Origin of the sequence: Vreelandella zhaodongensis (assembly GCF_013415115.1) — a bacterium.
GTDB classification, from domain to species: Bacteria; Pseudomonadota; Gammaproteobacteria; order Pseudomonadales; family Halomonadaceae; genus Vreelandella; species Vreelandella zhaodongensis.
The window spans coordinates 1-201150 of the sequence record NZ_JACCDD010000008.1 but is presented as its reverse complement, the minus strand read 5'-3'; the positions used below and the strand labels follow the sequence as shown (position 1 = coordinate 201150).

The window sequence follows — 201150 nt, the reverse complement described above, 5'->3', positions numbered from 1 at the left end:
AGAGCCAGAGCCAGAGCCAGAGCCAGAACCGGAGCCAGAGCCAGAGCCAGAACCGGAGCCAGAGCCAGAGCCAGAACCTGAACCCGAGCCAGAGCCAGAGCCAGAGCCAGAACCGGAGCCAGAGCCAGAGCCAGAGCCAGAGCCAGAGCCAGAGCCGGAGCCCGAACCGGAGCCAGAGCCTGAGCCCGAACCGGAACCGGAACCGGAACCGGAACCTGAGCCAGAGCCAGAGCCAGAGCCAGAACCGGAGCCAGAGCCAGAGCCTGAGCCCGAACCGGAACCGGAACCTGAGCCAGAGCCAGAGCCAGAGCCAGAGCCTGAACCTGAGCCAGAGCCTGAGCCAGAACCTGAGCCCGAACCGGAACCTGAGCCCGAACCGGAGCCGGAGCCAGAACCTGAGCCGGAACCTGAGCCCGAACCGGAACCGGAACCGGAACCTGAGCCTGAGCCTGAGCCTGAGCCTGAGCCAGAACCTGAGCCAGAACCTGAGCCAGAACCTGAGCCCGAACCGGAACCTGAGCCCGAACCAGAGCCCGAACCAGAGCCAGAACCTGAGCCCGAACCGGAACCTGAGCCCGAACCAGAGCCAGAACCTGAGCCCGAACCGGAGCCAGAACCTGAGCCAGAGCCAGAACCCGAGCCGGAGCCCGAGCCAGAACCTGAACCCGAGCCAGAGCCGGAACCTGAGCCGGAACCTGAGCCGGAACCTGAGCCGGAACCTGAGCCGGAACCTGAGCCGGAGCCAGAACCTGAGCCTGAGCCTGAGCCTGAGCCTGAGCCTGAGCCTGAGCCTGAGCCTGAGCCTGAGCCAGAACCGGAACCAGAGCCAGAACCTGAGCCCGAGCCAGAACCTGAGCCCGAACCGGAACCTGAGCCAGAGCCAGAGCCAGAGCCAGAGCCAGAGCCAGAGCCAGAGCCAGAGCCAGAGCCAGAACCTGAGCCCGAGCCAGAACCTGAGCCCGAACCGGAACCTGAGCCCGAACCGGAGCCAGAACCTGAGCCTGAGCCCGAGCCTGAGCCCGAGCCTGAGCCCGAGCCTGAGCCTGAGCCTGAGTCAGAGCCTGAGTCAGCCTCCAAGCTAGATGTCGGCTCAAAGATGAGTGCCGTCATCAACCAGACACTTCAGGATGTATCGACGAGCGAACAAGGGGAACGAATGGGCCAAGTCAACGAATTTACTGAAGAAGACACACTGCCGAGCGGCATCGAGATCATAGATCGCGGCATTAATACCGACCTAGATGACGATGAAGGAGATGACTAATGCGCTATGGCCCGCTCAGTCCACGTTCACTGGCAATGACCGCGATGTGTCTTATCATTACGTCGCCTTTAACCAGTTACGCACAAACCGCTCCAGATGCAGGGCGTATTTTGCGGGATACACTACCTGATGCTATTTATCAGCCTCGTGAGTCTTCGATAAATATCAATCTGCAAGGAACACCACTTACGGAAAGCGATGCTGAGAGTCGAGAGGTTCGCATTAACGATGTCTCGTTTAGCGGCAATACCGTCTATGACGATGCGACGCTGTTCGATCAAGTAAAACATCTTATGGAGAAAGACCATGACATGGCAGGCTTACAGGACATAAGCAATCGCATTAGTCTTTTTTATCGCGAAAGTGGTTACCCCTTTGCTCAAGCACTCCTGCCTAGACAGGATGTCAGCCAAGGCACACTGACTATTCAACTGATGGAGGGCAACTACGGCCAGGTGACCGTAACCGGCGATGACGCCTCGCTGGCAGACAGTGTGGCGCCCTATTTATCTCCTCTTCGCTCGGGGGATGTCATTCAAGGGGATCAGTTGGAACGCAGTGCGCTGCTGCTGGGCGATTTACCAGGGATTAGCATCACCCCAGTCATGCGCCCAGGCGAAGCATCCGGCACCGGTGATTTAGTAACGGAGGTTAACGCCACCCAACGCGTACAAGGCTACGTTGGCGTGGATAACCATGGTAGCCGCTCATCTGGCGAGGGGCGTGCCACCGTCGGTGCTCGGGCCAACCGAATTCTCAAAGTAGGAGATGAGCTCAGTATTACCGCGCTCTACTCGGAAGAGGATTTATGGCTAGGGCAAGTCGCCTACTCCCTGCCTATTGGCTATCAAGGCTGGCGTGCTGAGGTGGCCTATGCACGTACGGAGTATAATCTGCGCGCCCCATTTAGTGGCTTCACCGGCACAGCAGACACCAGCCATTTGCGATTGAGCTATCCATTAATACGTCAACAACGGACCAACTTGACTGCCTCTTTTGGTGGCGAATACACGGAGTTGAATGATCGCTTTGAAGGTGTGAGCTATCAAAAACGGTATGGGCATAGCTGGCCTTTAGCACTTCAGTTCGACCACAGAGATGCTTTCGGCAATGGGGGCGTGACGTTTGGGGAAGTGCGTTTTCAGAGCGGCCAGGTTAATAACCAAGCGAATGAACAGGTGGATGGTAGTTATAGCAAAGCCAATGCGCGCCTCTCCCGCGTACAAAACCTTGGTCACGGTTTCTCATTGTTGGCCAGCGGGGATATACAGTGGGCGGACTCACCGCTGGACTCTTCAGAAAGTATGAGCTTAGGGGGATCCCGTGGTGTTAGAGCTTATCCCCAGGGCGAAGTTAGTGGCAGCCGGATGTGGCTAACTCAGCTGGAAGTTCGCTATCAAGCAACACCTCAACTCGCGCCCTACATCTTCTATGACCACGGGGCACGCCAACAATTTGATGACGAATCCAGTGATACGCTGGCAGGTGGCGGCGTAGGTATACGCTACTCAAACGGCAACTGGACCGTTAATACAGCAGTAGCGACCCAAACGACGGGGGACGCCGCGTCACAAGATGAGCAGAAAGACCCTCGGTTTTGGTTTTCTACCCGCTACGCATTTTAACAACATGCTTTAAAACGCCTTCTCTAAAGCAAAGCGCGGCTGTGGTTGGCCGTCTTTGTTAACGCTTTCGGTGAACATTTCCAGCGGACGCACCCAAAGGCCGTAATCACCGTAAAGCGCACGATAAACCACCAGCGCCTCTTCGTTTTCACTGTGCTGAGCGGTGCCCAGTACTTCGTAAAGACTGCCTTTATAGTGGCGATAAATACCGGGAGCAGGCGTGATCATTCGCTTTCCTCTTGACGGGTTGTTGGTAGCGTGGGCTTAGCGGCTTGTTTAACCAGCCGCTCCAGAACTTTTGAGGCAGCCACAAAGCCAAACGTACCAGTGACAAAGGTAGCAGCGCCGAAGCCTGAGGCGCAGTCTAAACGGGTAGCGTCACCGTTGCCGGGCTTTTGCAGACACACTTCGCCGTCGGCACCAGGATACACCAGCTGCTCATCAGAATAGACGCACTCAACGGAGAATCGTCGCTTTGGATTACGCGAAAAACCGTAATCTCTGCGCAGCCGTGAACGCACCTTAGAAAGCAGAGGGTCGTGTTCAGTGCGCGTTAAATCCGCCACCTGAATGCGTGTGGGATCGGTTTGGCCACCCGCCGCTCCCGTCACAGTAATCGGTAGTTTACGTCGTTTGCACCAAGCGATTAGCGCCGCCTTAGCGATCACGCTGTCAATGGCGTCCACCACATGATCGGCATCATCAGGAATACGCTCGGAAAGGTTCGTCGGCGTGACAAATGCACTGTCGGCAACAACGTCTATCTCTGGGGCAATCAAACGGCAGCGCTCAGCCAACACCTCCACCTTGGGTTTGCCAATAGTGCCATCTAACGCGTGAAGCTGACGATTCACGTTGGACACGCACACATCATCCAGATCGATCAGCGTTAGTTTGCCAATGCCTGAACGCGCCAGCGCTTCTACCGTCCAGCTGCCCACACCACCCACACCCACTACTACAACATGGGCATGGCGAAACGCCGTAGCAGCGCGCTGGCCATACAGACGGCGAATGCCGCCAAAGCGAAAGTCATAATCCGAAGACATGGCAGGCTCTCTATTTTACAACATACTATTTGACAACATGGTTCGATTCGTACTGACTAGCGCTGAAGCACTGTAGGCATTGCAATTGGCGGGGTTCGAACACTGTCTAGCGGCAGATGTCCTACCCACCCAAGCTGTTCAAACAAGGCACTCATCGTATCGTCCAGAGCGCAGCTTAGCTGAATACGTTTGTCGATAACGGGATGGTCGAACGCCAAGTAAGTAGCAGCCAACAGCAAACGGGGCGAGTGTAACTGCTCGGCAAAGAAGCGGTTGTGTACACTTTTACCGTGTTTGGCATCACCAATGATTGGATAACCACGCTGAGAAAGATGTCGACGAATCTGATGCCGACGCCCGGTCAGTGGCCGCGCTTCCACCAGCGAATAACGCGCCACTGGGTAGCGGTCTACCTGTACAGGCAGCTCAACGCTATCCAGGCGGCGAATATCGGTCATCGCGGGCATAGCAGGCATCTCGGCTTTGGGGCGCGTACCATCTTCTTCCCTTAATGGGTAGTCCAGGCGCTCTTGCTCTGGCGCTTTTCCTCTGACTACCGCCAGATAGCGTTTTTCCACCTGCCGCTCGCTGAAGGCTTCACTTAACAAGGCTGCCGCCTCAGATGATAAGCCAAACACCATTACACCAGAGGTAGGTCTATCTAACCGATGCACTGGATACACCCGCTTGCCAATTTGGTCGCGCAGACGCTGAAGCAAAAATTCTTTTTCTCCACGTGCCAGCGCCGAGCGGTGCACTAGCAATCCCGACGGCTTATGCACCGCAACAAGGTTCTCATCCTGATAAAGGATGTTCAATGGCAACATGGCACTCCCCCATAGCGGCTATTGAGATAACAAATCGCGGTGATTTGAAGCAGCGCGCTATTGTCGCGGCTTAACGGACCAATGTCATCAGCTACTAGCAGTGCAAGGAAATATAGCAATGCTATAACGCAATCCATTGGCAGAGTTGCCTAGGGCAGCTACCATGAAATGGCAACTTATGCTACGAGCTTCCATGGATAAGGAAAGGAGAATGTACTATGCGTTACTCACTACCGCTAACAGGTATGGCAGCGAGTTTATTGCTGGTAACAACCGCTCAAGCGAATGAAACGCTCGACGTTGACATGTACAAGGTCAGCGCCGAAGGAATTGAAGAGTCGATTGGTACCATCTCCATTGAGCATACTGAACACGGTGTTTTGTTTACACCGTCGTTGACTGACTTGGAATCCGGCGTATACGGCTTTCACGTCCACGAAAACCCCAGCTGTGATCCTGCTGAAGATGATAGTGGTGAAATGACAGCAGCGCTGTCTGCAGGCGGTCACTACGACCCTGAAGAGACAGGCACCCACCAAGGCCCCTATGGTGATGGTCATCTGGGAGACCTACCGGTTCTCACGGTGAATGAAGATGGCGAGGCCAACCTGCCCGTGCTGGCACCACGCTTGAGCATGGAAGATATGCCAGGACGAAGCCTGATGATTCATGCTGGCGGCGATACTTATTCAGATGAACCCCACCTAGGCGGCGGCGGTGCGCGCATGGCCTGCGGCGTCGTTGAGTCTTAACGCGGCAGTGCTAAAAATCTGAATAAAAAACAACATCTTATTATGATTGGCGACAAAAAAACGGGCAGCCAAAAGGCTGCCCGTTTTGCTTTCATTAAATCAAGAGCTGTTACTCTTCGTCAGTCGCCAACTGCATATGTTTTTGCAGGTAGTTTTGGATACCCACTTTATCGATCAAACCAAGCTGCGTTTCGATATGGTCGATATGACTTTCTTCATCGGCAAGCAGGTCGCGCAGTAGATCACGAGTCACGTAATCTTTGACGCTTTCACAGTAGGTAATTGCTTCGATGTAGTCGTTGCGGCCGTCGTGCTCGATTTTTAGATCGCTTTCGAGCATTTCTTTAACGTTTTCACCAATATGTAGTTTGCCTAGATCCTGAAGGTTAGGAATGCCTTCAAGGAACAGGATGCGCTCGATAAGTTTATCGGCGTGCTGCATCTCTTCAATAGACTCATCATATTCCCACTTGGCAAGCTCTTTAAAGCCCCAGTCTTTGTACATTTTGGCATGCAAGAAATACTGGTTAATGGCTACCAGTTCGTTGCCGAGGGCGATATTGAGATGCTGAATGACCTTGGGATCACCTTTCATGACGTCACCTTTCCTAGTGTGCAATTACTACGCTGACTAGAGAGTATAGGCCATAAATAGGCTTACTCCCAACGATGCTGGGAGTATATAGGAAGTGACTAAAAGCTCAAAAAAATCATATATTTGCTAACGATAACCCTAACAATAGTGATTCGCGTCACACAGCGTAGGCAAGTCCCATATTCGCTTCACAGCGTGCGTCTTGAACCGCTTCACGGGTAAGTGATTTAGCAAAACAGGCGCATTTGCCGCACTGGGTGCCACAACCTGTGGCTTCGCGCACTTCGCGCCAGCTGCGCGCTCCATCGCTGACTTGCTGGCGAATCTGATGGTCGGTTACTCCCTTGCACACGCAAACGTACATGGCGACACCTCATAAAAGTCATGAGATGAATGTAAATGATTCGCATACATCTTTTCAAGTAGCAACCAATGCCTTTTAGCATTAATTATTCTTTACATGGGATATTTGTCAGCCTAGACAACTCTTTAGCTAATAATTAGAAAAACTGAAATTAACGCTATCGCTTAGGCAAAACCACTGTTCGCGTATTAGAGACAATATCCGGCCAGCTGCGGCGCTCACTATCAAACAGTACCCACCAATACCCTAGCCCGAATGCGGCAAGCGATACCCATGCGATTAAACAGCGCACCACGCTTTGCAGCGGCGTGATTGTGTATCCATCAACCGTCTGAACACGTAACCGCCACGTTTGCATGCCCAATGTCATACCACCGCGCGTCCATGAGAACGTAAAAAACACCATTGCCGAAATCACTAACAAAAGCCTTAAGCTCCAGACTTCTAAGCTTCCTACTCCAATTTCATCAGCAGGCTGTCCGACAACAAACCGAAAAAAAGCGACGTGAGCAATGGCTATACCAATCCAGATGGCAGCCACCAAAAAACCATCATAAATCATCGCGCCCAACCGCCGCGGTAATGCGGCGGGCCACGTGCTGTCCAGCTGGCTTAAACGTCGTTGAACCATATAACTCTCTTCATTGTTAAAGTTTTAGCCATTACGGCGCAGGAAGTAGATACCTACCGCCGCACAAGCAAGCGTTGGCACCAACACTGCCCAAACAGGCGAAAAGCCAAAGATTGTCGAGGCCGGTGCCAGCAAATCTTGAACATACTTAAAGACCAGCCCTGTTACTACGCCGTAAAACACCCGCGTGCCTGCTGCCACTGTGCGCAGCGGGCCAAACACAAAGGAGGCCGCAATTAATACTAGCGATCCCATCGTGAGCGGCATTAGCACCTTTTGCCAAAAGTAGAGTAGTGGCTGATCAGCATTGAGATTTTGGCTTTGCAAAAATTTGGCGTAAGCCCATAGCTCACTTGGTGCTTGGCTCTGTATATCCCGTAGTAGTCGATCAAGCTGAGTGGGCGTAAGCTCAGTCTCCCATCCAGTGTGTTCTTGATATTGCGACTCGGTGCGGTCATCAAAAATATGGGTAGTGGTGACGCCTTCCAGCTGCCACTCGCCCTCTTCCCAGTGAGCACGGTTGGCATGCATCGCTTCGATAAGACGCCGCTCATCGAAACGATAGCGGGTTAAATCAAGCACCACGTTATCGGCGCGTATTGCGCCAAAACGATACACACTATCCCCTTCGAACTGCCAACCACTGCGACTAGTGAGTAGCGCACCTTCGCCTTGTCGCTGCTCTAAACGCCAAGCCTCGGCAAATTGCTCAGTACGGGGTGTCAAAAACTCAGCAATGAGCAATATCACCACAACAACCAGCAGCACTGGCTTCATCACGCCCCACACAATCCGTGCAAGCGAACGGCCAGAAGCGCGCATTACGGTTAACTCGTTGCTAGAGGCCATGCTGCCCAAGCCAATCAACGCACCAATTAGTACCGCCACAGGCGCATACTGATAAAAGCGCCAGGGTAAGCGCATAGCCAAATAGAGCAGTACATCCAAGGCAGTATAATCGCCCTGGGTATCGCTTAAGTCACCGATATAAGCGATGGTGATATCCAGCCCCAGCAGTACGACTTGCACAACAATAATCGCCGCCAATACATTGCGGGCGATATAACGATCCAGGCGGTCAACTGTTAGCACATTCCACATCAGCGCATCCCCTTCCGTTGTGAACGCCAGAGCAGTAAGCCCCCTAAACCAAGAAACAGGATATGAACTGGCCAAACGCCGATAGCGACAGGCAGCGCCCCGCTACCTATCGCATCCACTGCCGCCAGCAGCAGGCTTAAGTAGGCAACGTAAAGAAATACCGCAGGTAGTAGCTTGGCAAAGCGCCCCTGGCGAGGGTTTACACGAGAGAGCGGCTGGGCCAACAGCGCCAGAATAAACACCATTAACGGCAGCCCCACCCGCCACTGAAACTGCGCTTTGGCGCGGGGGTCGGTGTCATTCCACAGCGCATTTGTCGAGGCATACTCCAGTGAATCCAGTTCCTGGCGGTTGCGGCTGAGGCCCAGACGCAGCGTATAGCGCTCAAACGTCAGCCGTTCGGCGGCCTGTTTGCCTGGGGTGATCCCATAACGCTCACCATCTTTCAGCACTAAGAAACGGCTACCGGTTTCCATGCTGGTTTCTTGGTACCCCGACCCCGCCCGAGTAACGTAGTCATGGGTGACATCCGCCCCCGATGCAGCCTGCTCATGAACCAACACTTCCTGCATTTCAGTGCCATCACTGCTGAAGCTGCTGATATACGCCGTGCGGCCGCCCCCAAAGTCTTGGAAACGACCTGGTGCCAGCACTGACACATCCAGTCGGCTGCGTTGTTCTTCGAGTACGGCTTCCGTCTGAAGCGCGCCCGCAGGCGTTAGCCATAGGCTGCAAAGCCCCACCAACACCGCCACCACCGACGCAGGCAACAGCGTCACTCGTAATAGCCGCGTAGGACTCATGCCGCAGGCCACCATGACAGTAATTTCGCTGTTCATATAAAGCTGGCCATAGGCCAACAAAATGCCCAGAAAAAACGATAGCGGAAGAATCAGCTCCATAAATCCAGGCAGGTGAAAGACCATGAGGCTGCCGAGTATAGTGACAGGAATGTCGCCCTCTGCCGCATCAGAGAAGTAGCGAATAAAACGGCTGCCCATAATGACCAGCAGCAAAATCCCAGCCACCGCTGACATCGTCAGTAACACTTCGCGAGTTAAGTACCGAAATAAAATCAACGCACTCTCCGGCTAGTAGCGCAGGTTGCAATGCAATGCGCCCATGGCTTGGGTACACTAATCAAACTGTTGTCAGAACCCAAGTAACTATCAAAACCTAAGCAACTATCAAAACCTAAGTAACGGGGCATTATCCCGAATCACTCGATGCTTGTCTTGTTGGAGACGTCATGGAATTTTCCGTTCAGACCGCGAACCCAGCCAAAGCCGAAACGGCTTGCCTCGTTCTGCCTGTCTTTAAAGGTAGCGACTTATTGCCCGCCGTCGCCAAATTAGATGACGCCAGCGAGCGGCTAATTGGCCAGTTGCTTGACCGTGGCGACTTTGATGCCACGCTGGGCAACGTTCAGCTCGTTCCCTTTGCGCCGGGCCTTGGCGCTGAGCGCCTGTTGCTCGTTGGCCTGGGCGAGCGCAACAAATGTCAGGAAGCGGCCTTTATTAAAGCGCTTGACGCCGCCATGGTCGCCTTAACCAAACTAACGGTCGACGAAGCCAGCGTTGCGTTTACCGATGTTCCCCTTGAAAATCGTGACACTGCCTGGAAAGCCCGTAAAACACTGGAGGCAGCAGAGCGCGCCATTTATCGCTTTGATCAGTTCAAATCATCGCCCGCAAAAGCCCCTAGTCTGACCAAACTGAACCTTATTGTCAGCGATGCAGACGAAGCCCCCATGGCTAAGCAAGGCGCAGCATTGGGCCTCGCCATTGGCCAGGGCATTAACCTTACCCGCACACTGGGCAACCTTCCCGGCAATGTTTGCACACCCCGCTACCTTGCTGAGCAGGCCGAGAAATTGGGCCGCGACTCCCAAGGCGCGCTTGAGGTTGATGTCTTAGATGAGGAAGCGCTGGAAACATTGGGCGCTGGCTCACTGCTTTCTGTTGGGCGCGGCAGCCAAGAACCGACACGACTCATTGTGATGAAATACCAGGGTGCGGAAAACCCAGAAGAAGCGCCCCATGTGTTAGTAGGCAAAGGCATCACCTTCGATACCGGCGGTATTTCGCTGAAGCCCGGCGAAGGCATGGATGAAATGAAGTTCGACATGGGCGGTGCGGCTAGCGTATTCGGCACCGTCAAAGCAGTGCTCGCCATTAAGCCCAAGCTAAACGTGGTGTTTATTGTTGCCGCCGCTGAAAACATGCCTGACGGTGCGGCCACTAAACCCGGCGATATTATCAAAACCTTGAAAGGCTTGACGGTTGAAGTGCTGAACACCGATGCCGAAGGCCGCTTGGTGCTGTGCGATGCGCTTACCTACGCCGAGCGCTTTACCCCGGCAAGCGTGGTTGATATTGCCACCCTGACCGGTGCTGTCATTATTGGCCTTGGCCACCACGCGACGGGCCTGCTTTCCAACGATGATGACCTGGCACTTGACCTGCTGGACGCTGGCGAAGCGGCCTGGGATCGCGCCTGGCATCTGCCGCTATGGGATGAATATCAGGAACAGCTGGATTCCAACTTCGCCGATTTGGCCAATATTGGTGGCAAACCAGCAGGTACCATTACGGCAGCATGTTTCCTGTCGCGCTTTGCCGACCACTTCCCCTGGGCGCATCTGGATATCGCGGGCACCGCCTGGCACTCCGGCAAACAAAAAGGCGCCACTGGCCGGCCGGTCGGACTGTTAACCCAGTACTTGCTTGACCGTGAGGCCGATGCTCAAGTAGAGAATAACGACGGCTAACATCACAATCAGACGATCAACGGTTGCCATTCGTTGACGTAAACGTTACATCTAAGGGCATTAGCGTGCGCGCTGTTTTCAGGGCGCATGCTACACCTAACAAACACTAACACTTGCCCTTCGGGGCCAGGCTATAGCGGAGAGAATACGCCGTGCCCACAGCTTCAGATACCCAGCTTGAATCACATTTTGAAATACTGCCATCCAATCAACCGATGGCCGATGAGATCCGTGACAACATTCTGCAAAACCCAGGTTTTGGCAAGCACTTCACTGACCACATGGCCCACGTCCGTTGGACAGTCGACGCCGACTGGCACGGCCATCAAGTGCGCCCCTATGGGCCACTAACCCTCGACCCAGCGGCCTCGGTGCTGCACTACGGTCAGGAAATTTTTGAAGGCATTAAAGCGTATCGCCATGCCGATGGCTCTATCTGGACGTTCCGCCCAGAGAAAAACGCCGAGCGTTTCCGCCGCAGCGCCCGCCGATTAGCGTTGCCGGAGCTTTCCGATGAAGATTTCATCGGTTCACTGAAAGCGCTGCTAGCCCAAGACAACACCTGGGTACCTACACCTTCCAGCGATGCCGACGAGTGCAGCCTCTATTTGCGCCCATTCATGATCGCTTCCGAAGCCTTCCTAGGCGTACGTCCGGCCCATGAAGTCGACTACTACGTGATCGCCTCACCGGCGGCGGCTTACTTCAAGGGCGGCATTGAGCCAGTGTCTATCTGGCTCTCTTCCCACTACAAGCGAGCAGCCCCTGGCGGCACCGGCTTTGCCAAGTGTGGCGGTAACTACGCGGCCTCCCTAGCAGCCCAGAAAGAAGCCGCCGCAAACGGCTGTAGCCAGGTAGCGTTCTTAGACGCCGCTGAAAACAAGTGGATTGAAGAGCTGGGCGGTATGAACCTGTTCTTCGTTTATAAAGATGGTCGCTTAGTGACGCCCCGCCTCACCGACACCATCCTTGAAGGCGTTACCCGCAACTCCGTGCTTACCCTGGCAAAAGATGCGGGCCTAACACCAGAAGAGCGCGCCATCAGCATCGACGAATGGCGCGAAGGCGCTGCGTCTGGCGAGATTACCGAAGTGTTCGCCTGCGGCACAGCAGCGGTCATTACCCCGGTCGGCGAACTGGTCACTGAAAACGAGCGTATTCGTTTACAAGGCGATGGCAACAACGAAATTGCCAAGCGCATCCGTAAAACGCTGCTCGACCTACAATATGGCCGCAGTGAAGATAAATACGGCTGGCTCACTCGGTTGGTATAGATCAGTTGGTATAAAGCAACTGGTATAACCTAGCTCCCTACCGCCGCTAGCCGCGGTGGTAGGGACGGGTTTTGAAAAAAGCGGGAACCGCTGGAGCCTTTGATGGCACGTATCGATTTTTATATTCTTCCTGACACCACCTTGGAAGCGCGTCTGCAGTTTGCTTGTAAACTTGCAGAAACCATCCACCGCAAGGGCTATCGGTTACACCTGCACTGCGAAGATAAAGCCCTGGCCGAACAGGCCGACGAGGCCCTTTGGCAGTTCCGTGAAGATGCCTACCTACCCCACGCATTGGAAGACAGCGACATGGCCGCCAGCGTGCCGATTACGCTTGGTTGGCAGCAACTCCCGGTGCCAACGCAAGAGACCGCACTACTGAACTTGCACCCTGACATTCCCGACGGCGTGGAACGCTACTCCCGCATTGCCGAAATTATCAACCAGCACCAACAAGTACTGGTCGCCAAACGCGCCTGCTGGCAGCGCTATAAAGAAATGGGTCATGAAGTGGTGCCACATAAGTTGGGTAATGGCTGAGATAGTTGGTAAAAAAGTACGATCAAAATCAAAATCAGGTTGAGCAAGTAACCCATATGGCCATCAAGAAATCCGAACTTTACTCCTCCCTCTGGGCCTCCTGCGATGAGCTGCGCGGGGGAATGGACGCGTCCCAGTACAAGGACTACGTCCTGTTTATGCTGTTTATCAAGTACATTTCGGATAAGTACGCCGATTCGGACGACTTTGCCCCGCCGGTAGTCATCCCCAAGGGCGCCAGCTTCAAGGATATGATTCAGCTCAAGGGCAAAAGCGACATTGGCGACAAGATCAACACCCAGATCATTCAGCCTTTGATCGATAACAACTCCCGGCTGGCGCGCAGCGACTTCCCGGATTTCAACGACCCCAACAAGCTGGGCGAAGGCCAGGCGATGATCGATCGCCTGACCAACCTGATTGGCATTTTCCAGAAGCCGGAGCTGGACTTTGCCAAGAATCGCGCCGAACACGACGATATTCTCGGCGATGCCTACGAATACCTGATGCGCCACTTTGCCAGTGAAAGCGGCAAGAGCAAGGGCCAGTTCTACACCCCATCGGAAGTGAGCCGGGTCATCTCCCAGGTCATTGGCATTTCCCCGAAGACCGCCGTGGCTGCCACCACCGCTTATGACCCAACATGCGGGTCGGGCTCGCTATTGCTCAAAGTCGCTGCTGAAGCGGGCAAATACATCACGTTGGAAGGCCAAGAAAAGGACGTGACCACTGCCGGTCTCGCCCGCATGAACATGATCCTGCATAATTTTCCCAGCGCCAACATTCTGCAGGGTGATACGTTAGCCAACCCGAAATTCAAGAGTGACACCGGACAAGACCTGCGCACCTACGATTATGTCGTGGCCAATCCGCCCTTTTCCGATAAGGCTTGGAGTACCGGCTTAACGCCGGAGGACGACGAGTTTCAGCGCTTCAACTGGGGCGTTCCGCCCGCCAAGCAGGGCGACTATGCTTACTTGCTGCACATCATTCGTTCCATGAAGAGCACCGGCAAGGGCGCGGTCATTTTGCCCCATGGTGTACTCTTCCGAGGCAACGCCGAAGCAGTTATCCGCAAGCAACTGGTGCGCTCCGGCATGCTCAAAGGCATCATCGGCTTGCCTGCCAACCTCTTCTATGGCACCGGCATTCCTGCTTGCATCCTGGTGCTGGATAAAGAGAACGCCCAGGCTCGCAAAGGCATCTTTATGATCGATGCCTCAAAAGGCTTTATCAAAGACGGCAATAAAAACCGCCTGCGTGAGCAGGACATCCACCGCATGGTGGACTCCTTCAAAAAGCAGGTGGATGTGCCGCGCTATGCTCGCATGGTGCCGTTTGATGAAATCGCCGACCAAAAGAACGATTTCAACCTCAATCTGCCCCGCTATATAGATACCAGCGAGCCAGAAGATCAGCATGACATTCACGCCCACCTAAACGGCGGCATTCCTTTACGGGATATCGACGGCGACCCGCACGCCATTCGACCGGTGCAAGGTTTGGCTGCCTACTGGCAGGTATTTCCGCAGTTGCGCCAAACCCTATTTCGGCCCAACCGCCGTCCAGGCTACGCCGACCCAGCAATAGATGCTACGGCCATCAAACCCGCCATTCTGGACCACCAAGAGTTCGCCGCCTTTCGCCAAGAGGTAATCGGCCTATTCAACGGCTGGCGTGAGCGTAATACGCCGCGCCTGAGAGCTTTCGGCGTAGACGGCCAACCCAAGGCGCTTATCACCGAAGTTGGCGAAGATCTGCTCGACAGTTTCCGCCACGCGCCGTTGTTGGATCCTTACGATATTTACCAGCATCTGATGGACTATTGGTACGAGACACTGCAAGACGATGCCTACGAAATCGCCGCCGACGGCTGGGTGGCCAAGACCCGCCGAATCAAGGAAGAGATCACCAGCGGCAAGAAAAAGGGCCAACTGAAAGATAAAGGCTGGACCTGCGATCTACTGCCCAAGCCCTACATAGTCGCCCACTACTTCGCCGAGCAACAGGCCGAGCTTGATGCCCTGCAAACCGAGCTGGACACCCTCGCCAGCCAGATCACCGAGCTGGAAGAAGAGCACGGCGGCGAAGACGGCGCCTTTGCCGAACTGGATAAAATTAATAAGGGCGAAGTCACCAAGCGCTTGAAAGAGATCAAGAAAGACCCCAACTACGCTGATGAGGCCAATGCCCTCAAGCAGTGGAGCGACTTGGAAAAGCGCCAAAGCGAACTAAAAAAGCAAATCAAGGAACAGGACGCAGAGCTCGACCAGCTTGCCCATGATAAATACCCAGAGCTCACCGAAGCCGAAATCAAAACCCTGGTGGTCGACCACAAATGGCTCATCGCCCTGGAAGCCGCCGTGCAGGGTGAACTGGAGCGTGTTTCCCAAACCCTGACCTCCCGAGTGCGCCAACTGACTGAGCGCTACGCCACTCCCCTGCCGCAACTCACCCAGCGGGTGGCGGAACTATCATCCAAAGTGGATGAGCATCTGAAAAAGATGGGGGTCGAGTGGGCATGAGCAGCGAAGCAACGGACGTTCAAGAAGCATCGCCGAAGTATGGCTTCACAGCGGCTAAGCCTGCAGTACCTGCCGGGTATAAGCAGACCGAGGTTGGGATGATTCCGGAGGATTGGGGTATTGCTCGTATTGACGAACATGCTTCAATCAAAACCGGCTCAAGGAATGCGCAAGACCGCTTGGAGGATGGAGCTTACCCGTTTTTTGTGAGATCTCAGAAAGTTGAACATATCAACAGCTATTCATATGACGGCGAAGCAGTACTTACTGCCGGCGATGGAGTTGGAACAGGTAAGATTTTTCACTATGTAAATGGAAAGTTTGACGTACATCAACGAGTTTACCGAATCAGTGGCTTCTCAACTCAACTTGATGGAAGATATTTTTTTTCTCAGTTCAGTACACGATTCTACGACCGCATAATGGCTATGACGGCAAAATCTTCTGTTGATTCGGTTCGCATGGAGATGATCGCCGGAATGCAGATCGCTCTGCCGCCGATCCAGGAACAACGCGCCATCGCCACCGCTCTAAGCGACGTAGACGCCCTGCAGGAAGAACTGGACAGGCTAATCGCCAAAAAACGCGATATCAAAAAAGCCACCATGCAGCAACTCCTCACCGGCCAAACCCGCATACCAGGGTTTGAGGGGGAGTGGGAAACCAAGCGTATTGGTGAGTTGCTAACAATTTGTCATGGAAGAAATCAGCACGAGGTCGAAGTGAATGACGGCCAATTTCCTATTCTGGCAACCAGTGGAATAATCGGCACCTCGAAGCACGCCTTGTATAACCGGCCATCAGTATTGATTGGGCGAAAGGGGACGATTAATAAACCGAGGTATATGGACACGCCTTTTTGGTCAGTTGATACTTTATTCTATTCTGTTATTGAGGAAGATAACGACGCGAAGTACCTCTACTACCAATTTTTGATGATTGACTGGCTTCAATACAACGAAGCATCCGGCGTTCCCAGCTTGAGTGCGCGGACAATTGAAAATATCGAAATTACCTGCCCTCAGCCTTTGGAACAGCGAGCTATTTCTTCAGTCCTATCCGACCTAGACGCTGAAATTAAGTCTATAGAACAACGCCGCGCCAAAACGGCCGCCATCAAACAAGCCATGATGCAAGAACTTCTGACCGGCCGGACTCGTTTGGTAAACTCCGGTGTCTAAAAGCGCTTTACCGGGTGTGGGGAAGCAATATGTGACTAAGCTGGAAGTAAAATAATGGATCAAACCGAACTGCTGAGCACTCTCTCCCGCGGCGAAGACAGCCGCCACCAGTTCAAACGCGATGCCACCAACGCGGATGGCCTTGCTGCTGAACTGGCTGCCTTTGCCAACAGTGGCGGTGGCTGGCTGTTTCTGGGCGTTAATGATGACGGCTCGATTGCGGGGCTGGATGACTCGGCGGTTCGGCGATTGAACCAGTTGCTGGGCAACGCCGCTTCCCAGCATGTGCGCCCACCCGTGCATCCACTTACCGAGAATGTGCAGACGGATCAGGGCATCGTGATAGCGATGGAGGTGCCTGATGGCTTAGCCAAACCGTATCTCGATAATCAAGGCCGCATCTGGGTGAAACAAGGCTCTGATAAGCGGCATGTGACCTCCCGAGAAGAGCTGCAACGCATGTTCCAGCGTTCCGGGCTGGTTTACGCTGATGTGGTGCCAGTGGCGGGCACTTCCACCGATGATATCGACGACAAAGCTTTTACCATCTACTTTAATCGTCGCTATGGCGAGAACAGCGAGTTTTCAGGCCTCACACGGGAGCAGTTGCTGCAGAACCTGGGGCTGGGCGATGGACAGGAGCTGAATCTGGCGGGGCTGATGCTGTTTGGTCGAAATCCGCAGCGTTGGCGTCCCGCCTTTGAGGTAAAGGCGGTGGCCTTCCCCAGCACCGCGCTTCACGATACCCGCTACCTGGATAGTGAAGATATCAAGGGCACCCTACTGGAGCAGTTCCGAGGTGCTTTCGCCTTTATCAAACGCAACCTGCACCATGTACAGCACGGACGGAGCTTCAACACCCTAGGCGAGCTGGAAATTCCCGAAACGGCTCTGGAAGAGCTGCTGGTCAATGCCTTGATCCACCGGGACTACTTCACCAGTGCCTCCGTCCGCTTGATGGTCTTTACCGACCGCGTGGAGATCGTCAGCCCTGGCCACCTACCGGACAGCCTGAGCCCCGACGACATTAGCCGGGGAAAGACCATCCGCCGCAACCCCACGCTCACTGAACATGCTTCTCACATCCTGCCTTATCGCGGCATGGGCAGCGGTATCCCTCGCGCGCTGGAAGCCTGGCCACAAATTGACCTAGTGGACGACCCAGCGGGAAATCAGTTCAGAACGGTGATCTGGCGGCCAGAAGCAGAGTGGTCCGGGAAGGTGACCGACCAAGTCACTCCACCAGTCACTCCACCAGTCACTCCACCAGTCACCCCACCAGTGAAGAAGCTGCTGGGGCTGCTGGCAGAAGAGGGTGAACTCTCGAATGCTAGCCTCAGGGAACACCTAAAACTCAAGGATCGTACTCATGTGCGCAAGCACTATATCGATCCGGCTCTGGAGCAGGGGTTAATTGAGTATACGATCCCAGACAAACCTAATAGCCGCCTACAAAAATACCGCCTAACGGCCGCTGGCCAAGCATGGCTTCAACAACAAAACAACAAGGGATAATTCATGGCTGTAAACCCTCGCCCAGAAAGTGAAACCCAGCACCGCGTAGTAACGCTGTTTACTCAGTCTGAGAAAGACGGTGGGCTAGGCTATCAATACCTGGGCGACTGGAACAAACGGGGGAATAACCGCGCTATAGAGCCCGCGCTGCTGCGCACCAGCCTGCAGGCGCGAGGTTACTCGGACGCGCATATCGCACAGGCGCTGCAAAAGTTGGAAGCCGCCACCGATGTTACTGGGGTGGGGCTCTACCAGGCCAATATGCGCACCTACAGCCTGCTGCGCTACCCGGTAAAAGTTCTACTTTCACCGGGTAAGCCCCATGAAGATGTGCACTTGATCGACTGGGAGCACCCCGAAAATAACGATTTCGCGTTGGCCGAGGAAGTCACCCTCAAGGGCGGGCATGAGCGGCGGCCGGATATTGTGCTTTACCTGAATGGCCTGGCGGTGGCAGTCATTGAACTCAAGCGCAGCTCGGTAGAGGCCGCTGACGGCGTTCGTCAGTTGATAACTAACCAAGAACCGCTGTTCAACGAGGCGTTTTTCAGCACCTCGCAGTTGCTGTTGGCGGGCAGCGATTCCCAGGGCCTGCGTTATGGCACTACCGGCACCCCGGAGCAGTTCTTTGTTCAATGGAAGGACGAGGAGCGCTCAGAGGAAATTAGCCCAGGTACACTGCTGGATCGGCCACTGGCGCAGCTCTGCTGCAAGGAGCGGTTGCTGGATGTAATGCGCAACTTCGTGATATTCGATGCCGGGCAGAAAAAGGTACCGCGCCCGCACCAGTACTTCGGGATCAAGGCAGCGCAGGCCCGGGTAGCCAAGCGCGAAGGCGGCGTGATCTGGCACACCCAGGGCAGCGGTAAGAGCATACTAATGGTGCTGCTGGCCAAATGGCTACTGGAGCATGATCCAGAGGGGCGCATTCTGGTGGTGACCGACCGGGACGAGTTGGATCAGCAGATTGTCGGCGTCATGCGCAACGCTGGCGTAGTGGGCGAAGACGCGCCCTCCCCACGCATTAACTCCCGCGCCCAATTTGTAGAGAAATTGAGCGCCAGCACGCCCCGCCTACTGTGCGCCCTGGTGCATAAGTTTGACCCATCTGACTTTAAAGGCGAGCCACCGCAGGTTCAGGGGCGCTTTTATGTATTCGTGGACGAGTGCCACCGCACCCAGGGTGGCCACCTGAACAAACAGATGAAGCGCTGGCTGGCGGATGCCATTTTTATCGGCTTTACCGGTACGCCTCTGCTGCGCAAAGATAAACAGACCACTCGCGAGGTCTTCGGTACCTACATTCACACCTACAAGTTTCCCGAGGCGGTAGCCGATAAAGTCGTTTTGGATTTGAAGTATGAAGCTCGGGATGTGCCCCAGCGACTAACTTCACAAGAAGCAGTGGATGCTTGGTTTGAGCACGCCACCAAGAACCTGAATAACTATCAAAAGGCGATCTTGCGCAACAAGTGGGCGACGTTGGAACACCTGATGAGTGCCAAGGAGCGTAAGGAACGCATCATTGCCAATATCATTGAGGATTTCAGCCGCAAGCCGCGCCTAAACAACCACCGAGGCACTGCCATGCTGGTGGCAGCCTCGATCTATGATGCCTGCCATTATTTTCGACTATTTCACAACACGTATTTTGGCAAATACTGCGGCATCATCACGTCCTTCGATCCCAACCACAACGCCATCTCTCGCGAATCGGAACACAGTGGCGAGCGCTATAAGTTTGATACCTACAAGCAGTATGTCTTGAAAGATGGCCAGTCCACCCAGCAATACGAAAATGAATTGAAACGCCGCTTCAAGGAAGAACCAGCAAATTGCAAACTGTTGATCGTGGTAAGCAAACTACTCACCGGCTTTGACGCACCCACCTGCACCTATATTTACCTGGATAACGAACTGCGCGATCACAACCTGTTCCAAGCTATCTGCCGCACGAACCGCCTGGATGGCGACGACAAGGACTATGGCCATATTGTCGATTTCAAGCAGCTGTTCGGTGATGTGCAGAACGCCATCGCGGTCTATAGCTCGGACGAGCTGGACCTTGATGACGGCGGTGCGGCTGAGAACAATATCGAACTGAAAGATTGGCTGAAAGAAGGCCGTGAGACACTGGACACTGCCCGCGAGGCACTCCACTACCTCTGCGACCCGGTACCGCCCCCCAAGGATATCGAACAGCATATCCACTATTTCTGTGGAGAGGCCTACAACCCCGAGGCGCTAGACAACACGGAGACGCTGCGGATTTCATTTTACAAGTCAGTCACCAGCTTTGTGCGCGCTTTTGCCAACATCAGCCAGCACATGAACGAAGCGGGCTATTCCGAGAGCGACATACAGCGGCTGAACGACGAAGTGGCGTTCTACAGCGAAGTGCGCGACGCCATTAAACGCCATTCCGGTGAAGAGCTGGATATCAAGCCCTTTGAAGCTGACATGCGCCATCTCATCAACACCTATATTCAGGCTGATCCTGCAAGCAATATGGGCGCGGTGGATTCCTACTCGCTGGTGGAGCTGATTGTAAACACTGGTATTCATGATGCGATTGCCCAGAAGCTCAATGCCAAAGGTAAGCTTTCGAACAATGCGGTGGCAGAAGGCATCATCAACAATGTGCGCAAAACCATTATCCGCGAACAGTTGACCGACCCACGCTTCTACGAAGAAATGTCGACGCTGCTCAATGACTTGATTGAGGAGTGGCGCTCTGAAACGGCCTCCTACAAGGAGTTTCTGACGCGGGCCGAAGAGTTGGCCAAGAAAATGAGTGCAGGTCAGGCGTCAAACGAGTTACCCAGCGTATTGAAAGACAAGCCTGAAGCAGTGGTACTGTTCAGAAACTTGCCCCATCTGGCACCTGAATCGGTCGATGATAAGGAACTGGCCGAAAAGCCACCGCAGTATATGGATCCTTGGGCGCAGCTGGCACTTCGGCTTGATGCCGCCATGCGTGAGCAAGTGCCCGCACACTGGAAGGGCGATGAGGTTAAGGAGCGACAAGTGCTCAACGTGCTCTATCCGCTCCTTAACCGCAACAGTGACGCCACCGAAGCGGTGTTTGACCTGATCAAAAATATGCACGGCTACGCATGACCGAAACGATCGAACTGGGCGACATCCATATCGCCGTTACCCGCAAAGCGGTGCGCAATGCTCATCTGTCCGTTCATCCTCCAGAAGGCCGGGTGACGCTGGTAGCCCCCACCAACACACGTCTTGAGGTGGCTCGCGCCTATGCAATTTCAAAACTAGGTTGGATTCGCAGTCAGCAGTCCAAGCTCCAGCAGCAGGATAGGGAAACGCCCCGAAAATTTATTAAGCGAGAGAGTCACTATCTCTGGGGCCGCCGTTATTTGTTGAACGTCGAAGAGAAAGAAGCCCGCCCCAACATCAAGCTCGACCACAAACGCATCACGCTAAGGGTTCGGCCCGATAGCAGCCCTGAAAAACGCGCTCAAGTCATGCATGAGTGGCACAAACGTCTGCTCCACGAGGCAGTACCGCCACTGATCCAGCGATGGGAATCGAAGTTGGGAGTCACCGTCAACCGCTACTATCTTCAGCGCATGAAAACCAAATGGGGTAGCTGTAACCACCGAGCGGGCAACATCCGACTGAATACCGAGCTGGTAAAAAAGCCCAGAGACCTACTGGAATACATCATCGTCCACGAAATGGTCCACCTGATTGAGCCGACTCACAATGAGCGCTTTATCTCTCTACTGGATCAACATTACCCCGTTTGGCGCGAGGCTCGAGATGAACTGAATGCCCTACCTTTGGCAGCAGAGGTCTGGTGAAATGCGCCACATGAAGTCAGTCACCGCATTGTTGCTAGCGATACTCGGCACCGCCGCCCTGCTGACATTGTTTACCCTGAATAAAGAAGATCCTCAGTGGGTTAACGGACTAAGCGAGCAGGATCAGTATGCGCTGGAAATCGGTCGTAAGGTCATCAGCATTCAAGCAGCACTGGAACAGCCGGAGCAGCCAGCCTCGGTCGCGGCAGTCAAAGCGCTGGCGCTGGATTCAAGACACTATGTCATGATTAGGGGCTGGCTTTTACAGGAGTTGCTGTCCGCTGAAAGTTGGAAAGACACCTCCACTTACCACACATCAGAAGACTACAAGAACAAGGTAGACAGCCGCATCCGCGCGCTACAAAAAATGGTGGCCGCCATTGATTTGGAATAATGGTACTCATCGAAAACCATGTGCCCCGCTCACTTTGATCAGCAACACTTTACCGCGCTACCCACCCCCATGGAGACGTGAACGTGCTTAGCCGTCACCCGCTCGCCACGATTGTCATTGCCCAGCTGTTTGGCACTTCACTGTGGTTCAGCGTTAACGGCGTTGGGCTTGCGCTTCAACAGGCCGTTGGTTTGAGTGAAAGTGACCTGGGGCTGCTCACCATTGCGGTGCAAGCAGGTTTTATTACCGGCACGCTGTTAATTGCCACCACCGGCCTTGCCGACCGCGTTCGTGCTTGTCACTTGTTCGCTATCTCTGCGGTAGCAGGCGCGCTGATTAACGCCGCGTTTATTGGCGTGGCCGACAGCGTCAGCTTAGCGGTAGCAGCACGCTTTTTGGTCGGGCTGTGTCTTGCCGGTATTTATCCGCTCGGCATGAAATTGGTGGTGAGCTGGACACCCAACAACGCAGGCGCGGCGCTGGGCTGGTTGGTCGGCATGCTGACGCTGGGCATTGCCTCGCCCCACTTACTGCGCGGGCTAACGCTGCACTTGCCATGGCAGTGGCCACTGTTGCTGTCCTCTGCGCTGGCACTGCTCGCCGCACTGATGATTTTTAAACTAGGCGTGGGGCCACACCTGCCTGCCACAGCCAGCGGCGGACGCCCCTGGGCTGGGCTGGCTGCCTTCAGGCAAAAGAACTTCCGCGCTGCGGCGCTGGGCTACTTTGGTCACTGTTGGGAGCTATACGCCCTGTGGGCGCTGGTGCCTTTTTTAGTTGCGAGAGAACTGGAACGCCTAAGCGCAGCGCCGGGCCTTCAGCCATGGCTAAGTTTTGCGGTGATTGCGTTGGGCTTACCTGGCTGCGTTTGGGCTGGCCGCTGGAGCCGCCGAGTGGGCAGTGCGCGAGTGGCCGTTGTGGCGCTAGCGACCTCCGGCACGCTTTGTTTGCTCTACCCACTACTAGGTGGCACTTCACCCTGGCTACTGCTAACCCTGTTAGGAATTTGGGGTATTAGCGTGATTGCCGACTCCGCGCAGTTTTCCGCGCTGGCGTCAGCCGCCGCCCCACCTGAGCGCCTCGGCGCGGCACTAGCCATGATGAATGCCATTGGCTTTGGCCTAACGATTCCGTCTATTGCCCTAGTCACTGCCCTTTGGGTAAGCCAAGGCCCCTGGGTGATATGGTGGCTACTGCCTGGCCCAGTGCTTGGATTAATCGCCATGCGTGGGCTCTCTTCAAGTAAATGATTAGCGCGTGTTCTTGGTAAGGTGGCCGCCTTGTTATCACCACCACAAAGGTTTTCCTATGGCCCACGCTGCCCACTGGGTGCCGCTTGACGTTAAGCGCCACGGCGGTTTGATGTGGCAACGTTTTACTGCCTACCATTTTGCTCAGCACATTACCCAAGCAAGCCTAGCAGAAGCCGAATTACGCCATGCGGCCGCTAGTTTTCCAATTGGGTTCACCCAAACAGCATCAGGCTGGCAGGCCGTCGCACTATTGGGGCTGCGCGATGAACAAAATCTCATCGTCGATAGCCAAGGGGGCTGGCGCGCGGCGTATGTGCCCGCCGCCCTGCGAAGCCACCCCTTCGGGCTGCATGCTGAATATCCTGAAAAGCTATGCATCGACCAACATTCATCTTTTGTGGTGGCGCGTCTGGATGCCGAGCCTTTCTTTAACCAACACGGCGAACTAGCCAGCTTCCCCCAACAAGTACTGGCTTTTCTCCAGCAGCGGGAAGCAGGTTGCCAGCGAGTTGCACAGCAGCTTGATGCATTGGCCAATGCCAAGCTACTCACGCCTTGGCAGCCAGAGGGCTATCGAGGCAGCACGCCGTTATATCAAATTGATGAGCCCGCTTGGAAGGCGCTATCCGCTGAACAAATGGGGCTTTTCTGGCAATTGGATGCCGTTCCTTTAGTGTACGCTCAGCTCATATCCCAACAGCAGCTTGGCGCTCTTCGCAGCCTCCTTCAGCGGCCGACAACATCGCCGCAAGAAGCAAACGCTTCCCGCCCCCTTTCCGAGTGGCAAGAAGCGTTCAGCAGCGAAGAGCGCTATCAATGGCCAGCCCCCTCTTAATTGGGTGCCAAGCACCGACGTTATTCAGGAACGTGAATGTCTTTTAATGTTGATACGCGGCCACGCAAACGGCTATTACTACGCAGTGTGGCCGCTGCATTTTTGCTGGCAAGCCCATTGCTGGCTGCCCAAACGGCGTTTGATGAACCGCTTCCCGAGGCTACGCCACTGCCCGCCTCATCGTTGCAAGGTCCCGCCTTTTCGCCGGAACTGACGCAACTGCTAACGCGCTTTCGCTGGCAAACAGGTCAGCCAATGGAAGCCCCCTCTGCGCTAGAGGCGCTGCGCCAAAAAATCCAACAGGCCCTAGAGCAACAGCCTCGCATTCTGGCCCAGCGCTCGCGTGAGCGTGAGTCGGTGCTGCAAATTGACGAAGTGCGCGCCGTGCGTCGCCCTCAGGTGAACGCTGGGCTTGAGTACCGTAACGACTTGCAGCGCACTGAATCACTACCCGACCGCGGCTCACGCGTCGACGCGGTCGTTACGCTCAGCCAGCTGTTGGTGGATTTTGGCGCCAGCGGTGAGCGCATACGCGCGGCCGATCTTAGCGCTGAAGCAGCTTATTGGCAGTCCCACGCCAGTGTCGAAGAAGAAGTCCTCTACGCCTTGAATGCCTACTTGGATGTTGCCCGTGTTACCGCTCAGCGCCAGCTAGCTGAGCACAATCTGCAGCAGCATCAGCGCATTTTTGAAGACGTTCAACTTCGCCGCGAGGCAGGCGCCGGTTCGCGAGCCGATGTACTGCGTGCCCAGAGCCGCTTAAGCGACGCCAACTCGCGGCTAATCTCCTTAGAAGGTGAGTTAGCCAGGGCGATTAACGTCTACCAAGAAGCGTTCTTTACCCAGCCCGACGAGCTGGCCTTGCCCCAAGGCGGGGCGCTACTAAGCGAGACCAGCGCCGACCAACTGCTGGAGAACGCCCTTGCCCGTAACGCCTCGCTGCGTAGCCAAACCCTGGCCAGCGAGGCCAGCGAAGCCGACGCTCAAGCTACCCGTAACGCCCGCTTGCCTAGCCTGAGCGTAGCCGTGGAAGGTCGTCAATTCGATGTGAATGAGTTCAACGAATCGGATAATGACGTGGCGCTGTTATTTAATCTTGATTACACGCCCTATAGCGGCGGCGCGACCTCATCGCGCATTGCCCAAGCGGTTGAACGTCAGCAGCAGAGCCAATTTGAACGCCAAGCCTTGCATCGCGAGCTGGAGCGGGAAGTGCGCTCTGCCTATACCGACACGCGCACCCGCCTAGCGGAGCTTGAAGCGCAAACTGCCACGCTTGCCGCTGAAGAAGAAGCGCTACTGGCCTACCGCGATCAGTTCGCCGTAGGAAGAAGCAGCATTAACGATTTGTTGGACGCCCAGCGGGATCTGTTCCAAACCGCGCTAGAGCTGATTAATCGCCGTGTGCGCTGGGAGCAAGCTAGCTTTCAACAGCTCGCGGTAACCGGGCAGCTACTCGATGTGATGGAGATTTACCTTGAACGCCGCTAATCCCCACACGGATGCCCTTGAGCAATGCCTGACCTTTGTGGCGGCTCGGCTTGAGCTGCCGGTCTCAGAAGCGGCTATACGCGCCCAACGGGTAGGCGCAAACACCCCGCTCACCCCCGACGGCTTTATTGATGCTGCTGAGCGTCACGGCATGGTCGCTGCGCTGGGTGAACATGCGCTGGCAACGTTGGGTAACTCGCTGCTGCCAGCGGTTGCGCTGCTAAAAAACGGGCGCGCCGTGGTCATCATTGAGCGCATTGATGATGAGCGTTTTGCGCTGTTTGATCCGGCATTAGGCAAACAGCCGGTCGACACCGCGTTAAGTGCCCTTCAAGCTGAGTACATCGGCCACCTGATTGCGGTGCGCGCCCGCTACCGGCCGGTAACACTGAATAGCGAGCCAGCCATACAAGGCGGCCACTGGTTTTGGAGCGCACTCTCGTCTAATCGTTGGGTGTACACCCAAGTGGTGATTGCCGCTGCGCTAACCAACTTCCTTGGGCTAGCCACCTCACTGTTTATTATGGTGGTTTACGACCGCGTATTGCCCAACGAGGCCATTGAATCGCTCGTCGCACTAACCGTGGGTGTGAGCATCGCATTGCTGTTTGATTTTGCGGTAAAAACGTTGCGCCAACTGTTTATTGAACGGGCGGGACAAGAAGCTGACCTGCGCATGGGCAGGCGCATTTTTGACCATGTGCTCAATCTACAAATGAGTGCCAAGCGGGGCTCTACCGGTGGGTTTGCCAATACCCTGCGGGAATTTGAGTCGCTGCGCGATTTCTTCGCCTCAGCATCGCTGGTAGCCCTCGTCGATTTGCCGTTTATTTTCCTGTTTATCGGCGTGATTTATCTGATTGGGGGCCCGCTCTTTATGGTGCCGCTGATTGCCGTGCCGTTGGTACTGCTGATTGGCCTGGCGGTGCAGCCCTTTCTTAAACGCCTTTCCGGCCAAGCCTTTGAAGAGAGTCGTTCCAAGCAGGGCGTGCTGATTGAAGCGGTAACAGGGTTGGAAACCATTAAAGCCAGTGGCGCTGCGCCAATGATTCGTCAGCGCTGGGAAGAGAGCGTTCAGCAGCAATCTAACGTGGGTCGTAAAGGCCGCGCAATTCAACAATTTGCCCTGAATGCCACCGCGTTCGCCCAGCAAGCCGCTCAGGTGAGTATTGTCGTGTATGGGGTGTTTTTAGTCGGCGACGGCGTCATTTCCATGGGCGCAATGATTGCCTGTGTGATTCTCACCGGACGGGCACTCGCGCCGCTGGCGCAGCTGGCTCAAACCATGACCCGCATTAACCAAGCCCGCACCTCTTACCGCGCGCTTGACCAGCTAATGAATATGCCTTCCGAGCGCCCCTTCGGCCGTCACTACTTAAGCCGCCCTTCTCTGGAAGGCAAAATCAGCCTGCAAGATGTGAGCTTCCGTTACCCAGAGCAAACCACTGCGGCACTGGCCAATATCAACCTGACAATCGAGCCTGGGGAGAAGGTTGCGCTACTGGGTCGCGTGGGCTCTGGTAAAAGTACCCTGGCGCGGCTACTGCTCGGTATTTACCCGCCCGAAAAAGGCGCGGTACTGGTAGACGATACCGATATTCGCCAAATCGACCCTGCGGATTTACGTCACAACATTGGTAGCGTGTTGCAGGAAGCGTGGCTGTTTTCTGGCACCGTTCGCCAGAATATTGCGATTGGTGCCCACCACCCTACCGATGAACAAATTCTCCAGGCCGCCAAACTGGCCGGTGCCCACGACTTTATCTCCCGCCACCCCCAGGGCTATGACATGCTCATTGGTGAGCGCGGCGAAGGGCTTTCCGGTGGCCAGCGGCAGCTCATCTGCCTTGCCCGCGCGCTGCTGGGAGACCCACCGATGTTGCTGATGGATGAGCCAACCAGCGCGATGGATATTCAAACCGAAAAAGAGGTGATCTCACGACTGAAAGCCGCTAGCCAATCGCAAACCCTGGTCGTCGTGACGCACCGTACCAGCCTGCTAGCGCTGGTTGATCGGGTGATTATTGTTGATCAAGGCCAGATTATTGCCGATGGCCCTAAGGCCCAGGTGATGCGCCCCGTTGAAGCAGCGCCCCACCGCACGCGTGAAGGAACAGCATTGTGAGCCGCCCGACGTCCCAGCTTGATTTTGAACACTTTGTACGCCATGGCCGCGCCAAACGCCCAATTGCCAGCAGCCTGCTGCTACTCACCATTATTGGCTTTTTACTGATTGGCTTCTTATGGGCTTATCTCACGGAAGTGGACGAAGTGACTCGAGGGCAAGGCAAAGTCGTGCCCTCGCGCAGCCTGCAAGTAGTAGAAAGCCTGGAAGGCGGCGTGGTGACCGAGATTAACGTACGCCGTGGGGATACGGTCGAACAAGGCGACACGCTGATGGTGCTTAGTGGCGGCACGCTGGAAGGTGACTACGAAGAGAGCTTACAGCGCCTACGTTCGCTGCAACTGCGCTTGCAACGCCTGGAAGCCGAAATCAACCAAACGCCGCTGGCACTCGATGATGCACTCAGCCAAGGCGCCCCCAGTGTGGCCGCGAGCGAAACCCGTCTGTTTCATGGGCGGCAGTTGGAGCTAAGCGCCGAGCTTCAAGTATTAGAACAGCAGGGCTATCAACGCCGTCAGGAAAAAGCTGAGCTCGAAGCCGCGTTAAGCACTGCCCGTTCCGGCGTGCAGCTGGCCGAACGAGAACTGGCCATCGTTCAGCCGCTGGCCCAGCGCGGCATTGAGCCTGAAACCTCGCTGCTGCGAGTGCGTCAATCACTCAACGAGCTGCGCGGCGAGGTAGCCCGCCAACAAAGTGCCGTTGCCCGGGCTGAATCTTCCATCGCTGAAATTGAAGACCGCAAAGCAGCCGCTCGCAATGCCTTTGAAGCCGATGCGCTCGCTCAACTGGCCGAAGCGACCTCACAGGTCGCAGAGCTACAAAAGACGCTTCCCGGCCGAGCAGACCAGGTGGCACGCACCACCATCCGCTCGCCAGTCGCAGGGGTTGTTAATCAAGTGCATATTAGCACCGTAGGTGGCGTAGCAGGCTCCGGTGAGCCGCTCGTAGAAGTCGTTCCTGCCGACGACGCCTTGGTCGTAGAAGCGCATATTCGCCCCTCGGATATCGCCTTCCTCTACCCCGGCCAGCCGGTGAAGGTAAAACTAACGGCCTACGACTTTGCCCGTTACGGCGGACTGGATGGTGAGCTGGTCACTATTGCCGCCGACGCTGTCCAAATGCCCGAAAGCGGTGAGCTGATGTACCCCGTTGAGGTGCGCACCGACGGCTATCTCTTCGACGCTGGCAATGAACCGCTGACCATAATTCCCGGTATGGTGGCGGAAATCGATATTCTCAGCGGTAAGCGCAGCGTATTGGACTACCTCATGGAGCCCGTGGTGAAAGTACGCGACCGCGCCCTACGCGATTAACCGCTGTGCGGTTTCATCAACGCCCCTGACGCCAGGGGGTCGTTCGCGGTATACTTGCCACCATTTTTTTGCAAGCCGTGAGCCGACTCCCCATGGAAAAGACCTACCAACCCGAACAGATCGAAACCCGCTGGTACGAACGCTGGGAAGCCGACAACCGCTTCGTCCCAACAGGCCGTGGTAAGCCGTTTTCAATCATGATTCCGCCGCCTAACGTGACCGGCAGCCTGCACATGGGCCACGCGTTCCAGGACACCATTATGGATACCCTGACGCGTTGGAAGCGGATGCAGGGCAACAACACCCTGTGGCAGGTAGGCACCGACCACGCTGGTATCGCCACGCAAATGCTGGTTGAGCGTAAAATTGCCGCGGAAGAAGGCAAAACCCGCCACGACCTGGGCCGCGATGCGTTTATCGACAAGGTGTGGGAGTGGAAAGAGGAGTCCGGCGGCCACATCACCCGCCAGTTGCGCCGCATGGGCGCCAGCGTTGATTGGTCCCGCGAGCGCTTCACCATGGATGACGGCTTCTATAAAGCCGTGCAAGAAGTGTTCGTGCGCTTGCACGAAGAAAAGTTGATCTACCGTGGCAAACGCCTGGTTAACTGGGACCCTACCCTGCACACCGCCATTTCCGACCTGGAAGTGGAAAACAAAGATCAGCAGGGCAGCTTCTGGCACTTCCGCTACCCACTAGCCGATGGCGTCAAAACCACCGATGGTAAAGATTATCTGGTCGTGGCTACCACTCGCCCCGAAACCTTACTAGGCGATACGGGTGTCGCGGTTAACCCAGACGATGCTCGCTATGCCTCGTTGGTCGGCAAATTTATCGAATTGCCGCTAGTCGGCCGCCGCATTCCTATCGTTGCCGATGAACACGCCGATATGGAAAAAGGCTCCGGCTGCGTGAAGATCACCCCGGCCCACGACTTCAATGACTACGAAGTCGGCAAGCGCCAGAACCACCTGCTGATCAATGTGTTCACCAAGGATGCCACCATCCTTGAGCGCGCTGAAATCTTTGACCTGAAAGGCACTCCCCATCCCGACGAAGACGCCAGCCTCCCCGCCAAGTACGCAGGGTTGGACCGTTTTGAAGCGCGTAAGCAGATTGTTGCCGATATGGACGCCCTGGGCCTTCTGGAACAGGTGGAAGCAGTCAACAACACCCTGCCCTATGGCGACCGTTCTGGCGATGTGATCGAGCCGTTGCTCACTGATCAATGGTTCGTTGCGGTAGAAACGCTAGCCAAACCCGCCATTGAAGCGGTGGAAAACGGCGATATCCAGTTCGTGCCGAAGAACTACGAAAACATGTACTTCGCCTGGATGCGCGACCTGCAAGACTGGTGTATTTCTCGCCAGCTGTGGTGGGGCCACCGCATTCCCGCTTGGTACGACGCCGAAGGCAATGTGTACGTTGCCCGCAGCGAAGAAGAAGCCCGCGAAAAGCACGGCCTTGCAGCAGACGTCACCCTGACCCAAGACGAAGACGTCCTCGACACCTGGTTCAGCTCGGGCCTGTGGACGTTTGGCACGCTAGGCTGGCCAGAAAAAGCCCCTGAACTGGAAACCTTCCACCCCTCCAGCGTGCTGGTGACCGGTTTTGACATTATCTTCTTCTGGGTTGCCCGGATGATCATGATGACCCTCAAGTTCACTGGCGAAGTCCCGTTCAAAACCGTTTATGTACACGGTTTGGTACGCGACGGTCAGGGTCAGAAAATGTCCAAATCCAAGGGCAATGTGCTGGACCCCATCGACCTGATTGATGGCATCAGCCTGGATGCGCTGCTGGAAAAGCGCACCGGTAATATGATGCAGCCGAAACAGGCCAAAGCCATTGCCAAAGCGACCAAGGACGAATTTAAAGACGGCATTGAAGCCCACGGCACCGATGCCCTGCGCTTTACGTTCCTTTCCCAGGCAACCACCGGGCGCGATATCAAGTTTGATATGAACCGCCTGGATGGCTACCGCAACTTCTGCAACAAGCTGTGGAACGCTTCACGCTACGTGCTAATGAATGCCGAAGGTGAAGACTGCGGAACAGAAGGCGGTGACGTTGAGCTTTCACTGGCCGACCGCTGGATTATTTCCCAGCTGCAGAAAACTGAGGCCCAGGTCACCAAAGCGATGGACGAATACCGCTTTGACCACGCTTCTCAAGCGCTGTATGAGTTTGTCTGGAACGAGTACTGCGACTGGTACTTGGAACTTTCCAAACCGGTCTTGTGGGACGAAAATGCCAGTGAGGAAGCCAAACGTGGTACCCGCCGTACGCTGGTCCGCGTGCTGGAAACCATTCTGCGCCTCGCTCACCCGATGATGCCTTACATCTCAGAAGAGATCTGGCAGCGCGTTGCGCCACTGGCAGGCACCTTCGTCGGTGATGGCGCGTCTATCATGCTCCAAGCCTGGCCGGAAGCCGACGAAAGCAAAATCGACGAGCAGGCCACGCGCGATATCGAATGGCTGAAAGGCGTGATTATCGCGGTGCGTAACATCCGCGCCGAGATGAATATTGCCCCCGGCAAACCGCTGGATGTACTGCTCACCAAAGGTAAACCGGAAGACGCCGAACGCCTGGAAAGCAACCGCCACTTCCTGGCCAAGCTGGCTAAGTTGGAAAGCGCCACCTGGCTATCCAACCCAGACGACGCACCGCTTTCAGCCACCCAGTTAGTGGGTGACATGGAAGTGCTGGTGCCCATGGCGGATCTGATCGACAAAGACGCCGAACTAAAACGCCTAGCTAAAGAAATTGAAAAGCAGGACAAGCTGATCGGCGGCATCGAGAAGAAGCTCGGCAACGAAGGCTTTATCGCCAAAGCCCCCGAAGCCGTGGTGGAAAAAGAGCGTGGCAAACTCGCCGAATTCCAAGCTGCCAAAAAGCTGCTGGAAGAGCAACAGGCGAAGATCGCGGCGCTATAGAGTGAACGATTAGCTAGACTAAAGACGGCACCCGAGGGTGCCGTCTGCATTTTGCGCACACTCACGCCCCCACTAACCCCGAGTCGATTCTATGGCGAGAATGATGGCGAAAACAGTGCTGTCTTTGGTGCTCATCTATGCCCTGCTGGTTGCACTGATGTGGGCCTTCCAGGAGCGCCTGCTGTACCTGCCTAATGCTGGCCGCGAGCATGTTGCCACCCCAGCCGACAGAGGTCTGGTGTGGGAGGCGGTGACCCTGACCACCGAGGACGATGTGGCTCTGGATGCTTGGTGGGTACCCGCCCCAGAGCCTCGCGCTAGCCTGCTGTTCTTTCACGGTAATGCTGGCAACATTTCCCACCGGCTTGAGAGCATCGCCCAGTTCCACCGCCTGGGGCTTTCGGTGTTGATCATCGATTACCGTGGCTATGGCCGCAGCGAGGGCCGGCCTTCCGAGTCAGGCACAGCGCTGGATGCTCGCGCCGCCTGGCACTGGTTGCGCAATGAGGCTGAAAGTGAGGCCGACGAGATCATCGTGTTTGGCCGCTCGTTGGGCGCAGCAGTAGCCGCTGAACTGGCCGCATACCTGGTGGAACAGCAGGCGGCTCCTGCAGCGGTGATCCTTGAGTCACCGTTTCGCTCGGTACCAGCACTCGCCCAGCAGCTCTACCCCTTCCTGCCCGCGCGTCGGCTGGCGCGTATTGACTACCCAGTGGAAACCTACGTAACGCGGATACAGGCGCCATTATTGGTCATTCACAGCCGCGATGACGAGATTATCCCCTTCAGCCATGGCGAGGCGGTATATCAGCTAGCCCAAGAGCCAAAGCAACTACTGGAGATTCAGGGCGGTCATAACACCGGCTTCCGGGATAGCGAACCGGCCTACTCCGAGGGAATCGAGGCATTTCTGGATGACTGGCTCGTACCGGGCGGGGGCTAGTCGCCGTTAACCTGCTGGCGAAGCTGGAACTTCTGGATCTTCCCCGTGGCGGTCGTCGGCAGGGCGCCAAAGACAAACTTTTTGGGCGCTTTGTAGTGGCTGATCCGCTCGCGGCAGAAGCGGATCAGGGCGTCTTCGCTAAGCTCACTGCCTGGACGCAGCTGAACGAAGGCAGCAGGAACCTCTCCCCACTTGTCATCTGTCATGGCAACAACTGCGACAAACTCAACGTCTGGATGACGCTGCACGATGTCCTCCACTTCCAGTGAAGAGATGTTTTCTCCCCCCGAGATAATGACATCCTTTAATCGATCACGGATCTTTACATAACCGTCTGGCTCTATAACAGCCAGGTCACCGGAGTGAAACCAGCCACCAGCAAACGCCTCGCGAGTGGCCGCTTCATTGCGTAGATACCCTTTCATGACGATATTACCGCGGAACATGATTTCGCCGATCGTTTTGCCATCGGCAGGGACAGGCGCCATTGTTTCCGCGTCGAGTACCGCCATCTCCTCCTGCAGTGGATAAGCGACGCCCTGACGGCCATTAAGTTGAACCCGCTCTTCCAAGGAGCATTGCGCCCACTCGGTTTGCTTGGTGCAGACTGAAGCTGGGCCGTAGGTCTCTGTCAGGCCGTAAACATGGGTAAGCTCGATACCGATTTTTTCCATCCGCTCAAATACGGATGCAGGCGGCGCGGCACCTGCAACCAGCCCGTAAATTGTATGCCCAATCAGCTCACTGCGTGCCGTGGCGGCATCGGCAATCATGGTGTGAACAATCGGTGCTCCACAGTAATGAGTGACACCTTGCTCTTTGATCAGCGCCAAGATGTGTTCAGGATCCACTCTACGTAAACAGACACTGGTGCCGCCAATGGCGGCCAATGTCCAGGGGAAACACCAGCCGTTGCAATGAAACATCGGCAGTGTCCACAGATAGGTCACGTTGGCGGGCAGTGTCCAGGAAAGTGCATTACTAACTGCATTTAGATAAGCGCCGCGATGGTGACTAACAACGCCTTTCGGGTTGCCAGTAGTCCCCGAGGTATAACCCAGGGCAATCGCATCCCACTCATCTGCGGGCAACTGCCACTCTTTCCACGCGGGTTGATCTGTCAGCAGCGCTTCATACTCCAAGCCCCCAATCCAACGCTCCTCGCCCTGACTCGGATCCGACACATTGATCACTTGCGGCGCTGGACCTTCCAGTTGAGCCAGCGCTTTCTCGACCACATCCACGTACTCTGGGTCCACCAGCAGAAGGCGCGAGCGGCTATGTTCAAGAATGAAAGCGACGGTTTCTGGATCAAGACGGATATTGATCCCATTCAGCACCGCTCCCACCATGGGGATGCCGAAATGCGCTTCATACATGGCGGGAACGTTGGGTAGCATGACCGCTACCGTATCGCCTTTCTGGATACCCAGATGGGTCAGCAGTGACGCCAGCTGGCAGCAGCGAGCATAGGTTTGCTGCCAACTATAACGCAAGTCGTTATAAACCAATGCTGTCCGGTCAGGGTAGACCGCCGCTGTGCGGCGAATAAAGCTCAAGGGAGAAAGTGGCACATGGTTCGCCGCGGTTTTCTCAAGCGCTTCATTGAAATGACAAATATTACTCATGGCCTTATCCCTTTTATTGTTAGCAACGGCTTATAACGTGGTCTTTCAACCGACGCGGCACACCCAGCATTAACAGTTCATCAGCCAGGTTGTTGCCAGGTAGGTTTGCGCTTATTTAAGAAGGCGTCTATTCCCTCTTGGGCATCCGGGTTAAGCATGTTTTCGGCCATTACATTACCGGCAAAGTCATAGGCATCAGCCAGGCTCATCTGACGCTGCGCATGAAACATAGACTTGCCATAACGCACTGCCGCCGGGCTCTTACTCAGAATCTGCGACACCTTATTAGCCACAGCCATGTCCAAGTCAGCGTCTTCACTGACATCGCTCACCAGCCCCCACGCCAACGCCGTCTCTGCATCAATAAACTCGCCCGACACCAGCATATCGAACGCCTGCTTGGGAGCAACACAGCGCGATAACGCCACAGCAGGAGTCGAACAGAACAGCCCGACATTGATACCCGACACCGCAAAACTTGCGGAACGGCCAGTGATTGCCAAGTCACAACTGGCCACCAACTGACACCCCGCAGCCGTGGCCATACCTTGTACTCTGGCGATCACTGGCACCGGTAGTTTGACAATGCTCTGCATCAAGCGACTACAGTTGCGAAATAACGTTTGGTAGTAGCCTTGATCAGGATTCGACCGCATTTCCTTCAGATCATGACCAGCACAAAATCCACGCCCATTACTGCCAATCACTACGCAGCGCGCAGCAGGGTCGACAGCGATAGCATCTAACTCGTGTTGCAACGCAGACAGCATGGCCTCCGAAAGCGTGTTGAACTTCTCCGCTCGGTTCAAGGTGAGGTAGACAGCGCCTTGCTTGTCCTCCCTCAGCAGAATGTCTTGCGACGCGTCAGTGTGGTTCATTATCAACTCCCATCGGAAATGAATGGCGGACTAAGGCAAGCAGGCTACACCGCGTTGATAGTTACCTCAGCGGTGACTGAATTACGGATAAAACAGTTGTTATGGGCTTTGCTGTGAATATTGTCGATGGCTTTCTGATCAGGCACTTTATCGCCGTCAAAGGTGATGCGTGGTGATAGTTCAATACGCGTAATTGCCATCCCCTTTTTGTCACTGCGCTCTAGATAACCTTTAGGGTCATCCTGATAGGACGCCACCTGAAAACCCTGCATTTCAGCAATGGCCAGGAAAAACAGCATGTGGCAACTGGAGACGGCGCTAATCAGCATCTGCTCCGGATCGGCACAATTGGCATCGCCTTTAAACTCAACCGACGCGGAAACCTTTACCTCCTGGTTGCCACTTAAGCTCACGCAATGGTTGCGCGAATAGGTATTAGGTTCGGTCGTGTGGGGGGCATGCTGCCAGTGAATGGCAGCTTCATGAACGGACATAGCGGTCACTCCTTGCTGTTGTATTCATAGCACCCACCCCCTGCTCAAGCGGGCACGCTAGCTGACGTGTTACGGCACGTGTGGTGTTCAGCAATAGGCAGGCAATAGTCATCGGCCCGACGCCGCCAGGCACTGGCGAAATAGCACCAGCAACTTGAGAGACCGCTTCAAACGCCACATCGCCCACCAGCTTGCGCTTGCCATCTATCTCAATGGCATTGATGCCAACATCAATTACCGTTGCCCCTGGTTTTATCCAGGTGGCGTCTACGAGCGCCATGCGACCAGCCGCTGCGATCACAATATCGGCTTGGCGGCACAGGGACTCAATATTTTGCGTACGGGAGTGGGCAATCGTCACGGTACAGTTGGCCTGTAACAACAGTGCTGCCATCGGTTTGCCAACAATATTAGAGCGCCCAACCACCACGGCATTTTTACCGCTTAGGTTCGAGTGCACTTGGTTGAGCATGATCATGCAACCTTGCGGTGTACACGGCACTAACGTATCGCGTCCGGCAGCCAGCGCCCCGACATTCAGCGGATGAAAACCATCAACATCCTTATCTGGGTGAATCGAAGCAATGACGGAGTCTTCATCCAATTGGGCAGGCAACGGTAGCTGTACCAAAATACCGTGCACTAGAGGGTCACTGTTCAAAGTGGCGATCAACTGCGCTAGCTCATCCTGGGTGGTACCAGCATCAAGCAGGTGCTCTCTGGAGCCGATGCCCACCTCGCTTGCACGCTTCATTTTGTTTCTCACATATACCTGGCTGGCAGGGTCTTCACCTACCAGAACCACGGCTAGCGTAGGTAAGATGTCATAGTCAGCTTTGAGTAACGCAACGTCTGCGGCAACCTGTTGCAACACTTGAGCTGAGAGCGCTTTACCATCAATTAACTGGGCCATAGAAGCCTCACTGCTGCTATTTGAAAATCACGGTTTTATCACCTGAGAGAAAGATACGATGTTCTGCGTGCAACTTTACGGCTCGTGTCAGCGCCATCGTTTCAGTATCCCGGCCTAGCGCCACCAACTCTTCGGGATAGTAAGCGTGATCCACTGGCTGGACAGACTGCTCAATAATCGGACCTTCATCTAGATCAGCAGTTACATAGTGTGCCGTGGCACCAATCAGCTTAACGCCACGATCAAACGCCTGATGATAAGGCTTGGCTCCTTTAAAGCCGGGTAGAAAAGAGTGGTGAATATTAATGGCACGGGCATGCAGCTGCTGACACAACTGGTCAGATAAAATTTGCATATAACGCGCTAGGATCACCAGCTCGGTGTCTGTCTCATTGATCAGTTTCATCAGCTCAGCTTCTTGTGCTGGCTTGCTCTCTTTTGTGATCGGCAGATAAACAAAGCGAATACCCTCCCGCTCAGCGATAGACCGAAGATCCAGGTGGTTGGATACCACCGCCGTAATCTCGATATTTAATTCACCCTTGCGGTGGCGATAAAGGAGATCCAGTAGGCAGTGATCAAACCGAGATACCATTATCAGCACTCGTGTTGGGCGGTTGGCCTCATACATCCCCCACTCAAGGCCAAGCCTTTCCGCCTGCTCAACAAATCCTGTGCGTATTTGGCAAAACGTGCTGCTGGAGTCATCTAGCATATGGAACACAGTGCGCATGAAAAACTGCCCTGTGACTTTATCATCGAACTGAGACAGCTCGATGATATTGCAGCCATGCGCTGCCAAGTACGAAGTGACGCCTGCAACGATTCCTGGTCCCGTTCCGCATCTAACAGTGAGGACAAAGTTATTTTTGTGATCCGGGTTATTTGTCACAACAGAAAGCCTATGCAAATAGATAATGAGAAGTCGCGTCGCGTTGCCTAGCCTCCGGCTAAGGCATTCTGAGCCTCGCAGAGACGTTAGCTAAATACGTTCCGCGCTTATGCCGTTCGTCACTCGGGGCTGAGACCCACCGGCAATTCGTGCTGTGCATCACACACCTGGTCACTACCTGGAAACCAAGGTCGTCGTTCACCTAACACACCGGATTGGTCAATGATGTCGGCGACCGCCGATTCCTGACGATGCGCCATGATATGAACCCCGCTCACGCCGGCTACCTCCCTCAACTGCTGAATCATCTCGATACAAATCTGCCGCCCTTCCTGCCTCTGGTCCTGCGCACCTTCCAGGCGTTTGATCACAGCGTCAGGAATATGCACGCCCGGCACGTGGTTGCGCATCCAGTTTGCTGCGCCGGCTGATGCCAGCGGCCCTACACCGGGCAAAATAAAGCACTTCTCAAGTAACCCTAGGTCTCGTGATTGGGCCATAAACGTTTCAAACTGGGGGATATCGAAACAGTACTGCGTTTGGATGAATTGCGCCCCTGCGGCTATTTTTTTCGCCAACCGATAAGGCCGAAAATCCTGCGGTGGTACAAATGGGTTTTCAGCGGCCCCCAAAAATACCTGTGGTGGGTCACTGATTTTGCGACCGCTAACAAATGTCTTTTTGTCACGCAATCCTGCAATGACGCCCAGTAAAGACATGGAGTCGAGGTCAAATACCGGCTTTGCTTCTGGGTGATCCCCTACCTGCACTCCATCGCCGGTTAAGCACAGGATATTGTTGACGCCCAGCGCGGCAGCACCGAGTACATCTCCTTGAATGGCAATGCGGTTTCTATCTCGGCAAGAGACCTGCATCACTGTGTCGTAACCCGCACGCGTCAACAGCGCGCACATTGCCACACTCGACATATGGCAGTTGGCACCAGAACCATCCGTGGCGTTCATACTATCCACGTAACCGTCAAAGACCCGCGCCCGTGCATAGACATCCGCAGGGTTCGCCGAATCAGGGGGAGCCAGTTCACTGGTAACAGCAAAATAACCAGCCTTTAACACCCGTTCCAAGCGGCCGTTAGAGCTATACGCGGTTGACTTCATCGCTTGGCAAGCATCCCCCGTATTGTGGTTAATCATCATGTCTCTCCTGCTTATGTTGGGATGCTTCATCGGTTGCCTGGCGCGCCACACGTAACCAGGACGAGCTACCCTGTAAGCGATGATCAAGGGGTAACTGCACCACGTGTATCTCGCCACCACCCTGCATCTTCTTACTGCCCTCCCAGGCTTCTACCCAGACACAACGCTTATCGGGTAGCACTTCACAGTTACCGTTTTGCAGGACGCCACCACACGGGCCATTCCGCATGCTTTTTGGGCAATTCATCGGGCAAGACATACCCGTAGCACTGAGGGCACACTGGCCGCACATCTTGCAATCGAACAGCAGTTCCTTGGAGAGTTTTTCCAGCTTGCTAACCGGCTTTTCTACTCGCTGGTAACCCACCTTATTCCATAACGGGGCTAGCTTAATGACCACCGGTTCAAATGCTTGATAAGTGGCCTCAAAAAATCTGGCATTGCGCACAACCCAGCGACGAATGGAATACATAAAGCGCTCCTGTGACTGCGATGCGAACCTGGGCAACTCTGCCCTTCGATCATGCGCTTATGCGGAGATAGCAAGCTTCTTTTTGGGGTCAAAGAAAGGCTTCTCGACAACTACCGCTCGAGCAGATCCTGAAGCTGTGCGAACTTCCAGCTCGGTGCCAAGCTCTGCATACTCAACCGCGACCATCGCCAGCGCAATATTCTGTTCCAGACGAGGGGAGTAAACGGCAGAGGTCACCTTACCCACAGGCCCTCCATTGCACTCAAGTGGCCAAAAAGTAGTGTTAGGCCCTTTTAGAGGCGCGGCATCGATCCATAGTCCGACCTGTTTGCGACTCACCCCCTGAACCTGAATGCGCTGCAAAGCGGCTTTGCCAATAAAGTCCGTCTCGATGTCTAGGTTCACTAAGCGATCCATACCAAGCTCGTATGGATTCGTACTCATGTCAGCATCCGCATGATAAGACAGCATCCCACCCTCGATGCGGCGGATTGAAGACGTGTGGCCAGGCTGTAAACCAAAAGGCTGCCCTGCTGCCATAATGGTCTCCCAGAGCTCATCTCCTCGCGAGCCGTCACGTAAATAGAGCTCGTAGCCCAACTCACTTGACCAACCCGTGCGTGAAACAATCAGCGGAATACCGTTCAACTCCACCTCTCGCAGCCAGAAATAGCGCAGGTCCATGATGCTGTCACCAAATAGTGCCTTCATCACGTCACCTGAGCGTGGCCCCTGTAGCTGCAAAGGCGAGACGTCGGGTTCGCTGATGGTGACATCCAACTCAGCGTAAACAGCAAGCCCTTGCGCCCACAATAAAATGTCGCTGTCGGCTAACGATATCCAGAAGTGATTCTCTGCTAGCCGAAGTAGAATCGGGTCATTCAGAATACCGCCCTCGGCATTGGTCATCAGGATGTATTTACACTGACCAACGGCCATGGAGGACAGGTCTCGCGGTGTCATTCGCTGCACGAACTCAGCTGCATCCGGCCCAGTGACTTCCACCTGACGCTCGGCAGCCACGTCACACAGGATGGCGTCATTGACTAGGTTCCAGAAATTCTGTTCTGGGTCGCCAAAGGCGCGTGGAATATACATGTGGTTGTAGACCGAAAACGCCGTTGCGCCCCAGCGAACGGTTGCGTCAAAGTAAGGCGACTTACGGATCTGCGTACCAAATCCAAAATCGTCTTCCTTGTTGATATTGGCCACGTTATTTGCTGTGACGTTTGGCATGCTAACCACCTTGTTTTTGTAGTGTTTTATATACTGGCGAACGACCAAGCGTTCGGTATATGCACTATAGGGATACATGACGTGCTGACGCGGCCTAAAAAGTCGGTTTGAAAAGTCTGAACAGACCAAGTTTTGATGGCTTGGTAACAAGCGATAATGCAGCCTGTTTCACTCGCCATATCTAGCAGGGTGAATTGAAGAGGGTCTGGGGTTTGAAGACTAAAAGCAGTCGTGAAACTGCCGCTGGCGTTGCCTAGCGGCTCTTATCCGTCATCAGACAAGCGAGATTCAACTGGGTCGACTTTACTTCTCTAGTGGTGATATACGTCATATAACGCTCTACTCCCAACTCAGGAGCGAGAAGACCCTCTATCACTTGCTGAAATGCGTCTAAACTTGGAGCCACCACTTTCAAGACATAATCCATGCCTCCGCCCGTTGCGATGCACTCGATGATCTCATCAACTTGATTGATATAACGCTCAAAGCGCTCGAACGCCGCTTTTTGATGCGCCTTGAGAGAAACGGTCACCACCACTTTCGAGGCATTCGCGATGTGATCAAGGGCGATATCTGCATGATACCCACGGATGAGCCCCGCCTGCCTCAAGCGGTTAAAACGCACCCAGCAGGGTGTTGGAGACAGGTTAACCAGCTCTGATAGCTTCATTTTGCTGAGCGGGCCATGTTGTTGTAATGCGCAAAGAATGCGGATGTCTGCAGCATCAATAACCGTTTTTTTCATTGACTTTTAGCCCTGGATTAGTAGCAGCAACCGTCTGATGGATACCAGTAAAGAAGAAAGGTCATGCCCTAAGTTATCATCAGCAAACGCATCGCTAGGCAACAATTTTTTAGCGCATAGACAGGCGATCAAGAGGTATATTTTATCGACTCTTAGCTGCGTCTTGATCACTCTCTACGACAGAACATGTAAGGTTGGCGACAATACTGCCACTAAGTGGCATTGCTATTTTTCGCGATACAGTCAGCTTCAATATGGAAGAGCTAATGCCCACACCTTTAGAAGCGCGCTTACAGGTACTGGAAAACTCCTTGCAACAGGCGAAGATTGCTTACCAATCGCTTTCGCCGATGGCGGACACCGGACTGGCCCACGACCATGTGTGGCTGCACCGCGCTGGCGAAGATTGGGTTGCACGGCTGCCCAAACAGAGCCAAATGAACCTGGCACCGGCCGATAACCTGGCCTATGAAGCCGCCTGCTACGAACGTGCCAGCCAGGGTGGGCATGTGCCTCGCTTGCATGGCGTTTTGCCGGTGAACGATGCCCTGCCCCGTGGCGGACTGCTGGTCGATGCCATTGAGGGACGGCTAGCGCAGCTGCCGGACGATTTACCGCGCATTGCCGAAACCCTGGCCAGCCTGCACCAGCTGCCACTGCCTAACCAGCCTGCTCCCCTACTTGCCCCCAATGACCCTTGGCAGGCCATGCGTGAGGAAGTCAGCCGCCAAGCCGAGTGGCTGGAAAAAGCCAACTTGAGTAGCGGTGTTATTGCACGTGTTCGTGACGAGCTGGAAGCGCTGCCCGTCACGCTACCCGATGCCGAGCGCTGCTTGATCAGCTTTGATACCCACCCTGGCAACTTTTTGATCACTGAAGAGGGACGCGCGGTGCTGGTGGACCTTGAAAAGTGCCGCTATGGCCTGCCGGGGATCGACCTGGCACACACCTCGCTTTACACCTCAACCACCTGGGATATGAACAGCCAGGCAGTACTCAGCCTGGATGACGTCGTCGCCTTCTATCAGCATTGGCAAGCCCATATGCAGCAAACGCCCAGCGCGGACACACTGGTGGCCTGCCGCCGTGCCACTTGGCTGTGGTCATTAACATGGTGCGCCAAATGGCGCGCCCAGCATTTGCAAAGCAAAGATGCCGAGCACCGCGGCCAGGACTGGTCTGCCGAGCTGACCGACGCCGCCGTGATTGCGCATGTCCGCGACAGGGTCGAGCATTATCTGTCAGCGCCAGCTATCGAGCATGTTCATGCGGAACTGCTTCACTTGAAAGCGACTCTATAACCTGCTGATCTCAAGAGGTATACGATGAAACCACGCGCCACCCTGGCCACCCTGACTGCCGCTTCCCTGTTATCCCTGGCGCAACCGGTAACCGCGGCCCCGCCTCCCGAGGACTGGGAGGCGGTCCTGCAAGCTGCCCAGGGTCAAACCGTCTACTGGAACGCCTGGGCTGGGGACAACCGAACCAACCGCTATATCGACTGGGTGGCGGAGCAGATGCAGGCCGAATTCGAGGTCGAGGTGACACACGTCAAACTGGATGACACCAGCAGTGCAGTGGCACGCGTGCTGGCTGAGAAACAGGCAGGCAATGATGACGACGGCAGCATCGACCTGGTCTGGATCAATGGTGAAAACTTTGCCGCCATGCGCGAACAGAACCTGTTATTTGGCCCCTTTACGGAATCACTGCCCAACTTCGCGCTGACCGACCCAGACAATAACCCGGAAGTTGTGACTGACTTTACCCTACCCACCGACGGCTACGAATCCCCCTGGGGCAAGGCACAGATTACCTTTTATTACGACAGCGCCCAGACCGACACCCCGCCCCAGAGCATTGACGCCCTGCTTGGCTGGGTCAAGAAAAACCCTGGCCAGTTCAGTTACCCGCGCATTCCTGACTTTACCGGCAGTACGTTTCTGAAACAGGCGCTGATCGAGTTGACCGACCAGAATGATGCCCTCTACCAGCCAGTGGTAGACAGTGAGTTCGAAGACATCACGACTCCTCTATGGCGCTATCTGGATGCGCTTCATCCGCATCTGTGGCGCAGCGGCCGCAGTTTCCCGGATTCCGGGCCTCACCTTCGAAACCTGATGAGTGATGGCGAATTGAGCCTGGCGTTTTCCTTCTACCCGACCGATGCTGCCGTGGCCGTCAGGGAACACGAACTGCCAGACAGCGTGCGCAGCTATGTACTGGAAAGCGGCACCCTGGGCAATGTCCATTTCGTGGCTATTCCCTACAATTCCCCTCACAAGGCAGGGGCCATGACGCTGGCCAACTTCCTACTTTCGCCCAGGGCCCAGGCAACAAAACAATCGCTTGATATGTGGGGCGACCGCAGCGTACTGGCCATCAATCAGCTGAAAGAGAGTGATCAGGCGCTTTTTGAGCAGGGTGACTCACACCCCTCTGCTCTGCCCGCCGACGCGCTTGCCAATACTCTGGCTGAACCGCACCCCAGCTGGATGACAGCACTGCAAGAGGCTTGGCTTCAGCGTTATGGCGTCAACTGATTGATGTTACGAGTGGCACCAATACTGATAATAGCCCTGCTGGTCATTCCCGTGACAGCAGGGCTAATCATGGTTCTGCTGCCTGCCTTTGGCTATTTACCGGTGCTCGGAGGGGACACGTTCCATCTGGAAGCATGGCAAGCCCTGTGGGGCCGCGCTGGCCTACACCGCTCCGTACTGCTGAGCTATTTTAGCGGCCTGATCACCACCTTGGTGGCACTGTTCATCGTGGTGCTGTTTCTAGCTGCAAGCCAAGGCACCTGGATTGACCGTGCTATTCGGCGAATGGTCTCACCACTACTGGCCATTCCTCATGCAGCCGTAGCTTTTGGATTAGCCTTTTTGATTGCGCCCTCGGGGTTGCTGGTGCGCTGGGTCTCCCCTGGGCTCACTGGCTGGGAACGCCCACCTGACCTGCTGATCGTCAACGACCCGCTAGGGCTGGCGCTAATGGCAGGTTTAATCCTCAAAGAAGTGCCCTTTTTGCTGCTGATGAGCTTGGCAGCGCTGCCTCAGTTACGCCCTGAACAACGTGTCACCCTGGCGCGTTCGCTGGGCTACGCGCCTGGCATTGCCTGGCTGAAGTGCGTTTTCCCTGCGCTTTACCCACTGATTCGCTTGCCGGTTTACGCCGTCATTGCCTACGCCACCTCGGTGGTGGATATGGCGTTGATTCTTGGCCCCACTCTACCGCCAACGCTGAGTGTTTCGATTCTCACCTGGTTTAACGACCCCGACTTAAGCCGCCGCTTTATGGCCTCTGCCGGTGCCGTGCTGCAGCTCGGCGTTACCCTGGCGGCACTACTAACCTGGTGGCTTGGCGAACAAGGGATCAAACGCCTCAGTCAACTCTGGCTGGCCAGCGGCTCGCGTACCTCAGGGTCAACGGCGATTGCACTTGGCGGCCGGGCGCTACTGGCAACCGTTACCCTTATGGCGATGAGTGCGCTAGCTGGGCTGGCACTGTTTTCGGTGGCAGGCTTTTGGCGCTTTCCGGATGCACTGCCGAGTACCTTCACGCTGGATCACTGGCAGCGCATCCTGCCCAGCGTGGCGACACCACTAATGAATACGCTGAGTATCGGACTCGTCGCGACACTTATCGCCGCGGTACTGGTAGTGGCAACATTGGAACATGCAGCGCGCCATCACCTGCCTGCACGGCGGGCTCAGTGGCTGCTTTATCTACCGCTTATTGTACCGCAAGTGGCCTTTCTGTTTGGCTTGGTGGTCGCCGCTGAAAGCGTTGCCATCCGCCCTCAGCACGCCTTGGTGGTGGCCGTTCATTTGTTGTTTGTGGTGCCGTATCTCTATTTATCACTATCAGAAGCCTACCGTCGGCTGGATCCACGCTGGGTACAGGTGGCACTGTCGCTGGGTGTTCCACCCTGGCGAGCTTTCTGGCAGGTACGCCTGCCACTTTTATTGGCCCCGTTACTCACCGCCTGCGCAGTGAGCTTAGCCGTCAGTATCGGGCAGTATTTGCCAACGCTGTTGCTTGGCGGTGGACGTGTTCCCACCATCACTACCGAAGCCGTTGCAATGGCATCTGGCGGCAATCGCAGGCTAGTGGCGGTATTGGCACTACTGCAGGCGCTGCTGCCGTTTATTGGCTTTAGTCTGGCACTCTTGATTCCCCGCCTTGTGTGGGCAAAACGCCGCCAAATGCGAGGAGCTGCATGACCCACAATCTTCAAACGCTGCACATCAAACAGATGTCTATCACCCTGGCAGGCGAAACGCTGCTGGCAATGCACCGTGACATTGCGCCAGGCGAAGTATTAACCGTGATGGGCCCTTCTGGCTCTGGAAAGTCCACGCTACTGGCCTATCTGGCGGGCTTTTTGTCGCCTGCCTTTCAGGCCCAAGGTGAACTCTATCTTGGCGATAAACGCCTGGACACACTGCCCGCCGAACGGCGCGGCATTGGCCTGCTGTTTCAGGACCCAATGCTATTTCCGCATTTAAGCGTGGCGGGGAATTTGCGCTTTGGTTTGCCACACCGTGCCAAAAACAAGCGCCAGCAAGTCTCCCAAGCGCTGGAACAGGTGGGGTTGGCGGGCTTTGAAACTCGCGACCCAGCCACTCTTTCCGGCGGCCAGCAGGCCAGGGTGGCGCTGATGCGCCTGCTGCTTTCACAGCCCCGCGCCGTTCTGCTGGATGAGCCATTTTCCAAGCTGGACACGGCATTGCGCCAGGAAATGCGCACCCTAGTGTTCGGCCAACTACGCGAGGCGGGCCTGCCCACACTGCTGGTCACCCACGATGAAGCCGATGCCAATGCCGCAGGAGGGCCGATCATTGCCCTTGGCTAGCCCAGATGCTGAATCACCTAAGCTTAGCGTGGTGATTCCAATGCTGAATGAGGCTGCGGGGATTGAAGCGGCGCTAGCTGCGCTGCAGCCACTGCGGGAGAGTGGCGTGGAAATCATTGTCGTCGATGGTGACAGTACCGATAACAGCGTGGCGCTGGCCACGCCGTTGGCGGATACGCTATTGACGAGTTCTCCTGGCCGGGCACGACAGATGAACCTCGGCGCAGAACACGCGCGCTCAGCAGCGCTGCTATTTTTACATGCTGACACTCGACTTCCCGAAGGGGGCTGCAAACTGATTTCCCAAGCGCTAGAAACTCATGCCTGGGGGCGATTTGATATTCACCTTGAGGGCAAAAGCCGCTGGCTGCCTCTCGTTAGCATTCTGATGAACCTGCGCTCACGGCTGAGCGGTATCGCCACTGGCGACCAAGGTATGTTCGTACGTCGAGGGCCTTTTGAGGCAATCGGCGGCTTTCCAACACAACAATTAATGGAAGATATCGAGTTAAGCAAGCGGCTGAAGGCACTTTCTCCCCCCGCCTGCCTACGCACCAAAGTGATAAGCTCAGGCAGACGCTGGGATCAGTTCGGCGCTTGGAAAACCATTCGCCTTATGTGGAGGCTGCGTTACCGCTACTGGCGCGGCGTCAGCGCCACTCAATTGGCCAAGGAGTATCGCAATGCCCGTTAAGCCAACCGTGCAGCCCCATTTACATCTGCTGGCCAAAGCGCCACTGCCAGGGCAGGCGAAAACGCGCTTAATTCCGTGCCTAGGGCCAGAAGGCGCGGCGCAAGCCCACGCCACCATGGTTCGCCACTGCGTTGCCACCGCCTGCCAAGCCTTGGGAGCACCAAACGTCACACTATGGACCTCCCTGGAGCATCAGCATCCGCTGTTTGTGGAGCTACAGGCTGACTACGGAATATCGCTTGCCGCCCAGCAGCAGGGCGATGTGGGTATGCGCGTTCGCCATGCGCTGAATAGCGCCCTAGGCCCGGCGATGGTAATGGGCACTGATTGCCCTAGCATTACCGTTGGCATGCTTAAGCAGTGCAGTGAGGCACTTAAAAACGTACCTGTGGTGATATTGCCCGCCGAAGACGGCGGCTATGGGTTGATTGGCACTCATGACGACCACCCTAGCTTGTTTGAGGATATCCCCTGGGGAACCGAACAAGTGTTCAAGATCACCCGTCAGCGGCTTGCCGCGCTAGCCTTAGACGTTACCTTTCCTGACACTATGTGGGACATTGACCGGCCAGAAGATTGGCAGCGTTGGCAGCGTTTGCGACATGCTCAGAAGCCCAATACCCGTGGATAAGCAGCCAATATATAGGATCAATGTAAGGAAGTTAGTTACGCCACCACGAATGCTTACCCAACAACGATCCTAACCTCACAACACCCTTAGGGAGCCACCCTTGAACCGACAACGACTGCTGATTATCACCCTACTGTTACTGGCCGTGCTCGGCTTCTACCTAAGCGGTGCCCACACGTTTTTCAATTTGGAAAACCTGCAAGCCTATCGCAGCGATTTCCAGGCAGCATTTCAGCAGTCCCCTTGGCAAGTAGCGGGCCTATTCTTTGCCGTGTATGTGGTCATGGCCGCGCTGTCGCTACCTGGGGCGACACTTCTCACTCTTTTGGGTGGCGCGCTTTTTGGCCTTGGCTGGGGGCTGTTGATTATCTCCTTTGCCAGCACCATCGGAGCCACATTGGCCTTTTTAGTCTCGCGTTTTCTGTTTCGCCAGCCGATTGAAAAGCGGTTTCCCCGCCAGTTCGAGACGGTCAATCGTGGCGTTGATAAAGACGGAGCTTTCTACCTCTTCACCCTTCGTCTAGTGCCGGTATTCCCCTTCTTTATGATCAACCTGGTGATGGGGCTAACCCGGCTTAAAACCATCACCTTTTATTGGGTTAGCCAGTTAGGCATGCTGCCCGCCACCGCGGTATATGTAAATGCAGGCGGGCAACTAGGCGAACTTGAAGGCCTCGGCGGTATTATTTCCCCTGGGCTTTTGGCCTCGTTTGCTCTGCTGGCGATTTTCCCCTGGATAGCTCGTCGCCTTGTGCTGCTGGTGCAAAAACGCAACGCCTACCGTGGCTTTACTCGGCCCTCTCATTTTGATTACGACATCGTAGTGATTGGCGGTGGCTCGGCGGGACTTGTCACTAGTTACATCGGCAGTGCCGTAAAAGCCAAAGTGGCCCTGGTGGAAAAACACAAAATGGGTGGTGACTGCTTAAATACAGGCTGCGTCCCTTCAAAAGCACTCATTCGTGCCGCCCATGCTGCCCATGCTGTGCGCACGGCATCACGGTTTGGCGTCAACGCCAACGAGCCCGATATTGATTTTGCCAAGGTGATGGGGCACGTACACCAAGCCATTACTGATATTGAACCCCACGATAGTATCGAGCGTTACACCAAACTGGGCGTTGAGGTGTATCAGGATCACGCTACCCTAACGTCTCCTTGGGAAATCAACGTTGGTGATAAAACCCTCACCACCCGCCATATTGTGTTAGCCACCGGCGCACGCCCCCGTGTGCCACCGCTGCCAGGCATCGAGCATGCGCCAGTGCTCACCTCGGAAAACCTGTGGTCTCTCACCGAGCTGCCTAACCGCCTAGTAGTACTAGGTGGCGGGGCCATTGGCTGTGAACTTAGTCAAAGCTTTGCCCGTCTAGGCAGTCAAGTCACGCTAGTGGAAGGCACTGCGCAGCTGCTTGGTCGCGAAGATGCAGAGGTGGGCGAGCACGTTGAGCACACGCTCACCCAGGAAGGCGTTAGTGTGATGACAAACGCCAAAGCGCTGGAAGTCTGCCAAGCCGGTCAACGGCATCAGTTAGTGGTCGAGCATCATGGCGAGCGACTCTCTGTTGAGTTCGACTACCTGCTGGTAAGTGCTGGCCGCCAAGCCAACGTGGAAGGATTAGGGCTGGAAGCGTTGGGCATTACCACAACAGAAGGCGGCACGCTGGCGCTAAATGAGCGTCTGCAAACTCGTTTGCCCAACATCTGGGCCTGCGGTGATTTGGCGGGGCCTTTCCAGCTCACCCACGCCGCTGCGCATCAGGCCTGGCACGCAGCAGTTAATGCGCTGTTTGGCGAACTTAAAAGTTTTGCGGTGGACTACCGCTTTATGCCCGCTGTCACCTACATTCAGCCAGAAGTAGCACGGGTCGGGCTAAACGAAAAAGAGGCCACCGCCAAAGGTGTGGCGTTTGAAGTTACCCGCTACGCTATGAGCGAAAGTGACCGTGCTATCACTGAAGGCGCTACCGAAGGCTTTATTAAAGTGCTCACTGTGCCGGGTAGAGACAAAATACTCGGTGTCACCATCGTGGCAGAAAATGCCGGAGAGTGGCTGGGTGAATTCACCATCGCTATGAAGCATGGGCTGGGGCTCAACAAACTTCTAGGCACCATTCACCCCTACCCAACCCTGGGCGAAGCCGCCAAGGCCACCGCCGGCGTGTGGAAAAATGCCCATAAACCCGAGCGAATTCTCGCCCTGCTGGAACGTTACTTCCGCTGGCGGCGTGGCACAGAAAAGTGATACCACCTTTAAAACAGCTCGTTCTGATTGGCGCGGGCCATGCCCACGCCTTCGTACTGGAAGCCTTTGCTCAGCGCCCAGATACGACGATTGCTATCACCGTGGTCAGCGATAGTCCGCTTGCCGCCTATTCCGGCAGCGTGCCTGCTTGGCTGGCAGGGGAATGCACGCTACGCGAAACACAAATTGACGTGGCGGCGCTATCGCAAAGGGCAGGCGCTCGTTTAATCACCTCGCCCGCAGTGGCTATCGATCCCACCAAGCGCTGGGTAACACTAGCTAACGGCGAGGTGGTCCATTTTGATGTGGCCTCATTTAACGTGGGCTCTACGCTACGACTGCCCGAAAAGCATGGCGCACAGCCCCCCTACTTATTAGCGATGCGACCGCTAAGCTCACTGCATTACCGCTGGCAAGCGCTAAGAGAGAAAGTCGCACAGCTTCCCCAGGGCACTCACCAGCGAGTGGTGAGCGTAGGCGGCGGCGCGGCTGGCTGCGAAACCTTAATGAGCGTGATGGCGCAGCTTCGTCAACAGCGCTCCGACATTACTTGGCAAGGCACGCTAGTCAGCGCATCAACAACACTGCTACCCGGCGCGGGTCATCTGCCCCGCTGGTTAACCCAGCGTGCCCTGCGCCGAGCAGACATTACGGTGCTTCACGGCGTGCGTGGTCAGTCGCTAATAGCAGGTGGCGTTAACACCTCTGAAGGAGAGTTGATTGACGCAGATATCGTGCTGTGGGCTACCGGTGCCGTTGGCCAGATGTGGTTGCAAGACACCGCGCTGCCGCTGAATCAGCAGGGATTTATCCAGGTGAATAAGACACTTGAGGTAACAGGAAAGCCGGGGCTGTTCGCGGCTGGAGACTGTGCAGCTTTCAACCCATCACTGCGCTCATCGCCACTGCCCAAGTCTGGCGTTTATGCCGTGCGCCAGGGACCAGTGCTGGCGGAGAACCTGCGCGCCGCCTGCCACAGTGAACCGCTGACCACCTGGCAGCCACCAAAGCGTGTACTGGCACTGATTGGCACTGGCGACGGCCATGCGATTGCCAGCAGAGGTGCCATCGGCTTTTCAGGCCGCTGGGTGTGGGAATGGAAAAAGCGGATTGATGCGCGCTTTATAGCCCGCTTCAATCCGCCTTTTAACTATTAGACACTCAAGCTGATTCTCATTAAAAACCTAGTTGGCTTCGCGCCAGCCGCCCAGCACCCGACTGTCCGGGCCGAAGAACACCAGCCGGTCGTGGTCGATCAGGTAGCGGTAGGCCGTTTCGAGCATATCCGTTACCCGTTTGGCGTCTTCCATATTGGGGCAGGCCATGCGTGTGGAAGCGAGCTGGCTAAACTCGATGCGTTGGTTTTCTCCCAGATTCACACTGCCGGTAAAGCGGTTACAACCATCCGAGCCACTCACACTGCCATCACTTCCAATTTGAAAGAATGGCGTATCAGGTAATGACACCCGTTCATCGGTGCCTACCAGCAGCAGATTCCAGCGCTGATCTACCAACGGACCTGACAACGTAACGCTCTCTGGTTTCTCTTTGCTCTCGTGCTCTGGCGTGCTACTACACGCACTAACTAGCAGTGCGGCGGCAACACCGATTAGCGTTGCTCCAACCTTGATCTTCACTTGTTCTTGCTCCTTGTAGAGGTAATTACCAGCTCCCGCTGTTTTCCATTGAGGCCCATGGTTCCTGTGGAGGCAGCGCATCACCTTTCTGGAGTAACTCGACAGAAATTCCATCGGGCGACTTTACGAACGCCATATGGCCATCCCGCGGTGGGCGGTTGATGGTGACACCATTATCTTCGAGCTTTTTGCAAAGCGCGTAAATATCGTCAACTCGATAGGCGAGATGTCCGAAGTTGCGTCCACCGGAGACCTCTTCTGGATCCCAGTTGTAGGTCAATTCAAGCTCTGGTGCCGTGAGGCGCTCTGAACGTGCTTCATCAGCGGGTGCTGCAAGAAATACGAGCGTAAATCGCCCTTTCTCGTTCTCTTTACGACGTACTTCTTTCAGGCCTAACAGGTCGCAATAAAAATGCAGCGACGCATCCAGGTTGCTTACCCGTACCATGGTGTGCAAAAACTGCATGTCATTCTCCCTTCATTATTACTGGGTATATTCGCTAAAAATAGCGGGCGTGCTGTCGCTGCGGCTCCAGCTGAGTACGGCATAATCATCAACACGGCCTGTTTCCATGCCAGGTGAACCATGAGGCATACCCGGCACGGTTAGCCCGACAACATCTGGCTGCTCATCCAGTAGGCGCTTGATATCTGAGGCAGGCACATGACCTTCAATCACATAGCCATCAACAATGGCCGTGTGACAAGACGCGAGCTCCGGAGGAACACCATTGGCTATTTTAATGGCGCGGAGATCACCGTCACGATGGTGGTTGACGTTAAACCCAGCTTCTTCAAGATGGCTCACCCATGCGCTACAGCAACCACAATTGGGATCGCTGTGCACATCCACTGTCGGGGCTGCTAAAGCGCTTAACGAAAAAGCAGTTAGCGAGCAGGCAGCAAGCAGGTTGCCTGCCAAACATTTAATTAGACGATTTTTCAACATTTAAGCACCCTCTTCACAGATCTGTATAATAATATATCAGTTGCTTGAAATACGGGGGTCGCCCCAAGGAGATATTCGTGGATTCAGTCACACAAGCTGCTCTTGGGGCCGCTGTAGGTGGTGCAATACTGGGCAGACGGCTGGGCCGTAAAGCCGTGCTTATTGGCGCACTGCTTGGCACGCTGCCTGATCTGGACGTAGTACTTGATTATGGCGACGCGGTGGCCAATGTGACTGAGCACCGCGGGTTTAGCCATTCACTGTTCGTGTTGACAGGGCTGGGCACTCTATTCGCACTGCTTACCGCGCGACTTTTTCCAGCAACACAACAGCGTCCTGTTTACTTTCGCCACTGGTGGTGGTTTTTCGTCCTTTGTCTGACCACACATCCTCTGCTTGATTCACTGACGACTTACGGCACTCAGCTATTTTGGCCGCTAGATATACCGCCAGTGGCGTGGCCTATCGTGTTTATTATCGATCCTTTCTACACTCTGCCACTGCTCATTGCATTGATCATAGGTGTCGCCTCCAAAAAGGTTCGCAGTGCCTGTACCGTGGGCTTAGCGGTCTCCAGCGTATATTTGCTACTAGCAGCAGGGGCGAAATGGAGCGTAGAACAGCGCTTAGCTCCTTCGCTCGCTGAAGCAGGGCTTCGTGAAGCCCCCGTTCTCATTCAACCAACACCATTTAATATTGTGCTTTGGCGGGCAACGATTATCGGTGAAGACCTCTATTACGAGAGTTTGATAGGTTTATTCGATGGTCAGCGCCCCCCAACACTTGAACCTTTAAAGCGCAATACGGCACTTGAGGAAAGCGCCTTGGCAGGCCCACTTGGTCAACGGCTGGCGTGGTTCACCGGTCCCTTTTTGCGCTATGACACACTGCTGTTAGATGGTCAGGAAACATTAATCGCCACGGATATTCGCCTTGGCTTTCCGGGCTTTCATCCTTTTAGCTTTACACTGGCAACAAGAGAAGATGACACTTGGCATCCAGTTGAGACAAGCGAGCAGCTAGAGGCCTCTCGGGATCTACGCCTGGAAACACTCTCCCGGCTCGCTGCCAGGGCAACCGGGGATACCACCGCGCTATGCGCCAGCGACTTTATTGAATCACAGTGGCGTGCCGAGCCTTTCCTTTACCGCTGCTGACACGCCAGTGGTCCAAAACACCAGGGGGGTTAGGGAGCAATGCCCTGTCCACAGCCTTTGTACTGCTCGCCGCCTATGCTCAACGTGACACGGGCTGGATACGGCTGGCCTTTCATATCGTCAAAGCACGCTCCCGCCTCGATGCGTACGCGGAAAAACTGATCAGCGTTAGCATTCTCGATAACAACTCTGCCTGCTTCGTTGTCCATGACACTCACCATATAGGGTATGGTTTGCGTCTCGCTGCCATAGGCCGTTGTCCAGGTCATCATCGGCGCATCATGGGCAAGTTCAATGGACCAGCCAGGCTCATTGCCACGCCCCAGGAACATCACACCTGGGTGATCAGCACGGGTTGCTGCAGCTCGACGCTGCCCTTGCTGGCATTGAAGCTGACCACGTGGTGTTTCTACCTGGGCCTGATCACCACGATTCCAGAAGCTGATCTCCCCATCTTGATAGCGGGCACCGCTTGCTACTATCGCTTCTGGTAAACGCCAAGCGCCGTGTAGTGACCAAAGACGTAAGTCATCATCATTCATCGCAGTAACCAAGTTTTGGTTAGCAGGCTGACACTCCCAAGCGTCAAAGTGTGCCGCGCTGCCAGGAAACAGAACAGCAGGGAACAGTGGCGCACTGCTATGCACCGTTGTTTTAGACGTTCCCGTGGCTGAAGAATCCGCAGGCGTTGCCCCCGTGCTAGCACAGCCCGCCAGCGCAACTGTAGCAGCCACCGCCATAACACCTGTTAATCGATTAGGTAAGTAAGTCATGCATCCTGCTCCCTGTTGTTTCCGCTGTTGTTACTACTTTTACTACTGGGTCTTTTATCGCCGTAGACACCTTCAATGGGGTCTACGTAGAATTCAGCGGATTTCTTCTTAATAAATAAATTTCACTTCATTTAGCGACGCTTAAATGCTTTTAAGTCTTGCGGGTCAAAACTGTCGACCTGGGCTGGCAGACCCAACGTTTCTCGCTTTACTTTTATCTGCATTTTTTCTGCCAGCCGCTCAGAATCATCATCAGTAGTGCGACCATTAAGCTCAGCAAGCTGTGTCATGCCTTGATGGTAAAATGTCACAATGTCCAACGCCACGCGGTTATCCTCTTCCACGGCTTGGCGCAGTGGCTGCAGGTAGCCGCTGATATGAGAAAGGTGTTGCTTAAGCTGCCAAACATAGCGCATTTCAGTCATCCAGGGGCGATCTTTGAGGACTGCAAACATCGCACTGGTGGCTAACAGGCCCAGAAACACGCCCAACGCATTGAGCCATAGGCTGCTGCCAAACGTGGCGGTTAACAGCATTGAAAACAGTAGCCCAAAGACAATAAGCTGCCCTGCCATGGCAATACTGATCATCCGCGCCTTGCGCTGGTAGCTACTGGGGTTATGCTGCTCAAGGGTGAAGACCATGGCCAACCTCGTCATCGATAGGAGGCTCCTATGATACGGGGCTGACCAAGGCAGACAAGAGGTTATCAAGCTGTACGTAGATAACTGTGTTTTAACACATTCTTTCGGCGGCAGTTTTGAGCAGTCGCTCAGTCGCTTCCCAGCTAACACAGGCATCGGTAACAGACACACCGTAACGCATCGCATTTGGCTTAAGCGCCTGTTTTCCCTCAAACAAGTGACTTTCTAGCATTAAGGCTACTAAATTAGCATCGCCCGCTTTGCGCTGCGCCAATACATCGAGCATCACTTCGCTTTGGCGACGATGATCCTTGCGCGCATTAGCGTGGCTGCAGTCCACCATTAAACGTGGGTTTTGACCTGCTTCTCGCAGAGCCTTTACTGCCGAACGTACGTGATGGGACTGGTAATTTGGTTCGCCATGCCCCCCACGGAGCACCACGTGAGTGTGGGGATTACCGGCACTTTCCTGCATAACTGGACAGCCTTGGCTATCTATTGCAAAACGCTGGTGAGCATGGGCAGCTGCCTGCATCGCATCAATAGCGACCTGGACGTCGCCGCTGGTGGCATTTTTGAACCCTACGGCTGCCGCGAGATCACTTGCCAGCTCGCGGTGTAACTGTGACTCAGTGGTGCGAGCACCAATGGCAACCCAGCTCAGCAAATCATCTAAGTAGGGCGCAAGCATTGGCTGTAAAAGCTCCGTGGCCACTGGTAAGCCCCGTGAGGCAACCGCGTGCATCAACTCACGAGAGAGTGTTATTCCCTTTGGCATATCGCCGCTGCCGTCTAAATCAGGATCATACGCTAAACCTTTCCAACCGACGGTGGTGCGTGGCTTTTCAACGTAGACACGCATTACCGGTAATATTTGCTCACTCACCTCATCGCTAAGCGCAGCCAGTCGGTCGGCATACTCCAGCGCTGCGTCTGGGTCATGAATGGAGCATGGCCCCACGACCACCAACAGCCTGTCATCCTGGCCATTCAGAATGCGTTGAACCGCATGACGCTGCTGGGCAATTTGCTCGCCCAGGGTTGAGTCAATCGCGATACTGCGGCGCAACTCCGCTGGCAGGGGTAGTGGCTGAGATGTGGCCGAGTGGCAGTTCGTTACAGACAATACGTTTGACACAGTTGTGCAAGCAGGGCTGGCATGGGCGTTCATAACATTAACTCTCCGGAAGCGTGTGACATCGTGATACCAACTGGCCACCCTGGCTTGCACGGTCGGAGGTGGCAGCTTGCACCAACCGCGCGTCGCTAAATCGCCAGCCATAACCATAACCGATGTAGGTAATGGCGTTGGCGAGCTGAGTAGCGAGAGAGTATGCGCGATACATGATGTAGCTCCTTGAGGAATCTGATGAAACGTAAATAAACAGTTAAAACGAAAGAAGCCTCGGTTGAGTTACCAACCGAGGCTTCTTTGCATGCGGCAGGCAACCTAGTCGGTGTGCCTGATGGCGCGACGCTATTGGTCGGCCAAGGGCACACCGTGGCTAAACCAATACGCAGCATAAACAGACGCAGACAACAACGCACCAGCCACCGGTAGCGGCTTAGCTTGTGTTGGCTGGGTGCGTTGTGCTGTGTACATAGCTATGTCCTGATTGACGGTGTTCTCTAAAAGGCAATAAAGCCGAATAACTTAATCCTGCCTGCATACGAAGAAAATGGCAACTATCAGCCGCCAAATGCTTGTATCCAGCCAATCGTAGCGGGCAGTGCGCTCATGCTCACCAGCACCACAAGGCCGAGCACAATAGCAAGCAAACCTGATTCGTCTTTAAAGTCGTCGTCATGGTGGGCCATTGAAGCCTCCTTTTTATCGGTATCGGTTAGCCGGTCATTTTAGTGAGGGCGCGGCGCGTAGGCAAACACATCCGAGAACATTCGCTCGCTGTTAATACCTTTTCGCTCTAAGACACTAACACAAGCGTAAACCATACCCGGCGAGCCCGAGAGGTAGATATCACACTCATTTGGCGTGGTGGCCAGTGTGCTTTCCAGGTCGCTCTCCAACACCAGATCAATGCGTCCTTGATGATGTGAGATACGTTCACCAGCGGCCAGTGGCTCGGTAAGCGGAAACTCTGTCACCGCTTGAAAAGCAACATTGACATACTGCTGTGCCCACTCGCAGGCGAGATCTTCAGCATAAAGATCACGGTGCTCACGGTTAGCCCACCACAGTGAAACCGGCCGGTTAGGCTGTTTGCTTAGCGCTGCCTCAACAATCGCTTTCATCTGTGCAAAGCCTGTACCTGCGGCAACCAACAATAGCGGCCGCTCGCTTTCAGTATCCAGTACGCACTCTCCGCTGGGCAATCGTACGGTCAACTGGTTGGCTACCTGCAATAACTCTCGCAGTCGAGCAGAGTTGTCCCGCTCTGGCCAGTGCTGAATATGCAATTCGATAATGCCATCGCCACGTTCAGCGCTGGCGATAGAAAACGGCACCCATGTGCTGTCATCCAGCTTTAACTCTAAGTACTGCCCAGGGGCATGCTGCATGGCTTCGGGCCGCCCTTCTAGGGTGACCCCAAAGACATCGGGATTTAAATCCTCAACAGCAGTTACCTGGCAGGTTAACGTTCTGCAAGTTAACGGACTTGCGCTCATGAAAGCCTCTTTGTGGAAAATCGTACAACCTTAGCGCTGGATCAGCCGTGGCGAGGTTTAGGTAACGGGATATCAATGCCCAATTCGTCCCAGCGTTCGTCAACACGGTTTTTTACCGCATCGTCCATCACGATGGGTGTGCCCCACTCGCGGTCGGTCTCACCGGGCCACTTATTCGTGGCATCCAAGCCCATTTTAGAGCCCAACCCGGACACCGGTGACGCAAAGTCGAGATAGTCGATGGGTGTATTTTCCACCATCACCGTATCCCGTGCTGGGTCCATACGTGTGGTAATAGCCCACATCACATCTTCCCAATTGCGCGCATCAACATCGTCATCTAAAACGATCACGAACTTGGTATACATAAACTGGCGTAGAAAGCTCCAGACGCCCATCATTACGCGCTTGGCATGACCGGGGTACTGTTTTTTCATGGTGACAACGGCCATCCGGTAGGAACATCCTTCCGGCGGCAGGTAGAAATCGACAATTTCAGGGAACTGCTTGCACAGAATAGGCACGAACACTTCGTTAAGTGCGACGCCTAAAATGGCCGGCTCATCTGGCGGGCGGCCTGTGTAGGTAGAGTGGTAGATGGCATCTCGCCGCATGGTCATGCGGGTAACGGTGAAGACAGGAAAGTGGTCGACCTCGTTATAGTAGCCAGTATGGTCACCAAACGGGCCTTCCGCTGCCACGTCGTCTGGGTAGAGAAACCCTTCGAGAATGATTTCAGCAGACGCAGGCACATCAAGGTCAGCGTGGTCGCACTTCACAAGCTCGGTACGAGAGCCCCTAAGCAGCCCGGCAAACGCGTATTCAGAGAGGCTATCCGGCACCGGTGTTACCGCACCTAGAATCGTCGCTGGATCAGCCCCCAGCGCAACAGCCACAGGGAACGGCTCACCGGGATGCGCTTTTTGGAACTCTAGAAAATCCAGCGCGCCACCGCGGTGCGAGAGCCAGCGCATAATCAGGCGATTTTTACCGATTTTTTGCTGGCGATAAATACCGAGGTTTTGGCGCTTTTTATGCGGACCCTTGGTAATCACCAGCGGCCAGGTCACCAGAGGGGCAGCATCGCCTGGCCAGCAGTGTTGGATAGGCAGGCGATCTAAATCAACCTCGTCACCTTCATACACCACTTCTTGCACGGGAGCCCGCTTGACATTTTTGGGCCCCATGCTGAGTACCTGCTTAAAAATAGGCAGCTTGTCCCAGGCATCTTTTAGCCCTTTCGGCGGGTCTGGCTCTTTCAGGAACGCCAGCAGTTTACCCACCTCACGCAGCGCTTCTACTGAATCCTGGCCCATGCCCATAGCCACTCGCTTGGGCGTACCAAACAGATTGCCCAGCAGCGGCATATCGTGACCCTTCACGTTTTCAAACAAAAGCGCAGGGCCACCAGCGCGCAGCGTACGGTCACATATTTCAGTAATTTCCAGGTAAGGATCAACTTCGGCGGTGATTCGCTTCAATTCACCCTTTGCTTCAAGCGCCGCAATGAAATCGCGCAAGTCGTTATACTTCAAAGCACACTCCCCGGCTGGCTAGACGATCACTACTGCTTAATGCTCATGTAGCGCTTAACGGCGCTTCATTGCTTCAAAGAATTCCAAGTTCGTCTTGGTATCTTTCAGACGATCAATCAGAAACTCTGTGGCAGCGGTATCTTCCATCGGGTTCAACAGCTTGCGTAAAATCCACATGCGCTGCATTTCATCTTCAGACGCCAGCAAGTCTTCACGGCGAGTACCGCTACGGCGAATATTGATCGCTGGGAATACGCGCTTTTCAGCCAGCTTGCGGTCCAGATGGGCTTCCATGTTACCGGTGCCCTTGAACTCTTCGAAAATGACTTCGTCCATTTTCGAGCCGGTATCAACTAGCGCAGTGGCGATAATTGTCAGGCTGCCGCCCTCTTCAATATTACGCGCAGCACCGAAGAAGCGTTTCGGCTTCTCTAGAGCGTGAGCATCGACACCACCGGTCAATACTTTGCCGGAGCTGGGCACCACGGTGTTGTAAGCACGCGCCAGACGAGTGATCGAGTCGAGCAGAATCACCACGTCTTTTTTGTGCTCGACCAGGCGCTTGGCTTTTTCGATAACCATTTCTGCAACCTGCACATGGCGGGCGGGTGGTTCATCGAAGGTGGAGGCAACCACTTCACCGCGCACGGTACGCGACATTTCGGTCACTTCCTCAGGGCGCTCGTCGATCAGTAGGACGATCAGGTGGCACTCGGGGTTATTGCGCGTGATGGACGTCGCGATATTCTGCAGCATCAGTGTCTTACCCGCTTTAGGCGGCGACACCAACAGCCCACGCTGACCTTTACCAATCGGCGCCGTTAGATCAATGATCCGAGCGGTAAGATCCTCAGTGGAGCCATTACCGATCTCCATGCGCAGACGGTCATCAGGAAATAGCGGCGTTAAGTTCTCAAAGAGAATCTTATGCTTGGCATTTTCCGGACGGTCAAAGTTGATCTGGCTAACTTTGAGCAGGGCAAAGTAGCGCTCGCCTTCTTTGGGCGGGCGAATTTTGCCGGAAATGGAATCACCTTTGCGCAGATTGAAACGACGAATCTGCGACGGCGATACGTATATATCGTCCGGTCCGGCGAGGTAAGAGCTGTCAGCGCTACGCAGGAAGCCGAAGCCATCCTGAAGAATTTCCAGCACACCATCGCCATAAATATCCTCACCGCTTTTTGCATGCCTTTTGAGGATGGCGAAAATGATGTCCTGCTTGCGCGAACGGGCTAAGTTGTCGATACCCATCTCGCGGGCGATATCGAGCAGCTCGGGAACGGTTTTTTGCTTGAGTTCAGTGAGATTCATCGGTGTGTTAGAAAGTTGCTCATGAAAGCTGGGCGACAAGCGCCGGAATAAGACAGGAGGCGTGGCCTAGACAGTAGGGCTAAGCGCCAAGTGATGCGTTCAGACCCCCCTCTAGACACACACTCAGATACTGATTGCTTAGCAGTCATCAACTACATGCCTAAAAAGGAATAACGGCATCAGTGGCTGCTTAGCATGAGGGTGCTAAAAACTAGTTAATCTGATCGGCACAGAAAAGTGCTGTTTCAGTGGGTTATCTGACGACTTGGACATCTGGCTGATGCCATTTGGATACGTGCTGCTCGGAATACCCGAGTAACACACCTGTTAAATAGACAAACAAGCCAACTCGGATCAAGCCAGTAGCTCGATGGTAGTCAAGGCCTGAGATAAACGCAAGCCTTTGGCAATTGACAATACTAATGAGGCACCGCAACCTTGACACAGCCACTAGGAAGGAAAGCATATGCCAAAGGATTTCTCGCCCCCCACCACTATGCCGTCGGCTGAACCTGATCACACAGAACCGCAGCGTTTAGCAGCTATTGATCTCGGTTCAAATAGCTTTCATCTGCTGGTCGCCAATTATCAAAACGAGCGCCTTCAAGTCGTTGCCAGAATGGGTGAAAAAGTTCAGTTAGCCGCTGGGCTAGATGAGAGTGGTTATTTAAGCGAGGCGGCTATACAGCGAGCGTTGGATTGCCTGGGTCGTTTTGCTCCCTTTCTGACAGATATAGACAGTGCCAACCTGCGCATTGTCGGCACCAATGCACTACGCGATGCCTATAACAGCCAAGCGTTTATCGAGCGTGCCGAAGCCCAACTAGGACATGCAATTGAGATTATTGCTGGCCGCGAAGAAGCTCGCTTAATTTACTTAGGAGCCGCCCACGCACTGGCGGAAAATGGCCGCCGCTTAATTGTCGATATTGGTGGTGGGTCTACCGAATTCATCATTGGTGAAGCATTCGAACCCAAAGCGCTGGAAAGCTTACGCATGGGTTGCGTGACCTTCAGCAGTCGTTTCTTTCCTGATGGCGAGCTGAGTGAAAAACGCATGCGACGCGCGGAACTCGCGGCCTTTTCAGAACTGGCTAACATTCAACGCCCCTATCAGCGCCTTGGCTGGGACGACCCAGTCGGTTCAAGTGGAACGATCAAAGCCGCTGCGAGCGTGCTATATGCCTACGGCGACACACCTCAGGAAGGCGTTATTACCCGTAGTGGCTTGAAAAAATTGCGCGAACGCCTGTTGAAGTGCAAACACCTGGATAAAGTTGAGCTAGATGGCCTAAAACCTGACCGAGCAAAAGTCTTTCCGGCAGGCATCGCTATTTTGAGCGCCATCTTTGAAGCCTTCAACCTTTCCCAAATGCGCTTTGCCGATGGCGCCCTCCGCGAAGGAGTGCTTTATGACATGGCTGGGCGCAACAGCGCGGAAGATACCCGCTCCAAGAGCGTGGATGCGCTAAAACGGATTTATGATGTTGATTCTCGGCAGGCAGAAAATGTTGCCGACACTGCCCTTCGCTTATTTCATGAAGTAAAAAAGGCATGGGGGCTAACCAAGACACAGGGCCACTACCTTATATGGGCCAGCCACGTGCATGAAATTGGCTTGGCCATCTCTCATAGCCAGTTCCACCGCCATGGTGCCTACTTGTTAGAGCATTCTGACTTGGCTGGGTTTTCGCGCCCGGAGCAGCGTTTGCTGGCGTTCCTGGTTCGCGCCCACCGACGTAAATTCCCCACCAAAGAGTGGCAGGCACTGCCCGTGTCACATCAGGAAGGATGCGCCAAACTGGCTCGCCTGCTGCGCCTTGCTGTGCTGATCAACCACTCACGGCCCGAGAACGCACCACCATTGCCGCAAGTGAGTGTGGAAGGCTCAACACTGACCGTTACACTACCCTCCAGCGATGAGCCCACGCTTCTCAGCACCGATATGGAACAAGAGCTGGCGTATATGGCTGCAGCTGGTTTTACGTTTTCGGTTCTAGGACTCAATAACAACGCCGTCGGCCTGCCATAACACCTTGGCAGGCGGCTGTAGCACCCCCAAACATAACTCGCCATCCATTATGACAATCAAGCGCTCACGCTCCCAGGGCGGCACGCCTTGCTCTTGGAGTAAGCGCTTGAGATCACGCCGCCCGCGTTGTGCTAACGCAATCACCTCGCCACCTTGCCGCCAACGCAGCGTTACGCAGCCCGGTATCACCAGGCTTACTTTCAGCATGCCTAATGGCGTTGGCAACCCTGGTGTTCCATCCCATTCGACTTCCCAAACAGGGAGCGGTTCTAGCGGAGGCAGCAAGTAGAGTCGGCGTTGCCACACCCGTGCTTCCGCCCCCGGCCATACAACCTTTACCTGGGCATCGTGTGCCGAGTTTAGCTGCGCGAGCAGGCTTTCCAGACGCTTCTGGGGTGGTGTAGGTAGGCCTAACTGATCACAAAGCGTACGCACTAGCAATCGCTGCCGAGGCAAGGCACGCTGGTTAAGCAACGCAGCATCCACACAGTGCTCTTCTAGCCTTAACACCGCCAGCTCTTCGGCGGCATATGCCGCTAACAACTGGTCCGCCTCACCAGCATGCTGAGCACTGTTGGCCAAAGCACGTGCAGCTCCAGGCCAGCGGGTTTGCAGCACAGGCAATACCTGATGGCGCAAGCGGTTGCGATCAAACGTGACGTTGCGATTGGTCGGGTCTTCGCACCAGTGCAGCGATAACGCATTCGCTACCTCTGTCAGCGCCTGCTTGCTGACACTCAGCCAGGGGCGCAGCACAGTGAGCCCCTGCCACTCACGGCGATATGGCATGCCTGCTAAACCGCGTACACCGCTACCCCGCAGCGCCGCCAGTAACAGGGTTTCTGCTTGGTCATCTTGGTGTTGGGCGAGCCATAACGTATCGCCAGAGGGAATATGCTGCTTGAACGCTTGGTAGCGCGCACGCCTCGCAGCTCCTTCAACACCCTCGCCCTGTGCATCCACAACCACGTTTGTCGTCACTAGCGATACGTCAAGCACATCACACAGCGCCAGACAGTGCGATTCAAAGGCGCTGGCTGCGACCTGTAAACCATGGTTAATATGAATAGCACGCAGCGAACGACCCGCGTCTCGGCAAACCTGGGCCGCCAAGGTCAGCAACAGCGATGAATCAAGACCGCCGGAAAGCGCCACCCAAATAGTACGCCCTGGCGGGGTCTCCGCCAGGGCGTCATTAAGTAAGCGCTGCAATCGTTTAGGCAGCTGGGGCGCCATAGCTCATCAGCCGTTGGTAACGGCGTTCGAGAAGCGCTTCGCTATCAAAGCTTTGCAAACGCTCCAGACTGTCGGTCAATGCCTCTTTAACGCGCTCAGCTGTGGTTAGCGGATGGCGGTGCGCACCTCCCGATGGCTCTTTAATCAGTTCATCAACAAAACCAAGCTCTTTGAGACGCTCAGCAGTGATACCCATGGCTTGAGCAGCGTCAGAGGCTTTTTCAGCGCTCTTCCAAAGAATAGATGCACACCCTTCAGGAGAAATCACCGAGTAGGTGGAGTACTGCAACATATGCAGTTCGTCGCACACGCCAATGGCCAGTGCGCCACCAGAGCCACCTTCACCGACGACCGTAGAAATAATCGGGGTTTTCAGGCGCGACATCACCGCCAGATTGTAAGCAATCGCTTCAGACTGGCCGCGCTCTTCCGCATCAATACCCGGATAGGCACCAGGAGTATCGATAAACGTCAAAATAGGCATCTTAAAACGCTCAGCCATCTCCATTAGGCGGCACGCCTTACGATAGCCTTCCGGGCGTGGCATACCGAAATTGCGGCGCACTTTCTCTTTTACATCGCGGCCTTTCTGGTGACCAATCACCATCACCGGCTGATCATTCAGTCGCGCAATACCGCCGACAAGAGCGGCGTCATCGGCGAAATTGCGATCACCGTGAAGCTCGTCAAAGTCAGTAAAAATATGCTCAAGGTAATCCAGCGTGTAGGGACGCTGCGGATGGCGGGATATCTGAGAAACCTGCCAAGGTGTTAAATCCTTGAAGATCGATTCGGTTAACTTACGGCTTTTCTCTTCTAGCCGAGAGATCTCATCAGAGAGGTTTAACTGGCTATCGGAGTTGACTAAACGCAGCTCCTCAATTTTTGCCTGAAGCTCGGCAATGGGCTGTTCAAAATCGAGATAATTAGGATTCATCGGCTCTGCCTGTAAGCTGCCTATAAAAAAAGAAGCCTTGTTGAAACGGGCATGTATGGGGGCATTATCGCACCCTGAACCTGCCACGCAAGGCAGTACCCATTCAATTAGCGTGCCACATCGCCCGTTGGCGTTCAATTTGGCGGTGGCACGTATACGTTTATTGCACTTACTAGCGGTAGCGTAACTGAACGCCAACCTGCCCTTGTACATCGCGAAGGGCTAACAGCAAGTCGTCGCTGGGGGCGACTTTCCACTCATCTGCCAACGCTAACCATCCAACCGCTGCCGAATGGCGATACTGCAGCCGCACCGGTAGCCCAGCGTCGTCGCGATAGGGGCTAAGGCTGTCGCGCAGGGAATCAACCAAGCGTCCGTTAATCTGTTCAGCATCGAGCGCCAACTCCACCGCTTCTCCATAACGGATCCGTGCGGTCACCATTGGGGTGACATCTTTGCCACGTAGACGCATCCCACCGGAGAAGTCGTCGTTCGATACCTCGCCTTCCACAATGATCACTTGGTCAGATTCAATCTGGCCGCGCAGCTGATCAAACAACTCACCAAACAGTGATGCTTCAATACGCCCAGTACGGTCATCCAGCGTGATAAACGCCATGGTATCGCCGCGCTTGGACTTCATGGTACGCATGGCTACCACCAGCCCTGCCACCCGCTGCGGCTCTCGGGAAGGCTTTAAATCGCTGATACGTGTAGAAACAAAGCGCTTTAGCTCCCGTTCATACTCGTCAATGGGGTGCCCCGTCAAATAGAGCCCCAGGGTGTCTTTTTCCCCTGACAGTCGCTCACGGTCGGTCCACTCTCGGGCAGTAAGGTACTCAGCGTAAGGGTCTGTTGCCTCTTCTTCCGCCGTGAACGCATCGCCAAACATATCCAGCATTCCCAGGTTTTGATTGGCATGATTTTGAGCGGCGGCTTTTAACGCGTCCTCCATCGCAGCGGATAACACCGCCCGATTCGGCCCCAAGTTATCTAACGCACCAGACCGAATCAGCGCTTCCAGAGTCCGCTTATTCATCCGTTTGGGATCCATGCGACGACAAAAATCAAACAGGTCTTTAAACGGGCCATCAGTGCTACGGGCTTCGACAATCGCACCAATTGGGCCTTCCCCCACACCGCGAATAGCACCGAGGCCATACACTACGCGACCTTCAGTATCGACGGTAAACTTATAGCCCCCCACATTAACATCTGGCGGTGTGACGGTAAGTTTGAGGTGGCGGCACTCCTCAATTAGCGGCACCACTTTATCCAGGTTATCCATTTCTGTGGACATAACAGCGGCCATAAATGGACCGGGATAGTGGGCCTTCAACCAGGCAGTTTGATACGACACCAGGGCGTAGGCGGCCGAGTGCGACTTGTTAAAGCCGTAACCAGCGAACTTTTCCACCAGGTCAAAGATGTTGCCCGCAAGATCTTTATCAATCCCATTGTCGGCACACCCTTCCATAAAGCCCGCACGCTGCTTAGCCATCTCTTCAGGCTTTTTCTTACCCATAGCACGGCGCAGCATGTCTGCCTGCCCCAGCGAGTAACCGGCCATTACCTGAGCAATCTGCATGACCTGCTCTTGGTACAAAATAATGCCGTACGTCGGACTGAGCACCGGCTTCAGCAAGTCATGTTGATAATCCGGGTGTGGATAAGAGACTTCCGCACGGCCATGCTTACGATTGATAAAGTCATCTACCATGCCCGACTGCAGCGGACCTGGGCGAAATAGCGCCACTAGGGCGATCATATCGTCGAGGGAGTCGGGTAAAAGTCGCTTAATCAGCTCCTTCATCCCTCGGGATTCCAGCTGGAATACGGCGGTGGTTTCCGCTCGCTTAAGCATCTCGAACGTTTTTCCATCGTCAAGAGGAATAGCGTCGATATTAAGCGGCGCCTGGCCGTTAACCCCCCGCACTTTATCGACCATTTCCAACGCCCAGTCGATAATCGTCAGCGTACGCAGACCCAAAAAGTCGAATTTAACTAGCCCAGCGTCTTCGATGTCGTTTTTATCGAACTGCACCACGAGGCCAGAACCATCTTCATCGCATAATAGCGGCGAAAAGTCCGTCAGTTTCGTCGGCGCAATTACCACGCCCCCGGCGTGTTTACCGGTGCCGCGGGTGGTGCCCTCTAACTTAAGGGCCATTTCCCAAATCTCTTCGGCCTCTTCGTCGTTGTCGATAAACTCTTTCAGCGCAGGCTCTTGCTCTATCGCTTTGGCAAGCGTCATGCCTACTTCAAAGGGAATCAGCTTGGAAAGTTTGTCACCCAACGAGTAGGGCCTACCCTGGGCACGCGCCACATCACGTACCACAGCTTTCGCGGCCATCGTGCCAAAAGTGACAATCTGTGATACCGCGTTACGACCATAGCGATCAGCGACGTACTCAATCACCTTATCGCGCTTCTCCATGCAAAAGTCGACGTCAAAGTCAGGCATAGAGACACGTTCAGGGTTAAGAAAACGCTCGAACAGAAGATCATAGCCAATCGGGTCAAGGTCGGTAATTTTTTGCGCGTAAGCCACCAGCGACCCCGCGCCAGAGCCACGCCCAGGCCCTACCGGCACGTTGTTATCCTTGGCCCACTGGATAAAGTCCATAACGATCAGGAAGTAGCCAGGGAAGCCCATCTGAATAATAACGTTCAGCTCAAACTCAAGTCGATCACGATAGCGTTGATCAATCTCGCGGTAAGCGTCGCTATCCCGGGGGTATTGTTCCGCTGGAAATAAAAAATCGAGCCGTTCGGTAAGGCCGTCATGGGAGACTTTGCGGAAAAACTCATCTTGGGTCATCCCTTCGGGGATTTCGAACTCAGGCAAAAAGATTTCACCCAAACGCACGTCAACGCTACACCGCTCGGCAATCATGACGCTGTTTTCAAGCGCTTCGGGGATATCGGCAAACAGAGCCGCCATTTCCTCAGGACTTTTTAGGTACTGCTCTTCGGTATAGCGGCGTTCACGGCGCGGGTCGTCCAACGCCTTACCTTCACCAATGGCAACGCGGGTTTCGTGGGCCCAGAAGTCCTCCCGCTCCAAAAAGCGTACGTCATTGGTCGCCACCACCGGGGTATTCGACTCAATTGCCAGCTTCACACTCGCGTGAACACACTCCTCTTCTAGAGGGCGTCCAGTACGGATGAGTTCCAGATAAAAACGATCTGGAAAGGCTCGCTGCCACTCTTCTAGCAGCCCCCGTGCTTCGCGCTCATGCTCTGACAGTAAATGACGCCCAATCTCGCCTTCACGCCCTCCCGATAGCGCAATCAGTCCTTCGCTTTGCGCCAATACCCACTGCTTATCCAGAATCGCTCTACCCTGGCGCTGGCCATCAGTCCATCCTTTAGAAATCAACTCGGTGAGATTGCGGTACCCAACATCGTTCATCGCCAACAGCGTGATGCGATACGGATGAGCCTCATCATGGGAATTATATAGCCATAGATCGCTGCCGATGATGGGCTTCAGACCAGCGCCTTGAGCCGCCTTGTAAAACTTAACCAGACCAAACAAGTTAGCTTCGTCGGTTAAGGCTAATGCCGGCATCCCCCGCTCAGCGGTGGTACTGACCAGTGACTTGAGTTTGACCAAGCCATCAACCAGGGAGTATTCACTGTGCAAACGTAGATGAACGAACGGAACCGTCATGAGACTCTCAGCAACAAGGCTAGTAGAACAATAGAAAAGGCTTACAGTAGCGCTAACTGGCGCTGTACTGGCGCAAAACTGCGACGATGCTCGGCAAGCGGCCCGTGGGCAGACAACGCCGCCAAATGCTCTTTGGTTGGATACCCCTTATGACGGGCAAAACCATACTCAGGATAGCGTATATCCAGCTCGGCCATCTGTGCATCGCGAGCTACTTTAGCCAGGATCGACGCGGCAGCGATCGCAGGATGGCGGGCATCGCCTTTGACCACCGCTTGCCCAGGAAGCGCGTGTCCTGGCAGCCGATTACCATCCACCAGTAGGTATTCCGCTGCAGGGGCCAGAGCATCGATGGCACGTCGCATAGCAAGATGGGTGGCATGGTAGATATTAAGCTGGTCGACTTCAGCTGCACTGGCTTCGGCAACTGCAAACGCTAACGCTTGATCGCGAATCTGCACATCCAACATTTCGCGCTTTCGCGCGGTGAGCTTTTTTGAATCCGTTAGCCCCTCAATCGGTCGGCTAGGGTTCAGAATCACCGCCGATGCGACCACGCTGCCAATCAGTGGCCCACGCCCAACTTCATCAACACCTGCCAAGCGATTACCGTGATATTCAATCACCAGTGGTGGATAGTCAGTCTGTTTAACGGCCATGGGAACTCCTTCCTTGAGAAGCCATTTCGTCGCTATCTAACGCCTGCCCCGCTACCAGCGAGGTAATTGCCTGGGCAGCACGCTGACTGGCATTGCGCTGTAACGCACGGTGCATATCGGCAAAACGGGTCTCCAGCGCGTGGCGCATCTCGGCATTGCCCAGCATCTCGTCAAGCTGATCGGCAATAGCCTCTGGTGTTGCCGCATCTTGTATCAACTCTGGCACTAAACGCTCTTGAGCAATTAGGTTGGGTAACGATATCCACTGGGTTTTTACAAGACGTTTTGCTAGCCAGTGGGTAGCTGGTGCCATTTTATAGGCCACTAACATCGACCGGTGACACAGCATAGCCTCTAATGCCGCGGTACCCGAGGCCAGCAGCACTGCATCGCTGGCCACCATCGCTTCGCGTGCCTGGCCTTCCAAGAGCATGACCCGTTCACTTAACGCAGGGTGGTTTGACAGAAGCAGGGTGATCTCTTGATAACGCTGTTGGGTCGCCGCTGGAATGACCACACGCAGCGATTCATTGCGCTGACAGAGCAGCTCAGCGGCACGTAAAAACGTATCGCCCAAAAAGCGTATTTCGTTGCCCCGTGAACCAGGCAACAACGCCACTATCGGTGCTTGGTTCGGCAGCCCAAGTGCTTGACGGGTAGCCTGACGATCGTTATCGAGTGGCATCTCATCCGCTAGCGGATGGCCAACAAAGGCCACGGGGACATGATGGCGGTGGTAAAAGTCAGCTTCAAAAGGCAGTAGCGTCAACATTCCATCTACCGCCTTGGCAATCTTTTTCACACGCCCCTGCCGCCACGCCCACACCGAAGGGCTGACATAGTGGGCAGTTTTCAGCCCGTGAGCACGCAGCTGTTTTTCTAAGCCAATATTGAAGTCGGGCGCGTCGATGCCGATCATTATGTCTGGCTGCCAGGCAAGTGCCTCTTCGCGCAGCGTGCGGCGCACGCGAATGAGCTCAGGCAGGTGTTTGACCACCTCAACCAAGCCCATAACGGATAACGTCTCAAGGGGGAAACGGCTGGCCAACCCTTGTGCTTCCATGCGGGGGCCGCCCAGACCGCGGAATTCAACGTCTGGATGACACAGCCTCAACTCACGCATCAGGCCAGCCCCGAGGATATCGCCAGAGAGCTCGCCAGCCACAAGATATACGCGTTGCAGTGTCATAACGGCGAGTGAACCAATTGCATAGGAACCCTATTGTTGATGTCGATGGAACACCAACATCATTAGCGGATAATGCCTCGCGTTGACCGCTCAATAGAGTCGGCAAACGTGGTGACTTCTGGCAAATCGAAACGGCTACGCATTTCACTAACGGCTTGTTCAACGGTCAGGCCTTGGCGGTACACCAGCTTATAGGCGCTACTTAAAGCATTGATCGCTTCACGGTTAAACCCGCGCCGTTTCAAGCCCACCAGATTAAGGCCGCGTGCTTCCGCTGGATTGCCGTTAATCATCACGTAGGCAGGGGTGTCTTTGGTGATAATCGAGCCCCCCCCTGCCATGGCGTGTTCACCGAAATGACAGAATTGATGCACCGCCGAAAGACCACCCAAAATAGCATGATCACCAAGCGTGACATGACCTGCCAACGTGACTTGATTAGCTAAAATGCAGTCGTTACCAATCACACAATCATGACCTACATGAACGTAAGCCATGAATAAGTTCCGCGAGCCAATGGTCGTTTCGCTGCGATCCTGGACAGTGCCACGATGCAGGGTAACGCCTTCGCGAACGACATTATCATCGCCCATTATCAAACGTGTTGGCTCACCTGCGTACTTCTTGTCCTGGCAGTCCTCACCTACCGAGGCGAACTGAAACACTTTCGTGCGCTCACCTAGTACGGTAAACCCTTTAATCACCACATGAGGGCCAATCACAGAACCCGCGCCAATCGTGACGCCTGGCCCAATTACACTAAACGGGCCAACCTCAACGTCGTCAGCAAGCTGCGCATCAGGGTCAACCAGTGCAGTAGGATGTATCAAGCTACCTTCCTCTCAGCACAAATAATTTCTGCCTCACAGGCTAATTCACCATCAACCGTTGCTCGGCAAGCAAACTTCCAAATGCCTCGTTTCCCACGAATCACGTTAGCTTCCAATACCAACTGGTCACCCGGCATCACAGGGCGCTTGAAACGCACGTTGTCACTTCCTACTAAGTAGTAAACATAACCGTCGGCGGGCAGCTTATTAACCGTCTTAAAGCCTAAAATGCCGCACACCTGAGCTAATGCCTCAACTACCAAAACCCCCGGCATGATGGGGTGATGCGGAAAATGTCCGTTAAAAAACGGCTCGTTAATGCTGACATTTTTATACGCAACGATGGCTTCGCCTACGGTTAATTGCGTTACTCGATCCACCAGCAAAAACGGATAGCGGTGAGGCAAGTATTCGCGAATTTCGTTAATATCCATAACCATCGTAACGACCTCTAAAATGACAAAAGGCCTGAGTGATATCAGGCACGAACCAGCAACACCACTGGCGAGCAGGCGGTGGATTATAACCTGCGGCTACTCAGCCTCAAGCCACCTGCCTTTCTTCAACCAGTTCAACCACTAAATTGCTAGCAAATTTACTCTCTACGCTGACTTTTCTCTAACCGAGATAAGCGCTTAGCGATTTCATCTAGCTGTTTAAAGCGCACTGCATTTTTACGCCACTGGGTGTTACTCATGGCGCCAGTGCCTGATGAATATACGCCTGGTTCATGGATCGAGTTAGTCACAAGGCTCATGCCAGTCACCTGCACGCCATCACAAATAGTGAGATGACCAGAAAGCCCGACGCCGCCGCCAAGCATGCAGTGCTTACCCACCTTGGTGGAACCAGCAATCCCAACACAGCCCGCTAGGGCACTGTGATCACCAATAGTGACGTTATGGGCAATCTGCACCTGACTATCGATTTTCACATCGTTGCCAATCACCGTATCACCCAGTGCACCACGATCGATACTGGAACAACTACCAACCTCGACGTCATCACCCAACACCACACCACCTAATTGGGCAATTTTGTGCCAACCGGCGCCATCGTGAGCAAAGCCAAAACCGTCGCCGCCAATCACGCAGCCGCTTTGTAAGATCCCTCGTTTACCTACCACGACGCCATGGCAGACAGTCACATTGGCATGCAGACGGGTATCATCGCCAATCACGCTATCGGCCCCAATCACACTACCCGCGCCCACCACTACTCGATCGCCTAGCACCACACCGGCTTCAATCACCACATGCGCTTGAACAGAAACACCTTCCCCCAGAATAGCGCCATCTGCGACAACGGCCGAGGGATGAATACCTGGAATATCCCAAGCAGGCAGCGGATCAAATAGCAGGGAGAGTTTGGCGTACCCTAAATAGGGGTTGTTCATTTCTAAGCGTGGCACAGGGCAGTGTTTACCATGCTCGGGATGTAGCAATACTGCCGCAGCTTTTGTATTAGCCAAATCTTTTAAATACGCACGATTCGCGAGAAACGCAACGTGATCTGGCGTCGCTTCTTTGAGCGTGGCCAAGCCCTTAATTGGCTGATCAGCGTCGCCCTCGAAATCAACGTCCAAGTGACGAGCGATATCCGCAAGGGTGAGGTGATGAGAAGCGTGCGTCATGGGAGCCCAGAGAAACAGGGGTGCGGGGTCACCGCACCTACAATCATGAAATTAGTTTAGCGAATCAAAAATCTGTGTGACCTCATTCGTCACGTTAGGCAGATCTGTCGATGAGTGCAAAACCCCCTGAGGCTCTACAAGCACATCGATATTATGGCGCTGGAGCACTTGTTCAACGGCCCGTTCGAGCTTCGACTCAGCACTTTCAAGGAAGCGTTGCTCTGAAGTTTGCTGCGCTTGCAGCACTTCACGACGCAGCTGTTCAAAGCGGCTGCCCTTTTGCTGCAGCTCAGCAATAAGCGATTCTCGCTGAGATTGCGGCATCGTTTCGCCCTCGCGCTGCAGGCGCTCTTGCAACTGCTGAAGCTCGCCACCTAGTGTTTCTGCCTCGCGCTGCTGGTTACCAATCTGGCCTTCCAACTGGTTCAGCGATGACTGGGCCGACTGTGTATTCATCAACGCAGCACGCCAATCAAGCACTGCCACTTCAGCGGCAGTCGCGTAAGCCGGTAGTGTCATCGCGCCTAATAGACACACAGCTGCTGTCAGTTTACGCATCTTGTTAACTCCTTTTAGTCAGGCGGTGGTGCTCGCAAGCACTGTTTTACAACATTAGAACGTTTGGCCCAGCGAGAACTGGAAGAACTGCGTGTCGTCGCCACTTTCATCGTTTAGCGGCTCCGCGAAGCTAAACGTCAATGGGCCTACCGGTGTCAGCCAAGAAAGACCAATGCCGATACTGTAGCGTAAGTCGCTCAAATCCACTCCAGAACTACACTGCTGACGTCCAACATCGGCTTCCTGGACATCATAGCAAGAACTTAGGAACGTGTTACCTGCGTCTAAAAAGAGCGACGTTTGAAACGCGCGCTGATTCTCAATGAAGGGCAACGGGAAAAGCACTTCTGCCGACCCTTCTACCAATATATTGCCGCCCAATGTGCGGTCACGACCACCATCTCGGGTTGGCGTAGTGCGCTGCCCCAATGTGTTTGAGGTAAAGCCACGCACCGACCCTAAACCGCCCGCATAAAAGTTTTCATAAAACGGGAACGGGTCATTGCTGCCTAGCGTGTCGGCATACCCTAAATTACCACTAAACTTTAACGCCCAGGTGTGATCATCATTGATCGGGAATAGCTGCTGGGCACGGGCGCGCAGCTTATAGTATTCCGCATCACTGCCTGGGGCGGCAGTTTCCACAGAGAGGCGCTGATAGTTACCCGCCGTAGGCATAATACCGCGATTCAAATTGTTACGCGTCCAGCTCGCGTTGAGCTTCAGGCTTTGTGCGTGCTCACCTTGCTCGTCGACATAGCGAAGGATTTCTGATGCTGTGTCGTTATAGGTCTTGACGGTTAAGTCTTCAATACTGGCACCGAAGTTCAACCGTGAAAGCTCACTGATGGGGTAACCGAAGTTAATACCAGCACCGTAGGCATCAGTAGAGAACGTGGAAATATCGGAGTCCCCGTAGTCGGTTTCTCGATAAAAGAGATTATAACCGCGAGAAATACCGTCCAGCGTCCAATAGGGGTCAGTGAAGGCAAAGTTGACGCTGGTAAACGTATCACTTTTCTGAGCCCCAACATTGACGCGGTTACCAGTGCCCAAAAAGTTATTTTGTGCCAAGCCTACGCCGTAAATCACCCCAGCGCTTTGTGAGAAACCGACGCTGGCTGAGACTGAGCCCGATGGTTGCTCTTCCACATTATAGGTAACGTCCAGCAGGTCCGGCTGTCCAGGTACAGAACGCGTATCGACTTCAACCTCACTGAAGAAACCAAGACGCTCCAAACGCTGACGCGACTGGGCAATTGCATCAGTCGATGCCGGCGCGCCTTCCAGCTGAATCATTTCACGGCGCAGCACTTCGTCTTGCGTTGTGGTGTTACCGAAAAACTCAATACGGCGTACATAGGTACGTTGCCCAGAGTCAACGGCAATCACAAGATCAACCGTTTCTCCGTCACTCGCCATTTCAGGAACACCCTGAACGTCAGCAAATGCAAAGCCTTCAGCTCCAAGCCGCTGACGCAACGCTTCAGTAGACTCGTTGATTTTCCCGCGAGAAAACGTATCGCCACTACTAATGGTCAGCAACTCTTGCGCTTCTCTTTCGCTGATTTGCAAATCACCTGCAAAGCGAATATTGCCTACCTTGTACTGCCTACCCTCATCCACATTCAGAGTAATGAAAATTTCTGATTTGTCAGGACCAATCGATACCTGGGTAGACGTAACATCGAAGCCTGCATAGCCACGGTCCAAATAGAAAGAGCGCAGGCGCTCAATATCGCCCGCCAGAGCTTCACGAGAGTAACTGTCACTTGAAAACAAACCGAAAAAACGCCCTGGGCGGTCATGTAATTCAAATACGCCCCGTAGCGTGTCATCGTCAAAGGCCTCATTACCAACAATATTGATTTGGCGAATTTTGGCTACTTCGCCTTCATTGATGTTGATATTAACCTGGACACGCCCCTCATCGATGGGATCGACGTCTACGTTAATCCTTGCACTGTAGCGGCCTTGGGATTGATAAACTCCTTCCAGCTCACGCTGTATCTCTTCCAGCGTGGACAGCTGCAGTACCTGACCTTCTGACAACCCAGACTCGCGCAAGCCTCTACGCAGGTCGTCATTAGAAATTTGCTGGTTGCCTTCAATGTTCAAGCGCGCAATGGTTGGCCGCTCGACCACTTGAATCACTAGCACGTCGCCTTCCCGCGCGAGTGACACATCTTCAAATAAGCCAGTGGCGAACAAATCACGCGCAGCAGCGGCAAGCTGCTGTTCACTCACTCGGTCATTTGCATTGACGGGAAACGCATTAAAGACGGAGGCGGCGGATACCCGCTGCAGTCCTTCCACACGAATGTCCGAAACATCAAAGGATTGTGCTTGGGCACCACTGGTGCCTACCAGCAAGAGTGCCGCCATTCCAAGGGTCTTGATTTTCATGCAGTCAGTTCGCTCGCGTTGGTCTGCCCATCATTCCAGATAGGCACCATATACATTTGTGCAGGCAGATGACAAGGCATCCTGCGCGCTACACGCGTCATTACCACAGGCGCATCAGATCAAAATAGAGAGCCATCAGCATTAGGCAACCTACCATGGCCAGCCCAATACGCAGCCCTACCGCTTGCGTTTGCTCAGAGACCGGCCGCCCACGCACAACCTCTATAAAATAGTAAAGTAAATGTCCGCCATCGAGTACGGGTATTGGCAATAGATTTAGCACACCCAGACTAATGGAAAGGTACGCCAGAAAGCCTACAAATACTTCCATCCCGGCGCGGGCTGAATCACCAGAAATTTGCGCAATGGTGATGGGGCCGGAAAGGTTCGAGGGCGAAATAAGCCCTACCAGCATCTTGCGGATAGCATCAACGGTCAAGAGCATCATCTCGCCTGTTCGCGATAACGCCTTTCCGACTGCTTCTATCGGCCCATAGCGAATCTCTCGCTGCAGTTCTTCAGGCCAGCTTACCGGCTGCGCTCCAGCGCCAATGTAGCCAACCTCTTCGCCACTCTCCAGCGTATTGCGCCCCGGTGTTAGAGAAAGCGTACCCTGTTCACCATTACGCTGATAATCAACGCTTAAGGTTTGACCGGCGCTCTCTCGAATAACCGAGACGAAATGCATCCAATCATCGATTGGCTCACCGTTAAACGCAACAATGCGATCACCTGCCTGAAGCCCCGCCTGCGCAGCGGCCTGGCCATCTACCACCTGGCCAAGTACAGCAGGCATCTCAGGACGCCATGGGGTAATACCCAAACTCAGCAACGGCTGCGGCGGGTCCTGGCGCACCATGTAGCTGGTCACGGGCAGTTGATAAACCCGCGGCACGCTCGAGCCTTCAGGTCGTGCTTCAATGGTAAGGTCACCACTGAAACCAATCATAGAAACAAGCTTTAAATTTATTTCTTGCCAGGAACGCATTGTATCGCCCTGAATGGCGGTAATTTCACTCCCTCGACTAAGTCCAGCCTCCGCTGCTGGCGAATTATCCGTGATATCGCCAACCATAGGAGCAACCGTCGTGGTGCCCGCCACAAACAGCGCCCAATAGGCAACAATGGCAAGTAGGAAATTGGCAATGGGACCAGCAGCAACAATGGCAATACGCTGCCATACGGTTTTCCGGTTGAATGCCTGATCTAACTGCTCTTCGGGTACAGGCGCCTCACGCTCATCAAGCATTTTGACATAGCCACCCAATGGGATGGCTGCCACCGCAAACTCGGTGCCGTGACGGTCAACGGTCGACCAAAGTGGTTTGCCAAAACCAACTGAGAAACGCAGTACTTTCACGCCACAACGGCGTGCCACCCAAAAATGGCCGAACTCGTGGAAGGTCACTAACAACCCAAGCACCACGATCACCGCTAATATGTTCTGTATCAGGCCCACTCTTTGCTCCTTTGCGTGACTCGCTGATCAACGGTGATGATGCTAAGCAACTTGCTGTTGAATAATGAGCGCTGCGTGCTCGCGCGCCCACTGATCGGCGGCCAATATCTGTTCCAGCGTATCAGCGCGCCCGTCATAAGGTTCAGCCATCACATTAGCCACGACAGCGGCAATGTCACTGAAGCCGAGCCGCTTATCGAGAAATGCGTCAACGGCCACTTCATTGGCTGCATTCAAAATAGCAGGTGCAGCGCCGCCCATAAGCATGGCCTCGCGGGCTAGGCGCAAGCACGGAAAACGCATTTCGTCTGGAGCCTCAAAGTCAAGCCGTGCTACCTGAAACAAATCAAGCGTTTCAACACCTGCATCAATTCGTTCAGGCCATGACAAGCCGTAGGCAATCGGCGTGCGCATATCAGGATTGCCCAGCTGTGCAATCACAGACCCGTCATCGTAAGCGACCATAGAGTGAATGACGCTTTGCGGATGCACCACGACCTGTATCTGATCAGGCGTGGCATCAAATAGCCAGCACGCTTCAATGAGCTCTAACCCTTTATTCATCAACGTCGCGCTATCAACCGAAATTTTACGCCCCATTGACCAGTTTGGGTGGTTGCATGCCTGCTCGGGGGTCACCGTAGCGATAGACTCAGCTGACCAGCCTCTAAATGGTCCGCCGGATGCCGTAAGCAACAGCTGGCGCACCCCATGCTGACGTAACCCACCTCGATGTTCGAGGGGTAGACACTGATAGATGGCATTATGTTCAGAATCAATTGGTAGTAATGTCGCCCCAGAACGAGCAACGGCATCCATAAACAGCGCACCGCTCATTACCAGCGCTTCTTTGTTGGCCAGCAATACACGCTTACCTGACTCAGCGGCAGCCAAGGCTGGCAACAGTCCCGCCGCACCAACAATAGCGGCCATTACCGTATCGACACTGACTTCTCGAGAAACACGACAAAGCGCTTCAGGCCCCGCTAACACCTCGATCGAGAGACCGCTAGCTAATAGCGCTTGTTGCAACCATGCTGCATCTGCGGGGTGATCTAGTACAGCAACAACCGGCCGATGCACCTTACATTGCGCCAGTAGTGCTTCTTTTGATGTGTGTGCGGTTAGCGCATAGACGTGATAGCGCTCTGGGTGTTTAGCAATAACCTCAAGCGTGCTTTTACCGATAGAGCCTGTTGATCCCAGCACGGTAATACGCTGAAGAGCAGGTTGACTCATAGGGCACTAACCTGCAGGTGTATCACTTGCAAATAAAACAGGGCAAACACTGGTATGGCTGCGGTGAGACTGTCGATGCGATCCAACACACCACCATGGCCGGGCAGTAACTGGCTGGAATCTTTGATGTCACGATAACGCTTTAGCATGCTTTCTAGCAGGTCCCCCAACACTGAGACCAGTGTGACTATCGCGGCAATGACAATTAACGCAATCCCCCCTGTAACGCTCACGGGCTGCCAAATTGCAAACGCCAGCGCTAACAGCGATGTGGCAGCAAGCCCACCGAAAACACCTTCCCAGGATTTTCCTGGACTGACCTTCGGGGCAAGCTTGTTTTTTCCCCACCGCCTTCCAGCAAAATAGGCACCAATATCTGCCGTCCAGACCAACAGCAGCACAAACAGCAGCCATATAGCGCCACTATCTCGCAGTACGTTAAAGCCCACCCAGCAAGGTAGCAGCACCCACACACCCATTAGCAACCGCCGCGAGGTGGCTTGCCATTGCTGGCCAGCGTTAGGGTAACGGGTTACCCAATAAAGATTGACGAGCCAACCAAGCGCCGCTAGCCAAAGCGGCCAAGCGGCAAAGGCAGCACCGGTTAGCCACATCATCAGCATTAACACTGCCATGGCAGCCACTAAAGACAGGCGTTTGCGTTGGCAAGTAATGCCTGCCAAGTTCGTCCACTCCCAGGCACCGAGTAGTACAATCAGGGCTGTGAATAGTGCAAATGCCCCACCCTGCAATCCAAACAGGCCGATCAGCGTCAAGGGCGCCAACCAGGCTGCGGTAATAATCCGCTGTTTAAGCACCTTGCGCCTCTATTTGTTCATCCGTCATACCAAAACGACGACGACGCAGGCAAAAATCATCTAATGCCTCATCAAACGCCGCCCCATCAAAATCTGGCCACAGCAAGGGCGAGAAATGCAGCTCTGCGTAGGCTAGTTGCCACAGCATAAAATTGGATAGCCGCTGCTCACCACTGGTGCGTATACATAAATCTACCGGCGGCACATTATGCGTATTCATCGCCGCATCTAAACGCGCCTCATCAATATCCGCAGCGGCCAGCTCGCCTGCAGCCACTTGCTCAGCCAACTGCCGAGACGCCCGCGCCAGATCCCATTGACCACCATAGTTTGCAGCGATGACCAGGTGCATACCGGTGTTGTCGGCGGTTAGTGCCTCAGCACGCTTGATATGCTTTTGAATAGCATAGGAGAAGCCACGCTGCTCACCAATGATTGATAAACGAATATTACGCTCATTAAGCTTTTTGACTTCGCGCTTAAGCGCCATCAAAAAGAGCTCCATCAATGCATTGACTTCAGCTGCAGGGCGTTTCCAGTTTTCACTCGAAAAAGCAAAAAGACTTAAGGTCTTAACGCCTCGTTCCGCAGCACGCTCAATAACCGCTCGCACGGCTTCTACGCCTGCACGGTGACCACGTGCACCAGAGAGCCCACGAGAACGCGCCCAGCGGTTATTACCATCCATAATAATAGCAACATGAGACGGCGGCACTTCCTCGGACCGAGAAAGCGTCGCGCCACTCTGCTGCTCTTGGGGAAGCTGCGGAGACGTCATGGGTTCTCGCACCAAAGATCAGTCATAGTAAAGCCAAACGGTGGCTCACGGGCAGGGAGACCTGCCCGTGGCTAGATGAAAGCAGGTCGTTATACCTGCATTAGATCCTGTTCTTTTGCGGCAAGCGCCTTATCAATTTCGGCGATATATTTATCTGTCAGCTTTTGGATTTCATCTTCTCCCTGACGCTGATCGTCTTCGGTAATCTCTTTGTCCTTCAACAAGGATTTAAAATCACCGTTGGCATCACGACGCACGTTACGCACCGCTACGCGTGCATGCTCAGCTTCGCTACGTGCCTGCTTGATGTACCCTTTGCGCGTTTCCTCCGTCAACATGGGCATGGGCACACGAATAACGTTACCAGCGCTCGAAGGGTTAAGCCCTAGGTCGGAGGTAATGATAGCCTTCTCAATCTTAGGCACCATGCCCTGCTCCCAAGGAGAAACCGTCAGCGTACGAGCGTCTTCAACGTTCACAGACGCCACTTGGCTAAGCGGCACTTGACCACCATAATAGTCGACGGTGACGGTATCTAAAATACTAGGATGAGCGCGCCCGGTACGGATCTTATTAAAGTTACCGTTCAGCGCCTCAACACTTTTCTTCATGCGAGAATCTGCATCTTTCTTGATGTCATTGATCACGTTATTACCCTCTGTCTATCAGCGTGCCTTCCTTGCCCCCTACTACTAAATTCAGCAGGGCACCAGGCTTGTTCATATCGAATACCCGCACCGGCATATTATGGTCACGTACCAGGCAGATTGCGGTCAAATCCATTACGCCCAGCTTTTGCTCCAGGGCATCATCATAGGAGAGCTGGTCATATTTCACTGCATCGGGGTACTTCACTGGGTCTTTATTGTACACGCCGTCCACTTTGGTCGCCTTGATCACCACATCCACATCGACTTCGATGCCTCGCAAACAGGCTGCCGAGTCGGTAGTAAAGAAGGGATTACCCGTACCAGCGGAAAACAGCACTACATCACCCGACGTCAAATAACGAATGGCAGTGCGGCGGTCGTAGTGCTCAACCACACCACTCATGGGAATCGCTGACATTACCCGCGAACGTATATTGGAGCGCTCCAGCGCATCACGCATCGCCAAGGCATTCATGACTGTTGCCAGCATTCCCATGTGGTCACCCGTCACCCGATCCATGCCAGCTTCATTTAACGCTGCGCCACGGAACAGATTACCACCACCAATTACGATCCCCACCTGAACACCGATACCGACCAACTGGCCGATTTCTAGCGCCATACGATCCAACACTTTCGGATCAATACCAAAATCATGTTCACCCATTAGCGCTTCGCCAGACAGCTTTAGCAAAATACGCTTGTATTTTGATTTTGATTTCTCAATTTTGCTGGCACCAGCACTGGGGGCGGACTCTTGAACATCGCGTGACATGGCATCTCTCCTGAAGCTGACCTGAACACAGGTGGGCGTGACGACCCCTCAACTTTCACAGGGGCCGGATACACGAAGGCGTGCGCTCGCGCGCACGCCATCTTTTTCTAGAACGTCTGACCTTAGCGACGGCCAGCCTGTTCCATAACTTCTTTAGCAAAGTCGACTTCTTCTTTCTCAATGCCTTCGCCCACTTCAAAGCGAGTGAAGCTAACCACTTCACCACCAGCGGCTTTGACGAACTCGGCAACGGACTGGTTCGGGTCTTTAACGAACGGTTGTTCGGTCAGACTGTTCTCGGCCAGGTACTTCTTCAGGCGGCCTTGAACCATTTTCTCAGCAATCTGCTCAGGCTTACCGGCCATGTCCGGCTGGGCCAGAATAATCGCTTTTTCTTTATCCAGCTCTTCTTGCGGCATGTCTTCTGGGTGCGCAACCGACGGATTGATCGCTGCAACGTGCATAGCAACGTCTTTAGCAGCTTCCGAGTTACCACCCGTCAGAACGGTCAAAACGCCAATACGGCCACCGTGAACATATTCACCGACCAGACCGCCTTCAACAGCGTTCACAACAACGGCACGACGCACACCGATGTTCTCGCCGATTTTCTGCACTAGCTGCTCACGAGTAGACTCGAGATCACCCGCCATTACCGCAGCAACGTCTTCATTTTTCGCCGCAAAGAACGCATCTGCGATCTTGTTGGTGAAAGCGATGAAGTTGTCGTCACGGGCAACGAAGTCAGTTTCAGAGTTGATCTCGACCATTACGCCGTAGCTACCGTCTTCAGCTACGCGAGTAACAACGGCACCTTCTGCAGCGGTGCGGCCCGCTTTTTTCGCGGCTTTTAGACCAGAGCTTTTACGCAGGTTCTCGATTGCAACTTCGATATCACCGTCGGCTTCGGTGAGTGCTTTTTTACACTCCATCATGCCAAGACCGGTACGTTCGCGCAGTTCCTTAACCTGAGAGGCGCTGATAGCTGCCATGAGTTTTCACCTCGGAAATGGTTCTAGCTGAGAGTTAAACGCCCCACATAGTATAGGCTCGGCAGATGACCGTTGCGTATCACTTTGTAGAACGCTTGCCGGCATTGAGCATCCGGCATATTCGGCCCGCCTGGGCATAACCAAAGCGGGAAAAGGGGGCGTAAGCCCCCCTCTTAACACGATGCGGCTCACTTGCCCGCCGCACCACTGCAGCCGTTACTCGGCAGCAGTACCGGTGTCGGCAGAAGCGGCTTCTTCAGTCACTTCAACAAACTCATCCGGACGACCTTCTTTCGCACGACCACACGCGTCAGCAATGGCTTTCACGTAGATCTGGATAGCGCGAATAGAGTCATCGTTGCCCGGGATCACGTAATCAACGCCATCTGGGTTAGAGTTAGTATCGACAACGCCAATAACGGGGATACCCAGCTTGTTGGCTTCGTTGATCGCGATGCGCTCGTGGTCAACGTCGATAACAAACAGTGCGTCCGGCAGGCCGCCCATGTTCTTGATACCGCCGATAGAGCGCTCAAGCTTATCCTGCTCACGCGTCGCCATCAGGACTTCTTTCTTGGTCAGCTTCTCGAACGTACCATCTTCGCGCATTGTTTCTAGGTCACGCAGACGCTTGATGGACTGACGAATGGTCTTGAAGTTGGTCAACATACCGCCCAACCAGCGATGGTTAACGAACGGCTGGTTAACGCGATTGGCTTCTTCTTTGATGATCTTGCTAGCGCTGCGCTTGGTGCCAACAAACAAAATTTTGTTGTTGGATGCCGCCATCTTCTCAACCACGTCGATCGCTTCATTCAGCGCCGGCAGGGTGTGCTCGAGGTTGATGATATGAATCTTGTTGCGCGCGCCGAAGATGAACTTGCTCATCTTCGGATTCCAGTACTTGGTTTGGTGACCGAAGTGAGCGCCTGCTTTCAGCAGGTCACGCATATTAACGTGAGACATGGTAAAACTCCTGAAACTCGGGTTAGGCCTCCACGCACCCCATGGATCCGACCAGTGACATCGTTAGACGTTGCCAGCGGCACCCGGGACCATGTGCCGGTGCATGTGTGTTTTCAAGGCTTGCTGTTTTAGCAACACCGTGTATGCGTTGCTGTTTAATTGCCCTTCTGCAGATGACCGACCCATAAAGAAGCATCGGATGGCGATTGCAGGAAAGCGCGCGGCTTTATACCATAGATCATTACTAAGATGAAGTCGCAGCCTATATTACGATCTTAATTTGCCGCTCATCATTGCCGTTCGCCACTTACCTAGAATCTACATCGAGAATTCATGAACGTTCCTATCAAGACGCCTTCTGAAATCGAGAAAATGCGCGAAGCCGGGCGTCAAGCCGCCAGCGTCATTGAAATGATCACTCCCCAGGTCAAGGCGGGGATATCTACGGGTGAAATTGATCGCCTGTGCCACGATTTCATTGTTAATAATTTAGGCTCTACACCAGCACCACTGAATTACCATGGTTTTCCGAAAGCGACCTGCACGTCGATCAACCATGTGGTCTGCCACGGCATTCCCGACGATGCCAAAAAGCTTAAAAATGGCGACATCATGAACCTGGATATCACTGTCAGAACCACTGACGGCTACCACGGTGACTCCAGCGTGATGTTTGTCATCGGCGATACAATTCAGGGCGAGCGCCTGTGCCGCATCACTCAAGAATGCTTGTATAAAAGCATTGAGCTAGTGAGGCCTGGCGTACGCCTCTCGGAACTTGCCCGTGCCATTCAGCAGCACGCTGAAGCACACGGCTATTCTGTTGTGCGTGACTTTTGCGGCCATGGCATCGGTGCCGACTTCCACGAAGACCCGCAGTTCTTGCACTACGATGGCTATGCACCGGATGCCGACATCCGCCTGGAAGCAGGCATGTGCTTTACTATCGAGCCGATGATTAATGTAGGTGGCTATAAAACCAAGGTACTGCGCGATGGTTGGACAGCGGTCACTAAGGATCGCAGCCTGTCCGCCCAGTGGGAGCACACGCTGCTGGTCACGGAAACAGGTGTTGACGTGCTGACCGCACGCAGCGACGAAGACCTTAGTTTTTTGAACCGCTGATGCTTCTTCACCACTACCGGTTCGAGCCGGACACCACGCTGTATGATCTCGATTTATTTCGCACCGAGCTGGCGGGGTCACGCTCCCCCATTGCGCCATTTAAGGCAGCGCTGCGGGAGCTTCAGGCCAGGCTAGATGAGCAGTTTCGTGCAGGAGCAGATATACGCAATCTGGTTCGCGGTCGAGCGTGGTACCTTGATCAACTACTGGCTATCGCCTGGGCACAGCACGACTGGCCTGACGATGGCGTTGCCCTGGTGGCAGTAGGCGGCTATGGACGCGGAGAGCTTCACCCACACTCTGACATCGACCTCTTGCTGCTGCTTGAACATGATGATGACACTCCTTACCAGGAGTCACTAAGCGCATTCATTACTTTTCTTTGGGATATCGGCCTTGAAATTGGCCACAGCGTCCGCTCACTTAGCGACTGCGAGCGGGAAGCTGAAGCCGATGTTACCGTGATGACCAACCTGCTTGAATCACGGCTTATTGCTGGCCCCAAACGCCTTCGAAAACAGATGCGCGAGCGTCTTAGCGCTAACCAAATTTGGCCCGCTGATCGTTTTTTTGAAGCGAAATGGCAGGAACAAATTACCCGCCACTACCGTTACAACAACTCTGAATACCACCTGGAACCCAACCTTAAAAGCTCGCCCGGCGGGCTGCGCGATATTCAAATGATCGGCTGGGTAGCAAAGCGTCATTTTGGCACTGAGCACTACGCTGACATTGTCGCCAACGGTTTTATGAATGATGCTGAGCTACGCATCCTAAGCCAGGGTCAGGCCTTTTTATGGCAAGTGCGCTACGCCCTGCACATGCTTACAGATCGCGCGGAAGACCGCTTGCTATTTGACCATCAGCGCACCATTGCCGAAATGTTCGGCTTCAGGGACACCCCCGAGCGCCTAGCGGTCGAACAGTTCATGAAGCGCTACTATCGGCATGTGACTGCCCTGGCCGGGCTCAACGATATGCTGTTGCAACACTTTGACGAGGTCATTCTGCGCGGCAAAGAGGCGTTGGAAACCGTCAAACTAAACGAGCGCTTCGAAATCAAGGGCGGCTATATCCAAGTGCGCTCACGCAGCCTCTTTCGTGAGCGCCCTGCGGCCATGCTGGAACTGTTCCTGCTAATGGCCAAACACCCGGAAATAGAGGGCGTACGTGCGGACACGATTCGCTTGATTCGTGACCATCGCCATCAAATTGACGACCATTATCGAGAAGACCCACGCCATCAGCGGCTGTTCATGTCCATTTTGCGGGCACCAGGCAATGTTCCTCGCCAGCTACGGCGCATGAATCGCTACGGCATTTTAGGCAAATACCTGCCTGAATTTGGCCGTGCGGTGGGGCTAATGCAGCACGACCTGTTTCATATATACACGGTTGATGCCCACACCCTGCGTTTGCTGAAGTTTTTACATGGCTTTCGTAAGCCGGATGCCAAAGATGACTTCCCCGTCGCGGCAACGCTTATCCACCAGTTACCCAAACTAGATTTACTCTGGATTGCAGGCCTATTTCACGACGTTGGCAAAGGCCGGGGTGGTGACCATTCAGAGATTGGTGCTCGCGACGTAGAACAGTTCTGTCAACGCCACCACGTCTCCCAGCACGATACCAACTTAGTGCGCTGGTTAGTGGAGCATCATCTACTGATGTCGATGACCGCTCAAAAGCGTGACATTAGCGATCCTGACGTGATTCGCGACTTCGCCCTGACAGTGCGCGACGAAACTCGCTTAGACTACCTCTACGTGCTCACCGTCGCTGACATCAACGCCACCAATCCAACACTCTGGAATGGCTGGCGAGCATCGCTATTGCGCCAGCTCCATGCCGAAACCAAGCGTGCCCTTCGACGGGGGTTAAAAAACCCGCCCGACCGAGATGACTGGGTGCGTGAAACACGCACTGAAGCTCGTTCGTTACTGCAAACCGTTGGTGTAGACAGCACGCAGATTGATCCGCTATGGGAGTCCCTCGGCGAAGACTACTTTCTGCAGTACGCTCCAAGCGAAATTGTCTGGCAGACCCAAGGCATTCTCGCCCACCAACCATCTGCCTTACCTCTGGTCTTAATTAGCGCCCCCACCGCCGATATGGCAGAAGGCGGCACCAAGGTGTTTATTCACACCCGCTCGGTGGATGATCTATTTGCTGCCACCGCCGCCGCCATGGAGCAACTTGGCCTATCCATCCACGATGCCCGTATCGCGACCTCTCACAACAACTGGACGCTAAATACCTTTATTGTGCTGGATCATTACGGCCAACCTATCCGTGACCCCGAGCACATTGAAGAGATGCGCCGTCACCTCGTTGAAGAACTGGACGATCCAGACGACTATCCCGATATCGTTACTCGTCATACGCCACGACAACTGAAGCACTTCAAAGTACCCACCGAGGTAGTGATTGAGCAGGATCCTGCTAACGAACGCACCCTGTTAGAGCTGACCGCTCCGGATCGCCCTGGTTTACTGGCTCGTGTAGGTCGCATTTTTATGGAACAGGACATCGCCCTCTCGGCGGCAAAAATTGCCACCTTAGGTGAGCGGGTTGAAGATGTTTTCTTTATCACCACCAAGTCAGGTGAGCCGCTTACCGACTTAGCTCGGCAGCAGCAGCTTCGCGAACGACTTATCGAAGTGCTCGGCGTGTAAGCATTTAAATAAACCAAGCCCTGGTGGTTAAGTTTGAGGTAGCACCAGGGCTTGCCTATAATCGGCGGCCTAGCTTGCCGTTTTACGGACATTCAGCACCGCCTTTAGGCAATCAACGGACACGCCATGAATCCCGATCTGAACGCCCTGCACCCCTATCCGTTTGAAAAGCTAGCCGCACTAAAGGCGGCGCTTGTGCCACCGGCGGGGCTTGAACATATTCCTCTGACCATTGGGGAGCCTCAACATGCCCCTTACGCGGGAGCATTGGAAGCATTGGTAGCCCATCAATTAGAGATGGCCCGCTACCCAGCCACCAATGGCTTGCCCGCCCTACGCGAAACGATTGCCCGCTGGGCAACGCAACGCTTTGCCCTTTCTGGATTAGATGCGGAACGCCAAGTACTGCCGGTTAACGGCACCCGAGAAGCGATTTTTGCGTTTGTGCAAGCAGCACTGGATCGACATCGCCCAGCCAAGGTCGCCGTACCCAACCCCTTCTATCAGATTTATGAAGGAGCTACCTTACTGGCAGGAGGCGAGCCGCTTTACTTAGACTGCACAGCTGACAACGACTTCCGTCCTGATTTTTCGGCAGTAAGCGCAGCGACTTGGCGCGATGTACAAATCGTATTTATTTGCTCTCCGGGCAACCCAACGGGTGCCGTCACACCACTTGCAGAATTCAAGCAACTGATCGCGCTGGCCGATGAGCACGACTTTATTATCGCCTCCGATGAGTGTTACTCAGAGCTATACCTGAATGAAAACACACCACCGCCCAGCCTACTACAAGCGTGCGCGGAGCTTGGCCGTGATGATTACCGGCGCTGCGTGGTGTTTCATTCGCTATCTAAGCGCTCAAACTTGCCAGGGCTACGCTCCGGCTTTGTGGCGGGTGACGCAGATCTTCTCACGCCGTTTAAGCGCTACCGCACCTATCACGGTTGCGCAATGTCGCTGCCGCTTCAGCACGCGTCTATCGCCGCTTGGCAGGATGAAGCCCACGTTCGCGCCAACCGAGATGCTTACCGCGAAAAATTTAGCGCAGTGACCAACGTTCTGGCTCCGGTAATGAGCTTCCCCACGCCAGAAGCAAGCTTTTACCTGTGGCCAGCGGTGCCAGGCGGTGATGATATCGCCTTTACCCAACGGCTATTTAGCGAGCAACACGTTAGCGTCTTACCTGGCAGCCTCATGGGCCGCCCAGGGCAAAATGGCCATAATCCCGGCTCGGGTCGAGTGCGCTTAGCATTAGTGGCGGAGCTTGCGCCTACACTTGAAGCAGCGGAGCGACTTCGCCAACTGGTTGAGCGCGGCTAAACACTGCGCACACGATTTATTCAAGGAGGTTGTATGCTGACACTCTATATCATCAACACATGCGATACCTGCCGCAAGGCACGCAAAGCGCTTGAAGAGAAAGGCATCCCCTTTAAGACCCATGACCTGCGTAAGGATGGCCTGTCAGCCGGCCTGCTTGAACACATTCTTGAACGGGTGCCGCTGTTAGATGCGCTTAATAAGCGCAGCAAAACATGGCGTGACTTACCACAGGAAGAAAAAGACAGCTTGGATGCGACGTCTGCCCGCAGGCTATTGCTTGAACAGCCTACGCTGCTCAAAAGGCCGCTGCTAGAGGTTGATGACGACACTATTTTAGTGGGCTACCGCGACGGCGATTACGACTCACTCAGTGGCTAACATACCACTGAGCCCTAATAACTGATTGTGAATCACAAACTTTAAAGGAAGACGCGTTATGCTGAGCTTCGCGCTTGGAATCGGCACTCAAAACACCCAGGGCGACTGGCTGGAAATCTACTACCCCGCCCCGCTGCTCAATCCCGCAGACAGCTTAGTCGCTGCCGCTAAAGAGGCGTTAGACGCCCCAGCAGGCAATGCGCCGGTCAGCTTCCTGCCCGAAGACTGCACACGCTTAGCAAAAGCACTGGAAGCCGCAGGCCACTCTGAGCAGGCTGCGCTCGCTGAGTCATTTGCCGCTAGCCAGCGCCCGTTGGTCGCCATGTTCTTAGAAAGCGATCAAGCACCGCAAACCGCTCCTGAAGTTTACTTAAAGCTGCACCTGCTCTCCCACCGCTTAGTCAAGCCTCACGGGCTGGATCTAACAGGCATGTTTGGCCTGCTGCGCAATATCGCCTGGACCAATGAGGGCGCGATTGATATCGAAGAACTGCCTGCCCGTCGCCTAAAAGCTCGCTTAGCTGGCCGCGCGCTATCCGTTGACTGCGTCGATAAATTCCCCAAAATGACCGATTACGTGGTCCCCACCGGCATCCGCATCGGCGATACCGCTCGCGTGCGTTTGGGTGCCTACCTGGGAGAAGGCACCACCGTAATGCACGAAGGCTTCGTCAACTTCAACGCAGGCACGGAAGGTCCAGGCATGATTGAAGGGCGTATTTCCGCAGGCGTCATGGTCGGCAAAGGCTCAGATCTAGGTGGTGGCTGTTCCACCATGGGCACACTCTCTGGCGGCGGCAATATCATTATCAAGGTAGGCGAAGGCTGCCTGATTGGTGCCAATGCTGGCATCGGCATTCCATTAGGTGACCGCTGCACCGTAGAAGCGGGCTTGTATATTACCGCGGGCTCGAAAGTTACCCTGCTCGACGACCAGAATCAGGAAGTTAATACCGTGGCAGCACGCGAGTTAGCAGGCCAGGATGACTTATTACTGCGCCGCAATTCGCAAAACGGCCGTATTGAGTGCCTGACCAATAAAAGCGCTATTGCGCTGAACGAGGCACTGCATGCCCATAACTGAGCCTGAAACACTGTCGCCCACGTTGCAGCTCGCGTTCGAACTGCTTAGCCGAGCGTCGGTAACGCCGGATGACGAAGGCTGCCAGGACCTTATGATCGAGCGCTTATCGGCGCTCGGTTTTCATATCGAGCAACTACCGTTTGGCGATGTTAAAAATTTCTGGGCAATAAGAGGCCATCATGGTCCCGTATTAGCCTTCGCTGGCCACACTGACGTCGTGCCCAGTGGGCCTCATACGAACTGGGAATTTCCGCCGTTCGAGCCATGTATTGATGACCACGGCATGCTCTGTGGACGTGGCGCGGCAGACATGAAGGGCAGCCTAGCAGCAATGCTCACCGCCGTTGAACGCTTTGTCACCGCCAACCCAGAACACGATGGCCGCATTGCGTTTTTAATCACGTCCGATGAGGAAGGCCCTGCCGTTGACGGCACCCGCGCCGTGGTTGAGTATTTACGCGAGCGTAACGAGCGTTTGGATTACTGCATTGTTGGTGAGCCCTCTTCGACCTCTCGACTGGGCGATATGATTAAAAATGGCCGTCGCGGGTCACTTGGCGGCGTGCTGCATGTTAAAGGGGTGCAAGGTCACGTGGCTTATCCGCATCTTGCGCGCAACCCTATTCACCAAGCGATGCCCGCCATAGATGCGCTGGTTAACGAACACTGGGATGCAGGAAATGACTTTTTCCCTGCCACCAGCTTCCAGGTATCTAACTTTCGCGCGGGCACAGGCGCTACTAACGTGATTCCAGGTGAAGTGGAAGTCGTCTTTAACTTCCGCTACTCCACTGAAGTGACCCACGAAACGCTAAAAAGCCGCACCGAATCGATTTTGGATAAGCATGGCCTGGAGTACCACATCGACTGGACGCTCAACGGCGAGCCATTTCTAACCGCAGAGGGCGAGTTAGTCGATGCCGCCATTCGCGGCGTAGAAGCCATTACCGGCGAACGCCCTGCGCTTTCGACCAGTGGTGGCACCTCGGATGGCCGGTTTATTGCGACGCTTGGTGCCCAGGTCGTAGAACTTGGCCCTCTCAACGACACCATTCATAAAGTAAATGAGCGCGTGCGCGCCAGCGACCTTGATGAGCTCAGCCGCATCTATGAAGCCACGCTTCAAGCCCTGTTAACGGATGACGAGGTAAGCGCATGATGGAGCGGTTTCCAGATATCGAAGTTTACCTGGCACGCGTAGCGATTGACGACGTTAACGCATGGCTACGTGAAGCACTAAATGCACCGCCACTGAGCCCTACGGGCAAAAACAAATGGAAGACACGCGGTCACTACCAGGGCGAAGCGGTGCCGGTACTGCTCGTGGATAACGCCGCCGATGGCTTTGCCAGCCTGTGGTTCGATAGCTACCACACCCCATGGCATACCGACCAGGAGTGCGCACAGTACGCTGCCGAGGCACTGCAGACCGAGGTGCGCTGCTCGCTGGGCGGCTGGCACCCAGGCGATGACCCTGACCGTTTCTGGCAGGTATTGCCAGGCGGCCAGGAAAAAGCTATCGAGTGGCCTGACTCAGGCCGTTAAACGCACAAGACCCCGCTTAGCGGGGTCTTGTGTTTGGGGCAGTTAACGATGCCAGCGCTATTCAGTAAAAGTGACTTAATAAAAGCTACTCAATAATACTGACGTCATCTGCCTGCAAGCCACGGTCGTTTTTAATCACGTGATAACGGACAATCTGACCCTCAGCAAGCATACGTGGGCCTCGTCCCCGGATCGCGCGAAAGTGAACAAACACATCCTCGCCATTATCTCGGGTAATAAAGCCGTAACCTTTATTGGTATTAAACCACTTCACTTCACCCTCTTCACGCCCATCATTGGGGTCGATGATATCTTCCTCTTCATCATCTTCCATATCAGGCGCGGCTTGAGGCTGACGTGCAACGGGCTTAGCTCGGGCAACATCGGCCTTTACTACCATGGGCGGTGCCAAAGCAGCAGCCGCTAAGGTGCCGATAAACAACGCGATAAAACACCCCAAGGCAGCGGCTATATACACACCACTAACCCCGCTAATGGCAAGCTCAGCCAACCACTGCTCTGCAAGCGGTGCATTCGTTAAATGAACAATCCCCGCCAAAAGAAGCGGCGTGGGGGCGGCAAGTAAAACACTGATGAAGAAACAGCGAAAAACAACTTTTGGATTCATAGATGATAAAAGCTCTCTTGTTGTATGGGTAACAGACGAAGGACAATACTCGGCCAACTAGGCCCATTCCTAATATTACCGAGCATACTACATAGTACATGCTGCATAAGGTGACGATATTATCATGACAAACGAATTATCGCCTGCTGAGCTAACTCAACTTCTTGAATCCTTAGAGAGTCGATTGGCCTACCAGGAGCACTGGCTAGACACCCTAGACCAAGCAGTTGCCCAGCAAGAGCGCCGACTAGAAAAGCTGGAGCAGCTGAGTACACTGATGCGCGACCGCTTGCGCGAGCAGTATCAGGCACTCCAAGCGGGGGATTCCCAAGGCGATACCCATCCTGAAGACGAAGTACCGCCCCACTACTAATTGACGTACCTCTTATGGCAACGTCGCTTATAAAGACACAATGCTTGCTGGGTCGACGCTCTCAAGCCCAAAGGCGTCGGCGACAGCTTGGTAAGTCACTTGTCCATTATGGACGTTGAGCCCCGGCAGGAAGTGCGGGTCGTCTTTAAGCGCCTGCTGCCAGCCTTTATCCGCTAACGCCAGCACAAACGGCAACGTGGCATTGGTAAGGCCTAAGGTAGAAGTACGCGCCACCGCGCCAGGCATATTGGCCACGCAGTAATGCACGATGCCATCGACAATGTAGGTCGGCTCGGCATGCGTGGTGGGCTTGCTGGTTTCAAAACAGCCCCCCTGGTCAATGGCAACATCCACCAATACACTGCCGGGTTTCATATCAGCCAACATGGCACGGGTAATCAGCTTAGGCGCAGCGGCCCCGGGAATGAGTATCGCCCCAACGATCATATCGGACTCTTTAGCAGCTTGATCAAGGGCATCCGCCGTCGAGTAGACCGTTTTGATACGTCCCTGATAACGATCATCCAGCACCTCTAACCGGGCAATCGACTTATCCAGAATCGTCACCTCGGCTCCCAACCCTAGCGCCATACGGGCTGCGTTTTCACCGACCACACCACCGCCAATCACGGTCACCTTGCCAGGCGCGACACCCGGCACGCCTGGCAGCAACACCCCAGAGCCGCCTTGGGCTTTCTCCAGGCTATGTGCGCCTGCCTGAACCGCCATGCGTCCAGCGACCGTACTCATCGGCGCAAGCAGTGGTAAGCCACCTTTTGCATCGGTAATGGTTTCATAGGCAATGCAGGTAGCACCGCTGGCCATCAGCCCTTGAGTTAATTTTTCCTCAGCGGCCAAGTGCAAATAGGTAAACAGCGTTTGGTTGGCGGTTAGACGAGCCACTTCTTCGGCTTGAGGTTCTTTTACTTTGAGAATCAGTTCGGCGCTTTTCCACAACGCGTCTACATTAGCTTCCACCTGGGCGCCTGCGACTTCGTAGTCGCTGTCGCTAAACCCGGCTCCTTCTCCTGCAGTTGCCTGCACGCTTACCGAGTGGCCACGCCCTACTAGCTCCCGTGCACCTGTCGGAGTGAGTGCCACCCGATACTCATGGTTTTTGATCTCTTTTGGGACGGCGATTTTCATTAGCGTTTTCCTTCTCTATTGATTCTTAGTGCTAAATCGTCAGTGGTAAGCGGTAAACCGTAAATAAGCACTCTTAAACAAATTACAGCACAGCCAACGCCAACCACCACCCCAAGCAAGAAAAACAAAAAAAACGCCAGCTAAGGCGTTTTTTAGAGAAAAATCTAGCGACTGAGAAAAAACAGCGAAAAAATCGACCTTATTTCATCATTAGCTACTCAGCCACCACGGCTGCCCCGTAAATGCGCTGGTACTCATCGGGCAGGCGCTTAGGGCGCCCGCTGGTAAGCGCCACGCAGGCAAATCGAGTACGGGCATTGAGCAACGTTCTGCCATCGCTCACGCGCTTCAGCTGAAATCGGCGAGCCAAACTAAAACGACCATCGCAGGCAACAATCCAAGTCGCCAGTTGCAACTTATCATCGATAAAGGCGGGCGCCAGGTAGTCCAGCTCATGGCGCTGAACCACCATAGCCCGATCAAGCTCACGGTAACGTTCGAGAGATAACCCCAGGGCTTCAGAGTGGACCCAACTGATCTGCTCAGCCCAGCGCAAATACTCGCTGTTATTGACATGCTGGTAAGCGTCAATCGCCTCTTGGGTCACCTGGATATCAATCACAAAGGGATCCGGTAACACCCACTCCATGCCACTGCTCCTTGTCTATTAACCACGCATCCGACAACACGCTTGATTTAATCGCGGGATTAGTCGCGGAAAACTCGAACACCCAGCGCTTTTAGGTATGAGGTTTCAGGAATTGCCGGGTGAACCGGGTGATCGGGCCCCTGATGGCCCTGGAAAATCACCTGACCGTGACGGTCTTGGTGGCGAACAGCGCCACGCACCACATCAACCAAGCGTTCAGGCGCGAGGTGCATGGAGCACGAGGCCGATAGCAACAAGCCATCGCGGCCCAGCAGACGCATCGCCTCTCTGTTCAAACGGGCATAAGCGCGCTCACCGTTGGGAATATCTTTACGCTTTTTAATAAACGCGGGCGGATCCAGGACAACCACATCAAACTGTTCGCCGTCGGCTTTCAGCGCCGCCAAGGCTTCAAAGGCATCGCCTTCACTCACCGCGACTCTCTCCTGCACGCCGTTTAGCTCGGCGTTGCGAGCCACCTGCGCCAGCGCTGGGCCAGAGGCATCAACACATAGCACCTCAGAAGCACCATTAACAGCAGCTTGAACACCCCAACCACCCACATAGCTGAATACGTCCAGCACTCGCTTTCCAGCCACCTGCTTATTCAGCCACTCGCGATTAACGCGGTGATCAAAGAACCAACCCGTTTTCTGGCCGTTGAGCACCGGCACCACAAATTGGGCGCCATTCTCTTCTAGCAAGACCTCATCGGGAAGCGTGCCTTTGACCACTTCAACGTGAGCCTCCAGCCCTTCCTGGCGACGGCCACCCGTATCATTACGGAACACTATTGCGCTGGGCTTTACGACCTTTTCCAGCGCATCAATAATCTCATCCGCCAGGGCCTGCATACCTGCTGTGTTCAACTGCACCACCAGCACATCGCCAAAACGATCGATCACCAACCCAGGCAACAGGTCGCCTTCGCCGTGGATCAAACGATAGAACGGCTTATCAAACAGGCGCTGACGCAGCGCCAGCGCCTGATTAAAGCGGTGTACGAACAGCGAACGGTCCAGGCGCATTTCTGGGTCACGCGACATCACACGCCCACAAATCAATGAATGAGGGTTGATGTAGGCCACCCCAAGGATTTTGCCGTTAGATGCTTCGACAAGTGCAGACTCACCCGCCGCGAAATTTTTCAGCGGCGTCTCTTTGATATCGACTTCATTAGAGTAGATCCACAGATGACCCGCTTTCAGGCGACGATCAGCATGTTTATTCAGGCGCAGGCGTTGAGTCACAACAATCTCCAAAAGAGCAATCTTACAAAGCACATAGGCGCTGCAAGCATAAGCAAAACAGTGCGTAGCGAGCGCGGCCGCTAACGCTGACAACCAGGACAGAAAACGCTGGCTCGTTGACCAAGCGTAATACGACGTAGTTCAACGCCACAGCGCAGGCAGGGCTGCCCATGGCGACCGTATACATTCAGCTGCTGGGCAAAGTAACCTGGCTCACCCTGGCCACTGACAAAATCTCGTAGTGTGGTGCCGCCCTGGGTAATCGCAGCGGCCAGCACTTCTTTAACCGCAACGGCCAACTGCTGGTAACGAGCCAAAGAAATACGCCCTGCCGCACGCCGAGGATCAATACCCGCCATGAACAGCGCTTCGGCAGCATAAATATTGCCCGCACCCACGACCACGCGGTTATCCATCAAAAACGGCTTTACCGCGACACGCTTATTTCTCGATGCGTTATATAGCCAGCGGCCGTTAAACGCCTTATCCAGTGGCTCAGGGCCAAGATGCACAAGGCGAGAGTCCTGACTGCCATCGCCCTGCTGCCAGTCAACAAAACCAAAACGCCGCGGGTCGTGGTATCGCAATATGTGGCCGCTGGACATGACAACATCAACATGGTCATGCTTTTTAGGCAAATCACCGACCCTGGCAATGCGTAGGCTGCCTGACATCCCCAAGTGCCACAACAGTGTGACCTCACCATCAGGCGTCGCCACGGGAATCTGCAGATACTTAGCGCGGCGCTTTAATTCACCTACCCTAGCACCAACCAGTCGCTCGGCTAAATCATCGGGCACCGGCACACGTAACCGAGGTTGACGCACAAGCACCTCGGTAATTTCCTGCCCTTCTAAATAGGGCGCAATGCCACGCCGCGTCGTTTCAACTTCAGGCAATTCGGGCATCATGAGAGCCTATGATGACAGCACAGTGACAGACACTCGACAGTTACATTGCTACCCCAGGATGCTATCGCATGGGCAGCACTCACTATCTGGTATGCAAAAACTATCAGGCATGCAAAAACCCGGCTGAGGGCCGGGTTTTTCAGCAGGCATGCACCTGCCATGAAAGCCGATCATTGTAATCGCAATTACTTGATCTTGGCTTCCTTGTAGATAACGTGCTTACGGACAACCGGGTCGTATTTCTTGAATTCGAACTTATCCGGTGTATTCCGCTTGTTCTTATCGGTGGTGTAGAAGTGACCCGTACCGGCACTTGACACCAACTTGATCTTATCGCGCATGGTTTAACTCTCCCAAAATACAGTCTTAGATGGCGTCGCCGCGCTTACGGATATCAGCCAGAACCGTGTCGATACCTTTCTTGTCGATGATACGCATACCCTTAGAGGAAACGCGCAGCTTGACGAAGCGGTTTTCAGATTCAACCCAAAAACGATGGGAATGAAGGTTCGGCAAGAAACGACGACGTGTCTTACGCTGGGAGTGAGAAACGTTATTACCAGTTACCGGACGCTTGCCGGTAACCTGACATACTTTGGACATGAGAGCCTCCAACCGCTTGGCGAGTTGTTCAAAACTGTCGGGCAAACCGGAGCAGGGAGGGAGTCGACGCAGTTAATCGCCAAGCTGTACCCAAATCCGTTATTCAACCCAAGTTTAAAGGTGGCACTTTATACCAGAGCACCCAGCTATCAGCAAGCAAAACCACCCAAAAAGGCCAAAAAAGGCGTTTTTTGACCAATTAACTTAGACAAACGACGATGACGTGATGCCATACCGCTTTCTTTAAATGCTTATAGCCAGCCGCGCTCGGCAAACGAAACCACGTTACCGTCCCCCACCACAAAATGATCAAGTACCCGCACATCGAAGAGTGCGAGGGCATCTTTTAGGCGCTCGGTAATACGTCGATCGGCATCGCTTGGCTCAGCAACACCCGATGGGTGATTGTGAGCCAGGATGACAGCGCCAGCGTGCAATTCGAGCGCACGCTTGGCAACTTCGCGGGGGTAAACGGATGCACTATCTAGGGTACCGCGAAATAGGGATTCATAGCGAATAATTCGGTGCTGCGTATCTAAAAAAAGCACGGCAAACTCTTCATGGCCTAAATGACGCAGCTGAGAGCTTAAGTAATGACGTACCAATGCCGGCGATGTCAGCGCATCCCCGCGGGCAAGCTGGCTCGCCATATGGCGCCTGGAGAGTTCAAGGGTGGCCTGAAGCTGTGCAAACTTCGCGCTACCAAGCCCTTTGGCAGCACAAAACTGATCTTGATCTGCTTCCAAGAGCTGCCTTAAACCACCAAAGCTGGTCAGCAGGTCTCGCGCCAAATCTACCGCAGAGCGCCCTTTCACTCCTACCCGTAGAAAAATAGCTAGGAGCTCCGCATCAGAAAGCGCCTGCACACCCATGTGTAATAGTTTCTCTCGTGGCCGCTCACCTTCAGGCCAGTGATTAATCCCCATCGCCGCCTCCCTGCACACCTCTGATAGCACCGTCCGCGTTTGCTATTGCGCACCCTACCAGGCTTTTCCAACTGTTGTCTGAGCATGCCAAAATAACCAGCCAAATGGTATGGTACTCACCTTTAACAAACGCTACATGGGACTGCCCATCATGGCCTTATTATCGCCATCTCCGTTAACGCCGCTTGCCGGTAAGCGCCTGCTCCTTGGCGTCAGCGCCGGTATTGCGGCCTATAAAAGCGCGCTGATTGTTCGGTTACTGAAGCAAGCGGGCTGCGAGGTTCGGGTGGTCATGACCGAAGGCGCTCAAGCGTTTATCACGCCGTTAACGCTTCAGGCGCTTTCTGGAGAGCCGGTACGCACCTCGCTGCTTGACCCTGAAGCGGAGGCAGGCATGGGCCATATTGAGCTAGCTCGGTGGGCGGATGCTGTACTGATAGCCCCAGCAACAGCCGACCTGATCGCACGATTGGTACATGGCATGGCTGACGATCTGCTGACCACCCTGTGCCTAGCCTCTGAAGCCCCCAAGTTGATCGCGCCGGCGATGAACCAGGCCATGTGGCGACACCCAGCGACCCAGCGCAACGTCACTCAGTTAGCCAGCGATGGCTGGCAGCTGATTGGCCCAGCTGCTGGGGATCAAGCTTGCGGCGATGTAGGCCCAGGGAGAATGAGCGAGCCAGACGATATTTTCAGCGCCTTAGCCCGGCATTTTGCGCCTTGCGCTGCAGTGCCCACCAGCCAAGCCCCTAGCAACGCTCCTCATATAGTTATTACCGCCGGCCCCACCCGCGAGGCACTGGACCCCGTGCGCTACCTATCCAATCACAGCTCAGGGAAGATGGGTTACGCGCTAGCCGCGGAAGCAGCAAACCAGGGGGCACGGGTAACGCTGATAAGCGGCCCAGTGAATTTACCCACCCCTAACGGCGTTGAGCGGATTGATGTGGAAACCGCCGCACAGATGCACCACGAAGCATTAACACTAGCGCCTCATGCTGCCCTATTTATTGGCTGTGCTGCAGTAGCCGACTACCGCGCCGCCAGCGCTGCCGAGCATAAAATCAAAAAAACCGATGACAGCGATACGCTAACGCTAACGCTGGTCAAGAATCCTGACATCATTGCCGATGTTTCCGCGCTGCCTGCCACGCAACGCCCTTTCGTAGTGGGCTTCGCCGCCGAAACCCAGGATGTGGCACGCTACGCCGAAGACAAACTGGCCCGCAAAGGCCTAGATATGATCGTTGCCAACGACGTCTCCCAGCAGGGACTTGGTTTTGGCAGCGATAACAATGCTGCCGTGCTGCTTTGGCGCTCAATGGCGGGAACCGATCAACTGGAAGCCCCTCCCCAGGCCAAAACGCAGCTAGCGGCGCTGATTATTCGTCATGCACTATCACTACTACCTTCTCAATTACCTTCTCAATCACCCTCCCAATCCCCTGGAGCATTATCATGAGTGGTTCTCGCCCACGCCTGCAGTGCAAAGTATTGGATGAACGCTTGCACGACTACCTCCCCTCTTACGCAACGTCAGGCTCAGCGGGCATGGATTTGCGAGCACTGCTGGATGAACCACTGGTGCTTGCTCCTGGTGACTGTCAGCTCGTGCGAACAGGCCTTGCCATTTACATAGAAGATCCTGGCTTAGCAGGCATGATCTTGCCGCGCTCCGGGCTAGGTCATAAGCACGGTATCGTGCTGGGCAATCTCGTCGGGCTCATCGACTCTGATTACCAGGGCGAACTGATGGTATCCGTGTGGAACCGTGGCCAAAGCAGCTTTACGTTATCGCCCTTTGAGCGTCTCGCTCAGTATGTCGTTGTCCCTGTCGTGCAAGCGGAACTTACCATTGTTGATACCTTTGAAGACTCCACTCGCGGCAGCGGTGGTTTTGGCAGCACAGGCAGCCAATAAGCCAAGCGCTGTTTTATCGTATACCTAGGAGCGACCATGAACGTACCTGCGTCGATATTTCGTGCTTACGACATTCGCGGCATTGTGGGCGATACGCTGAGCGAAGCCACCACCGAGCTCATTGGTCGCGCCGTTGGCTCTGAAGCCGCCGCGCGGGGCGAGCAAACGGTGGTGGTTGCACGTGACGGGCGACTTTCTGGGCCGCGTCTGCAAGCAGCACTGATTCGCGGCCTAACAGCCTCAGGACGAGACGTTATTGATATCGGCATGGTACCCACACCCGTGCTTTACTTCGCCACTCACACACTGCCTGAAAGCTGCTCGGGGGTAATGCTAACCGGCAGCCACAACCCGCCTGACTATAACGGCTTCAAAATTGTCTTAGCGGGCGAAACGCTTTCTGGCGATGCGATTACTGCGCTCTATGAGCGCATCCAAGCAAACGACCTAACCAGCGGCGAAGGCAGTGTTCACCAGCACGACCTGCGCACGGCATACCTTGAAAGAATTATTAGTGACATCCAGATTGAGCGCCCACTGCGCGCCGTGGTGGACTGTGGCAACGGGGTCGCCGGAGAGCTTGGCCCGCTGCTTATCGAGCGCCTGGGGGTAAAAACGACCCCACTATTTGCCGAAATTGACGGCAACTTCCCGAACCACCACCCCGATCCAGGCAAACCTGAAAACCTGCGCGATTTAATCAACAGCGTTAATGAAACGGGTGCCGATATTGGCTTGGCCTTTGACGGCGACGGCGACCGCTTAGGGGTTGTCACGCCACGTGGCCGCATGATCTACCCTGACCATCTATTGATGGTATTCGCGGCAGATATGCTGTCACGCACCCCAGGCGCCAAGGTGATCTTCGACATCAAGTGCACCGGCAACCTGGCTCGGGTTATTAGCGAGGCTGGCGGCGAACCTGAAATGTGGCGCACTGGGCATTCGCTAATCAAAGCGCGCATGCGGGAAACCGGCGCTGAGCTAGGCGGTGAAATGAGCGGGCATATTTTCTTTAAAGAGCGCTGGTATGGCTTTGACGACGGCCTCTACGCCGCAGCCCGCTTGCTTGAAATTCTAGCCCATCACCCCGGCAGCGCCGATGAACTGTTTGACCAATTTCCGCAAGATATTGGCACCCCGGAAATTAATATTCCGGTGGCTGATGAAGAAAAATTTGCGCTGATCAAGAAGCTTGCCAGAGAGGGCGACTTCGGCGAAGGTATCAAGACCACCATTGACGGTATTCGGGTGGACTATACCGATGGCTGGGGACTTTGCCGAGCCTCGAACACCACACCTGCACTAGTGCTACGATTTGAGGGTAGCAATGCTGCATCGCTTGCCCGTATAAAAGAGCTTTTCGCCAGCGCGCTATCGAAGGTTGCGCCAGCACTTACTATCCCCGAAACCTCAACTGGGTGAGTAACAGAGAAACCACGCCAACAGAACGTGCGACATAATTAAAACGGCAAATAAAAACGACAGATAACACGCCGCATGGAAAAGCCAATGCTCGCGCTGTAATAGCAGTCGCGATAAGCGTCAGTAGCGACGGAAAAAAGCAAAAGGGACAACGTCATGAGTTCAACTAGCCGCGACCCCCAGGTCGTTGTGGAGGTACTGTCAGAAGCCCTCCCCTATATCCAGCAGTTTTCAGGTAAAACGGTTGTTGTTAAATATGGCGGCAACGCCATGACCGAAGACACCCTGATCGATTCATTCGCGCGTAACATCGTGCTAATGAAAGAGGTCGGCATTAACCCAGTCGTCGTCCATGGGGGTGGGCCACAAATTGGCAGCCTGCTGGAAAAACTGAATATCGAATCGCGCTTTGTGAACGGCATGCGAGTTACCGACTCCCAAACCATGGACGTTGTGGAGATGGTCTTGGGAGGACTGGTCAACAAAAGCATTGTTAACCTAATCAATCAAAGCGGCGGCAAGGCCATTGGCTTGACCGGTAAAGATGGCGCACAAATTCGCGCCCGCCAGTTGAAAGTAGAGCATCAAAGCCCTGAGATGACCGTGCCAGAAATCATCGATATTGGCCACGTCGGCGAAGTAGAATCCATCTCCACCGACCTCATCGAGATGCTGGCGGCCAGAGACTTCATCCCAGTAATTGCCCCCATCGGCGTTGACGACAAGGGAAACAGCTACAACATCAACGCTGACTTAGTAGCAGGCAAACTTGCCGAGGCACTGAATGCCGAAAAGCTAATGCTGCTAACCAATGTTGCTGGCCTGATGAACAGCGAAGGAGAGGTGCTAACTGGGCTAAGCACAGCTCAAGTAGACGCCTTGATTGCCGATGGCACGATTTATGGTGGTATGTTGCCAAAAATACGCTGCGCGCTGGATGCAGTAAAAGGCGGCGTCAACAGCGCCCATATTATCGATGGCCGCGTACCTCATGCCGTACTGCTGGAAATCTTTACCAATGCCGGGGTAGGCACCCTAATTACTGACGCTAGTTGATCGCGACGGAGGACTAACGTCATGAGTGACGAACAAAAACCTCGCCGCCGCGAGCAGATCTTGCAAGCCTTGGCCATTATGCTGGAAGAGGATAGCGGCAAGCGCATTACAACTGCGGCGCTTGCCCGCCAAGTGGGCGTTTCAGAAGCGGCGCTGTACCGCCATTTCCCAAGCAAAGCGCGCATGTTTGAGAGCCTGATCGACTTTATCGAAGAAAGCATCTTTGCGCGCATCACTCGCATCCTAGAAGACATCCCTGATGCAACGTCTCGCTGCGGCACCATCCTCACCCTGTTACTGGGCTTTGCCGAGAAAAACCCGGGGCTTGCCAGGGTATTGGGAGGCGATGTACTTACTGGTGAAACGGCTCGACTGCGCCAACGGGTGCATCAACTGTTCGAGCGCCTGGAAACCCAGCTAAAACAAGTACTACGAGAAGCTGAGCTGCGGGAGGGACTGCGAACTAGCATATCGCCTTCAGCAGCAGCCAATCTATTGATCGCACAGGCCGAGGGACGTATTTCTCAGTACGTGCGCAGTGACTTCAAACGTTTGCCGACAGAACACTGGGAGGACCAATGGGGGCTTCTTTCCAGCCAATTATTTCGAGAAGCCGCGCAACCGGCTTAGTTAGCCTCTGACACATCAAGCAATCAGTCACCCAATAAAAACGCCCCGCAGGCAGTGCCTTCGGGGCGTTTATTGAGCGCAGCTATCTAATTAGGCGGCGATAGCGTCGCCCATCTTCTGGCGCAGCTTTTTCATCGCATTCTTTTCAAGCTGACGAATACGCTCAGCACTAACACCATAGGCGTCGGCTAAGTCATGTAGCGTAGCTTTGTTATCTGTCAGCCAGCGACGCTGCAAGATATCCCGCGAGCGCTCATCCAGCCCTTTCAAGGCTAGCTGTAAGCGGCGCGTTGAATCTTCTTCAAAGTCGCTATCTTCTAGCTGCGTTGCCGGATCAGCGGAGGCGTCATCTAAAAAATACGCTGGGGCTTGATAGGTGCTCTCTTCGTCGTCACTCGGTGATGCGTCGAAGCCCGCATCGTAAGCCGACAAGCGACCTTCCATATCGCGCACTATCTCAGGCTTCACGTTGAGGTCTTCTGCAATCGCATTGACTTCATCGTTGTTGAGCCAGGCTAAACGCTTCTTGGCGCTACGCAGGTTAAAAAACAGCTTGCGCTGAGCTTTCGTGGTGGCAATTTTGACAATTCGCCAGTTACGCAGCACAAACTCATGAATTTCGGCTTTGATCCAGTGCACGGCAAATGACACCAAGCGAACACCCTGATTGGGGTCGAAGCGCTTGACGGCTTTCATTAAACCAACGTTACCTTCTTGAATTAGATCGGCCTGAGGCAGACCGTAACCTGAGTAACTGCGAGCAATATGCACAACAAAACGCAAGTGCGAAAGTACCAAACGCCGCGCAGCTTCTAAGTCGCTTTCATCATAAAGTCGGAAAGCAAGCTCGCGCTCTTCATCAACGCTTAGTACGGGTATGCCGTTAACCGCTCGAATATAGCCGCCCAGATCATGACCTGGAGAAAGCTGCCCCACCGGTAGAAGACTAGTGCTCATGTGCAGGTGGTCTCCCTTGTAACCTATCGTGGTTGAATTAACTCTAAGACCTTAGCCTAAGCGTAAGGTTCAATTGACCGATGCATTCACTGCATAAGACACCTAGCGGGGTGGAAATTCCCGCAAATACCCGCATAACACATATAATTAACGCGGACTTATACTAGAGAGATGGCGCGTAACCGCCAACCAAGCTCCCAGCCAGCCCAGTAGTGTACTGCAAGATAGCAGAATTGTAGAGCCTGTCATGTCTAACTGCGGCAATACGAAGTTCGCCCCATAACTTGCAGCAAGCGCTGCCACGGGCATCGACAGCCAGTGATTACCGAGCCCTAACAGTCCCAGTGCCAACAGGCCTCCGCCCACGCCGTACCAAGCTCCACTGTACAAAAAGGGTCTACGAACAAACGCATGGGTCGCGCCAATAAGCATCACCACTTCGATTTCCCTACGCCGACTCTCAACCGCAAGGCGTATCGTATTCCCCACCACTAACAAGACACCAAACCCAAACAGCACCCCTAATGCAAGGGCAACCCGACGCCCCAAATCCGCCAAATGGCGCAAGCGCTCAACCCAGGCTAAGTCCACCCGTACTTCATCAACGCCCGAAAAGGTTTCAAGGCGCAGTGCAAGCTGCTCCATGGCGGTAGGCTCAACGCTTTGCGGGTAAATGACGATACTGGTGGGGAGCGGATTATCTTCCAGCCCCATCAACGTATCGTCCAGCCCCAGCGACTGCTGGAACTCTGCCATTCCCTGCTCAGGGCTAATCAAACGTGTTTGTGCGACGTCCTCATCAGCGACAACAGCCTCCTCGATGCGCGCCGCCTGGGGGGCGTCGATGGACAGTTCCAAGTAAATAGTCAGCGTCGCACTCTCGTCCAGCTCTGCATCCAGCAGCTTGGCGCTATCCAGCGTTAACCAAAGCGCTGCTGGGAGAACCAGCGCAATGGCAATGGCCAGCATGGTGAGCAAACTACCAACAGGGTGGCGCACAAGACGATAGAGGCTATCCAGCGCCATGGCTCGGTGGTGGCGCCCCCAGGCCCGCAAACGGCTGCGAAAACGCGTTTGCTGGGAACGTGCGCCACGCCGTGCAGATGGCTCACTGGGCGTGGGCGGCTTAGCGGATTGGCGTTTGCCCTTATTAAAAGCCGCGCCGGATGGACGAGGGGTGGCAGCACGCTTCATACAGCCCCCTCATCCGCCACAAGGCGGCCATCGCGCAGGCGCAAAACTCGGTGACGTAGCCGAGCAATCAGTGCTAAGTCGTGGCTGGCAATCATTACCGTGGTGCCAATACGATTGAAGTCTTCGAACAGTGCCATAATATCGGCAGAAAGCTGCGGATCCAGGTTACCCGTAGGCTCATCGGCCAGTAATAGCGCTGGTTTGTTAACCACCGCACGAGCAATACCTACCCGCTGTTGCTCACCGCCGGAAAGCTCTACAGGCAAGGCTTTTTCACGGTGTAAAAGCCCAACTTTATCCAGCGCTGCGCGCACGCGCCGCGCCGCTTCGCGGGGCTCCAAACCTTGAATTTCCAACGGTAATGAGACATTACGAAACACACTGCGATCAAATAACAATTGGTGGTCTTGAAACACCACACCAATTTGCCGACGGTAAAACGGTACTTGGCTGGCGTGGAGCTGGGCAATATCGTGCCCAGCCACGACCACTCGGCCGCGACTGGGCTTCTCAAGGCGCATAATCAACCGCAGCAACGAGCTCTTACCCGCCCCGGAATGCCCGGTCAGGAACACCATTTCGCCTCTTGCAACGCGAAAATTCAGGTGCGCCAATGCCTCAAAGCGCCCTCCATAGCGCTTACCCACATGTTCAAAAGCGATCATGCGCGGCCATCATCCCCTTGCCGATCAAACAGCGCGTTAACGAAGTCATCTGCCTCAAAGGGGCGTAGGTCATCCAGCCCCTCGCCCACACCAATAAAGCGAATCGGTGTTTTTAGCTGCTTTGCCAATGCGAAAATAATCCCGCCTTTGGCGGTGCCATCCAGCTTAGTCAATGTAATGCCACTGATCGGCACGGCGTCGTTAAATGTGCTGGCTTGGGAAATAGCGTTCTGCCCCGTCCCAGCATCCAGCACCAGCATCACTTCATGGGGAGCTGTACTATCCAGCTTTTGCATAACGCGATGGACTTTTTTCAACTCTTCCATCAGATGGCTCTTATTGTGCAACCGCCCTGCTGTGTCAGCAATCAGTACGTCTACCCCGCGCGCTTTGGCAGCCGCGACAGCATCATAAATCACCGAAGCACTATCGGCGCCAGTGTGCTGTGCAATCACCGGCACGCTATTACGCTCGCCCCACACTTTGAGCTGCTCAACCGCCGCAGCACGGAAGGTATCACCTGCAGCAAGCATGACGCTTTTACCTTCACGCTGGAAACGCTGGGTCAGCTTGCCGATAGTTGTCGTTTTACCTACGCCGTTAACACCCACCACAAGTATGACGAAGGGTCCTTCGCTCTCTTTTTCAAAGTTTAGAGGCGTTGCTACCGGCGCAAGCATCGACGCCAACTCTTCTTGCAAACCGCGATAAAGCGCTTCTGGGTTATTCAGCTCTTTACGCGACACTCGTGCTTCAAGACGCTCAATGATCTCGCTGGTGGCTTCAATGCCAACATCCGCCATAAGCAGCTGGGTCTCAAGGTCTTCCAACAGTTCATCATCGATCTGTTTTTTACCCAAAAACAGATCAGCAATACCATCGGTTAAATTGGCACGGGTTTTACCCAGCCCAGACTTAATACGTGCGAACCAGCCTCTCTTTTCACCTTTCTCTGCCACTGGTTTCTCTTGGAGGGCAGGTTTAGGCGCAGGTGTTGTGACTGGTTCTGGTTCTGGTTCTGGTTCTGGCTCTGGCTCTGGCTCTGGCTCTGGCTCTGGCTCTGGTTCTGGTTCTGGTTCTGGCTCTGGCTCTGGCTCAGGTGCTAGCACTGATTCATTTGTCAGTGCTTTTTCGGACGCTTCTTCGACAGGTAGCGTGCTTTCCGTTGCCTGCGCAACAGCTTCTTCATTATTTGGCGAGGCCTGCTCTGTTTCATGCTCTAGCGCTGGCTCTTTGGCAACCTCTACTTCGCCATGCTCCTCTTGCGACAGCGCCTGCTGATCTTGCTGCTCCTTCTGGGAGTCGTGCTTTTTCTTACGTTTGAAAAAACCGAACATAGGTGTCATCCGACTAAATAGGTGAACATTGCGATTATCCTACCATCGCAGACCAAGACTTTGGATAAGTAGCCCGCTACAATCCGCGTTATGAAACGACAACGCTCTTCTCGCTCCTCTACATCTCGCTCATCGACGGCTCAACGCGGGCAGGTCAAGGCATCGGGCAAATTGCGCATTATCGGCGGCGACTTTCGCCGCCGCCAGCTGCCGGTGCTTGATCACCCGGGGCTAAGACCCACCCCTGACCGCGTGCGTGAAACGCTGTTTAACTGGCTCGGCCAACACCTATTTGGCAAACAGGTACTGGATCTTTTTGCCGGAACAGGGGCACTCGGCTTTGAATCACTCTCCCGAGGTGCTTCCAGCGTTACCTTTGTGGAACGCGATGCCCAGGTAGCCGCATTAATTAGCCAAAACATCATAACCCTTGGGGCTAGCAATGGCCGGGTGATTTCGGCCGATGCCCTAACGTTCCTTGGCCAATCCAGCCACCTCGCTGATCTGGTCTTTCTTGACCCACCGTTTCACCAAGGGTTAGCCGCCCCGTGCTGCTCAGCGTTAGAAGCCGGCAGCTGGCTCGCTGACGATGCCATGATCTACGTGGAAACTGAAAAGTCTCTCTCTCCAGAAGTCCCCGCCAACTGGCAGCTTTACCGAGAAACTCTCGCTGGCGAAAGTGCCGCTCGACTCTATCTTCGTAAACCCGTGTAAACTGCGCTTGCCGCAATCTTACAGCGGCGTTACGCTCGCCCAACTGAATTACTATTTTGTCCCCGTTATGGCAGGTAATGTACCTGTCGACATTACTGGAGGTAGACATGAGTCTTGAGTTATTTAACCAGTTGGAACAGAAAATCACCGACACCGTTGAAGCACTGGAGTTGATGAAGCTGGAAAACGAAGAGCTGCGTAGTGAGAACGCTCAGCTATCCCAAGAGCGAGAAGAGTGGGAACGTCGCTTACAGGGCGTACTGAGCAAGTTTGAAGGCCTTGATGACGTCAGCGCGCCTTAAAGTAGGCGCGACATCAATAGCGCATCTTCCCGCCCGGCCGCGCTCTGTGCAGCCGGGTAGTAACCTCGGCGTCGACCATCTTCATTAAACTCATAATGCTGATAAAGCCTTATCGCACGCTGGTTGCTTGCCCGCACTTCGAGTAGTAAGCGTTCGCTTTGCCACTGTCTAGCGCGGGCAACCACTTCGCCAAGCAACTTCCCGCCGACTCCCTGACCTTGCTTTTGCGGGAGCACCCCTATCGCTTGAAGCTCTGCTTCAAATGGCAAACGAACCACGATGGCATAGCCAAGCAATAGCTCACCGGCGGACACTTGGCCAAACAAGGCTTCCTGTTGCCAGTAACCAATCACCAGTGAATTAGGGTCGTCCAGTACATCGCGAAGATGCTGCGAGCTTATGCCACTGTTAGCTTGCGCTTCTAATGCCTGTAACTCAGCACTATCAGCTGTACTTAATGGGCTTATCACTGGGTGGTGACCTCAACACGCCACAGCTCCCCAAGCGCCACCAGTGCAGGCCAAAGCTTACGCTTGGCACTCGCTTGCTCGGTCAGCGTTTTCAGAGCAGGACCTTGCCAAACAGGCAGCGACAGCGTTTGGCTGCATTGCTGGCTAACCGCCATGACCCGCGCTAAGGGCGAATTATCGGGTAACTCGTCAGATCCCCACCACAATACGCGCTCTAGCCGCCATCCTTGCCTGCCAGCCGCACCAGCGATAAAGGCGGCCACCCCTTCTTGCGCTTCTTCCAGCGGCTCTTCTGGCAGGAAGGTGTTGGCCATTGGCGGCCATTTAAAGTGCGCAACCGTGGGCATCTCACCGTTCAACACGCCAGCAGCCCGCAGCATATTGCCAAGCAGTTGCTGTTCAACAGGCGTTATTTCACCCTCATGAAGACTTAACCAACGGCCTCCAATACAAACGCAGGAAAGGCTGAACGTAAGCGGCTCGACCTTGCTAACAGACTGCTTCTCCGGCGTAGAACCTTCCTGTGTAGAACTTTCCTGTTTAGAAGCAACGGAGGCGTCGGCTGGCTTACTATCAGCAACCGGTGGCTGCCCAAGCAGTGCACGCACTGCAGCGGGGGCCGAAGAGGATACCGTGCCAGCGGCCACAGGAGCGCTATCACCTTCAGGCGACTGATTACGCGGGCGCGGCGGTGAAGGTGCGTCGTCCAACAGCGCGTGAAGGCGCTCTCGCGGCGGAGTGGCAGCAGGCGCATCTTCCCATTCGCACGTCTCGGTGGGAAGCGCGTTAGGCAGCTGATATTTGGATGCCCATCCAGTGATGCCCATGGCATCCAGATACTGCCGGCGAATAACGTCTGGGGTCACTGGCCGCCGCCACGACAATTGGGCGAGTCAGGACGCTCACCGCCTCGCACCTGCCACTCTTTCGGGGTGTAAAGGTGCAGCGCCAATGCATGCACTGGGCCAGACAACTCATCAGCAAGCAGGGCGTAGATCTGCTGGTGGCGCTTCACCGGCATGATGCCCTCGAAGCTGTCACTTACCAGCGTGACTTTAAAGTGTGTCTCAGCGTTAGCTGGCACGTTATGCATATGACTTTCGTTTTCTACGTGCAGCACGTCGGGCGCTAACGCCGCTAACTTCTGCTCAATCTGTGTCTGCATCGCCATGAGTGCTTTCTCCTTCAATCAGCAACCGATCTATTGTACGCCCTTACTTGCTAACAGACGATGCCCGCCGCTCAACGAGAGCACGCTGTGCCAGTGCCACCCGGGAAAGGCTTACCACCAGCGCTAGCAGCGTAGTGCCCGCCCCCAGCCATAACGTTATCTGGACGGGTGAACCCAGCGCCAAGGCTGCCCCCACCAAGGCCACCCCAAACGATTGCCCAACGGTACGGGTGGTGCTCATCACGCCGGATACGTTGGCACTTCTTTCAAGCGGCAGGCTGCCCATCATTTCACGGTTATTAGGTGGCTGAAACAATCCAAAACCTATACCGCACAATGCGGTGCGCCACAGACTACCTGCCACACCCGTCGTTTCGTCTACTAGCGCCAACGCAACTAAACCAATAATCAGCAGCACCAAGCCTGCGCTTGAAAGTAGGCTGGGATTAATCCGATCAGCCAAACGACCTGCCAGGGGGCCAACAACCATAATCGCTAACGGCCATGGGGTGAACAGCCATGCCGTTTCCAGCGGCGAGAACCCCATTTGCTCCTGGTAAAAAAACGATAGCGCGACAAATGTTAGTCCCTGACCGATAAAGGCCAACCCTGATGCAGAAACCGCCAACGTAAAGCGTTTTTCAGCAAATATGCTTAGCGGTAGCAGTGGATAAGGTGCGTGGCGCTGGCGTTGAATAAACAGCGCACAAGCCAGCACAGCTACCACCGCCCAACCAGCGCTTTGCCACAGCGGTGCGGCGTGCCCAACCGCATCCATGGCAAGAAAGAAGCTGGCCAGCATCAGCATTGATAGAAACGCACCCAGCCTATCAAAACTACCTTGGCGTGGTTTATCTCGGGGCAATGCGCGAATGGCGAGCCACAACGAGCACACGCCAAGCGGTACATTAAGTGCAAATAGCCAGGGCCAGTCGGCAAACGAGAGGATGACGCCACTCAACGTTGGGCCTGCCGCGTAGCCACCGGCAACCACTAACGCGCTAAGCCCCAGCGCGCTCCCCAATAAGCGCGCCGGAAAGATCGCTCGATAAAGTGATGGGCCGATAGAAAGCGTGGCCGCCGCACCTAAGCCTTGTAAGGCGCGAAACACTAGCAACGTTTCTAAATTACGCGATAGCGCTGCGCCCAGCGACGCGACGACGAAGGTAGCTAGGCCGATTAAATAAAGCCGTCGCCGAGTTACCAGCTCACTGACGCCTGCAAACACAAGTAGAAACGCAGCGCATACCACCTGAAATACATTGGTGACCCACACCGCCCTAGAGGCGGGCACATTGAGGTCAGCTGCAATCGTCGGGAGGGCCAAATTAACCATAGTGGTGTCGACCACCGCCATCAGCGTACCAGTTACCAAGGCCAGCACTGCTAGCGCACGCTCAGGCCCCGGCAGGCCATCATCACCGGCTCGAGTTTCAAACAGTCGCATGGTGGTCAGTTCCTAAACGTCACCATTAAAAACAATGAAACCGGCCGGAGCCGGTTTCACAATACGCTTACATCAAGACGGCGATACGCTAGTCTTGCTCATTGTCGAGCAAAAGCGCGTCATCAACCTCGGAAATTTCAAGTGCGGTTTCGTCGTCAAGATCAATCGCAAGGTAGCTATGCTCAATGCGTAAAAAGTCTTGAAACAGTGACCAATCAAGCTTTTCTGGCCATTGGCGCTCATCCTCTTCCCAAGCACGCAGCTCGGTCTCTAGGATTTCTATATAGCGCTCACGAACAAAAGTTTCAAGCGCTTCGGGGGTATCCATCTCTGGGATAAGGTACACCGTACTTTCACGTTCGACGTCGTCCAGGGTCAGGTCGTCGTCTCCCATGGTGGGTTCGAGCGCATTGATCCAGTCCACGAAGGTCTGGGTCGGCCTGACGCTCAGGGCAGAGCGATTTAGCAGTTTCATGGGGTTCTCCTCGCCGTCGAAACGTTGATCATTATGGGTGCTAACGGATTAGTTTGCCATCGGTGCAGACGCAATATCGATTCATTCGGTAAAATGCGGAATAATTTATACTTAATAACACTAACGTTACTCATCGGCATGGCTGTTACAGTCCTACGCCGGACAGACCATTAGGATACGCTCAATGAACGCACAAACACGACTTGAAACGATTAAACAAAGCGTGGAACAGAACGAACTGAACTGGCCTACCGCTGATGTTAGCCTCGATCAAGACAACGATTCACTGGTGTTTACGCTCAAAGACTACGGCGATCTACCTGTGACTCTGACGCACTCCGACGAAGAGTGGTTGGTGATGACCGAAGTGGCCCCCACCAGCGCGGTTGAGGACATCAACACCTTCAACGATGCCTTGTTACGCTTGGGCATGGCCCTGCCATTAGTCAGCGTCGGCATCCACACCCTGGGTGATGAAGATTATTACGTGGTCTACGGCCAACTGTTTACGGATTGCAAACTTGAGGCCATCGGTGCAGAGATTGAGGCCTGCGCTCAGGCCGCACTGGAAATCGCCGAACTAATCAATTGATTGTTAAATAAATTTAGACACCAGCCAAGTACCACTCTATTGTTAGTCCCGCGCGCAAGCGTCGGATTGGTTCGCTTTAAGGAGTTACCCAATGTTACTACGCAAAATGTTTACCGCACTGCGCGGCAAAGCCACTGAAACCGGCGAAGCGATTGTCGATAGTCAGGGGATTCGTATCATGGAGCAGGAACTGCGAGACGCCAAAACGGCGATGAACAGGGCCAATGAAGAACTCACTACCATCATGGCTAGGCGCAACCTTGCCGCCAAGGAAGTGGGTACGCTGGCGGATAAAATGGCGGAGTATGAAAAAAGCGCCATGGCCGCGCTTGAGAAAGGTGAGCAGGGTCTAGCCGAAGAAGTCGCTGCAGAAATTGCCCGCCTGGAGAGCGAACACGAAATCGCTCAGGCCAATGTCGCCCAGTACGATGGCACCATCGAAGCGCTGAAGTCGACCATTGCCAAATCGAAAGGCGAAATCCGCCGCGTTGAGCAGCAAATGTCCCACGTCAAGGCCACTGAAGCCGCGCAAAAAGCACAGGCTGCTGTCGCATCTCAACATGCTGGCCAAAACGCCAGCATGAACAGTGCCGTTGCCTCTCTTGAACGTATTAAAGAGCGCCAAGCCCTGCAAGCTGAAAAGCTCAAGATTGGTGAAGCAATGCAGGCACAGGATTCCGGTGCTGACCTGGAAGCACGTCTTTCCCAGGCAGGTATCGGCAAACAGCAAACCTCGGGAAGCGATGTGCTGGCCCGCCTAAAAGCCAAACAAAATTCCGGCAGCTGAGTGCCAGTGTTAACACTACCGCCTGAACGCAAGGAAGACTGACGTCATGCCAGTGCTACAACAGCTACTGAAAGCTTTAAAAGCCTCTACGATTAACGTCAGCTGGACGTTCCTGTTGTTACTGGCGCTGGCACATATGGCAACCTCGTGGCTGCTAATGTGTCTCACCGGTGAAGAGGTCACGGGCTCACTGGCGTTGTGGCTCTATTTTTACGTCGTCACGGCGTCCACCGTGGGCTACGGTGACTTCTCGCCAACCTCGACCGCGGGGCAATTGGTTGCTGCGCTTTATCTGATTCCGGGCGGCATTTCGCTGTTTGCTGCCCTAATCGGCAAGGCGACCGTTACTGTGAGCCACTTTTGGAGGCAGCAAATGCAAGGGAAAGGCGATTACAGCGATCTCACTGGCCACACGGTAGTGCTGGGCTGGCACGGAGAAACCACTGAAAAAATCATTGATATTCTCAAAGCCGACCGGCAGCTCCCCGATGAGATCGTGCTGTGCGTGACGAAAGATATCAACAACCCACGTCCGGGTGATTTAAAGTTCATCAAAGGTGACAGCTTCGCCAACATGGAGCTTCTCAAGCGTGCTGGCATTGAAAGCGCCAGCCGCATCATCATCTACGACGACAGTGATGAGCGCGTGGCCACCGTAGCGTTGTCTGCCTATAGCTTGAAATGCCCTGACTGCCATATCGTTGCGCACTGCGAAAACCCCACAACTGCAGCTATGCTACGCAGGACTCTGCCAGGCATCGAATGCACCGAAGCCATGGCATTGGAAATGCTCGTACGTTCAGCCACTGACGCGGGCATCAGTCGAGTCGTCAACGAGCTGCTTGCCGTTAACCATGGTGCCACTCAGTACCAAACGCGGCTGCACGATATTCCCAAAGGCAGTACGTTTGGCCAATTATTCAACCAGGCCAAGCAGGCGCATAATGCCACCCTGTTGGGAGTCACCGCTGACAGCGGTGAGGCGAACATGCTCAACCCGCCCTCCACCCGTGAGCTGAATGATGGCGATGTGCTGTATTACATGGCCTATGAGCGTCTGACGTCGGCACATTTTTCATCACTGCTGACATGACACCCATCCGTTTTGTGAAGGTCCATTCCCATGTTTGGTTCACTTAAATCACTGTTTCGTGCCAACAGTAAAAACGTGCAGCAAAAGTACGCCAACGAAACCGCCCAGCGTGCTAACGGCTTGCCAACAGGTATGACACCAGACGACTTCAACGGCCTGCGGCTTGGCGGCATGGTGTCGCTCAACATGCTGTCATTGAAAGCGTTTGATAGCCTGAATTTTGATGCCAGTTGGAGCGGCGCGGCGCAAGAGATAGCCGCGGTAGGCTTGGTCGAACTCGGCCAGGGCGAGCAGCTTGCGCGCTTTTACCTGGAGAACGACACCTGGATTCAAGCCTCTGTTGCCAATGGAAAAGTGTTTGAATACAAACTGTTCGACTTCCTGTCGTCACAACACGTTTCCAACCTTGAATTGGATGGTTTGATCAATCAACCGGATAGCCAGACACCGGCTCACCCTCTCGGTCAACGCAGCTTTACGCTGGAAACAGGCGACGATATTCAGGACGACCTCAAGCACTATCAGCGCGTCTGGGGTGCTGAAACCAGTGAGTGGTCAGCGCCGGTTGTGCTTGAGGAAACAGTAACTCGTGCTAATGGCAGCGGGATCTCCCAAGTCACGCACCACTGCATGCTCTACGAACGCCATGATCAGGCGTCAGAGCGCTTCGAATATATCTTGCTAAGTGCTGAAGCCGATGAACTGGAAGGCAGCTATCAGTTAGTCACTAGCTTGGGCATCGATATCAGCGCAGTGATTATCGAAGCGCATTGATGGCCACCGGCAAGACGCTCTGATTACCTCTTACGATTCACCTCTTACGACACACGACTAAAAAAGGAAACGATAATGGGCAATATCGGTATGTACCTGGCAGGCCTGCCAGCGTTTTTCGCTTACCTGATCACCGCCGCCATACTGCTGGTGGCGTTCATGGCCGCGTACAGCAAGATCACCCCGCACCATGAATGGCAGTTGATCCAGGAAGGCAATGCCGCTGCGGCAACCGCCTTTGGCGGCGCCACCCTAGGCTTTACCATTCCGCTTTACAGCGCCATGGCTAACAGCGTGAGTTTCATTGATTTTATCGCCTGGGGCATCATCGCCTTTATCGTTCAACTTGTTACCTTCTTTGCCATCAAGCTGGTGCTGAAAAGTAAAGGACAGAGTCTTTCCGGACATATTACCGATGGCCATATGGCATACGGCATTTTCGCGGCAACCATCGCCATCGCGATTGGCCTGCTCAACGCTGCATCCATGATCTGGTAACGGGAGACACCCATGCAATCATCTAACCAGCCACCGCGCCGCAAGCGCAGCTCTCGGCTGACCCTGGCCTTGATGGGCGCTGCTGGCACAGCCGCCTTAGCCGGCTGTGGGCAGTCATCCGCGCCGCAAGACACCCTATCGGATGTCAACTTCTCTGAACCCAAAGCCTACCAGAACGTGGACGAGTGCGTGGCGGACGAGCTTTATACGCGCACCGCTTGTGAAGCAGCGTTTACCGCCGCCATTGAGGCCGTTCCGCGCTTTGACTCCTTGGAAGCTTGCGAACAGGTACACGGCGAAGGCGCCTGTGAGCCACCACCTCAGTCGGTCCAGCAGAGCCAGGGCGGCAGCTGGTTTGGGCCCGCAATGATGGGCTATATGGTCGGCAATATGATGGCCAACCGCAATGGCGCGCGGGTGCAAAGCCTGTATCAAGAGCCTGTCTACCGTACCCGTCAGAATCGCGGCGACTGGAATGCTGCCTCGGCGGCTGCGTCGTCACGGGTAGACCAGCGAAATCAGGCTTTCCGCTCATCGGTGATGCAGTCCAATCAACGTGCGACTCAACGCTCCGGGTTCGGTTCGCGCTCCAGCGCACGGGGTGGGTTTGGCTCGTAAGCTCACGCCCGTTCGCTTAACACGTTTCGTCGCACTGACTACCTGCGCCAGCAAGGAGACGCTTTATGTTGCGCGTTGCCATCACTGAACGCCCTCAATGGCGTGAACTGGCGCATCAGCTAGGGTTTCACTTCCATACCATTGAAGGGGAGCCCTACTGGACCGAGGATGCCTATTACCAGTTTACGCTGGAACAGGTCGAACAAGACATTGAAGACCCAACCGAGGCGCTACACGAAATGTGTATGGATGCCGTTGAGCGGGTCTGCCAGTCCGATGCTCTTCTCCATCAGCTGAATATTCCTGAGAGGATGTGGAGCGTCATTCGTCACTCCTGGCGCAATGGGCAGCCTCACCTCTATGGGCGCATGGATTTTGCCTATAACGGTAATGGGCCTGCCAAGCTGCTAGAGCTTAACTACGATACGCCCACCAGTATTTATGAGGCTGGCTTTTTTCAGTGGCTGTGGCTTGAGCAGGTGATCGAACAGCGCCTGCTACCTGCCCGCGCCGATCAATTCAACTCAATTCAAGAGCGCATGATTGCGGCCCTTGCCCACATTGGACAGCGCCTTGAACGCGATGCCTCAGCCCCACCGGCACTGCACTTCGCATCCATCAAAGCCCATGAAGAAGATCGCGCCACGGTCGCCTACCTACAGGACTGTGCCCTTCAGGCAGGGCTAAGTGCACCATTTATCCACATCGAAGACATTGGCTATCAACCCAACACCGAGCACGGTTGTTTCGTTGACCTGGAAAATCGGCCTATCCGTGCGCTATTCAAGCTCTACCCCTGGGAAGAAATGAGCGATGACGCTTTCGGTGAGCTTCTGCCAATGATGCAAACCCACTGGTTCGAGCCTCCGTGGAAAATCATCCTCAGCAATAAGGGCATCCTGCCGCTGCTCTGGCAGTGGAACGAAGGCCACCCTAACCTGCTACCAGCGTATTTTGACACCAGTGATGGCACATCGCTGTCACCCGGCTGGGTGCGCAAACCATTTTTCTCTCGGGAAGGTAGCAATATTGAGCTAATCACTACGGGCGGCCAGTACGAAGCCGTTGATGGCCCCTATACCGATAACCCGCGTATTCTGCAGGCCTACCACCCTCTACCGCGCTTTGGCGAACGGCATGCCCTGATCGGCAGTTGGGTAGTCGGTGACAGGGCGTGCGGCATGGGCATTCGTGAAGACGTTGGCAGAATCACCAAGGACTCCAGCTGCTTTGTGCCGCACGCAATTGTCTAAGGTATTTCAGTAGTCGAGAAGTGTTAATCGCTGGCTTCGGGGCGCATCGCTGGGAACAGCAGTACGTCCCGAATAGAGGGGCTATCGGTAAATAGCATCACCAAGCGGTCAATACCAATTCCCTCACCCGCCGTTGGCGGCAAGCCGTACTCCAACGCGCGCACGTAGTCAGCGTCAAAATACATCGCTTCCAGATCACCGGCATCTTTCTCTGCTGCCTGCTCGCGGAAGCGTTCAGCCTGATCTTCGGCGTCGTTAAGCTCCGAGAAACCGTTGGCAATTTCCCGGCCACCGACAAAGAACTCAAAACGGTCGGTCACGAAAGGATTTGCATCGTTACGGCGCGCCAGCGGGCTAACTTCTGCTGGGTATTCAGTGATGAACGTCGGCTGATCCAGCTTGTGCTCGGCGACCTCTTCGAAGATCTCGGTCTGAACTTTGCCCAGCCCCCAGCTCGGCTTCACCTTGATACCCAACTTTTCTGCAACAGCTTGCGCGGCTTCCAGTGTGTCTAGGTCCGCATCGGCGATGCCGTCGCCATGGTCAAGAATCGCCTGGCGTAGCGTCAGGCGATGGAAAGGCTGGCCGAAATCGTAGCTGGCCCCTTGATACTCGATAGTGGTGGTGCCCAGCACTTCTTGCGCCGCTGTGCGTAGCATCGCTTCGGTCATATCGAGCAAGTCGCGATAATCCGCGTAGGCCCAGTAGAACTCGACCATGGTGAACTCAGGGTTATGCCGCGTGGACAGCCCTTCGTTACGGAAGTTGCGATTGATTTCAAACACTTTCTCGAAGCCACCCACCACCAGGCGCTTAAGATAAAGCTCCGGTGCAATACGCAGGTACATATCAATATCTAGCGCATTATGGTGGGTAATAAACGGCCGTGCCGCTGCGCCGCCGGGGATCGGCTGCAGCATCGGCGTTTCAACTTCCATAAAGCCGCGGGCTTCAAAGAAACGACGCATGGAGCTGATTACCGCTGCGCGGGTCTCAAACACCTTACGCGACTGGGGGTTCATGATCAGGTCAACGTAGCGCTGGCGATAACGCGCTTCCTGGTCAGTCAGGCCATGGAACTTATCCGGCAGCGGGCGCAGACTTTTGGTAAGTAGCTGCGCTTCTACCATCATCACGTACAGGTCGCCCTTACCCGACTTATGCACGGGACCACGAGCAGCGACGATATCACCGATATCCCACCCTTTGATGTCCTCAAGCACATCAGCAGGCAAGCCTTTTTTATCCACGTAGAGCTGGATTTGGCCAGCCACATCCTGAATCACGATAAAGGGGCCACGCTTACGCATGACGCGACCTGCCACCGACGCTTGATGATCAAGCGTCTCAAGCTCCGCTTTATCCTTTTCGCCTAGCAGGTTGTGTAGCTCAACCGTGAGGCTGTCACGGCGAAAATCGTTCGGGAAAGCACTCTTACCCTGCTCAGCGGCGCGCTCACGGCGGGCTGCGAGCTTGGCACGGCGCTCAGCGATTAGGTGGTTTTCGTTATCGAGAGAAGACGCGTCTTGGTTAGCCATCGGGCACCCTGTTCATGTTCAAACGCTAAAAAAATTACAAACCCTGCTTTAGGCTAGCGACGATAAACTGATCTAAATCGCCGTCGAGCACTTTGTCGCAGTTGCTAGACTGAACGCCGGTGCGCAGATCTTTGATGCGTTGATCGTCCAGTACATACGAGCGAATTTGGCTACCCCAGCCGATATCGGCTTTAGAGTCTTCCGCTTCCTGCTTGGCCGCATTGCGCTTTTGCATTTCGTGTTCCCACAGCTTCGCTTTCAACTGCTTCATGGCGAAGTCGCGGTTGGCGTGCTGGCTGCGTTGGTTCTGACACGCCACCACAATGCCACTAGGCTCGTGGGTAATCCGCACCGCTGAGTCGGTGGTGTTAACGTGCTGGCCACCCGCACCGCTAGAGCGGTAGGTGTCTACCCGCAAGTCAGAGGGGTTAATGTCAACCTCAAAGCTGTCGTCAATTTCCGGCGATAGAAATACCGATGCAAACGAGGTGTGACGACGACCACCGGAGTCAAACGGGCTTTTACGCACTAAGCGGTGAACACCGGTTTCGGTGCGCAGCCAGCCAAACGCGTAGTCGCCTTGAATATGCAGTGATGCTGATTTGATACCGGCCACTTCGCCTGCAGAAATTTCGATAATCTCTGCTTTGAAACCGTGGCTCTCCGCCCAGCGTAAGTACATACGCAGCAGGATATTCGCCCAGTCTTGAGCTTCGGTACCGCCCGATCCAGACTGAATATCCAGATAGGCATTATTCTCGTCCATTTCACCGGAAAACATGCGGCGAAACTCAAGCTTTTCCAGTGCCGCTTGCAGACCATCGAGCTCTTTGCGCACTTCATCGACGGTGCCTTCGTCATCTTCCATTTCCGCAAGCTCAAGCAAGTCGCGGCTGTCAGCCAAGCCTTGGTCGAGCTCATCGATGGTGGCCACGATGGCTTCAAGCGATGCCCGCTCTTTACCCAGCTTTTGAGCATAGTCTGGATCGTTCCAGACATTAGGGTCTTCAAGCTCGCGGGAGACTTCTTCTAGCCGATCTTTACGTTCGGCATAGTCAAAGATACCCCCTAAGAACGTCTGTCCGCTCAGACAGGTCCTTGATCTGGTTATGTATCGGATTTGTTTCCAACATGGACGTCTCGGCTAACTTTGCGGTGGAAAAGTCGCACAGTGTAGCGAAATTGGCCGCTAACAGCCATCAACAACGGCGCTATCGAAACCCCGTATAGCTGCATGCGTAATTTCTGATGGACGCTCTCTTTCTCTCAATGCTAGTACTTAATTAGGAGGCTCTCACCTAAGTAATAGTTGTGAGTCGCAAATAACAGCATGAAAATAATAATGGAGTCATTTACATGCAAAGTTCCCGCACTCTCGCCATCCCGATGGCACTGGCGTTGACCGTTGGCATTACTGCCCCTCTTCAGGCGGATACACTCCGCATCGCCATCATGGGCGAGCCAGCCTCTCTTGATCCACATAAAATTAGTGGCACTTGGGAAAATGACGTTGTCGGCGATCTTTTTGAAGGACTTGTGACTGAAGCGGCCGACGGCACACGCATTCCCGGTGTTGCAGAGTCGTGGGAAATCTCCGATGACGGCACGGTGTACACCTTCACACTGAGAGATGACGCTAAGTGGTCTGACGGTAAACCAGTCACCGCTAATGACTTTGTTTTCGCCTTTCAGCGTATTTTAACGCCGGCCACCGCAGCTGATTATGCTTATCTGCTTTACCCAATTAAAAACGCCGCTGACGTCTATGGCGGTGAGGCCGATGTCAGCACACTGGGGGTAGAGGCCTTAGACACCAAGACCCTACAGGTAACCCTTGAGCGCTCAACGCCTTACTTCTTAGACCAACTTTCTCACTACACCGCTTACCCAGTCCCTAGTCATGTAGTCGAGACATACGGAAACGAGTGGTCTCGCCCCATTAACATGGTGTCCAACGGTGCTTTCCAGCTACAAGAGTGGCAGTCGCAAACGCGCATCACTGCAACGCGTAACCCCTACTTCCACGACGCTGATAACGTAGCGCTGGACGAAGTTGTCTATTTTCCAATCGAAGAACGCAACACGGCATTAAACCGCTTTCGAGCGGGTGAGATCCATATTGCCCGGGACTTCCCTACCCATCAGTATGACTGGCTGATGGATAACCTCCCAGAGGCTGTTCAGGTCGCTCCCTATCTCGGCATCTATTACTACGCGTTTAATGCCCGTGATGGACATGCAACGGCTGACCCACGCGTCCGAGAAGCCCTCAGTCTAGCGGTTCGTCGCGACGTCATTACCGATCAAATTCTGGGCACCGGCGAGCAACCTGCTTACAGCTTCGTTCCACCAAGCGTTAACCACTATTCAGCACCGACTGCCAGCTTTACCGAGCTTTCCCAGGAGGAGCGTCTACAGCGAGCACATGAACTGCTTCAAGAGGCAGGCTACGGTCCCGATAACCCGTTAGAACTCATGCTGCGCTATAACACTAGCGAAGATCACCGCAAAGTGGCCATCGCCATTGCTGCCATGTGGAAGCCACTCGGCGTAGAGGTGGATCTCTACAACGCAGAGGTTGCGGTTCATTACTCTGACATCCGCCAGGGAGACTTTGACGTCGCTCGGGCAGGCTGGATCGGCGACTATAACGACGCCCAAAACTTTTTGAGCTTATTGGAAAGCGATGTATCGAATAACTACGGCGCTTACAGCTCGCCCGAATTTGATACTTTGATGAATGAAGCCGCCAATACCCAGGACATGGATGCTCGCGCTGAACTGATGGCCGAAGCGGAGGCTATTGCTTTAGAGGACAGTGCAACGCTGCCCATCTACTACTACGTATCGCGCAACCTAGTCAGCCCCGACCTAGTCGGCTGGGAAAGCACGATTGAAGATATCCATCGCTCACGCTGGATTCGCTTCGACCACTAATTCCCTTCTAATCGGCGCTTTATTAACCACGACTTAATGCCGTTACTTCCTCGGGCTGCGTGCCCGAGGAGCGAGGCCCAATCATGCTCAGCTATACCCTAAAACGCATACTTCAGGCGATCCCTACCCTGTGGGTCGTGATCACCCTCTCTTTCTTTTTAATGCATCTGGCTCCAGGTGGCCCTTTCGACGGCGAGCGCCAGCTTCCCCCGGAAATAGAAGCCAACCTGATGGCCTCATATGGCCTGGACAAACCCGTCTGGGAGCAGTATTTCACCTACATGGGAAACCTACTGCAAGGAGACCTTGGCCCCTCATTTAAATACAAAGACTTCTCGGTCACCGAGCTAGTTGCCCAAGGGTTTCCTGTTAGCCTTGAGCTAGGCCTATGGGCAATTAGCCTGGCGCTCCTAATAGGCATTCCTTTGGGTGTTATCGCGGCGCTAAAGCGCAACTCATCCGTTGACTATATGGTGATGGGCACAGCGCTGGCCGGCGTCGCTATCCCCAACTTTGTCATTGCTCCCATGTTGGCGCTGGTGTTCGGTGTATTTCTAGCCTGGTTACCGGTCGGCGGCTGGAATGATGGTCACTGGAAAAACCTGGTTCTTCCCGTTGTGGCGCTCTCAATTCAGCAGATTGCTTACATCGCACGGATGATGCGCGCCAGCATGATCGAAGTGCTGGGCAGCCATTTCATCCGCACAGCCCGTGCCAAGGGGCTCAGTGAGAGCGAGGTGATCTTTCGTCACGCCCTGCGTCCGGCAATGCTCCCCGTGATCTCCTATTTAGGGCCCGCCATTGCCGGCATCATTACCGGTTCGGTGGTGATTGAGCAGATCTTCGGCATTCCTGGCATTGGACGCTACTTTGTCCAAGCTGCGCTCAATCGTGACTACACCTTGGTGATGGGCACCGTGGTTTTTTATGGGGGCCTGATTGTGCTTTTTAACCTAATCGTCGACTTACTCTACTCGGCCCTGGATCCGCAGATTCGCTATGATAATGAATAACACAACACTGACAGCTCCCGCCGTCGGCAACAGTCTAGCGCGTGATGCTTGGCGACGGCTTCGCCAAAACGGTGCAGCGACAGTCAGCCTCGTGCTCCTCGCCGTCATTTCCTTAGTCTGCTTCGTGGGCCCCTGGCTAACGCCTTGGGCATTGGACGAAGTCGATTGGAACGCTTTTTTGGCGCCACCCAGCATAGAAAGCGGCCACTACGCAGGCACTGACTCTAATGGTCGTGACCTCCTGACTCGCGTTTTCTATGGGGGGCAAATTTCACTCTCCGTCGCTTTGGTTGCCACCCTTGTATCCCTGGTGATCGGTGTGCTTTACGGAGCGATTGCGGGCTACTTCGGCGGTCGCGTCGACAACCTAATGATGCGGTTTGTCGACATCATGTACTCACTGCCATTTATGTTTATGGTAATCCTGCTGATGGTGGTGTTTGGGCGCAATATACTGCTGATCTACGCGGCTATTGGTGCCGTTGAGTGGCTCGACATGTCGCGCATAGTGCGCGGACAAGTGCTCGCCTTAAAGCGCCGTGAGTTTGTTGAAGCTGCCCATGCATTAGGCGTAAGTAGCTTCAAAATCGTCACGCGCCATCTGATTCCCAATGCCATCGGACCGGTGATCATCTATGTCACCCTAACGGTGCCCAAGGTCATTTTGCTGGAAAGCTTTCTCTCTTTTCTGGGGCTAGGCGTTCAAGAACCGTTGACCAGCTGGGGTGTGCTGATTAGCGAAGGCAAAGACATGATGGAAACGGCCCCGTGGATGCTTATTGTGCCCTCTGCGTTTCTCGCTATCACACTGTTGTGCTTAAACTTTCTAGGGGACGGTCTGCGTGACGCCCTGGACCCTAAGACGCGTTAGGAAAATGCACGGAGGCTTCATGTCCCAACCACTACTGGAGTTTGACCGTTTACGAGTCGACTTCGACCTCCCCGATGGTACCGTTACCGCCGTCAACGACGTTAGCTTTACCATTTATCAGGGTGAGACACTTGCTTTAGTCGGTGAATCTGGCTCCGGCAAGTCGATCACATCAACCGCCGCCATGGGGCTGCTGCCCGAATTGGCGCGCGCCTCAGGCTGTATTCGCTGGCATGGTGGCGCTGGCGATGAAGACTTGCTATCGGTCAGCCGCCAGCGCCTGCGGGCCATCCGTGGCAATGAGATCTCGATGATCTTCCAAGAGCCCATGACATCGCTCAACCCAATGCACCGAATTGGGAGGCAAATCCGTGAAGTGCTGCATAAACACACAGCCTTGCGGGGGAGAAGCTCTCACCAGCGGGTACTTGAACTCCTCGCACAGGTAGGCATTCCGGAGCCGGAGCGCCGCATCGATAGCTATCCCCATGAGCTGTCAGGAGGCCAGCGCCAGCGGGTGATGATTGCCATGGCACTGGCCTGCGAGCCCAAACTGCTGATTGCCGACGAACCGACCACCGCCCTTGATGTCACTGTGCAGGCACAGATTCTTGCGCTCCTTAAAGACCTTCAAGCTCGCTACGGCATGGCTATTCTGTTCATCACCCACGACCTTGGTGTTGTCAGACATTTAGCAGATAGCGTTTGCGTGATGCAGCAAGGCAAAATAGTAGAAGCGGGAAAAACTGACACGCTATTTCAATCGCCCCAGCACTCTTACACCCAGATGCTTATCGCCGCCAATCCAAGCGGCCGAAAAGAAGCTGTCCCAAACTCAGCCCCCGTGCTTCTGAAAGCGCAAAACATTCATGTTCGCTTTCCTATCAAAAAGCGCCTTTTTGGCCCCAACCGCTATTTCGAAGCAGTGAAAAATATCGACCTAACACTGCGGCGAGGGCAAACCCTAGGCATTGTTGGCGAATCGGGTTCAGGAAAAACTACGTTAGGCCGTGCGCTTCTTCGGCTGGTGAAAAGTAGCGGCGATATCTGCTTCGATGACATCGACGTAGCTCGCCTTGACCGCGCTGGAATGCGGCCGCTAAGGTCGCGTATGCAGGTGGTTTTCCAAGACCCCTTTGGCTCGCTTTCACCCCGTATGACCGTAGGTGACGTTATTGGCGAAGGATTACGTGTTCACCAACCGCTGTTACGCCGAGCCGAACGCGATACCCTCGTTATCCAAGCCCTGGAGGAAGTCGCTCTAGACCCTGCCCACCGACACCGTTACCCACATGAGTTCTCGGGTGGACAGCGCCAAAGGATTGCAATCGCCCGAGCTCTGGTCGTCAAACCCGAGTTCCTGCTGCTTGACGAACCCACCTCTGCTCTAGACCGCTCGGTTCAAATGACCGTCATTCAGCTACTACGTGACTTGCAACAACGTCACGGGCTGACTTACCTGTTCATTAGCCATGACCTCGCCGTCGTGCGTGCGCTCGCTGATGAAGTGATTGTGATGCGGCAAGGTGAAATCGTCGAGCAACGTGATACTGCCTCGCTATTCAACGCTCCTCGTCAAACCTATACCCGCGAACTGATGCGCGCCGCCTTCCTGGAAAGCACCGCATAGCTGCTCACCTACTAACCAGTAGCTAGTAGCTAGTAGCTGCAACCCTGTGGGTATTGACATTGAACGAAAAAACCCGGCGTAAGCCGGGTTTATAGGTAAAACGATTAAAGCAGACAGCTTATCATCAGAAACGATAGGTAAGCTGAGCACCGAAACCATGGGCTTCGTTTTTATAGTCTGCGGAGTAGTTAGAGGTAATCGGCGGCGTTTGCTGGCCGGCAACAGTAAAGCTGTCGGTTTTGCTCTGATCAACCTGGGTGCTACGCTCGGTAAGGTACGAGTAGGCAACGTCCAGCGTCAGGTCAGGCGTAGGACTCCAGCCTGCACCAATCGAGAAAATGCGACGGTCGTCAGAGGGAATACGTACGCTACGGGTGGCATCCTGCGTCGGCGTAAAGTCCAGCGTTACCCCAGCGCGCAGTGCCAAAGCAGGCGTTAACTGGTACTCACCACCACTCGAAAACGCCCAAGCGTTCGAGTAGTTCTGCTGTTCGTTGGTAATCTCACCACGCTCAGTACCGGTGACCAAAATCTGGTCAAAGCGGCTCCAGCGTGCCCAAGAAGCACCAAACATCAACTTAAGGTTGTCGCTCATTTGCTGAGTAACCGAGAAGTTAACTGTTTCGGGCGTTGTTAAATCCAGCGCAGCTGTATCCGTTACCGTTCCGATACCCAACTGATCTAACACCGGAGAGCTTGCTGTAAAGCTACCTTCCAGATTGAAATCTACTTTTGAACGATAGGTTAGACCCAGCGTCGTTCCTGGCAGCGGCCGATACATCACCCCTAGGTTATAGCCCCAAGCTTCATCATCACCCTCAACCCGTGAATCAACCTCAGAAAGTCCCGCTGGCGTTGCCACTGGGACTTGGCGCCGTAGCTCACCATCGACACGGTTATATGTTAACCCCACACCGACACCCCACTGCTCGTTAAAGCGATAGGAGACCGTCGGCTGGGCTGTTAACACTCGGACTTCAGTGTAATTACCCTGATTACGCCCCTGGAAGCCATCTTCATATTCGGTTTTCGACCCGAAGGGAGCATAAACCCCGAAACCGAACGCCAGCTGTTCATTCACTGGGTGCGCGTAAAAAGCAAAAGGAATCAGTGTGCCTGGAACCATATCACCATCGTTAGAACCCGACACAGGTAGTGTATCCGTTGCACCGCCGGTGGCCTGCGCAATAGCGGGGCTGCTCTGAGATGCCTGAACGTTCGAGATAGAACTATTTACATTAAGATACGTTCCACCGGCCGTGATTTGAGCTCGGTCAAGAAACGACATACCCGCAGGGTTACCATAAACAATCGTTGCATCGTTTACGTTAGAACTACGTCCCGCATGGCCATACCCCTGACCACTGACGCTCTGCTCGTTGATTTGATATCCGCCTGCGTGCGCGTGACTAGCAAAAGCCACTGATGCTACTGCGGCCGCCAAGGTGAGCTTTTTAAAGTTATTATGCATAGTGGGCCTCTCTTCCCAATGATCCGATGAATATTTCCATCCACCTTCTTTATTCTAACATCCCAGTTTTCGCCCAATGACCGCTTGGGATCAAGGGCAAACGAGCGTTTTATTTTGATTTTCGCTTATACATTAGTCGCACGGCCGTTTTAAATCAGTGTTTTAGTCATTTTGACTGAGTACTCCAATGCCGCTTGACCTATGGGTTACCCATAGGTTTTACACTGACTAGCAAGGTAACCATTGCAAGATAACCATCCTAACGAGGACGCTATGGCGTTAGATGCAATGAAAGTAAGTGAGCTTGCCAGACATGGCAGTGTAACGGCTGAAACTGTTCGGCATTACACCCGTGAAGGATTACTTGCCCCCACGCGACACCCTGACAACGGGTACCAACTGTTTTCGACCACCGACCTTGAACGCCTGCACTTTATCCAACGTGCGCGCAAGCTTGGCTTTAGCGTAGCGGAAATTCGCGACATCCTGGCCCACGCCGATCAAGGGGACTCCCCTTGCCCCCTGGTGCGCGACCTTCTCATCAATCGACTGCCACAGATCCATGCACGCATCGCCGAGCTTGAAGCGCTGGCCCACCGAATGGAGCAGGCATTAGAAAGCTGGCAGGACATGCCTGACGGTACACCAGACGGCCATAGCCTGTGCCGGTTAATTGAAAGCTTTCCCGAGGAGACCCCATGCAATCACGCTCCCTGCAGCCACAAACGCTGATTCGTACCGTGCCAGGCATGAACTGTCAGGGCTGCGTGAAGCGCATGCGCGAAGCGATTCAAGCCGTAGACCCCAACGCACACGTCGTGGGCACTCCCGCTGACAAGCGTCTGGAAGTCATCAGCACGCTAGAGGATGAACCTCTCAACAGCACGCTACGCGAAGCAGGCTACCCGCCCAGTCATCTAATCAGCGAGTCTCAACCGCCTACAGATAGCGAAACTACGCATACTGCTGATAAAGCTAATGACAAGACAGCGATTGAAGAAGAGACCTCCACCAGCGTGCCTCAACAGAGGCTGCTGATTAGCGGCATGACCTGCGCAGGTTGCGTAAAAAGCGTCGAGAAGGCGTTGGCCAATACCCATGGCGTTACCACCGCCTCGGTGAATTTCGGCACCCATACCGCTCAGGTGGCGGGCAACGTTGAGCGTAACGTACTCATCGAAGCCGTAGCAGCGGCTGGCTACCGCGCCGAGCCCATTGTGGATATGCGCGAGGCCGAACGAACCCGCGAGGCACGAGAGGCCGCCACCTATCATAAGCGGCTCAAGGGCAGCGCCCTGTCGCTAGCCCTCGCCCTTCCGCTGATGCTAAGTATGTTTGTATATCACCCGCACCCCGTCGGCATAGGGCGCATTTTTTGGTTCGTTATTGGCCTGCTCACCCTGGCCATTCTGGTATTTCCGGGGCGGCACTTTTTCACCAACGCTTGGAAACAGTTTAAGCACCACCAAGCAAATATGGACACACTCGTAGCCATGGGCACCGGCACTGCCTGGCTTTACTCAATGATGGTCGTACTGTTTGCCCCTTGGCTGCCTGACGTCGCCCACGGCATCTACTTTGAAGCATCGGCCATGGTGATCGGGCTGATCCTGTTAGGCAACGCCCTTGAACTCCGCGCTCGAGGCCGCACCAGCAGCGCATTAAAGCGCCTTCTCGATCTACAGGAGAAAACGGCGCGCGTGATTCGACACGGCCAAGAGCAGGAGTTGCCCGTTGATGACGTAGTGATAGACGATCACATCCGTGTACGCCCCGGCGAGCGGCTGCCAGTCGATGGCATCGTACTCGACGGTCAAAGCTATATCGACGAATCCATGCTCACCGGTGAGCCACTGCCCGTTCACAAAACGGCTGATAATGACGTCAGCGCGGGCACGGTTAACGGAAAAGGCAGCTTAGTCTATCGCGCCACCCGCGTGGGCAGCGACACCCGCTTGGGGCGCATTACCGAGCAAGTCGCCAGCGCTCAGAACTCTCGCCCCCCAATTGGGGAGCTGGCCGACAAGGTATCGGGCATTTTTGTACCGAGCGTGATGATATTGGCAGTTTTGACGGCCCTGGCTTGGTTTAACATTGGCCCCGAACCAATCGCTATCCATATGCTGGTCGCCACCACCACGGTACTGATCATCGCCTGCCCTTGCGCATTAGGGCTGGCAACGCCGATCTCTACCATGATTGGGGTTGGCAAGGCCGCCGAGCATGGCGTGCTGGTAAGAAGCGGCGAAGCGCTGCAGACCGCCAGCCGACTAACCACCCTGGTGGTGGACAAAACTGGCACGCTAACGGAAGGCAAACCACAGGTCACCGATGCCACCTTTCTGCATGGCGATTCGTCACAGGTGCTAGCCTGGGTAGCCGCCCTGGAAAGTCGCTCGGAACACCCGTTAGCAAATGCACTAACAGCTTATGCCGAAGCGCATAACGCCCCGGCAGAAACACTGGATACGTTTGATAGCGTTACCGGCGGAGGCGTAAAAGGTAACACCCAAGCGGGCGACATACTGCTGCTGGGCAATGCCCGCCTACTGGAAGATGCTGGCGTGGATCTGACCCCAGCAGGAGAGAGCGTACGCCAGTTAGAAGCGAAAGCGCGCTCACTGGTTTACTTGGCAGCCAATGGTGAGCTTGTCGCACTCTTCGGCATCAGCGACCCGTTGCGTACTGACGCCGCTGCCGCGGTGAAACGCCTGCAAGAGAATGGATTAACCGTCGTCATGCTCACCGGTGACAATGAACACACTGCCGCCGCGGTGGCACGGGAAATCGGCATTAGCGAGTTTAAGGCAGGCATGACGCCAGATGACAAACACGCGGAAATTGAGCGTCGCCAACAGGCAGGAGAAGTTGTCGGCATGGTGGGTGATGGCATTAACGACGCCCCAGCACTAGCGCGCGCCAACGTTGGCTTTGCCATCGGCCAGGGCACCGATATCGCCATGGAGAGCGCCGGAATTACCCTAATGCGTGGCTCACTACACGGTGTGGCCACCGCCATTGAACTCAGCCGAGCGACGCTTACCAACATTAAACAGAACCTAGTCGGGGCCTTTGGCTATAACGTACTGTGCATCCCAATTGCCGCAGGCGTGCTTTATCCCTTCACCGGCATGCTGCTGTCGCCCATCATTGCCGGCATTGCGATGTCATTGTCATCCATCACCGTGGTCAGCAACGCCAACCGTTTAAGGCTTTGGACACCCACCCCACAGGAGGCCTCATCATGAGCCTATTGATCAACTTGGCAGGGGGCTGCCTTATCGCCGCTATCGTATGGTGGTTTTGGCTTAGCGCTTGATAAGAAAGTATCTCGCGAGGGAGTCGTCAATACGAATGCCCCCCTCATAGCGCTAATACAGTCGTACATCTTTCAACCAATACCAATCCGTTGGCGCTTGGCGTATCCAGGTTTCGAACAATGCATCCATTTGCTCAGAATAGTTGATAGCCTGCTCCCGACTGGTCAAACGAGGCTCCCTCGGTAACGGGGAGTGTACCGTCAACGTCATCTCAGCGCCTTGGTGCCGCGTCACGCATAACGGTAAGATTTGCGCACCTTGACTAGCAGCCAGCCTAGCGGCCATCCAACGGTTTCCCCGCGCCAATGGCTCTTTCCCAAACGCTGGTATATGTCCATTAGGCCCCGGTTCATCAGGCATGATTGACACGCTGGCTCCCTGCGACAGAGCTGTCATCAATTGCCGCATGGGCTGAGGCTGTACCGTTGAGATAAAGCGGGCATGGGGCATTATCGTCTGCCGTGCACGCATGGCCAGCGCCATACGTGCCTCGGTTTCTCTTGGCTCGTAAAGTATATATAGCGAATCCAGTGCTCGCCCCAAGAAAGCTAAACCGGTTTCCCAGTTAGCCAGGTGCGGAGTAACGATGAGGCAAGGCCCCGACAGTGACTGAATAGCCTCTGCATTGACGATATGAAATTTAGGGCTACGCACTAACCGCGGTAGAACAGGGATCTCGGCATAAACACGCCCCATCTGCTCCCCATAAGCCATCAGCAGTTCTCGGCGCTCACCGGTTTCCAGCGTTCGATCATTCAGAAACTCAAGATTGCCCACCAGGCGCTCGACCCAACGTGCCTGCCTATTCCAGGCTTTCTTGGCATAGCGCCTTCCTAATCGTGCCCCCAGGGCTGAGACAGCCGACACCGGTAGCCCCTGCATTACAGCTGCTAGCACCGCGTCACGATTAATGGCAGGTCTTGTCATTGGGTTTCCGTGGTTGCAACTTCATAGGCAGCCCCCCTTGGGGACGCAACGTAAGTCGGCACTCAATCGTCACCTGATGGTCAGGTAGCAACGTTGGCGTGAAATGTTGAGCCAATGTCGCCAAGCAGAGCACCCCCTCGTATAGTCCGAAGCGTTTTCCCAAACAAACACGGGGCCCTACACTGAAAGGGAGATAGGTAAATTTATCTGGACGAGGCACCTTGGGCAAAAAGCGCTCGGGAACAAAATGATTTGGCGCTTCCCATAATTTGCGATGCCGATGCATCAGCCATGGGGAGACGAGCAAGACAGTACCTGGGCGCACCTCACGATTACGAATCTGATCAGCACCTCGCGCTTGGCGACTTAGCATGGGCACCGGCGGATAAAGCCGCATGGCTTCCTCAAATACCGCCATTGTATAGGGCAGTTTGGCAACATCTTCGTAGCATGGCGTTCTTCCACCGAGGACGTTATCAAGCTCTTGCTGCAGCAGCGCCATAACCTCTCGATCATAATCGAGTAAGTACCAGCACCATGCCAGTGCGTTGGCGGTCGTTTCATGTCCCGCCATAAACATGACAATCGCTTCATTACGCACAGCTTTGCGCCCCATCGGGCAGCCACTGTCTTCGCTATCTTTCATAGACGCCATAAAGCTATCTACTAGGCTGTGCTGCCCCTGCCCTGATCTTTGCGTATGGCGATCAATAATTCGGTCAATAATTTCATGCACTTGTTTTGCTGAGTAACGCGTACGCGCCCTTCGCAGCGGATTGCCTAGCAAACTCAAAAAGGGCAAACCCAGCATGTTAGCCATATCCAAATGCTCAGAATGATGCTGATACTCGGTAAAACCAGCTACCACCTGCTCCGCCTCTTCGTCCGTTGTATCATCCCCAAAAATCGTTCGGCCAATAATACGCGCCGTCAAGTGAGCCATCTCGGTAAGCATATCGATGGGCGCATCCTGTGGATGCTCGGCCCATCGTTTAGCAGTCTCATCAGCCGAGGCAGTCATGATGGTACAAAAACCAGGCAACAAAGCGTTGGTTAGCGATGGAGCACATTGGCGTCGGCGCTGACGCCACAAATCGCCGTCGCTGACAAACAGCCCATCATCAAGTAAGGGAGTCAGCGCACGCCGCATTTGCGGGCTTTTGCGATCGTAGTTGTCATGCTGCTCAAGGAATACTCGGCGCACCGTATCAGGGCTGTTGCATAGCACATAATCCTGATTCAGCAGCTTCATACGCGAGGTACGTATTGAGTAGTCCTTCTCACGCCAGACAGAAAGCAAATCGTGCTGTGCTCGACGCATGCGGTGCATGATGCCTTTATTTTCTGCAACAGGCTTTACCTTGACCGGCGGCTCCAGACATTGCACTCGCTTCAATGCGTCAGCCAGCCGCTGATTATCATCTGATTGTTTTGCGGTTACTTCTGCGTTGCTTGAATCCATTATCCGCGCCCTGCTTGAGATACGCATTCCTGGAAGGCGCTTTTAAGGCCTTCCTTACTAGCCGTGTATGTTCGATATGGGCATCGGCCAGACAACATACGCGGGGCGTTTTGAGTGACCGTAACAAATAACGTGGAGGTGCCTCGCGCGCAGATACTTGACGCAGTAACACTACCGTACCCGCCTTTGCTCTAGAATTCCTGATTATCAGCCTTAATTAGAGTCTTTTAGCTAACCCCAATATAGCGCCCTGGCTTGTGGTTAAGAGCAATGATCAAGTTCAGCGTGAGCGCCCCCAGCACCGAGTAGCCCACTCGGTCTAGCGGTAGCTGGGTAAGCGCTACCAGTAAAATTAGCGCATCGATACCCAGCTGCACATAGCCTGCCCGCAGGCCGTGCTTTTCTTGCAGGTAAAGCGCCAGAATATTGATGCCCCCCAGGCTGGTACGGTGACGAAACAGCATTAGCATACCAATCCCCATCAGCGCGCCGCCCATCAACGCGGCATATAGCGATGGTACGCTGGCAAACTGCACCCAGCCTTGGGTTAGTTCGGAAAATAGCGACACAAGGCCAATAGCGGCAAAGGTACGCAGCGTAAACCCCCACCCCATCCGTTTCACCGCCAGATAGTAAAAAGGCAGGTTAATCGCGAAAAACCAAATGCCAAACCCCCACCCAGTAATGTAATTCAATAGCAGCGCCATCCCTGCAGTGCTGCCAGTAATGAGCACTGCGTGGGTATATAAGGCCACGCCTAGCGCCACAAAAAACGTACCCAACAACATCGCCATTACGTCTTCATAAGGCTGGTGCGGATCTTTGATTGGATTATCTACAGGCATGATGGCGTCCTTGATGGATGGGCAACGCATTGAGCCCAACACAACGGGGTGAATATTAACGAATGCGGGATTAGACGGGGCTGGCGTGCTCAACCATCAACTGCAATGACTCTCGACCTCGCCAGCGGTTACGATTGAGCTTATAGGCGCAGTGCAGCGTATCGCCCACGCTAAACGAGGGTAGCTCCCCAGGGGTTAGCGCTCGGAACCAAATCGCTTTGCTGGTCACCGCGCCCATAGAAAGCTCCATCATTAAGTGTGAACCTTCAGCACCTACGGGGCGTAGCGCTTCAACAATAAAGCGCCCTTCAAACAGCGGCGGGTCAAATTCACGCCCGTAAGGGCCAAGAGCTTCGACCTCGGTAAGCGTTACCAAAGACAGCTGGGCCGTGGAAAGCTCACCATCCGTCCACAGCCGTGGGTAAAGCGGCGTATCGCCCAGCTGCTCGCCAACTGCCTGTAAAAATGCAGCTTTAAAGGCCGCTAGCTGCTCTCTTGGTATGCCGACACCGGCCGCCCCACTGTGGCCGCCAAAGCGTGGTAACGCCTCGGGGGCCAGCTCAAAGGTGCGTTGCAACGCATCCCTCAGGTGCAGACCATCAATCGAGCGGCCAGAGCCGGTCAACATATTAGGCGCCGCGGCTCGGGTCAGCACCAACGCGGGGCGACCATAGGCCTGCACTAACCGTGAAGCGACAATTCCCTGTACGCCTGGGTGGCCGTCTTCTAGCAGCACCACCACCGCAGGCTCATTGGCTTCCAGCGCAGGAGCAGCAAGCGTACGTGCCTCTTCTGCCATGTCCGCCTCAATCGCCTTGCGGGACTGATTGTCCTGGTCGAGCACCTCTAGCTGGCGATTGGCGACACTGTCGCTTTCCGCCAGCATAAAGTGCAGCGCCGCGTAGGGATCATCCAGCCGCGAGCGGGCGTTAATTCTTGGCCCCATTTGGAACGCCAGCGTTTCGGCGTTAAACGGCACGCTATCTGCGCCGAGCCGCGCAGCCATGGCGCGCCAACAGGCAGCATCCATGCGATTGATCAGTGTTAACCCGTAGCTAACCACTGCACGGTTGGCTGGGCTACCGCCCAAGGAAACACAGTCCGCCACGGTGCCCAGCGCGACGTAAGAAAGCCACGGCGACAGCTTAGGTGTCGCGTCAGGCAACACACCCCATTCAACCAATACGCCACGGGCAAGCGACATCAGAAGCCACGCCACCATACACCCCGCGATGGTTTTATCGGGATAGTCACAATCACTACGCGTCGGGTTAACACAGGCGTAGGCGGAAGGCGGCGGGCCTTCCAACGGCAGCGCATGGTGGTCGCTAACCACCACATCAATACCGGCGGCTTTTAAGCGTGCAATGCGTGGCTCATCTGAACTACCGCAGTCAGCGGTAATCACCAGGGTGGGCAGCGGCTTTAAACCAAGCGTGCGCTCCACCAGCGGCAGACTAATACCATAGCCATCGTGAATACGGTGACCAATCAAACTATGTAATTTGTGTTCGGGTACGCCAAACAGCTCCGCCAACGTGCGCCGAATCACCACATGGGAGGTAATACCATCCACGTCGTAGTCGGTGAGAATGCCGATGGATTCCCTTTCTGCCACTGCCTGGGCGATACGTTCAGCGGCGCGGCGGCCATCGGCTAGTTTTTCTGGGTGCGCCAAGTAACGTAAGCTCGGCGCAACCAGCGGTGCGAGTTGCGCCGTGTAGCCCGGCAAGCGTGAGGCCAATAGCCGCGCTTGTAGCTCGCTTAAACCTTCCGCTTGGGCACGCAAATAGACAGCCTCGTCCAGTGGACGAGGCTCTAAGCGTGGCTGGTTGGCATTTTGCGTGGGTGTTGGTTCGTCGGCCATGACGCCTCAGCGCCGATTGTCAGCGACGAACTGCTGCACGGCACTCAGCTCAGCTGGCAGCACTGTGTAACGCTCTTCACGCTCCAGCAGGTCATCCATATGAGTGGGTAACGGCACGCCTTGGAAGCCCGCCTTAACCACGGCTTCAGCAAACTTCGCTGGATGCGCGGTGGCCAACGTAATGACTGGCGTTGTGGTATCCACTCGTGCGCGCTCGGCAGCGCGATAACCGGTAGCCGTATGAGGGTCAAGAATCTCCCCAGTACGGTGATGGGCTTCACGAATGACTTCCAGAATGGTCGCATCGTCAACGCTGTGGCTGGCGAATTTTTCGCGCAACTTGGCCAGCGGTGCATCAGCAAGCGCCGTAGGCTCTTGCTGGAAGCGTTCTAGCAGCGCCGCCACAGCAGCCCCATCGCGGTCGTAAGCATCAAACAGCAAACGCTCAAAGTTTGACGAAACAACAATGTCCATTGAAGGCGCAAGGGTCGCTGCCAACTCTTTCTTAGAGAAGTCGTTGGCGGCAAGCGTGCGATGCAGAATGTCGTTGGCATTGGTGGCAATAATGAACTGCTTTACCGGCAAGCCCATCTTAAACGCCATATAGCCTGCGAAGACGTTACCAAAGTTAGCCGACGGAACGCAGAAGCTCACTTCCCGCTGAGGCGCACCCAACGCAACGCCAGCAGCAATGTAATACACGATCTGCGCCATGATGCGCGCCCAGTTGATCGAGTTCACCGCCACTAAGCGCGTGCCCTTCAGGAAATCCTGATTAGCAAAGCTTGCCTTGACCATTGCTTGGGCATCATCAAAGTTGCCTTCAATCGCAATATTGAAAACGTTGTTGGCTAGCACCGAGGTCATCTGGCGGCGCTGGACTTCTGATACGCGATTATGCGGATGCAGAATAAAAATATCGAGGTTGTCGCAGTGGCGACAGCCTTCAATCGCCGCCGACCCGGTATCCCCAGACGTCGCGCCCATAATCACGGCACGCTCGCCACGCTTTTTCAGGAAGTGGTCCAGCAGGCGCCCCAGCAACTGCAGCGCGACATCTTTAAACGCCAGCGTTGGGCCGTGGAACTGCTCTAGCAAAAAGTGGCTTGCATCCAGCTGCTTCAGCGGTACAACGGCGTCATGATTGAACGTGGCGTAGGCTTCTGTTACCAAACGGCGAAAAGTGTCGTCGTCAATTTCGCCGTTTACAAACGGCTTCATGACCCGAAAAGCAATCTCAGCATAGGAAAGACCTGACATACTGGCCAGCTCTTCCTTGGAGAACTCGGGCAGTGTTTCCGGCACGTAGAGCCCGCCGTCGCTTGCCATGCCGGTTAACACAACTTCTTCGAAGGAGAGCGCGGGCGCTTGCCCGCGCGTACTGACATAACGCATGGGTTACTCTCCCTCGCTCAGGCTTTCAACGCGAATACGGGTAACAGGGCCAGCAATATCCGCCATGGACTCGATCTCACGAATAGCATCGTTCATCTGCTTCTCTTTGGTGCGGTGAGTCAGCAAAATGATCGGCACCAGCTCGCCTTCGGTAGCCTCTTTCTGGATCAGCGCCTCAATAGAGATGCCCTGCTCCGCCAGAATGGTGGCAACACGCGCCAATACACCCGGGCGGTCCACCGCCAGCAGGCGCAGATAATAGGCCGTGGTGATGTCTTCCATCGGCATAATCGGCAATTGACTTGAATCGTCGTCGATGCCGCTAAACGCTAGGTAAGGCACCCGATAGTGATGGTCGGTGGCGATATCACGGGCAACATCAAGAAGGTCGGCAACGACAGCGGAAGCCGTTGGTTCAGCACCTGCACCTGCACCGTAGTAGAGCGTTGGGCCAACCGCATCGCCCATCACAGCAATCGCATTTTTAACGCCGTGCACATTCGCCAGCAGGCGCTCTTTGGGAATCAACGTCGGGTGAACCCGCAGTTCCAGCCCTTGGTCAGTCCGTTTCGAGATGCCCAAATGCTTAATCACGTAGCCCAGGTTATCAGCTTGCTCGACGTCTTCAGCAGTAATGCGAGAAATACCTTCGGTGAAGGCTTTATCAAACTGCAGCGGCACCCCATAGGCAATTGATGCCAGAATAGTCAATTTATGAGCGGCATCGATACCTTCCACATCGAAGGTAGGGTCAGACTCTGCGTAACCTAGTGCCTGGGCTTCGGCCAACACGTCTTCAAAGGCGCGGCCTTCATCACGCATGTGAGTGAGGATGTAGTTGCCGGTGCCGTTAATGATGCCCGCAACCCACTCGATACGGTTGGCACCAAGACCTTCGCGTAGCGATTTAATCACTGGGATTCCGCCAGCAACAGCCGCTTCAAAGGCAACAATGACGCCCTTTTCATGGGCCGCTCGGAAAATTTCATTGCCATGAACAGCAATCAACGCTTTATTGGCGGTGACCACATGCTTACCGTTTTCGATGGCAGTTAGCACCAGTTCACGAGCAATATCGTAGCCACCGATCAACTCTACCAACACATCCACGTTAGGGTTGTTAGCTACCTCAAACACATCAGAGGTCGCGTTAATGCCGGTAATATCGCAGTCGGGATGAATACTGCGGTGGGCAACCTGCTCAATCACAATCGGGCGGCCCGCACGACGACTAATATCATCCGCATTACGCGTTAACACGTTGAACGTGCCGCCACCGACTGTACCTAACCCACAAATGCCTACTCTTACCGGTTTCAAAATACTTCCCCTTTCGTGATGGGCACCCTGGGTGCCACTTCTTAAATCAGTGTCTCAGCGCTATCGTTCGTCACTTCCCGTGACGTTATTCGTCTTCTAAGCCTAACATGCCAACGAGCCGGTCGGGGGGTACAAATCCCGGTACCAATTGACCATTAGGTAATACAATGGCAGGCGTGCCCTGAACCCCTAATAATTTACCTAATTCAAACTGGTCGGCAACAGGGTTATCGCAGCTTGCCGTCGTGGTCAATTCCTGCCCTTGCTTGACTTGGTTCATCGCTTCACTGCGGTTTTCTGAGCACCACACTCGCTCTAACGATGTCGCCGCGTTGCTGCCCATGCCCGCACGCGGAAATGCCATATAATGCACGGCTATATCACGTTCGTTAAGCTCTGGTATCGCTTCGTGCAAGCGCACACAGTAGGGGCAACTAGGGTCAGTGAACACCACAATCGTCGCTTTTGGCGACTTCATTCCTCTAAAGATGACGCGCTCGCTGTCCGGCACGGCGGCCAGTGCATCGGCTCTTTCTTGATTGCGTCCCTGTTCCGTCAAGTTGACTAAGCCATTATCTGTGTTTTGGTAAAGGTCTCCTATTAAAAAATGGCTGCCATCGGCATTGGAGTAAAAGGATTCCCCGTTTTCTAAGCGAACGTGGTATAGCCCGTCCATCGGCGTGGCGCTTACCTGCTCTACCGGCATTGACTGGCCGTTAACTTGTAAACTTTCCGCTAAACGTTCGGACACAGCATCCGCACTGGCAACAGCGGGCAGTAAGCCCGCCAACGCCAGCCAAGGAACACAGGATTTAGCAACTAAAGACATACGTTGATGCATTGTCTCTTCAACCTCGCGGATGATGATCGGCATGCAATTGCTCCAGGCGCGCCTGGGCAACATGCGTATAAATTTGCGTTGTAGATAGGTCGCTATGACCTAACAACAGCTGTACGACCCGCAAATTAGCACCATGATTCAATAAATGGGTCGCAAACGCGTGACGCAACGTATGAGGCGATAAGGGGCGCGTAATCCCTGCGGTGATTGCGTGGGCTTTAATGCGGTGCCAGAACGTCTGCCGAGTCATCGCTTTATCTGCTCGGCCAGGAAACAGCGCGGGACGCGTAGGATCTTGCATCAGTGCAGGACGAGCCGTTTTCAGGTAACGCTCTAGCCACTCGACAGCCTCCTCTCCCATGGGTACCAGCCGGTCTTTATCACCTTTGCCGCGCACCCGAACAACGCCTTGACGCAGGTTTACTGCATCGCCGGTCAACCCAACAAGCTCCGACACACGTAACCCACAGGCATACAGTAGCTCAAGCATCGTGCGGTCACGTACCCCCAGCGAGGTGCTGACATCGGGGGCAAGCAGTAGCCGCTCTATTTCCTCTTCTTCCAGCGTATTGGGCAAACTGGGCCGTACTTTTGGCAAGGCCACACTGGCTAACGGGTCATTAGCAATGTGCCCATAGAGCCTTGCCCAGCGATAAAAGCTACGCAGCGATGAGAGTAAGCGTGCATTACTGCGCAGTTGATAGCCCTGCTCACGGCGCGATGCTAACCACTCGCTAAAACGTTCTGGCGACGGCGTTAATAGCGTTTCTTCCACTTTTTCGAGCTGTTGCTGCCAGGCCGTTAAATCGCGACGGTAGGCCGCTAGCGTATGATCGCTTGCCCCTTGCTCAAGCCAAAGTGCATCTAAAAAGGCATCAATCACGTTCATAGGCTAACGGTCTCATGACAGTGACACACGACAAACAAAAACCCCGCCCCGCAGAGCGGTGACGGGGTCTTGGTATCCGAGCGCGAAGCGCCCGTGAAAAAGTGGCAGTTAAGCCAGCTTTTCCTTGATACGCGCTGACTTGCCGCTGCGCTCGCGCAGGTAGTACAGCTTGGCTTGACGAACGTCACCGCGACGCTTGACTTCAATAGAGTCAACCAGCGGGCTGTAGGTCTGGAAAGTACGCTCAACACCAACACCGTGAGAAATTTTACGCACGGTAAAAGCGGAGTTCAGGCCACGGTTACGCTTACCGATGACCACACCTTCAAATGCCTGCAGACGCTCACGAGTACCTTCCTTTACTTTAACCTGAACGACAATGGTGTCGCCCGGTGCAAAGGCAGGAATCTCTTTACCCATTTGCTCAGATTCGATCGCCTGGATCACCTTGTTCTTGCTGCTCATTTTCATACTCCTGAATAACGTAATGGCTTGCCACGCAGTTGTGGAAGGGGCAAACCGTGATCCCGGCGCTCGAAGCGAGCCTCGCGGGAGTCGTTATGGGTGACGCAGGTACGTAGGCTTCTAGTAGACTGCCTGCCTTATTCGTCCTGCACCGCCGCTCTGGGCTATGTAGTTTAAAACCTACTTCGCTGACAGAGCGTGTTCCTCGATAAACTCGTCTAGAAGCCGCTGTTGCTCGGCGTCCAGTGTGCGTCCTGCCAATAGATCAGGACGGCGCTGCCATGTACGGCCTAACGACTGTTTTAACCGCCAGCGCTTGATGGCCGCATGATTGCCACTTAGCAACACATCAGGTACTTGTCGCCCGTCGATTGTCTCAGGACGGGTATAGTGCGGACAGTCTAACAAGCCATCATTAAACGAGTCTTCGATAGCGGAATCCTGGTGGCCCAATACACCGGGAACCAGCCGTGCCGCCGCGTCAATTAGCACCATTGCTGGCAACTCACCGCCGCTCAGCACATAGTCACCAATTGACCACTCTTCATCAATGTCACTCTCCACCACGCGCTCATCAATGCCTTCATAGCGCCCAGCGACCACTACGAGTGGGCCTGCTGAGGCAAGCGTTTGAACTCCCTGCTGATCCAACTTACGCCCCTGGGGCGAGAGATAGATCACGGTAGGCGATTGTCCGGTCGCTTGCTCTGCTCGTTGCCGAGCATCAAAGATAGCAGCACGCAGGGTGTCTACCTTCATCAGCATGCCGGGGCCGCCGCCGTAAGGACGATCGTCCACGCTGCGGTGGCGGTCTGTGGCATAATCGCGCGGATTCCAAAACTCCAGGGCAATTCGCTGCTTCTCTACGGCCCGACCAACGACACCTTGCTGGGTAATTGCATCGAACATTTCTGGAAACAGCGATACCACGCCAATCCACATCGCGGGAGCATCCATCTGGCTGCCTTCTTCACCGTCTACTGCAGTAACGGTTGAATCAGTGACCTTGAGCTCGCTCAACAACTGCTTACTCAATCCTGTTTTCAAAACTCAGGATCCCAATTCACGACCATACGGCCATCTTCGAGACTGATTTCAACAATCACATCATCAGGCAAGAAAGGTAGCAGCCGCTCACGCTTATCGATTGCGTCGTTATCACCGCGCACCACCATGACATCGTTCGCGCCGGTTTCAAACAGGTAACTAACCTGCCCTAACCGCTCGCCTGACTGAGTGAAAACCGTTAAGCCTTCAAGCTCATGCCAGTAATACTCGTCGTCGGAAAGCGTAGGCAGTGCTTCTTTGGGCATTAAAATGTCCGTTTGCGCCAGCGCTTCGGCTGCCGTTCGATCATCAATACCTTTCAGCTGCACCACAAGACCTTTGCCTTGCCGACGTCCCTGAACAACGGTCATGCGCGTTAGGGAGTTCCCCTGGCGCACCCACCATTCGGGGTACTCTATGATGCTGTCCATAGGATTGGTGTAGGAATAGACCTTAAGCCAACCTTGGATTCCGTGAGGACTGGTTAACTTACCCAGCACCACATGAGTGTCGTCTGTATGGCTAGTTTCAAAACGCGTCATCGACGACAGCTCCAACGGTAACAATTCCAACAACAACATCAACCACTATCAAGCTCTAACAGACTTACGCCTGTTTACGCGCTTCTTTAACCAGCTCAGCAACACGGCCAGACAACTGGGCGCCTTGGCTCTGCCAGTGAGTAACGCGATCCAGATCAACGCGCAGACGCTCTTCTTGACCACGGGCAACCGGGTTAAAGAAGCCGATACGCTCGATGAAACGGCCATCACGGGCGTTACGCGAATCGGTAACAGTCAGGTGATAAAAGGGACGCTTTTTGGCGCCACCACGTGCCAAACGAATGGTAACCATACGATAACTATCCTTCGGTTGAGGTTACGAGAGTGTGGAATAGCGCAGTTCGCCAACAGAACACTCTTCATACTGTTTTCTTGGTACGGCAGACTAATCAGTGATTTTCAGCGTACCCTTAAGGTCTTCACTGGCGTGCGTCTAGGCGATGCTTGCGCATTTTTTGCCAACACCCACGCATGAAGAGGCCGCATTCTACGCAAATGCGCTCTGCTTGGAAAGCCTGACAGCCAGAAAACTCACAGGCCGTCAACCTTGCCAAGCATTTTGCAGCGCTGCCGCCAATCACTTAACGCCACGGCAGCCCGCCGGGGCCACCCATACCACCCATACCACCAGGGCCGCCAGGACCACCCGGCCCGCCGCCGCCCATCATGCCAGACATGCCACGCATCATTTTCTGCATGCCGCCTTTTTTGCCCGCCTTTTTCATCATTTTCTGCATCTGTTTATGCTGTTTCAGCAGACGATTAAGGTCAGGCACTTGCAGACCAGCCCCCGTTGCAATTCGGCGTTTGCGCGAGCCGTTGATAATATCGGGCTTACGGCGCTCTTTCGGCGTCATCGAGTTAATCAACGCTTCCAATTTGCCAAGCTCTTTCTCCGGGCCGGGGCCTTGGGCCATTTCTGCCATTTGCCCCATGCCGGGCAACTTGCCAAGCAAGCCACCCATACCGCCCATTTTCTTGAGCTGCTGAAGCTGGTCACGGAAGTCTTCCAGATCAAAACCATCACCTTTCTTGACCTTACTAGCCAACTTGGTGGCTTTGTCTTTATCAACCGTACGTTCGGCTTCTTCAATCAGCGACAGCATGTCGCCCATACCCAGGATTCGCGATGCCACGCGGTCTGGGTGGAAAGGCTCAAGAGCGTCTACTTTCTCACCCACCCCCATGAACTTGATGGGTTTGCCCGTAATATGGCGTACCGAAAGTGCCGCACCACCACGGGCGTCACCGTCGGCCTTGGTGAGAATCACCCCGGTCAGCGGTAGCGCATCGTGAAATGCTTTCGCCGTATTCACCGCATCCTGGCCGGTCATGGCATCTACCACAAACAGCGTTTCTTCCGGCGAAATGGCCTTATGCAGTGCCTGGATTTCGGCCATCATCGCTTCGTCGATGGCAAGCCGCCCAGCGGTATCGACTAATACGACATCATGGAACTGAATTTTGGCGTGCTTGATCGCCGCCGTGGCAATATCTACCGGCTTTTGATCGGAACGAGACGGAAAGAAATCAACCTGCACTTCTTTTGCCAGCGTCTCTAGCTGATCAATCGCCGCCGGACGATAAACGTCGGCAGAGACCACCAGCACTTTTTTCTTTTCACGTTCGCGCAGGTAACGCGCTAGCTTGGCAACCGAGGTGGTTTTACCCGCCCCCTGAAGGCCTGCCATCAACACGACTGCAGGTGAGCCTTTTAGGGATAGGCCTTCATTGGCTTCGCCCATAATCGCTTCCAGCTCTTGCTGGACGATTTTGACGAACTGCTGGCCTGGTGAAAGACTCTTCGAGACTTCCTGACCCACGGCGCGTTCGCGAACACGTTCAATGAACGCCTTCACTACAGGCAGCGCCACATCGGCTTCTAACAGCGCTTTACGCACTTCGCGCAGGGTGTCTTTAATATTGTCGTCAGTTAGCCGCGCTTGGCCTTTGATCGACTTCAGCGTCTGGGAAAGACGCTCACTCAGATTCTGAAACATGGGGCCTCTGCCTCCGTCGCTGTCGCCGGGAGAACTCACCGGACGAATGTGAAAATGATTATACGCGCTCGTCGCGCGAGTCTCCATGGGCGTTAGCGTTGGTTATCGATGGCTGTGCGACGCCGCTCTGATTGGTTATAGTAGAGAGTACTTAGAGTGATCGATGTTACATCACTGTTTTCATAACCTTGTTTTCACGACAACGCGCTGCTAGCGCACGGATAGCATCATGCAGGCGCTCCCTTTCGCCACGATTGCTTTTATATTTTATGTTGCCGCCGCCATTTGGCAGGGCATGACTTTATTCCGCCGCGTCCCACCTCGCCAAGGCATGGTTCGGCTACTTGGCGCTCTAGGGCTATTGCTGCATATTCCGGTGGTCGTCAAGCTGGTCGGCGCCGCCCCAGGCTTACTACCTGGGTTTACTACCAGTGCCACGCTACTCATGGCAGTTGCTGTCAATGTCGTGCTAGTGGCCAGTCTGTTTAAGCCTGTGCTTAATGCCGGCATTGTTCTTTTTCCACTAGCCGGCATCGCCTTGATTTTTGCGACGTGGTTACCAAGCCAAGGTAGCCAAAGCGGCTTAACGCCTGGCATCTTTCTGCATGCCGTCAGCTCTGCGCTGGCCTTTGCAGTGCTTGCGATAGCTGCGGTTCAAGCCATTCTTGTCGGTCTGCAAAATCAAGCGCTGCGACATCATCACATCCGTGGCATCGTACAGTCGCTTCCCCCACTGACCACCATGGAAAGAGTGCTGTTCGAATTAGTGTGGGCAGGCGTTCTGCTGCTGACACTCTCGATTATCAGCGGCCTTATTTTCCTGGATAATTTATTTGCTCAACACTTGGCACATAAAACGGTGCTTTCGCTGGGGGCGTGGGTCATTTTCACTACGCTACTGATTGGTCGGTACCGTTTTGGATGGCGCGGCATGCGCGCCGTACGCTGGACATTAGGCGGTAGTGCCTTACTGCTACTTGCGTATTTTGGCAGCAAATTTGTATTAGAAATTTTACTTAGTCGCTAAGCGTGTAAAGATAGCGATGCGGGCCTTGATATAATTAGCCTTATGCTTGATGGCCTTGACACGCCACCTTCATACTCCTACAAATCGAGCCTGATACGTCACAAAGGAACATTCGACTTGAGCGACGACTTCCCCCTGGGGTTACTGTTCGGCCTGCTAGCCATTTTGATACTGCTGTCTGCCTGTTTCTCTAGCTCTGAAACAGGCATGATGTCGATAAACCGCTATCGACTAAGTCACCAAGCTAACAGCGGTGACCGGCGCGCCAAGCGTGTCATGCGCCTTCTAACGCGTCCTGACCGCCTGATTGGCGTTATTCTGATTGGCAATAATTTCGTCAATAATCTTGCAGCATCGATTGCCACTATTATCGCTATTCACTTTTTTGGCGATGTCTCCGGTCCGGCTATCTCAACGGCTCTACTAACGATTACGATTTTGATTTTTGCAGAAGTCACGCCAAAAACTTACGCAGCCATCAAACCAGAACGCATCGCCTACCCAGCCTCACTGGGCCTGGAACCGCTGCTAAAAATCCTGTACCCGCTGGTATGGCTAGTCAACGTTATCTCTAATGGTCTGCTGCGCCTAATGGGCGTTAAGAGCGTTGAGAACGGTGGCGACAGCCTTACCCGGGACGAGTTACGCACGGTGGTTCACGAAGCAGGCACGCTTATCCCCTATCGCCACCGGGCTATGCTACTGTCAATTCTTGACCTAGAAAACGTGACGGTTAACGACATCATGGTGCCCAGGCACGAAGTTCTAGGCATTGACCTGGATGACTCCCTTGAAGACATTCTGACCCAAATCCGCACTAGCCAACATACTCGTCTACCGGTATACAAAGGCGACATCAACAACATTATCGGCATGCTGCATCTACGCAATGCGGCGCGCTTTTTATCGCGTAGCGAAGTCACCAAGGCTGCAATTGTCCAAGAAGCGCGGGAACCGTATTTCATTCCAGAATCCACACCGCTGCATACACAACTGCTGAACTTCCAAAAGCAGAAGCGGCGCATTGGTATTGTGGTTGATGAGTACGGCGACGTAGAAGGCTTAGTAACGCTAGAGGATATTCTTGAGGAGATTGTCGGGGAGTTCACCACCGATGTTTCAGAAGACGAAGAGATTCATCAGCAAGATGACGGTAGCCATGTTATCGAAGGTACTGCCAACATTCGTGAAATCAACAAAATGCTTGGCTGGCAGCTGCCCACCGATGGCCCCAAAACCCTGAATGGCTTAATCCTCGAGCACTTGGAGGCGTTTCCGGAAGGGCCCGCCTGCCTGCAGATTGGCAATACGCGGATGGAGATTTTAGAGATCCGCGACAACTTGATCACCTCTGCACGCTGCTGGCAAAAGCTGCGTCTACCTCGCCGATGAATCCTGCCAGCCCGCCTCTAGCGGTGGGCAATCTCACTATCGCCAGCCGCCTTTAGCGCCCTCACTCGGGCTTCCAGATAGCGCCTCAGGGCGACCCCTTCAATTTCCTGAGCAGTTATCGGAGGGCCAAAATGCAAGCTAACGGGCGCTCGAAAGCGAGATGGCCATTTCTTTAATGCCTTACCACCGTAGTGGGACGTCCAGGAGCCCCATAGCCCTGCCAAGCCAGCTGGCACCACCGGCACATTATCACGGGCAAGGATAGACTCAAGGCCGCGCCGGAAGGCATGAATTTCACCATCAGGCGTCAAGCGCCCTTCTGGGAACACCATGACAACATCGCCTTGACGAAGCGCGTCACTAATATCATCTAACGTGCGGCGTAGGGCGCCTGGGCTATGCCGTTCTGACTCAATGGGAATAGCACCCACAAGCTGGAACCACCACTTTAGCCAAGGGGATTCGAAAATAGGCTGATCCATTACAAATCGTAGCGGCCTGGGGCTGCCGCCGCCTAATACCAGCGCATCCATAAAACTGACATGATTACAGACCACCAGCGCTGCACCACGTTTAGGCAAGTAGCCTTGACCGTGAACGGAAAACCGGTAGCACACACGCATAACCACATAGATCACGCGACGCAGTAAGCAGCGAACCATTTTCAGCCACCATGTCACGTCACCACCTCCCGGTGGCGTAATCCCGCTAAAACAGTACTCATCAATTGATCCAACAGTTCATCGACTTTTAGCTGCTGTCCTTGCCAATAACCCAATCGCTCATTCAAGCCAAGCTGCACCAAGCCATGCACGCTTCCCCATAGAGTGCGCCCAAGACGACGCGCCTCCATATCATCAAGCGCTGGCTGATACTGTTTGAGCGATGTTTCCACTTGGGTGAACAGCGCTTCGATTAGGTCACTTTGACGCTGATCGAGCTCACCCTCCTGGGCCAGTGGGTAATCAAAGAGTAACTGCCAGCGATAGCAGTCTTGCTCTGCAAATCGCCAATAAGCGTGTGCCAACGAGCGTAGCCAGGGTTCGGGGTCGTCTTCTTCCAGGCTAGTGATGGTATGCTGCAAGCGCGCCAGCGTTTCAACGTTGACGTACTGTAATAAGTTATTAAAGCTGCCATATAGTTTAAGCAGTGTACTTGGCGCGCAGCCCACTTCTCTGGCCAGGGCACGTAGTGATAAACCATGGACTGGCTGTTTAGCCAACCATTCATCACAAGCGTGCATGACCTGCGCGTGCAGGGCATCGGGCGCATGCTGTCTAGGACGGGCCATGGCGATCTCTTCAGGTCATCGGCAAACAGGAAAGAATGCCTCACCGCGCTTTAGCGTGAGCAAGGGATACGATAGGATACATTATATCGAACACTGTTTTCGACACAAAAACGCGTCATTTCACGTATTGCTACATCATCCCGCCATTTTACACAATCGCCGCACCTATTTTGTACAAGGAGACTGGCATGACGGGACGCCTACACGTGCAACGCCTCACGCTATCACGCCTTGTGCCCTCGCTTAATGATGCTGAACCATTAATCGAATCGCCTAACTTAGCGCCCCGACAGCCTATCTCGGCGATACGGCTTGAGCAGGGCCGCTTACGGCTTCAATCATTATTTTGGGGGCTGACTCCTCCATGGCTCAAGGTATTAGACCACGCTCCCCACTGCGCACGCGCCGAAACATTGGGTAAACGCGCGATGTTTAACGAAGCATTTAGCGCTCGACGTTGCGTCATTCCGGTGAGCGGGTTTTATATATGGAAAGAACAGTTCCGTAGCAAACAGCCCTATTTAGTCACTCAGGTTAACCGAGGCCCCTTGCTATTGGGCGCTTTATGGTGCCGTTACCACACAACGCTGACCAGCTTTACCGACTCGACAGCGCTGATTAGCGTGCCCGCCAATGCCTGCCTTTCATCGCTGACCGACCGCCTGCCCGTAGTGATAGCGCCCGAGGCTCTGTCACGTTGGCTAGACCCCACCACCGAGCTTAGCGCTCTAAATCAACTTTTAATGCCAGCACCTTTGGAACTGTTGGGCGCTTTTCCGGTATCAAAACATGTTAATAACCCTGCCTATCAGTCATCGTCTTGCGCTCACCCAGTAGGGCCAATGCTGCGCTGGGCTGTGCCACAGGAGCCGTAATGTTGCGACCTAAAGAACCTATGTCTACTCATCTCGCTACGCGGCGGGCCATTACTGGCCTAGCGATCAGCATGAGCTGGTGTGTTGCATCCAGTACTTTTGCACACGACAACCCCGTAGCAGACGTTATCACCCCCACCATCAGTCCCTTTGATAGCCGCGACTACCGCGTATTAACCCTGGACAACGGCCTCCAAGCCTTGCTAGTGAGCGACCCCGAAGCCGATAAAGCAGCGGCCTCAATGAATGTACGTGTCGGTAGCGCCCAGGATCCTGACGACCTACAGGGCTTGGCTCACTTTTTAGAGCACATGCTGTTCCTAGGAACGGAGCCATACCCCCAGTCAGACGCGTATCAAGGCTTTATTTCCGACAATGCTGGCTCGCATAACGCCTTTACCGCACAGCAAGACACTAACTACTTTTTTGACATCGAGCCATCCGCACTGCCAGGTGCCCTGGATCGCTTCAGTGAATTCTTTCTGTCACCGCTGTTCAACGCCGACCAGTTAGAAAGCGAGCGCAATATTGTTCATTCGGAGTACATGGCTCGTATTCGTGACGAGTCACGACGTGAAAATGACGTTCTGAATCAGCTCTTAAACCCAGCTAACCCAACAACGGGTTTTGCCGTAGGTAGCCGTGAAACGCTCGCCAACCCGCCCGAGGGGGAAGCCACGCTGAGAGAGCGCGTCATCGACTTTTACCACCGCTATTACGATGCCAACGTCATGAACTTGGCAATCGTTGCCCCTCAGTCACTAGACACCCTGGAAACATGGGTGGTTGAGCGCTTTGCCGACATTCCTGATAACGGCCTCAGTGCCCCCACCATTGATGTTCCCTTAGTGGACAGAGAAACACTCCCCCGCTACATCGAGCGCCAATCGTTGCAAGACCGTCGCCAGCTGCGGTTCTACTTCCCAATTCCAGACCCCATCGATGAATACCGTACCAAGCCAACCCAGCTGATCTCTCACCTGCTAGGGGATGAGGGCGACGGTAGCCTGCTGGCAGTACTGCGCGAAGCGGGCCTTGCCGATGCACTTTCGGCGGGTGTCGGCCGCGGTGATGGCAACGAAGCACTATTTACGATATCCATCAGCTTGACCCCCAGGGGGGCCGAACGACTGGATGATATTGAGGCCACGCTGTTTGCTGCGATTGAACAGATTCGCGAAGAAGGGTTAGCGGAATGGCGTTATGAGGAGCAAAAAAACCTGAGCGAACAAGCGTTTCGCTTTCAACAACACGGCGCGCCTCAGCAAGAAGCAACTCGTTTGGCGATGAGCCTTTCTCGCTACCCAGTCGAAGATGTTCAGTATGCCCCCTATCGCATGGACGGCATGGACAGTGAACGCCAGCAGGTATATCTCGACGCCCTGACACCGGATAATATGCTGCGCTTCTACTCAGCACCGGACATTGAGAGCGACACGATTTCTCCTTGGTTTAATACCCAATGGAGAGAGCAGCTGCCAATGCAAGCTGGTCTCGCATTAGGTGGCTTAGCACTACCTGAACCGAACCCCTTTATCGCCAGCGATTTAACGCTTCATTCAGGGCAGGATGAGCGCCCCACCACCTTGGTCGAAGCCCCCACCTTTACTGCGTGGCATATGCTGGATAGCCGCTTTAACACTCCTAGCGTTGAATGGCGTGTCAGTCTGCAGCACCCGAGTGCTAGCTATTCGCCGGAAGAAGCCGTGCTCACACGCCTGCTGGCAAGCTGGTTAAATGACAGCTTAAATGAGTCGCTTTATCCTGCCTGGCTTGCTGGGCAATCGTTCAGCGCTTATGCACACGCTCGTGGCATAACACTATCGTTCTCTGGCTGGCGTGACGGTCAAACGCCACTGATTGAGCAGGCGATTGAGCAACTGAAGCACGCTGACATCTCCCCAAGCGCCTTTGAGCGTGTACGCTATCAGCTGCAACGAGAGTGGCGTAACGCGCCACAATCATCGCTTTATGGGCAGGCCAGCCGCGCCCTGGGCGAAGCCTTGCTGACGCCCCAGTGGTCTACCACAGAGCTGCTTGATGCCAGCCATCGCATGGAGCGTCAGCACTTAGAAAATTTCCGCAAACGGTTTTTAGATGCGCTTTATATCGATGCCATGGCTGTCGGCAACCTTGATGCAACCCTAGCCAAGGAGCAGGCCAGTCTAATACGAGGAGCCCTCACACCCAGGCTGACCCGAGAGGATATTCCAACCCTTCACCCCCTCGCCGTCGGTGACGACTCCGAAATACTTCACCCACACAGTACCCGTGAAGAGTCGTTGGTCTTACGCTACCTTCAGGGGCGCAATCAAACTGTCGAAGAGCAAGCTCTGATTAGCGTGTTGGCCCAGTGGCTTGATACGCCTTTTTATCAGCAGCTACGAACCGAAGAGCAGTTGGGTTATATCGTCAACGCGGGTTACTCTCCGCTACTTGAAGCACCTGGGATTGCCTTCGTTGTTCAGTCGCCGGATGTCAAAAGCGATACGATTGCCAAGCGCATGGACGCCTTTAAAGCGGCAGCAGGCGAACGCCTTGCGGCGCTAACCGATGACGAATTAGCTGCCCACCGACAAGCAGTACATGACCGTCTTCGTCAGCGCGACACCAGCCTGCAAGGCATGGCAAATCGCTATTGGCGGGCGACTGCACTACAAGAGGTGGTATTTGATCGCCGCGAACAGCTGGCAGCGCTGGTGCTAGACGTTAACGTGGAAGCATTACAGGCATTATGGCCTACACTGCAGTCACACCAACTGGACATTCGCTACGATCCAGGCGATGCACCCAGCAATATTACACCTTATCGTGATGCGCATTCGCTCTTACCGACATCCACTAGTCATTAAGCACTAGTCACCCAGTATGAAGCAGCTCAGGCATCAAATGCCTGAGCTGGCATCATCGCCTCAACGTACATTACCAACTCTTCAAGCACCTGCCGCTCATGGTCTGAAAGCGTCTGTTGATTATAGCGCTCAATTTCCCGCGCAAACGCTTTAAGGGTAAAGCCTGACAAGGCTGGATCGTTGATACGCATCCACCGATACGCCTCCCACTGCTCTCGCTCCTCGCCTTCCAGCGTGTCTGGATAACTGCGAGCACGGCAGCGAAACAACATCTCCTCCAAGCGTGGGTCTTGGAACGCGAAACGTTGCCCCACCAAATCCCAAGGATCCATCGCCAGTGCCCGCTCCATTTGCTGGCGATCAGCGGCAGAGAAAAAGCCGCCTGAATAAAGCATGAGATCAGGATCCTGAGGCACGTCTTCGTAGCCAGCGTTAAACACCTCTGCCACTTTTTGCGCCACACCACTGGACTCACGCAGGGTTTTCCAATGGCTGCGGCAAGCATTTATATCAATGCCTAGCCGCTCAACAATCGCGCCGTACTCGCCCTTACGCGGACCATCCACCTCTTTTAATGCCGTCGCCGGAAAGATCACCGGACAGCGATTAATATGAATGACTTTGAGCGGAATGCGTACCTCGCCCTCAGACAGATCCTGTTGACTGACAAATACCCGCTCACGGATTCGCTCAGCACTCATGGTCAGCAGGTCACTGGGATCCACGCTGAGGTCGTAGACAATAACGCCATTTGGATTGGTCGGATGCTCAGCCAACGGCATCACCAACGCGCTGCAGCCACGGCTGGCAGGATAGCGACGTGAAATATGTAGCAATGGCTTGGCGCTAGGCAGATCAAGCAGCTTGGCCACGGCGCGTTTGCCACGCAGACCCAGCAGATAATCAAACAACTTTTGATTACGCGCTTTTAATAAGCGTGCCAGCGCAATCGTGGCACGCACGTCGGCGACTGCATCATGAGCACCTTCATGAGCGATGCCATTGGCAGCAGTTAAGTGCTCAAGCTTGAAACTAGGCGCCCCATCGTCACGTTGCGGCCACTCGATGCCTTCGGGGCGCAGCGCATAAAACGCGCGCACCACATCGATAAGATCCCAGCGGGAGTTACCGTTTTGCCATTCACGAGCATAAGGGTCGAGCAGATTACGGTAAAACAGATGGCGAGAGACTTCATCATCAAAGCGCAAGCTGTTGTAGCCTACAACACAGGTGCCTGGCTCACTCATATAGGCCTGCACGTGCCGGGCAAATTCAGCTTCAGGAACCCCTTTACGCTGAGCTTTCTGCGGTGTAATGCCAGTAATTAGGCAAGCAGCAGGATGGGGCAGATAGTCATCGGCGGGTTTGCAATAAAGTTCGACAGGATCGCCGATTTCATTCAGCTCGGCATCCGTGCGTATTGCGGCAAACTGCGCGGGCCGATCACGACGCGGATCGGCACCAAATGTCTCATAATCATGCCAGAGAAAGCTGGCAGGGGTGGCATTGGGTGGCGCCATGAACGAGTACTCCCTAGAGCGTAGCTTCCCACCCGCGAACTGTTCAATGAACAGATCGTCAAGCGGGGCAAAAGCCCAAGACTAGCACACCCAAAGGCGCTCTCGCCGCCCCCTCAGCAAATGACCACACTCTACCGTTATGAACGTTTGTGATGATAATCAGCTTTTCGGCAGCGTAACGTTCAGCTCAAGTACCGAACAGTTATCCTCGCTATCCAATGAAATCTGAATAGCATCATCATCAACCTGTACATAACGACGGATGACTTCCAATAGTTCACGCTCAAGCAGCGGCATATAATCTGGCTGACCGCGCTGACCGCGCTGATGCGCCACGATGATTTGCAAACGCTCTTTAGCCACCGAGGCGGATTTCTTGCGCTCACGCTTCAAGAACTCCAGCAATTTCATCGCCGACTACCCCCAAACATACGGTTCAACAATCCCTTACGCTGTACTTCATGAAAGCGTAGCGGCATATCTTCGCCCAGCAGGCGAGATACAGTATCGGTGTACGCCTGTCCCGCATCGCTTGCTGCATCATGAGTAACGGGAACGCCTTGGTTCGAAGCACGCAACACCGCTTCAGACTCAGGGATGAGACCGAGCAAATCAATCGATAGAATTTCACGGATATCATCAAGGGTCAGCATATCCCCAGACGTAACGCGTGAAGGGTTATAGCGAGTAATCAGCAGGTGCTCTTTAACAGGATCCAAGCTTTGTTCGGCTCGCCGTGTCTTGGAACCAAGCAGCCCCAAAATGCGGTCAGAGTCACGCACTGAGGAAACTTCTGGATTCGTAACAACAATCGCCTCATCGGCGAAATACATAGCAAGCTGAGCACCCCGCTCAATTCCTGCCGGAGAGTCACACATGATAAAGTCAAAATCTTGTTTGAGCTGCTCCAGAATTCGCTCAACACCTTCTTGGGTCAGCGCATCTTTGTCGCGGGTTTGTGAAGCGGGAAGAATAAATAGATTTTCAACACGTTTATCACGAATGAGCGCCTGATTCAGGCCCGCCTCACCCTGAATAACGTTCACCAAGTCGTAAACGACGCGGCGTTCACACCCCATGATCAGATCAAGATTTCGTAGACCGACATCGAAATCAATGACGACCGTTTTTTTACCACGTAGGGCGAGACCTGTTGAAATAGCGGCAGCGCTAGTGGTTTTACCAACCCCCCCTTTACCGGAGGTCACTACAATAATTTTGGCCAAGAGTTACTTCCTTCTTGAAGTCGTTCATCGCGAGCGCGTTTCATGTGTCGCTCCGCGCATAACGGGAACATCAATGTCAACAACATGACACACTGTAACGTATAGCGCTTGCGACGTCGCTAGGCATTAAGCACCAACACACGCTCATGCCTTTGAATTATACCAGCGGCTTAATTTCTAGCTGCTCTTGAGCAAAATGCACCTCTGCGGCGCGACCAAGCAACTGAGAATCGATATCTTCCAAGCGCTTGTAATTACCTGCCACAGAGAGGAGCTCTGCTTCTAACTCCCGACAGTAAATACCTGACTGCGTATTGCCATGGATACCTGCTAACGCTCGGCCACGTAATGCGCCGTAAATGTGGATACTGCCTGCTGCGAGCACCTCGGCACCAGCATTCACCGCACCAATGACAATGAGATCACCCTCAGCGGCACTCACCTGCTGGCCTGAGCGCACCGTCCCTCGGAAAAGGCGCGTTGCAGCCGTACCAACTTGCTCTACCGGTTCTGGCTCTTCATTAGCGGCATCAGTGGCTGTCGAAGAATTAACGCTCTCTAATATTTTAGAGCGACCTTCTTCCACTGGCGCGAACCACCCCAATCCTAATGCCCACGCCGACTGACGCACAGGCTCAGCACCACCCCGCACGGCTACTGGCAACAATTTATGGTCACGACACACCGCGCAAATACGCTCAAGTGCCAAATGAGGTTCATCGAGTTTTTCCACGCTCAGCACAACCGGTGTATGCTGAAAGAACGCGGGGGATTGCGACAACTTGCCAGACAGCTGACACCTTATATGCTCTGGGTCAGCGCTGCTCAATTCCATGACGGTCATTGGCAGCATGCCACCCTTAAAGGTGAAGGCAATGTCGGCACTATTGGCGTTGAGGCTCATGGCCGAACTCCATGTCATGTTCAGGTAAGATAAAGGTAGCGCAATCTCGCGCCTAGTGTTGTGAAGAAGTATTAATCATCACAGCCTATTGGCAAAGCTAAGCGACAACGTCGGCAACTGCAACTATCAGACACCGGCAGTTGATTTTTTTCACGCTACGCACCTCTCTGCAGGATGATCCATGCACGGACTGTTAAGACGCCTGTTCGCACCTCGGTGGCAGCACCCTGATCCCGAGGTGCGCTTAAAGGCACTCAACCAGCTTGACCCTCAACAACCAGAACAGCAACAAGCGCTCAAGCAATTAGCACAGGATAACGACAGTGCTATTCAGCTTGCCGCCTTGCGCGCCCTCGACGACCTCCCTGGGCTTGTCGCTACTTTTCCAGAGCATCGCCAAGACGACGCATGGTTTAACGCTGTTTGTCAGTGCCTATGTGGCAAAGAGGGGCACTCCGACCTACAGCAACGACAGAACATAGTGGTCAAACTGACCGAGCCTAGGCTGCTCAACGCCATTGCGCTTCAAGGGGACAATCTCGACCTTCGTCTTTCCGCATTAGAGCAACTTACCGATGACACCGACCTTATTCACCAGGCCTGTCACAACGGTGTAGCGGCGGTTCGGCACCAAGCTGCTAAGCGAATAGAAAGCGAAGACAGTCTTAAAAAGCTGTTAAAGGAGGCGCGCCGCGACCGTCAAGTGATACGGCAAGCCCGAGAAAAGTTAACGCAGTTACGCAATGACGCTGAGTGGCTAGCTGACCAACAAGCACAGCGTGAGCAGCTACTGAAGCAGCTTGAACAACACGCCAATGCGCCATGGGAGCCGCTTTATGGTGGACGCTTTCGTCATTTAGAGCGCGAGTGGGAACGTATTAGCCATCCTCCCAGCGTGTCGCAGGAGCAGCGCTTTCACCAAGCAATGCTTAGCTGCCGGAAAACGCTTCACAATCATGAGACACAAGAGCAAGCGCGCCAGCAGAGCCTGACTCGCCGCGCGGAAGCCGAACGTACGCGCGACCAGCTGCTCGAGGGCCTTGAAGAAACGCTAGAGGGTCTAGCACATGCCAATGAGCTGACGGTTCAGGATATCGACAGCTTGCGAGCACAGCGACAGCTTTTAGGCCAACGCTGGCAATCACTTTCAGATCAACACCCTCCCAGCGACACCGCGCAACAACGCTTCAGCCAAGCGCTGTTGCGCTATGAGCAGTGTATGGACGCATGGCAGCGCTGGCAGACAATCAGCAGCGATATAGAGACCGCCTTAGCCAACCACGATCACGCTGCGATTACCGGCTACATTAAGCAATGCGCTTGGCCTAAACACCTAACGCCACCCGAGCCTCTCAAGCAAGCGACGGCGCTGTTAGCCGCCAAGGCCACCGTTAAACCTAGCTCTACCTCATCGCTTAACGCACTCAACGCAGAACTCGACAATTTTGAGCATTTGTTAGAACGCGGCGCATTTAAAAGTGCCAGCCGCTTATATCAGCGTCTTAAGCCATCCATTGACGCTCTCACTGGTGACGCCTCCAAGCCACTAAAAACGCGATTGAAACAGTTAGGCGCTCGATTAGCGGAACTACGCGACTGGCGTGGATTTGTTGCAGGCCCCAAACGCGAACAGCTTTGCGCCAGCATTGAAGCACTGGCTGACGATCAACACATGGCAGAGGTCGCCGTAGATCGCCATCATCGCCAATTGGTCAAAGAGTGGAAGTCGCTTGGCGATGCCGCTGCGAACCGCGAACAGTCGGCACGTTTTCGCGCAGCATCTGACCGTATTCACGAGCGTTTAACACCTTGGCGAGAGCAACTCAACCAAGAGCGCGAAGCCAACCTTCGCGGCCGCGAAGCGTTGTGCGAACAGCTTGAAACGCTGCTTGACCAGCCCGCAGAGGATGCCGACCCTGATGTACTGCGCGAAATCCGTGATAAGGCGCGCCATCAATGGCGTCACTACTCCCCAGTGCCTCGGGAGCAATCAGAAGCGATTGGCCGTCGTTTTGGCGCGGTGCGTCACCGTCTGCAAGCCTTAATTGACCAACGCGCAGAGCAGATTGCCACTCAAAAGCGTACGCTCATTGAGCACGTTCAAGCACTGCAAAACGAGACCGAAGAGCCCTTGGCAGCCCGCATAACACGCGCGAAACAACTTCAGCAAACGTGGCGCACGCTTGGCCGCGCACCAAAAGGTGAAGAGCAGGCGCTTTGGAAAACGTTTCGCCATACGTGCGACCAACTTTTTGCCCAGCGTGATGCACACAAACAAGAGCAAGCGGCACGCCAGCAGCAGACACTCGATAAACTCCAGACCATCATCGATGAGATGGACAGCTGGCAACCGACCCACGCCGAGGAATTAACAACGCTGGAGACATACCTCAGCCACGTTAGCCAGCTTGAGCCATTGCCACGGAACCGACGCAGCGACGGCATGCAACGACGTTTAAGCGGCATTGTGCGCGCCAAGCGTGATCGTTTAAGCCGCCTAGAAGTTGCTCACACTGTGCAGCTGTGGCATGCCGTTTTGCCACTAGTCAATGCACATATCGAGGCGGATCAGCAAGCGTTAGCTGGTGAACAACCGTTCGCTATCGATCCCAAGGAGGTCTTGGGCGAACGTCTTCCTGACATTTTTAAAGACGCTCACCAACTACGTAATCAGGCACGGTTAGCCACTTCCGTACCACTTTCAGACGATCAGCTCTCCGAGTTGGAAGACAATCTGTCTCGACTGCGGGTGCATCTGTCGCTATTAGCCTTAGGGAGTGTCAATCAACGCGATGAACCACTCAGACTGGCGATTCAAGTTGAGCGATTAAATGAAGGCATACACAAGGAGCGTAGCCGCCCTGATGAGATCATCGATATATTGGCATCACTGATGGCTTTAGGCCCTATACCTAGCGCAATGTGGCAAAAAGAAGCACAGGAGTTTGACAACTTAATGAGTCGCCTAGCGCGCGTTCCCCAGCCTTAATTCGCGGCTCCCTCAACGACAACGGGAGGCAATCAGCCTCCCGTACCTGCCCTTATATTTTAACTCTAGAGAATTTTTTATCGCTCAAGGCATTAGCCCATGAACTGGCCACCGTTAATATCAATATTGGCACCGGTGATGAAGCCAGATTCTTTGTCTGCCAAGAACGTTACCAAACGCCCAATTTCCTCCGGTGTACCGTAACGCTTCACTGGAATTGTTTCCCGAATCGCTTCTCGCACCTGCTCCGGAATTTTCATGATCATGTCGGTGGCAATATACCCAGGCGATACGGTATTGACCGTAATGCCTTTGGTTGCCGTTTCTTGTGCCAGCGACATGGTAAGTCCATGCATCCCCGCTTTGGCAGCGGCGTAGTTCACCTGACCAAACTGGCCTTTACGCCCATTAATAGACGAAATATTAATAATGCGGCCATAGCCCTGCTCCAGCATCATTTCAATGACACTGCGGCACGTGTTAAAGACGCTATTAAGGTTGGTATCGATCACTTGATGCCACTGTTCGTAGGACATCTTCTTCATGGTGCCATCACGAGTAATACCCGCGCAGTTAACTAACACGCTGATGGGCCCATATTTTTCGTGGATCTCACGAGCACCTTCTAGGCAGGCATTGTGGTCGGAAAGGTCAACACCCGATAACGCAATGTTGTCATAACCAGCGGCTTGCTGAGTTTCCAGCCAGGTTTTGGCTTTTTCGGGATTGTGATATCCCGCAACTACCAGATAACCTGCATCCGCCAATGAATGACAAATTGACGTTCCGATTCCACCAGTTCCACCAGTTACCCAGGCGACGGGGGCTTGATTGGCCATTGACTACCTCCCTGATATGACAAATGGCTTGGACGCTAAGCACTATTATGATGTCGCAAGCCACTCAAAATAAGCGCCGTAGCGCTTCAGCATTCACAGCACGTCGTATTGTTAGTTGAACGACATACTGACAGTAAGCTTTTTGTTATGCCTATTGGAAGCATAGCTTTACTCTGACAATGTTGCAGCAAGATGAAAGTCGCGATTCACACCATAACCGTTTTATGTAGGGGGTTGACATAGCGGAGAAAATGCGTAGAATACGCCACACGTTGATGCGGGGTGGAGCAGTCTGGTAGCTCGTCGGGCTCATAACCCGAAGGTCATCGGTTCAAATCCGGTCCCCGCTACCAAATATAGAAAAAGCCGTTACCGAAAGGTAGCGGCTTTTTTGTGCCTGCATTAGCGGCTTGATACTGACAGCATGGCGCTAATGCTTCAGAAACTGAATACAGGAATAGCGGGATCGCGCATCATTTCTGCCATGGGGCCTGGGGCAGCAATGCCAACGCCTTCAAGCAAGTCTTCTTCGGTGTAATCGGTGTTGGGCAAATAGATTGCGCACACATCGACACTTACGCCTTCACCTAGCAACATTTTCAACATATCTTCAGGCTTGATCTGCCCAGCTGGGTTACTGGGCGGGGTATTGACCGCTGCCTCACTGTCATAGCCATCTACCGCTAGATCACCCGCGGCGTCACACAGCAAGATATGTAAATCTGTGCCCTGCTGACGCATCGCATTGCCTAATATCATGGCCATTGATTGCGTTTGTAAGGCGTCGCTGGTGAGAATCATTAATGCTTTTTCACTCTCGGCATCGTGGTTATCTGCACTAGCCACCATCGGTAACGCTAAGGCAAACACACCGGCCATCGCTACTGTTTTATGCATCGTTATCTCCTTATCAATCCATGTAATTCGCTGCTTGAAATGCCTATCTTTTGTTATTTCGACTCATACCAAGCGGTGTCAGGATCAACGACATAGCGCCAGGGCAACCTCGGATCAAGCTACCCATCTCGCGCCACACCGCCTTCTGAGTCACCTTTCGAAAGCGTGCCCCCGTTCCAGAGCGGCACATCACTATGATCGGGGTATCGCCAGTTACTTAACCAGAAATAACAAAAAAATCTAAAGACATAACCCGACGGACTTAAGATAACTGAAAAAAACGCAGAACTACCTGCGGTGCTTTGTCACTCACCAGAAGTAGGAGACTGTTAGCTAACTGCGACGTAAAAACGCATGACTGTCTTGCTAACAGCCTTCTTCATGCCTAAACGACGCATATTGTTTCTAATCACCCAGCGCCGTCAAAGAAAGGTACCAAACGACTAACACTCAATGGCATTAACAGCCAGTCCACCCTTAGATGTTTCCTTATATTTATCAAGCATGTCTCTCCCCGTATCGCGCATGGTGCGAATCACTTTATCTAACGATATAAAGTGAGTGCCATCACCGTGCAACGCCATTTGCGCTGCATTAATGGCCTTTACCGTCGCAATGGCGTTGCGTTCAATACAGGGAATCTGAACCAGCCCACCCACTGGGTCGCAGGTTAATCCTAAGTTGTGTTCCAAGCCGATTTCGGCCGCATGCTCTACTTGCTCGGGTGTGCCCCCCATCACATCAGCTAAGCCAGCAGCCGCCATGGCGCACGCCGACCCAACCTCCCCTTGGCAGCCCACCTCTGCTCCAGATATAGAAGCATTCTTCTTGCAAAGGATGCCAATGGCACCTGCCGCTAGCAGAAAATCCACGACGTTTTTCTCGCAAGCGTTTGGCTGAAATTTCATGTAGTAGTGCAAGACGGCAGGAATAATGCCCGCTGCACCATTGGTAGGCGCCGTTACCATGCGCCCTCCCGCTGCATTTTCTTCATTAACGGCAAGGGCAAAAATATTCACCCACTCCATCGCTGAGAACGTCGATGCGATTAGGCAATCATTCTGTTCAGCCGCTTGAAGCCGCTGGTGAAGCAGCTTAGCTCTGCGCTTTACGTTCAACCCCCCCGGCAATACCCCTTCGTGGGTTAATCCATTGTCGATGCATTCACACATGACTTGCCAGATTCGCCACAGCTCATTTCTAACCTCGTCCTCCGTCCGCCATACTTTCTCATTCTCTAGCATTAAGCGGCTAATACTCAGCTGCTCTTTTTTACATAATGCCAGTAGCTCTTCGGCGGTATCGAAGTTGTAGGGAATAGTCGCCCCATCGAAATCCTCTAACGGCATATCCACCTGGGCTTGTTCAACAACAAAACCACCTCCTACCGAGTAATAGGTATTTTCATGCAGTAATTGGCCTTGAGCTGTAAAAGCAGCAAGCCGCATGGCATTAGGGTGGTGAGGCAAACTCTCTTCATGGAAATAAATATCGTGATTCCAATCAAAAGCGATTGTTTTTTGGCGTCCAAGTTCTAATAACTGACTCTCTTTAAGCGACGCAATAGATGGCCCAATAATCAAAGGATCAATCGTGTCGGGGCGCTCACCCATCAGCCCCATAATAATCGCGTGATCCGTTGCGTGCCCTACGCCCGTCGCTGACAGTGAGCCATAAAGATGAACGTCTAGATGGGCTACTTCATCAAGAAGGTCGGCGTCGCGTAGTGATGTAACATACTTAAAAGCGGCCTGCATGGGCCCGACGGTATGGGAACTGGAGGGACCTACTCCAATTTTAAAAAGGTCGAAAACACTGATAGGCATTGGAGCACCTCTTGACATATAAACAGGGGAAGATCAGGCGATGCCTGAAAATCTCAATAAATCATTTATGTGATAATAAATAAAACCAATCTATCTTTTATTGAAGATATTTTTATATTTATAAAACAATACGTTTAAGCACGACTTATCACACATAACTTCTCACATATAACAAGGGGTTGCATATCGCTCTGGAAAAAGCTTAGCAGCGACAGCAACCCAACTATAAAAGCGTGTTCGAACTGTTTGCGTTTACTAACAGTAGAATTAGGCAAAAAGCATTAGTTACCAAAAACCACCGTGCGCCCCGAGTAAAAGAACACACGACGTTCTAAATGATAGCTAATCGCTCTGGCCAGGGTGAGACACTCAATATCCCGCCCCTTGGCCACCAGATCCTCGGGATAATGGGTATGGTCGACGGGCTCGACTCCTTGAGCAATAATTGGCCCTTCATCAAGGTCATTATTAATATAATGCGCCGTTGCACCGACCAGTTTAACCCCTTTTTCGTATGCCTGATGATAAGGCTTAGCACCTTTAAAACCGGGCAGCAGAGAGTGATGGATGTTGATGGCCCGTCCAGCTAATAGTTCACACATGTCGGGGGAAAGTACCTGCATATACCTTGCCAGCACTACCAACTCTGCGTCAGTATCCGCGATGATTTTGCGTACCTGCGCTTCCTGCTCCAACTTAGTCTCAGGGCTGATGGGGAGATAGTGATATGGCAGGCCGTGCCAGGTCGCCAGCGGTTCTAAATCTGGGTGGTTTGAAATCACCGCTCTAATATCAAGCGGCAGTTGCCCAGTGCGATAACGATAGAGAAGATCATTCAGGCAGTGATCCGCTTTCGAGACGAGGATCACGGTTCCCGTTCGCTTGCCAGGCGGCGTCAGCTCGAACTGCATGTCGAACTCGCTTGCCCGCGCTGCAAAATCGGCGTGAAAGCTCTCTTCATGGAAAACATCTCGCTCTGGACGGAACTCGGCGCGAATGAAAAAGCGCCCACCGTGACGGTCATCGAAAGAGTTCAGTTCGGTGATATAGCACTGTTGCTCTTTTAAAAAGCGTGTGACGACGTCCACCGTTCCCAAACGGCTTGGGCATTGGGCGGCAAGTATCCAGGTATCACTCATTCGGCTCATAGTGCATGTATCCCTGTTCGCGACAGATGATAGCGGCCGAAACAGCGTTCCGGCCTGCCTGCTTATTGTTCTACGTTCACGCTATACTCTGCTGCTGCATCCAGTAGCCAGCGGTAGCAGTAGTCGGCAAAACTGCGCCGCACCACTAGTTCCCAACGCTCCTCGCTGGGCCGACGAAGGATGGTCGTCGCCTTAGCGAAAACCGTAGTAACGCCTTTGCCCACCGGGAAATTGCTAGGATGAACGTCGTAGATCACCGCTTTCATCAATAGCTCTCGAGCCGCCTCACCGGTAATCTCTAACGCCGTCTGCCCACCGCTGACATCACTGATGGCGTAATGGGAATTCCCTAAACGCTCCCGCAGTTGCGTCTCTAGTGGGAACTCCTCACCGCCAGGCACTATTACCAGCCACTCATCTGGGGAAAGCCACTGAATAGAACGCTCGCCGCTGGTATCCTGCACTAGCGCCTGGGGCTTGCCAGGCAAGCTAATCCCCAGCACGTCGCGCACCGCCTCGTCGAGAACGATGGCACCGCCTCGTAGGATCAGATGCCCAAGCATTGCTCGCTCGCGTAGCTGAACCCGACTTGAACTACCAGCACGTGGAGCACCGCTTTGCCGGTAGCTAAAGGCTAACGGGGACTCTACCGGGATAGCGGTATCAGTACGGGTATCGAAAGTGACCGCGTTAGACATTCTGGCGCTCTCCCTTGGGATCATAAAAAATGGTGCTGACGATTTCGGCTTCGTGAACTTGGCCGTCTGCCATGGGAAGATAGACGGTTTCGCCCATTTTCTTGAGGCCGCCTTTCACCACCGCTAAAGCAAATCCGGAGTCCAGGATCGGGCTGTAGTAGCTTGAGGTCACATGTCCCGCCATGGGCATCGGAATCGCATGCTTAGGATCAAACACAATCTGAGCCCCCTCCTCCAGCACCACCGTTGGGTCTTTGGGCCTCAGACCTACCAGCTGCTTGCGATTTTCGCGCTTGGTATCCGATCGCGTCAGGGCTCGCTTGCCAATCCATGAGAAGGGTTTGTCGTAACCTACGCACCACTGCATGCCAAGGTCTTCAGGAGTAACGGAGCCGTCGGTTTCCTGGCCAACGATGATAAAGCCCTTCTCAGCACGCAGTACGTGCATGGTCTCTGTGCCATAGGGCGTCAAGCCATACTTCTCGCCATGCTTGAACAGGGTCTGCCACACGTGCATGGCGTAGTTGGCTTGAACGTTAATCTCAAAGGTCAACTCACCGGTAAAGGAGATACGATAGACACGTGCAGGCACCCCAGCCACTTTGCCTGCTCGCCACTCCATAAACTTAAAGCTATCGCGGTCAAGATCGATATCTGTCATCTCAGCCAGCAGCTTGCGCGATTCAGGGCCAGTGATCGTCATGGTGGCCCAGTGGTCAGTTACTGAAGAGAAGTAGACATCCAGTTCTGGCCACTCGGTCTGATGCCATAACTCCAACCACTCCAAGATGGCTGCTGCGCCACCGGTGGTGGTGGTCATCAAAAAGTGATTTTCAGCAAGGCAACTGGTCACGCCATCATCGGTGACCATGCCATCATCTTTGCACATCAGGCCGTAGCGGCACTTACCAACCGCTAGCTTCTCCCACTTGTTGGTATAGATACGCGCCAGGAATTCACGCGCATCCGGCCCTTGGATATCGATTTTGCCAAGCGTTGAAGCATCGAGAATACCCACTTTCTCGCGCACCGCTAAACATTCGCGGGCTACCGCCTCGTGCATGGTCTCAGTCTTGCCATTCACCTTCTGTGGGTAGTACCAGGGACGCTTCCACTGGCCTACATCCTCAAACTCGGCGCCGCGCTCAACGTGCCATTGATGAAGAGCGGTATAGCGCTCGGGATCGAACAGATCACGGCAGTGGCGACCCACGATGGCGCCAAAGGTCACCGGCGTATAATTAGGCCGAAACACCGTGGTGCCCACCTCGGGGATGGAGCGATTCAGGCAGCGAGCTGCAATGGCCATACCATTGATATTACCCAACTTGCCTTGGTCGGTACCGAACCCCATCGCGGTATAGCGCTTAATATGCTCGATAGACTCAAAGCCTTCCCGGGTAGCCAGTTCGATGCCCGCTGCAGTGACGTCGTTCTGCAGGTCGACGAACTGCTTAGGCCCGCGCAGAGAGGGTTTCTCATGGGGCACTTGGAAAAGTGCCACCGCTGGCCCCTGCTGGAGGCGTTCAACGCTAGGCGGGTTAACCGTCGGAGCCGCGTGACCTGTGGCTGCCGCCGCCTTAATACCCGCTTCAACACCCTCGGCAAGTACGTCGCCCAACGCATAGGTGCCATTAGCGCCACCGCAGGCATGAACGCCCTTCACTAGCCCTGGCACAAAGCCCAGGATATCGTCACGCCAAGTAGGCCGCGCGCCGGTATGGGAAGCCAAGTGAATCACCGGACTATAGCCACCTGAGCTAGCAATAGTGTCGCAGGCCAACTCCTGAACTGGGCTGCTCACTTTGAAAGCCTCAATGTCGATTTTAGCGACCCGTGCGGCAGTGACTCGGTTGCTGCCTTTCGCCTCGATAACGGCACTGCCGGTGATGATCTTGATACCTTGGGCGCGGGCGGCATCGACCCAATCCCCTGCAGGCGCATCGCGGGCATCAACAACTGCCACCACCTCACAACCTGCTTCCTTCCAGTCTAAGGCGGCGCGATAACCATCGTCGTTGCTGGTGGAGAGCACCAGTTGGCGACCTGGCACGACACCATAGCGTCGAATGTAGGTAGAAACAGCGCTTGCCAATAGGTTGCCTGGAGCATCATTTCCCGCATACACCAATGGCCGCTCGTGAGCGCCTGTGGCTAGGATCACCTGACCTGCTCGTACTCGATGCATGCGCGAACGTACCGGGCGACGGCCATTGACGACAGGAGCCGTTTCGCCCAGGTGCTCAGTACGTCGCTCGTGCAGTGTCACAAAATTGTGATCGTGATAACCGTTAGCCGTGGTACGTGGCAGCAGTGTGACGTTCTCACATCCGGCTAGCTCTTCAAGCACTCGAGCAACCCACTGGTCTGCCGACGTACCATCCAGAGTTTCACGGCTACCCAGCAGTGAGCCGCCCATCTCTTCTTGCTCATCGGCAACCATTACCCGCGCACCGCCACGGGCAGCAGCCAATGCTGCAGACAAGCCAGCCGCGCCAGCGCCAATGACCAGTACATCGCAGTGTTGATGAAGGTGATCATAGCTGTCTGGATCGGCTTCCATAGGGCTGCGGCCCAGCCCCGCTGCCTTACGAATATACTTCTCGTAGGTCAGCCACATCGACGCCGGTGCCATAAACGTCTTGTAGTAGAAGCCTGGAGGCATGAACCGTCCACCCAACTTACCCACCAGCCCCATCAAGTCACGCTGCACATTAGGCCAGCCGTTGGTACTGCAGGCAGCCAACCCATCGAACAACGCCTGCTGGGTAGCGCGAACATTAGGCACCTGAGCTGCTTCGGCGCGACCCAATTGAACAATGGCATTGGGTTCTTCGGCACCTGCAGCAACAATGCCTCTGGGGCGCGAGTACTTAAAGCTACGGTTAACGATATCCACACCGTTAGCCAGTAGCGCTGACGCCAAGGTATCCCCTGGATGCCCCTGATAGTGCTGGCCGTTAAAGGTAAAGCTCAACGTGCGAGAACGATCGATTCGGCCGCCTGCCTTTAAGCGGAACACTTGTTGCTGGGACTGGCTCATGCCCGCACTCCTTCTTGATGGCTTACCGCTGCCGGTTCGCGAGGTTGCTTTTGACTGTCGGCGGTAATCGATGGCTGCTCGCCCATTTTGTAGGTCTCGAGAATTTCGTAGCTCACCGTGTGGCGTGTCACATTGAAGAATTTGCGGCAACCCACCGCATGTACCCACATTTCGTGATGTACACCTCTGGGGTTGTTGCGGAAGAACAGGTAGTTACCCCACTCTTCATCACTACACGCCTCGGGGTCTTTGGGTCGCTCAATATGCGCTTGGCCCTTGGGGTGAAACTCCTCTTCCTCACGGTGCTCGCCGCAGTAGGGGCAATAGATATAAAACATGACGGATACTCCTCTCGTATGAACCCTAGTGGGCCACGCCTGCAGCGCCGTGCTCGTCAATCAGCGCACCGCTATGGAAGCGGAACATGGAGAACGGCTCAGCGATGGGGTGCATCTCCCCCTTAGCTAAGCTGGCGGCGAACACATGACCCGATCCAGGGGTCGCTTTGAAACCACCAGTGCCCCAACCACAGTTAAAGAACAACCCCTTCACCGGTGTTTTAGAGATGATCGGACAAGCATCCGGGCAGGTATCTACAATACCGCCCCACTGACGATTCATACGCACCCGAGAGAAGATCGGGAACATCTCGACGATCGCCTGAAGAGTGTGCTCAACGGTGGGATAGCTACCGCGCTGACCATAGCCGTTATAGCCATCAATGCCAGCGCCAATCACCAAGTCGCCTTTATCGGACTGACTGATATAGCCATGCACGTGGTTGGACATCACCACAGTGTCGAGAATTGGTTTGATCGGTTCAGATACAAGAGCCTGCAACGGGTGGGACTCTAGGGGCAGCTTAAAACCGCCCATGTTGGCTAACACGCCAGAATTACCGGCAGCCACACAGCCCACTGTCTTGGCCTCGATATCGCCACGATTGGTGTGCACACCGTAGATCTGACCATCACGAATCTTGAAGCCCGTCACTTCAGTCTGCTGGAGAATATCCACCCCGAGAGCATCCGCACCACGGGCATAGCCCCATGCCACAGCATCGTGACGCGCCACACCTGCACGTGGCTGCCAGGAGGCGCCCATCACCGGGTATCGAGCACTCTTCGAGCAGTCCATGATTGGCACCAACGCCTGCACCCCCTTGGCGTCCAGCACTTCGCCGTCAATGCCGTTGAGGCGATTCGCATTAACTCGGCGTTGGATATCGCGCATATCTTGCAGGGTATGCCCTAAGTTGAGCACCCCTCGCTGAGAGAACATCACGTTATAGTTAAGGTCTTGGGAAAGCCCTTCCCACAGTTTCATGGCATGTTCGTAAAGGGCAGCCGACTCGTCCCATAAGTAGTTCGAACGCACAATGGTGGTATTGCGGGCGGTATTACCACCGCCCAACCAACCTTTCTCGATCACCGCTACATTCTTGACACCAAACTCTTTAGCCAAGTAGTAAGCTGTGGCCAAGCCATGGCCACCACCGCCGACGATAATCACGTCGTACTGCTTCTTAGGCGTGGGATTGCGCCATTGGCGCTCCCAGTTTTCATGGTGGCTCAGCGCGTGCTTAACCAGGCCGAAGCCGGAATAGCGTTGCATAGGGGCCTCCTCTCAAGCAATGGATTCGACGGCTTCAGCGACGGATTCAGCGTAGACAGGGTGCCGGGCACACACGCCGCTCACTTTGGCCAGTACCTCGGCCTCGATAGCAGCGGTATCACGTCCAGCAGCTAATACGTCTAGAATGTCGCAAATCCAGCCAGCTAACTCGCTACACTCTTGGGTATCGAAGCCCCGTGTAGTGACTGCGGGGGTACCAATACGCAGGCCAGACGTCACGAAGGGACTCTGGGGGTCGTTGGGCACCGTGTTCTTATTAACCGTGATATGCGCGCGCCCCAATGCAGCATCCGCATCCTTACCCGTGACGCCCTGCTGGATAAGCGAGACCAGGAAAAGGTGGTCATTGGTACCACCCGACACGACATCATAGCCGCGCTCCATAAACACCTCGGCCATGACCTGGGCGTTGTCAATCACCTGCTGCTGGTAGCGCACAAACTCCTGGCTCATGGCCTCCTTGAACGCCACCGCCTTTGCAGCGATAACATGCATTAATGGGCCGCCCTGTTGGCCTGGGAAGACCGCACCATTAAGCTTTTTGTAGAGCGTCTCGTCGCCATCAGCAGAGAGAATCAGGCCGCCACGGGGGCCACGCAGCGTTTTGTGGGTGGTGGTGGTGACGACATGGGCGTGAGGCAGCGGACTCGGATAAAGGTTAGCCGCCACTAAGCCGGCAACATGAGCCATATCGACCATCAGATAAGCCCCCACCTCATCCGCAATAGTGCGGAAACGACGCCAATCCACCACTCGGGAGTAGGCAGAGAAACCAGCGATAATCATTTTCGGCTGATGCTCGCGGGCCAAACGCTCAACTTCTTCGTAATCGATCTCACCGGTTTCCGGCTTGAGACCGTACTGAACGGCGTTGTAGTGCTTGCCCGAGAAATTAGGGGCTGCGCCGTGGGTTAAGTGGCCTCCGTGGGCAAGGCTCATGCCTAGAATCGTATCGCCAGGTTGAACCAACGCCATAAACACAGCCGCATTTGCCTGAGCACCGGAGTGCGGCTGCACATTGGCATAATTGGCACTAAATAAGTTGCAGGCGCGCTCAATGGCCAACGCTTCAACCTTATCAACGAACTCACAGCCACCGTAGTAGCGACGACCTGGATAGCCTTCTGCATACTTGTTGGTCAGTTGAGTGCCTTGCGCTTCCATAACAAGTTGACTGGTGTAATTTTCGGAGGCGATCAGTTCAATATGCGCTTCTTGACGTACCATTTCTTCAGCAATGGCGTCTGCAAGCAAGCTGTCGTAACTGGCCAAACGAGCATTGGGGGAAAAATTACTTTGAAGCATTACCGCCTCCTGATGAGTCACTTGTTATTAAGTGCTGGACATACTCTTTAATGCTGATAAACCAAGGTCACCATCAACCAAAGTCCCTATCAACGCGTTCTTACCGCGATACTATCGTTGGTTTCCTAGCCCAAGATACTTGCCGACGTCACCACTCGATGTATTTGCGACATAGGCATCAATTAGCCAGACTTCGTAAACAGACCATCATTGATTACCCATAAAAAAGCGCCCCAAACGGCAAAAGCCATAAAGGGCGCTTTACTGAAAATATTAAAAAATGGCTGTGCTAAAAATCGACGACAAGATCCCCTTTAGGACGACTACAGCAAGATAGAATGTAGCCCTCTTCAACATCCTCATCCGTAATCCCCCCGTTGTGCTCCATTTCCACTTCTCCCGACTTGAGCTCTACGCGACAGGTGCCACATATCCCCATTCCACATGCTTTGGGGATATGCAGACCCAACTTCGCTGCTGCTGCATGCACGGTTTCGCTGGGCTGAATGCGTACACTTTTTCCGGACGATGCAAACTCAACACTGTGCAAGTCATTGCTATCTATATTTTCAGCATCGACTTCTGCTTGCTCTGCTAGCTCACGTACATCATCACGCACGTCGACCGGCGTAGCGCCAAACGACTCTTCGTGATAATGGCTCATATCAAAGTTATGGTGCTGCAAAATACGCTTGATGGCGTTCATATAGGGAGTCGGGCCGCAACAGAAAATCTCCCTCTCCATAAAGTCCGGCACCATAAGCTCAAACAGCGGCTCGGTGAGATAACCACGGTAGCCAGCCCATGCCTCACCAATATCTTCTTTACTCTCGCAGATAATATGTAGTTTGAACTCAGGAATACGCGAAAACATATGCACCAACTCACGATGATAAATCACATCGCGGGGAGCTCGGGCACTGTGTATAAACTCAACATCGACACTGGCATTAGTATCGAAAAGCCAGCGAGTCATGGACATTAAAGGGGTAATACCAACACCGCCAGAGAGGAACAACACCTTATCGGCGGGAAAGTCGATCGAGTTAAAGTTCCCGACCGGCCCATGCACCACCAGCTCGTCGCCCACCTTTAAATTGGCATGCAACCAATTGGATACTTTTCCTCCCGGCACCTGCTTAACGGTAATCGAAAAACTGTAAGGGATAGAGGGTGAGCTTGAGATCGTATAGGAGCGCATGGTTGGCTGATGATCGATTTCAAGCTCCAAGGTCACAAACTGGCCTGGCTTGAAAAAGAACAGCACAGGCTGCTCAGCCATAAAACAGAACGTGCGTACATCCTGAGTTTCTTGAATCACCTTAACGCAACGTACCTGATGGCGACCATTGGTCCAGGTTTGGGTCGTGACCGGATTAAAAAAATTAGTTGTCATTATCGCCTCTACCTGAACAGCCTTCATCGCTCTGCATCGCCGAACCATATTTGCTATACGGCCAGCACCTTTGATGTGCATTTTGGGGACGCTTCTCTTAGCCGACTTACCTGACAGCGACGCGCACTTATCTCGTGCCACTCTTTATTGCTTAGAAACTTCTGTTTTAGTCGCCACTACGCCACCTGATGTCGCGGGCAGATAACTGGCAAGGATGTGCCTGCAACACAATCAGACACTGACTCGAACACAGCGCCAGGTTACGCAACAGAACAACAAGATAAGCAATCTTGACTAACGGCCGCCACGCAGCCCTTGAGGGGAAAGCGGAGGTTTACGAGGATACTGGTATGGAAAAAAGTGTTTCTAATAGGATGGACGACCCACTTGCTGCGGCTCGTGAGTCAACGGCTCAAATGCTGCAGGAAAGGGCGCGTACCTTTTCACTTCCGCAACCGTTTTACAACGATGCCCGCCTGTTTGCTCTGGATATGCAGGAGGTATTCGAGAAGGAGTGGTTGTTCGCAGGCATGACATGCGAAATTCCCACCAAGGGTAACTTCATCACCTTGGATATTGGTGACAACCCCATCGTTATTGTGCGCGGCAGTGAAGGCGTTATTCATGCGTTTCACAATGTTTGCCGCCATCGTGGTTCGCGTCTATGCGTAAAAGATAAGGGCAAGGTGGCAAAACTCGTCTGCCCATATCATCAGTGGACTTACGAACTTGATGGCCGATTGCTGTTTGCTGGTAGCGACATGGGCAGCGACTTCAATCTCAATCAATTTGGGCTCAAACCGGTCAACGTTCAAACAGCCGGAGGCTTCATCTTTATCAATCTGAGCGATGAGCCACCCACCATTGACGATTTGCTAGCAACCTTTGAGCATTATCTTGAGCCGTACCAAATGGATAACGTCAAGGTCGCGGCGGAATCGAGCATCGTCGAGCAAGCTAACTGGAAGCTGGTGATTGAAAACAATCGCGAGTGCTACCACTGCAACGGCGCTCATCCTGAGCTGCTTAACTCACTACAAGAGTTTGATGACACCGAAGACCCGCGTGCAACGCCCGCTTATAAAGCGCTGGTGGCACGTAAGCAAGCTGATTGGGATGCAGAACAGGTGCCCTACCAGTTAAAGCGGCTTGGCCAACGCAACCGCCTGACTCGCACGCCACTGCTGGATGGCATTGTCTCAATGACAATGGATGGCAAGCCCGGCAGCAAGAAGCTAATGGGGCGATTAACAAGCCCCGACATGGGCTCGCTGCGCATCCTTCATCTACCCAACTCATGGAACCATTTCATGGGTGACCACGCAGTGGTATTTCGCGTATTGCCGCTTGGCCCCCAGCAAACAATGGTCACCACCAAATGGCTAGTTCATAAGGATGCGGTAGAAGGTGTTGACTATGATCCAGAACAACTTCGCCGAGTATGGGATGCCACCAACGACCAGGATCGCCAGCTCGCCGAAGAGAACCAGCGAGGCATTAACTCAAAGGCTTATCAGCCTGGGCCTTATTCCGAAACCTATGAGTTCGGTGTTATCGATTTTGTCGACTGGTACGCCGCCCGCATGCTTGAGAACCTAAGCCGCGAGGCTCCAGCGCTACAGCTAGCCCAAGGCTAGCAACTCGCTCAACGCAAAACATACAATTAACTGGCCCGCTCATGCGGGCCAGTTTGTTTGGCTACTATGGTGCTTCCGAGCGACTGACGCGGCAAGCGGCATACTTGAACTCTGGAATTTTTCCGTAAGGATCCAGCGCCGAGTTAGTGAGTAAATTTGCCGCGGCTTCCCCATAACAGAAAGGCACAAACACCATCCCTTCTGGCATTCCTGGGTCAACCCTCGCTTTGAGAGTAATGGTGCCTCGCCGAGTGGCAATCGTTAGATCATCACCCGGTACCATGCCAAGCCTTACCAGTTCAGCAGGCGCCAAGCTTGCCACGGCTTCCGGCTCCAGGTCATCGAGCACTTTGGCGCGACGGGTCATTGATCCGGTATGCCAATGCTCTAACTGGCGACCAGTGGTCAGCACTGTTGGGTAGTCGTTGTCTACCGGCTCATCCGGGGGCAGCGGTCGCGTGGGTGCAAACATCGCTCGGCCACTGGCCGTCGGGAAGGCATCGCTGAAGACCACGTCTTGCCCAGGGGAGCTCTCGGCTGAGCAGGGGTAGGTGACCGACTGCTCGCGCTCCAAACGTTCCCAGGAAATATGGTCAAGGGAGGCCATGCCACGCTTCATCTCAGCAAACACATCCCGCGGATGCTGGTAGCTCCAGTTCAGGCCAAAACGTTTGGCAATTTCCTGGGTGATCCACCAGTCCGGCTTGGCCTGCCCCGGCAACGGTAACGCCGCACGCCCCATCTGCACCTGACGATTGGTGTTGGTGACAGTGCCATCTTTCTCAGGCCAAGCAGAGGCAGGCAAGATAACATCGGCGAATTGAGCGGTTTCAGTGACAAAAAGATCCTGTACTACCAGATGTTCCAGCTTGGCCAACGCGGCCCGGGCATGGGCCAGATCCGGGTCGGACATCGCCGGGTTTTCACCCTGGATATACATGCCGCGAATGGTGCCCGCAGCGATAGCATCCATAATTTCCACCACGGTGAGACCCGGCGTGGGATCCAGTTTGGTATTCCACAGCTCTTCGAAAGCACTGCGTACCTGAGCATCGCTGACCGGCTGGTAGTCCGGCATCACCATGGGAATAAGGCCGGCATCAGATGCCCCTTGAACGTTATTTTGTCCACGCAGAGGGTGCAAGCCAGTGCCAGGACGCCCGGTTTGGCCACAAGCCAGCGCCAGCGAGATCAAACAGCGGGCGTTGTCGGTGCCGTGGGTGTGTTGAGAAATTCCCATGCCCCAGAAAATCATCGCCCGCTCGGCAGTCGCATAGAGCCGCGCCACCTCGCGGATGGTCTCTGGCTCGACACCGCACAGGCCACTCATCGCTTCGGGGGTCATGTCCACCGCATGCGTTTTAAGGGCCTCAAAACCCTCGGTATGCTCGGCGATATAGGCCGTGTCATAGAGCTCTTCGCTGATGATCACATTGAGCATGGCATTAAACAGCGCCACATCCGTACCCAGTGAAAAGCGAACGCTGCGATGGGCGTAGGCATCCAACGCCTGACCACGGGGGTCGAGTATCACTATTTTGGTACCGCGCTTGGCGGCCTGTTTAAAGAAGGTGGCCGCCACCGGATGGTTTACCGCGGGGTTACAGCCGGTAAGAATCACTACGTCGGCCTGACTAGCCTGCATAAAGGAAGCCGTCACTGAGCCTGAGCCAATACACTCCATTAGCGCGGCCACCGAGCTGGCGTGACACAAGCGCGTACAGTGATCCACGTGATTGGAGCCAAAGCCGGTGCGCACCAGTTTCTGAAACAGCCACGCCTCCTCATTGGAGCACTTGGCGCTGCCAAAACCAGCTAAGGCGTCCGAGCCATGGATTGCCTTTAATTCCACAAGCCCACTGGCGGCAAAATCCAGGGCTTCATCCCAGCTCGCCTCGCGGAAGTGCGTCAAGGGGTTGGCGGGGTCGAAGTCAGGGTCGATTCCCTTTGCGACACCCTCACGACGGATCAGCGGGGTGGTGATGCGCGATGGATGGCGCGGATAGTCATAGCCGAAGCGACCTTTAACACATAGTCGGTTCTCGTTTGAAGGACCGTCGCGGCCCTCCACATAAAGGATCTTATCGTCTTTGATATGGTAGGTAAGCTGACAGCCAACCCCGCAGTAGGGACATACTGAGTCAACCTTACGGTCAGCCACAGCAGAGTCTCCGTGACCTTGCTCATCCACTAGGGTGGCAGGCATTAAAGCACCGGTGGGGCAGGCTTGAACACACTCGCCGCAAGCAACACAGGTGCTGTCCCCCATAGGGTCGTCGAAATCAAATACGATCTTAGACGCCGCCCCACGGTGAGCCAGTCCGATAACATCGTTAACCTGCACGTCGCGACAGGCACGCACACACAGATTGCACTCAATACAGGCATCAAGGTTAACGCGCATGGCAGAGTGGCTGCTGTCTTGCTCCAGGCTACCCGCCCTAGGCGCCACATGGTGCACGGTAGCTGTCTCACGCTCTTCGCGCTTGGGCAACTTACGGCGCACCGCCGTAGCATCAATGGCCAACTGGTCGGCCATGGCCCAGAAATGGCTTGAGCTGTCGGGGCTCTCTTCCCGCTCAGGCTGGTCGACCAGCAGCATTTCCATGACCATCTTGCGGGCCGTGTGTGCACGTTCAGAGCTGGCACTATTAACCACCATACCGGGAGCCGCCTGACGCAGACAGCTTGCGGCCAAGGTGCGCTCGCCCTCGATTTCCACCATACAAGCACGGCAGTTGCCGTCGGCGCGGTAGCCGCTGGCATCCTTGAAACAGAGATGCGGAATGGTCTCGCCTGCACGCTTGGCGACTTGCCAGAGGGTTTCACCGGGGTAGGCGCTGACGTCAACGCCGTCCAGGGTCAGGGTAAAGCTTTGGTTTAAGCTCTGTTCACTCATGCTGATCTCCCTTATCCCTTGACGATAACGTTCTGGGCAGCCAGTTCACTGCGAAAATCCTTGAGCAAGCCCAATACTGGGTTAGGTGCCGCCTGACCCAGCCCGCAAATTGAGGCATCTATCATCACTTGGGAAAGCTGCGTCATAAGCCCAGCATCCCATTCATTACGTTCAAGCAGAGTGAGCATTTTTTCTGTTCCCACCCGGCACGGCGTGCATTGACCACAGGACTCATCGGCAAAGAAAGCCAGTAAGTTGGTAGCAACCCCGCGCAGATTATCCTGATCGGACAGCACGATCACCGCAGCGGAGCCGATAAAACAGCCGTGCTCCTGGAGGGTATCGAAGTCGAGAGGAATATTGGCTTTAGTGGCGGGCAGAATACCGCCAGAGGCGCCACCAGGTAGATAAGCCGCCAAGCGGTGACCTTCCGCCATGCCGCCACAATACTCGTCAATTAACTCGCTTAACGTGATGCCAGCAGGCGCCAGATAAACGCCAGGCTGCTTAACGCGCCCCGAAACCGAGAAACTGCGCAGCCCCACGCGGCCATGGCGGCCCTGACTGGAGAAAGCCTCAGCGCCGCGCTGCCAGATCATCGGAATCCAGTAGACGGTCTCGACGTTATTGACCAGCGTTGGGCGGTCAAAGAGCCCTTTCTGAGCCACAAACGGAGGACGATGGCGGGGCTTGCCTGGCTTGCCTTCCAGGGACTCAATCATCGCCGACTCTTCGCCACAGATGTAAGCACCCGCTCCGCGGCGCAGCACGATATACCCCGGCGCTACTAGGCCAGCGTCCTCAAGCTCGCCAATCGCCTCGCGCAGCACGACATGTAACGCTGGATACTCGTCACGTAGGTAGATATACAGCGCCTCAGCGTCTACCGCCCAAGCACTGACCAAGGCACCTTCAAGAAACTGGTGCGGCGCACGTTCCAGATAATAACGGTCCTTAAAGGTACCGGGTTCGCCCTCATCAGCATTAATGGCACAGTAGCGGGGACCAGCCTCCTGACGCACAAAGTGCCATTTCTTAAAAGTAGGAAAACCCGCGCCCCCTAAGCCGCGGAGGTTGGCCTGCTGCATCGCTTCCATCAATGCTTCAACCGTCACTTCCCCGCTGCGGCAGGCCTGGAGCAATGCAAAACCACCCTCGCTGCGATAGCTATCAAGTCGTTGCCAATCGATAGGTTCGGGGTGAGTGTCGTCGGCATCGATAGCTGCCTGAACTTGAGCCACATCGGCTCGACCTAAGTGGTGATGGCCGACCTCCACTACGGGCGCTGTATCGCAGCGCCCCATGCATGGCGCGCGCAACACCCGCACCTGCTCGATATCGACGTTTGCTTCCAACTGCGCTTTAAGCGCCTCAGCGCCAGCTAACTGGCAAGCCAGAGAGTCACAAACGCGGATTGTCAACGCTGGGGGCACGTCCTGATCGTCATGGATGACGTCGAAGTGAGCATAAAAGGTTGCTGTCTCATAGATCGCTGCCATAGGCAGGTTCATATAAGCCGCCAGGGCACGCAGGTCTGCCAACAACAAATGCCCTCGGGCATCCTGAAGAGCATGCAGGTGTTCGATTAATAAATCGCGTCGACGCAATGCGGCATCGTTGCGTTCATCGCCCAGCAGTTCACGCAATCCCTCAAGACGGATGGGATCGAGTTCACGGCCGCGGGGCTTGCCGCGAAAGCGGCGCTTGGGGGTCACGGTCTGGACGGTCATGGGTCACTCATTATTATCTTGATCGGCGGTATACCGAATGAACGAAGACGGCACCCCGCGGGGTGCCGTCTAGGGTCTTACTATCTATCCTGAACGATCTATTTCGATCTATCTATTTCTAACTACCTATTTCTGACTACCTGTTTCGAGCTATCTATCTCGTATCCCCTGCGGGCAGGCAGGCACTTCCGCCTTATGCAGGCACACTGCCGTGGGGATCAATGACGAATTTCTTGGCGGCTCCGCCATCGAAGTCGGCATACCCTTGGGGCGCCTGATCCAGGGTGATCATCTGTACATTTACCGCATCGGCGATCTTAACTTTACCGAATAGGATAGCTTGCATCAGCGGGCGGTGATACTTCATTACCGGGCACTGTCCGGTATGAAAACTGTGGGATTTCGCCCAGCCGAGGCCGAAGCGCATACTCAAGGCACCCTGCTTAGCGTCGTCGTCAGCGGCGCCGGGGTCTTCGGTCACATACAGACCTGGAATGCCGATCTGGCCGCCCGCGCGAGTCAGCGACATCGCCGAGTTCAGCACGGTCGCAGGCGCTTCTTTACCATGGTTGCAACCGCAGGCGTGGGCTTCGAATCCGACACAGTCAACAAAAGCATCAACTTCACGCTCGCCGAGAATCACCTCGATCTTGTCGGCCATGTCGCCGTCCTGGGTCAGGTCGATGGTCTCGCAACCAAAGCTGCGCGCCTGGGCTAAACGGTCTTCGATCATATCGCCGACAATGACACAGGCCGCACCAAGCAGCTGAGCAGAAACTGCCGCCGCCAGTCCCACAGGGCCAGCCCCCGCAATATAGACCGTGCTGCCAGGGCCAACACCGGCCGTAACGCAACCATGGAAGCCAGTGGGGAAGATATCGGAAAGCAGGGTTAAATCTTTGATCTTCTCCATCGCCTGATCGGTATCGGGGAACTTCAACAGGTTAAAGTCCGCGTAGGGAACCATCACGTATTCGGTCTGGCCACCCACCCAGCCGCCCATATCCACATAGCCATAAGCAGCTCCCGGACGAGAGGGGTTAACGTTCAAGCAGATGCCGGTTCGGCCTTCTTTACAGTTACGACAACGACCACAAGCAATATTAAATGGCACTGAGACCAAGTCACCTGGGCGGATAAACTCGACGTCGCGACCACACTCGACCACTAGGCCAGTGATTTCGTGGCCGAGCACCAGACCGGACGGTGCGGTGGTACGGCCGCGCACCATGTGCTGGTCGCTGCCGCAGATATTGGTGGTGACGACTTTGAGAATCACACCGTGATCGCATTTGCGATTGCCGATGGCGAGCTCAGGATAGGCGATCGATTCGACGGCGACTTCACCCGGCCCTTTGTAGACCACTCCGCGGTTGGCTGCATTCATGGCTAGCTCCTGTTGTTAATTGTTGTGCTTTTGATAGTGGATAGCGCTTTCCCACCCTATCCCCTCCGTGCCTAGGGACTTACCCCACAAAGGCATTCACATACCTATTCAAGACATCCCAGCCAAGACGAATAGCTGAAGGTCGCTTTCACGACACTCTCCCCCTGAAACAGGCCCAACAATTCGCTGTGTCGGTGATGCGGGCGCATCGCCGCTATCTAACAACAGCCACCAAGGACACCTAATGAAGAACAATGAAGACCCAGTTCTGTCCCCCGGACAGGACAATACTCAGATAATGGGGCTGGACTTTCATAACCCCGTATTTCCACTCTCCGCTATTGCCATTCTACTATTCATTCTTTACGCACTGGTCTACCCAGATGCCGCTAATACGCATCTAGGGCTTGCCAAAAACTGGTCAATTGAACACTTTGACTGGCTGTTTATGATTGCAGGCAATGCCTTTGTGGTGTTCTGCCTCGTGCTGATCTGCTTGCCACTCGGGCGAATTCGTTTAGGCGGCAGCGATGCCCAGCCGGAGTACTCGCGCACGTCCTGGTTCGCCATGCTATTTGCGGCGGGCATGGGTATCGGCCTAATGTTCTGGAGCGTTGCTGAGCCGGTGGCCTACTACACCAATTGGTACGGTACGCCTCTAAATGCCCCAGCAGGCACGCCAGAAGGCGTTAGTGCCGCCATGGGCGCGACCATGTTTCATTGGGGGCTGCATCCCTGGGCAATCTACGCAGTTGTCGCACTCTCGCTGGCGTTCTTTGCCTATAACAAGGGCTTGCCACTCACGCTGCGCTCCGCCTTTTATCCAATTTTAGGTGAGCATACTCGCGGCTGGGCAGGCCATATCATCGATATTCTTGCCGTGCTGGCCACTATTTTTGGACTAGCCACCTCGCTTGGCTTTGGCGCTACCCAAGCGGCAGGTGGGCTCGCTCATCTGTTCGATATACCCAACACCATCGGTACCCAGCTGGCGATTATCCTAGTCGTCACAGTGATTGCGCTGATCTCGGTTTGGCGGGGGATCGACGGGGGCGTCAAGCTGTTCTCGAATATCAATATGATCATCGCGGCAGCACTGCTTCTATTTGTTGTGGTAGCAGGGCCTACTCTTATGATTTTGATGGGCATTGGCACCACTGCACTAGACTATGCGAACCACCTGCTACCACTGTCGAACTGGATTGGCCGCGATGATGACACTTGGTATCACGGCTGGACCATCTTTTACTGGGCGTGGTGGATCTCCTGGTCTCCGTTTGTCGGCATGTTTATCGCTCGCGTATCACGTGGACGTACGGTGCGTGAGTTTCTGATCGCCGTGCTGCTGGTACCAACGCTAGTCACCCTGGTGTGGATGAGCGCCTTCGGTGGCACAGCGCTGTTTCAGGCCACAAACAGCGTAGGTGAGCTGGCCAATGGTATTGGCGACGTCTCGCTTGCCATGTTCCATATGCTGGAGCAGTTGCCTCTCACCAGCATAACGTCAACACTGGCGATTATCCTGGTACTGGTTTTCTTCATCACGTCATCGGACTCCGGCTCGCTAGTCATCGACAACATTACCGCTGGCGGCAAGACCGATGCCCCCAAGGGCCAGCGCGTGTTTTGGGCCGCACTTGAAGGCGTCATTGCTGGAGTGCTGCTGTATGGCGGAGGTAGCACCGCGCTCAGTGCGCTCCAGGCGGGCGCGGTAGCCACAGGGCTGCCCTTCACACTGGTACTGTTAATGATGTGCGTCAGTCTTTACTTAGGTCTTAATAAGGAGTGGCGACAGCTGAACGCGATACCCAAAACCGCCAAGTAATCTCCCCGCAACCACCCGCCCAACCAGCGGGCGGTTGCCCTCTTTTACCGACCAGGTACCAAGACAATGCAGTCAAATTCTTATCAGCGCGGTCTGCTCATGGTGATACTGGGCGTGGTGTTTCTCAGTTTCGACGGCCTGCTTATCCGCCTTGCCAATACAGATGGCTGGACCATCGTATTCTGGCGCGGTTTTTTGATGTTCTGCGTACTAGGAGTGCTGTGCTGCGTTGGTAGTCGGTTAGCAACGCTGAGCAGCAATCCGTTTTCATCCCTGGCCTCCGCACTGCTTCTGGGCTTAATTTCGAGCCTATTTGTGTTGGCAGTGATGAACGCCAAGGTGGCCAACGTAGTCGTGATCCTGAGCACAGCACCACTGTTTGCCGCGCTGTTTTCACGGGTCTTTTTGGGTGAAAAAGTGCCGCGGCGAACGCTGCTAGCCATTGTTATCTGCATGCTGGGCATGAGTTTGGTTTTCATGGGAGAAGGTGCTCGGGGAATGCTGGTGGGTAACCTTTATGCCTTAGCGGCAGCGGCGGCCATCGGCGGTAACCTGACCTTGCTTCGCCGCTACCCAACCATTGACCCCATGACCGTGATTGCCGGTGGTGGGTTGCTCTCGGCGGTGATTGCCCTCCCTCTGGCATCGCCGCTGGCGCTTGATGCCGAGCGCTATGGCGTACTAGCGCTAATGGGGCTGGTGCAAATGCCTTTGGCCACGGTGCTGATTAATAGCGCCACCCGCTACCTGCCTTCCACTGAGGTGGCGCTGTTTTATCTGGTCGAAACCGCACTAGGCACGCTGTGGGTGTGGTGGATGCTAAACGAGGCACCAGCGATCTCAACGCTGCTGGGCGGGGCCGTCGTCATCACGGTGCTGGTGCTACACGCCTGGATGGGGTTACACCTAGAAAGACAGCGGCTGCGGCTTTATCCAGGTTTTGTTGGCAAATAGACAGTAACAACGTAGACAACAAAAAAACCCACTACAAGGAGTGGGCTTTAAGGCTGCTAATATGCCGTGATAAAAACTTCAGCGCAGCACATCCTCTTCCTTGAGTAGCTTATAGATCGCCTCGGCGCCCTGTTCGGGGGTGACATCGGTGAGCACTTGCCCCCCCTTGCCCTCAGCTTTAGAGGCCGCCGCTTTGAAGCGATCTCTTGCTGAAGCGGATTTGATGATTTTCAGACGTTTGGGTCGCTTACGTGCGGGGCTCAAGTGCCACTGGGCCAGCTCACTGTCGGCGTCTGAGGCGGTGGGTGACACAGAGAAGGTAGCTCGACGAGCTGGGCCAAAGGCGCTCTGACGCGCCGCCGGTGCTGCTTCATCCACGCTGATGATAGCAGGCAGACGCACCTTAAGACGGCGACGCTGGCCCCGCGGCAGCGCCTGAAGAAGCGTTACCACGCCATTTTCCACTTTCTCTATCGACGCCAAGCTATTCACTAACGGCCAACCGAGATGCTCTGCCAGCGCATAGGGCAAAAGCCCAGAGCCTTCTCCGCGCTCTGCCCGGGCGCCGGTGATCACTAGCTGGGGCGAGGTAGCGGCTAAATGTTCCACCAGCGGTAGAATGGCATCGCTGCCATCAGGCTGCTCCAGCAAGGTCATAGACTCAAGCCCCATACCAACGCCTGTGGCCATACCCAAGTAACTGCGCAGGGCTACCTCGCTGTCGACATCCTGAGAACCAGCATGCAGTACGTTAATCCGGCTGCCCGGCAGTTCGGCTTCCATGGCCAGCGCAAGCTCCAGACCCCGGGCATCCTGCTCGGCGCGTCGCGCACGGCCGGTAATAGGATGGCGCCCTATGGAAACCAGCACCGTCACATCGATACCCTGTTTTTGTTGTTTTTGCTGTTGCTCAGGCTGCATCACGCTGCCCTCCTCGCTGCTGTTCTACCATGGCTACCAACGCGGCAAGAATTTGCGTGCTGTCGCCAATCACCGCCAGGTCGGCGCGTTTGATAATGTCACACCCCGGATCGAGATTGATCGCCACTACCTTGTCGCAGCGCTGAATGCCCTGTAGGTGCTGAATAGCGCCTGAAATACCCACCGCCATATATACCCGAGCGGTCACCCAAGTGCCGGTCGCACCCACCTGACGATCTCGAGCCATAAAGCCGTCGTCCACCGCAACACGCGACGCCCCTTCGGTAGCGCCCAGCACTTTCGCAGCATGGTGGAAGGCGTCCCACTGCTTGACGCCATTGCCGCCAGAGAGGATGAACTCAGCCTCGGCTAGCGCTACGCCAGCAGGATCTACCGCCACCTGCCCCAGATCTTCAATACGCGAAAGAATCGTAGGAATCTCATCGACAAGGCTTAGCGGTTCGGCAGCGTGGCGTGTCTCATCCACCGGTTCGGCGCACTCGGCCAACGCCAGGGCAACCCGCGGCAGAGGGCGCTGGATATCCAGACTTCCAGCGGCGCCACGGGCAGTGCATTGCCAGCCCAAAGGTGCCTCGTCGTCAGCTTCAATCTGCCACACACCCGTGGCAGCGCGTTCACCCAACCGTAACGCCAACCTCCGCCCCAGATCGGCTCCGCCCAGGGGAGAATCCGGCAACAGCCAGAAACGCGGCGTCATCTCACGTTCTACGGCACTTAACACCGCCAACCGTGCCTCGGGAGCAAACCCAGCGTAAAGCTCATCATCAAGATGCACAACGCGATCGATCCCGGCTTCGCCAAGCGCTTGCTTCTTAAGCTCGCCGTCCCCCTCGCCCTTATGCTCACCAAACAGGATCGCCACCACGGCGCCTGGCTGTTCGACATCGGCATCCGCCACGCGTCTGGCTAGCCCCAGCAGATCCTTATCATGGTTTGAAAGACGTCCACCGGTCAGGTCGGGCACCACGGCCACCAGGAAGGCGGGCTGATCAATGGTCACCGTGCGGCGGCTTTCCCGAGCTGCTGTGGTAGTCGCGGTGGCCTGCCCCCCTTGCTGGAGGCCACTACGATCAATCCGCTTGACACCGCTGGGGCCAATAAAACCGATGGCACGAGGGTTCTTGCGAACCACACCGTTAGGCCCCAGCCACTCGCTAGCTACTTGGACGCCCCCTATTTCCGCAAGCACACTGGCGTGGTCTGGATGAAGACGGTTCCGGGCGATCCACTCTCGACGCGGGTCGCGACGAATAATCTCACTCATAAGGCCACCTCTTCAGCAGTCGTCGCTGCAACGGTTCGACGGGATACGCCAGACACATCGTCAGCAGGACGCTCTACCAGGGCATCGGCTACCAGCTCGGCGATATCGCGCACTTCAGCGCTGGCATCCACCACGCCTTCCAGCATGGCTGTACACTGTGGGCAGCCCACCGCCACCAGCTCAGCGCCACTCTGCTGGACGTCATTCATGCGCATATCGGGAATTCGTCGCTCACCAGGAATATCAGTGATCGGTGCTCCACCGCCGCCACCGCAACAGCGCGAACGGAACCCAGAGCGCTCCATCTCGGCCACCTGGATGCCCAGTGCCTTAAGCACTCGCCGAGGGGCTTCGTATTCACCGTTATAGCGTCCCAAGTAGCATGGGTCGTGATAAGTAACGCTGCCGCCTTTCCAGGGAGCAAAGGTCAGCCGTCCGGCCTCATACAGCTCGGCAATGAAGGTGCTGTGGTGTCGAACCTGATAGTGGCCACCCAGCTCACCGTACTCGTTGCCCAGCACATGAAAACTGTGGGGGTCGCAGGTCACGATTTGCAGGAAGCGGTACTGGTCGAGCGTGGCAATATTGCGCTTCGCAAGGGTCTGGAACGTCGCCTCATCGCCCAAACGCCGTGCTACATCACCGCTGTCGCGCTCTTCAGCACCTAACGCGGCGAAGTCTACTTCGGCAGCGCGCAGCACTTTAACCAGAGCCCGTAGGGTTCGCTGGTTACGCATATCAAAGGCGCCATCACCCAACCACAACAGCACATCAACCTGCTTCAGATCGGCCATTAGCGGTAGGTTAAGATCCGCCGCCCAATTGAGTCGTGAGCCTGGGTCGAAACCGCCGGGGTTGTCGGTGGCTATCAGATTGTCGAGCACCTCAGCGCCCTTATTGGGTGTCTTGCCCCGCTCCAAGGTAAGGTGGCGGCGCATATCGACAATCGCATCCACATGCTCAATCATCATTGGGCACTCTTCGACACAGGCACGGCAGGTCGTGCACGACCAGAGAGTCTCAGCGTCAACCAACGCTTTTCCTTCTTTCATCACCACAGGCGCCACGATAGGCGTATTAGGCGCGCCTTGGTGCTCTCCCACGGGCTTACCAGGATAAGGAGAGCCGGTATAACCAGCATCGCTACCACCGGCAAAACCCACCACCATATCCTGAATCAGTTTTTTAGGATTGAGCGGTTGGCCAGCAGCAAACGCAGGGCACACCGCCTCGCAGCGACCGCACTGCACGCAGGCATCGAAGCCCAGCAGTTGATTCCAGGTAAAGTCAGCAGGCTTTTCCACGCCCAGAGGCGCCGCTTCATCCTCCAGGTTCAGCGCTTTTAGGCCCGTTGACCGGCCAGTGCCCCCTTTTTTCGTGGAAAAGCGCTCAGCACGACGGTGAAAGGCGAGATGTAAGGCACCAGCGAAGGCATGCTTCATTGGGCCGCCCCAGGTCATCCCAAAGAACATTTCCCCCAGGCCCCAGGCCACAACGCCCGCCAACACCAGCGCCAGCAGCCAACTACTGCCCCCTTCAAGTAAACCTTCGGGCAACAGACCCACCGTGGGCAGCGTGATCAGGAAGACGCCTACCGAAAATGCCATCAGGCTCTTTGGCAGACGCATCCAGGGGCCCTTGGAGAGCCGTGCAGGCGGGTTAAGCCGCCGACGCGCCACGAACAGACTACCGACGAACATAGAGGTGCTAGCAAGTAACAGCAACCCCCCTAGCAATGGTTTGGCGATACCAAGACCATGCACCAGGGTCATCAGTACGGCGGCAGCCACGAAGCCCCCGGCGGTGGCTACGTGGGTATTGGAAATCATTTTGTCGCGCCCCACGACATGGTGCAGATCCACCAAATAGCGGCGCGGCAGGGCCATCAACCCCTGGAGCAGGTTCACCCGCGAGGGGCGCCCCTGACGCCACAGGCGTATACGGCGTACAGCGCCGATTACTGCCAGGGCCAGGGCAGTAAAAATCAGTATCGGCAAGAGCGTATCGAGCATGGTACTCACCTCATCTTTCGCGGCGGGGCTGCTCCGGCGGCAGACCTCTGCGAGGGCGCTGTAAACCCATCCCTGGGCGCTACATTTGCCATCTGACCGCCATGGATGGCGGAAATGCCGTAAACGTATGGAACTGTTTTACGGCCATGGCAAATGACCCTCGCTACGGTCTACCACCGGCGCCCCGGCTCTCGCTCAGGTCAAAAGTCCTTGCAGATTCGCAGGGCGTCGTAGATGGCCGCATGGGTATTACGCGGTGCCGTGCAGTCGCCCAGGCGGAAGAGCAAAAAGCCGTCCCCTTCTTCGTTCAGACTTGGCTGAGGCTGGATGGCATAGAGCGCCTCCAGATCCACCTGCCCTTTGTTGCGGGACTGCTCTTTGAGGGCGTAATAAAGCGCCTCGTCAGGACGCACACCGTTTTCTACGACCACCTGATCAACCACTCGCTCTTCAAGGGCACCGGTGTACTCATTTTCGAGCACTGCCACGAGACCGTCGCCCTCGCGGTAGACCTTATGCAGCATCAAGTCAGAGGACATGATCACTTCTTTCTCGTACAGGCTGCGGTAGTAAGTGGGGAAGGTGGTGCCCCCCACCGCTGCACCAGGCTTGATATCGTCAGTAACGATCTCTACCTTGGCACCCTTATCAGCCAGATAGTCGGCCGCCGAGACGCCTGAGAATTCGCAGATGGCGTCATAAATCAGCACGTTTTTACCGGGTGCCACCTTGCCTGAGAGAATATCCCAAGTGCTGACCACCAGACTCTCCTCAGCATTCTCCGAGTAGCCCCACTCTGGGTGCTGGCTAAGGAAGGGTTGCCCCCCCGTGGCTAGCACCACGATATCGGGGCGTAAATCAAGCAAGGTTGCCTCATCGGCGCGAGCCCCTAGGCGCAGATCAACTTTCAGACGCGCCAACTCCAGCTGGTACCAGCGAGTGATTCCAGCGATTTGGTCGCGCTGCGGAGCCTGAGCGGCGATAGTGATCTGCCCGCCCAGGGCGTCTGCCGCCTCAAACAGGGTGACATCATGACCGCGCTCAGCAGCAACGCGAGCTGCCTCCATGCCACCGGGACCGCCACCTACCACCACGACTTTTCGCTTGGCGCCCTCGGTCTTTTCAATGATATGCGGCAGGCCCATGTATTCTCGCGAGGTGGCAGCGTTTTGAATACACAGTACATCCAAGCCCTGGTATTGGCGGTCGATGCAGTAGTTAGCGCCCACGCACTGCTTGATCTGATCAATCTGACCCATCTTGATCTTGGCGATCAGGTGAGGGTCAGCAATATGCGCCCGGGTCATGCCCACCAAGTCCACGTAGCCCCCTTCGAGAATACGCTGGGCCTGGTTGGGGTCTTTAATATTCTGGGCGTGAATCACTGGCACGTTCACCACTTCCTTGATCCCCGCCGCCAGGTGTAGAAAAGGCTCCGGTGGATAAGACATATTGGGGATAACGTTGGCGAGTGTGTTGTGAGTGTCGCAGCCAGAGCCGATGACGCCGAAAAAGTCGACCATTTTAGTGGCATCGTAATAAGCGGCGATCTGCTTCATGTCTTCATGCGAGAGGCCATCCGGGTGGAATTCATCACCACAAATGCGCATACCCACCACGAAGTCATCGCCCACTTCGGCGCGCACCGCTTTGAGTACTTCCATGCCGAAGCGCATGCGATTTTCGAAACTACCACCCCACTGGTCCTCGCGCTTGTTGACCCGCGGGCTCCAGAACTGATCAATCAGGTGCTGGTGCACGGCAGAAAGCTCAACGCCATCAAGCCCACCCTCCTTCGCTCGCCGCGCGGCCTGGGCGAAGTCGCCGATAATCCGCCAAATCTCTTCCACCTCGATAGTCTTACAGGTGGAGCGGTGTACCGGCTCGCGGATGCCAGAGGGAGACAACAGGGTCGACCAATCGAAGCCGTCCCAGCGTGAGCGGCGCCCCATATGGGTAATCTGGATCATAATCTTGCCGCCATGCTTGTGCACAGCATCCGCCAGATTCTGAAAGTGTGGAATGATGCGGTCGGTAGAAAGGTTCACCGAGCTCCACCACCCCTGGGGGCTATCGATGGACACCACTGATGATCCACCGCAAATACACAGGCCACAACCGCCCTTGGATTTTTCTTCGTAATACCTGACGTAGCGCTCAGTCGTCATACCACCGTCAGTGGCATGCACCTCGGCATGGGCGGTACTGACCACACGGTTGCGGATGGTCAGCTTGCCGATCTCGATTGGCTCAAAGATTGCGTCAAATGCCATGATTATCTCTCCTCGTACCCAGGGTTAACGGGCAGCATCGGGCAGCGGCTTGACAGCGAAGACGCCTACATCACAGCCGGGCTCGGCAGCGCTCTGCGTCTGCTCAGCGACGGTGCGCAGCGAACTACCCCGTGCAGCGAGAATTTGATCCATGGCCCCAGCAAACCAGCCAGTGAACATGTACTCGACCTTGCGCCCAACCTTGCCCAGTTGGTAAACGAAGGCGCTATGTTCTAACCGCACCAGAGCCGTGCCAGCATCGAGATCAATCTGTTCGGTAATGAAGTGGCCCCAGCCACGCTGAGAGAGGCGCAGCATGTAGTGCTCGAAGACGGCCTCGCCTTCGAGACCATGGCACTCGGCTTCTTTCTCACACCAGTGCCAGGCGCTCTTATAGCCAGCGTGATAAAGGATTTCAGCGTACTTTTCAGCGCCTAGCGCCTCTTCAACGGCCACATGGTTGTTGATAAAGAAGTGCCGTGGCACATAGAGCATCGGCAGCGCATCAGTCGTCCAGACGCCGGTTTCGCTATCGACTTCGATAGGCAGTGCGGGGGCCAGTTTGGTCACGGGTATCATCCTCTACATCATTATTCTTGGCTAAGGAGCAGGCTTATCCCATCGCTCCTATCAATCTTATGGAGCAAGCGTTTAGGCGCCCCAGACATCCTTGAGGACGCGCACCCAGTTCTCCCCCATGACCTTTCTTACCTGAGTTTCACTAAAGCCGCGTTTAAGGAGTGCCTCGGTGAGATTGGGGAACTCTCCAATGGTGCGAATTCCTTTGGGATTAATGATCTTGCCAAAGTCTGTCAAACGACGGGCGTAGCCCTTGTCATGAGTCAGCCACTCGAAGAACTCTTGACCGTGCCCTTGGGTGAAATCAGTACCAATGCCGATAGCATCTTCACCGACGATATTCATGACGTATTCGATCGCTTCGCAGTAGTCTTCGATGGTGGAGTCGATGCCCTTTTTGAGAAAAGGCGCGAACATGGTGACACCGACGAAACCACCATGCTCAGCAATAAACTTAAGTTCTTGATCGGATTTGTTGCGCGGGTGCTCTTTGAGGCCGGAGGGCAGACAGTGGGAATAGCAGACCGGCTTTTTGGATTCGAGAATTACCTCCTCTGAGGTTTTGGCACCGACATGAGAGAGATCACACATAATGCCGACTCGGTTCATTTCAGCGACGATCTCACGACCAAAGCCAGATAAGCCTCCGTCACGCTCGTAGCAGCCGGTTCCCACTAAGTTCTGGGTGTTGTAGCACATCTGGACGATGCCCACGCCCAGCTGTTTAAAGATCTCTACATAGCCGATTTGGTCTTCAAACGCATGCGCATTCTGGAAACCAAAGATAATCCCAGTTTTGCCCTCTTCTTTCGCACGCATGATGTCAGCAGTGGTGCGGACAGGGCGTACTAGGTCGCTACACTCGGCCATCAGCTGGTTCGACTTGACGATATTATCGACCGTGGCCTGAAACCCTTCCCACACCGAAACAGTGCAGTTGGCAGCGGTTAAACCACCGCGCCGCATGTCCTCAAGCAGTTCACGATTCCATTTGGCGATAATCAAGCCGTCAATGACGATAGCGTCATCGTGTAGTTCTGAGGGGGTCATAGCTAAGCTCCAACATTGATTTATGTAGCGAGCATAGCGCTGACGTTGGGTTGGGCTGCTCTTGGAAACGACGACGGAAATTCCAAAAACGTCATTGTGTCGTGAACACGACAGCTACTTGGGATCTTTTAATATTTGCAGCAGCGCGGGGGCTATAAAAAAACGTGCTACCCGATGTTGGGTAGCACGTTCTCATCACGGGTTTCGTAGAAGATATCAGTTCAACAGGGTCACGCTGGCAAAGGTAGGCTCCCCCTGAGCACACGCAAGCGCTTGCTGAGCACTTGAGGAAGGCTCGTTGGAATTGGGTTCGCTCCCCCACCGCTTGATTAGCGATGACGACTTGGCATGATTATTTCCTTGCCGGTCGTGCACACCCTGGCGCTCATTTCTTGGTGGCACACCAAAGTATTCACGGTAACACTTAGAAAAATGGGGCGTGGAAACGAAGCCACACACAGAAGCAATCTCGATGATCGATAAAGGCGTTTGCTTGAGTAATTGTCGAGCGCGCACTAAGCGCAGTTTGAGATAGTAGCGAGATGGCGAGCAGAGCAGGTAGCGTTGGAACAGGCGCTCTAACTGACGACGCGAAACATTGACATAGCGAGCAAGTTCATCGAGTTCGATCGGTTCCTCAAGATTGGATTCCATCAATGCGACGATCTCCAACAGCTTGGGCTGGGTAGTACCCAGCACGTGTTTAAGAGGAACACGCTGCTGATCCTGCTCATTGCGCACACGCTCGTAGATAAACATCTCGGAGATGCCTGCCGAAAGCTCGCGCCCATGGTCATGAGCAATCAGATTGAGCATCATATCGAGCGGCGCGGTGCCGCCAGACGCTGTGAATCGATCCCGATCAATCGAAAACAGAAAGGTCGTCAGAATAACGTTTGGGAAAGCTTCCTGCATGGAAGCCAAACACTCCCAATGGATGCTGGTCTCATAGTGATCAAGCAGCCCCGCCTGGCCTAGCGCCCAACTCCCCGTACATACCGAACCTAAACGCCTTAGTTGACGCGACTGCGACTGAAGCCAACGCACATGCTCACGGGTGACACTATGCTGAGGCCCCACCCCTCCACATACAACGACCCACTCTAGCGATAAGGGCGTGTGCATAGAGGCGTCAGGCGTCACCTGCAACCCATCACTGGCACGTACCGGCAAACCATCTTGGGTCAGGGTATACCAGCGGTACAGTTCACGGCCAGCCAGTTGATTGGCCATCCGTAAAGGGTCGATGGCTGACGCCAGGGAAATTAGCGTGAAATTATCCAACAGGAGAAAACCAAGGGTTTGAGGTTCGCCCGCACGATGGCGATTTGCTGCCAAGTCTTTTGCTTTGTCTGATGTCATCGATTTACCCTCCGTCACCCTTAGATCATCAGTTTTTCTTTTTATTAGTATAGGTGGCGCTGGCGTTTCTTAGTTTCCCATTACTGCAGTGAACACTCACTCGTGCCGGGGGTGGCATGACTCTTGAGTCGCATTTTGGCACGAATACGCCGAATAGCGACAAAACCATCTTGCAAACCTAGCGATACGTCGCAAACGCAACAGCAGAGGTCGCTCCCGAAACGTCTGATAAGTGTCACAGGTTTCGTTTCATAAGGACCGCTTATTATGATGGATACTTTATTTACCACTGTTTCCTTGAATCCTTCTCTAATTGCCTGCATATCATAACGTAATCCATTTCAAGCGATGCAGAGCTTAGCCATGTCTATTATTGACCCCCGTACCGGCAACCCGCTGACTGCGGAACCTGCTAATACCAGCAACGAAGACGCGAGTACAGCCCGCCCTTCCGTTACACCTGAAGAAGTTATCATTGAGTTAAACGCTGGCAATATTCAGCAAGTTCTCGAAGCGTCAATGCAGGTGCCAGTGCTACTGGGCTGTTATTCGCCTTCTAATACCAATGGCAGCTCGCTACTAACAGTGCTGGAAAAGCTCGCCGTTGAGTACGCGGGTGCTTTCCTACTTGGCAAACTGGATATTGAAGCCAACCCAGAAATCGCTGGCCAGTTAGGCGTGCGCTCGGCACCCGATGTTAAGCTCGTTAGCCAAGGCGGTTTGGTCGATAGCTTCCAAGGCGCATTACCTGAAAAGGAGGTACGCGAGTGGCTCAACCGCTACTTCCCAGCCCCTGGTGACGCACCGCCTAGTCCCGAAGATCAAGCCGAAGAAGCATTAGCAGCGGGCGATGCAGCTGGTGCACGAGAAATCTATCAAACCTTGATTGGCCAGTATCCAGAGTATTACGCCTACCAGATTGGTCTTGCCCGAGCCCTGGTGGCTGAAAAACGCGGCGATGAAGCCCGCAGCGTGCTCGACAACTTACCCCCCGAAGAGCGCGATGCGGCACCTGCTCGTGGGGTACGTGCCAGCATTGCGTTTAGCGAGCAGGCACTTTCTGTTGAAGAAATCGCCGCGCTGGGTGATCGCAATGACAGTGAAGCACGCTATCAGCGTGCACTACGCCATGTTGCCGATGGCCAGTACGAAACCGGCCTTGAAGGGCTGCTGGGCTTGATGAAGGATGACCGCGCCTATAACGACGACGCAGCCCGCAAAACTCTGCTGCAGGTATTCGACGCCCTAGGTGCCGACCATCCGCTAACCGTTACTTATCGGCGTAAGCTATTTGCCCTGTTGTACTAATCATTACAGTTTAGGCTTTCAGCAACATATCCATTCTTGCTAATGCCGCTTCTAGTTGAGAAGCGGTGGTACCAAAATTAAGTCGCACGAACCCCGGAGAGCCAAACGCCGCCCCATCAGAAAGCGCCACGCCCGCCCGCTCCAGTAACGCCTGAGCGGGCGAGTCACCTAGTCCCGCCTCGCGCATATCCAGCCACGCAAGGTAAGTAGATTCCGGCTCGCTCATGGTCACCCCGGGCCATAACGCTACCCGTGCTTGCAGCGTAGCGCGGTGATCACGCAATACCGCTAACAGCGCTTGACGCCAGGGTTCACCTTCGCGATAAGCTGCTTCAGCAGCAACAAGCCCCAGTACATTGCCATCCGGCAAAAAGCCTTTTGTGGCCTCAGCAAAGCGCTTACGCAGCGCAGCATCAGGGATAACGGCACAGGCACTGGTCAGCCCCGCAAGATTGAACGTTTTTGACGGCGCCCACAGCGTGATCGTTCGTTTAGCCAGTTCTGGGAACATAGCAGCCAGGGGGCGGTGATGGGTCCCCTCGTCTAACAGAAGATCACAGTGCAACTCATCAGAGACGACCCATAAGTCGTGCCGCTCAACGACCGTGGCCAACTTGGCAAGCTCATGGTCACTCCATACTCGCCCTGTTGGATTATGCGGATGGCACCACAGCAGCAGGCGGGTTTGCGGCGTTATGGCGGCCTCTAACGCGTCAATATCCAGCTGCCAAGGCTCGCCAGGGGACGTCGGCTCAGCTAACATCGCTTGCTGCGCCAACCGCCCTGTGCGTTTGGCAACGGCCAGGAAAGGTGGGTAAATCGGGGCAATCGTGAGCACTCCATCACCGGGTTCGGTTAGCGCCATCGCCGCAAAGTGCAACGCGGGCACAACCCCAGGCAGCCACTGTTGCCAGTCGGGCTGAATAGCCCAGTCGTAATGGCGGGCGCTCCACTGGCAGAGAGTTTCTGTTAACGTATCGGGCACTTCTCCATAGCCATAGACGCCATGTTCAACTCGTGCATGTAGTGCATCAATCACGGCAGGCGGTGAGCGAAAATCCATATCTGCTACCCACAACGGCAGTACGCTTGCAGCATAGCGATGCCATTTCTGCGAGGCATAATCTCCCTCGGGAGAGCGTCGCTCAACGGGCGTGGCAAAATCGAACGCCATAACTAATCTCACTTATGTTTCTCGGGAGTAAATATTGAGCATGCCGCAAGATGACTTTTATACCAAGATGCGGGCTGGGCTATCAGCGTTGTTGCGGCAGTGGCGATCACTTGGCCAGGCAGATACTAACCAGCTGGCGCTAATTTTGGCTGAAACAGCACGCGTTGCAAAATTAGGCACGCCCGAAGAGACACCAAGCGGTGCCACACTTGAGCAGTGGAGCCGCGACGAGCAGGGTGAGATGCCACTCTGGGCCCCACGCACGGCGGTGTTTTTACTCAACCAGATGCCCGCCCGCCCCACCCCACAAAGCGATGCAGAGGCCTGCGCCTGGGCTTACTGCTGGCTGCGCAACCGGTCATTTGATTCACTACAAGCCGCCCATGATGCATTACCGTCCCACTTACAAGTGCCGCTCGAACATGCTTTAGAGGCCGCTTGGCGCGACCAGCAAGGCCTACGCTTGGTTTAGCCAGCCAATCAATCGGCAAACGCGCGCTCGCTGACACGATTCCCCCCCTAAACAGCTCCTCCAAGCAGCGGCACAATAATAGTTACAGCTTAATAACAGCAAGGAAAACACCGCATGATAGATGTTCCTCTTACTTGGCAGCTGGCAAAACTAGGCCTCTCAATTGGGATGGTACTGGGTCTAGGTGCTATTGCCTTGCGTGCTAGCCCACGTATGGCCGGGCTGCTGGCGGGCTACCCATTAGGAACGGCATTGGCGCTGTTTTTTATTGGTTTAGAAATTTCCCCGCTGTTTGCAACCCAAAGCGCAGTCCATACGCTGGCGGGCTTTACCGCAACGATGGCGTTAGTTGCAGGCTATTTAATCACAGGTCGACAACCAGGGTTTAAAGGCATTGCTGGCGGTTTAGCAGGCGGTTTTATTGCATGGTTCGCGGTTAGTGCCGTGCTTGCCCAATTCAGCTTTACGCGGCTGAGCGGCACGCTGGTCACGCTCTGTGCCATCGCTGTGTTTAGTCTGTTATTTCGCCGTATTCCTGATGTAAAAAGCCCTGCCAGTCGTGCATTTTCGTTTCCCGCGCTTGCCGCGCGAGCATGCTTGGCCACCGCCATCGTTTTTGTGATTACCTGGCTCGCTCATTGGCTACCGCCAGCCTGGGCGGGCACGCTAGCGGCATTTCCTGTCACCATGCTGCCTTTCCTACTCATCCTGCATCTAAACTATGGGTTCGCACCTGCGGCAACCGTGATCAAACACTACCCAATGGGGCTTGGCTCGCTATTGAGCTATACGCTATGCGTTTCTTTGACTTACGGCACGTTAGGGCTTTTCTGGGGAACATTGGCGGGGTTCGCAACTGCAACGCTGTGGCTGCTTGGCTGGATGCAGTTCTCCACGTGGTATCAGCGTCGCACTACTTGACCAAGCGCTCGCTAGGGGTAATTCTGGACAGCGCAGATGGATAACAATAAGGATACCCCGATGTTTACCCGCATAATTGAGCCTGCTTTTTACGATACCGATGCATTAGGTCATATTAACAATACACGCTTACCCGCTTGGTTTGAGCTGGCACGTAACGACTTATTCAGGCTGTTTACGCCAGATCTCAACCCGAAACAGTGGCGCTTGATTATGGCGCGGATGGAAGTCGACTACCGTGCTGAACTGTTTTACGGCCACGACATCGAACTACGTACCTACCTGACGCGCTTAGGTACTAGCTCGTTTACCGTCACCCAGGAGGCGCGGCAGCATGGTACGCTGACCAATATGGGTCATACCGTACTGGTGCAGTACGATCATCAAGAGAAGCGTGCAGTGCCCATAGAAGGTGATTTGCGCGATGCGCTATCCACACACTTACATAGCGCGCCAACGCCTGCTTAACTCACCCCCCTACCGTTTGGCGGGGCGCTGGGAGATACCCATGGCAATCCGTTATAATCTTTGGATCGACCCTGACAATACGGCGCAGCATCGCGCCGTTGAAGCCGACCTTGAGCGCTATTTCATGGAGCGCTTTGCTGACTACCCACATATCCGCTTGTTCGGCGCAGACCCCTACGATTATGATGCCCCGTTCAATCGACTTTACGATGTGTTAATGGCGCGGGCCGCGGAATACTGTGAGCGGACATGGCGCTATGTAGCCTCGCCTGAACAGCTCAACCGCTGCTTCTTCCGTGCCGTTGGCCGCTCAAATAAGTTTGTCCAAGATGACCGAAAGTGAGACACCAACGCAATGGTAATTCGTACCGACCAAGCGCCCGACGAGCGCCAGTTAGCTATTATCACTCAACAGCTCGGGCGAGCCCCCCGCGGTATTGAAGCCGTTGCCGCTACCGATGCCAGCGGCACCCCGCTTGTACTACGCATGGCCCCCATTGTCGATGGAAAGCCATTCCCCACCCTTTACTGGCTGTGCTCGGATCTGCTCAAAATCGAGATTTCCCGCATTGAAGCGGTGGGTGTCATTAAGTCACTGGAACAACGCCTACAAGAAGAGCCAGAATTCCTAGAAGCTTACCAACAGAGCCATCGCGATTACGTGAAAGCACGCTGGGCGTATATGAGCGATGCCCAACGCGACGACGTCGCCAAGCTTGGGTATAGCGATGTTCTCACCGAGCGTGGCGTGGGCGGCATTAGTAACTGGCAACAGGTACGTTGCCTGCATACCCAATATGCACATCACCTGTGTGGTAATAATGTCATCGGACAATGGATGGATGAACACTACAACGTTCAACACTGCCTAAGCTAACGACGCATTAACAGCCTGATCATCAACCGCTCACACATAAGCGGCGGTTCTGTAATAAGGACGCCTTACCATGGCACGAATTTGTGTATATCTAGGCTCCCGAGAGGGGAACACTCCCGCTTTTCGCCAAGCAGCCAATACCCTTGGCAACGCTATTGCCTCGCGCGGACACACCCTGGTGTATGGCGGCGCGCGTATTGGTCTGATGGGAGAGCTCGCGAATGCGGCGCTGGAAGCAGGCGGCAAGGTGATTGGCGTAATGCCTGATCATCTTGTCGAGCGCGAGCAGGCACACTTTGGCTTAACTGAGCTCATACGCGTGCCAAATATGCACGAACGTAAAGCCACCATGGCCGCTAACGCTGACGCCTTTATTGCCCTACCCGGCGGCATTGGCACCTTTGAAGAGCTGTTTGAAATCTGGACTTGGGGCTATTTAGGGCTTCACGACAAACCCATGGGACTACTCGATACCGATGGCTTTTATGCCCCGCTGCTGAGCTTTCTGGATAACACCGTCAGTCATGGCTTTTTGACTCAAGCAACGCGCGATATGTTGATGGATGCGCCCACCTCTGCACAGCTATTGGACGCGCTAGAAGCACAACTGAGCTGAGAGTTCGGCTGAAAGCTCAAACGGTGTCTAGCAGGGATAGGGAGCCTCTGATTAACGTGATGAGCACAATCGTTAACCAGAGGCTTTGCAGTTTAACGCTTAGTTTGCCCGGCAAGCGCCCGTGTGCGCTGGTAGGTGAGCTGTAGCAGGCGCGCATCTTCTCCGGCGCGGTGACGATGGATACCGAGTTCTGCTATTACCGCTTCTTTTGTATCGCTCCACAGTGCCTGCTGTGCTTCGCTGAGCAAAATGCGCAAGGCTTCTAAACGAAAGCGCGGTAGCATACCCGCATGATGAAACAGCAGCGACAGCCAAGTATTATCGTAACCCCAGCTGTCGCTGTAGGCCTTGCCTAGCTCGCGCATCTCGTCATTTAACCAATGCGCCACCTGACGCACGGGATACCCTTCTTGCTGCAAGCGCTCACGGGAAATCCCGTGCAAAAGCTCTGCTTTAGGATCCCAGTGAGTCCACTCCTCCAGTGGCTGAATAAGAAACGCGCAGCAGCTACCGTCAGCACGTGCAATGCCAACTTCAATAGGGTAACTACCGCGACCGAATCCGGACGCTTCAATATCTAGCACTGTAGGTAGCGTCTCGGACACTGATTTCCTCATTTACTCTCGCAGCAGCCAGCACGGGCGCACTTTGCTATGCAGCCGCCATTTCCGTCGTTGACTGACGATCCGCTAGGCGCTGCCAATAAGCGGCCTGCTCTCCATCTACTACCAAGCCTAGCTCACCTAGGCGATAGGCGCGCGCCAACCGTTCTGCGGCCAAATAATGCCCCGATTGAGCAGCGCGTGCGTACCACGTTACCGCATAGTCCTCACGTCGCGGATACTGAACACAGCCGTGCTCATGAATTTGCGCTGCTTGATACTGAGATTTTACATCGCCTGCCTGAGCCGCTTCTAACAAGTAGCGGGCACCACGCGCCTTATCGTGAGGTGACATGCTGCGATGAAACAGCATATGCCCATAAATGGATTGAGCATTAGGATGTCCAGCCTCTGCACAACGCTTAAGCAAGCGAAGCGTTAAACGTTGTGTGCGTGGCGAACGCGGCAGTAACCAACGCGTATGAAACAGCTGTTCTGCTAGACGAAACTCTAGCCGAGTGAACAAAGATGATGCCTGCGGCATGGCAAACCACCCTGCCTATCTGTTGAGATCTTCGGCTAGCCGTCGTTCCTGCTCAGTGACCGCTAACCATACGATAAACCAGCACTATGCTGATCGATGGGCTGGCAAGCATACGCTTGCCTTCGCGTCGACTCAACCCTATTAATTTGCTGCTTTTGTAGCGCCTCGCTACCATGCCTCTCACACGCCATTATTCTCGGCGATTACCACCGTGTATCCTGAGGCAATTTCGCTTCAATTGAGGAGACGATAATGCAAACGCGCCCACTGGGTAGAACTGGAATCGAGGTCAGCCGACTCTGTTTAGGCACCATGACCTTCGGCGAACAAAATAGTGAAGCTGAAGCTCATGAACAGCTCGATCGCGCGGTTGCCTTTGGCATCAACTTTATCGACACTGCTGAAATGTATCCAGTTCCGCCAAAGGCCGAAACGCAAGGACTAACAGAGTCTTACATAGGCAGTTGGTTGAAAGCCCGTAGCGCCAGAGACGATGTCATTATTGCCACCAAAGCCGCTGGCCCTGGCTTAGACCATATCCGTGGAGGGCCCAAGATGAGTCGTGACCATCTGCATCAGGCGGTTGATACCAGCCTTGCACGGCTCAACACAGACTATATCGACCTCTACCAGCTGCACTGGCCAGACCGTAAAACCAACTTCTTTGGCCAGCTGGGTTATACCCATGAAGAGCAAGAAGACGCAACGCCGCTCGAAGAAACGCTATCAGCGCTGAAGGAACTGGTAGATGCCGGAAAAGTACGCGCTATCGGCCTTTCTAATGAAACGCCCTGGGGTGTCATGCGGATGCTGCAGTTATCAGAGCAGCTGGGGCTACCTCGGGTAGCGTCTATTCAAAATCCTTATAACTTGCTCAACCGTACATTTGAAGTCGGTCTCGCCGAGATCGCTCACCGTGAAGGCGTGGGCTTGCTCGCTTACTCGCCACTGGGCTTTGGTGTTCTGTCGGGCAAGTATCTTGATGGTGCACAACCGCCAAAAGGACGTTTGACGCTCTACGAGCGCTTTAAACGCTACACCTCGCCAGAAGCAGAAACCGCAACGCGTGCTTATGTTCAGCTTGCCAAGGAGCATGACCTAGATCCTGCCCAAATGGCACTGGCATTTGTAAATTCCCGTCGTTTCCTGACCAGCAATATTATTGGCGCCACCACGATGGATCAGCTGGAAAGTAACCTCGACAGCGAGAGTCTTAAGCTGGATGAAGACGTGCTCACCGCTATCGATGACATTCACCGTCAGATGCCTAACCCCTGCCCCTAATTGCGTTTCCCACTATCAAACCGATAGCCTCGGCCATCGCCGAGGCTTGGTATAATCGCATCCGTTATTTTCTTTTTTCTGTCACGGCATAAGGAGCACGCCATGCTGAGCGTTATTTCCCCCGCCAAAACGCTGGACTTTGAAACGCCCTCAACAACGGATAAGGTCACGCAGCCCGACTTTCTCGACCGTAGCAAACCCTTAATTGAGATTCTGCGCGATTACTCGCCGCAACAACTTAGCGATCTAATGGGCATCAGCGATAAGTTGGCAGGCCTAAACGCTGCGCGCTTTGCCGACTGGCAGCCGCCATTCACCTTGGATAACGCCAAACCGGCGGTTCAGGCCTTTCAAGGAGACGTATATACAGGGCTGGAAGCCAACACCTTTAGTGATGACGACAACCAGTTTGCTCAGCAACATCTGCGTATTCTATCCGGGCTATACGGCTTACTGCGCCCGCTAGACTTAATTCAGCCCTACCGCCTGGAGATGGGCACCAAACTGCCCAACGACGCTGGAAACGACCTTTACGCGTATTGGAAACCGACGTTAACGCAAGCGCTTAATAACGCGATTGAAGAAAGTGGCTCAAACGTGCTGGTCAACCTAGCGTCCAATGAATACTTTAAAGCGGTCGATACAAAAAAATTAGATGCGCGCGTAATAACCCCCGTGTTCAAAGACGAGAAAAACGGCTCCTTCAAAATTATCAGCTTTTACGCCAAAAAAGCCCGTGGCCTGATGAGTGCATGGATTATTCAGCAGCAAATCAACGCCCCAGACCAGCTGACAGCCTTTGACGTTGCGGGTTATCGTTTCGATAAAGCAGCATCCCAAGGAGATACGCTGGTCTTCACTCGTAAAGAAAGCGATCGCTGACACTGGTGCTGTTAGAAGAATGTCACGGGACGCGCTGAACGCGGCCTGAGGAAGCGCTGGTGAACTTCCTTAAATATCGGCGTATCGCATTGATAAAGCCACTCATAGGCGACCATGTCAGCACTGACTGCTACCGCGCCATTGGCACAAGCGCGCTCTCGGGCAAAGCGAGCCTCATCACTGCGACGGCTCGCCGTCGCTTCACTCAGCCAAAATACTTGATACCCCGCTTCTAACAAACCAAGCGCACTTTGCAACACGCAAATATGCGCCTCTGTACCGCAAATCACTATTTGCTTGGGCCCAAGTGCCGCGAGCGCTTCTGCAAATGGAGCCTCTTCCATCGCGCTAAAATGGTTCTTTTGCCAGATTTGGTGCTCGCCTAGTGCATTTAATAACACAGGTGCGGTACCACCTAGCTTCTCTGGATACTGCTCGGTTAGCCAGATGGGAACTTGCAACGCATTGGCGATACCAGCCAGCCATGCCGCTTCATCTATAGCGGCTCCTCCGCCCTCAATGACAGGCAATAAACCAGCTTGAAAATCAACAATTAATAATAGGCTTTGGTCATGGTGTAAGCGCACGTTTTCACCCTATTTTTGTCTTTATATGTAACATCAGAATAACTTACTTCCTAGCTCACACGGTAAACTAGCTACTGATTATATTCTACGTATGGCCAGTATACCCGCGCTGCGATTTGCACTATCAATGCCGTGGAGAACCCTTAGAACGCACAACAGCCGCTTGATAGCGGCTGTTTTATTCTCTGCTAACGCAGAACGCTGCGGCATCTCTAGTACTTAATTGTCAGCAGACTCTTCGATGCTCTCGCCCATTTCTTCAATGCTTTCACCGGCACTTTCCATGCTTTCATCAATACTTTCACCAGCTTCTTCCGCAGGGCCTTGATTATCACAAGCAGCCAGACCACCCACCATCATCGCCATCAGTAATGCCACTGCGAGCTTCTTGATCAACTGTGTGCTCATATCGCTTCTCCTCCTGAGATAGTGCTTATGAAATAGACTTATGAAACCGTACTCATAATCCGTGCCTTAACATACTAGATGCTGTGCATAGCTCATTCCAGCTTAACCCAGTAACCTATTGTTATTATATATATTAAAACCAGTGTTTAGAGATGAAACGTGGCGTAAACGAAGGCAAAACATCAGCATAAAAAATCCCCAAGGCGCAAAAACCCCACTCGGGGATGACGGCGCAATGACTAGGGAATGACGGTGCGATAAACACAAACAAAAAACCCAGCCGGTTGGCTGGGTTTCTTGTTTAATAAGTGCCTGACGATGACCTACTCTCGCATGGGGAGACCCCACACTACCATCGGCGCTAAGCGGTTTCACTTCTGAGT

Annotated in this window: 185 protein-coding genes, 1 tRNA gene and 1 rRNA gene; 75 read left to right on the top strand and 112 right to left on the bottom strand. The window is 54.5% G+C overall.

Annotation, left to right across the window (positions count from 1 at the left end; translation table 11 throughout):
- Together HZS79_RS15020 and HZS79_RS15015 are read left to right on the top strand one after the other, a co-directional pair.
- Positions 1–1264 (top strand): procyclic acidic repetitive family protein (locus HZS79_RS15020; RefSeq protein WP_179928268.1); only part of this gene is annotated, 1264 nt, incomplete at its 5' end.
- Positions 1264–2889, top strand: coding sequence for a ShlB/FhaC/HecB family hemolysin secretion/activation protein (locus tag HZS79_RS15015; protein WP_179928267.1), 1626 nt, complete (start codon positions 1264–1266; stop codon positions 2887–2889). The genes HZS79_RS15020 and HZS79_RS15015, both read left to right, overlap by 1 nt.
- 9 nt (positions 2890–2898) lie before the next feature.
- Here the strand turns inward: HZS79_RS15015 and HZS79_RS15010 are convergent, their stop codons facing one another.
- From HZS79_RS15010 to HZS79_RS15000, 3 genes are read right to left on the bottom strand one after another with little or no spacing between them, the layout of a single operon-like run.
- Positions 2899–3117 carry a DUF1653 domain-containing protein gene (locus HZS79_RS15010; protein WP_162219103.1) on the bottom strand — a complete coding sequence of 73 codons (219 nt, stop codon included), beginning with the start codon at positions 3115–3117 and terminating at the stop codon, positions 2899–2901.
- A complete protein-coding gene (tcdA, locus tag HZS79_RS15005) occupies positions 3114–3938 on the bottom strand; it encodes a tRNA cyclic N6-threonylcarbamoyladenosine(37) synthase TcdA (RefSeq protein WP_162219104.1) in 825 nt (274 codons plus the stop codon). Before tcdA ends, HZS79_RS15010 begins: the two co-directional genes overlap by 4 nt.
- Before the next feature lie 56 nt (positions 3939–3994).
- Positions 3995–4765: a pseudouridine synthase gene (locus HZS79_RS15000; protein WP_179928266.1), complete on the bottom strand. Its 771-nt coding sequence runs from the start codon at positions 4763–4765 to the stop codon at positions 3995–3997.
- Positions 4766–4983: 218 nt separating this feature from the next.
- On the opposite strand from HZS79_RS15000, the gene sodC reads away from it, so the two are divergent.
- Complete coding sequence (gene sodC / locus HZS79_RS14995; RefSeq protein ID WP_162219106.1) at positions 4984–5517, top strand: superoxide dismutase family protein; 534 nt, start codon at positions 4984–4986, stop codon at positions 5515–5517.
- A 109-nt stretch (positions 5518–5626) separates the two neighbouring features.
- On the opposite strand, the gene bfr is transcribed toward sodC, so the two are convergent.
- The 5 genes from bfr to lptF form a co-directional block, all read right to left on the bottom strand.
- On the bottom strand, positions 5627–6112 hold the full coding sequence (bfr, locus tag HZS79_RS14990) for a bacterioferritin (RefSeq protein WP_009724215.1): 486 nt from the start codon (positions 6110–6112) through the stop codon (positions 5627–5629).
- Between the two features lie 157 nt (positions 6113–6269).
- Positions 6270–6476, bottom strand: coding sequence for a (2Fe-2S)-binding protein (locus tag HZS79_RS14985; RefSeq protein ID WP_162219107.1), 207 nt, complete (start codon positions 6474–6476; stop codon positions 6270–6272).
- Between the two features lie 157 nt (positions 6477–6633).
- The gene (locus HZS79_RS14980) at positions 6634–7107 is read right to left on the bottom strand and encodes an RDD family protein (protein WP_162219108.1); all 474 of its coding nucleotides are present in this window, start codon (positions 7105–7107) and stop codon (positions 6634–6636) included.
- A 24-nt stretch (positions 7108–7131) separates the two neighbouring features.
- Positions 7132–8208 (bottom strand): LPS export ABC transporter permease LptG, encoded by a 1077-nt coding sequence (gene lptG, locus HZS79_RS14975; RefSeq protein ID WP_162219109.1) that lies wholly within the window; start codon positions 8206–8208, stop codon positions 7132–7134.
- Positions 8208–9287, bottom strand: coding sequence for an LPS export ABC transporter permease LptF (gene lptF, locus HZS79_RS14970; RefSeq protein ID WP_162219110.1), 1080 nt, complete (start codon positions 9285–9287; stop codon positions 8208–8210). The genes lptG and lptF overlap by 1 nt, the downstream gene beginning before the upstream one ends.
- 170 nt (positions 9288–9457) lie before the next feature.
- Here lptF and HZS79_RS14965 point away from each other — a divergent pair, with 170 nt between their 5' ends.
- From HZS79_RS14965 to HZS79_RS14890, 16 genes are all read left to right on the top strand, one after another.
- Positions 9458–10978, top strand: coding sequence for a leucyl aminopeptidase (locus HZS79_RS14965; RefSeq protein ID WP_179928265.1), 1521 nt, complete (start codon positions 9458–9460; stop codon positions 10976–10978).
- A gap of 152 nt (positions 10979–11130) precedes the next feature.
- Entirely contained in the window at positions 11131–12252 is a 1122-nt protein-coding gene (locus HZS79_RS14960; RefSeq protein WP_162219112.1) for a branched-chain amino acid aminotransferase, read from the top strand.
- Between the two features lie 102 nt (positions 12253–12354).
- The gene (locus HZS79_RS14955; protein WP_009724207.1) at positions 12355–12792 is read left to right on the top strand and encodes a DNA polymerase III subunit chi; all 438 of its coding nucleotides are present in this window, start codon (positions 12355–12357) and stop codon (positions 12790–12792) included.
- Between the two features lie 56 nt (positions 12793–12848).
- Positions 12849–15317 (top strand): type I restriction-modification system subunit M, encoded by a 2469-nt coding sequence (locus HZS79_RS14950; RefSeq protein WP_179928264.1) that lies wholly within the window; start codon positions 12849–12851, stop codon positions 15315–15317.
- Positions 15314–16498, top strand: coding sequence for a restriction endonuclease subunit S (locus tag HZS79_RS14945; RefSeq protein WP_218928019.1), 1185 nt, complete (start codon positions 15314–15316; stop codon positions 16496–16498). Before HZS79_RS14950 ends, HZS79_RS14945 begins: the two co-directional genes overlap by 4 nt.
- A gap of 54 nt (positions 16499–16552) precedes the next feature.
- Entirely contained in the window at positions 16553–18013 is a 1461-nt protein-coding gene (locus HZS79_RS14940; RefSeq protein WP_179928263.1) for an RNA/DNA-binding domain-containing protein, read from the top strand.
- A 3-nt stretch (positions 18014–18016) separates the two neighbouring features.
- The gene (locus HZS79_RS14935; protein ID WP_179928262.1) at positions 18017–21133 is read left to right on the top strand and encodes a type I restriction endonuclease subunit R; all 3117 of its coding nucleotides are present in this window, start codon (positions 18017–18019) and stop codon (positions 21131–21133) included.
- A complete protein-coding gene (locus HZS79_RS14930) occupies positions 21130–21840 on the top strand; it encodes a M48 family metallopeptidase (protein ID WP_179928261.1) in 711 nt (236 codons plus the stop codon). The genes HZS79_RS14935 and HZS79_RS14930 overlap by 4 nt, the downstream gene beginning before the upstream one ends.
- Before the next feature lie 10 nt (positions 21841–21850).
- Positions 21851–22234 (top strand): hypothetical protein, encoded by a 384-nt coding sequence (locus HZS79_RS14925; protein ID WP_179928260.1) that lies wholly within the window; start codon positions 21851–21853, stop codon positions 22232–22234.
- 83 nt (positions 22235–22317) lie between these two features.
- Positions 22318–23484: an MFS transporter gene (locus HZS79_RS14920; RefSeq protein WP_179928259.1), complete on the top strand. Its 1167-nt coding sequence runs from the start codon at positions 22318–22320 to the stop codon at positions 23482–23484.
- Positions 23485–23542: 58 nt separating this feature from the next.
- Positions 23543–24322, top strand: coding sequence for a SapC family protein (locus tag HZS79_RS14915; RefSeq protein ID WP_179928258.1), 780 nt, complete (start codon positions 23543–23545; stop codon positions 24320–24322).
- Positions 24323–24358: 36 nt separating this feature from the next.
- The gene (locus HZS79_RS14910; protein ID WP_179928257.1) at positions 24359–25813 is read left to right on the top strand and encodes a TolC family protein; all 1455 of its coding nucleotides are present in this window, start codon (positions 24359–24361) and stop codon (positions 25811–25813) included.
- Positions 25800–27938 (top strand): type I secretion system permease/ATPase, encoded by a 2139-nt coding sequence (locus tag HZS79_RS14905; RefSeq protein WP_179928256.1) that lies wholly within the window; start codon positions 25800–25802, stop codon positions 27936–27938. The genes HZS79_RS14910 and HZS79_RS14905 overlap by 14 nt, the downstream gene beginning before the upstream one ends.
- Positions 27935–29251 (top strand): HlyD family type I secretion periplasmic adaptor subunit, encoded by a 1317-nt coding sequence (locus HZS79_RS14900; protein WP_179928255.1) that lies wholly within the window; start codon positions 27935–27937, stop codon positions 29249–29251. The genes HZS79_RS14905 and HZS79_RS14900 overlap by 4 nt, the downstream gene beginning before the upstream one ends.
- 92 nt (positions 29252–29343) lie before the next feature.
- On the top strand, positions 29344–32190 hold the full coding sequence (locus HZS79_RS14895; protein ID WP_179928254.1) for a valine--tRNA ligase: 2847 nt from the start codon (positions 29344–29346) through the stop codon (positions 32188–32190).
- Between the two features lie 103 nt (positions 32191–32293).
- Positions 32294–33133 (top strand): alpha/beta hydrolase, encoded by an 840-nt coding sequence (locus tag HZS79_RS14890; protein WP_246311482.1) that lies wholly within the window; start codon positions 32294–32296, stop codon positions 33131–33133.
- Here the strand turns inward: HZS79_RS14890 and HZS79_RS14885 are convergent.
- The 9 genes from HZS79_RS14885 to HZS79_RS14845 form a co-directional block, all read right to left on the bottom strand.
- The gene (locus HZS79_RS14885; protein WP_179928252.1) at positions 33130–34761 is read right to left on the bottom strand and encodes an acyl-CoA synthetase; all 1632 of its coding nucleotides are present in this window, start codon (positions 34759–34761) and stop codon (positions 33130–33132) included. The genes HZS79_RS14890 and HZS79_RS14885 overlap by 4 nt on opposite strands.
- 80 nt (positions 34762–34841) lie before the next feature.
- The gene (locus HZS79_RS14880; protein ID WP_179928251.1) at positions 34842–35639 is read right to left on the bottom strand and encodes an enoyl-CoA hydratase; all 798 of its coding nucleotides are present in this window, start codon (positions 35637–35639) and stop codon (positions 34842–34844) included.
- A 44-nt stretch (positions 35640–35683) separates the two neighbouring features.
- Entirely contained in the window at positions 35684–36133 is a 450-nt protein-coding gene (locus HZS79_RS14875) for an OsmC family protein (RefSeq protein ID WP_162219126.1), read from the bottom strand.
- Entirely contained in the window at positions 36120–37046 is a 927-nt protein-coding gene (folD, locus tag HZS79_RS14870; RefSeq protein WP_162219127.1) for a bifunctional methylenetetrahydrofolate dehydrogenase/methenyltetrahydrofolate cyclohydrolase FolD, read from the bottom strand. The genes HZS79_RS14875 and folD overlap by 14 nt, the downstream gene beginning before the upstream one ends.
- A gap of 16 nt (positions 37047–37062) precedes the next feature.
- Entirely contained in the window at positions 37063–37938 is an 876-nt protein-coding gene (gene purU, locus HZS79_RS14865; protein WP_179928250.1) for a formyltetrahydrofolate deformylase, read from the bottom strand.
- Between the two features lie 119 nt (positions 37939–38057).
- Positions 38058–39095, bottom strand: coding sequence for a methylenetetrahydrofolate reductase (locus HZS79_RS14860; protein WP_246311481.1), 1038 nt, complete (start codon positions 39093–39095; stop codon positions 38058–38060).
- Positions 39085–39567 carry a methylenetetrahydrofolate reductase C-terminal domain-containing protein gene (locus HZS79_RS14855; protein WP_179928249.1) on the bottom strand — a complete coding sequence of 161 codons (483 nt, stop codon included), beginning with the start codon at positions 39565–39567 and terminating at the stop codon, positions 39085–39087. Before HZS79_RS14855 ends, HZS79_RS14860 begins: the two co-directional genes overlap by 11 nt.
- A 57-nt stretch (positions 39568–39624) precedes the next feature.
- A complete protein-coding gene (locus tag HZS79_RS14850) occupies positions 39625–40803 on the bottom strand; it encodes a glycine cleavage T C-terminal barrel domain-containing protein (RefSeq protein ID WP_179928248.1) in 1179 nt (392 codons plus the stop codon).
- A 253-nt stretch (positions 40804–41056) separates the two neighbouring features.
- Entirely contained in the window at positions 41057–41548 is a 492-nt protein-coding gene (locus HZS79_RS14845) for an Lrp/AsnC family transcriptional regulator (RefSeq protein WP_179928247.1), read from the bottom strand.
- 266 nt (positions 41549–41814) lie between these two features.
- Here HZS79_RS14845 and HZS79_RS14840 point away from each other — a divergent pair, with 266 nt between their 5' ends.
- The 8 genes from HZS79_RS14840 (at position 41815) to HZS79_RS14805 (ending at position 51133) form a co-directional block, all read left to right on the top strand.
- Positions 41815–42849, top strand: coding sequence for a phosphotransferase family protein (locus HZS79_RS14840; RefSeq protein WP_179928246.1), 1035 nt, complete (start codon positions 41815–41817; stop codon positions 42847–42849).
- A gap of 24 nt (positions 42850–42873) precedes the next feature.
- On the top strand, positions 42874–44091 hold the full coding sequence (locus HZS79_RS14835) for an ABC transporter substrate-binding protein (protein ID WP_179928245.1): 1218 nt from the start codon (positions 42874–42876) through the stop codon (positions 44089–44091).
- A 3-nt stretch (positions 44092–44094) separates the two neighbouring features.
- Positions 44095–45774, top strand: coding sequence for an ABC transporter permease (locus tag HZS79_RS14830; protein WP_179928244.1), 1680 nt, complete (start codon positions 44095–44097; stop codon positions 45772–45774).
- Positions 45771–46406 (top strand): ATP-binding cassette domain-containing protein, encoded by a 636-nt coding sequence (locus HZS79_RS14825; protein ID WP_179928243.1) that lies wholly within the window; start codon positions 45771–45773, stop codon positions 46404–46406. The genes HZS79_RS14830 and HZS79_RS14825 overlap by 4 nt, the downstream gene beginning before the upstream one ends.
- On the top strand, positions 46393–47100 hold the full coding sequence (locus tag HZS79_RS14820) for a TIGR04283 family arsenosugar biosynthesis glycosyltransferase (protein ID WP_246311480.1): 708 nt from the start codon (positions 46393–46395) through the stop codon (positions 47098–47100). Before HZS79_RS14825 ends, HZS79_RS14820 begins: the two co-directional genes overlap by 14 nt.
- Complete coding sequence (locus HZS79_RS14815; RefSeq protein WP_179928242.1) at positions 47090–47731, top strand: TIGR04282 family arsenosugar biosynthesis glycosyltransferase; 642 nt, start codon at positions 47090–47092, stop codon at positions 47729–47731. The genes HZS79_RS14820 and HZS79_RS14815 overlap by 11 nt, the downstream gene beginning before the upstream one ends.
- Before the next feature lie 100 nt (positions 47732–47831).
- A complete protein-coding gene (locus tag HZS79_RS14810) occupies positions 47832–49976 on the top strand; it encodes a dihydrolipoyl dehydrogenase family protein (RefSeq protein WP_179928241.1) in 2145 nt (714 codons plus the stop codon).
- On the top strand, positions 49976–51133 hold the full coding sequence (locus HZS79_RS14805) for an FAD-dependent oxidoreductase (RefSeq protein WP_371829576.1): 1158 nt from the start codon (positions 49976–49978) through the stop codon (positions 51131–51133). The genes HZS79_RS14810 and HZS79_RS14805 overlap by 1 nt, the downstream gene beginning before the upstream one ends.
- Before the next feature lie 27 nt (positions 51134–51160).
- Here the strand turns inward: HZS79_RS14805 and HZS79_RS14800 are convergent, their stop codons facing one another.
- Genes HZS79_RS14800 through HZS79_RS14790 form a run of 3 tightly spaced genes read right to left on the bottom strand, consistent with a single transcriptional unit; the run spans position 51161 to position 52562 of the window.
- Positions 51161–51613 carry an META domain-containing protein gene (locus HZS79_RS14800; RefSeq protein WP_338017240.1) on the bottom strand — a complete coding sequence of 151 codons (453 nt, stop codon included), beginning with the start codon at positions 51611–51613 and terminating at the stop codon, positions 51161–51163.
- A gap of 25 nt (positions 51614–51638) precedes the next feature.
- On the bottom strand, positions 51639–52079 hold the full coding sequence (locus HZS79_RS14795; protein ID WP_162219144.1) for a VOC family protein: 441 nt from the start codon (positions 52077–52079) through the stop codon (positions 51639–51641).
- Between the two features lie 18 nt (positions 52080–52097).
- The gene (locus HZS79_RS14790; RefSeq protein ID WP_179928239.1) at positions 52098–52562 is read right to left on the bottom strand and encodes a DUF411 domain-containing protein; all 465 of its coding nucleotides are present in this window, start codon (positions 52560–52562) and stop codon (positions 52098–52100) included.
- A gap of 77 nt (positions 52563–52639) precedes the next feature.
- Between HZS79_RS14790 and HZS79_RS14785 the strand changes: the two genes are divergently transcribed.
- Entirely contained in the window at positions 52640–53719 is a 1080-nt protein-coding gene (locus HZS79_RS14785) for a metal-dependent hydrolase (RefSeq protein ID WP_162219146.1), read from the top strand.
- Between the two features lie 29 nt (positions 53720–53748).
- Here HZS79_RS14785 and HZS79_RS14780 read toward each other — a convergent pair whose 3' ends face one another.
- The 9 genes from HZS79_RS14780 to rho form a co-directional block, all read right to left on the bottom strand.
- The gene (locus HZS79_RS14780; RefSeq protein WP_179928238.1) at positions 53749–54492 is read right to left on the bottom strand and encodes an MliC family protein; all 744 of its coding nucleotides are present in this window, start codon (positions 54490–54492) and stop codon (positions 53749–53751) included.
- A gap of 131 nt (positions 54493–54623) precedes the next feature.
- Positions 54624–55136 (bottom strand): DUF3087 family protein, encoded by a 513-nt coding sequence (locus HZS79_RS14775; protein WP_162219197.1) that lies wholly within the window; start codon positions 55134–55136, stop codon positions 54624–54626.
- Between the two features lie 91 nt (positions 55137–55227).
- The gene (locus HZS79_RS14770) at positions 55228–56307 is read right to left on the bottom strand and encodes a 3-deoxy-7-phosphoheptulonate synthase (RefSeq protein ID WP_162219148.1); all 1080 of its coding nucleotides are present in this window, start codon (positions 56305–56307) and stop codon (positions 55228–55230) included.
- Between the two features lie 4 nt (positions 56308–56311).
- The gene (locus HZS79_RS14765; RefSeq protein WP_179928237.1) at positions 56312–56482 is read right to left on the bottom strand and encodes a hypothetical protein; all 171 of its coding nucleotides are present in this window, start codon (positions 56480–56482) and stop codon (positions 56312–56314) included.
- 131 nt (positions 56483–56613) lie between these two features.
- Positions 56614–56739, bottom strand: coding sequence for a hypothetical protein (locus tag HZS79_RS16910; protein WP_274380171.1), 126 nt, complete (start codon positions 56737–56739; stop codon positions 56614–56616).
- Positions 56740–56825: 86 nt separating this feature from the next.
- Complete coding sequence (locus HZS79_RS16905) at positions 56826–56954, bottom strand: hypothetical protein (protein ID WP_274380172.1); 129 nt, start codon at positions 56952–56954, stop codon at positions 56826–56828.
- A gap of 39 nt (positions 56955–56993) precedes the next feature.
- Positions 56994–57764, bottom strand: a complete 771-nt coding sequence (locus tag HZS79_RS14760) for an NAD(P)H-flavin reductase (protein WP_179928236.1) — start codon at positions 57762–57764, stop codon at positions 56994–56996.
- Positions 57765–57805: 41 nt separating this feature from the next.
- Positions 57806–59299, bottom strand: a complete 1494-nt coding sequence (ubiD, locus tag HZS79_RS14755) for a 4-hydroxy-3-polyprenylbenzoate decarboxylase (RefSeq protein WP_162219150.1) — start codon at positions 59297–59299, stop codon at positions 57806–57808.
- A 54-nt stretch (positions 59300–59353) separates the two neighbouring features.
- Positions 59354–60613: a transcription termination factor Rho gene (rho, locus tag HZS79_RS14750; protein WP_162219151.1), complete on the bottom strand. Its 1260-nt coding sequence runs from the start codon at positions 60611–60613 to the stop codon at positions 59354–59356.
- 466 nt (positions 60614–61079) lie between these two features.
- Here rho and ppx point away from each other — a divergent pair, with 466 nt between their 5' ends.
- Entirely contained in the window at positions 61080–62645 is a 1566-nt protein-coding gene (gene ppx / locus HZS79_RS14745; RefSeq protein WP_179928235.1) for an exopolyphosphatase, read from the top strand.
- Here the strand turns inward: ppx and tilS are convergent.
- From tilS to rpsB, 18 genes are all read right to left on the bottom strand, one after another.
- Positions 62610–63881 (bottom strand): tRNA lysidine(34) synthetase TilS, encoded by a 1272-nt coding sequence (tilS, locus tag HZS79_RS14740; protein WP_179928234.1) that lies wholly within the window; start codon positions 63879–63881, stop codon positions 62610–62612. The two genes, ppx and tilS, sit on opposite strands and share 36 nt — an antisense overlap.
- Positions 63862–64818, bottom strand: coding sequence for an acetyl-CoA carboxylase carboxyl transferase subunit alpha (gene accA, locus HZS79_RS14735; protein WP_179928233.1), 957 nt, complete (start codon positions 64816–64818; stop codon positions 63862–63864). Before accA ends, tilS begins: the two co-directional genes overlap by 20 nt.
- A 172-nt stretch (positions 64819–64990) precedes the next feature.
- Positions 64991–68494 (bottom strand): DNA polymerase III subunit alpha, encoded by a 3504-nt coding sequence (dnaE, locus tag HZS79_RS14730; protein ID WP_179928232.1) that lies wholly within the window; start codon positions 68492–68494, stop codon positions 64991–64993.
- A 41-nt stretch (positions 68495–68535) separates the two neighbouring features.
- On the bottom strand, positions 68536–69153 hold the full coding sequence (gene rnhB / locus HZS79_RS14725) for a ribonuclease HII (RefSeq protein WP_179928231.1): 618 nt from the start codon (positions 69151–69153) through the stop codon (positions 68536–68538).
- On the bottom strand, positions 69143–70342 hold the full coding sequence (gene lpxB, locus HZS79_RS14720) for a lipid-A-disaccharide synthase (RefSeq protein WP_179928230.1): 1200 nt from the start codon (positions 70340–70342) through the stop codon (positions 69143–69145). Before lpxB ends, rnhB begins: the two co-directional genes overlap by 11 nt.
- A 62-nt stretch (positions 70343–70404) precedes the next feature.
- On the bottom strand, positions 70405–71172 hold the full coding sequence (lpxA, locus tag HZS79_RS14715; protein ID WP_162219158.1) for an acyl-ACP--UDP-N-acetylglucosamine O-acyltransferase: 768 nt from the start codon (positions 71170–71172) through the stop codon (positions 70405–70407).
- Positions 71169–71612 carry a 3-hydroxyacyl-ACP dehydratase FabZ gene (gene fabZ, locus HZS79_RS14710; RefSeq protein WP_162219159.1) on the bottom strand — a complete coding sequence of 148 codons (444 nt, stop codon included), beginning with the start codon at positions 71610–71612 and terminating at the stop codon, positions 71169–71171. Before fabZ ends, lpxA begins: the two co-directional genes overlap by 4 nt.
- A gap of 155 nt (positions 71613–71767) precedes the next feature.
- On the bottom strand, positions 71768–72805 hold the full coding sequence (lpxD, locus tag HZS79_RS14705) for a UDP-3-O-(3-hydroxymyristoyl)glucosamine N-acyltransferase (protein WP_179928229.1): 1038 nt from the start codon (positions 72803–72805) through the stop codon (positions 71768–71770).
- A gap of 51 nt (positions 72806–72856) precedes the next feature.
- Complete coding sequence (locus HZS79_RS14700) at positions 72857–73363, bottom strand: OmpH/Skp family outer membrane protein (RefSeq protein ID WP_162219161.1); 507 nt, start codon at positions 73361–73363, stop codon at positions 72857–72859.
- 54 nt (positions 73364–73417) lie between these two features.
- A complete protein-coding gene (bamA, locus tag HZS79_RS14695) occupies positions 73418–75769 on the bottom strand; it encodes an outer membrane protein assembly factor BamA (protein WP_371829575.1) in 2352 nt (783 codons plus the stop codon).
- Between the two features lie 100 nt (positions 75770–75869).
- Entirely contained in the window at positions 75870–77228 is a 1359-nt protein-coding gene (gene rseP / locus HZS79_RS14690) for a sigma E protease regulator RseP (protein ID WP_162219162.1), read from the bottom strand.
- A 42-nt stretch (positions 77229–77270) separates the two neighbouring features.
- Complete coding sequence (ispC, locus tag HZS79_RS14685) at positions 77271–78467, bottom strand: 1-deoxy-D-xylulose-5-phosphate reductoisomerase (RefSeq protein ID WP_162219163.1); 1197 nt, start codon at positions 78465–78467, stop codon at positions 77271–77273.
- A complete protein-coding gene (locus HZS79_RS14680; RefSeq protein ID WP_162219164.1) occupies positions 78464–79285 on the bottom strand; it encodes a phosphatidate cytidylyltransferase in 822 nt (273 codons plus the stop codon). Before HZS79_RS14680 ends, ispC begins: the two co-directional genes overlap by 4 nt.
- On the bottom strand, positions 79278–80063 hold the full coding sequence (uppS, locus tag HZS79_RS14675) for a polyprenyl diphosphate synthase (protein WP_162219165.1): 786 nt from the start codon (positions 80061–80063) through the stop codon (positions 79278–79280). The genes HZS79_RS14680 and uppS overlap by 8 nt, the downstream gene beginning before the upstream one ends.
- Before the next feature lie 89 nt (positions 80064–80152).
- Positions 80153–80710, bottom strand: a complete 558-nt coding sequence (frr, locus tag HZS79_RS14670; RefSeq protein WP_162219166.1) for a ribosome recycling factor — start codon at positions 80708–80710, stop codon at positions 80153–80155.
- A gap of 4 nt (positions 80711–80714) precedes the next feature.
- The gene (gene pyrH, locus HZS79_RS14665) at positions 80715–81488 is read right to left on the bottom strand and encodes a UMP kinase (protein ID WP_162219167.1); all 774 of its coding nucleotides are present in this window, start codon (positions 81486–81488) and stop codon (positions 80715–80717) included.
- 122 nt (positions 81489–81610) lie between these two features.
- Positions 81611–82480, bottom strand: coding sequence for a translation elongation factor Ts (gene tsf / locus HZS79_RS14660; RefSeq protein WP_162219168.1), 870 nt, complete (start codon positions 82478–82480; stop codon positions 81611–81613).
- 216 nt (positions 82481–82696) lie between these two features.
- Entirely contained in the window at positions 82697–83446 is a 750-nt protein-coding gene (rpsB, locus tag HZS79_RS14655) for a 30S ribosomal protein S2 (protein WP_162219169.1), read from the bottom strand.
- A 333-nt stretch (positions 83447–83779) separates the two neighbouring features.
- Between rpsB and map the strand changes: the two genes are divergently transcribed.
- From map to HZS79_RS14620, 7 genes are all read left to right on the top strand, one after another.
- Positions 83780–84571, top strand: a complete 792-nt coding sequence (gene map / locus HZS79_RS14650; protein WP_179928228.1) for a type I methionyl aminopeptidase — start codon at positions 83780–83782, stop codon at positions 84569–84571.
- Positions 84571–87246, top strand: a complete 2676-nt coding sequence (locus tag HZS79_RS14645) for a [protein-PII] uridylyltransferase (protein ID WP_162219171.1) — start codon at positions 84571–84573, stop codon at positions 87244–87246. The genes map and HZS79_RS14645 overlap by 1 nt, the downstream gene beginning before the upstream one ends.
- Before the next feature lie 126 nt (positions 87247–87372).
- Positions 87373–88569, top strand: a complete 1197-nt coding sequence (gene dapC / locus HZS79_RS14640; RefSeq protein WP_179928227.1) for a succinyldiaminopimelate transaminase — start codon at positions 87373–87375, stop codon at positions 88567–88569.
- A 33-nt stretch (positions 88570–88602) separates the two neighbouring features.
- Positions 88603–88950: a Spx/MgsR family RNA polymerase-binding regulatory protein gene (locus HZS79_RS14635; RefSeq protein WP_162219173.1), complete on the top strand. Its 348-nt coding sequence runs from the start codon at positions 88603–88605 to the stop codon at positions 88948–88950.
- Positions 88951–89008: 58 nt separating this feature from the next.
- Positions 89009–90034: a 2,3,4,5-tetrahydropyridine-2,6-dicarboxylate N-succinyltransferase gene (gene dapD / locus HZS79_RS14630; protein ID WP_162219174.1), complete on the top strand. Its 1026-nt coding sequence runs from the start codon at positions 89009–89011 to the stop codon at positions 90032–90034.
- Positions 90021–91193, top strand: coding sequence for a succinyl-diaminopimelate desuccinylase (gene dapE / locus HZS79_RS14625; protein WP_162219175.1), 1173 nt, complete (start codon positions 90021–90023; stop codon positions 91191–91193). Before dapD ends, dapE begins: the two co-directional genes overlap by 14 nt.
- The gene (locus HZS79_RS14620; protein WP_162219176.1) at positions 91190–91579 is read left to right on the top strand and encodes a hypothetical protein; all 390 of its coding nucleotides are present in this window, start codon (positions 91190–91192) and stop codon (positions 91577–91579) included. The genes dapE and HZS79_RS14620 overlap by 4 nt, the downstream gene beginning before the upstream one ends.
- An 85-nt stretch (positions 91580–91664) precedes the next feature.
- Here HZS79_RS14620 and HZS79_RS16900 read toward each other — a convergent pair whose 3' ends face one another.
- Positions 91665–92207, bottom strand: coding sequence for a cold-shock protein (locus HZS79_RS16900; protein WP_162219177.1), 543 nt, complete (start codon positions 92205–92207; stop codon positions 91665–91667).
- 124 nt (positions 92208–92331) lie between these two features.
- Here HZS79_RS16900 and HZS79_RS14610 point away from each other — a divergent pair, with 124 nt between their 5' ends.
- Positions 92332–92580, top strand: coding sequence for a SlyX family protein (locus HZS79_RS14610; protein WP_162219178.1), 249 nt, complete (start codon positions 92332–92334; stop codon positions 92578–92580).
- Between the two features lie 27 nt (positions 92581–92607).
- On the opposite strand, the gene ald is transcribed toward HZS79_RS14610, so the two are convergent.
- The 7 genes from ald to radC all read right to left on the bottom strand — a co-directional run bounded on the left by ald (position 92608) and on the right by radC (position 98065).
- Positions 92608–93726 (bottom strand): alanine dehydrogenase, encoded by a 1119-nt coding sequence (gene ald, locus HZS79_RS14605; protein WP_179928226.1) that lies wholly within the window; start codon positions 93724–93726, stop codon positions 92608–92610.
- A 214-nt stretch (positions 93727–93940) separates the two neighbouring features.
- On the bottom strand, positions 93941–94375 hold the full coding sequence (locus HZS79_RS14600) for an acyl-CoA thioesterase (RefSeq protein WP_179928225.1): 435 nt from the start codon (positions 94373–94375) through the stop codon (positions 93941–93943).
- Positions 94376–94434: 59 nt separating this feature from the next.
- A complete protein-coding gene (locus HZS79_RS14595; RefSeq protein WP_162219181.1) occupies positions 94435–95625 on the bottom strand; it encodes a class I SAM-dependent methyltransferase in 1191 nt (396 codons plus the stop codon).
- An 80-nt stretch (positions 95626–95705) separates the two neighbouring features.
- Complete coding sequence (gene mutM / locus HZS79_RS14590; protein WP_162219182.1) at positions 95706–96533, bottom strand: bifunctional DNA-formamidopyrimidine glycosylase/DNA-(apurinic or apyrimidinic site) lyase; 828 nt, start codon at positions 96531–96533, stop codon at positions 95706–95708.
- 188 nt (positions 96534–96721) lie between these two features.
- Positions 96722–96877, bottom strand: a complete 156-nt coding sequence (gene rpmG, locus HZS79_RS14585; RefSeq protein ID WP_009098622.1) for a 50S ribosomal protein L33 — start codon at positions 96875–96877, stop codon at positions 96722–96724.
- Positions 96878–96902: 25 nt separating this feature from the next.
- Positions 96903–97139 (bottom strand): 50S ribosomal protein L28, encoded by a 237-nt coding sequence (gene rpmB / locus HZS79_RS14580; RefSeq protein WP_162219183.1) that lies wholly within the window; start codon positions 97137–97139, stop codon positions 96903–96905.
- Positions 97140–97390: 251 nt separating this feature from the next.
- Positions 97391–98065 carry a RadC family protein gene (radC, locus tag HZS79_RS14575; RefSeq protein ID WP_162219184.1) on the bottom strand — a complete coding sequence of 225 codons (675 nt, stop codon included), beginning with the start codon at positions 98063–98065 and terminating at the stop codon, positions 97391–97393.
- Between the two features lie 151 nt (positions 98066–98216).
- Between radC and coaBC the strand changes: the two genes are divergently transcribed.
- The 5 genes from coaBC (at position 98217) to slmA (ending at position 103099) form a co-directional block, all read left to right on the top strand.
- Complete coding sequence (coaBC, locus tag HZS79_RS14570; protein ID WP_179928224.1) at positions 98217–99530, top strand: bifunctional phosphopantothenoylcysteine decarboxylase/phosphopantothenate--cysteine ligase CoaBC; 1314 nt, start codon at positions 98217–98219, stop codon at positions 99528–99530.
- Positions 99527–99988, top strand: a complete 462-nt coding sequence (gene dut, locus HZS79_RS14565) for a dUTP diphosphatase (protein WP_162219186.1) — start codon at positions 99527–99529, stop codon at positions 99986–99988. Before coaBC ends, dut begins: the two co-directional genes overlap by 4 nt.
- A gap of 36 nt (positions 99989–100024) precedes the next feature.
- Positions 100025–101413: a phosphomannomutase/phosphoglucomutase gene (locus HZS79_RS14560; protein WP_179928223.1), complete on the top strand. Its 1389-nt coding sequence runs from the start codon at positions 100025–100027 to the stop codon at positions 101411–101413.
- A 156-nt stretch (positions 101414–101569) separates the two neighbouring features.
- Positions 101570–102469: an acetylglutamate kinase gene (gene argB, locus HZS79_RS14555; protein WP_162219188.1), complete on the top strand. Its 900-nt coding sequence runs from the start codon at positions 101570–101572 to the stop codon at positions 102467–102469.
- 21 nt (positions 102470–102490) lie between these two features.
- Positions 102491–103099, top strand: coding sequence for a nucleoid occlusion factor SlmA (gene slmA, locus HZS79_RS14550; protein ID WP_162219189.1), 609 nt, complete (start codon positions 102491–102493; stop codon positions 103097–103099).
- Between the two features lie 90 nt (positions 103100–103189).
- On the opposite strand, the gene rpoH is transcribed toward slmA, so the two are convergent.
- From rpoH to ftsY, 4 genes are all read right to left on the bottom strand, one after another.
- Positions 103190–104056: an RNA polymerase sigma factor RpoH gene (rpoH, locus tag HZS79_RS14545; protein ID WP_162219190.1), complete on the bottom strand. Its 867-nt coding sequence runs from the start codon at positions 104054–104056 to the stop codon at positions 103190–103192.
- A 147-nt stretch (positions 104057–104203) separates the two neighbouring features.
- Positions 104204–105250 carry a permease-like cell division protein FtsX gene (gene ftsX, locus HZS79_RS14540; protein ID WP_162219191.1) on the bottom strand — a complete coding sequence of 349 codons (1047 nt, stop codon included), beginning with the start codon at positions 105248–105250 and terminating at the stop codon, positions 104204–104206.
- Positions 105247–105915: a cell division ATP-binding protein FtsE gene (gene ftsE, locus HZS79_RS14535; protein WP_179928222.1), complete on the bottom strand. Its 669-nt coding sequence runs from the start codon at positions 105913–105915 to the stop codon at positions 105247–105249. Before ftsE ends, ftsX begins: the two co-directional genes overlap by 4 nt.
- The gene (ftsY, locus tag HZS79_RS14530) at positions 105912–107252 is read right to left on the bottom strand and encodes a signal recognition particle-docking protein FtsY (RefSeq protein ID WP_179928221.1); all 1341 of its coding nucleotides are present in this window, start codon (positions 107250–107252) and stop codon (positions 105912–105914) included. The genes ftsE and ftsY overlap by 4 nt, the downstream gene beginning before the upstream one ends.
- Before the next feature lie 90 nt (positions 107253–107342).
- On the opposite strand from ftsY, the gene rsmD reads away from it, so the two are divergent.
- Both rsmD and HZS79_RS14520 read left to right on the top strand, forming a co-directional pair.
- A complete protein-coding gene (gene rsmD / locus HZS79_RS14525; RefSeq protein ID WP_179928220.1) occupies positions 107343–107966 on the top strand; it encodes a 16S rRNA (guanine(966)-N(2))-methyltransferase RsmD in 624 nt (207 codons plus the stop codon).
- A gap of 107 nt (positions 107967–108073) precedes the next feature.
- A complete protein-coding gene (locus HZS79_RS14520; protein ID WP_162219782.1) occupies positions 108074–108268 on the top strand; it encodes a cell division protein ZapB in 195 nt (64 codons plus the stop codon).
- Here the strand turns inward: HZS79_RS14520 and rimI are convergent.
- From rimI to HZS79_RS14495, 5 genes are all read right to left on the bottom strand, one after another.
- Complete coding sequence (rimI, locus tag HZS79_RS14515; RefSeq protein ID WP_179928219.1) at positions 108265–108738, bottom strand: ribosomal protein S18-alanine N-acetyltransferase; 474 nt, start codon at positions 108736–108738, stop codon at positions 108265–108267. The genes HZS79_RS14520 and rimI overlap by 4 nt on opposite strands.
- A complete protein-coding gene (locus HZS79_RS14510) occupies positions 108735–109604 on the bottom strand; it encodes a hypothetical protein (protein WP_179928218.1) in 870 nt (289 codons plus the stop codon). Before HZS79_RS14510 ends, rimI begins: the two co-directional genes overlap by 4 nt.
- Positions 109601–109909, bottom strand: coding sequence for a BolA family protein (locus HZS79_RS14505; RefSeq protein WP_162219785.1), 309 nt, complete (start codon positions 109907–109909; stop codon positions 109601–109603). The genes HZS79_RS14510 and HZS79_RS14505 overlap by 4 nt, the downstream gene beginning before the upstream one ends.
- Before the next feature lie 43 nt (positions 109910–109952).
- Complete coding sequence (locus HZS79_RS14500) at positions 109953–111356, bottom strand: MFS transporter (protein ID WP_179928217.1); 1404 nt, start codon at positions 111354–111356, stop codon at positions 109953–109955.
- An 88-nt stretch (positions 111357–111444) separates the two neighbouring features.
- Positions 111445–111831, bottom strand: a complete 387-nt coding sequence (locus tag HZS79_RS14495) for a hypothetical protein (RefSeq protein ID WP_179928216.1) — start codon at positions 111829–111831, stop codon at positions 111445–111447.
- Positions 111832–112015: 184 nt separating this feature from the next.
- On the opposite strand from HZS79_RS14495, the gene HZS79_RS14490 reads away from it, so the two are divergent.
- From HZS79_RS14490 to HZS79_RS14460, 7 genes are all read left to right on the top strand, one after another.
- The gene (locus HZS79_RS14490; RefSeq protein ID WP_179928215.1) at positions 112016–112423 is read left to right on the top strand and encodes a DUF2170 family protein; all 408 of its coding nucleotides are present in this window, start codon (positions 112016–112018) and stop codon (positions 112421–112423) included.
- 91 nt (positions 112424–112514) lie between these two features.
- Positions 112515–113210, top strand: a complete 696-nt coding sequence (locus tag HZS79_RS14485) for a PspA/IM30 family protein (protein WP_179928214.1) — start codon at positions 112515–112517, stop codon at positions 113208–113210.
- 46 nt (positions 113211–113256) lie between these two features.
- A complete protein-coding gene (locus HZS79_RS14480; protein WP_179928213.1) occupies positions 113257–114303 on the top strand; it encodes an ion channel in 1047 nt (348 codons plus the stop codon).
- Between the two features lie 30 nt (positions 114304–114333).
- On the top strand, positions 114334–115077 hold the full coding sequence (locus HZS79_RS14475) for a DUF2491 family protein (protein WP_179928212.1): 744 nt from the start codon (positions 114334–114336) through the stop codon (positions 115075–115077).
- A gap of 75 nt (positions 115078–115152) precedes the next feature.
- A complete protein-coding gene (locus HZS79_RS14470) occupies positions 115153–115575 on the top strand; it encodes a DUF350 domain-containing protein (protein WP_179928211.1) in 423 nt (140 codons plus the stop codon).
- A 12-nt stretch (positions 115576–115587) separates the two neighbouring features.
- Entirely contained in the window at positions 115588–116193 is a 606-nt protein-coding gene (locus HZS79_RS14465) for a DUF1190 domain-containing protein (protein WP_179928210.1), read from the top strand.
- Positions 116194–116258: 65 nt separating this feature from the next.
- Entirely contained in the window at positions 116259–117446 is a 1188-nt protein-coding gene (locus HZS79_RS14460; protein ID WP_179928209.1) for a glutathionylspermidine synthase family protein, read from the top strand.
- A gap of 23 nt (positions 117447–117469) precedes the next feature.
- Here the strand turns inward: HZS79_RS14460 and lysS are convergent, their stop codons facing one another.
- The gene (lysS, locus tag HZS79_RS14455) at positions 117470–118984 is read right to left on the bottom strand and encodes a lysine--tRNA ligase (RefSeq protein WP_162219793.1); all 1515 of its coding nucleotides are present in this window, start codon (positions 118982–118984) and stop codon (positions 117470–117472) included.
- A 34-nt stretch (positions 118985–119018) separates the two neighbouring features.
- A protein-coding gene (prfB, locus tag HZS79_RS14450) for a peptide chain release factor 2 (RefSeq protein WP_143759768.1) occupies positions 119019–120117 on the bottom strand; the annotation gives its coding sequence in 2 pieces (ribosomal slippage) (positions 119019–120041 and positions 120043–120117; 1098 coding nt in all).
- A 223-nt stretch (positions 120118–120340) separates the two neighbouring features.
- On the opposite strand from prfB, the gene HZS79_RS14445 reads away from it, so the two are divergent.
- The 4 genes from HZS79_RS14445 to HZS79_RS14430 all read left to right on the top strand — a co-directional run bounded on the left by HZS79_RS14445 (position 120341) and on the right by HZS79_RS14430 (position 125435).
- Positions 120341–121921, top strand: a complete 1581-nt coding sequence (locus HZS79_RS14445; protein ID WP_179928208.1) for a peptide ABC transporter substrate-binding protein — start codon at positions 120341–120343, stop codon at positions 121919–121921.
- An 83-nt stretch (positions 121922–122004) separates the two neighbouring features.
- Entirely contained in the window at positions 122005–122934 is a 930-nt protein-coding gene (oppB, locus tag HZS79_RS14440; protein WP_095602799.1) for an oligopeptide ABC transporter permease OppB, read from the top strand.
- Positions 122927–123805, top strand: a complete 879-nt coding sequence (locus tag HZS79_RS14435; RefSeq protein ID WP_162219795.1) for an ABC transporter permease subunit — start codon at positions 122927–122929, stop codon at positions 123803–123805. Before oppB ends, HZS79_RS14435 begins: the two co-directional genes overlap by 8 nt.
- Positions 123806–123824: 19 nt before the next feature.
- Positions 123825–125435, top strand: a complete 1611-nt coding sequence (locus HZS79_RS14430; protein WP_179928207.1) for an ABC transporter ATP-binding protein — start codon at positions 123825–123827, stop codon at positions 125433–125435.
- Positions 125436–125559: 124 nt separating this feature from the next.
- On the opposite strand, the gene HZS79_RS14425 is transcribed toward HZS79_RS14430, so the two are convergent.
- Entirely contained in the window at positions 125560–126906 is a 1347-nt protein-coding gene (locus tag HZS79_RS14425; protein WP_162219797.1) for an OmpP1/FadL family transporter, read from the bottom strand.
- 288 nt (positions 126907–127194) lie between these two features.
- Here HZS79_RS14425 and HZS79_RS14420 point away from each other — a divergent pair, with 288 nt between their 5' ends.
- A complete protein-coding gene (locus HZS79_RS14420) occupies positions 127195–127638 on the top strand; it encodes a MerR family transcriptional regulator (RefSeq protein WP_179928271.1) in 444 nt (147 codons plus the stop codon).
- Positions 127605–130154: a heavy metal translocating P-type ATPase gene (locus tag HZS79_RS14415; RefSeq protein WP_162219798.1), complete on the top strand. Its 2550-nt coding sequence runs from the start codon at positions 127605–127607 to the stop codon at positions 130152–130154. Before HZS79_RS14420 ends, HZS79_RS14415 begins: the two co-directional genes overlap by 34 nt.
- 123 nt (positions 130155–130277) lie before the next feature.
- Here HZS79_RS14415 and HZS79_RS14410 read toward each other — a convergent pair whose 3' ends face one another.
- From HZS79_RS14410 to ffh, 13 genes are all read right to left on the bottom strand, one after another.
- Positions 130278–131153, bottom strand: a complete 876-nt coding sequence (locus tag HZS79_RS14410; protein WP_162219799.1) for a lysophospholipid acyltransferase family protein — start codon at positions 131151–131153, stop codon at positions 130278–130280.
- A complete protein-coding gene (locus tag HZS79_RS14405; RefSeq protein WP_162219800.1) occupies positions 131134–132615 on the bottom strand; it encodes a cytochrome P450 in 1482 nt (493 codons plus the stop codon). The genes HZS79_RS14410 and HZS79_RS14405 overlap by 20 nt, the downstream gene beginning before the upstream one ends.
- Before the next feature lie 227 nt (positions 132616–132842).
- Complete coding sequence (locus HZS79_RS14400; RefSeq protein ID WP_162219801.1) at positions 132843–133460, bottom strand: YitT family protein; 618 nt, start codon at positions 133458–133460, stop codon at positions 132843–132845.
- Between the two features lie 70 nt (positions 133461–133530).
- The gene (locus HZS79_RS14395; RefSeq protein WP_179928206.1) at positions 133531–135327 is read right to left on the bottom strand and encodes a single-stranded-DNA-specific exonuclease RecJ; all 1797 of its coding nucleotides are present in this window, start codon (positions 135325–135327) and stop codon (positions 133531–133533) included.
- A gap of 6 nt (positions 135328–135333) precedes the next feature.
- Entirely contained in the window at positions 135334–136722 is a 1389-nt protein-coding gene (gene thrC, locus HZS79_RS14390; RefSeq protein WP_162219803.1) for a threonine synthase, read from the bottom strand.
- 3 nt (positions 136723–136725) lie between these two features.
- Positions 136726–138042: a homoserine dehydrogenase gene (locus HZS79_RS14385; RefSeq protein ID WP_162219804.1), complete on the bottom strand. Its 1317-nt coding sequence runs from the start codon at positions 138040–138042 to the stop codon at positions 136726–136728.
- 85 nt (positions 138043–138127) lie between these two features.
- Positions 138128–138916: a DsbC family protein gene (locus HZS79_RS14380; RefSeq protein WP_179928205.1), complete on the bottom strand. Its 789-nt coding sequence runs from the start codon at positions 138914–138916 to the stop codon at positions 138128–138130.
- Entirely contained in the window at positions 138891–139772 is an 882-nt protein-coding gene (xerD, locus tag HZS79_RS14375) for a site-specific tyrosine recombinase XerD (RefSeq protein WP_179928204.1), read from the bottom strand. The genes HZS79_RS14380 and xerD overlap by 26 nt, the downstream gene beginning before the upstream one ends.
- Before the next feature lie 108 nt (positions 139773–139880).
- The gene (gene rplS, locus HZS79_RS14370; RefSeq protein ID WP_009724084.1) at positions 139881–140237 is read right to left on the bottom strand and encodes a 50S ribosomal protein L19; all 357 of its coding nucleotides are present in this window, start codon (positions 140235–140237) and stop codon (positions 139881–139883) included.
- A 180-nt stretch (positions 140238–140417) separates the two neighbouring features.
- Positions 140418–141179: a tRNA (guanosine(37)-N1)-methyltransferase TrmD gene (gene trmD, locus HZS79_RS14365; protein WP_179928270.1), complete on the bottom strand. Its 762-nt coding sequence runs from the start codon at positions 141177–141179 to the stop codon at positions 140418–140420.
- A gap of 101 nt (positions 141180–141280) precedes the next feature.
- Complete coding sequence (rimM, locus tag HZS79_RS14360; protein WP_162219807.1) at positions 141281–141826, bottom strand: ribosome maturation factor RimM; 546 nt, start codon at positions 141824–141826, stop codon at positions 141281–141283.
- A 64-nt stretch (positions 141827–141890) separates the two neighbouring features.
- Positions 141891–142139: a 30S ribosomal protein S16 gene (rpsP, locus tag HZS79_RS14355; protein ID WP_009098555.1), complete on the bottom strand. Its 249-nt coding sequence runs from the start codon at positions 142137–142139 to the stop codon at positions 141891–141893.
- A gap of 289 nt (positions 142140–142428) precedes the next feature.
- Positions 142429–143847: a signal recognition particle protein gene (ffh, locus tag HZS79_RS14350; RefSeq protein ID WP_179928203.1), complete on the bottom strand. Its 1419-nt coding sequence runs from the start codon at positions 143845–143847 to the stop codon at positions 142429–142431.
- A 229-nt stretch (positions 143848–144076) separates the two neighbouring features.
- Between ffh and HZS79_RS14345 the strand changes: the two genes are divergently transcribed.
- Entirely contained in the window at positions 144077–144874 is a 798-nt protein-coding gene (locus HZS79_RS14345; RefSeq protein WP_179928202.1) for a cytochrome C assembly family protein, read from the top strand.
- A 117-nt stretch (positions 144875–144991) separates the two neighbouring features.
- Entirely contained in the window at positions 144992–146266 is a 1275-nt protein-coding gene (locus HZS79_RS14340) for an HlyC/CorC family transporter (protein ID WP_162219680.1), read from the top strand.
- Positions 146267–146283: 17 nt separating this feature from the next.
- Here HZS79_RS14340 and HZS79_RS14335 read toward each other — a convergent pair whose 3' ends face one another.
- Both HZS79_RS14335 and HZS79_RS14330 read right to left on the bottom strand, forming a co-directional pair.
- Complete coding sequence (locus HZS79_RS14335; protein ID WP_162219679.1) at positions 146284–146946, bottom strand: 1-acyl-sn-glycerol-3-phosphate acyltransferase; 663 nt, start codon at positions 146944–146946, stop codon at positions 146284–146286.
- The gene (locus HZS79_RS14330) at positions 146943–147557 is read right to left on the bottom strand and encodes a TetR/AcrR family transcriptional regulator (protein ID WP_162219678.1); all 615 of its coding nucleotides are present in this window, start codon (positions 147555–147557) and stop codon (positions 146943–146945) included. Before HZS79_RS14330 ends, HZS79_RS14335 begins: the two co-directional genes overlap by 4 nt.
- A 188-nt stretch (positions 147558–147745) precedes the next feature.
- On the opposite strand from HZS79_RS14330, the gene HZS79_RS14325 reads away from it, so the two are divergent.
- Both HZS79_RS14325 and HZS79_RS14320 read left to right on the top strand, forming a co-directional pair.
- On the top strand, positions 147746–148432 hold the full coding sequence (locus HZS79_RS14325; RefSeq protein ID WP_162219677.1) for an SOS response-associated peptidase: 687 nt from the start codon (positions 147746–147748) through the stop codon (positions 148430–148432).
- Positions 148432–151284 carry an insulinase family protein gene (locus HZS79_RS14320; RefSeq protein ID WP_179928201.1) on the top strand — a complete coding sequence of 951 codons (2853 nt, stop codon included), beginning with the start codon at positions 148432–148434 and terminating at the stop codon, positions 151282–151284. The genes HZS79_RS14325 and HZS79_RS14320 overlap by 1 nt, the downstream gene beginning before the upstream one ends.
- 26 nt (positions 151285–151310) lie before the next feature.
- Here the strand turns inward: HZS79_RS14320 and sbcB are convergent, their stop codons facing one another.
- The 4 genes from sbcB to minC all read right to left on the bottom strand — a co-directional run bounded on the left by sbcB (position 151311) and on the right by minC (position 154934).
- Entirely contained in the window at positions 151311–152804 is a 1494-nt protein-coding gene (gene sbcB, locus HZS79_RS14315) for an exodeoxyribonuclease I (RefSeq protein ID WP_179928200.1), read from the bottom strand.
- Between the two features lie 159 nt (positions 152805–152963).
- Complete coding sequence (minE, locus tag HZS79_RS14310) at positions 152964–153215, bottom strand: cell division topological specificity factor MinE (protein ID WP_009724071.1); 252 nt, start codon at positions 153213–153215, stop codon at positions 152964–152966.
- Entirely contained in the window at positions 153212–154030 is an 819-nt protein-coding gene (gene minD / locus HZS79_RS14305) for a septum site-determining protein MinD (protein ID WP_162219674.1), read from the bottom strand. The genes minE and minD overlap by 4 nt, the downstream gene beginning before the upstream one ends.
- A gap of 157 nt (positions 154031–154187) precedes the next feature.
- On the bottom strand, positions 154188–154934 hold the full coding sequence (minC, locus tag HZS79_RS14300) for a septum site-determining protein MinC (protein ID WP_179928199.1): 747 nt from the start codon (positions 154932–154934) through the stop codon (positions 154188–154190).
- A 181-nt stretch (positions 154935–155115) separates the two neighbouring features.
- On the opposite strand from minC, the gene HZS79_RS14295 reads away from it, so the two are divergent.
- Positions 155116–157923, top strand: a complete 2808-nt coding sequence (locus HZS79_RS14295) for a DUF349 domain-containing protein (protein ID WP_179928198.1) — start codon at positions 155116–155118, stop codon at positions 157921–157923.
- A gap of 92 nt (positions 157924–158015) precedes the next feature.
- Here HZS79_RS14295 and phbB read toward each other — a convergent pair whose 3' ends face one another.
- The gene (gene phbB, locus HZS79_RS14290) at positions 158016–158762 is read right to left on the bottom strand and encodes an acetoacetyl-CoA reductase (RefSeq protein ID WP_162219671.1); all 747 of its coding nucleotides are present in this window, start codon (positions 158760–158762) and stop codon (positions 158016–158018) included.
- Between the two features lie 276 nt (positions 158763–159038).
- Between phbB and HZS79_RS14285 the strand changes: the two genes are divergently transcribed.
- A tRNA-Met gene (locus HZS79_RS14285) sits at positions 159039–159115 on the top strand.
- An 85-nt stretch (positions 159116–159200) separates the two neighbouring features.
- On the opposite strand, the gene HZS79_RS14280 is transcribed toward HZS79_RS14285, so the two are convergent.
- From HZS79_RS14280 to gbcB, 9 genes are all read right to left on the bottom strand, one after another.
- Positions 159201–159659, bottom strand: a complete 459-nt coding sequence (locus tag HZS79_RS14280) for a DsrE family protein (protein WP_179928197.1) — start codon at positions 159657–159659, stop codon at positions 159201–159203.
- A gap of 443 nt (positions 159660–160102) precedes the next feature.
- Complete coding sequence (locus tag HZS79_RS14275) at positions 160103–161485, bottom strand: L-serine ammonia-lyase (RefSeq protein WP_179928196.1); 1383 nt, start codon at positions 161483–161485, stop codon at positions 160103–160105.
- A gap of 281 nt (positions 161486–161766) precedes the next feature.
- Positions 161767–162633, bottom strand: a complete 867-nt coding sequence (gene purU / locus HZS79_RS14270) for a formyltetrahydrofolate deformylase (RefSeq protein ID WP_162219667.1) — start codon at positions 162631–162633, stop codon at positions 161767–161769.
- Between the two features lie 62 nt (positions 162634–162695).
- On the bottom strand, positions 162696–163331 hold the full coding sequence (locus HZS79_RS14265) for a sarcosine oxidase subunit gamma (protein WP_179928195.1): 636 nt from the start codon (positions 163329–163331) through the stop codon (positions 162696–162698).
- Entirely contained in the window at positions 163324–166374 is a 3051-nt protein-coding gene (locus HZS79_RS14260; RefSeq protein WP_179928194.1) for a sarcosine oxidase subunit alpha family protein, read from the bottom strand. Before HZS79_RS14260 ends, HZS79_RS14265 begins: the two co-directional genes overlap by 8 nt.
- Positions 166371–166712: a sarcosine oxidase subunit delta gene (locus HZS79_RS14255; RefSeq protein WP_179928193.1), complete on the bottom strand. Its 342-nt coding sequence runs from the start codon at positions 166710–166712 to the stop codon at positions 166371–166373. The genes HZS79_RS14260 and HZS79_RS14255 overlap by 4 nt, the downstream gene beginning before the upstream one ends.
- Positions 166713–166737: 25 nt before the next feature.
- A complete protein-coding gene (locus HZS79_RS14250; protein ID WP_179928192.1) occupies positions 166738–167988 on the bottom strand; it encodes a sarcosine oxidase subunit beta family protein in 1251 nt (416 codons plus the stop codon).
- A 12-nt stretch (positions 167989–168000) separates the two neighbouring features.
- Positions 168001–169314 carry a serine hydroxymethyltransferase gene (glyA, locus tag HZS79_RS14245; protein WP_179928191.1) on the bottom strand — a complete coding sequence of 438 codons (1314 nt, stop codon included), beginning with the start codon at positions 169312–169314 and terminating at the stop codon, positions 168001–168003.
- A 289-nt stretch (positions 169315–169603) separates the two neighbouring features.
- On the bottom strand, positions 169604–170710 hold the full coding sequence (gbcB, locus tag HZS79_RS14240) for a glycine betaine monooxygenase reductase subunit (protein WP_162219661.1): 1107 nt from the start codon (positions 170708–170710) through the stop codon (positions 169604–169606).
- Between the two features lie 350 nt (positions 170711–171060).
- Between gbcB and gbca the strand changes: the two genes are divergently transcribed.
- On the top strand, positions 171061–172347 hold the full coding sequence (gbca, locus tag HZS79_RS14235; protein WP_162219660.1) for a glycine betaine monooxygenase oxygenase subunit: 1287 nt from the start codon (positions 171061–171063) through the stop codon (positions 172345–172347).
- Positions 172348–172411: 64 nt separating this feature from the next.
- Here the strand turns inward: gbca and fdhF are convergent, their stop codons facing one another.
- The 3 genes from fdhF to fdhA all read right to left on the bottom strand — a co-directional run bounded on the left by fdhF (position 172412) and on the right by fdhA (position 178363).
- Entirely contained in the window at positions 172412–175246 is a 2835-nt protein-coding gene (fdhF, locus tag HZS79_RS14230) for a formate dehydrogenase subunit alpha (RefSeq protein WP_179928190.1), read from the bottom strand.
- 11 nt (positions 175247–175257) lie between these two features.
- Positions 175258–176976, bottom strand: coding sequence for an NADH-ubiquinone oxidoreductase-F iron-sulfur binding region domain-containing protein (locus tag HZS79_RS14225; RefSeq protein WP_179928189.1), 1719 nt, complete (start codon positions 176974–176976; stop codon positions 175258–175260).
- A gap of 193 nt (positions 176977–177169) precedes the next feature.
- Positions 177170–178363, bottom strand: coding sequence for a formaldehyde dehydrogenase, glutathione-independent (gene fdhA / locus HZS79_RS14220; RefSeq protein WP_162219657.1), 1194 nt, complete (start codon positions 178361–178363; stop codon positions 177170–177172).
- A gap of 244 nt (positions 178364–178607) precedes the next feature.
- Here fdhA and HZS79_RS14215 point away from each other — a divergent pair, with 244 nt between their 5' ends.
- Together HZS79_RS14215 and HZS79_RS14210 are read left to right on the top strand one after the other, a co-directional pair.
- Positions 178608–180188 carry a BCCT family transporter gene (locus tag HZS79_RS14215; protein WP_162219656.1) on the top strand — a complete coding sequence of 527 codons (1581 nt, stop codon included), beginning with the start codon at positions 178608–178610 and terminating at the stop codon, positions 180186–180188.
- 66 nt (positions 180189–180254) lie between these two features.
- Positions 180255–181142 carry a DMT family transporter gene (locus HZS79_RS14210; protein ID WP_179928188.1) on the top strand — a complete coding sequence of 296 codons (888 nt, stop codon included), beginning with the start codon at positions 180255–180257 and terminating at the stop codon, positions 181140–181142.
- Positions 181143–181220: 78 nt separating this feature from the next.
- On the opposite strand, the gene etfB is transcribed toward HZS79_RS14210, so the two are convergent.
- From etfB to gbdR, 7 genes are all read right to left on the bottom strand, one after another.
- On the bottom strand, positions 181221–182063 hold the full coding sequence (etfB, locus tag HZS79_RS14205) for an electron transfer flavoprotein subunit beta (protein ID WP_179928269.1): 843 nt from the start codon (positions 182061–182063) through the stop codon (positions 181221–181223).
- Positions 182053–183348 carry an electron transfer flavoprotein subunit alpha gene (gene etfA, locus HZS79_RS14200; protein WP_162219654.1) on the bottom strand — a complete coding sequence of 432 codons (1296 nt, stop codon included), beginning with the start codon at positions 183346–183348 and terminating at the stop codon, positions 182053–182055. The genes etfB and etfA overlap by 11 nt, the downstream gene beginning before the upstream one ends.
- Positions 183345–185360 carry a (Fe-S)-binding protein gene (locus tag HZS79_RS14195; RefSeq protein WP_179928187.1) on the bottom strand — a complete coding sequence of 672 codons (2016 nt, stop codon included), beginning with the start codon at positions 185358–185360 and terminating at the stop codon, positions 183345–183347. The genes etfA and HZS79_RS14195 overlap by 4 nt, the downstream gene beginning before the upstream one ends.
- 200 nt (positions 185361–185560) lie before the next feature.
- Positions 185561–187633, bottom strand: coding sequence for a dimethylglycine demethylation protein DgcA (dgcA, locus tag HZS79_RS14190; RefSeq protein WP_179928186.1), 2073 nt, complete (start codon positions 187631–187633; stop codon positions 185561–185563).
- A 24-nt stretch (positions 187634–187657) separates the two neighbouring features.
- On the bottom strand, positions 187658–188203 hold the full coding sequence (locus tag HZS79_RS14185) for a DUF5943 domain-containing protein (RefSeq protein WP_162219651.1): 546 nt from the start codon (positions 188201–188203) through the stop codon (positions 187658–187660).
- 81 nt (positions 188204–188284) lie between these two features.
- The gene (locus tag HZS79_RS14180; protein ID WP_492012059.1) at positions 188285–189286 is read right to left on the bottom strand and encodes a dipeptidase; all 1002 of its coding nucleotides are present in this window, start codon (positions 189284–189286) and stop codon (positions 188285–188287) included.
- Between the two features lie 192 nt (positions 189287–189478).
- Positions 189479–190624, bottom strand: coding sequence for a choline metabolism transcriptional regulator GbdR (gene gbdR, locus HZS79_RS14175; RefSeq protein WP_162219649.1), 1146 nt, complete (start codon positions 190622–190624; stop codon positions 189479–189481).
- Positions 190625–190987: 363 nt separating this feature from the next.
- Between gbdR and HZS79_RS14170 the strand changes: the two genes are divergently transcribed.
- Positions 190988–191932: a co-chaperone YbbN gene (locus HZS79_RS14170; RefSeq protein ID WP_162219648.1), complete on the top strand. Its 945-nt coding sequence runs from the start codon at positions 190988–190990 to the stop codon at positions 191930–191932.
- A 10-nt stretch (positions 191933–191942) separates the two neighbouring features.
- Here HZS79_RS14170 and HZS79_RS14165 read toward each other — a convergent pair whose 3' ends face one another.
- On the bottom strand, positions 191943–193106 hold the full coding sequence (locus HZS79_RS14165) for a MalY/PatB family protein (protein WP_179928185.1): 1164 nt from the start codon (positions 193104–193106) through the stop codon (positions 191943–191945).
- 40 nt (positions 193107–193146) lie between these two features.
- Between HZS79_RS14165 and HZS79_RS14160 the strand changes: the two genes are divergently transcribed.
- The 6 genes from HZS79_RS14160 (at position 193147) to HZS79_RS14135 (ending at position 196460) form a co-directional block, all read left to right on the top strand.
- Positions 193147–193578 (top strand): hypothetical protein, encoded by a 432-nt coding sequence (locus HZS79_RS14160; RefSeq protein WP_162219684.1) that lies wholly within the window; start codon positions 193147–193149, stop codon positions 193576–193578.
- Positions 193579–193692: 114 nt separating this feature from the next.
- A complete protein-coding gene (locus tag HZS79_RS14155) occupies positions 193693–194499 on the top strand; it encodes a hypothetical protein (protein WP_162219646.1) in 807 nt (268 codons plus the stop codon).
- A 60-nt stretch (positions 194500–194559) separates the two neighbouring features.
- The gene (locus HZS79_RS14150; RefSeq protein WP_162219683.1) at positions 194560–194967 is read left to right on the top strand and encodes an acyl-CoA thioesterase; all 408 of its coding nucleotides are present in this window, start codon (positions 194560–194562) and stop codon (positions 194965–194967) included.
- A 40-nt stretch (positions 194968–195007) separates the two neighbouring features.
- Positions 195008–195310: a hypothetical protein gene (locus HZS79_RS14145; RefSeq protein ID WP_162219645.1), complete on the top strand. Its 303-nt coding sequence runs from the start codon at positions 195008–195010 to the stop codon at positions 195308–195310.
- Between the two features lie 12 nt (positions 195311–195322).
- Complete coding sequence (locus HZS79_RS14140) at positions 195323–195844, top strand: DUF501 domain-containing protein (protein ID WP_162219644.1); 522 nt, start codon at positions 195323–195325, stop codon at positions 195842–195844.
- A gap of 70 nt (positions 195845–195914) precedes the next feature.
- A complete protein-coding gene (locus HZS79_RS14135; protein WP_179928184.1) occupies positions 195915–196460 on the top strand; it encodes an LOG family protein in 546 nt (181 codons plus the stop codon).
- A gap of 92 nt (positions 196461–196552) precedes the next feature.
- Here the strand turns inward: HZS79_RS14135 and HZS79_RS14130 are convergent, their stop codons facing one another.
- Both HZS79_RS14130 and HZS79_RS14125 read right to left on the bottom strand, forming a co-directional pair.
- A complete protein-coding gene (locus HZS79_RS14130; protein WP_162219642.1) occupies positions 196553–197065 on the bottom strand; it encodes a hypothetical protein in 513 nt (170 codons plus the stop codon).
- Positions 197066–197111: 46 nt separating this feature from the next.
- Positions 197112–197606, bottom strand: coding sequence for a tetratricopeptide repeat protein (locus HZS79_RS14125; protein WP_162219641.1), 495 nt, complete (start codon positions 197604–197606; stop codon positions 197112–197114).
- Between the two features lie 252 nt (positions 197607–197858).
- Between HZS79_RS14125 and HZS79_RS14120 the strand changes: the two genes are divergently transcribed.
- Together HZS79_RS14120 and yaaA are read left to right on the top strand one after the other, a co-directional pair.
- Positions 197859–198890 carry an NADP(H)-dependent aldo-keto reductase gene (locus HZS79_RS14120; protein WP_179928183.1) on the top strand — a complete coding sequence of 344 codons (1032 nt, stop codon included), beginning with the start codon at positions 197859–197861 and terminating at the stop codon, positions 198888–198890.
- Positions 198891–198992: 102 nt separating this feature from the next.
- A complete protein-coding gene (gene yaaA, locus HZS79_RS14115; RefSeq protein WP_162219639.1) occupies positions 198993–199772 on the top strand; it encodes a peroxide stress protein YaaA in 780 nt (259 codons plus the stop codon).
- 11 nt (positions 199773–199783) lie between these two features.
- On the opposite strand, the gene HZS79_RS14110 is transcribed toward yaaA, so the two are convergent.
- The 3 genes from HZS79_RS14110 to rrf form a co-directional block, all read right to left on the bottom strand.
- A complete protein-coding gene (locus HZS79_RS14110) occupies positions 199784–200359 on the bottom strand; it encodes an isochorismatase family protein (RefSeq protein WP_162219638.1) in 576 nt (191 codons plus the stop codon).
- Positions 200360–200578: 219 nt separating this feature from the next.
- Positions 200579–200767: a hypothetical protein gene (locus HZS79_RS14105; RefSeq protein ID WP_162219637.1), complete on the bottom strand. Its 189-nt coding sequence runs from the start codon at positions 200765–200767 to the stop codon at positions 200579–200581.
- 310 nt (positions 200768–201077) lie between these two features.
- Positions 201078–201150: ribosomal RNA gene (rrf, locus tag HZS79_RS16995) — 5S ribosomal RNA — on the bottom strand; the annotation flags it as partial.

Excerpts from the sequence above, each read along its gene's own strand:
- HZS79_RS15015 (WP_179928267.1), top strand. The coding sequence starts at position 1,264 with ATGCGCTATGGCCCGCTCAGTCCACGTTCACTGGCAATGACCGCGATG.
- HZS79_RS15010 (WP_162219103.1), bottom strand. The coding sequence starts at position 3,117 with ATGATCACGCCTGCTCCCGGTATTTATCGCCACTATAAAGGCAGTCTT.
- tcdA (WP_162219104.1), bottom strand. The coding sequence starts at position 3,938 with ATGTCTTCGGATTATGACTTTCGCTTTGGCGGCATTCGCCGTCTGTAT.
- HZS79_RS15000 (WP_179928266.1), bottom strand. The coding sequence starts at position 4,765 with ATGTTGCCATTGAACATCCTTTATCAGGATGAGAACCTTGTTGCGGTG.
- sodC (WP_162219106.1), top strand. The coding sequence starts at position 4,984 with ATGCGTTACTCACTACCGCTAACAGGTATGGCAGCGAGTTTATTGCTG.
- bfr (WP_009724215.1), bottom strand. The coding sequence starts at position 6,112 with ATGAAAGGTGATCCCAAGGTCATTCAGCATCTCAATATCGCCCTCGGC.
- HZS79_RS14985 (WP_162219107.1), bottom strand. The coding sequence starts at position 6,476 with ATGTACGTTTGCGTGTGCAAGGGAGTAACCGACCATCAGATTCGCCAG.
- HZS79_RS14980 (WP_162219108.1), bottom strand. The coding sequence starts at position 7,107 with ATGGTTCAACGACGTTTAAGCCAGCTGGACAGCACGTGGCCCGCCGCA.
- lptG (WP_162219109.1), bottom strand. The coding sequence starts at position 8,208 with ATGTGGAATGTGCTAACAGTTGACCGCCTGGATCGTTATATCGCCCGC.
- HZS79_RS14965 (WP_179928265.1), top strand. The coding sequence starts at position 9,458 with ATGGAATTTTCCGTTCAGACCGCGAACCCAGCCAAAGCCGAAACGGCT.
- HZS79_RS14955 (WP_009724207.1), top strand. The coding sequence starts at position 12,355 with ATGGCACGTATCGATTTTTATATTCTTCCTGACACCACCTTGGAAGCG.
- HZS79_RS14950 (WP_179928264.1), top strand. The coding sequence starts at position 12,849 with ATGGCCATCAAGAAATCCGAACTTTACTCCTCCCTCTGGGCCTCCTGC.
- HZS79_RS14945 (WP_218928019.1), top strand. The coding sequence starts at position 15,314 with ATGAGCAGCGAAGCAACGGACGTTCAAGAAGCATCGCCGAAGTATGGC.
- HZS79_RS14940 (WP_179928263.1), top strand. The coding sequence starts at position 16,553 with ATGGATCAAACCGAACTGCTGAGCACTCTCTCCCGCGGCGAAGACAGC.
- HZS79_RS14935 (WP_179928262.1), top strand. The coding sequence starts at position 18,017 with ATGGCTGTAAACCCTCGCCCAGAAAGTGAAACCCAGCACCGCGTAGTA.
- HZS79_RS14930 (WP_179928261.1), top strand. The coding sequence starts at position 21,130 with ATGACCGAAACGATCGAACTGGGCGACATCCATATCGCCGTTACCCGC.
- HZS79_RS14925 (WP_179928260.1), top strand. The coding sequence starts at position 21,851 with ATGAAGTCAGTCACCGCATTGTTGCTAGCGATACTCGGCACCGCCGCC.
- HZS79_RS14915 (WP_179928258.1), top strand. The coding sequence starts at position 23,543 with ATGGCCCACGCTGCCCACTGGGTGCCGCTTGACGTTAAGCGCCACGGC.
- HZS79_RS14910 (WP_179928257.1), top strand. The coding sequence starts at position 24,359 with ATGTCTTTTAATGTTGATACGCGGCCACGCAAACGGCTATTACTACGC.
- HZS79_RS14895 (WP_179928254.1), top strand. The coding sequence starts at position 29,344 with ATGGAAAAGACCTACCAACCCGAACAGATCGAAACCCGCTGGTACGAA.
- HZS79_RS14890 (WP_246311482.1), top strand. The coding sequence starts at position 32,294 with ATGGCGAAAACAGTGCTGTCTTTGGTGCTCATCTATGCCCTGCTGGTT.
- HZS79_RS14885 (WP_179928252.1), bottom strand. The coding sequence starts at position 34,761 with ATGAGTAATATTTGTCATTTCAATGAAGCGCTTGAGAAAACCGCGGCG.
- HZS79_RS14880 (WP_179928251.1), bottom strand. The coding sequence starts at position 35,639 with ATGAACCACACTGACGCGTCGCAAGACATTCTGCTGAGGGAGGACAAG.
- HZS79_RS14875 (WP_162219126.1), bottom strand. The coding sequence starts at position 36,133 with ATGTCCGTTCATGAAGCTGCCATTCACTGGCAGCATGCCCCCCACACG.
- folD (WP_162219127.1), bottom strand. The coding sequence starts at position 37,046 with ATGGCCCAGTTAATTGATGGTAAAGCGCTCTCAGCTCAAGTGTTGCAA.
- HZS79_RS14860 (WP_246311481.1), bottom strand. The coding sequence starts at position 39,095 with ATGATGATTAACCACAATACGGGGGATGCTTGCCAAGCGATGAAGTCA.
- HZS79_RS14855 (WP_179928249.1), bottom strand. The coding sequence starts at position 39,567 with ATGTATTCCATTCGTCGCTGGGTTGTGCGCAATGCCAGATTTTTTGAG.
- HZS79_RS14850 (WP_179928248.1), bottom strand. The coding sequence starts at position 40,803 with ATGCCAAACGTCACAGCAAATAACGTGGCCAATATCAACAAGGAAGAC.
- HZS79_RS14845 (WP_179928247.1), bottom strand. The coding sequence starts at position 41,548 with ATGAAAAAAACGGTTATTGATGCTGCAGACATCCGCATTCTTTGCGCA.
- HZS79_RS14840 (WP_179928246.1), top strand. The coding sequence starts at position 41,815 with ATGCCCACACCTTTAGAAGCGCGCTTACAGGTACTGGAAAACTCCTTG.
- HZS79_RS14835 (WP_179928245.1), top strand. The coding sequence starts at position 42,874 with ATGAAACCACGCGCCACCCTGGCCACCCTGACTGCCGCTTCCCTGTTA.
- HZS79_RS14830 (WP_179928244.1), top strand. The coding sequence starts at position 44,095 with ATGTTACGAGTGGCACCAATACTGATAATAGCCCTGCTGGTCATTCCC.
- HZS79_RS14825 (WP_179928243.1), top strand. The coding sequence starts at position 45,771 with ATGACCCACAATCTTCAAACGCTGCACATCAAACAGATGTCTATCACC.
- HZS79_RS14815 (WP_179928242.1), top strand. The coding sequence starts at position 47,090 with ATGCCCGTTAAGCCAACCGTGCAGCCCCATTTACATCTGCTGGCCAAA.
- HZS79_RS14795 (WP_162219144.1), bottom strand. The coding sequence starts at position 52,079 with ATGCAGTTTTTGCACACCATGGTACGGGTAAGCAACCTGGATGCGTCG.
- HZS79_RS14790 (WP_179928239.1), bottom strand. The coding sequence starts at position 52,562 with ATGTTGAAAAATCGTCTAATTAAATGTTTGGCAGGCAACCTGCTTGCT.
- HZS79_RS14780 (WP_179928238.1), bottom strand. The coding sequence starts at position 54,492 with ATGACTTACTTACCTAATCGATTAACAGGTGTTATGGCGGTGGCTGCT.
- HZS79_RS14775 (WP_162219197.1), bottom strand. The coding sequence starts at position 55,136 with ATGGTCTTCACCCTTGAGCAGCATAACCCCAGTAGCTACCAGCGCAAG.
- HZS79_RS14770 (WP_162219148.1), bottom strand. The coding sequence starts at position 56,307 with ATGAACGCCCATGCCAGCCCTGCTTGCACAACTGTGTCAAACGTATTG.
- HZS79_RS14765 (WP_179928237.1), bottom strand. The coding sequence starts at position 56,482 with ATGTATCGCGCATACTCTCTCGCTACTCAGCTCGCCAACGCCATTACC.
- HZS79_RS16910 (WP_274380171.1), bottom strand. The coding sequence starts at position 56,739 with ATGTACACAGCACAACGCACCCAGCCAACACAAGCTAAGCCGCTACCG.
- HZS79_RS16905 (WP_274380172.1), bottom strand. The coding sequence starts at position 56,954 with ATGGCCCACCATGACGACGACTTTAAAGACGAATCAGGTTTGCTTGCT.
- HZS79_RS14760 (WP_179928236.1), bottom strand. The coding sequence starts at position 57,764 with ATGAGCGCAAGTCCGTTAACTTGCAGAACGTTAACCTGCCAGGTAACT.
- rho (WP_162219151.1), bottom strand. The coding sequence starts at position 60,613 with ATGAATCTCACTGAACTCAAGCAAAAAACCGTTCCCGAGCTGCTCGAT.
- ppx (WP_179928235.1), top strand. The coding sequence starts at position 61,080 with ATGCCAAAGGATTTCTCGCCCCCCACCACTATGCCGTCGGCTGAACCT.
- tilS (WP_179928234.1), bottom strand. The coding sequence starts at position 63,881 with ATGGCGCCCCAGCTGCCTAAACGATTGCAGCGCTTACTTAATGACGCC.
- accA (WP_179928233.1), bottom strand. The coding sequence starts at position 64,818 with ATGAATCCTAATTATCTCGATTTTGAACAGCCCATTGCCGAGCTTCAG.
- dnaE (WP_179928232.1), bottom strand. The coding sequence starts at position 68,494 with ATGACGGTTCCGTTCGTTCATCTACGTTTGCACAGTGAATACTCCCTG.
- rnhB (WP_179928231.1), bottom strand. The coding sequence starts at position 69,153 with ATGGCCGTTAAACAGACTGACTATCCACCACTGGTGATTGAATATCAC.
- lpxB (WP_179928230.1), bottom strand. The coding sequence starts at position 70,342 with ATGACACTGCAACGCGTATATCTTGTGGCTGGCGAGCTCTCTGGCGAT.
- fabZ (WP_162219159.1), bottom strand. The coding sequence starts at position 71,612 with ATGGTTATGGATATTAACGAAATTCGCGAATACTTGCCTCACCGCTAT.
- lpxD (WP_179928229.1), bottom strand. The coding sequence starts at position 72,805 with ATGACGCACGCTTCTCATCACCTCACCCTTGCGGATATCGCTCGTCAC.
- HZS79_RS14700 (WP_162219161.1), bottom strand. The coding sequence starts at position 73,363 with ATGCGTAAACTGACAGCAGCTGTGTGTCTATTAGGCGCGATGACACTA.
- bamA (WP_371829575.1), bottom strand. The coding sequence starts at position 75,769 with ATGAAAATCAAGACCCTTGGAATGGCGGCACTCTTGCTGGTAGGCACC.
- ispC (WP_162219163.1), bottom strand. The coding sequence starts at position 78,467 with ATGAGTCAACCTGCTCTTCAGCGTATTACCGTGCTGGGATCAACAGGC.
- uppS (WP_162219165.1), bottom strand. The coding sequence starts at position 80,063 with ATGACGTCTCCGCAGCTTCCCCAAGAGCAGCAGAGTGGCGCGACGCTT.
- pyrH (WP_162219167.1), bottom strand. The coding sequence starts at position 81,488 with ATGTCACGCGATGTTCAAGAGTCCGCCCCCAGTGCTGGTGCCAGCAAA.
- tsf (WP_162219168.1), bottom strand. The coding sequence starts at position 82,480 with ATGGCAGCTATCAGCGCCTCTCAGGTTAAGGAACTGCGCGAACGTACC.
- rpsB (WP_162219169.1), bottom strand. The coding sequence starts at position 83,446 with ATGTCTCACGTTAATATGCGTGACCTGCTGAAAGCAGGCGCTCACTTC.
- map (WP_179928228.1), top strand. The coding sequence starts at position 83,780 with ATGAACGTTCCTATCAAGACGCCTTCTGAAATCGAGAAAATGCGCGAA.
- HZS79_RS14645 (WP_162219171.1), top strand. The coding sequence starts at position 84,571 with ATGCTTCTTCACCACTACCGGTTCGAGCCGGACACCACGCTGTATGAT.
- dapC (WP_179928227.1), top strand. The coding sequence starts at position 87,373 with ATGAATCCCGATCTGAACGCCCTGCACCCCTATCCGTTTGAAAAGCTA.
- HZS79_RS14635 (WP_162219173.1), top strand. The coding sequence starts at position 88,603 with ATGCTGACACTCTATATCATCAACACATGCGATACCTGCCGCAAGGCA.
- dapD (WP_162219174.1), top strand. The coding sequence starts at position 89,009 with ATGCTGAGCTTCGCGCTTGGAATCGGCACTCAAAACACCCAGGGCGAC.
- dapE (WP_162219175.1), top strand. The coding sequence starts at position 90,021 with ATGCCCATAACTGAGCCTGAAACACTGTCGCCCACGTTGCAGCTCGCG.
- HZS79_RS14620 (WP_162219176.1), top strand. The coding sequence starts at position 91,190 with ATGATGGAGCGGTTTCCAGATATCGAAGTTTACCTGGCACGCGTAGCG.
- HZS79_RS16900 (WP_162219177.1), bottom strand. The coding sequence starts at position 92,207 with ATGAATCCAAAAGTTGTTTTTCGCTGTTTCTTCATCAGTGTTTTACTT.
- HZS79_RS14610 (WP_162219178.1), top strand. The coding sequence starts at position 92,332 with ATGACAAACGAATTATCGCCTGCTGAGCTAACTCAACTTCTTGAATCC.
- ald (WP_179928226.1), bottom strand. The coding sequence starts at position 93,726 with ATGAAAATCGCCGTCCCAAAAGAGATCAAAAACCATGAGTATCGGGTG.
- HZS79_RS14600 (WP_179928225.1), bottom strand. The coding sequence starts at position 94,375 with ATGGAGTGGGTGTTACCGGATCCCTTTGTGATTGATATCCAGGTGACC.
- mutM (WP_162219182.1), bottom strand. The coding sequence starts at position 96,533 with ATGCCCGAATTGCCTGAAGTTGAAACGACGCGGCGTGGCATTGCGCCC.
- rpmG (WP_009098622.1), bottom strand. The coding sequence starts at position 96,877 with ATGCGCGATAAGATCAAGTTGGTGTCAAGTGCCGGTACGGGTCACTTC.
- rpmB (WP_162219183.1), bottom strand. The coding sequence starts at position 97,139 with ATGTCCAAAGTATGTCAGGTTACCGGCAAGCGTCCGGTAACTGGTAAT.
- radC (WP_162219184.1), bottom strand. The coding sequence starts at position 98,065 with ATGGGGATTAATCACTGGCCTGAAGGTGAGCGGCCACGAGAGAAACTA.
- coaBC (WP_179928224.1), top strand. The coding sequence starts at position 98,217 with ATGGCCTTATTATCGCCATCTCCGTTAACGCCGCTTGCCGGTAAGCGC.
- dut (WP_162219186.1), top strand. The coding sequence starts at position 99,527 with ATGAGTGGTTCTCGCCCACGCCTGCAGTGCAAAGTATTGGATGAACGC.
- HZS79_RS14560 (WP_179928223.1), top strand. The coding sequence starts at position 100,025 with ATGAACGTACCTGCGTCGATATTTCGTGCTTACGACATTCGCGGCATT.
- argB (WP_162219188.1), top strand. The coding sequence starts at position 101,570 with ATGAGTTCAACTAGCCGCGACCCCCAGGTCGTTGTGGAGGTACTGTCA.
- slmA (WP_162219189.1), top strand. The coding sequence starts at position 102,491 with ATGAGTGACGAACAAAAACCTCGCCGCCGCGAGCAGATCTTGCAAGCC.
- rpoH (WP_162219190.1), bottom strand. The coding sequence starts at position 104,056 with ATGAGCACTAGTCTTCTACCGGTGGGGCAGCTTTCTCCAGGTCATGAT.
- ftsX (WP_162219191.1), bottom strand. The coding sequence starts at position 105,250 with ATGAAGCGTGCTGCCACCCCTCGTCCATCCGGCGCGGCTTTTAATAAG.
- ftsE (WP_179928222.1), bottom strand. The coding sequence starts at position 105,915 with ATGATCGCTTTTGAACATGTGGGTAAGCGCTATGGAGGGCGCTTTGAG.
- ftsY (WP_179928221.1), bottom strand. The coding sequence starts at position 107,252 with ATGTTCGGTTTTTTCAAACGTAAGAAAAAGCACGACTCCCAGAAGGAG.
- rsmD (WP_179928220.1), top strand. The coding sequence starts at position 107,343 with ATGAAACGACAACGCTCTTCTCGCTCCTCTACATCTCGCTCATCGACG.
- HZS79_RS14520 (WP_162219782.1), top strand. The coding sequence starts at position 108,074 with ATGAGTCTTGAGTTATTTAACCAGTTGGAACAGAAAATCACCGACACC.
- HZS79_RS14505 (WP_162219785.1), bottom strand. The coding sequence starts at position 109,909 with ATGGCGATGCAGACACAGATTGAGCAGAAGTTAGCGGCGTTAGCGCCC.
- HZS79_RS14500 (WP_179928217.1), bottom strand. The coding sequence starts at position 111,356 with ATGCGACTGTTTGAAACTCGAGCCGGTGATGATGGCCTGCCGGGGCCT.
- HZS79_RS14495 (WP_179928216.1), bottom strand. The coding sequence starts at position 111,831 with ATGAAACTGCTAAATCGCTCTGCCCTGAGCGTCAGGCCGACCCAGACC.
- HZS79_RS14490 (WP_179928215.1), top strand. The coding sequence starts at position 112,016 with ATGAACGCACAAACACGACTTGAAACGATTAAACAAAGCGTGGAACAG.
- HZS79_RS14485 (WP_179928214.1), top strand. The coding sequence starts at position 112,515 with ATGTTACTACGCAAAATGTTTACCGCACTGCGCGGCAAAGCCACTGAA.
- HZS79_RS14480 (WP_179928213.1), top strand. The coding sequence starts at position 113,257 with ATGCCAGTGCTACAACAGCTACTGAAAGCTTTAAAAGCCTCTACGATT.
- HZS79_RS14475 (WP_179928212.1), top strand. The coding sequence starts at position 114,334 with ATGTTTGGTTCACTTAAATCACTGTTTCGTGCCAACAGTAAAAACGTG.
- HZS79_RS14470 (WP_179928211.1), top strand. The coding sequence starts at position 115,153 with ATGGGCAATATCGGTATGTACCTGGCAGGCCTGCCAGCGTTTTTCGCT.
- HZS79_RS14465 (WP_179928210.1), top strand. The coding sequence starts at position 115,588 with ATGCAATCATCTAACCAGCCACCGCGCCGCAAGCGCAGCTCTCGGCTG.
- HZS79_RS14460 (WP_179928209.1), top strand. The coding sequence starts at position 116,259 with ATGTTGCGCGTTGCCATCACTGAACGCCCTCAATGGCGTGAACTGGCG.
- lysS (WP_162219793.1), bottom strand. The coding sequence starts at position 118,984 with ATGGCTAACCAAGACGCGTCTTCTCTCGATAACGAAAACCACCTAATC.
- HZS79_RS14445 (WP_179928208.1), top strand. The coding sequence starts at position 120,341 with ATGCAAAGTTCCCGCACTCTCGCCATCCCGATGGCACTGGCGTTGACC.
- oppB (WP_095602799.1), top strand. The coding sequence starts at position 122,005 with ATGCTCAGCTATACCCTAAAACGCATACTTCAGGCGATCCCTACCCTG.
- HZS79_RS14435 (WP_162219795.1), top strand. The coding sequence starts at position 122,927 with ATGAATAACACAACACTGACAGCTCCCGCCGTCGGCAACAGTCTAGCG.
- HZS79_RS14430 (WP_179928207.1), top strand. The coding sequence starts at position 123,825 with ATGTCCCAACCACTACTGGAGTTTGACCGTTTACGAGTCGACTTCGAC.
- HZS79_RS14425 (WP_162219797.1), bottom strand. The coding sequence starts at position 126,906 with ATGCATAATAACTTTAAAAAGCTCACCTTGGCGGCCGCAGTAGCATCA.
- HZS79_RS14420 (WP_179928271.1), top strand. The coding sequence starts at position 127,195 with ATGAAAGTAAGTGAGCTTGCCAGACATGGCAGTGTAACGGCTGAAACT.
- HZS79_RS14415 (WP_162219798.1), top strand. The coding sequence starts at position 127,605 with ATGCAATCACGCTCCCTGCAGCCACAAACGCTGATTCGTACCGTGCCA.
- HZS79_RS14410 (WP_162219799.1), bottom strand. The coding sequence starts at position 131,153 with ATGACAAGACCTGCCATTAATCGTGACGCGGTGCTAGCAGCTGTAATG.
- HZS79_RS14405 (WP_162219800.1), bottom strand. The coding sequence starts at position 132,615 with ATGGATTCAAGCAACGCAGAAGTAACCGCAAAACAATCAGATGATAAT.
- HZS79_RS14400 (WP_162219801.1), bottom strand. The coding sequence starts at position 133,460 with ATGCCTGTAGATAATCCAATCAAAGATCCGCACCAGCCTTATGAAGAC.
- HZS79_RS14395 (WP_179928206.1), bottom strand. The coding sequence starts at position 135,327 with ATGGCCGACGAACCAACACCCACGCAAAATGCCAACCAGCCACGCTTA.
- thrC (WP_162219803.1), bottom strand. The coding sequence starts at position 136,722 with ATGCGTTATGTCAGTACGCGCGGGCAAGCGCCCGCGCTCTCCTTCGAA.
- HZS79_RS14380 (WP_179928205.1), bottom strand. The coding sequence starts at position 138,916 with ATGCCGATCATCATCCGCGAGGTTGAAGAGACAATGCATCAACGTATG.
- xerD (WP_179928204.1), bottom strand. The coding sequence starts at position 139,772 with ATGAACGTGATTGATGCCTTTTTAGATGCACTTTGGCTTGAGCAAGGG.
- rplS (WP_009724084.1), bottom strand. The coding sequence starts at position 140,237 with ATGAGCAGCAAGAACAAGGTGATCCAGGCGATCGAATCTGAGCAAATG.
- trmD (WP_179928270.1), bottom strand. The coding sequence starts at position 141,179 with ATGTGGATTGGCGTGGTATCGCTGTTTCCAGAAATGTTCGATGCAATT.
- rimM (WP_162219807.1), bottom strand. The coding sequence starts at position 141,826 with ATGACGCGTTTTGAAACTAGCCATACAGACGACACTCATGTGGTGCTG.
- rpsP (WP_009098555.1), bottom strand. The coding sequence starts at position 142,139 with ATGGTTACCATTCGTTTGGCACGTGGTGGCGCCAAAAAGCGTCCCTTT.
- ffh (WP_179928203.1), bottom strand. The coding sequence starts at position 143,847 with ATGTTTCAGAATCTGAGTGAGCGTCTTTCCCAGACGCTGAAGTCGATC.
- HZS79_RS14345 (WP_179928202.1), top strand. The coding sequence starts at position 144,077 with ATGCAGGCGCTCCCTTTCGCCACGATTGCTTTTATATTTTATGTTGCC.
- HZS79_RS14330 (WP_162219678.1), bottom strand. The coding sequence starts at position 147,557 with ATGGCCCGTCCTAGACAGCATGCGCCCGATGCCCTGCACGCGCAGGTC.
- HZS79_RS14325 (WP_162219677.1), top strand. The coding sequence starts at position 147,746 with ATGACGGGACGCCTACACGTGCAACGCCTCACGCTATCACGCCTTGTG.
- HZS79_RS14320 (WP_179928201.1), top strand. The coding sequence starts at position 148,432 with ATGTTGCGACCTAAAGAACCTATGTCTACTCATCTCGCTACGCGGCGG.
- sbcB (WP_179928200.1), bottom strand. The coding sequence starts at position 152,804 with ATGGCGCCACCCAATGCCACCCCTGCCAGCTTTCTCTGGCATGATTAT.
- minE (WP_009724071.1), bottom strand. The coding sequence starts at position 153,215 with ATGAAATTGCTGGAGTTCTTGAAGCGTGAGCGCAAGAAATCCGCCTCG.
- minC (WP_179928199.1), bottom strand. The coding sequence starts at position 154,934 with ATGAGCCTCAACGCCAATAGTGCCGACATTGCCTTCACCTTTAAGGGT.
- HZS79_RS14295 (WP_179928198.1), top strand. The coding sequence starts at position 155,116 with ATGCACGGACTGTTAAGACGCCTGTTCGCACCTCGGTGGCAGCACCCT.
- phbB (WP_162219671.1), bottom strand. The coding sequence starts at position 158,762 with ATGGCCAATCAAGCCCCCGTCGCCTGGGTAACTGGTGGAACTGGTGGA.
- HZS79_RS14280 (WP_179928197.1), bottom strand. The coding sequence starts at position 159,659 with ATGCATAAAACAGTAGCGATGGCCGGTGTGTTTGCCTTAGCGTTACCG.
- HZS79_RS14275 (WP_179928196.1), bottom strand. The coding sequence starts at position 161,485 with ATGCCTATCAGTGTTTTCGACCTTTTTAAAATTGGAGTAGGTCCCTCC.
- purU (WP_162219667.1), bottom strand. The coding sequence starts at position 162,633 with ATGAGCCGAATGAGTGATACCTGGATACTTGCCGCCCAATGCCCAAGC.
- HZS79_RS14265 (WP_179928195.1), bottom strand. The coding sequence starts at position 163,331 with ATGTCTAACGCGGTCACTTTCGATACCCGTACTGATACCGCTATCCCG.
- HZS79_RS14260 (WP_179928194.1), bottom strand. The coding sequence starts at position 166,374 with ATGAGCCAGTCCCAGCAACAAGTGTTCCGCTTAAAGGCAGGCGGCCGA.
- HZS79_RS14255 (WP_179928193.1), bottom strand. The coding sequence starts at position 166,712 with ATGTTTTATATCTATTGCCCCTACTGCGGCGAGCACCGTGAGGAAGAG.
- HZS79_RS14250 (WP_179928192.1), bottom strand. The coding sequence starts at position 167,988 with ATGCAACGCTATTCCGGCTTCGGCCTGGTTAAGCACGCGCTGAGCCAC.
- glyA (WP_179928191.1), bottom strand. The coding sequence starts at position 169,314 with ATGCTTCAAAGTAATTTTTCCCCCAATGCTCGTTTGGCCAGTTACGAC.
- gbcB (WP_162219661.1), bottom strand. The coding sequence starts at position 170,710 with ATGACAACTAATTTTTTTAATCCGGTCACGACCCAAACCTGGACCAAT.
- gbca (WP_162219660.1), top strand. The coding sequence starts at position 171,061 with ATGGAAAAAAGTGTTTCTAATAGGATGGACGACCCACTTGCTGCGGCT.
- fdhF (WP_179928190.1), bottom strand. The coding sequence starts at position 175,246 with ATGAGTGAACAGAGCTTAAACCAAAGCTTTACCCTGACCCTGGACGGC.
- HZS79_RS14225 (WP_179928189.1), bottom strand. The coding sequence starts at position 176,976 with ATGACCGTCCAGACCGTGACCCCCAAGCGCCGCTTTCGCGGCAAGCCC.
- fdhA (WP_162219657.1), bottom strand. The coding sequence starts at position 178,363 with ATGAATGCAGCCAACCGCGGAGTGGTCTACAAAGGGCCGGGTGAAGTC.
- HZS79_RS14215 (WP_162219656.1), top strand. The coding sequence starts at position 178,608 with ATGAAGAACAATGAAGACCCAGTTCTGTCCCCCGGACAGGACAATACT.
- HZS79_RS14210 (WP_179928188.1), top strand. The coding sequence starts at position 180,255 with ATGCAGTCAAATTCTTATCAGCGCGGTCTGCTCATGGTGATACTGGGC.
- etfB (WP_179928269.1), bottom strand. The coding sequence starts at position 182,063 with ATGCAGCCTGAGCAACAGCAAAAACAACAAAAACAGGGTATCGATGTG.
- etfA (WP_162219654.1), bottom strand. The coding sequence starts at position 183,348 with ATGAGTGAGATTATTCGTCGCGACCCGCGTCGAGAGTGGATCGCCCGG.
- HZS79_RS14195 (WP_179928187.1), bottom strand. The coding sequence starts at position 185,360 with ATGCTCGATACGCTCTTGCCGATACTGATTTTTACTGCCCTGGCCCTG.
- dgcA (WP_179928186.1), bottom strand. The coding sequence starts at position 187,633 with ATGGCATTTGACGCAATCTTTGAGCCAATCGAGATCGGCAAGCTGACC.
- gbdR (WP_162219649.1), bottom strand. The coding sequence starts at position 190,624 with ATGACATCAGACAAAGCAAAAGACTTGGCAGCAAATCGCCATCGTGCG.
- HZS79_RS14170 (WP_162219648.1), top strand. The coding sequence starts at position 190,988 with ATGTCTATTATTGACCCCCGTACCGGCAACCCGCTGACTGCGGAACCT.
- HZS79_RS14165 (WP_179928185.1), bottom strand. The coding sequence starts at position 193,106 with ATGGCGTTCGATTTTGCCACGCCCGTTGAGCGACGCTCTCCCGAGGGA.
- HZS79_RS14160 (WP_162219684.1), top strand. The coding sequence starts at position 193,147 with ATGCCGCAAGATGACTTTTATACCAAGATGCGGGCTGGGCTATCAGCG.
- HZS79_RS14155 (WP_162219646.1), top strand. The coding sequence starts at position 193,693 with ATGATAGATGTTCCTCTTACTTGGCAGCTGGCAAAACTAGGCCTCTCA.
- HZS79_RS14150 (WP_162219683.1), top strand. The coding sequence starts at position 194,560 with ATGTTTACCCGCATAATTGAGCCTGCTTTTTACGATACCGATGCATTA.
- HZS79_RS14145 (WP_162219645.1), top strand. The coding sequence starts at position 195,008 with ATGGCAATCCGTTATAATCTTTGGATCGACCCTGACAATACGGCGCAG.
- HZS79_RS14140 (WP_162219644.1), top strand. The coding sequence starts at position 195,323 with ATGGTAATTCGTACCGACCAAGCGCCCGACGAGCGCCAGTTAGCTATT.
- HZS79_RS14135 (WP_179928184.1), top strand. The coding sequence starts at position 195,915 with ATGGCACGAATTTGTGTATATCTAGGCTCCCGAGAGGGGAACACTCCC.
- HZS79_RS14125 (WP_162219641.1), bottom strand. The coding sequence starts at position 197,606 with ATGCCGCAGGCATCATCTTTGTTCACTCGGCTAGAGTTTCGTCTAGCA.
- HZS79_RS14120 (WP_179928183.1), top strand. The coding sequence starts at position 197,859 with ATGCAAACGCGCCCACTGGGTAGAACTGGAATCGAGGTCAGCCGACTC.
- yaaA (WP_162219639.1), top strand. The coding sequence starts at position 198,993 with ATGCTGAGCGTTATTTCCCCCGCCAAAACGCTGGACTTTGAAACGCCC.
- HZS79_RS14105 (WP_162219637.1), bottom strand. The coding sequence starts at position 200,767 with ATGAGCACACAGTTGATCAAGAAGCTCGCAGTGGCATTACTGATGGCG.